202 protein-coding genes, 9 tRNA genes, 1 pseudogene and 1 riboswitch (1 of these 213 only partly in view) are annotated in these 225,012 nt (G+C 72.9%); of the genes and pseudogenes, 48 read left to right on the plus strand and 164 right to left on the minus strand.

Annotated elements, in window-relative coordinates; all coding sequences use genetic code 11:
• Together ABD361_RS07675 and ABD361_RS07680 are read right to left on the minus strand one after the other, a co-directional pair.
• Nucleotides 1–925: the 5' portion of a putative bifunctional diguanylate cyclase/phosphodiesterase gene (locus tag ABD361_RS07675; RefSeq protein WP_344434060.1), read on the minus strand. It extends 1,256 nt beyond the left edge of the window; the window shows 925 of its 2,181 coding nt (coding positions 1–925); its start codon is at nt 923–925; its stop codon lies beyond the left edge, outside the window.
• Nucleotides 926–1,543: 618 nt separating this feature from the next.
• Nucleotides 1,544–2,899 carry a C39 family peptidase gene (locus tag ABD361_RS07680; RefSeq protein WP_344434061.1) on the minus strand — a complete coding sequence of 452 codons (1,356 nt, stop codon included), beginning with the start codon at nt 2,897–2,899 and terminating at the stop codon, nt 1,544–1,546.
• Between the two features lie 164 nt (nt 2,900–3,063).
• Between ABD361_RS07680 and ABD361_RS07685 the strand changes: the two genes are divergently transcribed.
• Entirely contained in the window at nt 3,064–3,687 is a 624-nt protein-coding gene (locus ABD361_RS07685) for a uridine kinase family protein (RefSeq protein WP_344434063.1), read from the plus strand.
• A gap of 522 nt (nt 3,688–4,209) precedes the next feature.
• Entirely contained in the window at nt 4,210–6,111 is a 1,902-nt protein-coding gene (locus ABD361_RS07690; RefSeq protein WP_344434064.1) for an AAA family ATPase, read from the plus strand.
• Between the two features lie 202 nt (nt 6,112–6,313).
• On the opposite strand, the gene ABD361_RS07695 is transcribed toward ABD361_RS07690, so the two are convergent.
• From ABD361_RS07695 to ribD, 10 genes are all read right to left on the minus strand, one after another.
• Nucleotides 6,314–7,417 carry a hemolysin family protein gene (locus tag ABD361_RS07695; protein ID WP_344434065.1) on the minus strand — a complete coding sequence of 368 codons (1,104 nt, stop codon included), beginning with the start codon at nt 7,415–7,417 and terminating at the stop codon, nt 6,314–6,316.
• Nucleotides 7,414–8,751 (minus strand): hemolysin family protein, encoded by a 1,338-nt coding sequence (locus tag ABD361_RS07700; RefSeq protein WP_344434066.1) that lies wholly within the window; start codon nt 8,749–8,751, stop codon nt 7,414–7,416. The genes ABD361_RS07695 and ABD361_RS07700 overlap by 4 nt, the downstream gene beginning before the upstream one ends.
• A 159-nt stretch (nt 8,752–8,910) precedes the next feature.
• Nucleotides 8,911–9,375, minus strand: a complete 465-nt coding sequence (locus tag ABD361_RS07705) for a PH domain-containing protein (protein WP_344434067.1) — start codon at nt 9,373–9,375, stop codon at nt 8,911–8,913.
• A gap of 32 nt (nt 9,376–9,407) precedes the next feature.
• Complete coding sequence (gene hisG / locus ABD361_RS07710) at nt 9,408–10,256, minus strand: ATP phosphoribosyltransferase (protein WP_344434068.1); 849 nt, start codon at nt 10,254–10,256, stop codon at nt 9,408–9,410.
• A gap of 69 nt (nt 10,257–10,325) precedes the next feature.
• Nucleotides 10,326–10,595: a phosphoribosyl-ATP diphosphatase gene (locus ABD361_RS07715; RefSeq protein ID WP_109278790.1), complete on the minus strand. Its 270-nt coding sequence runs from the start codon at nt 10,593–10,595 to the stop codon at nt 10,326–10,328.
• A 33-nt stretch (nt 10,596–10,628) separates the two neighbouring features.
• On the minus strand, nt 10,629–11,114 hold the full coding sequence (ribH, locus tag ABD361_RS07720; protein ID WP_344434070.1) for a 6,7-dimethyl-8-ribityllumazine synthase: 486 nt from the start codon (nt 11,112–11,114) through the stop codon (nt 10,629–10,631).
• A gap of 58 nt (nt 11,115–11,172) precedes the next feature.
• Complete coding sequence (locus ABD361_RS07725; RefSeq protein WP_344434071.1) at nt 11,173–12,453, minus strand: bifunctional 3,4-dihydroxy-2-butanone-4-phosphate synthase/GTP cyclohydrolase II; 1,281 nt, start codon at nt 12,451–12,453, stop codon at nt 11,173–11,175.
• Nucleotides 12,450–13,100, minus strand: coding sequence for a nicotinamide mononucleotide transporter family protein (locus tag ABD361_RS07730; protein ID WP_344434073.1), 651 nt, complete (start codon nt 13,098–13,100; stop codon nt 12,450–12,452). The genes ABD361_RS07725 and ABD361_RS07730 overlap by 4 nt, the downstream gene beginning before the upstream one ends.
• A complete protein-coding gene (locus ABD361_RS07735; protein ID WP_344434074.1) occupies nt 13,097–13,708 on the minus strand; it encodes a riboflavin synthase in 612 nt (203 codons plus the stop codon). The genes ABD361_RS07730 and ABD361_RS07735 overlap by 4 nt, the downstream gene beginning before the upstream one ends.
• Before the next feature lies 1 nt (nt 13,709).
• On the minus strand, nt 13,710–14,870 hold the full coding sequence (gene ribD / locus ABD361_RS07740; protein WP_344434075.1) for a bifunctional diaminohydroxyphosphoribosylaminopyrimidine deaminase/5-amino-6-(5-phosphoribosylamino)uracil reductase RibD: 1,161 nt from the start codon (nt 14,868–14,870) through the stop codon (nt 13,710–13,712).
• 168 nt (nt 14,871–15,038) lie between these two features.
• A riboswitch (FMN riboswitch) is annotated at nt 15,039–15,169 on the minus strand.
• Between the two features lie 324 nt (nt 15,170–15,493).
• On the opposite strand from ribD, the gene ABD361_RS07745 reads away from it, so the two are divergent.
• Together ABD361_RS07745 and ABD361_RS07750 are read left to right on the plus strand one after the other, a co-directional pair.
• Nucleotides 15,494–17,869 (plus strand): chitinase C-terminal domain-containing protein, encoded by a 2,376-nt coding sequence (locus ABD361_RS07745; RefSeq protein ID WP_344434076.1) that lies wholly within the window; start codon nt 15,494–15,496, stop codon nt 17,867–17,869.
• A gap of 40 nt (nt 17,870–17,909) precedes the next feature.
• Complete coding sequence (locus ABD361_RS07750; protein WP_344434077.1) at nt 17,910–19,094, plus strand: MFS transporter; 1,185 nt, start codon at nt 17,910–17,912, stop codon at nt 19,092–19,094.
• 117 nt (nt 19,095–19,211) lie between these two features.
• Here the strand turns inward: ABD361_RS07750 and ABD361_RS07755 are convergent, their stop codons facing one another.
• Entirely contained in the window at nt 19,212–20,015 is an 804-nt protein-coding gene (locus ABD361_RS07755; protein WP_344434078.1) for a hypothetical protein, read from the minus strand.
• Between the two features lie 235 nt (nt 20,016–20,250).
• Here ABD361_RS07755 and ABD361_RS07760 point away from each other — a divergent pair, with 235 nt between their 5' ends.
• Nucleotides 20,251–21,657 (plus strand): uracil-xanthine permease family protein, encoded by a 1,407-nt coding sequence (locus tag ABD361_RS07760; RefSeq protein WP_344434079.1) that lies wholly within the window; start codon nt 20,251–20,253, stop codon nt 21,655–21,657.
• A gap of 50 nt (nt 21,658–21,707) precedes the next feature.
• Nucleotides 21,708–22,400, plus strand: coding sequence for a DUF5995 family protein (locus tag ABD361_RS07765; protein WP_344434080.1), 693 nt, complete (start codon nt 21,708–21,710; stop codon nt 22,398–22,400).
• A 30-nt stretch (nt 22,401–22,430) separates the two neighbouring features.
• Here the strand turns inward: ABD361_RS07765 and ABD361_RS07770 are convergent, their stop codons facing one another.
• From ABD361_RS07770 to ABD361_RS07780, 3 genes are all read right to left on the minus strand, one after another.
• Nucleotides 22,431–24,137: a flavin monoamine oxidase family protein gene (locus ABD361_RS07770; protein WP_344434081.1), complete on the minus strand. Its 1,707-nt coding sequence runs from the start codon at nt 24,135–24,137 to the stop codon at nt 22,431–22,433.
• A 94-nt stretch (nt 24,138–24,231) separates the two neighbouring features.
• Entirely contained in the window at nt 24,232–25,032 is an 801-nt protein-coding gene (locus ABD361_RS07775; RefSeq protein WP_344434082.1) for a carbon-nitrogen hydrolase family protein, read from the minus strand.
• Between the two features lie 308 nt (nt 25,033–25,340).
• Complete coding sequence (locus tag ABD361_RS07780) at nt 25,341–25,838, minus strand: MarR family winged helix-turn-helix transcriptional regulator (RefSeq protein ID WP_344434083.1); 498 nt, start codon at nt 25,836–25,838, stop codon at nt 25,341–25,343.
• A 59-nt stretch (nt 25,839–25,897) separates the two neighbouring features.
• On the opposite strand from ABD361_RS07780, the gene ABD361_RS07785 reads away from it, so the two are divergent.
• Nucleotides 25,898–27,019: a hypothetical protein gene (locus ABD361_RS07785; RefSeq protein ID WP_344434084.1), complete on the plus strand. Its 1,122-nt coding sequence runs from the start codon at nt 25,898–25,900 to the stop codon at nt 27,017–27,019.
• 341 nt (nt 27,020–27,360) lie between these two features.
• On the opposite strand, the gene ABD361_RS07790 is transcribed toward ABD361_RS07785, so the two are convergent.
• The 8 genes and pseudogenes from ABD361_RS07790 to fmt all read right to left on the minus strand — a co-directional run bounded on the left by ABD361_RS07790 (nt 27,361) and on the right by fmt (nt 37,041).
• Nucleotides 27,361–27,816 carry an Lrp/AsnC family transcriptional regulator gene (locus ABD361_RS07790; RefSeq protein ID WP_344434085.1) on the minus strand — a complete coding sequence of 152 codons (456 nt, stop codon included), beginning with the start codon at nt 27,814–27,816 and terminating at the stop codon, nt 27,361–27,363.
• 97 nt (nt 27,817–27,913) lie between these two features.
• A complete protein-coding gene (locus ABD361_RS07795) occupies nt 27,914–28,480 on the minus strand; it encodes a GNAT family N-acetyltransferase (RefSeq protein ID WP_344434086.1) in 567 nt (188 codons plus the stop codon).
• Nucleotides 28,481–28,907: 427 nt separating this feature from the next.
• Nucleotides 28,908–30,419 (minus strand): annotated as a pseudogene (locus ABD361_RS07800) (amino acid permease); the annotation flags it as partial.
• Between the two features lie 443 nt (nt 30,420–30,862).
• Entirely contained in the window at nt 30,863–32,305 is a 1,443-nt protein-coding gene (locus tag ABD361_RS07805; RefSeq protein WP_344434087.1) for a GuaB1 family IMP dehydrogenase-related protein, read from the minus strand.
• Between the two features lie 259 nt (nt 32,306–32,564).
• Complete coding sequence (locus ABD361_RS07810) at nt 32,565–33,554, minus strand: sugar-binding transcriptional regulator (RefSeq protein WP_344434282.1); 990 nt, start codon at nt 33,552–33,554, stop codon at nt 32,565–32,567.
• Between the two features lie 181 nt (nt 33,555–33,735).
• On the minus strand, nt 33,736–34,422 hold the full coding sequence (gene rpe / locus ABD361_RS07815) for a ribulose-phosphate 3-epimerase (protein ID WP_344434088.1): 687 nt from the start codon (nt 34,420–34,422) through the stop codon (nt 33,736–33,738).
• A gap of 189 nt (nt 34,423–34,611) precedes the next feature.
• Complete coding sequence (locus ABD361_RS07820; protein ID WP_344434089.1) at nt 34,612–36,057, minus strand: RsmB/NOP family class I SAM-dependent RNA methyltransferase; 1,446 nt, start codon at nt 36,055–36,057, stop codon at nt 34,612–34,614.
• Between the two features lie 39 nt (nt 36,058–36,096).
• Nucleotides 36,097–37,041, minus strand: a complete 945-nt coding sequence (gene fmt, locus ABD361_RS07825) for a methionyl-tRNA formyltransferase (RefSeq protein WP_344434090.1) — start codon at nt 37,039–37,041, stop codon at nt 36,097–36,099.
• Nucleotides 37,042–37,314: 273 nt separating this feature from the next.
• Here fmt and ABD361_RS07830 point away from each other — a divergent pair, with 273 nt between their 5' ends.
• Nucleotides 37,315–37,815 (plus strand): hypothetical protein, encoded by a 501-nt coding sequence (locus ABD361_RS07830; protein WP_344434091.1) that lies wholly within the window; start codon nt 37,315–37,317, stop codon nt 37,813–37,815.
• A 248-nt stretch (nt 37,816–38,063) separates the two neighbouring features.
• Here the strand turns inward: ABD361_RS07830 and ABD361_RS07835 are convergent, their stop codons facing one another.
• The 14 genes from ABD361_RS07835 to pyrR form a co-directional block, all read right to left on the minus strand.
• Nucleotides 38,064–40,226 carry a primosomal protein N' gene (locus ABD361_RS07835; RefSeq protein WP_344434092.1) on the minus strand — a complete coding sequence of 721 codons (2,163 nt, stop codon included), beginning with the start codon at nt 40,224–40,226 and terminating at the stop codon, nt 38,064–38,066.
• A 209-nt stretch (nt 40,227–40,435) separates the two neighbouring features.
• On the minus strand, nt 40,436–41,644 hold the full coding sequence (gene metK, locus ABD361_RS07840; RefSeq protein WP_344434093.1) for a methionine adenosyltransferase: 1,209 nt from the start codon (nt 41,642–41,644) through the stop codon (nt 40,436–40,438).
• A 174-nt stretch (nt 41,645–41,818) separates the two neighbouring features.
• Nucleotides 41,819–43,024, minus strand: coding sequence for a bifunctional phosphopantothenoylcysteine decarboxylase/phosphopantothenate--cysteine ligase CoaBC (gene coaBC / locus ABD361_RS07845; protein WP_344434094.1), 1,206 nt, complete (start codon nt 43,022–43,024; stop codon nt 41,819–41,821).
• Nucleotides 43,025–43,131: 107 nt separating this feature from the next.
• Nucleotides 43,132–43,404 (minus strand): DNA-directed RNA polymerase subunit omega, encoded by a 273-nt coding sequence (gene rpoZ, locus ABD361_RS07850; protein WP_344434095.1) that lies wholly within the window; start codon nt 43,402–43,404, stop codon nt 43,132–43,134.
• A gap of 34 nt (nt 43,405–43,438) precedes the next feature.
• Nucleotides 43,439–44,029: a guanylate kinase gene (gene gmk / locus ABD361_RS07855; protein WP_344434096.1), complete on the minus strand. Its 591-nt coding sequence runs from the start codon at nt 44,027–44,029 to the stop codon at nt 43,439–43,441.
• 64 nt (nt 44,030–44,093) lie between these two features.
• Nucleotides 44,094–44,414, minus strand: a complete 321-nt coding sequence (locus ABD361_RS07860) for an integration host factor (RefSeq protein ID WP_344434097.1) — start codon at nt 44,412–44,414, stop codon at nt 44,094–44,096.
• Between the two features lie 247 nt (nt 44,415–44,661).
• Nucleotides 44,662–45,516 carry an orotidine-5'-phosphate decarboxylase gene (gene pyrF / locus ABD361_RS07865; RefSeq protein ID WP_344434098.1) on the minus strand — a complete coding sequence of 285 codons (855 nt, stop codon included), beginning with the start codon at nt 45,514–45,516 and terminating at the stop codon, nt 44,662–44,664.
• The gene (locus tag ABD361_RS07870; RefSeq protein ID WP_344434099.1) at nt 45,513–46,628 is read right to left on the minus strand and encodes a quinone-dependent dihydroorotate dehydrogenase; all 1,116 of its coding nucleotides are present in this window, start codon (nt 46,626–46,628) and stop codon (nt 45,513–45,515) included. Before ABD361_RS07870 ends, pyrF begins: the two co-directional genes overlap by 4 nt.
• A gap of 99 nt (nt 46,629–46,727) precedes the next feature.
• Nucleotides 46,728–50,039, minus strand: a complete 3,312-nt coding sequence (gene carB / locus ABD361_RS07875; RefSeq protein ID WP_344434100.1) for a carbamoyl-phosphate synthase large subunit — start codon at nt 50,037–50,039, stop codon at nt 46,728–46,730.
• Nucleotides 50,032–51,174: a glutamine-hydrolyzing carbamoyl-phosphate synthase small subunit gene (gene carA / locus ABD361_RS07880; RefSeq protein WP_344434101.1), complete on the minus strand. Its 1,143-nt coding sequence runs from the start codon at nt 51,172–51,174 to the stop codon at nt 50,032–50,034. The genes carB and carA overlap by 8 nt, the downstream gene beginning before the upstream one ends.
• Nucleotides 51,171–51,734 (minus strand): PH-like domain-containing protein, encoded by a 564-nt coding sequence (locus ABD361_RS07885; RefSeq protein ID WP_344434102.1) that lies wholly within the window; start codon nt 51,732–51,734, stop codon nt 51,171–51,173. Before ABD361_RS07885 ends, carA begins: the two co-directional genes overlap by 4 nt.
• Entirely contained in the window at nt 51,731–53,020 is a 1,290-nt protein-coding gene (locus tag ABD361_RS07890) for a dihydroorotase (RefSeq protein WP_344434103.1), read from the minus strand. Before ABD361_RS07890 ends, ABD361_RS07885 begins: the two co-directional genes overlap by 4 nt.
• Nucleotides 53,020–54,003 (minus strand): aspartate carbamoyltransferase catalytic subunit, encoded by a 984-nt coding sequence (locus ABD361_RS07895; protein ID WP_344434104.1) that lies wholly within the window; start codon nt 54,001–54,003, stop codon nt 53,020–53,022. The genes ABD361_RS07890 and ABD361_RS07895 overlap by 1 nt, the downstream gene beginning before the upstream one ends.
• A gap of 100 nt (nt 54,004–54,103) precedes the next feature.
• Complete coding sequence (gene pyrR, locus ABD361_RS07900; protein ID WP_344434105.1) at nt 54,104–54,673, minus strand: bifunctional pyr operon transcriptional regulator/uracil phosphoribosyltransferase PyrR; 570 nt, start codon at nt 54,671–54,673, stop codon at nt 54,104–54,106.
• A 232-nt stretch (nt 54,674–54,905) separates the two neighbouring features.
• Here pyrR and bldD point away from each other — a divergent pair, with 232 nt between their 5' ends.
• Nucleotides 54,906–55,406 carry a transcriptional regulator BldD gene (gene bldD / locus ABD361_RS07905; RefSeq protein WP_004948690.1) on the plus strand — a complete coding sequence of 167 codons (501 nt, stop codon included), beginning with the start codon at nt 54,906–54,908 and terminating at the stop codon, nt 55,404–55,406.
• Nucleotides 55,407–55,514: 108 nt separating this feature from the next.
• Here bldD and nusB read toward each other — a convergent pair whose 3' ends face one another.
• The 15 genes from nusB to rpsD all read right to left on the minus strand — a co-directional run bounded on the left by nusB (nt 55,515) and on the right by rpsD (nt 69,235).
• The gene (gene nusB, locus ABD361_RS07910) at nt 55,515–55,949 is read right to left on the minus strand and encodes a transcription antitermination factor NusB (protein ID WP_344434106.1); all 435 of its coding nucleotides are present in this window, start codon (nt 55,947–55,949) and stop codon (nt 55,515–55,517) included.
• Between the two features lie 2 nt (nt 55,950–55,951).
• The gene (efp, locus tag ABD361_RS07915) at nt 55,952–56,518 is read right to left on the minus strand and encodes an elongation factor P (RefSeq protein ID WP_344434107.1); all 567 of its coding nucleotides are present in this window, start codon (nt 56,516–56,518) and stop codon (nt 55,952–55,954) included.
• Nucleotides 56,519–56,568: 50 nt separating this feature from the next.
• Nucleotides 56,569–57,678 carry a M24 family metallopeptidase gene (locus ABD361_RS07920; RefSeq protein ID WP_344434109.1) on the minus strand — a complete coding sequence of 370 codons (1,110 nt, stop codon included), beginning with the start codon at nt 57,676–57,678 and terminating at the stop codon, nt 56,569–56,571.
• A gap of 59 nt (nt 57,679–57,737) precedes the next feature.
• Nucleotides 57,738–58,361 (minus strand): AAA family ATPase, encoded by a 624-nt coding sequence (locus tag ABD361_RS07925; protein ID WP_344434110.1) that lies wholly within the window; start codon nt 58,359–58,361, stop codon nt 57,738–57,740.
• Nucleotides 58,362–58,484: 123 nt separating this feature from the next.
• The gene (aroQ, locus tag ABD361_RS07930; RefSeq protein WP_344434111.1) at nt 58,485–58,928 is read right to left on the minus strand and encodes a type II 3-dehydroquinate dehydratase; all 444 of its coding nucleotides are present in this window, start codon (nt 58,926–58,928) and stop codon (nt 58,485–58,487) included.
• On the minus strand, nt 58,925–60,016 hold the full coding sequence (aroB, locus tag ABD361_RS07935; RefSeq protein ID WP_344434112.1) for a 3-dehydroquinate synthase: 1,092 nt from the start codon (nt 60,014–60,016) through the stop codon (nt 58,925–58,927). The genes aroQ and aroB overlap by 4 nt, the downstream gene beginning before the upstream one ends.
• A 7-nt stretch (nt 60,017–60,023) precedes the next feature.
• Entirely contained in the window at nt 60,024–60,578 is a 555-nt protein-coding gene (locus ABD361_RS07940) for a shikimate kinase (RefSeq protein WP_344434113.1), read from the minus strand.
• On the minus strand, nt 60,575–61,759 hold the full coding sequence (gene aroC, locus ABD361_RS07945; RefSeq protein WP_344434115.1) for a chorismate synthase: 1,185 nt from the start codon (nt 61,757–61,759) through the stop codon (nt 60,575–60,577). The genes ABD361_RS07940 and aroC overlap by 4 nt, the downstream gene beginning before the upstream one ends.
• Nucleotides 61,760–61,889: 130 nt before the next feature.
• On the minus strand, nt 61,890–62,723 hold the full coding sequence (locus ABD361_RS07950; RefSeq protein WP_344434116.1) for a shikimate dehydrogenase: 834 nt from the start codon (nt 62,721–62,723) through the stop codon (nt 61,890–61,892).
• Nucleotides 62,720–64,393, minus strand: a complete 1,674-nt coding sequence (gene mltG / locus ABD361_RS07955) for an endolytic transglycosylase MltG (RefSeq protein ID WP_344434117.1) — start codon at nt 64,391–64,393, stop codon at nt 62,720–62,722. The genes ABD361_RS07950 and mltG overlap by 4 nt, the downstream gene beginning before the upstream one ends.
• 125 nt (nt 64,394–64,518) lie before the next feature.
• Complete coding sequence (gene ruvX, locus ABD361_RS07960; RefSeq protein WP_344434118.1) at nt 64,519–64,983, minus strand: Holliday junction resolvase RuvX; 465 nt, start codon at nt 64,981–64,983, stop codon at nt 64,519–64,521.
• 4 nt (nt 64,984–64,987) lie between these two features.
• Nucleotides 64,988–67,657, minus strand: coding sequence for an alanine--tRNA ligase (gene alaS, locus ABD361_RS07965; RefSeq protein WP_344434119.1), 2,670 nt, complete (start codon nt 67,655–67,657; stop codon nt 64,988–64,990).
• The gene (locus tag ABD361_RS07970) at nt 67,657–67,980 is read right to left on the minus strand and encodes a DUF6167 family protein (protein WP_344434120.1); all 324 of its coding nucleotides are present in this window, start codon (nt 67,978–67,980) and stop codon (nt 67,657–67,659) included. The genes alaS and ABD361_RS07970 overlap by 1 nt, the downstream gene beginning before the upstream one ends.
• A 7-nt stretch (nt 67,981–67,987) precedes the next feature.
• Entirely contained in the window at nt 67,988–68,425 is a 438-nt protein-coding gene (locus tag ABD361_RS07975) for a DUF948 domain-containing protein (RefSeq protein ID WP_344434121.1), read from the minus strand.
• Between the two features lie 195 nt (nt 68,426–68,620).
• The gene (gene rpsD / locus ABD361_RS07980) at nt 68,621–69,235 is read right to left on the minus strand and encodes a 30S ribosomal protein S4 (protein ID WP_344434122.1); all 615 of its coding nucleotides are present in this window, start codon (nt 69,233–69,235) and stop codon (nt 68,621–68,623) included.
• A gap of 201 nt (nt 69,236–69,436) precedes the next feature.
• Here rpsD and ABD361_RS07985 point away from each other — a divergent pair, with 201 nt between their 5' ends.
• Nucleotides 69,437–70,063, plus strand: a complete 627-nt coding sequence (locus ABD361_RS07985; RefSeq protein WP_344434123.1) for a DUF2470 domain-containing protein — start codon at nt 69,437–69,439, stop codon at nt 70,061–70,063.
• Between the two features lie 139 nt (nt 70,064–70,202).
• Here ABD361_RS07985 and ABD361_RS07990 read toward each other — a convergent pair whose 3' ends face one another.
• Genes ABD361_RS07990 through ABD361_RS08005 form a run of 4 tightly spaced genes read right to left on the minus strand, consistent with a single transcriptional unit; the run spans nt 70,203 to nt 74,329 of the window.
• Nucleotides 70,203–71,564, minus strand: coding sequence for a replication-associated recombination protein A (locus ABD361_RS07990; protein WP_344434124.1), 1,362 nt, complete (start codon nt 71,562–71,564; stop codon nt 70,203–70,205).
• A 59-nt stretch (nt 71,565–71,623) separates the two neighbouring features.
• A complete protein-coding gene (locus tag ABD361_RS07995) occupies nt 71,624–72,286 on the minus strand; it encodes a vitamin K epoxide reductase family protein (RefSeq protein ID WP_344434125.1) in 663 nt (220 codons plus the stop codon).
• Between the two features lie 59 nt (nt 72,287–72,345).
• Nucleotides 72,346–73,608 (minus strand): histidine--tRNA ligase, encoded by a 1,263-nt coding sequence (gene hisS / locus ABD361_RS08000; RefSeq protein WP_344434126.1) that lies wholly within the window; start codon nt 73,606–73,608, stop codon nt 72,346–72,348.
• A gap of 10 nt (nt 73,609–73,618) precedes the next feature.
• Entirely contained in the window at nt 73,619–74,329 is a 711-nt protein-coding gene (locus ABD361_RS08005) for an MBL fold metallo-hydrolase (RefSeq protein WP_344434127.1), read from the minus strand.
• A gap of 199 nt (nt 74,330–74,528) precedes the next feature.
• On the opposite strand from ABD361_RS08005, the gene ABD361_RS08010 reads away from it, so the two are divergent.
• Both ABD361_RS08010 and ABD361_RS08015 read left to right on the plus strand, forming a co-directional pair.
• Nucleotides 74,529–75,350: a peptidylprolyl isomerase gene (locus ABD361_RS08010; protein WP_344434128.1), complete on the plus strand. Its 822-nt coding sequence runs from the start codon at nt 74,529–74,531 to the stop codon at nt 75,348–75,350.
• 211 nt (nt 75,351–75,561) lie between these two features.
• On the plus strand, nt 75,562–76,791 hold the full coding sequence (locus ABD361_RS08015) for a DUF349 domain-containing protein (protein ID WP_344434129.1): 1,230 nt from the start codon (nt 75,562–75,564) through the stop codon (nt 76,789–76,791).
• 75 nt (nt 76,792–76,866) lie between these two features.
• Here the strand turns inward: ABD361_RS08015 and ABD361_RS08020 are convergent, their stop codons facing one another.
• The 12 genes from ABD361_RS08020 to ABD361_RS08075 form a co-directional block, all read right to left on the minus strand.
• Nucleotides 76,867–79,386 carry a RelA/SpoT family protein gene (locus tag ABD361_RS08020; RefSeq protein WP_344434130.1) on the minus strand — a complete coding sequence of 840 codons (2,520 nt, stop codon included), beginning with the start codon at nt 79,384–79,386 and terminating at the stop codon, nt 76,867–76,869.
• Nucleotides 79,387–79,601: 215 nt separating this feature from the next.
• Nucleotides 79,602–80,159, minus strand: coding sequence for an adenine phosphoribosyltransferase (locus ABD361_RS08025; RefSeq protein WP_344434131.1), 558 nt, complete (start codon nt 80,157–80,159; stop codon nt 79,602–79,604).
• Nucleotides 80,156–81,265 carry a protein translocase subunit SecF gene (secF, locus tag ABD361_RS08030; protein WP_344434133.1) on the minus strand — a complete coding sequence of 370 codons (1,110 nt, stop codon included), beginning with the start codon at nt 81,263–81,265 and terminating at the stop codon, nt 80,156–80,158. Before secF ends, ABD361_RS08025 begins: the two co-directional genes overlap by 4 nt.
• 1 nt (nt 81,266) lies before the next feature.
• Nucleotides 81,267–83,102 (minus strand): protein translocase subunit SecD, encoded by a 1,836-nt coding sequence (secD, locus tag ABD361_RS08035; RefSeq protein ID WP_344434134.1) that lies wholly within the window; start codon nt 83,100–83,102, stop codon nt 81,267–81,269.
• 147 nt (nt 83,103–83,249) lie between these two features.
• Nucleotides 83,250–83,732 (minus strand): preprotein translocase subunit YajC, encoded by a 483-nt coding sequence (gene yajC, locus ABD361_RS08040; protein ID WP_344434135.1) that lies wholly within the window; start codon nt 83,730–83,732, stop codon nt 83,250–83,252.
• Between the two features lie 167 nt (nt 83,733–83,899).
• Nucleotides 83,900–84,970 carry a Holliday junction branch migration DNA helicase RuvB gene (gene ruvB / locus ABD361_RS08045; protein ID WP_344434137.1) on the minus strand — a complete coding sequence of 357 codons (1,071 nt, stop codon included), beginning with the start codon at nt 84,968–84,970 and terminating at the stop codon, nt 83,900–83,902.
• Between the two features lie 72 nt (nt 84,971–85,042).
• Entirely contained in the window at nt 85,043–85,651 is a 609-nt protein-coding gene (gene ruvA / locus ABD361_RS08050; protein WP_344434138.1) for a Holliday junction branch migration protein RuvA, read from the minus strand.
• Nucleotides 85,648–86,199 (minus strand): crossover junction endodeoxyribonuclease RuvC, encoded by a 552-nt coding sequence (gene ruvC / locus ABD361_RS08055; protein ID WP_344434139.1) that lies wholly within the window; start codon nt 86,197–86,199, stop codon nt 85,648–85,650. Before ruvC ends, ruvA begins: the two co-directional genes overlap by 4 nt.
• A gap of 120 nt (nt 86,200–86,319) precedes the next feature.
• On the minus strand, nt 86,320–87,072 hold the full coding sequence (locus tag ABD361_RS08060) for a YebC/PmpR family DNA-binding transcriptional regulator (RefSeq protein WP_344434140.1): 753 nt from the start codon (nt 87,070–87,072) through the stop codon (nt 86,320–86,322).
• A 62-nt stretch (nt 87,073–87,134) separates the two neighbouring features.
• Entirely contained in the window at nt 87,135–87,728 is a 594-nt protein-coding gene (gene pdxT, locus ABD361_RS08065) for a pyridoxal 5'-phosphate synthase glutaminase subunit PdxT (RefSeq protein WP_344434141.1), read from the minus strand.
• Nucleotides 87,729–87,828: 100 nt separating this feature from the next.
• The gene (gene pdxS, locus ABD361_RS08070; protein WP_344434142.1) at nt 87,829–88,749 is read right to left on the minus strand and encodes a pyridoxal 5'-phosphate synthase lyase subunit PdxS; all 921 of its coding nucleotides are present in this window, start codon (nt 88,747–88,749) and stop codon (nt 87,829–87,831) included.
• Between the two features lie 115 nt (nt 88,750–88,864).
• A complete protein-coding gene (locus ABD361_RS08075) occupies nt 88,865–89,407 on the minus strand; it encodes a LemA family protein (RefSeq protein WP_344434143.1) in 543 nt (180 codons plus the stop codon).
• A 167-nt stretch (nt 89,408–89,574) separates the two neighbouring features.
• Between ABD361_RS08075 and ABD361_RS08080 the strand changes: the two genes are divergently transcribed.
• Nucleotides 89,575–90,309 carry a VC0807 family protein gene (locus ABD361_RS08080; protein ID WP_344434145.1) on the plus strand — a complete coding sequence of 245 codons (735 nt, stop codon included), beginning with the start codon at nt 89,575–89,577 and terminating at the stop codon, nt 90,307–90,309.
• A 132-nt stretch (nt 90,310–90,441) separates the two neighbouring features.
• Here the strand turns inward: ABD361_RS08080 and ABD361_RS08085 are convergent, their stop codons facing one another.
• The 3 genes from ABD361_RS08085 to pgsA are packed head-to-tail and all read right to left on the minus strand — an operon-like array spanning nt 90,442 to nt 93,187.
• A complete protein-coding gene (locus ABD361_RS08085; protein WP_344434146.1) occupies nt 90,442–91,602 on the minus strand; it encodes a glycosyltransferase family 4 protein in 1,161 nt (386 codons plus the stop codon).
• Nucleotides 91,599–92,525, minus strand: a complete 927-nt coding sequence (locus ABD361_RS08090; protein WP_344434147.1) for a phosphatidylinositol mannoside acyltransferase — start codon at nt 92,523–92,525, stop codon at nt 91,599–91,601. Before ABD361_RS08090 ends, ABD361_RS08085 begins: the two co-directional genes overlap by 4 nt.
• Entirely contained in the window at nt 92,522–93,187 is a 666-nt protein-coding gene (pgsA, locus tag ABD361_RS08095) for a phosphatidylinositol phosphate synthase (protein WP_344434149.1), read from the minus strand. Before pgsA ends, ABD361_RS08090 begins: the two co-directional genes overlap by 4 nt.
• A gap of 245 nt (nt 93,188–93,432) precedes the next feature.
• Between pgsA and ABD361_RS08100 the strand changes: the two genes are divergently transcribed.
• Nucleotides 93,433–95,640: an elongation factor G-like protein EF-G2 gene (locus ABD361_RS08100; RefSeq protein WP_344434150.1), complete on the plus strand. Its 2,208-nt coding sequence runs from the start codon at nt 93,433–93,435 to the stop codon at nt 95,638–95,640.
• A gap of 201 nt (nt 95,641–95,841) precedes the next feature.
• Nucleotides 95,842–97,497 carry a hypothetical protein gene (locus tag ABD361_RS08105; RefSeq protein ID WP_344434151.1) on the plus strand — a complete coding sequence of 552 codons (1,656 nt, stop codon included), beginning with the start codon at nt 95,842–95,844 and terminating at the stop codon, nt 97,495–97,497.
• A gap of 48 nt (nt 97,498–97,545) precedes the next feature.
• On the opposite strand, the gene ABD361_RS08110 is transcribed toward ABD361_RS08105, so the two are convergent.
• From ABD361_RS08110 to ABD361_RS08135, 6 genes are all read right to left on the minus strand, one after another.
• The gene (locus ABD361_RS08110; protein WP_344434152.1) at nt 97,546–98,772 is read right to left on the minus strand and encodes a YncE family protein; all 1,227 of its coding nucleotides are present in this window, start codon (nt 98,770–98,772) and stop codon (nt 97,546–97,548) included.
• A complete protein-coding gene (locus ABD361_RS08115; RefSeq protein WP_344434153.1) occupies nt 98,769–99,584 on the minus strand; it encodes a polysaccharide deacetylase family protein in 816 nt (271 codons plus the stop codon). The genes ABD361_RS08110 and ABD361_RS08115 overlap by 4 nt, the downstream gene beginning before the upstream one ends.
• A gap of 99 nt (nt 99,585–99,683) precedes the next feature.
• Nucleotides 99,684–100,244, minus strand: coding sequence for an HIT family protein (locus ABD361_RS08120; RefSeq protein ID WP_344434154.1), 561 nt, complete (start codon nt 100,242–100,244; stop codon nt 99,684–99,686).
• Between the two features lie 61 nt (nt 100,245–100,305).
• Nucleotides 100,306–102,282: a threonine--tRNA ligase gene (gene thrS / locus ABD361_RS08125; RefSeq protein WP_344434155.1), complete on the minus strand. Its 1,977-nt coding sequence runs from the start codon at nt 102,280–102,282 to the stop codon at nt 100,306–100,308.
• 113 nt (nt 102,283–102,395) lie between these two features.
• Nucleotides 102,396–103,574: a hypothetical protein gene (locus ABD361_RS08130; protein ID WP_344434156.1), complete on the minus strand. Its 1,179-nt coding sequence runs from the start codon at nt 103,572–103,574 to the stop codon at nt 102,396–102,398.
• On the minus strand, nt 103,574–104,143 hold the full coding sequence (locus ABD361_RS08135; RefSeq protein WP_344434157.1) for a DUF4365 domain-containing protein: 570 nt from the start codon (nt 104,141–104,143) through the stop codon (nt 103,574–103,576). The genes ABD361_RS08130 and ABD361_RS08135 overlap by 1 nt, the downstream gene beginning before the upstream one ends.
• A gap of 175 nt (nt 104,144–104,318) precedes the next feature.
• On the opposite strand from ABD361_RS08135, the gene ABD361_RS08140 reads away from it, so the two are divergent.
• Complete coding sequence (locus ABD361_RS08140; RefSeq protein WP_344434158.1) at nt 104,319–105,044, plus strand: 3'-5' exonuclease; 726 nt, start codon at nt 104,319–104,321, stop codon at nt 105,042–105,044.
• A 120-nt stretch (nt 105,045–105,164) separates the two neighbouring features.
• Here ABD361_RS08140 and ABD361_RS08145 read toward each other — a convergent pair.
• The 4 genes from ABD361_RS08145 to ABD361_RS08160 all read right to left on the minus strand — a co-directional run bounded on the left by ABD361_RS08145 (nt 105,165) and on the right by ABD361_RS08160 (nt 106,415).
• Nucleotides 105,165–105,236: transfer RNA gene (locus ABD361_RS08145), tRNA-Val, on the minus strand.
• A gap of 64 nt (nt 105,237–105,300) precedes the next feature.
• Nucleotides 105,301–105,783 carry an SRPBCC family protein gene (locus ABD361_RS08150; RefSeq protein WP_344434159.1) on the minus strand — a complete coding sequence of 161 codons (483 nt, stop codon included), beginning with the start codon at nt 105,781–105,783 and terminating at the stop codon, nt 105,301–105,303.
• 68 nt (nt 105,784–105,851) lie between these two features.
• Nucleotides 105,852–105,926 (minus strand) — tRNA-Val (locus tag ABD361_RS08155).
• 57 nt (nt 105,927–105,983) lie between these two features.
• The gene (locus ABD361_RS08160) at nt 105,984–106,415 is read right to left on the minus strand and encodes a TIGR02611 family protein (protein ID WP_344434160.1); all 432 of its coding nucleotides are present in this window, start codon (nt 106,413–106,415) and stop codon (nt 105,984–105,986) included.
• Between the two features lie 192 nt (nt 106,416–106,607).
• Here ABD361_RS08160 and ABD361_RS08165 point away from each other — a divergent pair, with 192 nt between their 5' ends.
• Together ABD361_RS08165 and ABD361_RS08170 are read left to right on the plus strand one after the other, a co-directional pair.
• Nucleotides 106,608–107,021: an SsgA family sporulation/cell division regulator gene (locus ABD361_RS08165; protein WP_003959770.1), complete on the plus strand. Its 414-nt coding sequence runs from the start codon at nt 106,608–106,610 to the stop codon at nt 107,019–107,021.
• Nucleotides 107,022–107,256: 235 nt separating this feature from the next.
• A complete protein-coding gene (locus tag ABD361_RS08170) occupies nt 107,257–107,817 on the plus strand; it encodes a CGNR zinc finger domain-containing protein (RefSeq protein ID WP_344434161.1) in 561 nt (186 codons plus the stop codon).
• A gap of 18 nt (nt 107,818–107,835) precedes the next feature.
• Here ABD361_RS08170 and ABD361_RS08175 read toward each other — a convergent pair whose 3' ends face one another.
• A complete protein-coding gene (locus ABD361_RS08175) occupies nt 107,836–107,997 on the minus strand; it encodes a hypothetical protein (protein WP_344434162.1) in 162 nt (53 codons plus the stop codon).
• 67 nt (nt 107,998–108,064) lie between these two features.
• Entirely contained in the window at nt 108,065–108,472 is a 408-nt protein-coding gene (locus ABD361_RS08180) for a hypothetical protein (protein ID WP_344434163.1), read from the minus strand.
• A 374-nt stretch (nt 108,473–108,846) separates the two neighbouring features.
• On the opposite strand from ABD361_RS08180, the gene ABD361_RS08185 reads away from it, so the two are divergent.
• Complete coding sequence (locus tag ABD361_RS08185; protein WP_344434164.1) at nt 108,847–109,356, plus strand: DsbA family protein; 510 nt, start codon at nt 108,847–108,849, stop codon at nt 109,354–109,356.
• A gap of 24 nt (nt 109,357–109,380) precedes the next feature.
• Here ABD361_RS08185 and ABD361_RS08190 read toward each other — a convergent pair whose 3' ends face one another.
• Genes ABD361_RS08190 through ABD361_RS08200 form a run of 3 tightly spaced genes read right to left on the minus strand, consistent with a single transcriptional unit; the run spans nt 109,381 to nt 112,099 of the window.
• Nucleotides 109,381–110,202, minus strand: a complete 822-nt coding sequence (locus ABD361_RS08190) for a GNAT family N-acetyltransferase (protein WP_344434165.1) — start codon at nt 110,200–110,202, stop codon at nt 109,381–109,383.
• A 41-nt stretch (nt 110,203–110,243) separates the two neighbouring features.
• Nucleotides 110,244–111,065, minus strand: a complete 822-nt coding sequence (locus tag ABD361_RS08195; protein ID WP_344434166.1) for an aminotransferase class IV — start codon at nt 111,063–111,065, stop codon at nt 110,244–110,246.
• Entirely contained in the window at nt 111,062–112,099 is a 1,038-nt protein-coding gene (locus tag ABD361_RS08200) for a chorismate-binding protein (RefSeq protein WP_344434283.1), read from the minus strand. The genes ABD361_RS08195 and ABD361_RS08200 overlap by 4 nt, the downstream gene beginning before the upstream one ends.
• Before the next feature lie 223 nt (nt 112,100–112,322).
• On the opposite strand from ABD361_RS08200, the gene ABD361_RS08205 reads away from it, so the two are divergent.
• The 6 genes from ABD361_RS08205 to ABD361_RS08230 all read left to right on the plus strand — a co-directional run bounded on the left by ABD361_RS08205 (nt 112,323) and on the right by ABD361_RS08230 (nt 112,851).
• Nucleotides 112,323–112,395 (plus strand) — tRNA-Gly (locus ABD361_RS08205).
• 35 nt (nt 112,396–112,430) lie between these two features.
• A tRNA-Cys gene (locus tag ABD361_RS08210) sits at nt 112,431–112,504 on the plus strand.
• Nucleotide 112,505: 1 nt separating this feature from the next.
• Nucleotides 112,506–112,580: transfer RNA gene (locus ABD361_RS08215), tRNA-Val, on the plus strand.
• Between the two features lie 20 nt (nt 112,581–112,600).
• Nucleotides 112,601–112,672: transfer RNA gene (locus ABD361_RS08220), tRNA-Val, on the plus strand.
• A gap of 12 nt (nt 112,673–112,684) precedes the next feature.
• Nucleotides 112,685–112,756, plus strand: a tRNA-Val gene (locus tag ABD361_RS08225).
• 23 nt (nt 112,757–112,779) lie between these two features.
• Nucleotides 112,780–112,851, plus strand: a tRNA-Val gene (locus ABD361_RS08230).
• A gap of 190 nt (nt 112,852–113,041) precedes the next feature.
• Here the strand turns inward: ABD361_RS08230 and ABD361_RS08235 are convergent.
• A complete protein-coding gene (locus ABD361_RS08235; RefSeq protein ID WP_344434167.1) occupies nt 113,042–113,260 on the minus strand; it encodes a hypothetical protein in 219 nt (72 codons plus the stop codon).
• A 581-nt stretch (nt 113,261–113,841) separates the two neighbouring features.
• On the opposite strand from ABD361_RS08235, the gene ABD361_RS08240 reads away from it, so the two are divergent.
• Nucleotides 113,842–115,077, plus strand: coding sequence for a serine/threonine-protein kinase (locus ABD361_RS08240; protein WP_344434168.1), 1,236 nt, complete (start codon nt 113,842–113,844; stop codon nt 115,075–115,077).
• 132 nt (nt 115,078–115,209) lie between these two features.
• On the opposite strand, the gene ABD361_RS08245 is transcribed toward ABD361_RS08240, so the two are convergent.
• The 8 genes from ABD361_RS08245 to ABD361_RS08280 all read right to left on the minus strand — a co-directional run bounded on the left by ABD361_RS08245 (nt 115,210) and on the right by ABD361_RS08280 (nt 126,599).
• Nucleotides 115,210–116,028 carry a TrmH family RNA methyltransferase gene (locus ABD361_RS08245; protein WP_344434169.1) on the minus strand — a complete coding sequence of 273 codons (819 nt, stop codon included), beginning with the start codon at nt 116,026–116,028 and terminating at the stop codon, nt 115,210–115,212.
• A 44-nt stretch (nt 116,029–116,072) separates the two neighbouring features.
• Nucleotides 116,073–117,296, minus strand: a complete 1,224-nt coding sequence (gene cobA, locus ABD361_RS08250) for a uroporphyrinogen-III C-methyltransferase (protein WP_344434170.1) — start codon at nt 117,294–117,296, stop codon at nt 116,073–116,075.
• A gap of 113 nt (nt 117,297–117,409) precedes the next feature.
• Complete coding sequence (gene cobT, locus ABD361_RS08255) at nt 117,410–121,435, minus strand: nicotinate-nucleotide--dimethylbenzimidazole phosphoribosyltransferase (RefSeq protein ID WP_344434172.1); 4,026 nt, start codon at nt 121,433–121,435, stop codon at nt 117,410–117,412.
• 220 nt (nt 121,436–121,655) lie between these two features.
• Nucleotides 121,656–122,870 (minus strand): precorrin-6y C5,15-methyltransferase (decarboxylating) subunit CbiE, encoded by a 1,215-nt coding sequence (gene cbiE, locus ABD361_RS08260; protein WP_344434173.1) that lies wholly within the window; start codon nt 122,868–122,870, stop codon nt 121,656–121,658.
• 106 nt (nt 122,871–122,976) lie between these two features.
• Nucleotides 122,977–123,639, minus strand: a complete 663-nt coding sequence (locus tag ABD361_RS08265) for a GNAT family N-acetyltransferase (protein WP_344434174.1) — start codon at nt 123,637–123,639, stop codon at nt 122,977–122,979.
• A 166-nt stretch (nt 123,640–123,805) separates the two neighbouring features.
• On the minus strand, nt 123,806–124,675 hold the full coding sequence (locus ABD361_RS08270; protein ID WP_344434175.1) for a MetQ/NlpA family ABC transporter substrate-binding protein: 870 nt from the start codon (nt 124,673–124,675) through the stop codon (nt 123,806–123,808).
• A 98-nt stretch (nt 124,676–124,773) separates the two neighbouring features.
• Nucleotides 124,774–125,553: a methionine ABC transporter permease gene (locus tag ABD361_RS08275; RefSeq protein ID WP_344434176.1), complete on the minus strand. Its 780-nt coding sequence runs from the start codon at nt 125,551–125,553 to the stop codon at nt 124,774–124,776.
• The gene (locus ABD361_RS08280; RefSeq protein ID WP_344434177.1) at nt 125,550–126,599 is read right to left on the minus strand and encodes a methionine ABC transporter ATP-binding protein; all 1,050 of its coding nucleotides are present in this window, start codon (nt 126,597–126,599) and stop codon (nt 125,550–125,552) included. Before ABD361_RS08280 ends, ABD361_RS08275 begins: the two co-directional genes overlap by 4 nt.
• Before the next feature lie 503 nt (nt 126,600–127,102).
• Here ABD361_RS08280 and ABD361_RS08285 point away from each other — a divergent pair.
• A complete protein-coding gene (locus ABD361_RS08285; RefSeq protein WP_344434178.1) occupies nt 127,103–127,462 on the plus strand; it encodes a hypothetical protein in 360 nt (119 codons plus the stop codon).
• Nucleotide 127,463: 1 nt separating this feature from the next.
• Nucleotides 127,464–127,892 (plus strand): hypothetical protein, encoded by a 429-nt coding sequence (locus ABD361_RS08290; protein WP_344434179.1) that lies wholly within the window; start codon nt 127,464–127,466, stop codon nt 127,890–127,892.
• 13 nt (nt 127,893–127,905) lie between these two features.
• Here ABD361_RS08290 and ABD361_RS08295 read toward each other — a convergent pair whose 3' ends face one another.
• The 3 genes from ABD361_RS08295 to ABD361_RS08305 all read right to left on the minus strand — a co-directional run bounded on the left by ABD361_RS08295 (nt 127,906) and on the right by ABD361_RS08305 (nt 130,496).
• Nucleotides 127,906–128,406 (minus strand): GNAT family N-acetyltransferase, encoded by a 501-nt coding sequence (locus ABD361_RS08295; protein WP_344434180.1) that lies wholly within the window; start codon nt 128,404–128,406, stop codon nt 127,906–127,908.
• Nucleotides 128,407–128,434: 28 nt separating this feature from the next.
• Nucleotides 128,435–128,935: a sigma-70 RNA polymerase sigma factor region 4 domain-containing protein gene (locus ABD361_RS08300; protein WP_344434285.1), complete on the minus strand. Its 501-nt coding sequence runs from the start codon at nt 128,933–128,935 to the stop codon at nt 128,435–128,437.
• A gap of 394 nt (nt 128,936–129,329) precedes the next feature.
• The gene (locus ABD361_RS08305; RefSeq protein WP_344434183.1) at nt 129,330–130,496 is read right to left on the minus strand and encodes a glycerophosphodiester phosphodiesterase; all 1,167 of its coding nucleotides are present in this window, start codon (nt 130,494–130,496) and stop codon (nt 129,330–129,332) included.
• A gap of 210 nt (nt 130,497–130,706) precedes the next feature.
• On the opposite strand from ABD361_RS08305, the gene ABD361_RS08310 reads away from it, so the two are divergent.
• Nucleotides 130,707–131,384, plus strand: coding sequence for a lysophospholipid acyltransferase family protein (locus ABD361_RS08310; protein WP_344434184.1), 678 nt, complete (start codon nt 130,707–130,709; stop codon nt 131,382–131,384).
• A 21-nt stretch (nt 131,385–131,405) separates the two neighbouring features.
• Here ABD361_RS08310 and ABD361_RS08315 read toward each other — a convergent pair whose 3' ends face one another.
• The 5 genes from ABD361_RS08315 to ABD361_RS08335 all read right to left on the minus strand — a co-directional run bounded on the left by ABD361_RS08315 (nt 131,406) and on the right by ABD361_RS08335 (nt 137,233).
• Nucleotides 131,406–132,233, minus strand: a complete 828-nt coding sequence (locus ABD361_RS08315; protein WP_344434186.1) for an alpha/beta fold hydrolase — start codon at nt 132,231–132,233, stop codon at nt 131,406–131,408.
• A gap of 216 nt (nt 132,234–132,449) precedes the next feature.
• The gene (locus ABD361_RS08320; protein ID WP_344434187.1) at nt 132,450–134,003 is read right to left on the minus strand and encodes an MFS transporter; all 1,554 of its coding nucleotides are present in this window, start codon (nt 134,001–134,003) and stop codon (nt 132,450–132,452) included.
• Nucleotides 134,000–134,548 (minus strand): TetR/AcrR family transcriptional regulator, encoded by a 549-nt coding sequence (locus ABD361_RS08325; protein ID WP_344434188.1) that lies wholly within the window; start codon nt 134,546–134,548, stop codon nt 134,000–134,002. The genes ABD361_RS08320 and ABD361_RS08325 overlap by 4 nt, the downstream gene beginning before the upstream one ends.
• 67 nt (nt 134,549–134,615) lie before the next feature.
• Nucleotides 134,616–136,043, minus strand: a complete 1,428-nt coding sequence (gene argH / locus ABD361_RS08330; RefSeq protein ID WP_344434189.1) for an argininosuccinate lyase — start codon at nt 136,041–136,043, stop codon at nt 134,616–134,618.
• A complete protein-coding gene (locus ABD361_RS08335) occupies nt 136,040–137,233 on the minus strand; it encodes an argininosuccinate synthase (RefSeq protein WP_344434190.1) in 1,194 nt (397 codons plus the stop codon). Before ABD361_RS08335 ends, argH begins: the two co-directional genes overlap by 4 nt.
• 152 nt (nt 137,234–137,385) lie before the next feature.
• Between ABD361_RS08335 and ABD361_RS08340 the strand changes: the two genes are divergently transcribed.
• Together ABD361_RS08340 and ABD361_RS08345 are read left to right on the plus strand one after the other, a co-directional pair.
• A complete protein-coding gene (locus tag ABD361_RS08340; RefSeq protein ID WP_344434191.1) occupies nt 137,386–137,931 on the plus strand; it encodes a Uma2 family endonuclease in 546 nt (181 codons plus the stop codon).
• A gap of 87 nt (nt 137,932–138,018) precedes the next feature.
• Nucleotides 138,019–138,092 (plus strand) — tRNA-Pro (locus tag ABD361_RS08345).
• 110 nt (nt 138,093–138,202) lie between these two features.
• Here ABD361_RS08345 and ABD361_RS08350 read toward each other — a convergent pair.
• The 7 genes from ABD361_RS08350 to ABD361_RS08380 form a co-directional block, all read right to left on the minus strand.
• Nucleotides 138,203–138,745, minus strand: a complete 543-nt coding sequence (locus ABD361_RS08350; protein ID WP_344434193.1) for an arginine repressor — start codon at nt 138,743–138,745, stop codon at nt 138,203–138,205.
• Nucleotides 138,746–138,753: 8 nt separating this feature from the next.
• Nucleotides 138,754–139,959: an acetylornithine transaminase gene (locus tag ABD361_RS08355; protein WP_344434194.1), complete on the minus strand. Its 1,206-nt coding sequence runs from the start codon at nt 139,957–139,959 to the stop codon at nt 138,754–138,756.
• Entirely contained in the window at nt 139,956–140,882 is a 927-nt protein-coding gene (gene argB / locus ABD361_RS08360) for an acetylglutamate kinase (RefSeq protein ID WP_344434196.1), read from the minus strand. The genes ABD361_RS08355 and argB overlap by 4 nt, the downstream gene beginning before the upstream one ends.
• A complete protein-coding gene (argJ, locus tag ABD361_RS08365) occupies nt 140,879–142,030 on the minus strand; it encodes a bifunctional glutamate N-acetyltransferase/amino-acid acetyltransferase ArgJ (RefSeq protein WP_344434197.1) in 1,152 nt (383 codons plus the stop codon). The genes argB and argJ overlap by 4 nt, the downstream gene beginning before the upstream one ends.
• A gap of 88 nt (nt 142,031–142,118) precedes the next feature.
• Nucleotides 142,119–143,150 carry an N-acetyl-gamma-glutamyl-phosphate reductase gene (gene argC, locus ABD361_RS08370; protein WP_344434198.1) on the minus strand — a complete coding sequence of 344 codons (1,032 nt, stop codon included), beginning with the start codon at nt 143,148–143,150 and terminating at the stop codon, nt 142,119–142,121.
• A gap of 46 nt (nt 143,151–143,196) precedes the next feature.
• Nucleotides 143,197–144,351, minus strand: a complete 1,155-nt coding sequence (locus ABD361_RS08375) for an acyltransferase family protein (RefSeq protein WP_344434199.1) — start codon at nt 144,349–144,351, stop codon at nt 143,197–143,199.
• 129 nt (nt 144,352–144,480) lie between these two features.
• Nucleotides 144,481–145,920 carry an aminotransferase-like domain-containing protein gene (locus ABD361_RS08380; protein ID WP_344434201.1) on the minus strand — a complete coding sequence of 480 codons (1,440 nt, stop codon included), beginning with the start codon at nt 145,918–145,920 and terminating at the stop codon, nt 144,481–144,483.
• On the opposite strand from ABD361_RS08380, the gene ABD361_RS08385 reads away from it, so the two are divergent.
• A complete protein-coding gene (locus ABD361_RS08385) occupies nt 145,919–146,839 on the plus strand; it encodes a DMT family transporter (protein ID WP_344434202.1) in 921 nt (306 codons plus the stop codon). The genes ABD361_RS08380 and ABD361_RS08385 overlap by 2 nt on opposite strands.
• Nucleotides 146,840–146,932: 93 nt before the next feature.
• Complete coding sequence (locus ABD361_RS08390) at nt 146,933–147,133, plus strand: DUF1918 domain-containing protein (protein ID WP_344434203.1); 201 nt, start codon at nt 146,933–146,935, stop codon at nt 147,131–147,133.
• Nucleotides 147,134–147,137: 4 nt separating this feature from the next.
• Here ABD361_RS08390 and ABD361_RS08395 read toward each other — a convergent pair whose 3' ends face one another.
• The gene (locus tag ABD361_RS08395) at nt 147,138–148,385 is read right to left on the minus strand and encodes a glycoside hydrolase family 10-like protein (RefSeq protein ID WP_344434204.1); all 1,248 of its coding nucleotides are present in this window, start codon (nt 148,383–148,385) and stop codon (nt 147,138–147,140) included.
• Between the two features lie 175 nt (nt 148,386–148,560).
• Between ABD361_RS08395 and ABD361_RS08400 the strand changes: the two genes are divergently transcribed.
• Both ABD361_RS08400 and ABD361_RS08405 read left to right on the plus strand, forming a co-directional pair.
• A complete protein-coding gene (locus ABD361_RS08400) occupies nt 148,561–149,418 on the plus strand; it encodes a 3-hydroxybutyryl-CoA dehydrogenase (protein WP_344434205.1) in 858 nt (285 codons plus the stop codon).
• A 170-nt stretch (nt 149,419–149,588) separates the two neighbouring features.
• Nucleotides 149,589–149,849 (plus strand): hypothetical protein, encoded by a 261-nt coding sequence (locus tag ABD361_RS08405; RefSeq protein ID WP_344434206.1) that lies wholly within the window; start codon nt 149,589–149,591, stop codon nt 149,847–149,849.
• 99 nt (nt 149,850–149,948) lie between these two features.
• Here the strand turns inward: ABD361_RS08405 and ABD361_RS08410 are convergent, their stop codons facing one another.
• From ABD361_RS08410 to infC, 10 genes are all read right to left on the minus strand, one after another.
• The gene (locus ABD361_RS08410) at nt 149,949–150,479 is read right to left on the minus strand and encodes an NUDIX hydrolase (protein WP_344434207.1); all 531 of its coding nucleotides are present in this window, start codon (nt 150,477–150,479) and stop codon (nt 149,949–149,951) included.
• 59 nt (nt 150,480–150,538) lie between these two features.
• Entirely contained in the window at nt 150,539–151,876 is a 1,338-nt protein-coding gene (locus ABD361_RS08415) for an NsdA family TPR-like regulatory protein (RefSeq protein ID WP_344434208.1), read from the minus strand.
• Nucleotides 151,877–151,968: 92 nt separating this feature from the next.
• Complete coding sequence (locus ABD361_RS08420) at nt 151,969–153,150, minus strand: PP2C family protein-serine/threonine phosphatase (RefSeq protein ID WP_344434209.1); 1,182 nt, start codon at nt 153,148–153,150, stop codon at nt 151,969–151,971.
• A 185-nt stretch (nt 153,151–153,335) separates the two neighbouring features.
• Nucleotides 153,336–155,846: a phenylalanine--tRNA ligase subunit beta gene (gene pheT / locus ABD361_RS08425; protein WP_344434210.1), complete on the minus strand. Its 2,511-nt coding sequence runs from the start codon at nt 155,844–155,846 to the stop codon at nt 153,336–153,338.
• Entirely contained in the window at nt 155,846–156,967 is a 1,122-nt protein-coding gene (pheS, locus tag ABD361_RS08430; protein WP_344434211.1) for a phenylalanine--tRNA ligase subunit alpha, read from the minus strand. The genes pheT and pheS overlap by 1 nt, the downstream gene beginning before the upstream one ends.
• A 171-nt stretch (nt 156,968–157,138) precedes the next feature.
• A complete protein-coding gene (locus ABD361_RS08435; RefSeq protein ID WP_344434212.1) occupies nt 157,139–158,278 on the minus strand; it encodes a sensor histidine kinase in 1,140 nt (379 codons plus the stop codon).
• A gap of 37 nt (nt 158,279–158,315) precedes the next feature.
• Nucleotides 158,316–159,170, minus strand: a complete 855-nt coding sequence (locus tag ABD361_RS08440; RefSeq protein ID WP_344434213.1) for a TrmH family RNA methyltransferase — start codon at nt 159,168–159,170, stop codon at nt 158,316–158,318.
• A 114-nt stretch (nt 159,171–159,284) separates the two neighbouring features.
• Nucleotides 159,285–159,671 (minus strand): 50S ribosomal protein L20, encoded by a 387-nt coding sequence (gene rplT / locus ABD361_RS08445; RefSeq protein WP_344434214.1) that lies wholly within the window; start codon nt 159,669–159,671, stop codon nt 159,285–159,287.
• A gap of 96 nt (nt 159,672–159,767) precedes the next feature.
• Nucleotides 159,768–159,962: a 50S ribosomal protein L35 gene (rpmI, locus tag ABD361_RS08450; RefSeq protein WP_099202169.1), complete on the minus strand. Its 195-nt coding sequence runs from the start codon at nt 159,960–159,962 to the stop codon at nt 159,768–159,770.
• 132 nt (nt 159,963–160,094) lie between these two features.
• Nucleotides 160,095–160,706, minus strand: coding sequence for a translation initiation factor IF-3 (gene infC, locus ABD361_RS08455; RefSeq protein WP_344434286.1), 612 nt, complete (start codon nt 160,704–160,706; stop codon nt 160,095–160,097).
• Nucleotides 160,707–161,078: 372 nt separating this feature from the next.
• Here infC and ABD361_RS08460 point away from each other — a divergent pair, with 372 nt between their 5' ends.
• Nucleotides 161,079–161,477: a DUF1844 domain-containing protein gene (locus ABD361_RS08460; RefSeq protein WP_344434215.1), complete on the plus strand. Its 399-nt coding sequence runs from the start codon at nt 161,079–161,081 to the stop codon at nt 161,475–161,477.
• On the opposite strand, the gene ABD361_RS08465 is transcribed toward ABD361_RS08460, so the two are convergent.
• The 4 genes from ABD361_RS08465 to ABD361_RS08480 form a co-directional block, all read right to left on the minus strand.
• Nucleotides 161,468–162,343 carry an aquaporin gene (locus ABD361_RS08465; RefSeq protein WP_344434217.1) on the minus strand — a complete coding sequence of 292 codons (876 nt, stop codon included), beginning with the start codon at nt 162,341–162,343 and terminating at the stop codon, nt 161,468–161,470. The genes ABD361_RS08460 and ABD361_RS08465 overlap by 10 nt on opposite strands.
• 83 nt (nt 162,344–162,426) lie before the next feature.
• Complete coding sequence (locus ABD361_RS08470; protein ID WP_344434218.1) at nt 162,427–163,167, minus strand: SseB family protein; 741 nt, start codon at nt 163,165–163,167, stop codon at nt 162,427–162,429.
• 123 nt (nt 163,168–163,290) lie between these two features.
• Nucleotides 163,291–164,445 carry a type VII secretion-associated serine protease mycosin gene (gene mycP, locus ABD361_RS08475; protein ID WP_344434219.1) on the minus strand — a complete coding sequence of 385 codons (1,155 nt, stop codon included), beginning with the start codon at nt 164,443–164,445 and terminating at the stop codon, nt 163,291–163,293.
• Entirely contained in the window at nt 164,442–165,473 is a 1,032-nt protein-coding gene (locus ABD361_RS08480) for a hypothetical protein (RefSeq protein ID WP_344434220.1), read from the minus strand. Before ABD361_RS08480 ends, mycP begins: the two co-directional genes overlap by 4 nt.
• Before the next feature lie 450 nt (nt 165,474–165,923).
• Between ABD361_RS08480 and ABD361_RS08485 the strand changes: the two genes are divergently transcribed.
• Nucleotides 165,924–167,111 (plus strand): alanine racemase, encoded by a 1,188-nt coding sequence (locus tag ABD361_RS08485; protein WP_344434222.1) that lies wholly within the window; start codon nt 165,924–165,926, stop codon nt 167,109–167,111.
• A 4-nt stretch (nt 167,112–167,115) separates the two neighbouring features.
• On the opposite strand, the gene ABD361_RS08490 is transcribed toward ABD361_RS08485, so the two are convergent.
• The 5 genes from ABD361_RS08490 to ABD361_RS08510 form a co-directional block, all read right to left on the minus strand.
• Nucleotides 167,116–168,165, minus strand: coding sequence for a zinc-binding dehydrogenase (locus ABD361_RS08490; RefSeq protein ID WP_344434223.1), 1,050 nt, complete (start codon nt 168,163–168,165; stop codon nt 167,116–167,118).
• 103 nt (nt 168,166–168,268) lie between these two features.
• On the minus strand, nt 168,269–169,537 hold the full coding sequence (locus tag ABD361_RS08495; protein ID WP_344434224.1) for an HAD family hydrolase: 1,269 nt from the start codon (nt 169,535–169,537) through the stop codon (nt 168,269–168,271).
• Between the two features lie 90 nt (nt 169,538–169,627).
• A complete protein-coding gene (locus ABD361_RS08500; protein WP_344434225.1) occupies nt 169,628–170,413 on the minus strand; it encodes a 3-oxoacyl-ACP reductase in 786 nt (261 codons plus the stop codon).
• Nucleotides 170,414–171,814 (minus strand): aldehyde dehydrogenase family protein, encoded by a 1,401-nt coding sequence (locus tag ABD361_RS08505; RefSeq protein WP_361748004.1) that lies wholly within the window; start codon nt 171,812–171,814, stop codon nt 170,414–170,416.
• 8 nt (nt 171,815–171,822) lie between these two features.
• Nucleotides 171,823–173,190 (minus strand): glutamine synthetase family protein, encoded by a 1,368-nt coding sequence (locus tag ABD361_RS08510; RefSeq protein WP_344434227.1) that lies wholly within the window; start codon nt 173,188–173,190, stop codon nt 171,823–171,825.
• Nucleotides 173,191–173,264: 74 nt separating this feature from the next.
• Here ABD361_RS08510 and ABD361_RS08515 point away from each other — a divergent pair, with 74 nt between their 5' ends.
• The 3 genes from ABD361_RS08515 (at nt 173,265) to ABD361_RS08525 (ending at nt 176,286) form a co-directional block, all read left to right on the plus strand.
• A complete protein-coding gene (locus ABD361_RS08515; RefSeq protein ID WP_344434228.1) occupies nt 173,265–174,005 on the plus strand; it encodes a FadR/GntR family transcriptional regulator in 741 nt (246 codons plus the stop codon).
• 110 nt (nt 174,006–174,115) lie between these two features.
• Nucleotides 174,116–175,579 carry an ethanolamine permease gene (gene eat / locus ABD361_RS08520; RefSeq protein ID WP_344434230.1) on the plus strand — a complete coding sequence of 488 codons (1,464 nt, stop codon included), beginning with the start codon at nt 174,116–174,118 and terminating at the stop codon, nt 175,577–175,579.
• Nucleotides 175,579–176,286 carry a gamma-glutamyl-gamma-aminobutyrate hydrolase family protein gene (locus ABD361_RS08525; RefSeq protein WP_344434231.1) on the plus strand — a complete coding sequence of 236 codons (708 nt, stop codon included), beginning with the start codon at nt 175,579–175,581 and terminating at the stop codon, nt 176,284–176,286. The genes eat and ABD361_RS08525 overlap by 1 nt, the downstream gene beginning before the upstream one ends.
• Here ABD361_RS08525 and ABD361_RS08530 read toward each other — a convergent pair.
• Nucleotides 176,277–177,200 (minus strand): LysR family transcriptional regulator, encoded by a 924-nt coding sequence (locus ABD361_RS08530; protein ID WP_344434232.1) that lies wholly within the window; start codon nt 177,198–177,200, stop codon nt 176,277–176,279. The two genes, ABD361_RS08525 and ABD361_RS08530, sit on opposite strands and share 10 nt — an antisense overlap.
• 70 nt (nt 177,201–177,270) lie before the next feature.
• Here ABD361_RS08530 and ABD361_RS08535 point away from each other — a divergent pair, with 70 nt between their 5' ends.
• Complete coding sequence (locus ABD361_RS08535; RefSeq protein ID WP_344434233.1) at nt 177,271–178,404, plus strand: TDT family transporter; 1,134 nt, start codon at nt 177,271–177,273, stop codon at nt 178,402–178,404.
• Here ABD361_RS08535 and ABD361_RS08540 read toward each other — a convergent pair.
• The 3 genes from ABD361_RS08540 to ABD361_RS08550 are packed head-to-tail and all read right to left on the minus strand — an operon-like array spanning nt 178,331 to nt 181,998.
• Nucleotides 178,331–179,080, minus strand: coding sequence for a helical backbone metal receptor (locus ABD361_RS08540; protein WP_344434234.1), 750 nt, complete (start codon nt 179,078–179,080; stop codon nt 178,331–178,333). The two genes, ABD361_RS08535 and ABD361_RS08540, sit on opposite strands and share 74 nt — an antisense overlap.
• 31 nt (nt 179,081–179,111) lie before the next feature.
• On the minus strand, nt 179,112–180,923 hold the full coding sequence (locus tag ABD361_RS08545) for an ABC transporter permease/substrate binding protein (protein ID WP_344434235.1): 1,812 nt from the start codon (nt 180,921–180,923) through the stop codon (nt 179,112–179,114).
• On the minus strand, nt 180,916–181,998 hold the full coding sequence (locus ABD361_RS08550) for a quaternary amine ABC transporter ATP-binding protein (RefSeq protein WP_344434236.1): 1,083 nt from the start codon (nt 181,996–181,998) through the stop codon (nt 180,916–180,918). The genes ABD361_RS08545 and ABD361_RS08550 overlap by 8 nt, the downstream gene beginning before the upstream one ends.
• A 157-nt stretch (nt 181,999–182,155) precedes the next feature.
• Between ABD361_RS08550 and ABD361_RS08555 the strand changes: the two genes are divergently transcribed.
• Both ABD361_RS08555 and ABD361_RS08560 read left to right on the plus strand, forming a co-directional pair.
• A complete protein-coding gene (locus tag ABD361_RS08555) occupies nt 182,156–183,079 on the plus strand; it encodes a 5'-3' exonuclease (protein ID WP_344434237.1) in 924 nt (307 codons plus the stop codon).
• 62 nt (nt 183,080–183,141) lie between these two features.
• Nucleotides 183,142–183,984, plus strand: a complete 843-nt coding sequence (locus tag ABD361_RS08560; RefSeq protein ID WP_344434238.1) for a siderophore-interacting protein — start codon at nt 183,142–183,144, stop codon at nt 183,982–183,984.
• A 150-nt stretch (nt 183,985–184,134) separates the two neighbouring features.
• Here the strand turns inward: ABD361_RS08560 and ABD361_RS08565 are convergent, their stop codons facing one another.
• From ABD361_RS08565 to ABD361_RS08620, 12 genes are all read right to left on the minus strand, one after another.
• Nucleotides 184,135–186,951, minus strand: coding sequence for a DEAD/DEAH box helicase (locus ABD361_RS08565; protein WP_344434239.1), 2,817 nt, complete (start codon nt 186,949–186,951; stop codon nt 184,135–184,137).
• A gap of 43 nt (nt 186,952–186,994) precedes the next feature.
• The gene (locus ABD361_RS08570) at nt 186,995–187,888 is read right to left on the minus strand and encodes a diacylglycerol kinase (RefSeq protein ID WP_344434240.1); all 894 of its coding nucleotides are present in this window, start codon (nt 187,886–187,888) and stop codon (nt 186,995–186,997) included.
• 62 nt (nt 187,889–187,950) lie between these two features.
• The gene (tatC, locus tag ABD361_RS08575) at nt 187,951–188,865 is read right to left on the minus strand and encodes a twin-arginine translocase subunit TatC (RefSeq protein ID WP_486387904.1); all 915 of its coding nucleotides are present in this window, start codon (nt 188,863–188,865) and stop codon (nt 187,951–187,953) included.
• A 62-nt stretch (nt 188,866–188,927) separates the two neighbouring features.
• Entirely contained in the window at nt 188,928–189,209 is a 282-nt protein-coding gene (gene tatA / locus ABD361_RS08580) for a Sec-independent protein translocase subunit TatA (RefSeq protein WP_344434241.1), read from the minus strand.
• Between the two features lie 216 nt (nt 189,210–189,425).
• Nucleotides 189,426–189,632 (minus strand): hypothetical protein, encoded by a 207-nt coding sequence (locus ABD361_RS08585; RefSeq protein WP_344434242.1) that lies wholly within the window; start codon nt 189,630–189,632, stop codon nt 189,426–189,428.
• A gap of 53 nt (nt 189,633–189,685) precedes the next feature.
• Entirely contained in the window at nt 189,686–189,925 is a 240-nt protein-coding gene (locus ABD361_RS08590; protein ID WP_344434243.1) for a hypothetical protein, read from the minus strand.
• A gap of 53 nt (nt 189,926–189,978) precedes the next feature.
• Nucleotides 189,979–190,941, minus strand: a complete 963-nt coding sequence (locus ABD361_RS08595; RefSeq protein WP_344434244.1) for a helix-turn-helix transcriptional regulator — start codon at nt 190,939–190,941, stop codon at nt 189,979–189,981.
• A gap of 20 nt (nt 190,942–190,961) precedes the next feature.
• The gene (locus tag ABD361_RS08600; protein ID WP_344434245.1) at nt 190,962–191,939 is read right to left on the minus strand and encodes a helix-turn-helix transcriptional regulator; all 978 of its coding nucleotides are present in this window, start codon (nt 191,937–191,939) and stop codon (nt 190,962–190,964) included.
• 117 nt (nt 191,940–192,056) lie between these two features.
• Complete coding sequence (locus ABD361_RS08605) at nt 192,057–192,431, minus strand: FKBP-type peptidyl-prolyl cis-trans isomerase (protein WP_344434246.1); 375 nt, start codon at nt 192,429–192,431, stop codon at nt 192,057–192,059.
• 97 nt (nt 192,432–192,528) lie between these two features.
• Complete coding sequence (locus ABD361_RS08610) at nt 192,529–193,527, minus strand: FKBP-type peptidyl-prolyl cis-trans isomerase (RefSeq protein WP_344434248.1); 999 nt, start codon at nt 193,525–193,527, stop codon at nt 192,529–192,531.
• Nucleotides 193,528–193,676: 149 nt separating this feature from the next.
• Nucleotides 193,677–195,038: a Pup--protein ligase gene (pafA, locus tag ABD361_RS08615; RefSeq protein WP_344434250.1), complete on the minus strand. Its 1,362-nt coding sequence runs from the start codon at nt 195,036–195,038 to the stop codon at nt 193,677–193,679.
• Nucleotides 195,039–195,047: 9 nt separating this feature from the next.
• Nucleotides 195,048–196,316, minus strand: a complete 1,269-nt coding sequence (locus ABD361_RS08620; protein WP_344434251.1) for an MFS transporter — start codon at nt 196,314–196,316, stop codon at nt 195,048–195,050.
• Nucleotides 196,317–196,440: 124 nt separating this feature from the next.
• Here ABD361_RS08620 and ABD361_RS08625 point away from each other — a divergent pair, with 124 nt between their 5' ends.
• Nucleotides 196,441–197,475: a LacI family DNA-binding transcriptional regulator gene (locus ABD361_RS08625; protein WP_344434252.1), complete on the plus strand. Its 1,035-nt coding sequence runs from the start codon at nt 196,441–196,443 to the stop codon at nt 197,473–197,475.
• Nucleotides 197,476–197,613: 138 nt separating this feature from the next.
• Here ABD361_RS08625 and prcA read toward each other — a convergent pair whose 3' ends face one another.
• The 5 genes from prcA to arc form a co-directional block, all read right to left on the minus strand.
• Nucleotides 197,614–198,348: a proteasome subunit alpha gene (prcA, locus tag ABD361_RS08630; protein ID WP_344434253.1), complete on the minus strand. Its 735-nt coding sequence runs from the start codon at nt 198,346–198,348 to the stop codon at nt 197,614–197,616.
• 55 nt (nt 198,349–198,403) lie between these two features.
• Entirely contained in the window at nt 198,404–199,246 is an 843-nt protein-coding gene (gene prcB / locus ABD361_RS08635) for a proteasome subunit beta (protein ID WP_344434254.1), read from the minus strand.
• Nucleotides 199,247–199,349: 103 nt separating this feature from the next.
• Nucleotides 199,350–199,568: a ubiquitin-like protein Pup gene (locus ABD361_RS08640; RefSeq protein ID WP_344434255.1), complete on the minus strand. Its 219-nt coding sequence runs from the start codon at nt 199,566–199,568 to the stop codon at nt 199,350–199,352.
• A gap of 143 nt (nt 199,569–199,711) precedes the next feature.
• Nucleotides 199,712–201,223 (minus strand): depupylase/deamidase Dop, encoded by a 1,512-nt coding sequence (gene dop / locus ABD361_RS08645; RefSeq protein WP_344434256.1) that lies wholly within the window; start codon nt 201,221–201,223, stop codon nt 199,712–199,714.
• A 359-nt stretch (nt 201,224–201,582) separates the two neighbouring features.
• Nucleotides 201,583–203,349 (minus strand): proteasome ATPase, encoded by a 1,767-nt coding sequence (gene arc, locus ABD361_RS08650; RefSeq protein WP_344434257.1) that lies wholly within the window; start codon nt 203,347–203,349, stop codon nt 201,583–201,585.
• Nucleotides 203,350–203,591: 242 nt separating this feature from the next.
• Between arc and ABD361_RS08655 the strand changes: the two genes are divergently transcribed.
• Nucleotides 203,592–203,888, plus strand: coding sequence for a ferredoxin (locus ABD361_RS08655; protein ID WP_344434258.1), 297 nt, complete (start codon nt 203,592–203,594; stop codon nt 203,886–203,888).
• Between the two features lie 36 nt (nt 203,889–203,924).
• Here ABD361_RS08655 and ABD361_RS08660 read toward each other — a convergent pair whose 3' ends face one another.
• The 3 genes from ABD361_RS08660 to ABD361_RS08670 form a co-directional block, all read right to left on the minus strand.
• The gene (locus ABD361_RS08660) at nt 203,925–204,500 is read right to left on the minus strand and encodes a hypothetical protein (RefSeq protein ID WP_344434259.1); all 576 of its coding nucleotides are present in this window, start codon (nt 204,498–204,500) and stop codon (nt 203,925–203,927) included.
• A gap of 186 nt (nt 204,501–204,686) precedes the next feature.
• The gene (locus tag ABD361_RS08665; RefSeq protein WP_344434260.1) at nt 204,687–205,574 is read right to left on the minus strand and encodes a tRNA (adenine-N1)-methyltransferase; all 888 of its coding nucleotides are present in this window, start codon (nt 205,572–205,574) and stop codon (nt 204,687–204,689) included.
• Nucleotides 205,575–205,802: 228 nt separating this feature from the next.
• Entirely contained in the window at nt 205,803–207,032 is a 1,230-nt protein-coding gene (locus tag ABD361_RS08670; RefSeq protein WP_344434261.1) for a site-2 protease family protein, read from the minus strand.
• Nucleotides 207,033–207,162: 130 nt separating this feature from the next.
• On the opposite strand from ABD361_RS08670, the gene ABD361_RS08675 reads away from it, so the two are divergent.
• Together ABD361_RS08675 and ABD361_RS08680 are read left to right on the plus strand one after the other, a co-directional pair.
• Nucleotides 207,163–208,101, plus strand: coding sequence for a RecB family exonuclease (locus ABD361_RS08675; RefSeq protein WP_344434262.1), 939 nt, complete (start codon nt 207,163–207,165; stop codon nt 208,099–208,101).
• A gap of 15 nt (nt 208,102–208,116) precedes the next feature.
• On the plus strand, nt 208,117–208,788 hold the full coding sequence (locus tag ABD361_RS08680) for a response regulator (protein WP_344434263.1): 672 nt from the start codon (nt 208,117–208,119) through the stop codon (nt 208,786–208,788).
• 84 nt (nt 208,789–208,872) lie between these two features.
• Here the strand turns inward: ABD361_RS08680 and ABD361_RS08685 are convergent, their stop codons facing one another.
• From ABD361_RS08685 to ABD361_RS08725, 9 genes are all read right to left on the minus strand, one after another.
• Complete coding sequence (locus ABD361_RS08685; protein ID WP_344434264.1) at nt 208,873–210,465, minus strand: ABC transporter substrate-binding protein; 1,593 nt, start codon at nt 210,463–210,465, stop codon at nt 208,873–208,875.
• Nucleotides 210,466–210,609: 144 nt separating this feature from the next.
• A complete protein-coding gene (locus ABD361_RS08690; protein WP_344434265.1) occupies nt 210,610–212,202 on the minus strand; it encodes an ABC transporter substrate-binding protein in 1,593 nt (530 codons plus the stop codon).
• 461 nt (nt 212,203–212,663) lie between these two features.
• On the minus strand, nt 212,664–213,356 hold the full coding sequence (locus ABD361_RS08695; RefSeq protein WP_344434266.1) for an HAD family hydrolase: 693 nt from the start codon (nt 213,354–213,356) through the stop codon (nt 212,664–212,666).
• 158 nt (nt 213,357–213,514) lie between these two features.
• A complete protein-coding gene (locus tag ABD361_RS08700) occupies nt 213,515–214,585 on the minus strand; it encodes a PAC2 family protein (protein WP_344434267.1) in 1,071 nt (356 codons plus the stop codon).
• A 143-nt stretch (nt 214,586–214,728) separates the two neighbouring features.
• Nucleotides 214,729–215,769, minus strand: a complete 1,041-nt coding sequence (locus ABD361_RS08705) for a glycosyl hydrolase family 18 protein (protein ID WP_344434268.1) — start codon at nt 215,767–215,769, stop codon at nt 214,729–214,731.
• A 168-nt stretch (nt 215,770–215,937) separates the two neighbouring features.
• Nucleotides 215,938–217,545 (minus strand): glycerol-3-phosphate dehydrogenase/oxidase, encoded by a 1,608-nt coding sequence (locus tag ABD361_RS08710; RefSeq protein ID WP_344434269.1) that lies wholly within the window; start codon nt 217,543–217,545, stop codon nt 215,938–215,940.
• Nucleotides 217,546–217,558: 13 nt separating this feature from the next.
• The gene (glpK, locus tag ABD361_RS08715; RefSeq protein WP_344434270.1) at nt 217,559–219,085 is read right to left on the minus strand and encodes a glycerol kinase GlpK; all 1,527 of its coding nucleotides are present in this window, start codon (nt 219,083–219,085) and stop codon (nt 217,559–217,561) included.
• A gap of 42 nt (nt 219,086–219,127) precedes the next feature.
• Nucleotides 219,128–219,910: an MIP/aquaporin family protein gene (locus tag ABD361_RS08720; protein WP_344434272.1), complete on the minus strand. Its 783-nt coding sequence runs from the start codon at nt 219,908–219,910 to the stop codon at nt 219,128–219,130.
• 370 nt (nt 219,911–220,280) lie between these two features.
• The gene (locus tag ABD361_RS08725) at nt 220,281–221,045 is read right to left on the minus strand and encodes an IclR family transcriptional regulator (protein WP_344434273.1); all 765 of its coding nucleotides are present in this window, start codon (nt 221,043–221,045) and stop codon (nt 220,281–220,283) included.
• A 335-nt stretch (nt 221,046–221,380) separates the two neighbouring features.
• Here ABD361_RS08725 and metH point away from each other — a divergent pair, with 335 nt between their 5' ends.
• Nucleotides 221,381–224,893, plus strand: a complete 3,513-nt coding sequence (gene metH / locus ABD361_RS08730; RefSeq protein WP_344434274.1) for a methionine synthase — start codon at nt 221,381–221,383, stop codon at nt 224,891–224,893.
• The last annotated feature ends 119 nt before the right edge of the window (nt 224,894–225,012 follow it).

Genomic DNA, 225,012 nt, shown 5'->3' on the forward strand with positions numbered 1-225,012 from the left:
GGGGCCGCAGGGCGCCGTCGAGGCGCTCGAAGAACAGGGTGCGGTTGGGCAGTTCGGTCAGGGGGTCGTGGGTGGCCTGGTAGCGCAGGCGCTCGTGCAGGCGGCGGCGCTCGGTGATGTCCTCCATGATGGCGAGCTGGTACTGCGGCTGACCGGCGGCGTCCCGCAGCAGGGTGACGGACATCTCGGTCCACAGGACGGTGCCGTCGCTGCGGTAGTAGGGCTTCTCGATGCGGTAGTGGTCGCGGTCGCCGCGCACGAGTTCGCGGTAGAGGGTCCAGAACTCGGGTGCGTCCTCGGGGTGGACGAACTCGCCGGCGTTGCGTCCGGTGGCGCGGGTGCCCTCGGGGCTGCCGAACATGCGCACCAGCGCCTCGTTGACGTCCAGGATGCGGCCCTCGGTGTCGGCGATGCCCACGCCGACGGGGGACTTCTCGAAGACGGCGCGGAAGCCGGTCTCGCTGGCGTGCAGGGCGCGTTCGGCCTCGGCCTGGGCGGCGCGGGCGGCGCCGGTGAGGGCCTGCTGCTCGGCACGGGTGCGCTCGCCGAGGGCGCGGGCGAAGCCGGCGGCGACGGCGTGCTGGAGGCGGGAGCAGCGGGCGCGGCTCTCCTCGGCGGGCATGGGCTGCTCGGGCGGCAGGTAGAGCACGAGGTAGGCGTCGATGACGCCGAGGATCAGGGGCAGGGCTGCGGGGTCGGTGCAGTGGGCGCCCACGAGGGCGGCGCCGACGTCGTGGGCGGGGCGGGGGTCGAAGGGGCGGGCGTGCAGGGCGTCGCGCAGGACGCCGGCCAGCGGCACGAGGGAGCGCTCGAACTCGGCGCGGGAGACGGCGGCCGTCACGGTGGGGTGGACCGCCCGGCTCCAGATCGCGGCGAACCGCTGCAGCCGGTCGTCGCGGACGGCGGCACGGGTGGTGGTTCCCATGGCCGAATCCATGGCTGCGTACGAAACCGGGGCGACGGTTTGCTTCACGGGCAGCATTCTGCCACCGAACGCTCGGGTCACGGCCGCCACCCCACCCCCGGCTCCCCCGACCGTACGGGATTTCCGTCCGGCGTGGTGGAGCGCCGGGCGGTCCGGGCGTCCTGTTGAGGGGTCGTCAGCGGCGCAGAACAAACCGCGCGGTCGAGGTCGCGCGACAGGTCGATGCCCTGAGGGGCCCGGACGGGACGCTCCATCAGACTGTGTCTCCAGCTCGGTCACGAGGGGGTTGGTGCGGATGGGAGTGCTGAGCAGAGGCTACTGATCGTTCGTTCGAAGGGAACAGCAAGCGGAAAACGCTCATCCGCATTCAGCCACCCGTCCGCGCCTCCACCTTGCCCGGTCCGACCCGTCCTGCCGATCCGAAACCATCCGATCGCGTGATGTCCGTCTCTCCCGGCGCCCCTCGCGGCCTTTCGGGGCCTCTTCGAGACGCTTCGGTGATCGAGCGGTGACCACTCCTTGATCGCACAGCAAATGATCACATGGAGGAAGTATGTACGGAACTGTGGGGGTCCCGTGGCGGGGCGGAGCGCCGGGCGCCGCCCCGCGACCGGTGTCTCAGCGCACCCCGACCGAGGCCAGCGCCCTGGTCTGACGGGCCGTGGGGCGCACGGGGAAGTAGAGGTAGCACACGCCTCCGGAGCCGCTCCTGACCTGGCCCTGTGCGTTGCGGCGCAGGGTGCGCAGCCAGATGTTCTCGAACTGCCGGCGCCGGTAGACCCGCTCGACCGCGGCGTCCGAGGGGCTGGCCGGATCGTGGGCGATCACGTCGCCGTCCTCGGTGAAGCCCGCGATGCACATCAGGTGCCCGGCCGTGCCGTACCCGGCGCCGTCGAGCTCGGAGGCGAGGAACGACTGCGAGGTGATGAGCGGGATCCCGGCCCGGATCAGCCGCTCGGCGTCGGCCAGCGAGCGCAGCCGGGTGACCACGGACTGCAGGTCGGGGTAGGTGGCGGCGTAGGCGGCGTTGAACGGCCAGTTGCCGCAGCCCCGGTACTGGTGGTCGTAGGTGTGGCGGGCGGCGTGGCAGACCTGGGGGTCGGCGTAGGAGGGGTCGACCCAGGCGAGGTCCTCGCGGGAGGGCCTGCGGCCCCAGTACTCGATGACCATCTGCGAGGAGGTCGGGCTGCACCAGGCCTCGCCCCCGTTGTCGTACTGGGGGTACTGCCCCTTGTGGATCTCCTGCGAGTAGCGCGGCAGCCGCAGCCGGTGGCCAGCGCCCTCCCCCGGCCGGGAGGCCGGCACGGTGAACCGGTCGGGGATGTCCGAGGCCATCGCCCCCAGTCGCCACACGACGGGGGTCAGCGCGGTGCCCGGGCGCCGCAGGAGGGTGAGCCGCACCTCGTACGAGACCAGGCGCACCCCGCTCGCCTTGTCGGAGACGGCCAGGGTGTCGGTGGCCACCGCGCTCCTGCCGTCGCCCTGGCCGTCGAGCGAGGTGCGCCGGATGTCGCCGGGGCCGTCGCCGGAGGTCCAGCGGCCCATGACGTACCAGGGGCTGTGCGTGCCGTCGGGGTAGGCCGCGCGCAGCTCCACCTGCAGCCAGGTGCCGGCGGGGGTACGGGCGTTCCAGGAGACGACGATCTCGGTGGCCGGCGCGGCCGGCACGTGGACCGGCGAGCTCCAGCTGGCGTACTCCCAGCGCGCCGAGGTGCCGGTGTGCGGGTCGGCGTACTCCAGGGTGCCGAGCGGCCGCTCCAGCACCAGCCCCGGGCGCTCGCCGCCCAGGACACGGGTGCCGGCGCCCTTGCCGCCGGCCCACTGCGGGAAGGTCGTCCAGGAGCGGTGGTCGACGCAGCCGGCCGGGTCGGCGGTGGCCGCGACCGCGGACGCCGCCGCGGACAGCGGCGCCGCGGCCGCGGCGACGGCGAGGGCGGCGAGCACGGTGCGGCGCGGAGTGGGTCTGCTGGACATGACGGTGCTCCCCCAGTCGACGGGTGGACGGGCGTACGGACGGGACCGGCCCGGGGCCGGGCCGGACCACTATCGCCGTTCGGGCGGCCCGGTCCACTGATTCCCGCGCGGCGCGCCCTCGAAGCCGCCCGGTCCGCCCGAAGGGCACGACCTAGGGTGGTGCGGTGAACGAACGAAACGGACGGGCCACGGACCCGGCGCGGCACCCGGCCGGCGTCGAGGACCTCGCCCGGCACCTCGCGGCGCTGCCGCCCTCCGCCGGCCCGGTGCGGCTGGTCGCCGTGGACGGGCACGCGGGCTCGGGCAAGACCACCTTCGCCGGGCGCCTGGCCAGGGCCCTGGGCGGGGCACCGGTGCTGCACCTGGACGACCTGGCCACCCACGAGGAGCTCTTCGAGTGGACCGGGCGGCTGCGCACGGGGGTGCTGGAGCCGTTCCTGCGGGGCGAGAGCGGCCGCTACCGGCCCTACGACTGGGTGGCCCGGCGCTTCGGGCCCGAGCGGGAGCTGCCGGCCGCCCCGGTGGTGCTGGTGGAGGGCGTCGGGGCGGGCCGCCGGGACGTACGCCCGTACCTGGCGTGCCTGTTGTGGATGGAGTTGCCTCATGAGGACTCCTGGGCCAGGGGTCAACTCCGCGACGGTCCGGGGCTGACCGAATTCTGGGACGGCTGGAAGCGTGCGGAGGAGGCGCATTTCCTGACCGACCCCACCCGCCCCTTTGCCGAACTCCTGGTACTGCAGCGCAAGGAGGGGTACGAGTTGCTGGAGATGCCCCGGAAAACCGACTGACGAAGGCTCCCGCTCACCCTGCGTGAGGAGCGGCCGTCGGGTCCCGGCCTGGTCCGCGAACGATCACACCGAGTGGCCCAACTGCGCTTGACCCGGGGGGCGTACAGGACTTACGTTCTCAATGTGCGGCCGCCCAAGGCCGCTTGCAGTCGCGAAGCCCCCGGTTGTTCCCCCGTGATCGGGGGCTTCGTACTGCCCCCGGGCCGGTGATTCGCCGCCTTTGTCCGCGCGCACCGCGCCCCCGCATCACCCTCAGTGATCGCTCTGCGGGTCGCTTTCCCGACCGCCCCCGGTGCACGACCACGCCGCGAACTGCGCCCCCGCACCCTTCGGCCGACCCCGAGCGCGCAGGTACGATGCGAGGCGGCGCACCCCACCGGCGGACTGCCCCCGGGCACCTCGGCGGAGGCGCCGGCACTGCTGGTCAACTCCCGTCCACAGCACAGCGGTTCGTAACAAGGCGCGCCAAGGCACTCGCCCGGCGGCACGGGACGCTACGGGGGCAGGTTTGTGGGGGACGTGATGGATCTCGGCATGCAGGGCCCGCCCGCCCCGGCCGACCTCGCCTGGCTGCGCGCCGTCGAGGCCTACACCATGGGCGCCTACACGGAGGCGGAGAAGGAGTTCCGCACCGCCGTCCGCATCGACCCGGGCATGGCCGACGCCTGGCTCGGACTGCACGCGCTGCGCGCGGAGACCACCACCGCACTGCTGCGCATGTACCGCCACCGCGACCGGTTCGGCGAGCAGCGCTCCCGGCACCGACGCCCGCTCAACTCCTGGTACTGGCTGGGCTGGTGGGTCCAGCCGGTCCTCGAAAGCCACCGGGACCTGCTGCTCGCCCACGCCTCCCACTGGCTCGACGGGCGCCACGTCCCCGAGCTCGACCGGGCCCTGGCCGGCTGCCCGCCGGCGGAGACCGACCCCCAGGTGCGCTTCCTGCACGCCTGCCGCGCCTACCTCGTCAAGGACTGGGAACAGCTCGTCCGGCACACCGACCCGCTGCTGGACGACCCGCTGCTGGGCATCGAGGCCGGCCTGTTCGGCGGCATGGCCCGGGTGCGCCTGGAGATGTACGGCCAGGCCGAACCCCTGCTGTCCGCCGCCCTCATGCGCTGCCGCAGCGAGCAGCCGCAGCGCAAGGAGCTGCGCTACTGGCTCGCCCGCGCCCACGAGGGCACCGGGCGCAGCGCCGCCGCCCTGCCGCTGTACCGGGCCGTCCACCGTGTGGACCCCTCCTTCATGGACACCTCCGCCCGGCTCACCACCATCGCCGACGGCGACACCCTCGGCGGCGAGGACCCCATCGACCTGGCCGCCGTCCCCGTCGGCGGCGGACCCGCGGACGGCCCGGAGGGCGGCGGCGAGCCGGAGATCCAGCCCGTCGACACCCTCGACCTGCTCACCGACAGCGGTCCCGAGCCCGCCGGCAGCGCGCCCGTCGAGGCCGACGGCATCCGCGAGAAGTTCCGCGTCCCCGCCCAGGCCGGCCCCCACGCGCTGCCCGGCCGCCCGGACCCGGTGCTGCTGGCCCGGGCCCTGGCCGAACTGGAGCGCATGGTCGGCCTCGAACCCGTCAAACGACAGGTGCGCGCCCTGTCCGCCCAGCTGCACATGGCCCGGCTGCGGGCCGGCCAGGGCCTGCCCGTCCAGCCCCCCAAACGCCACTTCGTCTTCTCCGGCCCCTCAGGCACCGGCAAGACCACCGTCGCCCGCATCCTGGGCCGCGTCTTCTACGCCCTCGGCCTGCTCGGCGGCGACCACCTCGTCGAGGCCCAGCGCGCCGACCTGGTCGGGGAGTTCCTCGGGCAGACCGCCGTCAAGGCCAACGACCTCATCGACTCCGCCCTCGGCGGCGTGCTCTTCGTCGACGAGGCCTACAGCCTGTCCAACTCCGGCTACAGCAAGGGCGACGCGTACGGCGACGAGGCCCTGCAGGTCCTGCTCAAACGCGCCGAGGACAACCGCGACCGCCTCGTCGTCATCCTCGCCGGCTACCCCGAGGGCATGGACCGCCTCCTGGCCGCCAACCCCGGCCTGTCCTCCCGCTTCACCACCCGCGTCGACTTCCCCAGCTACCGCCCCGCCGAACTCACCAGCATCGGCGAAGTCCTCGCCGACGAGAACGGCGACTGCTGGGACGAGGAGGCCCGCGAGGAACTGCGCAGCATCAGCGCGCACGTGGTCGAGCAGGGCTGGATCGACGAGCTCGGCAACGGACGCTTCCTGCGGACGCTGTACGAGAAGAGCTGCGCGTACCGGGACCTGCGGCTGTCCGGGTACGGGGGGACGCCGACGCGGGAGGATCTCGCGACGCTGCGGCTGGCGGATCTGATGCAGGCGTACGGCGAGGTGCTCTCGGGGCCGGGCTGGACCACGAGGCGCCGCGGCGCGGCGGACGACCCGCAGGACCCGGCGCCGTAGGCCCTGCGGGCGGCTTGTGCCCCTTCGTCACGCGGTACCACGGCGCCCCGTAGGGGCGCGGGGAACTGCGCGATCGGCCACCACGTGCCCGCAGGCGGGGTTCCGGGCTTCGCCCCCGGCGCGTCGTCTGCGGGCCGTCGGTGGCCGATCGCGCAGTTCCCCGCGCCCCTTACGGGGCGCTGCACGACCCGCCGGGCACGGCCTAGGGGGCGGCAGCCCCGCTGGGAGACGGGGAGAGGGCGGGGCTGGGGAAAGCCACCGGCTCCGCCGGGACGTCGCGGTGCGCCGGGTCGCGGACCTCGCCGACCAGCATCTCCAGGACGTCCTCCAGGGCGACGAGCCCCAGGATCCTGCCCGACGCGTCCGCGACAGCGGCCAGGTGCGCCGCCGCCCGCCGCATCACGGTCAGCGCGTCGTCGAGCGGCAGTTCGGCGCGCAGCGTCTCGACGCGCCGCCACACGTGCTGCGGCACGGCCCGTTCCCGGTCCTCCAGGTCCAGGACGTCCTTGACGTGGAGGTAGCCCATCACGGCGCCGCCGGGTGCGGCGCATATGGGGAAGCGGGAGTAGCCGGTGCGTACCGTGAGCTCCTCGACCTGCCGGGGGGTGACCGAGGGGTCGACGGTCACGAGGGAGGCAGGGTCCAGCAGGACCTCGGTGACGCGCCGGCTGCCGAGCCCGAGCGCGTCCTCCAGGCGTTCCTGCTGTTCGGGTTCGAGGAGGCCGGCCTGCAGGGAGTCCTCGACGAGCCGGTTGAGCTGCTCGCTGGTGAAGACGGCCTCGACCTCGTCCTTGGGTTCGACGCGGAAGAGGCGCAGCACCGCGTGGGCGCAGGCGCCGAGCAGGCGGGTGACGGGCCGGCACAGCCGGGCGAAGGTGACCAGTCCGGGGCCGAGCCACAGGGCGGCCCGGTCGGGGGCCGACATGGCGAGGTTCTTGGGCACCATCTCGCCGATGACCAGGTGGAGGAAGACCACGAGGGCGAGGGCGATGACGTAGCCGAGGGGATGGACGAGCCCGTCGGGCAGCCGGATCGCGTGGAAGGCGGGTTCCAGGACGCGGGCGACGGTGGGTTCGGCGACGGCGCCGAGGGTCAGCGAGCACATGGTGATGCCGAACTGGGCGGCCGCCATCATCTGCGGCAGGTTCTCCAGGCCGGTCAGGACCGTGCGGGCGCGACCGGAGCCGGCCGCGGCCCTGGGCTCGATCTGGCTGCGGCGCACGGAGACGAGGGCGAACTCGGCGCCGACGAAGAAGCCGTTGGCGAGGACCAGCAGGAGGGCGAAGAGGAGTTGCAGCAGGTTCATCGCTGCACCGCCGCCGCGGTCTCGGTGCGCACGAGCCGTACGCGTTCGGCGCGGTGGTGGCCGACGCGGCGTACGGTCAGCCGCCAGCCGGGCAGCTCCGCGCGGTCGCCGGGGACGGGGATGCGGCCGAGCAGGTCGGCGACGAGCCCGGCGACGGTCTCGTAGGGGCCGTCGGGGGCTTCGAGGCCGATGCGGCGCAGCGCATCGAGGCGGCTGCCGCCGTCGGCGTCCCAGGCCTGGCGGCCGTCCTCGCAGGGCACCGGCGTGAGGTCGGGGCGGCCGGCGTCGGCGGCGTCGTGCTCGTCGCGGACCTCGCCGACGAGTTCCTCGACGATGTCCTCGAGGGTGACGACGCCGGCCGTGCCGCCGTACTCGTCGACGACCACGGCTATGGGCTGTTCGCTGCGCAGCCGCTCCAGCAGGGGCTGCACGGGCAGGGAGCCGGGGACGAGCAGGGGGGCGACGGCGATGCGGCCGACGGTGGTGCGCAGCCGTTCGGGGCCGGGGACGGCGAGGGCGTCCTTGAGGTGGACCATGCCGACGACCTCGTCGAGGCGTTCGCGGTAGACGGGGAAGCGGGACAGGCCGGTGGCGCGGGTGAGGTTCAGGACGTCCTCGGCGGTCGCGGTGGACTGCAGGGCGCTGACCTTCACCCGTGGGGTCATCACGTGCTGGGCGGTCAGGCCGCCGAGGGAGAGGGTGCGCACGAACAGGTCGGCGGTGTCCTGCTCCAGGGCGCCGGCCCGGGCGGAGTGCCGGGCCAGGGAGACCAGTTCGCCGGGGGTGCGGGCGGAGGCCAGCTCCTCGGCGGGCTCGACGCCCAGGGCCCGTACGAGCCGGTTGGCGACCGTGTTGAGCAGGGTGATCACGGGTCGGAAGAGGTGCGAGAAGAGGGTCTGCGGGCCGGCCACGAACCGGGCGACCTGCAGGGGCCGGGAGACGGCCCAGTTCTTGGGCACGAGCTCGCCGATCACCATCTGCACGGCCGAGGCCAGCAGCATGCCGGCGACGACGGCGGTGCCGGGTGCGGCGCCGGCCGGTACGCCGAGGGCGGCCAGCGGTCCGGTGAGCAGCCGGCCGAGCGCGGGCTCGGCGAGCATGCCGACCACCAAGGAGGTGATGGTGATGCCCAGTTGGGTGCCGGAGAGCTGGAAGGACAGCTCGCGCAGGGAGGCGACGACGGTGCGGGCGCGCGCGTCGCCGTCGGCCGCGGCCCGTTCGGCCTCGGGCTTCTCGACGGTCACCAGGCCGAACTCGGCGGCGACGAAGAAGCCGTTCGCCAGGATGAGGAGCAGGGCCGCCGCGAGCAGCAGCAGGGACACGGTGATGCTCATGACGCCGCCTCGCTGTGGGGGGCGGCGCAGGTACTACAGGACGATCCGTCCATTGCCGGAGTACGTCACTCCTCGGTTCGCAGGTGCCCCGGGGTGCGGGGCGGGGCACGTGTGTGCCCGTGGCACCAGAGTAATCAAGGAACCGTGGGCGACACGGTTTCAGGTCTCGGAGCGGCCCGTGCCGTGGGCGTCGACCAGGGAGCGAAGGGCCCGGGCGTCGGCGATGGCCTGCTGCTTGGCGATGCCGGTCTGGATGCCCATGGCGGGCAGGCTGGTGCCGTCGGAGAGGTCGAGGTGGACCCAGGAGTCGCCGGAGCGCAGGTTCACGCGGACGATCTGGGCCCAGGCCAGGTGCCGGGTCGTGGTGAGGTTGGTGACGGTGACGCCGTCCTCGGTGGCCACGACCTTGGGGCGGCTGAGCAGGGCGAGGACCGCCAGCCCGAGGAGCCCGGTGCAGATGAAGGTGATGCGGTCCCCCGTGGTGAGCGTCTGCAGCATGAACGACATCACCGTGAGCACCCCGAGCAGCGCGAAGCCGGTGCCGAGCAGGACGACGCGGGTGCGGGTGGGGCGGAAGGTGACGGGCAGGGCGGGCAGGCCGGCAGCCGGTGCGGGGGTGGTCACTTCGGTGGTCTTCCTCGGGCGCGGGCGGTCCGTCAGAGGCGGCAGGCGTGGATGCCGGTGGTGAGGATGGCACGGGCGCCCAGGTCGTAGAGCTCGTCCATGATGCGCTGGGCGTCGGTGGCGGGGACCATCGAGCGGACGGCGACCCAGCCCTCGTGGTGCAGCGGGGAGACGGTGGGCGACTCCAGGCCGGGGGTGAGGGCGACGGCGCGCTCGACGTGCTCGACGCGGATGTCGTAGTCCATCATCACGTAGCGGCGGGCCACCAGGACGCCCTGCATGCGGCGCAGGAACTGCTGCACCTTGGGGTCGTCGGCGGGGGCGCCGGTGCGGCGGATGACGACGGCCTCGGAGTGCAGGATCGGCTCGCCGATGATCTCCAGGCCGGCGTTGCGCAGGGTGGTGCCGGTCTCGACGACGTCGGCGATGATCTCGGCGACGCCGAGCTGGATCGCGGTCTCGACGGCGCCGTCGAGGTGGACGACGGAGGCGTCGACGCCGTTGTCGGCCAGGTGCTTGGTGACCAGGCCGGAGAAGGACGTGGCGATCGTCATGCCGCCGAAGTCGCCGACGTCCTTGGCCGTGCCGGGCCGGGTGGCGTAGCGGAAGGTGGAGCCGGCGAAGCCGAGCTGCATGATCTCCTCGGCCCGGGAGCCGGAGTCCAGCAGCAGGTCGCGGCCGGTGATGCCGATGTCGAGCTTGCCGGAGCCGACGTAGACCGCGATGTCGCGCGGGCGCAGGAAGAAGAACTCGACGTCGTTGGCGGCGTCGACGAGGACCAGCTCCCTGCGGTCCTTGCGCTGGCGGTAGCCGGCCTCATGGAGCATCGCCGACGCAGGCTCGGAGAGAGAACCCTTGTTGGGAACGGCGATGCGCAGCATGAGGGGGTGTCCTTCGTGCGAGAAACGGAAAAGAGGGGGATTCGCTGGGGTTCGCTGTGATCCAGGGGATCAGAGATGAGCGTATACGTCGTCCAGGGAGATGCCCCGGGCCACCATCATCACCTGAAGGTGGTACAGCAGCTGGGAGATCTCCTCGGCCGTGGCCTCGGCGCCCTCGTACTCGGCGGCCATCCAGACCTCGGCGGCCTCCTCGACGACCTTCTTGCCGATGGCGTGCACGCCCTTGCCCACCAGCTCGGCGGTGCGGGAGGTGGCGGGGTCGCCGGTGGCCTTCTGCTGGAGCTCGGCGAAGAGCTCCTCGAACGTCTTCTTGGACATGGTGGTCCTACCCTACGCCGCCCCCGCCCCGCATCAGTGCCAGGGCTCGGCCACCGAGCGCAGCGTGACGGCCGTGGCGACGGCCGCGGTGACCGCCTCGTGGCCCTTGTCCTCGCTCGAGCCCTCCAGGCCCGCCCGGTCCAGGGCCTGCTCGTCGGTGTCGCAGGTGAGCACGCCGAAGCCGACGGGGACGCCGGTGTCGACGGAGACCTGCGTCAGGCCCTGGGTGACGCCCTGGCACACGTAGTCGAAGTGGGGCGTGCCGCCGCGGATGACGACGCCCAGCGCGACGACCGCGTCGTAGCCGCGGCCGGCGAGGACCTTGGCCGCGACGGGCAGCTCCCAGCTGCCGGGGACGCGCAGCAGCGTCGGCTCGTCGATGCCGAGCTCGTGCAGGGCCCGCAGGGCACCGTCGACGAGGCCGTCCATGACCTTCTCGTGCCACTGGGCCGCGACGACCGCGACGCGCAGGTCCTGGCAGTTGCGCACGCTCAGCTGGGGGGCGCCCTTACCGCTCACGTTCTTCCCTCTTTCCCTGTGGTGTCTCGTGGTGCTGGTGTCTCGTGGTGCCGATTGCTTACTGGTTGCCGCAGGCGGAGACGGGCCCGCCGTCCAGCCAGGGCAGGTCGTGGCCCATGCGGTCGCGCTTGGTGCGCAGGTAGCGCAGGTTGTGCTCGCCGGCCTGGACGGGCATGGGCTCGCGGCCGGTGACCTTCAGCCCGTGCCGGACCAGGGCCGCGGTCTTGTCGGGGTTGTTGGTCATCAGCCGCAGGGTGCGCACCCCGAGGTCGGTGAGGATGCGGGCGCCGGCGGCGTAGTCGCGGGCGTCGGCGGGCAGGCCCAGTTCGAGGTTGGCGTCGAGGGTGTCGCGGCCGTCCTCCTGGAGCTGGTAGGCGCGCAGCTTGGGCAGCAGGCCGATGCCGCGGCCCTCGTGGCCGCGCAGGTACAGCACGACGCCGCGGCCGTCGGTGGCGATCCGTTCGAGGGAGGCCTGCAGCTGGGGGCCGCAGTCGCAGCGCAGCGAGCCGAAGACGTCGCCGGTCAGGCACTCGGAGTGCACCCGCACCAGGACGTCCTCGCCGTCGCCGAGGTCGCCGGCGACCAGCGCGATGTGCTCGACGCCGTCCAGGGTGGAGCGGTAGCCGTACGCCCGGAACTCGCCGTGGGCGGTGGGCAGGGAGGTGACGGCCTCGCGCCGGACGGTGGGCTCGGCGGCGCGGCGGTGGGCGATCAGGTCCTCGATGGAGATGATCGACAGCCCGTGCTTGCGGGCGAAGGGCACCAGCTCGGGCAGGCGGAGCATGGCGCCGTCCTCGCCGGCGATCTCCACGATGGCGGCGGCCGGCCGCAGCCCGGCAAGGCGGGCGAGGTCGACGCCGGCCTCGGTGTGGCCGTTGCGGGCCAGCACGCCGCCGGGCTTGGCGCGCAGCGGGAAGACGTGGCCGGGGCGGACGAAGTCGCCGGGGATGGCGGCGGGGTCGGCCAGCAGGCGGATGGTGGTGGCGCGGTCGGCGGCGGAGATACCGGTGTCGGTGCCGTGGGCGCGGGTGGCGTCGACCGAGACGGTGAAGGCGGTGCGCATGGACTCGGTGTTGCGCTCGACCATCTGCGGCAGGTCGAGCCGGTCGACGTCCTGCTCCTCCAGGGGCACGCAGATCAGCCCGCGGCACTCGCTCATCATGAAGGCGACGATCTCGGTGGTGACCTTCTCGGCGGCCACGACGAGGTCGCCCTCGTTCTCGCGGTCGGCGTCGTCGACGACCACGACGGGCCGGCCGGCGGCGATGTCGGCGATGGCGCGCTCGACGGGGTCGAGGACGATCTCGTCGCTCGCGTACCAGCTCTGCAGGGCGGTCATGCCGCTGCTCCTTCCGTAACCGTGCCGGTGATCCGCGAGCGCAGCCACCAGTCGCGCAGGCCCCACAGGACGAGGGCGAAGTAGACGATGTAGACGAGGCCGGAGAAGGCGAGGCCGCTGTCGAAGGCGAGCGGGACGCCGACGACGTCGACGAGGAGCCAGGCGAACCAGAACTCCACGAGCCCGCGGGCCTGGGCGACCATCGCGGCGAGGGTGCCGACGAAGATGTACGCGTCCGGCCAGGGGTTCCAGGACAGCTCCGGCACGGCGGTGAACAGGGTGCCGACGGCGAGGGTACCGACGGCGGTGCCGGCGAGCAGCAGGGCGCGCTCGCGCCAGGTGGCGAAGCGCACGGCGATGCTGCCGTCCTGGGCCTGCTGCCTGCCGCGGGTCCACTGCCGCCAGCCCCACAGGGCGACGCCGATGACCAGGAGCTGCTTGCCGACGCCGCCGCTGAGGTGGGCGGAGGCGTAGGCGGCGACGAGGATGAGGCCGGAGAGGAACTGGGCGGGCCAGGTCCATATGGAGCGCCGCCAGCCGAGGGCGAGGGCGGCGAGGCCGATGGTGTTGCCGATCATGTCGGACCAGATGACGTGCTGGCCGAAGAGCGCGAAAGCTTCGCCGTTGAGCCAGTCGAGGGCGCTCATGCCGTCGCCTCCGCGGTGCCGCGGCCGCCGAGCAGCCGCTCGACGTACTTGGCGAGGACGTCGACCTCAAGGTTGACGGGGTCGCCGGGCTGCTTGATGCCGAGGGTGGTCAGCTGCAGGGTGGTGGGAATGAGGCTGACGGTGAAGTAGTCGTCACCGGCCTCGACGACGGTCAGGCTCACGCCGTCGACGGTGATGGAGCCCTTCTCCACGACGTAGCGCGCGAGGCCGGTGGGCAGGGCGATCCGCACGATCTCCCAGTGTTCGCCGGGCACGCGCCCGGTGATCGTGCCGGTGCCGTCGACGTGGCCCTGGACGAGGTGGCCGCCGAGGCGTCCGCCGAGCGCCATGGGCCGCTCCAGGTTGACGCGGGAGCCGGGGACGAGGGCGCCGAGGCTGGAGCGGGTCAGGGTCTCGGCCATGACGTCGGCGGTGAACTCGCCGTCGGCGCTCTCGACGACGGTCAGGCACACGCCGTTGACGGCGATCGAGTCGCCGTGCGCGGCGCCGTCGGTGACGAGCGGGCCGCGCAGGCGGAACCGGGAGGAGTCGCCCAGCTTCTCGACGGCGACGACCTCGCCCAGTTCCTCGACGATTCCGGTGAACACGTCAGATCTCCTCGGTGGCGGTGGCGGTGGGAGCGAATGCGGGTGCGGGTGTGGCGGTGGTGGTGCGGGGCGTGGCGGTGATGCGCAGGTCGGGGCCGAGCCGGGTGACGTCGGTGACGTCGAGCCGCAGGGTCTCGGCGACGGTGCCGATGCCGGCGTGGCCGAGGGCGGCCGGTCCGGCGCCGAGCAGGGCGGGGGCGAGGTAGCCGACGACGCGGTCGACGGCGCCGGCGGCCAGGAAGGCGCCGGCGAGCGTCGGGCCGCCCTCCAGCAGGACCGAGCACACGCCGCGGGCGTGCAGGGCGGCGAGCAGGGCGCGGACGTCCAGCCCGGTGCCGTCGGCGGCGCGCGGCAGGCGGACGGTGCCGGCCGGGGCCAGGTGCCGGGCGTCGGCGTCCTCGGCCACGGCGATGAGGGTGGGGGCGGCGTCGTCCAGCACGCGGGCGCCGGGGGCGACGGCGGCGTCGGTGGTGACGACGACCCGCAGCGGCTGGGTGACCTCGCGCTCGTCGAGGACGCCGCCGCGCACGGCCAGGTGCGGGTCGTCGGCGCGCAGCGTGCCGGAACCGACGACGACGGCGTCGGCCTCGGCGCGCAGCCGGTGCACGTCGGCGCGGGAGGCGGCCGAGGTGATCCAGCGGCTGGTGCCGTCGGCGGCGGCGCTGCGCCCGTCGAGGGTGGCGGCGTACTTCCAGGTGACGAAGGGGCGGCCGTGCAGGACGGAGGTGAGCCAGGCGGCGTTGCCGGCGGCGGCCTCGTCGGCGAGCAGCCCGCCCTCGGTGCGCACGCCGGCGGCGGCCAGGGTGGCGGCGCCGCCGGAGGCGGTGGGGTTCGGGTCGGCGACGGCGTAGACGACGCGGGCGATGCCGGCGTCGACGAGAGCCTGGGCGCAGGGGCCGGTGCGGCCGGTGTGGTTGCAGGGCTCCAGGGTGACGACGGCGGTGCCGCCGCGGACGTCGTGGCCGGCCTCGGCGGCGGCGCGCAGGGCGGCCACCTCGGCGTGCGGGCCGCCGGCCCGCCGGTGCCAGCCCTCGCCAGCCGTGCGGCCCTGGGCGTCGAGGACGACGCAGCCGACGACGGGGTTGGGGCTGGTGGAACCGAGGGCGCGGGAGGCGAGCGCGATGGCGCGCCGCATCGCCTCGGCTTCGGTAGCGGTGGCCACCGGGGTCCTCCTGCCTCGTCGGGCAACGGACTCCGGGGCTGTCGTACGGGACGACGAAGAAGCGGGTACGCGACGACGGCAGGTCGCACGCCGGGAGAGGACACACGGGGCCTCCGCAGAAGGGGGTGCCCGCGCGGTCACCGGTGGCGGTGTGCCGTCGCATGCCCGCCGCGCACTGCCTCCCATCCGGACTTTAACCGTCGGTCCAGGAATTTCACCTGGTCAACCGGCCGCTGGCTGCGGCCGGGTCGCGGACTGTAACCGCCGGTTCGGACTTTCACCGACCCCGGAGTGCGCTGCGTGTGATGGATCAATTAAGGGTACATGGCGCCTGACCTGCGACTTCCGATGCGGGTCCGGCTGCCATCGAGCGTACGCCGAGCTGCGCCGCGATGTCCATGGGGACTTGACACCGTGCGCGGACTCACACTCCGCCTCACGACCGGTCCACGGGTTGATCCGGTTTGGTCCAGACCTATTGACGCACTGGTCTAGTCCTCTTAACCTCTGCCACACCTCCGAGGAGTACGGCCCGGCGGTGCGCGCACACCACGGGCCACAGCACGTCGCAAGCCCCCCACGCACAGCTCTGGCAAGAGCCCCCCACTGGAGGAACGCTCGTGTTGTCCCGAAAGAGCACCACCGGCCTGCGGCGCAGACGCGCTGCCGCCCTCGCGTCGGCCGGCGCCGCACTCGCCGGACTGATCGTCGCCGCCCTGCCGGCGACCGCCTCGCAGGCGCAGGACCAGTCCTCCTGCCGCCCCGACGGCCTCTACAGCACCCCCGGCGTCGACGTCCCCTACTGTTCGGTCTACGACGCCGACGGCCGCGAGAAAATGGGCGCCGACCACCAGCGCCGCGTCATCGGCTACTTCACCGGGTGGCGCACCGGCAAGGACGGCACCCCCGCCTACCTCGCCCCCGACATCCCCTGGGACAAGGTCACCCACCTCAACTACGCCTTCGCGCACGTCGGCCCGGACGACCGGATATCGGTCGGCGCCGACGGGCCGGGCAATCCCGCCACCGGCATGACCTGGCCGGAGGTGCCGGGCGCCGAGATGGACCCGGCCCTGCCCTACCAGGGCCACTTCAACCTGCTCACCAAGTACAAGAAGCTCCATCCGCAGGTCAAGACGCTCATCTCCGTGGGCGGCTGGGCGGAGACCGGCGGGTACATCGACGAGAACGGCAAGCGCGTCGCCTCCGGCGGCTTCTACAAGACCGCGACGAACGCCGACGGCTCGGTCAACCAGGGCGGCATCGACACCTTCGCCGACTCCGCCGTCGCCTTCGTCCGCAGGTACGGCTTCAACGGCGTCGACATCGACTACGAGTACCCCACGTCCATGAAGGACGCCGGCCATCCGAAGGACTGGGCGCTGGCCAACGCCCGGCGCGGGGGCCTCAACCAGGGCTACACGGCCCTGCTGAAGACCCTGCGCGAGAAGCTCGACCGGGCCGGTGCCGCCGACGGCCGGCACTACCTGCTGTCGGTCGCCGCGCCGTCCTCCGGCTACCTGCTGCGCGGCATGGAGACCTACCAGGCCACGAAGTACCTGGACTACGTCAACGTCATGTCCTACGACCTGCACGGCGCCTGGAACGAGTTCGTCGGCCCCAACGCGGCACTGTACGACGACGGCAAGGACGCCGAGCTCGCCAAGTGGGGCGTCTACGGCACCGCGCAGTACGGCGGCATCGGCTACCTCAACGGCGACTGGGCCTACCACTACTTCCGCGGCGCCCTGCCGCCCGGGCGCATCAACCTCGGGCTGCCGTACTACACGCGCGGCTGGAAGAACGTCACCGGCGGCACGGACGGGCTGTGGGGCACGGCCAAGGCCGCCTCGTGCCCGGCCGGCTCGGGGCTGACGTCCTGCGGCGACGGCGCGGTGGGCGTCGACAACATCTGGAACGACAAGGACGACGACGGCAAGGAGTCGCCGGCCGGCTCCAACCCGATGTGGCACGCGAAGAACCTGGAGAAGGGCATCGCGGGCGACTACCTGACCCGCTTCGGCTTCCCCGCCGGCACCCGCCTCACCGGCAGCTACACCCGCCACTACGACGCCACCCTGACCGCCCCCTGGCTGTGGAACGCCGAGAAGAAGGTGTTCCTGTCCACCGAGGACGAGCAGTCGGTGCAGGCCAAGGCGCGCTACGTCGTCGACAAGGGCCTGGGCGGCACGATGATCTGGGAACTGGCCGGCGACTACGGCTGGAACGCGGCCAAGGGCCAGTACGAGCCCGGCTCCACGCTGACGAACGCCCTGTACGACGCCTTCAGGGCCGCGCCCGGCTACGGCGCCCGGCGGGCCACCACCGACCTGCCGGAAAAGGCGCTCGACATCGACGTGGCCCTCACCGACTTCCCGCTCGGCGACTCCAACTACCCCATCACGCCCAAGCTGCGCATCACCAACCGCACCAAGGCGACCGTCCCGGGCGGTGCGGAGTTCCGGTTCGACTACGGCACCTCGGCGCCCGGGAACGCCAAGGACCAGTCGGGCTGGGGGCTGAAGGTCATCCGCAGTGACCACACTGCTCCCAACAACATCGGCGGCCTCAAGGGCGACTACCACCGGGTGTCGGTGACCCTGCCCGCGTACCAGTCGATCGCACCGGGCGCCACCGCCGTCGTGGACCTGACGTACTACCTGCCGGCCACCACGCCCTCCAACTGGAGCGTGACCTTCGGCGGCAGCACGTACGCCCTGGCCGGCGACCTCGCCCGCGGCACCACCGTGGTCGACCCGGGCGGCCCGGCGCCGACGCCCACCACGACACCCACCTCGACCCCCACGGCGACGCCCACTGCCACGCCCACCGGTGGAAGCTGCACCGCGCCCTCCTGGGACCGGGCGAGCGCCTACAGTGGCGGTGCCACGGTCTCCTGGAAGTCCCGCACCTGGAAGGCGAAGTGGTGGACGCAGGGCGAGGAGCCCGGCACCACCGGCGAGTGGGGGGTGTGGCAGGACCTGGGAACCTGCCGATAGACAGCGCGGGGCCCGGTGCGCCGGGCCGGGGAGGAGCTGCATGGGCAGCAGCAGCGCACAGCGCGCCCGCATCGCCATGGCCGCCGTCTTCGCCGTCCACGGCGCGGTCACCGGCAGCTTCGCCACCCGCGTCCCCTGGCTGCAGGAGCACACCGGCGCCGGCGCCGGGGCCCTCGGGCTGGCGCTCGCCTTCCCCGCGATCGGAGCCTCGCTCGCGATGCCGCTCGCGGGGCGGGTCGGCCACCGCTACGGCTCGCGGACGGCGCTGCGCGCCCTGCTCTTCCTGTGGTGCGCCTCCCTCGCGCTGCCGGCCCTCTCCCCCGGCGTCCCCGCCCTGTGCGGGGCGCTGGCGGTGTACGGGGCGGCGTCCGGAATGGCGGACGTGGCGATGAACGCGCTCGGGGTGCGCACCGAGGAGCGGCTGGGCCGCTCCATCATGTCGGGCCTGCACGGCATGTGGAGCGCGGGCGCGCTGGCCGGCTCGGCCGTGGGCACCGTCGCCGCGCACGCCGGCACGGACGCCCGGGTGCATCTCGCCCTGGCGGCCGCGGTGCTGGCCGCGGCGGGCCTGGTCGCCTGCCACGGGGTGCTGGACGTGCGCGCCGCGGAACACGAGCCGGCGCCGCCCCGGTTCGCGCTGCCGCCGCGCTCGGCACTGGCCATCGGGGCGGTCGGCTTCTGCGCGGTCTTCGCCGAGGGCGCGGGCCTGGACTGGGCCGCGGTCTACCTGCGCGACGTCGTGGGCACCGACACCGGCGTCGCGGCGGGCTGCACCACCGCCTTCGCCTGCACGATGGCCGCGGCCCGGCTCGCGGGGGACGCGGCGGTGCGCCGCTTCGGGCCCGTCCGGACCGTACGGGCCGGGGGCGTGCTGGCGACGCTGGGCGGCCTGCTGGTCGTGTCGGCCGGCTCGCCCGTGCCGGCCTTCGCCGGTTTCGGCCTGATGGGCCTGGGCATCGCGGTCGTGGTGCCGCTGGCCTTCGCCGCGGCCGGTCACAGCGGGCCGGACCCCAGCCGGGCGATAGCGGGCGTGGCGACCGTCACCTACACCTCGGGCCTGGTGGCCCCGGCCGTCATCGGCCAGATCGCCGGTGCGACGTCGCTGGTGGTGTCCTTCGCCGTGGTGACGGCGTGCGGTGCGGGGCTGGTGGCGGGCGCGGGCGTCCTGCGCGCCCCCGCCCGCCGTACCACGGCGCCCCGTACCGGCCCGGCCGTCCGCCGCTGACGGCCGGGCGTCCCCCTCGGCGGTGTGCGCGCACCGCCGCGGGCCGTGAGCCGTACCCCGGAGGGTGCGGCCACGGCCCGCGGTGGAGGGGGGACTTGCAGGCGCGCCGGGGTCGCGTTACTTCACGATGCCCCAGTTGTGCCAGCTGCTGCTGCGCCAGCTGCTGCGGTTGCAGTCGCCACCGTGGCGGCGGTGGTGGCCACCCCACTTGTCGTCGTCGCAGTCGTCCTTGCGGTGGTGACGCCCGCCACCGCCCCAGCGGTCGCAGTCGTCGTCGTGGCGGTTCCAGCCGCCACCCCAGCGGTCGTTGCCGCCCCAGCCGCCCCAGCCACCGTGGCCACCGTGGCCGCCGTGGCGGTCGCAGTCGTCGTGGCCGCCCCAGCCACCCCAGCTGCCCCAGCCACCCCAGCCGCCGTGGCCGCCGTGACGGCCGCTCCAGTTGCCGCTGAAGATGCCGCCCCAGCCGCCCCAGCCCCAGCGGTCGTAGGTGCGGTGCCAGCTGCTCCAGCCACCGTGGCGGCGGCCGTGGTCGCAGTCGTCGTGGCGACGGCGGCCGTGGTCGCAGTTGTCGCGGTCCCGGTCGCGGTCGCGGCGGCCGTGGTCGCAGTTGTCCCGGTCGCGGTCACGGTCCTTGCGGCCGTGGTCGCGGTCCCGGTCGCGGCCCTTGTCGCGGTCACGGTCCTTGCGGCCGTGGTCGCAGTCGCGGTCGCGGTCGCGGCCCTTGTCCCGGCCGTGGTCGCGGTCGCGGCCCTTGTCCCGGCCGTGGTCGCGGTCCCGGTCGCCGTCGTGGTCGTCGTCCCAGGTCCAGGTCTGGTTGCCGGACGCGATCTGGGGCGCGGCCTGAGCGATACCGGCGACCGGAACAACGGTTGCGGCGGCGATGATCGCAGCGGCCGCAGTGCGGCCGACGTGCTTGCGCATGTGTGTCTCCTGAATTGCAGGAAATCGGACAATGAGACTCATACCTCCCGGAAAGTGGGAAACAGCCGCCCCTCGCGGTCATACAGCCCTACGAGGTGTTTTCTGAGCCGATCGCAGCAACACGCCTGGCGGGCCGCGGCCGGCTCCGGCAGTCGGCCCGGCCGGCCGGGCCGCGCCCCGGCCGTAGCATGATGCGGATCATCACCCCCACCACCTCGAACAATGGGAGCAAGACATGGGCCTGGGCGTGCGCTGGACCCTGCACGGCGACGGGCGCACCCCCGCCCCCGGGGCCGTCGTCCGACCTGATGAACGGCTCTCCTGGCCGCGCACGGCGGGTCTGGGCGCCCAGCACGTGGTCGCGATGTTCGGCGCGTCGTTCGTTTCGCCTGTTCTGATGGGTCTCGACCCGAATCTCGCCATCATGATGTCGGGCGTCGCCACGATCCTCTTCCTGCTGGCGACGCGCGGCCGGGTGCCCAGCTACCTGGGCTGCAGCCTGTCCTTCGTCGGCGTGGCGGCCATCATCCGGGCCCAGGGCGGCGACAGCGCGGCCGTCACCGGGGCGATCTTCGTGGTCGGCGGGGCGCTGCTGCTCAGCGGCCTGGTGGTGCACCGGTTCGGCGCGCGGATCATCCACGCGGCGATGCCGCCGGTGGTCACCGGCGCCGTGGTGATGCTGATCGGTTTCAACCTCGCCCCGGTCACGGCGCGCACGTACTGGCCGCAGGACCAGTGGACGGCGCTGGCGACCATGCTGGTCACCGGGCTGGCGGTGGTGTGCCTGCGCGGCTTCTGGTCGCGCATCGCCATCTTCCTGGGCCTGCTCTTCGGCTACGCGCTCTCCTGGGTGCTCGACCGGGTCCTCGGAAAGATCCACTCGGTCAACGGCGGCACGGAGGCCGTCGACCACTGGCGCCTGGACCTGTCGGGCGTGGGCAGGGCGGACTGGATCGGCCTGCCCTCCCTGCACGGGCCCGGCTTCGGCTGGTCGGCTGCGCTGGTGGCACTGCCGGTGGTCATCGCCCTGATCGCGGAGAACGCCGGGCACGTCAAGGCCGTCGGCGAGATGACCGGCGACCGGCTGGACGACCAGCTGGGCGTGGCGATCGCCGCGGACGGCGCCGCGACGATGCTCTCCACGGCGGTCGGCGGCCCGGCCAACACCACGTACTCGGAGAACATCGGCGTCATGGCCGCCACCCGCGTCTACTCCACCGCCGCCTACTGGGCCGCGGCCCTCTTCGCGCTGCTCTTCGGCGTCTGCCCCAAGTTCGGCGCGGTCGTCGCGGCCGTGCCGGGCGGCGTGCTCGGCGGGATCACCGTCATCCTGTACGGCATGATCGGCCTGCTGGGCGCGCAGATCTGGGTGCACAACAAGGTCGACCTGCGCAACCCGCTGAACCTGGTGCCGGTCGCGGCGGGCATCATCATCGGCATCGGCGGGGTGAGCCTGAAGTTCTCCAGCTCCTTCGAGCTGGGCGGCATCGCGCTCGGCACGGTCGTGGTGCTCTCCGGCTACCACGTGCTGCGCGCGCTGGCCCCGGCCCACATGAAGCAGCAGGAGCCACTGCTGGACGAGGGCACGAGCAGCTACGACCCGGTCGGGGAGAACAGGGGCACGGTCACCCCTTCTGATTAATTCGGGAACCCGACCGCCTACGCTCCGTGTTCAGCTGTCACTCTGTGCTTATGACGATCATGCGGGCACAGCCGGCACCGCCGACCGGCATCGACGGGGTGCTGGAGCGCATGCGCGGGCTGCGGGCCGCGCTGCCGCCGCGGGACGGCGTGGCCGTGTTCAACCGGGTGTACCTGTCGGTCACCGAGGAGATCGGCCGCCGGGCCGCGGCGGGGGAGTTCGGCGACGGGCGGGCGGCGGCCGAGCTGGACGTCCGCTTCGCCAGGCGCTACCTGTACGCCGTCGACCAGGCGTCCCTCGGCCGGCGGCAGCCCGCCTGCTGGCAGCCGCTGTTCCAGCTGCGCGGCCACCCGGCCGTGCAGCCCCTGCAGTTCGCCCTCGCGGGGATCAACGCCCACATCGGGCACGACCTGGCCCTGGCCCTGCTGGAGACCTGCCGGGTGCTGGACGCCGAGCCGCGGGCCCTGCAGCCGGACTTCCGCCGCATCGGCGCGATGCTGGTGGCGATGGAGGAGCGGATCCGCGAGGAGCTGATGCCCGGCCCCGACCTGCTGGACGTCGCCGATCCGCTCACCCACCTGGTCGGCTCCTGGACGCTGGAGGCCGCGCGCGGCGCGGCGTGGGCGTCCTTCCGCACGCTGTGGGCGGTGCGCCACCTGCCGGACGTGGTCGAGGAGTTCACCGACCGGGTGGACGCCAGCGTGGGCATGGTGGGCAGGTGCCTGCTCACCCCCCTGGGATGAGCAGGCACCTGCAGCTTCGTCGTCGCCCGGTCAGTCCTCCGGCAGCTCGACCGGGGCGATCTCGTCGTAGACGTCGCCGGGGCCGGGGTTGGACGGGTCGGTGGCGCCACCGAGCTGGTGCATCACGCCCCACACCGCGTTGAGCGCCGTCTGCACCGCGCCCTCGGCCCAGCCGGCCGTCCAGGAGATGTCGTCGCCCGCGAGGAAGATGCCCCGCTTGTCCTCCGGCAGCCGGTCCTGCATGAAGTGGGTGTACAGGCGCCGCTGGTAGCGGTAGTGGCCGGGCAGGTTGGCCTTGAACGCGCCCATGAAGTAGGGCTCGTTCTCCCAGGAGATCGTCACCGGGTTGCCGATGATGTGCTTGCGGATGTCGACCTTCGGGTATATCTCGCCGAGCGACTTGAGCATGACCTCCAGGCGCTCGTTCGCCGACAGCGGCAGCCACTTGAGGCTGTCGTCGCACCAGGTGTACGACAGGCAGATCACCGCGGGCTTGTCGGGGCCGTTGTCCAGCAGGTAGGTGCCGCGGGTCATGCGGTCGGTGAGCGTCATCGACATGACGTCCCGCCCGGTCTCCTCGTCCTTGTCCAGCCAGAACGGCCGGTCCACGGGCACGAAGAGCTTGGAGGACTCCATGTAGTGGGTGCGCTCGATCGCCGTCCAGTGGTCGATCGGGAAGAGCGAGTCGTCGCACTCGATCTTCGACAGCAGCATCCAGGACTGGGCGGTGAAGATGGCCGCCCGGTAGGTGCGGATGTCGCCGCCCGCGTCGGTGACCGTGATGCGGTTGCCGGCGGTGCGGTGCAGCCGGGTCACGGCCGGGCGCGGCGCGCCGCCGTGCAGCGAGGACAGCGAGGTGCCCTGCGCCCAGTGGACGATCTTCGCCGGCTCGCGCTCCCACAGGCGCAGCGGCAGCTGCTGGCTGCCACCGACGATGCCGCGGTGGTGGTCGTCGGCCTCGGTGTAGACGACGCGCAGGATCTCCAGGATGGAGTTGGGGAAGTCGGTGTCCCAGCCGCCGGTGCCGAAGCCGACCTGGCCGAAGATCTCGCGGTGCCGGAAGGACTTGAAGGCCTCCGACTCGCACAGGAAGCCGTAGAAGGTCTGGTTGTCGAGCTTCTCGACCAGCTTGGCCCAGATCTCGCGGATGCGCGGCACGTCGCGCTCGCGCATGGCGCGGTTCATGTCGGAGAAGTCGGCGCCCTCCTCCAGGCAGGCGTTCCACGCGGTGGCCACGTCGCGGTAGACCTGCGGCAGGTCGTCGATGGTCTCCGCGTAGTGCGACTCGCCCTTGAGGTCGACGACCGTCGAGGGGGTGTCGGGCGCGAGGGGGTTGGGGAACGGCTTGGTCTCCAGGCCCACCAGGTCGATGTAGTGCTGGAAGGCGGTGGAGGACGGCGGGAAGCGCATCGCGCCCATCTCGGCCGTCAGCTCGTCGTCGCAGCCCTCGAAACCGACGGTCCGCAGCCGCCCGCCGATCTGGTCCGCCTCGTAGACGACGGGCTTGAGGCCCATCTTCATCAGCTCGTAGGCGGCGACGATGCCGGACAGGCCACCGCCGATGACGGCGACCTCGGTGCCGTGCTCGGTGGCCGGCACCTGGCCCAGGCCCGCCGGGTGGGCGAGGAAGTCGTCGTACGCGAACGGGAAGTCCGGGCCGAACATGGTGATCGGCGGCAGGGCGGGCTGGGCCTGCTCGTGCTCGTCGTGGGCGGCGGGGGGCACCGTGGACGTCATCGGCTGGACTCTCCTACTGGCAGGGGGTGTCGAGGGGCGGCGGACAGGGGGAGGGGGACGCCGCCGGCTTCGGCTGGGGGGTTCGGGTGGGGCTTCAGGTGAGCGAGGCGTACAGGCCGGGGCGGCGGTCGCTCAGGTAGGTGTTCTCGGCGCGGGACGCCGCGAGCAGGCGCGGGTCCACCTCCGCCAGGAGCAGGTCCTCGCCGGCGCCGGCGCGGGCGCGCACGGTCCCGTCCGGGGCGGCGAGGCAGGACAGCCCGGCGAAGGCGAAGTCCCCTTCGGCACCGCAGCGGTTGACGTAGGCGATGTAGAGCTGGCTCTCCCAGGCCCGGGCCGGGACGATCGTCTGCGGGACGATCTCGTAGGGCCGCATCAGGGCGGTGGGCACGAGCAGCAGCTCGGTGCCGGCCAGCGCATGGGCCCGTACGGTCTCGGGGAACTCCACGTCGTAGCAGATCAGCAGGCCGAGGCGGACGCCGTCGAGGTCGGCCTGGACGACGAGGTCCCGGCCGGGGGTGAAGCAGGTCGTCTCGTACTCGCCGAACAGGTGCGTCTTGCGGTAGGTGGCGAGCGGGGCGCCGTCGGGGCCCACGAGGCCCAGGGTGTTGAAGACCGCCTCGCCGTCGCGCTCGGGGTAGCCGTAGCCGATGGCGATGCCGTGCTCGGCCGCGATGCGGGCCACGGCCCGGGCGGACGGCCCGTCGGCGGGCTCGGCCAGGTCGCGGACGGCGGGACCGAGGGCGTACCCGGTCAGGAACAGCTCGTTCGTCAGCAGCAGCCGGGCGCCGGCGGCAGCGGCCCGCCGGGCGGCGGCGGACAGGGCGTCGAGGCTGTCGGCAAGGGCGGAGGGAACGCCGCTGGGGCCTTGGTACAGCGCGATGCGCAGCGGCGTCATGCGTTCCTCTCCGGTGACGGACGGGCGAATTGAGAAAGACGGTACGGTCCGGTAACCGGCCGGTACAAGGCGTCGACGTTGCGCGCAGCCGCGCGATTCGTTGCGCGTTTTCCCGCGTCGGCGGCGATTCGTTGCGCGCTCTTTTCCCGCCTATGCGGCTCCGCCGCGCGGGCTGCGGGCCGTAGGTGGCCGATCGCGCAGTTCCCCGCGCCCCTTACGGGGCGCCCCGTAAGGGGCGCGGGGAACTGCGCGACAAGCCACGACGCGCCCGCAGACGAAGTGCCGGGCTTCTACGCCGCTCCGCGCCCCTACGGGGCGCTGCGTACCGCGCGCACCCATGCCTCCATTCCGGCCAGGAAGCCCGCCCGCTCCTGCGGGCCGAGCTCGTCCAGGACCCGCAGCAGCGGTTCCATGCGCCGGCCGAGGAACGTCTCGACCGCGCCGCGGTACTCCTCGGCGAGGGTGACCAGGACGCGCCGCCGGTTCGCCGGGTCCTCCGCGCGCCGCACGACGCCGGCCCGGCTCAGCGCTCCCACGAGTTCGCTCGCGGTGGGCAGCGAGACCTTCAGCCGCCCGGCGATCTCGCCGACCGTCAGCGGCACTCCGGCCAGCAGATGGGGCAGCACGGCCCCGTGCCGGGCGGTCAGGCCGCCCGACTCCATCGCCTCCAGCAGCATCGGGGGCATCTGCTCGTGCACCACGGACTTCCGGAAGAAGGGCTCCAATTGCGGTACGAGCGCGATGACTTCGAGCTCGGCGGGGCTCGGTCTCCGGGGCGCTTCCCCCGTGTCGTTGCGGTGCGGCATACTGCGAGTCTAGATGGTTCGGAAATCCAAACAGTTCGGCTCTCCGAAAGGTGCATCCCATGCCGTCGATCAGCTACACCGATGCGGTCAACGAGGCCCTGGAACGCTTGGACGATCTCGGGTACGAGCGGGGCCAGGGCACCGACCTGGCCAATCACGGCCCCATGGGTGCCGAGGCGGTCGCCGTGCTCGGCCACGGCGACGAGGTGGGCCGCTGGGTCGAGCGCTACCGCCGCGCCATGGAGCACCACGAGCCGCCCGCCGCCCGCTTCGCCCTGGACCCGGCCGACGAGGCGTCCTGGCGCCCGGCCCTGGGCGCCTTCGAGCGGGCCGGCGACTGGGAGCGCCTGTTCGCCCGCGAGCTGGCCGAGGCCCCCTGGCGCGAGGTGCTGGTGCGCTGGTGGCCGCGCCTGCTGCCGGGGCTCTTCGCCGGCCTGACCCACGGCCTGATCCGCACCGCGCACGCCGTGCGCGGCCTGTACGCGGCCGGCGAGCCCACCCGGCTGCAGCTGGACGAGCTGGCGCGGGGGCTGGCGTACTGGGCCGCGCGCTGGACCGCGCTGCCGGGCCGGCCGCGGCTGGGCGGCCCGCACGACCTGCCGTCGGCCGTCGCCGCCCTTCCCCGCACACCGGTGGACGGCACCCCGGGGCCCGACATGTTCCGGCAGCGCTTCGCCTCCCTCGGCGACCTCGACGGCTACGGCGAGGCGCTCGGCTGGCTCGCCCCGCAGCAGGCGCCGCGGCTGCTGAGCGAGATGACGGTGCAGTTCGCCGACGTCTACCTCGGGCACCCGGAGGTCTTCCCCGTACCGCTGGTCCACGGCGTCACCGCGCCCGCCGCCGCCCGCCTGGTGCTGCCGCACCTGCCGCACGAGCTGTACGAGCCCACGCTGGCCGCCCTGTGGCAGGTCCAGGTCGGCTTCCTGCTGTGCATGACGACCGACCGGCGCGGCGAGGGCACCGACGCCTGGCGCGCGGAGGCGGCGGACATGCCGCCGGTCGACGAGCTGGGCGCCCGGGCCGTGGAGCACGGCGACGAGCACGTCGTGAAGTTCACCGAGGCGTGCCTGCGGGAGTACGCGCTGCGGCCCGACCCGCGCTACCCGGCCGCCGCGTACGCCGCCCAGCAGCGCATCAAGCGGCTGGACGACGGCGGCGGCGTCTCGCGCTTCGTCCGGTGAGGACCGTGCGGGCGCGGCCACGCCGTGCCCGGCGGACGGTGCAGCGCCCCGTAAGGGCGCGGGGCAGTGCCCGATCCGCGGCTGCCGCCGCGTGGGCGCAACAAGCCACGACGCGCCCGCAGGCAGGGTGCCGTGCTCCGCCCGGGCCCCCGGGTTGCGCGTCGACTGCGGGCCGTCAGTGGCCGATCGCGCAGTTCCCCGCGCCCCTGACGGGGCACTGCACCAGCCCGCCGCGCCCCGTAGGGGCGCGGGGAACTGCGCGACAAGCCACCGCGCGCCCGCAGATCGACACCGCCCGCCCCGCGCCCCTACGGGGCACCGCACGATCCGCCGGACACGGCCTAGGACGGCGCGCCGGAGCTGAAGCGGCGCAGCAGGGGCGAGAGCACCAGCACCGACTTGGTGCGCTCCACGAACGGCTCCCCTGCGATCCGCTCCAGCACCCGCTCGAAGTGCCGCATGTCGGAGGCGAAGATCTGGACGAGGGCGTCGGCCTCACCGGTGACGGTGGAGGCAGACGCCACCTCCGGGTAGCGCGACAGGCCCCGGTGGATGGCGTCGGGCGAGGTGTTGCGGCGGCAGTACAGCTCGATGAAGCCCTCCGTCTCCCAGCCCAGGGCGGCGGGGTCGACGCGGACGGTGAAACCGGTGATCGCGCCCTCGGCGCGCAGCCTGTCCACGCGCCGCTTGACGGCGGGTGCCGACAGGCCGATCTCCGCGCCGATGTCGGCGTAGGAGCGCCTGGCGTCCTCGGCCAGGGCATGCACGATGCGTTCGTCGAGCTCGTTCAATCGCACGGCGGGTGGATCACTTTTCTCCGGGTAACCTCTGCTGCTACGAGCAGTAGATCACGTACCCGGCCGGGTGCCCGACCCGAGCGCGGCCGACCGGCCTTCAGCTGCCGAGCGCAACCACCATGGCCGAGGGCCCGGGGAACTCGTCGGGCAGGGCGTCCATCAGCACTTCGTCGACGTACTGCCCCATCCAGTGGCCCGATTTGCGGAAGCGGCCGGTCGGCCGGAATCCGGCCTTCTCGAAGGCCGTGATGGCGGCCCGGTTGGGCTCCAGCACCCGCAGCCACACCGCGCGCAGTGCGCCCAGGTGGAAGGCCCAGTCCAGGGTGAGGCGACAGGCCTCCTCGGCGAAGCGCTTGCCGCGGTAGGACGGGGCCAGCAGGATCGTGAACTCCGCCCGCTGCTCCCGGGCGTCCACCCGCAGCGCGGTCAGTCCGACCGGCTGCTTGTCCTTCAGCCGCACGACCTCGAAGCGCACGTGGTCGTGGTCGTCCAGCTCGCGGTCCCACTCCTGCGCCCGGGCCTCCCAGGTACGGGGAAAGCGGGCACCCCGGCCCAGAACGGTGCCGGGGTCGGTCTCCCATCTGTGGTACTCGGTGAGCATCTCGTCCCGGGGCATGCCCAGGGCCAGGCGGTCGCCGGTCAGCAGGAGCTGGCTGGTGCTCATCGGATCCCCTCCCGATACGCGTGCTGCCGGGCCCGTACGGCGGACCCGGCAGCTGGCGATCATAGGGGTGACCCGACGGAGATCACTTCTGCGCGTCGGCGGCTCCGGCGCCCTTTTCGGGGCGCTTTTCCGCCTTGCTCCCGGTCTTCCCGGCCGCCGGCTTCGCAGCCGTCCGCGAGGACTTCTGCGCGGTCTTCTGCGCGGTCTTCTGTGCCGTCTTCTGCGCGGTCCTGCGCGTGCCCTTGCGGGCGTTCGACCCGGTCGACCGGGCGGCCGGCTTCCGGGCGGCGGTCTTCTTGGCCGCGGGTTTCTTGGCGGCACCGGCCTTCGCCCCGGCCTTGTCGCCGGCCTTGTCGTCGGCCTTGGAGGCAGCCTTGACCTGCTCCTTCTCGCCGGCCGTCCGCTCGCCCTCGCCGTCCGCCCCGGCGGCGGCCTTGACCAGGCGGGAGTTGCGCATGCCGTAGGCGAAGTAGATGACCAGGCCGACGGCCATCCAGGCGAGGAAGACCTCCCACGTCACAATGTCCAGGCTGGTCATCATGAAGACGCACAGCCCGAAGCCGATCGCCGGGAAGACCGGCGCCAGCGGCAGCGACAGGCCGAACAGCTTCACACGCCTACCCGAAAGCGGTACCTGGAAGCTGCGCTTCATGCCGGGGCGGGTGAAGCGGAGCACGATGACGGCGATGTTGACCAGGCCGAAGGCGAAGAGCGTGCCGATGCTGGTCGCGTCCGCCAGCTGGCCGAGCGGGACCACCGCGGCGAGGATGCCGCAGAAGGCGGAGACGATCACGGTGTTCGAGACCGGCACGCCGTTGCGGCTGACCTTGGAGAACGTCCGCGGCACCAGGCCGTCGCGGGACATCGCGAACAGGATGCGGGTCTGGCCGTAGAGGACGGTCAGCACCACGCTGGCGATGGCGATGACGGCGCCGGCGGCCAGGAAGACGGCCCAGTAGCCGTGGCCGGTGACGTCCTTCATGATGCCGGCGAGCGCGGCCTCGGAGTCCTTGAACTGGTTCCACGGCATGGCGCCGACCGCGATGGCCGCCACGAGCACGTACAGCGCGGTGACGATCAGCAGCGAGAGCATGATGGCCTTGGGCAGGTCCCGCTTGGGGTCCTTGGCCTCCTCGCCCGCCGTGGAGGCGGCGTCGAAGCCGATGTAGCTGAAGAACAGCGTGGCGCCGGCGGCGCTCACACCGCCCAGGCCGAGCGGCATGAAGGGGCTGTAGTTGCCGGCCTTGATGCCGGTGAAGGCCACGGCGCAGAACAGCAGCAGGGCCGCGATCTTCACGCCGACCATGATGGTGTTGGCGCGGGCGCTCTCCTTGGCGCCGCCGAGCAGGAACGCCATGCACAGCAGCACGACGAGCAGGGCGGGCAGGTTGAAGACGCCGCCGTCGACACCGGGCGGGTTGGCCATCCACGCGGGGATGGTGACGCCGATGGTGCCTTCGAGGAGCTCGTTGAGGTACTGGCCCCAGCCGACGGCGACGGCCGCGACGGAGACGCCGTACTCGAGGATCAGGCACCAGCCGCAGACCCAGGCGATGATCTCGCCGAGGGTGGCGTAGGCGTAGGAGTACGAGGAGCCGGAGACCGGGATGGTGCCGGCGAGCTCGGCGTAGGACAGGGCCGAGAACAGCGCGGTCAGGCCCGCCAGGACGAACGAGATCACGACGGCCGGGCCGGCGTCGGGCACGGCGTTGCCGAGGACGACGAAGATGCCCGTGCCCAGCGTGGCGCCGATGCTGATCATCGTCAGCTGCCACATGCCGAGCGAGCGGCGCAGGGTGCCGCCTTCGCCCTGGCCGCCCTCGGCGACCAGGCGCTCGACGGGCTTGCGCCGCATCATGCGGGCACCGAAGCCGGCGGACGGCAGCGGGGCGCGCCGCTCGTCACCGGTGGCGGGGGGCGCTGTGCCTTGGTCCAACACTGGGGTCGCTCCGTTCAGGACTGCCGGTCGGGGGGTACCGGTCGGTCGTCGGGCGGCGGCCGCGGCGGTGACCCGCGGGCGCGCCGGCATGGCAGAGCAAACCCGTTTGCGAGGGGGTACCGCCGAGCAAGCGGTATCCGCCACTCCACGTTCTGCGCAGACCCTACGAGGTGAGGGTCCGCGCTCGTAATGCACCATTATTGCGTATGCGCGTTCGATCATTGCGTGCGCTGCCCAAGAGCGGATGATCGTTGCACGTCGGGTAATGAATCGGTACGGGGGGCGGAAAAGGGCACGTCGGCCGGGGCCCGGCCGAACGCGCCGAAGACGGCCGGAAATCGACGAACCGGCGGGCCGGGAGCGTCCGCGCGCGGGCATGCGAAAGGGGCGCGCCCCGGCGAACCGGGACGCGCCCCTCGGCGCTGGTGGCGGATTGCTCCGGATTACTGCCAGCTGGCGTGCAGCGGCTTGCCCTCGGCGTAGCCGGCGGCGCTCTGGACGCCGACGACGGCCCGCTCGGCGAACTCCTCCAGGGAGGCCGCACCGGCGTAGGTGCAGGAGGAGCGGACGCCCGCGATGATCGAGTCGATCAGGTCCTCGACGCCCGGGCGGGCCGGGTCGAGGAACATGCGGGAGGTGGAGATGCCCTCCTCGAACAGGCCCTTGCGGGCCCGGTCGTACGCGGACTCCTCGGACGTGCGGTTGCGCACGGCGCGGGCGGAGGCCATGCCGAAGCTCTCCTTGTACAGCCGGCCGTCGGCGGACTGCTGAAGGTCGCCCGGCGACTCGTAGGTGCCGGCGAACCAGGAGCCGATCATGACGTTGGAGGCGCCGGCGGCGAGCGCCATGGCGACGTCGCGGGGGTGACGGACGCCACCGTCGGCCCAGACGTGCTTGCCGTACTTCTTCGCCTCGGCGGCGCACTCGAGCACCGCGGAGAACTGCGGGCGGCCCACGCCGGTCATCATGCGGGTGGTGCACATGGCGCCCGGGCCCACACCGACCTTGATGATGTCCGCGCCGGCCTCGACGAGGTCGCGCACGCCCTCGGCGGCGACGATGTTGCCGGCGACGATCGGGACCTGCGGGTCCAGGGCCCGGACGGCCTTGATCGCCGCGATCATCGTCTCCTGGTGGCCGTGGGCGGTGTCCACGACGATGGTGTCCGCACCGGCGTCCAGCAGCGCCTTGGCCTTGCCGGCCACGTCGCCGTTGATGCCCACGGCCGCGGCGATGCGCAGCTTGCCGTCCTTGTCGGTGGCGGGGGTGTACAGCGTCGCGCGCAGGGCGCCCTTGCGGGTGAGGATGCCGGCCAGCCTGCCGTCCTTGTCGACGGCGGGCGCGAGCTTGCGGTGGGCGGCGTCCAGCTGGTTGAAGGCCTCGCGCGGGTCGATGTCGGCGTCCAGGAGCAGCAGCTCCTTGGACATGACCTCGGACAGCTGGGTGAAGCGGTCCACACCGGTCAGGTCGTGCTCGGTGACGACACCGACGGGACGGTGGTCGGCGTCGACGACCACACCGGCGCCGTGGGCGCGCTTGGGCAGCAGCGACAGCGCGTCGGCGACCGTCTGGGTGGGGGCGAGGACGATGGGGGTGTCCAGAACCAGGTGGCGGTTCTTGACCCAGGAGATGACCTCGGTGACGACCTCGATCGGAATGTCCTGCGGGATGACCACGAGGCCACCGCGGCGGGCGACGGTCTCGGCCATGCGGCGGCCGGCGATGGCGGTCATGTTGGCGACCACGAGCGGGATGGTGGTGCCCGTGCCGTCCGGGGAGGTCAGATCGACGGCCTGGCGGGAACCGACGGCGGAACGGCTCGGCACCATGAACACGTCGTCGTACGTCAGGTCGTACGCCGGCTTCTGGTCATTGAGGAATCGCATACTGGCTCTCTCACCTGCGGTTTTACGTACAGAGCGGGTGGGGAGTCAGCACCGAACCAAACCCGGATCGGGCTGAGGTTCCTGGACCCATCATCCATGATTTCGCCCGATCGTGGCGACCTGGGGTCACATTCTGTGACTTCGGCCAGCGGGTCCGGGGGGCCTTGGTAGCTTCCGCCAAACGACCGGCTCGTCCGATTGCACGGGGGTGTGCGCGAGCGCCCGCCCCGGGTGGGGGCGGGCGCGGCGGACGGGCGGATCAGCCCTGGTCGGGGTCGGCCCGGTCGAGGGCCGGGCGGGGGCCCGGGCCGGTCTCGTGCAGCAGGTAGTCGGCCGCGGCGGTGTCCGTGACCAGGCTCGTCACCAGGCCCGAGCGCAGCACGGCGCCGATCGCCGCCGCCTTGCGCTGGCCACCGGCGATCGCCACGACCTCCGGGATCCGGCGCAGCCGGTCGGCCTCGACGGTGATGCAGCGCTCGCCCAGGTCCCGGCCGATGCGCCGGCCCTCGGCGTCGAACAGGTGCGCCGACATCTCGGCGGCGGCCCCCAGCGAGGCGTAGTGGGCGCGCTCGGCGTCGGTGAGCATGTCGTAGACCGTGGAGATGCCCGGCTCCCACGAGCCGATGGACACGGCGGCGACGGTGACCTTGTCGAAGTACTCGAAGGCCCGGGCGATGCCCGTCTGGCCGCGCAGCGCGGCCGCGGTGGCCGTGTCCGGCAGCAGCATCGGCGCGTAGATCGGGTGGGCCTCGCCGCCGGAGACCTGGGCCGCCCGGCGGACGGCCTCCACCGAACCGCGCTCGGCCGTGCCCGCGTCGTACACGCCCGTGAGCTGGACGACCGTGCACGGCGGCAGCCGGTGCAGGGCGGCGGCCATGTGGATGGTGGACCGGCCCCAGGCGAGGCCGAGCACGTCGCCCTCGTGGACCAGCTCGCCGAGCAGGCCGGCTGCCACCTCGCCGAGGTTCTCGGGGTCGGGCGCGTCGTCGGCCGCGTCGGCCGGGGACTCCACGACGACCGCGTGCCGCAGCCCGTAGCGGGCGCGCAGCGCGTCGGAGCGCTCCGCGTCCAGCTCGGCCGGCACCCGGATCTCGATCCGCACGAGGTCGCGCTCCAGTGCCGTCTCCAGCACCCGCGCCACCTTGAAGCGGCTCACGCCGAACTCCTCGGCGATCTGGATCTTCGACTTGCCCTCGAGGTAGAAGCGGCGGGCCATCGCCGCCGCCTGCACCAGCTCGGCGGGCCCCATTGGCGTGGTCGAACGGCCCGTCGACACCGCGATCTCCTCACTACTGTGGTCGAGCTTGTGTACTGCTGCTGCGTGTTGCTGTGGAGCTCAAAGGACTCGGCCTCATCCTGTCAGATTCGGCGGTCCTTGATCAGACCTTGACCTTAGCCCTCAGCAATTCGGGCGAGCGGCGCGGGGCGCGTTAGTGGGCACAGGCCCAGGGCGCCCGCGCCATGGTCTCCTCCGCCTGTGCGCGCAGCGAGCGTACGGCCGCTGCCGGGTCGTCCGTACCGTAGACGGCGGAGCCGGCCACGAACACGTCCGCGCCGGCCTCGGCGCAGCGCTCGATCGTCGCGGCCGAGACGCCGCCGTCGACCTGCAGCCACAGCTGCAGGTTGTGCCGCGAGATCAGCTCCCGGGTGCGGCGGATCTTGGGCAGCATGATGTCCAGGAACGCCTGGCCGCCGAAGCCCGGCTCCACGGTCATGATCAGCAGCATGTCCAGCTCGGGGAGCAGGTCCTCGAACGGCTCGATGGGCGTGGCGGGCTTCAGCGCCATCGACGCCCGCGCCCCCTTGGCCCGGATCTCCCGCGCCAGCCGCACCGGCGCCGCGGCGGCCTCCGCGTGGAAGGTCACCGACCCGGCGCCGGCCTCCGCGTACTGCGGGGCCCAGCGGTCGGGGTCCTCGATCATCAGGTGGCAGTCCAGCGGGATGTCCGTGGCCTTCCGCAGCGACTCCACGACGGGGACGCCGAGGGTGAGGTTCGGGACGAAGTGGTTGTCCATCACGTCGACGTGGAGCCAGTCGGCGCCCTCGACGGCCCGCGCCTCCTCGGCGAGCCGGGCGAAGTCCGCGGACAGAATGCTGGGATTGATCTGCGCTGCCATGCCTTTAGCCTGCCATGCCGCGTTCTTTCCGGGGGCTTCGCCCCCGGACCCCCGAGCCGACCGGTTTGTGGGCAGGCGTTCCGCTGGGGGTCCCCCAGCGGTAGCTGGGGGAGGAACGGGTGGGCACGAACCGGCCCACCGGGCCGCAGCACCCCGCGGCAGCGCACGCACCCGCAGGGGAGGCGAACCTCAGCCCGTGCGGCGCAGCAGCGCCAGGTACATCGCGTCCGTGCCGTGCAGGTGCGGCCACAGCTGCACGTCCGGGCCCTCGCCCAGGCCGGGAACGCCCTGCATCAGGGGACGCGCGTCGATCCACTCCGCCGCCGGCGCCTCCCCGCCGCGCCCGCGCAGCACGTCGTCGACGACGGCCCGGGTCTCGGCCAGGTGCGGCGAGCACGTCGCGTACCCCACGACGCCTCCCACGCGCACGGCCCGCAGGGCCTCGCGGAGCAGGCCGCGCTGCAGGGGCGCGAAGCCGGCGAGGTCCTCGGGGCGGCGGCGCCAGCGGGCCTCGGGGCGGCGGCGCAGTGCGCCGAGGCCCGAGCAGGGCACGTCGACGAGCACGCGGTCGAAGGAGCCCTCCCGCCACGGCGGCCGCGTGCCGTCCGCGGCGATGACCTCGTACGGGCCCGGGTTGCCGGCCAGGGCGCGCGCCACCAGCCGGGCGCGGTGCGGCTGCTTCTCGGAGGCGAGCAGCGCGGCGCCGCGCTGTGCGGCCAGGGCGCCCAGCAGGGCGGCCTTGCCGCCCGGCCCGGCGCAGCCGTCGAGCCAGCGCTCGTCGGGCCCCTCCAGGGGCGCCTCGGCCAGGGCGAGGGCGACGAGCTGGCTGCCTTCGTCCTGGACGCCGGCGCGGCCCTCGCGGACCGCTTCCAGGGCTCCCGGCTCGCCGCCCTCGGCGAGCCGTACGGCGTGCGGCGACCAGCGGCCGGGCAGGGCGGAGTCGGCGCCGAGGGCGGCGAGGAGTTCGTCGGTGGTGGCCCGTCCGGGGCGGGCGACCAGGGTGACCTCGGGGCGCTCGTTGTCCGCCTCCAGGAGGTCCTCGATGCCGGCCCGGCTGCCGCCGAGGGCGTCCCACAGGGCGGAGACGACCCAGCGGGGGTGGGAGTGGACGACGGCGAGGTGCTCCTCGGGGTCGTCCTCGTACGGCGGGGCGACCCGCTCCAGCCAGCCGTCGAGGTCGTGCGCGGCGATGCGGCGCAGCACGGCGTTGACGAACTTCGCCCGGCCGTCGCCGAGGACGACCCGGGCCAGCTCGACGGTGGCGGAGACGGCCGCGTGGCTGGGGATGCGGGTGCCGAGCAGCTGGTGGGCGCCGAGGCCGAGGACGTCGAGCACCGGCGGGTCGACCTCACGCAGGGGCCGGTCGACGCAGGCGGCGATGATCGCGTCGTAGGTGCCCTGGCGGCGCAGGGTGCCGTAGACCAGCTCGGTGGCCAGGGCGGCGTCGCGGGCCTGGAAGCCGTCCTTCTCCCGGGCCTTGCGCAGCAGCGGCGGCAGCACGAGGTTGGCGTAGGCGTCCCGCTCGTCGACGGCCCGCAGCGCCTCGAAGGCGAGTATCCGGACGGGGTCCTTCTGGGGCCTGCGGTAGGGCTTGGCGGGGCGGCCGGGCTTCCGGCGGGACGCCTGATCGTTCACGAAAGGTGCTCCGGAGCTGGGGTGATGATGACGACCAGCCTACGCCGGTCCGTCCTGGCCGAGCCGTTCGCCCGCGGCGATGCGCACGCCGCGCGCCCAGTCGGCGGCCTGCATGGGCTTCTTGCCCTGCGGCTGGACCCACTGCAGTTGGACGGCGTGGGAGCCGGTGCCGACGTGGACGGAGTTCTTGGTGGTGGCGATCTCGCCGGGGGCGAGGTCGGTGCGGGCGGGGTCCGGGGTCAGGGACATGATCTTCAGGCGTTCGCCGCGGAAGGTCGTCCAGGCGCCGGGGGCGGGGGCGCAGCCGCGTACGACGCGGTCGGCGCGCAGGGCGGGGGCGGACCAGTCGATGCGGGCGTCCTCGACGGAGATCTTCGGGGCCAGGGAGACGCCCTCGGCGGGCTGGGGCACGGCCTGGAGGGTGCCGTCCTCGATGCCGTCCATGGTGGCCGCGAGCAGCCCGGCGCCGGCGAAGGCGAGGCGGGTCAGCAGGTCGCCGCTGGTGTCGGTGGGGCGGACCTTCTCGGTGAGCACGCCGTAGACGGGGCCGGAGTCCAGGCCCTCCTCGATGAGGAAGGTCGAGGCGCCGGTCATCTCGTCGCCCGCGAGGATGGAGTGCTGGACGGGGGCGGCGCCGCGCCAGGCCGGCAGCAGGGAGAAGTGCAGGTTCACCCAGCCGTGGGCGGGGATGTCGAGGGCGGCCTTGGGCAGCAGGGCGCCGTAGGCGACGACCGGGCAGCAGTCGGGCGCGATCTCGCGCAGCCGGGCGAGGAAGTCCTCGTCCCGGGGGCGGGCGGGCTTGAGCACCTCGATGCCCGCCTCCTGCGCGCGCTCGGCGACCGGGCTGGCGACGAGCCGGCGGCCGCGGCCGGCCGGCGCGTCGGGCCGGGTGACGACGGCGACGACCTCGTGCCGGTCGGAGGCGATCAGGGCGTCCAGGGCGGGGACGGCGACCTCGGGGGTCCCGGCGAAGACGAGCCTCATGGTCGGCTGACCACCTCTCTGCGTACGGGGTGAAACGGCGCCTCAGTCTAGAGGCGAGCGCGCCCCGGGGGGCGTGCGGGATGGCGCGCGCCTCATTCCAGCGGTTGCACGCCCCCATACCGTGACCCAGCGGCTGCTGGCGCGTTGGGTCAAGAGAGATTGACCGAAACGGGCCGCAACGGCGGCCCGCTTCCGTTCCGTTGCTCGTCGAGCGGCCGTCAGTCCTCACCCCGTATTGACGTCACTTCAACCGCCGGTCCGAGAGGCTTGTTCATGCCCGACCACGCAACCCACGACGCCCAGGCACGGGCCAGCCTGCATCTCCTGGTCCGGGACATCGAGAGGGTCCGCCGCCAGGTGGACGCCCTGCGCACCCTCACCGCCCAGCTGGGCAACGTCTACCGGCCGCGCCGCACCGGCCCCTCCGCGGGCTTCGTCGTCTACGGCCGCGCCCCCGCCCCCACCGTGCGCCTCGCGCAGGAACTGCGCGACAGCGTCGAGACGCTGGTCACCGCCGCGGTCGACTTCGACCGCTCACTGGGCTTCTCCTGGGACGCGGTGGGCTCCGCACTGGGCGTCACCAAGCAGGCGGTCCACCGGCGTTACGGCGCGCGCCGGGCGGGTGCGCAGGGCGCGGCCGAGGCGCCGGAGCCGGTGCGCGCCGCGGAGCCGGCCGCCGTCCCGGCCGTCCCGGCCGCCCGCACGGTGCCCGGCCAGGCCGTCCACCGCGAGGAGCAGCGCGCCTCGGCCTTCCCGGGCCCCCGCAACGGCTGACGGGCCCGGCCAGGGCCTGCGGCGGCAGCGCCGGTCCGTGGGGCGCGTCGTGGCTTGTCGCGCAGTTCCCCGCGCCCCTATGGGGCGCTGCAGTGCCGCACGACGATGATCCGCACGGCAGGTCGGCACCGGGGCGCCCCGTAGGGGCGCGGGGAACTGCGCGATCGACCACCGACGGCCCGCAGCCGAACGCGCCACGCGGCGGCACCGCAGATCGGGACGGCCCCCCGGCCCCGACGCCGCACCCGTCAGCCGATGTCCGGCGGGTCCACCCGCAACCGCACCGGCTCGCCCTCGCGCCGCGCCAAGCGCACGGCCTGCGCCGCCTTGAGCGCCGCCGCCAGCGCCGCGCCCTGCCCCGGCCGTACGCGCAGCAGCGCCCGCTCCCAGTGCTCGCCCGGCGGCGGCCCGCCCTGCCGGCGCGGCCGCCCCGGCAGGGCGGGCGGCACCGGCACCGGCCCGAGGACCTCCGTGCCCGGGGGCAGCTCGGCCATGCCGATCAGATCCGCCACGGCGTCCGGCGGGCCGGAGACGGCCGCCATCCGGGAGACCGGCGGGAAGCCCAGCTCCGCCCGGTCGGCGAGCTCGCGCACCGCGTGCCCGGCCGGATCCCACCGCACGAGCGCCTGCACCGGCCGCAGCGTCGGCTCGGCCACGACGACGACCGTGCCGCCGGCCTCGCGCCCCCGCACGAGCGCGGCGGCGTCCAGCCAGCGGCGCAGCGCCTCCTCCCCCGCGCGCAGGTCGGGGCGGCCGAGGAGGGCCCAGCCGTCGAGGAGCAGGGCCGCGGCGTAGCCGCCGTCGGCGACGGGCTCGGCTCCCGGGGTGCAGACGACGAGCGCGGGCCGGTCGGGCACGGTGTCGAGCACGTGGTCGCGCCCGGAGGTGCGCACCGGCACCGACGGGAAGGCCCGGCCCAGCTCCTCGGCCGTACGCCCGGCGCCGACGACGCTGGCGCGCAGCCGTGCGCCGCCGCACTCGGCGCAGTGCCAGTCGCGCGCCTCCTGCCCGCACCAGCCGCAGTGCAGCAGGCCGCCGTCGGCGCCGCGGGCCTCCAGCGGGCCGGCGCAGTGGGCGCAGCGGGCGGGCTCGCGGCAGCGTTCGCAGGCCAGCCGCGGCACGTACCCGCGCCGGGGCACCTGGACGAGCACCGGGCCACGGGTGAGCCCTTCGCGGGCGACCTCCCAGGCGACGGAGGGCAGGCGGGCGGTGCGGGCGGCCGCGTCCCGCGCCTCGTCGCTCTCGCCGACGGTCCGCACGCGCGGCGCCACGGCACGCACCGTCTCGCGGTCGGCGGCCAGCGGGCGGGCCCAGCCGGTGTCGACCAGCTGGGCGGCCTCGACGGTGCAGCCGAAGCCGCCGAGCAGGAAGCCGGCCTTCTCGTGGGCGGCCCGCAGCAGCAGGACCTCGCGGGCGTGCGGCTGGGGGGCGTGGGGCTCGCTGTGGCTGGAGTCGCCGTCGTCCCAGACGGCCGCGAGGCCGAGGTCGCGCACGGGTGCGAACATCGCGGCCCGGGTGCCGACCACGACCCGCACCGAACCCCGGTTGATCGCAAGCCACCGGCGGTAGCGCTCCTCCGGCCCGGTGTCGGCGGTCAGCAGCACGTGCCGGCCGGTGCCGAGCAGCTCGGTGAGCGCGGCGTCGACCCGGGCGGCGGCCCGGCCGTCCGGAACGACCAGCAGGGCGCCGCGCCCGGAGGCGAGCGTGGCGGCGGCGGCCCGTGCCAGCTCGCCGGGCCAGTGCGGCCCGGGCAGGGCCGTCCACACCGCGCGCGGGCGGTCGCCGCGGGCGAGGGCCTGCAGGAACGCCGGGCCCGTCGGGTACCGCGCCCAGCTGCCGGCGGCCGGCGCGGCGGGCGGCGCCAAGGGCGCCGGCGAGGGCTCGGCCTCGATGCGGGCGTGCCGGGGCGGCACGGCGAGCTGCAGCACGTCGGCGAGGGAGCCGGCGTACCGGTCGGCGACGGAGCGGCACAGCGCCAGCAGCGCGGGCGAGAGCACCGGCTCGGGCGAGAGCACCTGGGCGAGGGCGGCGAGCGGCCCGCTGTAGTCGGACTCGGCGACGCGCTCGACGATGAACCCGTCGAGCAGCCCGCCGCCCTCCCGCCGCCCGCCCCGCACGTTGCGCGTGCCGGCACCGAAGCGCACCCGCACCCGCACCCCGGGCCGGGCCCGGTCGTCGAGCTCGGCGGGCACGGCGTAGTCCCACAGGCGGTCGAGGTGCACGGGCCCCTTGTCGACGAGCACCCGCGCCACGGGCAGCTCCGCCGCCAGCTCGGCCCCCCGCCACGTGCGCGGCCTGGCCCGCGGCGCCTTGGCCTTGCGCACGCTCTCCCGGATGAAGGCGAGCTGCTCCGCCACGGGGGCCTCCCCGCTCTCCCCCGCGCCCTCGGGCCGCCCGTTGTTGCTGCTCACGGTTCCAGTCCTACCAGAGGGCACCGACAGCGCAGGAGCGGTGCCCGTGAGGGGCGCGGGGCCGTATCGATCTGCGGCTCCGCCGCGCGGGCGCGAGACGCCACGACGCGCCCGCAGGTGGGGTGCCGTGCTGCGCCCGGGCCCCCGGCAACGCACCGGCCCCCGGACCGCTGGTGCGGTCCGGGGGCCGGTGTGCGGACCGGGGGGCCTTACAGGCCCACGGCCTTCTTCAGGGCGTCCACGCGGTCGGTGCGCTCCCAGGTGAAGTCCGGCAGCTCACGGCCGAAGTGGCCGTAGGCGGCGGTCTGGGCGTAGATCGGGCGGAGCAGGTCGAGGTCGCGGATGATCGCGGCCGGGCGGAGGTCGAAGACCTCGGCGACGGCGTTCTCGATCTTCTCGGTGTCGACCGTGTTGGTGCCGAAGGTCTCGACGAACAGACCGACGGGCTCGGCCTTGCCGATGGCGTAGGCGACCTGGACCTCGCAGCGGGCGGCCAGGCCCGCGGCGACGACGTTCTTGGCGACCCAGCGCATGGCGTAGGCGGCCGAGCGGTCGACCTTGGACGGGTCCTTGCCGGAGAAGGCGCCGCCGCCGTGGCGGGACATGCCGCCGTAGGTGTCGATGATGATCTTGCGGCCGGTCAGGCCGGCGTCGCCCATCGGGCCGCCGATCTCGAAGCGGCCGGTGGGGTTGACCAGCAGGCGGTAGCCGTCGGTGTCCAGCTTGATGCCGTCCTCGACGAGCTCCTTGAGGACGTGCTCGACGACGTACTCGCGGATGTCGGGGGCCAGCAGCGAGTCCAGGTCGATGTCGGACGCGTGCTGGGAGGAGACGACCACGGTGTCCAGGCGGACGGCCTTGTGGCCGTCGTACTCGATGGTCACCTGGGTCTTGCCGTCGGGGCGCAGGTAGGGGATGGTCCCGTTCTTGCGGACCTCGGTCAGGCGGCGCGAGAGGCGGTGGGCCAGCTCGATGGGCAGCGGCATGAGGTTCGGCGTCTCGTCGCAGGCGAAGCCGAACATCAGGCCCTGGTCGCCCGCGCCCTGGCGGTCGAGCTCGTCCTCGTCGCCCTCGACACGGGTCTCGTACGCCGTGTCGACGCCCTGGGCGATGTCCGGCGACTGGGCGCCGATGGAGACGGAGACGCCGCAGGAAGCGCCGTCGAAGCCCTTCTTGGAGGAGTCGTAACCGATCTCGAGGATCTTGTTGCGCACGAGCGAGGCGATCGGCGCGTAGGCCTTGGTGGTCACCTCGCCGGCCACGTGCACCAGGCCGGTGGTGATCAGGGTCTCGACGGCGACACGCGAGGTCGGGTCCTCCTTGAGGAGGGCGTCGAGAATGGAATCGCTGATCTGGTCGGCGATCTTGTCGGGGTGACCCTCGGTCACGGACTCCGAGGTGAACAGGCGGCGGGACACATCGCTCCCTGGGGTTGCAGCGGCTGCTGGCTGATCATTGACGGACCCGGCCGAGAGCTGCGCTCGACTCGGATCCGGTGCCAGTTTATCCGGCGTTCTCGTCCTGCGGGCCTCCCCTGCCGCATGGTGAACGCCGCAGGCTGTGACTCCCGTCACCGAAGCGTCATACGGGAGTCAGGCGAGGCGAGGGGCGACCAGGTCCCAGACGACGTCCGCGAGGGCTTCCTTCGGGCCGTAGGGAACGGGGGTCTCCGTGCCGTCGGAGGCCAGGACGACGGCCTCGTTGGTCTCCGAGCCGAAGGTCTTGCGCTCGCCCACCTCGTTGACGACCAGCAGGTCGCAGCCCTTGCGGGCGAGCTTGGCGCGGCCGTTGGCCAGCACGTCGTCGGTCTCGGCGGCGAAGCCGACGACGACCTGGCCGGGGCGGGCCCGCTCGGCGGAGAGCTCGGCGAGGACGTCGGGGTTGCGCACCAGGGCGACGGGCTCGGGCTCCTGCCCCTCCCGCTTCTTGATCTTGCCCTCGGCGTACCGGGCCGGCCGGAAGTCGGCGACGGCGGCGGCCATGACCACGGCGTCCGCGTCGGCGGCGGCCTTCAGGACGGCCTCCCGCAGCTGGACGGCGGTGCCCACGTGCACCACGTCGGCGCCGGCGGGGTCGGGCAGCTCGCTGTTGGCGGCGACGAGGGTGACCCGGGCGCCGCGGGCCACGGCGGTGCGGGCGAGGGCGTAGCCCTGCTTGCCGGAGGAACGGTTCCCCAGGAAGCGGACGGGGTCCAGCGGCTCGCGGGTGCCGCCGGCGCTCACCACGACGTGCCGCCCCGCGAGATCGGCGGGCGTGCCGGCGCCGCGGGCCAGCACCCTGCGGCAGACCTCGAAGATCTCCTCCGGGTCGGGCAGCCGGCCCTTGCCGGTGTCGACGCCGGTCAGCCGGCCGACGGCGGGCTCGATGACGATCGCGCCGCGCCGGCGCAGGGTCGCCACGTTCTCCTGGGTGGCCGCGTTCTCCCACATCTCGGTGTGCATGGCCGGGGCGAACACGACGGGGCAGCGCGCGGTGAGCAGCGTGTTGGTCAGCAGGTCGTCGGCCAGGCCGTGGGCGGCCTTGGCGAGCATGTCGGCGGTGGCGGGCGCGACGACGACGAGGTCGGCCTGCTGCCCGATCCGCACGTGCGGCACCTCGTGGACGCTCTCCCACACGCGGGTGCCGGCCGGGTGCCCGGACAGCGCCGCCCAGGTGGCCTCGCCGACGAAGTGCAGGGCCGACTCGGTGGGCACGACACGGACGTCGTGCCCGGACTCGGTCAGCCGTCGCAGCAGCTCGCACGCCTTGTAGGCGGCGATGCCACCGCTGACCCCCAGGACGACCTTGGGCTTCTCCATCGCTCTCGCTTCTCCCCGCGCTCGCGTACGCAAACCGTGCAGACCCATGACACACCAAGGGCCCGGCAGTCGCGCTGCCGGGCCCTTGATACGGAAACTCTCGTTCCTCAGGCCGCCGGGGTGTCGACGGCCTCGGAGGTCAGCAGGCCCGCGTTGATCTCGCGGAGCGCGATGGAGAGCGGCTTCTCGTGGACGTGGGTGTCCACCAGCGGGCCGACGTACTCCAGCAGGCCCTCGCCGAGCTGCGAGTAGTACGCGTTGATCTGGCGCGCGCGCTTGGCGGCGTAGATCACGAGGCTGTACTTCGAGTCGGTCGCCTCGAGCAGCTCATCAATCGGCGGGTTGATGATGCCCTCGGGCGCGGTGATGGAAGAGGACACTCTCTGCCTTCCGAAGGGGGGTGAAGAAAGATGTTCAGCGCAGCAAGGCTAGCAGCTCGCGTGCGACATCCTCGACCGAGGTGTTGACGAGCGTGGTGTCGAACTCCGACTCCGCCGCCAGCTCGATCCGGGCCGCGGCCAGCCGGCGCTCGATCACCTCGGGCGACTCGGTGCCCCGGCCGGTGAGCCGGCGCACCAGCTCGTCCCAGCTCGGCGGCGCGAGGAAGACCAGCCGGGCCTCCGGCATGGTCTCGCGGACCTGCCGGGCGCCCTGCAGGTCGATCTCCAGCAGCACCGGCTCGCCCGCCTCCAGGCGGTCGAGCACGGCCCCCCGCGGAGTGCCGTAGCGGTTGCCCGCGAACTCGGCCCACTCCAGCAGCTCGCCATTGGCGATGAGCTTGTCGAACTGCTCGTCGTCGACGAAGAAGTACTGGACCCCGTCCTGCTCGCCGGGCCGCGGCTTGCGGGTGGTGCAGGACACCGAGAGCCAGACCTCGGGGTGGGCCTTGCGCATGTGGGCGACGACCGTGCTCTTGCCGACCCCGGAGGGGCCGGAGAGCACGGTCAGCCGCGGTCGTCTGGCCGGGGGCACCGGGGAGGACCCCCGGGAGACTGCAGTACTCATGCAGCGATTATCCCGGTTCCCGGGAGTGCCTGGGAACGCCGGGCCGCCCGGCGGCGAGTGATGATCAGGCCTTGGAGCCGAACTCCCGCTCCAGGGAGGCGATCTGGTTCGAACCGAGACCGCGCACCCGGCGGCTCTCGGAGATGCCCAGCCGCTCCATGATCTGCTTGGCCCGGACCTTGCCCACACCGGGCAGGGACTCCAGCAGGGCACTGACCTTCATCTTGCCGATGACTTCGTTCTTCTGGCCCTGCTCGATGACCTCGTGCAGCGAGGCGCCGGAGTGCTTGAGTCGATTCTTGACCTCGGCGCGCTCCCGGCGAGCCGCGGCGGCCTTTTCGAGCGCGGCTGCGCGCTGTTCAGGGGTAAGGGGCGGAAGAGCCACGCCTACGTCACCTCGGATGTCGAACTGTCGGATTACGGACCGGTGAGGAACCTAGTCGGCCCACACCTGGGGAGCAACGAGCAACGCGCTTGCACGTTCGCTCTCGTCGGAGACTAGCGGCCGTTGCCGCTCCAGTCAGCGAGAACAAGCGAAAAGTCCAGGTCAGAGTCGCTCGACCGGGACTTTTCCGGACATAATGACCGACTTTTTCCGCAGGTGGCGCCCGCGCGCTCCCCCCGCGGACGTCCTAGGAGCCCACCGCCTCGCGCACCTCGGCGGCGAACCGGGCGGCGCTCTCGCGCAGTGCCCCCACGGCCGGGCCGTGCCGCAGCACCCCCCGGCTGACGTTGGGCACGACGTCCCGCACGGCCGCCCCGAAGACCTTGGGCAGATCCGCCGCGGTGGCGCCCTGCGCACCGATGCCGGGGGCCAGGAGCGGCCCGTTGATGGCCAGATCCGCACGGGCGGCCCCGGCCGAGGAGCCCAGCGTGGCCCCCACGACGGCCCCGTACGAGCCCATGGGCGCCGCACCGGCGTTCTCGGCCCGCAGGTGGTCCAGCATCGTCGCGGCGATCGTGGTGCCGTCCTCGCGCACCGCGTGCTGCACCTCGGCGCCCTCCGGGTTGGAGGTCAGGGCGAGCACGAAGACGCCCGTGCCGCTCTCGCGCGCCAGGTCCAGCGCGGGGCGCAGCGAGCCGTAGCCGAGGTACGGGCTGACGGTGACGGCGTCGGAGAACAGCGGGGAGGCGGGGTCGAGGTAGGTGGCGGCGTAGGCGGCCATCGTGGAGCCGATGTCGCCGCGCTTGGCGTCCATCAGCACCAGGGCGCCGGCGGCCCGGGAGTCGGCCACGGCGCGCTCCAGGACGGCGATGCCGCGGGAGCCGAAGCGCTCGAAGAAGGCGGACTGCGGCTTGAGGACGGCGACGCGGTCGGCCAGGGCCTCCACCACGGTGTGCGTGAAGCGCTCCAGGCCGGCGATGTCGTCGTTCAGGCCCCAGTCGGCCAGGAGGGAGGCGTGCGGGTCGATGCCGACGCACAGCGGGCCGCGCTCGTCCATGGCGCGGCGCAGGCGGGCGCCGAAGGGTGCGGGGGTGGTCGTCATGCGGTCACCTTCTTGTGGTCGGCGCCCACGGCCTCGGCGAGGGTGGCGTAGGGGCTGGCGGCCAGGCGCTCGGCCAGGCCCTTGTGGATCCTGCGGCACCAGAAGGGGCCCTCGTAGATGAAGGCGCTGTAGCCCTGGACCAGCGTGGCGCCCGCCAGGATGCGCTCCCAGGCGTCGTCGGCGGTGGTGATGCCGCCCACGCCGACGAGGGTGATCCGGTCGCCCACACGGGCGTACAGGCGGCGCAGGACCTCCAGCGAGCGCTCCTTCAGGGGCGCACCGGACAGGCCGCCCGCGCCGATGGCCTCGACGGTGCGGGCGGGGGTGACGAGGCCCAGGCCCTCGCGGGCGATGGTGGTGTTGGTGGCGATGATGCCGTCGAGGCCGAGCTCGACGGCGAGGTCGGCGACGGCGTCGACGTCCTCGTCGGCCAGGTCGGGGGCGATCTTGACCAGGAGCGGGACGCGACGGGTGGTGACCGTGCGGTCGGCGGCCTCGCGCACGGCCGCGAGCAGCGGGCGCAGGTGGTCGACGGCCTGGAGGTTGCGCAGGCCGGGCGTGTTGGGCGAGGAGACGTTGACGACGAGGTAGTCGGCGTGGGCGGCCAGGCGCTCGGTGGAGGCGACGTAGTCGGCGACGGCCTCCGCCTCCGGCACGATCTTGGTCTTGCCGATGTTGACGCCGACGGTGGTGCGGAAGACTTCCCTGCGCCCGGCCAGGCGCTCCGCGACGGCGGCCGAGCCGTCGTTGTTGAAGCCCATGCGGTTGATCAGCGCCCGGTCGGCGACCAGCCGGAAGAGGCGCTTCTTGGGGTTGCCGGGCTGCGGCTGGGCGGTGACGGTGCCGATCTCGACGTGGTCGAAGCCGAGCATGGCCATGCCGTCGACGGCGGCGGCGTTCTTGTCGAAGCCGGCGGCCAGGCCGAAGGGGCCGTGCATGCGCAGGCCGAGGGCCTCGGTGCGCAGGCTCTTGTGGCGGGGGGCGAGGACGGCGGCGGCGAAGGTGCGCAGGACGGGGATGCGGGCCAGCGCCCGGATCCAGCCGAAGGCGAGGTGGTGGGCCCGCTCGGGGTCCATGCGCTTGAAGATCAGGTCGAAGAAGAGGCGGTACATGGCGGGCCTTCCGTGGCGCGGGGCGCTTCCTTGGCGGGGTGCGGGCGGGGCGCATGCCGAGGGGGACACCGCCTGCGGTGTCCCCCTCGGCCGGGCGGCCTACGCCTCGCGTGCGGCGGTCAGCCGCTGCGCGTGCTCCTGCAGCGAGCGGACGCCCACCTCGCCGCGGGTCAGGGCGTCGATGCCCTGGACGGCGGCCGCGGCCGCCTGGACCGTGGTCAGGCAGGGCACCGCCCGGGCGACGGCGGCGGTGCGGATCTCGTAGCCGTCGAGGCGGCCGCCGGTGCCGTAGGGCGTGTTGACGATGAGGTCGACCTCGCCGTCGTGGATGAGCTGGACGATCGTCCGCTCGCCGCCGGGGCCCTCGCCCTCGGACTGCTTGCGCACCACGGTGGCGTTGATGCCGTTGCGGCGCAGCACCTCGGCGGTGCCGGAGGTGGCGAGCAGCTCGAAGCCGTGGGCGACCAGCTCGCGGGCCGGGAAGATGATCGAGCGCTTGTCGCGGTTGGCCACCGAGACGAAGGCCCGGCCCTTGGTGGGCAGCGCGCCGTAGGCGCCGGCCTGCGACTTGGCGTAGGCGGTGCCGAAGACGTCGTCGATGCCCATGACCTCGCCGGTGGAGCGCATCTCCGGGCCGAGGACGGTGTCCACGCCGCGGCCGGCGGTGTCACGGAAGCGCGACCACGGCATCACGGCCTCCTTGACGGAGATCGGCGCGTCCAGCGGCAGGGTGCCGCCGTCGCCCTCCTTGGGCAGCATGCCCTCGGCGCGCAGCTCGGCGACGGTCGCGCCGAGCGAGATGCGGGCGGCGGCCTTGGCCAGCGGCACGGCGGTCGCCTTGGAGGTGAAGGGGACCGTGCGGGAGGCGCGCGGGTTGGCCTCCAGGACGTAGAGGATGTCCCCGGCCATGGCGAACTGGATGTTGATCAGGCCGCGCACGCCCACGCCCTTGGCGATGGCCTCGGTGGAGGCGCGCAGGCGCTTGATGTCGTAGCCGCCCAGGGTCATCGGCGGCAGGGCGCACGCGGAGTCGCCGGAGTGGATGCCGGCCTCCTCGATGTGCTCCATGACGCCGCCGAGGTAGAGCTCCTGGCCGTCGTAGAGCGCGTCGACGTCGATCTCGATGGCGTCGTCGAGGAAGCGGTCGATGAGCACCGGGTGCTCGGAGATCAGACCTGCGTGGCGCTCCAGGTAGCCGGCGAGGGAGGGCTCGTCGTAGACGATCTCCATGCCGCGGCCGCCGAGGACGTAGGAGGGGCGGACCATGACCGGGTAGCCGATCTCGGCGGCGATGGCCTTGGCCTCCTCGAAGGAGAAGGCGGTGCCGTACTTGGGCGCGGGCAGGCCGGCCTCGGTCAGCACGCGGCCGAAGGCGCCGCGCTCCTCGGCGAGGTCGATGGCCTCGGGCGAGGTGCCGACGATCGGCACGCCGTTGTCCTTCAGGGCCTGGGCCAGGCCCAGCGGGGTCTGGCCGCCGAGCTGGACGACGACACCGGCGACGGGGCCGGCCTGCATCTCGGCGTGGACGACCTCCAGGACGTCCTCCAGGGTGAGCGGCTCGAAGTAGAGCCGGTCGGAGGTGTCGTAGTCGGTGGAGACGGTCTCGGGGTTGCAGTTGACCATCACGGTCTCGTAGCCGGCGTCGCTCAGGGCGAAGGAGGCGTGGACGCAGGAGTAGTCGAACTCGATGCCCTGGCCGATGCGGTTCGGGCCGGAGCCCAGGATGATCACCGCGGGCTTCTCGCGGGGCGCGACCTCGCTCTCCTCGTCGTAGGAGGAGTAGAAGTACGGGGTCTTCGCGGCGAACTCGGCGGCGCAGGTGTCGACGGTCTTGTAGACCGGGCGGACGCCGAGGGAGCGGCGGACCTCGCGGACGACGTCCTCGCGCAGGCCGCGGATGGCCCCGATCTGGGCGTCGGAGAAGCCGTGCCGCTTGGCCTCGGCCAGCAGCTCGGGCTCCAGGCGCTCGGCGGCGGCGAGCTCGTCGGCGATCTCCTTGATCAGGAAGAGCTGGTCGACGAACCAGGGGTCGATCTTCGTCGCCTCGAAGACCTCCTCCGGCGTGGCGCCGGCGCGGATGGCGTCCATGACGGTGTTGATGCGGCCGTCGGTGGGGCGCACGGCCTTGGCCAGCAGCTCGTCCTTGTCGCCGACGGGGGTGACGAAGTCGAACTGGGAGCCCTTCTTCTCCAGCGAGCGCAGGGCCTTCTGCAGGGCCTCGGTGAAGTTGCGGCCGATGGCCATGGCCTCGCCGACGGACTTCATGGTCGTCGTGAGGGTGGCGTCGGCGGCCGGGAACTTCTCGAACGCGAAGCGGGGGGCCTTGACCACGACGTAGTCGAGCGTGGGCTCGAAGGACGCCGGGGTCTGCTCGGTGATGTCGTTGGGGATCTCGTCGAGCGTGTAGCCGACGGCCAGCCGCGCGGCGATCTTCGCGATCGGGAAGCCGGTGGCCTTGGAGGCGAGCGCGGAGGAGCGCGAGACGCGCGGGTTCATCTCGATGACGATGACCCGGCCGTCGACGGGGTTGACCGCGAACTGGATGTTGCAGCCGCCGGTGTCGACGCCCACCTCGCGGATGATCGCGATGCCGACGTCGCGCAGGATCTGGTACTCGCGGTCGGTGAGCGTCATCGCCGGGGCGACGGTGATGGAGTCACCGGTGTGCACGCCCATGGGGTCGAAGTTCTCGATGGAGCAGACGACCACGACGTTGTCGTTCTTGTCGCGCATCAGCTCCAGCTCGTACTCCTTCCAGCCGAGGATGGACTCCTCCAGGAGCACCTCGGTGGTCGGGGAGAGCGCGAGGCCCTGGCCCGCGATGCGGCGCAGCTCGTCCTCGTCGTGGGCGAAGCCGGAGCCGGCGCCGCCCATGGTGAAGGAGGGGCGGACCACGACCGGGTAGCCGCCGAGCGTCTCGACGCCCGCGAGCACCTCGTCCATGGTGTGGCAGATGACCGAGCGGGCGGACTCGCCGTGGCCGATCTTGGCGTTGACGGCCTCGACGACGCCCTTGAACAGGTCGCGGTCCTCGCCCTTGTGGATGGCCTCGACGTTGGCGCCGATCAGCTCCACGCCGTACTTCTCCAGCACGCCGTTCTCGTGCATGGAGATGGCGGTGTTCAGCGCGGTCTGGCCGCCGAGGGTGGGCAGGAGGGCGTCGGGGCGCTCCTTGGCGATGATCTTCTCGACGAACTCCGGGGTGATCGGCTCGACGTAGGTGGCGTCGGCGATCTCCGGGTCGGTCATGATCGTGGCCGGGTTGGAGTTGACGAGGATGACCCGCAGGCCCTCGGACTTCAGGACGCGGCAGGCCTGGGTGCCGGAGTAGTCGAACTCCGCGGCCTGGCCGATGACGATCGGGCCGGAGCCGATGACCAGAACGGACTGGATGTCGGTGCGCTTAGGCACGCTGGCCCTCCATCAGGGTCACGAAGCGGTCGAAGAGGTACGCGGCGTCGTGCGGGCCCGCGGCCGCCTCGGGGTGGTACTGGACGCTGAACGCCGGCTGGTCGAGGAGCTGGAGACCCTCCACCACGTTGTCGTTGAGACAGACGTGGGAGACCTCGACGCGGCCGTACGGCGTGTCGGTCGCGCCGTCGAGCGGGGCGTCGACGGCGAAGCCGTGGTTGTGGGCGGTGACCTCGACCTTGCCGGTCGTGCGGTCCTGCACGGGCTGGTTGATGCCGCGGTGGCCGTACTTCAGCTTGTAGGTGCCGAAGCCGAGCGCGCGCCCGAGGATCTGGTTGCCGAAGCAGATGCCGAACAGCGGGGTCTTCCGGGAGAGGACCTCGCGCATCACCGAGACGGGGTGGTCGGCGGTGGCGGGGTCGCCGGGGCCGTTGGAGAAGAACACGCCGTCCGGGTTCACCGCGTAGACGTCCTCGACGGTGGCGGTGGCGGGCAGGACGTGGACCTCTATGCCGCGCTCGGCCATCCGCTGCGGGGTCATGCCCTTGATGCCGAGGTCGACGGCGGCGACGGTGAAACGCTTCTCCCCGATCGCGGGGACCACGTAGGCCTCCTTGGTGGCGACCTCGGCGGACAGGTCGGCGCCCTTCATCTGCGGGGCGGCCTGCACCTGGGCGAGCATCGCGGCCTCGTCGGCGACCGCGTCACCGGAGAAGATGCCCACCCGCATCGCACCGCGCTCGCGCAGGTGGCGGGTCAGGGCGCGGGTGTCGATGCCGCTGATGCCGACGACGCCCTGGCGCTCCAGCTCCTCGTCCAGGGAGCGGCGCGAGCGCCAGTTGGACGGCAGGCGGGCGGGGTCGCGCACGACGTAGCCGGCCACCCAGATGCGGGCGGACTCCGGGTCCTCGTCGTTGACGCCGGTGTTGCCGACGTGCGGGGCCGTCATGACGACGACCTGGCGGTGGTAGGAGGGGTCGGTCAGGGTCTCCTGGTAGCCGGTCATGCCGGTGGAGAACACCGCCTCGCCGAAGGTGGCGCCGACGGCGCCGTAGGCGCGGCCGCGGAACGTACGGCCGTCCTCCAGGACGAGTACGGCGGGGATCTTGCCGGTCCCCCTGGTGGAGGTCGTCATCGTGCGCCTTCCGTAGTGCTGTTCTTGGTGCTGATCGCCTCGACCCAGGCGGCGTGCTCGGCCGCGTGGTCGGAGCGGAAGCCGGAGTCGAGGGTCGTGCCGCCGTGCTCCCAGGTGATCACCAGCAGGCCGCCCTCGGTGAGGACCTTGCCGGCGATGCCCTTGTCCAGGCGGGCGCCGCGCAGGGCGGTCGCGGGGATGAAGAAGTCCGCCGTGCCCGGCCGGACGACGCTCACGCCCTGCTCGGTGAGGGTGAGCTCGGCCCGGCTGCGGGTGCCCAGGCCGTGCGCCACGATGCGGTCGAGCCACTGGCCGGCGGTGGTGGAGCCGTGGTAGCGGCCGCTCATCCGCAGCTCGGGCTCGCCCGGGTCGGCGGGTGCGGCCGGCAGCTCGGGCAGGTCGCCCTGGAGCGTGCCGCGCCACTTCCAGCCCTCGCGCATCAGCCAGTAGACCAGCGCGATGAAGAGCAGCAGCCCGACGACCCAGCCGATGCGCGCGGCCCAGTCGGTGACGGCGGCAGACTTCTCCTCGGCCGCCAGATTGATCAGTGCAGGTGTCACGTGAGGTTCCCGTCCATGACCGTCGCCCGGCCCCGCAGGAAGGTGTGGGTGACGCGACCCGGCAGCTCGCGGCCCTCGTAGGGGGTGTTGCGGCTGCGGGAGGCGAAGCCCGCGGGGTCCACGACTCCACGGTAAGCGGAGTCGACCAGGGTGAGGTTGGCAGGCTCACCGGCGGCGATCGGCCGGCCGTGGCCGGCCAGCCGGCCGATGGCCGCGGGCTTGGCGGACATGCGCTCGGCGACGCCGGCCCAGTCCAGCAGGCCGGTGTCGACCATGGTGTGCTGCACGACCGACAGCGCGGTCTCCAGGCCCACCATGCCCATGGCGGCCGCGCCCCACTCGCAGTCCTTGTCCTCGTGCGGGTGCGGGGCGTGGTCGGTGGCGACGATGTCGATCGTCCCGTCGGCCAGCGCCTCGCGCAGGGCCAGCACGTCGCGCTCGGTGCGCAGCGGCGGGTTGACCTTGTAGACCGGGTTGTAGGAGCGCACGAGCTCGTCGGTCAGGAGCAGGTGGTGCGGGGTGACCTCGGCGGTGACGTCGATGCCGCGGGACTTGGCCCAGCGGACGATCTCCACGGAGCCGGCCGTGGACAGGTGGCAGATGTGCACCCGGGAGCCGACGTGCTCGGCGAGCAGGACGTCCCGGGCGATGATCGACTCCTCGGCGACGGCGGGCCAGCCGCCCAGGCCCAGCTCCGCGGAGACGACGCCCTCGTTCATCTGGGCGCCCTCGGTCAGGCGCGGCTCCTGGGCGTGCTGGGCGACGACGCCGCCGAAGGCCTTCACGTACTCCAGCGCCCGGCGCATGATCACGGCGTCGTCGACGCACTTGCCGTCGTCGGAGAAGACCTTCACCCCGGCGGCGGAGTCGTGCATGGCGCCGAGCTCGGCGAGCTTCTTGCCCTCCAGGCCGACGGTGACGGCGCCGATGGGCTGGACGTCGCAGTAGCCGGACTCCTTGCCCAGGCGCCAGACCTGCTCGACGACGCCGGCGGTGTCGGCGACGGGGAAGGTGTTGGCCATGGCGAAGACGGCGGTGTAGCCGCCGGACGCGGCGGCGCGGGTGCCGGTCAGGACGGTCTCGGAGTCCTCGCGGCCGGGCTCGCGCAGGTGGGTGTGCAGGTCGACCAGGCCGGGCAGCAGGATCCGGCCGCCGGCCTCGATCACCTGGGCGCCGTCGGGGGCCACGAGACCGGTGCCCACCTCGGCGATGGTCTCGCCGTCGATCAGCACGTCCTGCGGCTCACCGCCGAGGACCTTCGCACCACGGATCAGGATCTTGGTCATTACTTGTTCTCCTCGGTGCGGTGGTTCGTGGTGACGGCCGGCTCGGAGCCGCCCAGCAGCAGGTACAGGACGGCCATGCGGATGCTGACGCCGTTGGCCACCTGCTCAACAGCGGTGCAGCGCGGGGAGTCGGCGACCTCGGCGGTGATCTCCATGCCGCGGTTCATCGGGCCGGGGTGCATGACGATGGCGTCCTCGGGCATCCGCGCCATCCGGTCGCCGTCCAGCCCGTAGCGGCGGGCGTACTCGCGCTCGGTGGGGAAGAACGCGGCGTTCATGCGCTCGCGCTGGACGCGCAGCATCATCACGGCGTCCGACTTCGGCAGCACTGCGTCCAGGTCGTAGGAGACCTCGCAGGGCCAGGTCCCGACGCCGATGGGCACGAGGGTGGGCGGGGCGACCAGGGTGACCTCGGCGCCGAGGGTGTGCAGCAGGTGGACGTTGGAGCGGGCCACGCGGCTGTGCAGCACGTCGCCGACGATCGTGATCCGGCGCCCGGCCAGGTCGCGGCCCATGCCGGCGTCCGGGCCGACCAGGCGGCGGCGCATGGTGAAGGCGTCCAGCAGGGCCTGGGTGGGGTGCTCGTGGGTGCCGTCGCCGGCGTTGACGACCGAGCCGCCGATCCAGCCGGAGGTGGCCAGGCGGTGCGGGGCGCCGGAGTCGTGGTGGCGGATGACGACAGCGTCGGCACCCATGGCCTCCAGCGTCAGGGCGGTGTCCTTCAGGGACTCGCCCTTGGAGACCGAGGAGCCCTTGGCGGAGAAATTGATGACGTCGGCGGACAGCCGCTTGGCGGCCGCCTCGAACGAGATGCGGGTGCGGGTGGAGTCCTCGAAGAAGAGGTTGACGACGGTGCGGCCGCGCAGGGTCGGCAGCTTCTTGATGGGCCGGTCGGCGACCCGGGCCATCTCCTCGGCGGTGTCGAGGATCAGGACGGCGTCGTCACGGGTGAGGTCGGCGGCCGAGGTCAGATGGCGCTGCATCCGGGTGCTCCGTGGGTGGGGAGGTGTGCGGGGGTGCGGACGGGCATGCCGCGGCGACGGGCCCGGGCACAGGGGTGCACGGGTCCGCGGGGGTGTGGCGTCACTGCCCGTCGGCGGGCTGTTCCGGGCCGGCGCCGAGGAGCACGCTGTCGCGGCCGTCCTCCTCGGTGAGCTGGACCTTGACCGTCTCCCGCAGCGAGGTAGGGAGGTTCTTGCCGACGTAGTCGGCACGGATCGGCAGCTCACGGTGGCCGCGGTCGACGAGGACGGCGAGCTGGACCGCGCGGGGGCGGCCGATGTCGTTCATCGCGTCGAGGGCGGCCCGGATGGTGCGTCCGGAGAAGAGCACGTCGTCGACGAGGATCACCAGGCGGCCGTCGATGCCCTCGCCGGGGATCTCGGTGCGTGCGAGCGCACGGGCGGGGCGCAGCCGCAGGTCGTCGCGGTACATGGTGATGTCGAGGGAGCCGACCGGGATCTTGGATCCGGTGATGTCCTCGAGCTTGGCGGCCAGCCGGCGGGCGAGGGAAACGCCGCGGGTGGGAATGCCGAGGAGTACGACGTCGTCGGCGCCCTTGGCGCGTTCGACGATCTCGTGCGCGATACGGGTGAGGACCCGTGCGATGTCCGGTGCTTCCAGCACGGGACGTGCGCTGTTCATTGCGTCCATGCGAAACGGACCTCCTTCTCCGCCTCACGGGACGGACTTTAAAGGACGTCGGGTTTACGGATTCACCGTACCAGGAGTAGCGACGGGCGGCCGACCCACCCCTGACGGCCGAGGGTATGGCTCATTCGGCTTGACGAACCGAGATTACGCTGCGTAACCTCACAGTGAGTTACCAGACACGCGGCAGTCGCAGAGGATGCGCCGCTCGTCGTTACAGCGTCCGGGGAGCTTTATGTCCAGCGAATACGCCAAACAGCTCGGGGCCAAGCTCCGCGCCATCCGCACCCAGCAGGGCCTCTCCCTCCATGGCGTCGAGGAGAAGTCCCAGGGTCGCTGGAAGGCCGTGGTAGTGGGCTCGTACGAGCGCGGCGACCGTGCCGTGACCGTGCAGCGTCTTGCCGAGCTGGCCGACTTCTACGGCGTGCCCGTGCAGGAGCTGCTGCCCGGCACCACGCCCGGCGGCGCCGCCGAGCCCCCGCCGAAGCTGGTCCTGGACCTGGAGCGGCTCGCCCACGTCCCGGCCGAGAAGGCGGGCCCCCTGCAGCGTTACGCCGCCACGATCCAGAGCCAGCGCGGCGACTACAACGGCAAGGTGCTCTCGATCCGCCAGGACGACCTGCGCACCCTTGCCGTGATCTACGACCAGTCGCCCTCGGTGCTCACCGAGCAGCTGATCAGCTGGGGCGTGCTCGACGCCGATGCGCGTCGCGCCGTCCAGCACGAGGACGCCTGATCCCCAGCCCGGTCTCCGGCTTCTCATAAGACACACCAACGCCGTGGGGCGGGAAACCATCCGGTTTCCCGCCCCACGGCGTTGGTCTGTGTGCGGTGTGGGCGCCGGTCAGCTGCCCTCGCGCCGCAGGCTCGGCTTGAGCTCCTTGAAGCGGCCGAGGAGACCGTTGACGAAGGCGGGCGATTCGTCGGTCGAGAACTCCTTGGCGAGCTGCACGGCCTCGTCGATCGCCACCGCGTCCGGGGTCTCGTCCTCCCAGATCAGCTCGTACGCGCCGAGCCGCACGATGCTGCGGTCCGCGGCCGGCATCCGGTCCAGGTCCCAGTCGATCGCGTAGGTGGCGATCAGCTCGTCGATGCGGGGGGCGCGCTCGGCGTACCCCTCGACCAGCTGCATCGTGTACGGGTTGACCGGCGGCTGGCGGTCGTCGGACCGCGCGTGCCGGATCCAGTCCGCGAGGACGTCCCGCACGGCGCTGCCCCGCTGGTCGGCCTCGAAGAGGATCTGGAAGGCGCGCTTACGGGCCTTGCTACGGGCGGACACGGTTAGCTGTTCACCCGGCCGAGGTAATCACCGGTACGGGTGTCCACCTTGATCTTCTCACCCGTGGTGATGAAGAGCGGAACCTGGATCTCGTAGCCGGTCTCCAGCGTGGCGGGCTTGGAGCCACCGGTGGAGCGGTCGCCCTGGACGCCCGGCTCGGTGTGCTGGATGGTCAGCTCGACGGCGGCGGGGAGCTCGACGTAGAGCACCTGGCCCTCGTTCTGCGCGACGACGGCCTCGAAGCCCTCGATCAGGAAGTTGGCGGCGTCACCGACGGTCTTGCGGTCGATGTGCAGCTGGTCGTACGTGTCCATGTCCATGAACACGAAGTAGTCGCCGTCCATGTACGAGAACTGCATACCGCGCTTGTCGACGTTGGCCGTCTCGACCTTGACGCCGGCGTTGAAGGTCTTGTCGACGACCTTGCCGGAGAGCACGTTCTTCAGCTTCGTACGGACGAAGGCGGGGCCCTTGCCGGGCTTGACGTGCTGGAACTCGACGACGGACCAGAGCTGGCCGCCTTCGAGCTTGAGCACCATGCCGTTCTTGAGGTCGTTCGTGGATGCCACGGTTGCGGAATCTCCTGGACTGGTGGAACCAGAAAGTGCGGTGCGCCCCGCTAGAGCGCGAGCAGCTCTTTGGTCGTGATGGTGAGTAGCTCGGGTCCGCCGTCCGCCTCGGGGCGGACGACGAGCGTGTCATCGATCCGGACGCCGCCCCGCCCCGGGAGGTGGACTCCCGGATCTACGGTGACCGGCACGCAAGCGTCCAGTTTACCCATGGCCGACGGTGCCAACCGAGGGTCCTCGTCGTTTTCGAGTCCCACGCCGTGGCCGATGCGGGGCCCCACGCGCTCCCCGTGGCCCGCGGCCTCCAGCACGGTGCGCGCCGCGCGGTCCACGTCCCGGTAGGCCGCGCCCGGCACCAGGGCCTCGCGGCCCGCGCGCTGGGCGGCGAAGACCTGCTCGTACAGCTCGATCTGCCAGTCCGCCGGCGAGGCACCGATGACGAACGTACGCGCGATCTCGCTCCGGTATCCACGATAGTCCGCCCCCAGGCAGACGCTCAGGAAGTCCCCCTCCTCCACCCTGCGGTCGGTGGGCACGTGGCCGCACCGCCCGGAGTGCGGGCCGCTGCCCACCGAGGTGGCGAAGGCCGCCCCGTCCGCGCCGTGGTCGATCAGCCGGCGCTCCAGCTCCAGCGCCAGGTGCCGCTCCGTGCGGCCCACCAGGATCGATTCCAGCAGCTCGCCGAGCGCCTGGTCGGCGATCTCCGCCGCGATGCGCAGGGCGGAGATCTCCTCGTCGTCCTTGACCACCCGCTGCTGCTCCACGGCCGGGCCCAGGTCCACCAGGCGCGTGCGGGCCGCCACCGAGACCACGGCGCGGTGCCGGGAGACGGTCAGGTGGTGCTCCTCCACGGCCAGCGAGCGCACCCCGGTCTCCACCGCCCGCTCGGCGGCGGCCACCGCCGGATCGCCCTCCGGCGAGGGCAGCACCAGGACGGGCAGGTCGTCGGCGGGCCGGCCGGCACCCGTGACGTCGGCGAACGGGTCCCCCGCGCACACCAGCACGTCGTGGCCGGGAACGAGGAGCAGCGCGGCGCCGGGCGGAGCACCGCCCGTCAGATACCGGACATTGGCGCCGCCGGTGACCAGGGCGGCCTCGCTGCCGCCCGCGGCACAGCGCTCGCGCAGCCGGGCGCGCCGGGCCGCGTACACCTCGGACATGCCTCCGAGCGTACGTTCGGCGGCGGCTTCCGGCTCCCCCAGCGCCTCCGGACGAGCGGTTACCAGGTGGTCAGCGCCCGGGCCACGACCTCGTCGATCAGGCGGGCCGTGGTGGCGACGTCCTGCTGCGAATTGTCGATGATCGGCAGCCCCGAGCCGTACCAGCCGGCCATGCGGCCGTGGATCCGGGCGACCTCCTCGTCGCCGAGGCGGCGGTTGCCGCTGCGCTCGGCATTGCGCTCCAGCACGACCTCCAGGCCCGGCAGCAGCACCACCGGCAGCAGGCCCGGGCCCACGTGCCGCTTCCAGCCGCCGAGGCCGACGGCGGGCCAGTCGGGGAAGACGGCGTCGTCGATGATGCAGGAGATGCCGTTGGCGAGGAAGTTGCGGGCGGCGAAGCCGCAGGTACGGCGGGCCAGGCGGTACTGCGCCTCCGAGTGCTCGTTCCAGCCCGACTGCGGGTCGGCGAAGCCGGAGCGCACCCACTCGCGGACGTCGTCCAGGCTGATGTGGGCCGTCGGCACCCGGCGGGTGTCCGCCCAGTACCGGGCGACGGTCGTCTTGCCCGCCCCGGCGGGCCCGATGAGCAGCACCGCCACGGCGGCGGTGGTCGCGTCCGCCGGCGGCACGGCCGGCATCGGCGGATGGGCGGGGGGCAACGGCGGCCCCACGGGCTGCTGCATCTCTGTGGCACGCTCCGTTTTCGTGCGGTGGTTCGTTTCCCGGGGCTCCGCCCCGGACCCCGGTCCTCAAAACGCCGGACGCGCTGTATTCAGCCCGTCCGGCGTTCGAGAACAACGAGTGCGTCAGGCAGCGAGTTCCTCCGCCAGCGCGCGCAGCGCGAGCCGGTAGGAGCCGATCCCGAACCCGGCCACCGTACCGCTCGCCACCGCCGCGATCACCGACGTGTGACGGAACTCCTCCCGGGCGTAGGGGTTCGAGATGTGCACCTCGATCAGCGGTGCCGTCCGCTGCGCCGCGGCGTCCCGCATCGCGTACGAATAGTGCGTGAAGGCCCCGGGATTGATGACCACCGGCAGGGAGCCGTCGGCCGCCTCGTGGAGCCAGCGCACGAGTTCGCCCTCGTCGTTGGTCTCGCGCACCTCGACCTCGAAGCCGAGCTCGGCGCCGAGGCGGGTGCACTCCTCGACGAGTCCCTTGTAGGACGTCGAGCCGTAGACGTCGGGTTCGCGGGAGCCGAGGCGGCCGAGGTTGGGGCCGTTGAGGACGAGAACACGGCGCGCGCTCACGCCGCGATCTCCGCGTGTGCGGCCAGCAGCATGGCCGGGTCCGGGCCCTCCAGCACGGTGGGCTTGGCCAGGCCGTCGAGGACGATGAAGCGCAGGCGGTCGCCGCGCGACTTCTTGTCGACCTTCATGGTCTCCAGCAGCCGGGGCCACTGGTCGCCGCGGTAGGTCACCGGCAGCCCGACGGACTCCAGGACCGCACGGTGCCGGTCGGCGGTCGCGTCGTCCAGGCGCCCGGCGATGCGGCCGAGCTCGGCGGCGAAGACCATGCCGACGGCCACGGCGGCGCCGTGGCGCCAGTTGTAGCGCTCGTTCTTCTCGATGGCGTGGGCGAGGGTGTGGCCGTAGTTGAGGATCTCGCGGCGGCCGGACTCCTTGAGGTCGCCGGAGACGACCTCGGCCTTCACCCGGATCGCCCGCTCGATGAGCTCGGCGGCGTGCGGGCCGTGCGGCGTGCGGGCGGCCTGCGGGTCGGCCTCGATGAGGTCGAGGATGACCGGGTCGGCGATGAAGCCGGCCTTGATGATCTCGGCGAGGCCGCTGACGTAGTCGTTGACGGGCAGCGACTCCAGCGCGGCCAGGTCGCACAGCACGCCGGCGGGCGGGTGGAAGGCACCGACGAGGTTCTTGCCCTCGGCGGTGTTGATGCCGGTCTTGCCGCCCACGGCGGCGTCGACCATGCCCAGAACGGTCGTCGGCACCGCGATCCAGCGCACGCCCCGCAGCCAGGTGGCGGCCACGAACCCGGCGAGGTCGGTGGTGGCGCCGCCGCCCACGCCGACGATGACGTCGGTGCGGGTGAACTTGGACTGGCCCAGCGCCTTCCAGCAGTAGGCGGCGACCTCGGCGGTCTTGGCCTCCTCGGCGTTGGGCAGCTGGATCGCGATCGTCTCGAAGCCCTGCGCGGCGAGGTCCTCGCGCAGCGCCTCGCCGGTGGCGGCGAGGGCTTCGGGGTGCAGCACGGCCACGCGCTTGGCCTGCGGCCCGATCAGGCCGGGCAGTTCACCGAGCAGCTGGTGGCCGACCAGGACCTCGTACGGGTCGGTGCCCGCGCTGCCGGCGACCTGGATGCGGGTGGGGGCGTCGGTCATGCGTTCCTCACTGCGGGGAGTCAGTGGTGTCGGTGGTGGGCGTCGGCGCGGGCCGCAGCGCCAGCGCCTCGGTGACGGCGTCGGCGACCTCGTCCGGCGTGCGGCCGCCGGTGGTGACGACGGCGGCGGCCACCTCGGTGTACAGCGGCCGGCGCTGCTCCATCAGCTCGCGCCAGCGCTTGCGCGGGTTGACGGCCAGCAGCGGGCGCGGGGCGTCCAGGCCGACGCGGCGCACGGCGTCGGCCAGGTCGACGTCGAGGAAGACCACCGGCAGGCCCTTGAGCAGGGCCCGGGTGCCCTCGTCCATGACGGCGCCGCCGCCGAGGGCGAGCACGCCGGGGTGCTCGGCCACGGCGGCGCGCACGGCCTGCCGCTCCAGCGCGCGGAAGTGCGGCTCGCCCTCGTCGATGAAGATCTCCGGGATGGGCTTGCCCGCGGTGGCCTCGATGTCGGCGTCGGTGTCCCGGTAGCCGGTGCCCAGCCGCTCGGCGAGCAGGGCGCCGATGGTGGACTTGCCCGCGCCGGGCGGGCCCACCAGGACGACGAGGGGCGGCGGGGTCACTTGATGGCCAGGTTCTCGAGGTAGCCGCGGATGTTGCGGCGGGTCTCGGCGACGCTGTCGCCGCCGAACTTCTCCACCACCGCGTCGGCCAGGACGAGGGCGACCATGGCCTCGGCGACGATGCCGGCGGCCGGCACGGCGCAGACGTCGGAGCGCTGGTGGTGGGCCGCGGCCGGCTCGCCGGTGGTGACGTCCACGGTGCGCAGCGCGCGCGGGACGGTGGCGATGGGCTTCATGGCGGCACGGACGCGCAGCAGCTCGCCCGTGGTCAGACCGCCCTCGGTGCCGCCGGAGCGGCCGGAGGCGCGGCGGATGCCGTCCTCGGTGGGGACGATCTCGTCGTGCGCCTTGGACCCGGGCACGCGGGCCAGCTCGAAGCCGTCGCCGACCTCGACGCCCTTGATCGCCTGGATGCCCATCAGCGCAGCCGCGAGGCGCGCGTCCAGGCGGCGGTCCCAGTGGACGTGCGAGCCGAGGCCGACGGGGACGCCGTAGGCGAGGACCTCGACGACGCCACCGAGGGTGTCGCCGTCCTTGTGGGCCTGGTCGATCTCGGCGACCATCGCCTTGCTCGCGTCCTGGTCGAGGCAGCGCACCGGGTCGGCGTCCAGCCGCTCGACGTCGGCGGGCGTGGGGTACACGCCGTAGGGGGCCTTGGCGGAGGCGAGCTCGACGACGTGGGAGACGATCTCGATGCCGGCCGTCTCCTTCAGGAAGGAGCGGGCCACGGCGCCGAGCGCGACGCGAGCGGCGGTCTCCCGGGCGGAGGCGCGCTCCAGGACGGGGCGGGCCTCGTCGAAACCGTACTTCTGCATGCCGGCGAGGTCGGCGTGGCCGGGGCGGGGGCGCGTGAGCGGGGCGTTGCGGGCCAGCTCGGCGAGCTCGGCCGGGTCCACCGGGTCGGCGGCCATGACCTGCTCCCACTTGGGCCACTCGGTGTTGCCCACCATGACCGCGACGGGCGAGCCCATGGACAGGCCGTGCCGGACGCCGCCGAGGAAGGTGACCTCGTCGCGCTCGAACTTCATGCGAGCACCGCGCCCATAGCCGAGGCGCCGCCGCGCCAGGTGGTCCGCCACCATCTCCGTGGTGATCGGCACGCCGGCGGGCAGACCCTCCAGCGTCGCAACCAGTGCGGGGCCGTGCGACTCCCCCGCGGTCAGCCAGCGCAACCTGCTCAACGGTGCTCCTCAGTAGCCATGGCCATGCGAAATGCTCGCTCCGATCCTCCCACGAGCCGCCGGTGGTCCCGGCACAGGTCCACGGTACGGACGGATCGGTACGGAATGCGGGCGTCCGCTGCAGGATCCGTCAGGTCCCGCGGGCGGCCAGCGCCGCCTCGCCGGCGGCGCGCATGGCGGCCAGGGGGGCCGGGGCGCGGCCGGTCATGAGCTCGACCTGCAGCACGGCCTGGTGCACCAGGAGGTCCAGGCCGCCCAGGACGGCGCCGCCGCGGGCGCTCCAGGCGGCGGCCAGCGGGGTGGGCCAGGGCTCGTACAGCACGTCGAAGAGCGTCCCGGGCCGCTCGGGCACGGCCGCGGCCAGGGCGTCGGTGGCGCCGGCCGGCGTGGTGGAGACCACCAGCGGGGCGCCCAGGGCCTCGGCGGCGCGGGTCCAGTCCGCCGTGCGGACGGGCACGCCGAGCCGCTCGCCCCAGTGCCGCATCTCGGCGGCGCGCTCGGGGCTGCGGACGTACGCGGTGACCTCGCCGGTGCAGATGCGGGCGAGGGCGGCGAGCGCGGAGGAGGCGGTGGCGCCGGCGCCAAGGACGGCGGCGGACTCCACCTTCTCCACGCCCCGCTCGCGCAGGGCCGCGATCAGGCCGGGGATGTCGGTGTTCTCGCCCAGGCGCCGGCCGTCGCCGGTCAGGACGAGGGTGTTGACGGCCTCGACGGCCTCGGCGGTGGGGCTGATCTCGTCGAGCAGGGGGATGACGGCCCGCTTGAGGGGCATGGTCAGCGACAGCCCGGCCCAGGTGTCGTCGAGCGTCTCGACGAAGCAGGGCAGGGCGGCCTCGTCCACCTCGAACCGGTCGTACGTCCACTCCGCCAGGCCCAGCTCCGCGTAGGCGGCGCGGTGCAGCACGGGCGAGAGCGAGTGCGCGATGGGCGAGCCGAGGACGGCGGCCCGGCGCCGGGCAGTCATCGGGCGGCCGCCTTCTTCTGCTTGCTCTCCTGCTCGTAGCGCTGCCGGTTCTTGTTGTGCTCCTCGTTGGTCACGGCGAACAGCGTCTCGTTCTCGTTGATCGACACGAAGTAGTACCAGGGGCCGGCCGCCGGGTTGAGGGCGGACGTCAGCGCCTCCAGGCCGGGGTTGTCGATGGGGCCGGGGGGCAGGCCCTTGATCTTGTAGGTGTTGTACGGGTCGTTGAACTTCCGCAGGTCGCTGACGGCGCCGGTGTCCAGCGTGCTGGTGTTCTTGGCGTAGTTGACCGTGGAGTCGAAGTCGAGCAGGCCGTAGGTCTCCTTGTTGTCCGGCTTGAGCCGGTTGTAGATGACGCGGGAGACCTTGTCGAAGTCGTGCTTGTAGCGGCCCTCGGCCTGGACGAGGCTGGCGACGGTGACCACCTGCAGCGGCGACTTCAGGCCGAGCTGCTGGGCCTTGCCGACGACGTCCTGCTTGTCGTAGTTCTCCTTGGCCCGGGCGACCATCTGGCGCAGGACGTCCTCGGGCTTGGTGCCCTTGCCCGCGCTGTACTGCGAGGGGAAGAGGAAGCCCTCCAGGGGGTCCTTGATGCTGGACTCGCCGCCCGCCCACTCGGGCAGGCCGAGGTTCTTCGCCTGGCTGCGGGCGACGTTCTTGGTGGTGCCCGCCGGGATGCCGAGCTTCTTGTCGATCGTCGCGTAGACCTCGCCGGCGCGCAGGCCCTCGGCGATGACGAGGAAGTTGGCGGAGTTCGTCATCATCGCGACGGCCGCCTTGCCGGACATCTCCTTGTGCAGGCTGTACGTGCCCGGCTGGATGGACGCCTTGGCCGCCGCCTCGGTGAAGGCGCCGACGCTCTTGACCACGCCGGCCTTCTCCAGGACCTGGCCCATCTGGGTCAGGGAGGCGCCCTTGGGGATCTCGACCTGGACCTGGCCGCTGCCCTCGCCGTCGTAGTCGGGCGCGGCGCCGTAGTGGGTCTGCCAGTAGTCGTAGGCGAGGTAGCCGCCACCGCCCACACCACCGACGAGGACCACGGCGACCAGCAGGCAGGCGGTGCCGCTGCGGCGCTTGTTCTTCTTCTCGCGCCCCTTGTCGCGACCCTTGCCCTTGCCGCGGCGCTCGCGGCCGCGCTCCTCGGCGGCGGGTTCCGGCTCGTCGCCGGGCAGCGGCTCGTCGGCGGGGTCGTCGAAGAGGGAGATCCGCTCCTCGCCGGGCTCGGAGTGCCAGGTCTCCTGCGCGGGCGGGACCGGCGCCGGATGCGCCCCGGTGTCGTGCGGGCCGTGCCGTTCCCCGGCGTACGGCTGCTGGGGCACCTGGGCCTGCTGGGGGGCGTGCGGCTGCTGGGGGATGTGCTGCTGAGGCATGTGCTGCTGGGGGTATCCGCCGGGCTGCCCGGCCGGGTTCGCCTGGTCGTAATAGGCGCCCTGCTGGCCGCCGTACGTGGTGGTGTTGCCGCCGTGGCTCGCGTAGGGGTCGCCGTGGCCGGCGGGGTAGGGACTCCCCGCGCCCTGCGAGGAGTCCCAGCCGCCGTACTGCTGCTGCGGACCGGGGTGATGGGGCTGCGCCGGCTGCTGCCCGTACTGCTGCCCGTGGTACCCCTGGTCCCCGTACAGGGGATCCTCCGGGTGCCACGGTTGGGAGCCGGAACCCCGGCCGTACTCAGTCATCTGTCCCCTAGAGCCGCACAGCGGCAGCCGTTGAGCGCTCGGTGAGCGCGAGAGTCCGATGCCTGGTCCTGCCCGGAAGACATTCGAACAGCTGCCATGTCGCGCGGAACGTTACCGTATTGCGATCAGATGACCACTTCGACGGTCTCCCCCGGCGGACGCCCGGAGACCTTCTCGGTCTCCAGGGCGTTCTGCAGGATGACCACGGCGGCCGCCTGGTCGACGACCGAGCGCCCCTTCTTGGAGCTGACGCCCGAGGCGCGCAGCCCCTGGGTCGCGGTGACCGTCGTCATCCGCTCGTCGACCAGCCGGACGGGCACCGGCGCGATGCGCCGGGCCATCTCCTTGGCGAACGTGCGGACCTTGGCCGCGGCCGGCCCCTCTCCCCCCTTGAGGGAGCGGGGCAGACCGACGACGACCTCAAGGGGCTCGTACTCCGCGACGATCGCCACCAGCCGCTTGTGGGCCTGCGGGATGTCACGTCCCGGCACGGTCTCGACCGGAGTGGCGAGGATCCCGTCGGGGTCGCACGAGGCGACCCCGATCCGGGCGTCCCCGACGTCCACGGCGATGCGCCTGCCGCGTCGCACGGCCTCAGGCCGCTTCCGCGACGAGGCGCTCGACGGCGGCGATCGCCTCGTCGACGGCCTCGGGGTTCTGACCGCCGCCCTGGGCGACGTCCGGCTTGCCGCCGCCACCGCCGCCGAGGGTCTTGGCCGCGGTGCGGACCAGGTCGCCGGCCTTCAGGCCGCGCTCGCGAGCGACCTCGTTGGTGGCGATCACGGTCAGCGGGCGGCCGCCCGCCACGGTGAACAGGGCCACGACGGCCGGGCGGCCGCCGGTGATGCGCCCGCGCACGTCCAGCACCAGCTTGCGCAGGTCGTCGGCGCCCGTGCCGTCCGGCACCCTGCCCGCGACGAAGGCGACGCCGTGGATGTCCTTGGCGCCCTCGGCCAGACCGGCCGCGGCCTGCAGGACCTTCTCGGCGCGGAAGCGCTCGATCTCCTTCTCGGCCTCCTTGAGCTTGGCGAGCATGCCCGAGATCTTCTCCGGCAGCTCCTCCGGGCGGCCCTTGACCAGCTCGGTGAGCTGGGCGACGACCGTGTGCTCCTTGGCCAGGAAGTTGTAGGCGTCGGCACCGACGAGGGCCTCCACGCGGCGCACGCCGGAGCCGATGGAGGACTCGCCCAGCAGCTTGACCAGGCCCAGCTGGGAGGTGTTGTGCACGTGCGTGCCGCCGCACAGCTCCTTGGAGAAGTCGCCGATGGTCACCACGCGCACGCGCTCGCCGTACTTCTCGCCGAACTCGGCGATGGCGCCCTGCTTCTTGGCGTCCTCCAGGCTCATCACCTCGGCCTGGACGTCCAGCTCGCGGGAGAGGACCTCGTTGATGCGCTGCTCGACGTCGGTCAGCACGGTGCCGGGCACGGCGGTCGGCGAGCCGAAGTCGAAGCGGAAGCGGCCCGGGGAGTTCTCCGAACCGGCCTGGGCGGCCGTCGGGCCCAGCGCGTCGCGCAGCGCCTGGTGGGTGAGGTGGGTGGCGCTGTGGGCGCGGGCGATGGCGCGGCGGCGCCGGACGTCGATCGCGGCGTAGGCGGAGGCACCGACGGTGACCTCGCCGACCTGGACGACGCCCTTGTGGACGTGGACGCCCGGGACGGGCTTCTGGACGTCGCGGATCTCGATGACGGCGCCGTTGTCCAGCTTGATGCGGCCGGTGTCGGCGAGCTGGCCGCCGCCCTCGGCGTAGAAGGGGGTGCGGTCGAGGACGACCTCGACCTCGTCGCCCTCGGAGGCGGCCGGCGAGGGCAGGCCGTCGACGAGCAGGCCGACGACGGTCGACTCGCCCTCGGTGAGGGTGTAGCCGGTGAAGTCGGTGGCGCCGGCGGTGTCAGCCACCTCGCGGTAGGCGGACAGGTCGGCATGACCGGTCTTCTTGGCCTTGGCGTCGGCCTTGGCCCGCTCCCGCTGCTCCTTCATCAGGCGGCGGAAGCCGTCCTCGTCCACCTTCAGGCCCTGCTCGGCGGCCATCTCGAGGGTGAGGTCGATCGGGAAGCCCCAGGTGTCGTGGAGCAGGAACGCCTTGTCGCCGGCGAGGACCGTGCCGCCGGCGGCCTTGGTCTCGGTGACGGCGGTGTCGAGGATGTTGGTGCCGGCCTTCAGCGTCTTGAGGAAGGCGGCCTCCTCGGCGAGCGCGACGGTCTCGATGCGCGAGCGGTCGGTGATCAGCTCCGGGTACTGCTGGCCCATCGTGCGGATGACGACGTCGAGCAGCTCGGCGACGACCGGGCCGGTGGCGCCCAGCATGCGCATGTTGCGGATGGCGCGGCGCATGATGCGGCGCAGCACGTAGCCGCGGCCCTCGTTGCCGGGGGTGACGCCGTCGCCGATGAGCATCGTCGAGGTGCGCAGGTGGTCGGCGACCACGCGCAGGGAGACGTCAGTGTCCTTGCTGTGGCCGTAGCGGACGCCGGTCAGCTCGGTGGCCTTGTCGATCACGACGCGCAGGGTGTCGGTCTCGTACATGTTCTGCACGCCCTGCAGGATCATCGCCAGGCGCTCCAGACCGAGGCCGGTGTCGATGTTCTGGGCGGGCAGGTCGCCGAGGATCGGGAAGTCCTCCTTGCCCTCGCCGGCACCGCGCTCGTACTGCATGAAGACCAGGTTCCAGATCTCCACGTAGCGCTCGTCGTTGACGGCCGGGCCGCCCTCGATGCCGAACTCCGGGCCCCGGTCGTAGTTGATCTCGGAGCACGGGCCGCACGGGCCGGGCACGCCCATGGACCAGAAGTTCTCCTTCTTGCCCAGGCGCTGGATGCGCTGGGCGGGCACGCCGACGACGTCGCGCCAGATGCGCTCGGCCTCGTCGTCGTCCAGGTAGACGGTGATCCAGAGCTTCTCCGGCTCCAGGCCGTAGCCGCCCTCCGCCACGGGAGTCGTCAGCAGCTCCCAGGCGTACTTGATCGCGCCTTCCTTGAAGTAGTCGCCGAAGGAGAAGTTGCCGCACATCTGGAAGAACGTGCCGTGTCGGGTGGTCTTGCCGACCTCCTCGATGTCCGGCGTGCGCACGCACTTCTGCACGCTGGTGGCGCGGGTGAAGGAGGGCTTCACCTCGCCGAGGAAGTACGGCTTGAAGGGCACCATGCCCGCGTTGACCAGCAGCAGGGTCGGGTCGTCCGCGATGAGCGACGCCGACGGCACGACGGTGTGCCCGCGCTCCTCGAAGAAGCGCAGCCAGCGCCTGCGGATTTCAGCCGACTCCATCAGTGGTCCTCTTTCCGGGTGAGCGTGTGGTGGGGGTGGGGCGGTTCGAGCGCGACCAGGCGGCGCTGCTCGGGAAGTGCACGGGGCTCGGGGGGCGCGGCGTTCAGGCCGAGCGCCTCCTTGAGCGCCTCTTCCCGGTGTGCCATGCCGTCGCGCACGTCGAGTGCGAAGAGCTTGACCTTGCGGCCGGCGACGACCGCCCGGTCCGCCGCCTGCAGGGCCAGGCTCTCCGGAGTGAGCTTGGCCAGCTTGCGGTTGACCTTGGTGGTGGCCCACACACCGGCTGCTACACCGGTGGTGAACCAGAAGGCGCGGCGGAACATTTCTGGGTCAGCCCTTCCCACGGGTACGGCGGCCGCCGCGCCGGGCGGACGGGAGCGTCCGGCCGGCGAGAACGGTGCTCTGCTGCTGTGCCTCGGGCGCTGCCTTGCGGCCGATCGCGCGGCGCACGCCGTAGCTGAACGCGGCGACCTTGACCAGGGGCCCGCCGAAGGCGGTGGAGACGGTGGAGGACAGCGCGGAGGCGTTCGCGGTGACCTCCTGGACGTCCGCGGTGATCGAGTCGACGCGGGCGAGCTGGTGGTTCGCCGAGCGGACGGTCGCGGAGGCGTCGGCGAGCAGGGGCACGGCCTGCTCGGAGATGTCGGAGACCAGCCGGGTGGCGGCCTTCAGCGTCTGCGCGAGCCGCACCAGGGCCAGCGCGATGAACGACACCAGGATCGCCCAGAAGACGGCCACGAGGATCCCGGCCACCTCTCCACCGGACACGCTGCACCGCTCCCTAGCTGTTGCACGTCACTACTGGTCGTACCGACCTTATCGCGCCGGGCGCACCGGCCCGTACCGCATTACCGGGCCGTACGCGCGCGTCCGGCTCCGGGAACGCGCAAGCCCGCCGGCTCGCCGCCGCAGGGGCGGGCGAAGTCGGCGGGCAGGGCGAAGAAGGGAGTTGCTGCGTCCGCGTCAGCGGGCGTAGTACTCGACGACCAGCTGCTCGTCGCAGATGACCGGGATCTCCTTGCGGTTCGGCTCGCGGTCCAGGCGGAAGGCCAGCGCGGCCAGGTTGACCTGGAGGTAGCGCGGGGTCTCGCCGTCGGCGGCGAAGCCACCGGCGCGGGCCGTCTCGAAGAGGGCCTTGGAGCGGCTGCGCTCGCGGACCATCACGACGTCGTTCGGGCGGACGCGGAAGGACGGCTTGTCGACCTTCTTGCCGTTGACCTCGAGGTGGCCGTGGACGACCATCTGGCGGGCCTGGTAGATGGTGCGGGCGATGCCCGAACGCAGGACCAGGGCGTCGAGACGGCGCTCGAGCTCGACGACCAGCGCCTCGCCGGTCTTGCCCTCGGCCTTCTTGGCGCGGTCGTAGGCGCGCGCCATCTGCTTCTCGCTGATGTCGTACTGGGCGCGCAGACGCTGCTTCTCGAGCAGACGGACCTTGTAGTCCGAGTTCTGCTTGCGGCCACGGCCGTGCTCACCCGGCGGGTAGGGGCGGGCCTCGAAGTACTTGACGGCCTTCGGGGTCAGCGCAATGCCGAGCGCACGAGACTTCTTGACCTTGGGACGCGACTGGTTAGGCACGTTCTCCAGACCTCCGTTGATAAGTTAGGTTAGGCTTACCTTACTCAAGGAGATCGCATGTCTCGTCCGGGGAACACCAGTCACATCACGGACAGCACGAAAGGATCCACGAAGGGATCCGACGCTTCAGAAGGCGTCGACGTGACGGAGGTCCGATCAGATCGTGGTCAGCCGCGTCCCAGCGGACTTGAGATCGCCCGGATGCCGTCAGCAGCCGAACGCACACGAACTCTCGTACAGAGTACATGCTCCGCGGCCCTGCTGATTCCAGGGGCCCCCGCAACCGAGCCGCTGCACGTGCTGGAGCCGCGCTCCGTGGGCCGAAGCGGCGAGATCCTGCTGGGCGGCGGGCACCTCAACGGGACGACCACCGCGGTGCTCGAACTCGTCGACGTCGCCCCGGTCGCCGTGCGCGACCGCATCCGCGGCCGGGCCCGCATCACCGGCCGGCTCACCCGCGCCGACGGCGTCCTGCGGCTGGAGCCGGCCGCAGCGTACGTCGACGACCTGTGGGGCGCGCAATCCGTCACCCCCGAGGACTTCGCCCGCGCCTCCGCCGACCCGCTGGCCTCGTACGAGGCGGAACTGCTGCAGCACCTGCACGTGGGCCACGACGACCAGGTACGGGCGCTGGCGGCGCTGCTGGACATGCCGGGGTGCGCCTCGGCGGTGCCCCTGGCCCTGGACCGCTTCGGCCTGCGGGTGCGCTTCACCTTCGCGGGCGCGAGCGGCCACGTGGACGCCCGCTTCGAGTTCCCCCACCCGGTGGGCGACATCCGCGCCCTGCGCACCGAGATGCACCGCCTCTTCGCCTCCGCGGGCCTGTAGCGCCTGCGCCCCGCAAGGGGCGCGGGGAACTGCGCGATCAGCCACCGACGGCCCGCAGCCGAGGCGCCACGGCTTGTCGCGCCCGCGCGGCGGAGCCGCAGATCGACACTGCCCCGCGCCCCTTACGGGGCACCGCGGCCTACTCCCCCTGCGGCTCGCCCCGCAAGCGCGAGCGGACCCGCTCCACCACGTCCGCGTAGCGCGCCTCCGCCCCGTACCGCGTCGGCTCGTAGTACCGCTTGCCGTGCACCGCGTCCGGCGCGTACTGCTGCGCCGCGATCCCGCCCGGCACGTCGTGCGGGTAGACGTACCCCTGCCCGTGCCCCAGTTTCTGCGCGCCCTTGTAGTGGCTGTCCCGCAGGTGCGCGGGGACGGGGCCGGCCAGGCCCGCCCGTACGTCCGCCAGGGCCGCGTCGATCGCCAGGTACGCGGCGTTGGACTTCGGGGCCAGGGCCAGCGCCACCGCGACCTGGCTCAGGGTGATCCGCGCCTCGGGAAAGCCGATCATGGCCACGGCCTGGGCCCCCGCGACGGCCGTCTGCAGCGCGGTGGGGTCGGCCAGCCCGATGTCCTCGCTGGCGGAGATCATCAGCCGGCGGGCGATGAACCGCGGGTCCTCCCCCGCCTCGATCATGCGCGCCAGGTAGTGCAGCGTGGCGTCGACGTCCGAGCCGCGGATGGACTTGATCAGCGCGCTGGCCACGTCGTAGTGCTGGTCGCCGGCTCGGTCGTACTTCACGGCCGCGCGGTCGACCGCGGCCTCCAGCGTCTCCAGGGTGATCTCCGCCTCGCCCTGGGCGAGGGCCGAGCCGGCGCCCGCCTCCAGGGCGGTCAGCGCCCGGCGCGCGTCCCCGCCGGCGATGCGCAGCAGGTGGGCCTCGGTGTCCTCGGGGAGCGTGACCGCCCCGCCGAGGCCCCGCTCGTCGGTGAGGGCGCGGTGGATCAGGCCGCGCAGGTCGTCGTCGGTCAGGGCCTGCAGGGTCAGCAGCAGGGAGCGCGAGAGCAGCGGCGAGATGATCGAGAAGTAGGGGTTCTCCGTGGTGGCCGCGATGAGAGTGACCCAGCGGTTCTCCACGGCGGGCAGCAGGGAGTCCTGCTGGGCCTTGCTGAAGCGGTGGATCTCGTCGAGGAAGAGGACGGTCTCCTTGCCGTAGCCGCCCGAGGCGCGGCGGGCGCCGTCGATGACGGCCCGGACCTCCTTGACGCCCGCGGTGATCGCGGAGAGCTCCACGAAGCGCTTGTTGGTGGCCTGGCTGACGACGTAGGCCAGGGTCGTCTTGCCGGTGCCGGGCGGGCCCCAGAGGATCACCGAGGAGGGGCCGGCGGGCCCGCCGCTGCCCTCTCCCACGAGGCGGCGCAGCGGCGAGCCGGGCCGCAGGAGATGCCCCTGCCCGACGACCTCGTCGAGGTTGCGGGGACGCATGCGGACGGCCAGCGGGCTGGCCGCCGGGTCCTTCTCCTGGCGGTCCTCTGCGGCTGCGGTGAACAGGTCGGGCTCCACACCGAAACCCTAAGCCCTGCCTCTGACACCACCGCCCGATCGCGCCGGGCGCCCGCAGGTCAGGCGGTGCCGCCCGTCCAGAACCACCACCACTTGGTGAGGATCAGCATGCCGATCACGCCGATCCACAGCACCGGGACGACCCAGTGGAACTCCAGCAGGCCGCGGCGCAGGCCCTCGGGCACCCGGATGAAACGGTGCCGGATGTTCTGCAGCGTGACGTACCAGAACATGACGATGGTGGCGACCCAGGCCAGGCAGCACCACAGGCACAGCGAGCCGATGACGTACAGCGACTGGTACTGCAGCCACGTGACGAAGCCGACGCCGAAGAGGCAGCCGGCCTCCATGCCCAGCCAGTACCAGCGGCGGTAGCGGGCCCCGGCGAACAGCCCCATGCCCACCGCGATGATCACGGAGTAGGCGACCAGGCCGATCATCGGGTTCGGGAACCCGAACGCCTTGGCCTGCGCGCTCTCCATGATGTTTCCGCAGGAGACGATGGGGTTGAGGCTGCAGCCGGGGGTGAAGGTCGTGCCGGCGACCTTGGCCTCGAGGATCTTGAGCTTGTCGATCGTGATGACCCACGAGGCCAGCAGACCGGCGGCACCGGTGATCACCAGCAACCACGCGAACGCACGGCTCGCACCCACCGCCCCGGTGGCCGGAACGCCCCGCCCCGCGTCGTCGGTGTCGGAGCGGTCGAGTGCCGAAGTGGTCATAGCGCTGTCGATCCCATCAGTAGGCCGTTGCCGCCCATTCTGCACCAGCAGTCTGTGAATCAGCCTTGGGCCGAAAGGACTTCACTCACAACGGTGGCGAGGGCCACGGCCTTCTGCTCGCCGCTCTCCAGGTCCTTCAGCTGCACCACGCCCTCGGCCAGATCCCGTTCGCCGGCGACGAGCGCGAAGCGGGCGCCGGAGCGGTTGGCGGACTTCATGGCGTTCTTCAGGCCCTTGCCGCCGAAGGCGAAGTCGGTGGCGACGCCGGCCCGGCGCAGCTCGGTGACCGTGCCGAAGAGGACTCGGCGGGCCTCCTCGCCCAGCGGCACGGCGAAGACCTGGGTGGCCGCGGGCAGTTCGAGCTCGATGCCCTCGGCCTTGAGGGCCAGCACCGTGCGGTCGACGCCGAGCGCCCAGCCGACGGACGGCAGCGCGGGGCCGCCGATCATCTCGGAGAGCCCGTCGTAGCGGCCGCCGCCGCCAACCGCGGACTGCGAGCCGAGGCCGTCGTGGACGAACTCGAAGGTGGTGCGGGTGTAGTAGTCCAGGCCGCGGACCAGCTTGGGGTCGTCCTCGAAGGCGACACCGGCGGCGGTCAGCAGCTCGCGGACCTGCTCGTGGTACTCCTTGCACGCCTCGCACAGGTGGTCGCGCAGCATGGGGGCGCCGACGAGCTGCTTCTGGACGGCCTCGCGCTTGTCGTCGAGGACGCGCAGCGGGTTGATGTCGATGCGGCGGCGGGTGTCCTCGTCCAGGTCCAGGCCGCGCAGGAAGTCCTGCAGGGCGGCCCGGTAGGCGGGGCGGCACTCCTTGTCGCCGAGCGAGTTCAGCAGCAGGCGGAAGTTCTTCAGGCCGAGCGAGCGGTAGGCGTCGACGGCCAGGATGATCAGCTCGGCGTCGAGGGCCGGGTCCTCCGCGCCGATGGCCTCCGCGCCGACCTGGGAGAAGTGGCGGTAGCGGCCGGCCTGGGGGCGCTCGTAGCGGTAGTACGAGCCGGAGTACCAGAGCTTGACCGGCAGGTTGCCGGCCTTGTGCAGGTTGGCCTCCAGCGCGGCGCGCAGGACGGAGGCGGTGCCCTCGGGGCGCAGGGCGAGCTGGTCGCCGCCGCGGGTGGTGAGGGTGTACATCTCCTTGGTCACGATGTCGGTGGACTCGCCGACCCCGCGGGAGAACAGCTCGACCTGCTCGAAGCCGGGGGTCTCCACGTAGCCGTAGCCGGCCCGCTTGAGCGGCGCGGAGATCGCCTCGCGCACGGCGAGGTAGGTCGCCGAGTCGGGGGGAAGGAGGTCGTAGGTGCCCTTGGGGGCCTTGAAGGTGCTCACGGAATTCTCGTCACATTCCTCGTCGCGGAGCCGGGGATCCGGCTCCGAAGCCGGCGGCCACCTCACGCAGGTAGGGGTTGGTGGCGCGCTCACGGCCGATGGTCGTCTGGGGGCCGTGGCCGGACAGCACCACGGTCGAGTCGTCCAGGGGCAGGCACACGCGTGCCAGCGACCGGAGCATCTCGCCGTGGTCACCGCCGGGCAGGTCGGTGCGTCCGATGGAGCCGGCGAACAGCAGGTCGCCGGAGAAGAACACCGAGGGGATCTCGGAGGTCTCCGGCAGCCTGAAGGTCACCGACCCCTTGGTATGGCCGGGCGCGTGCGCGACGGTGAGCTCCATGCCGGCGAGCTGCAGCGTGCTGCCGTCGGACAGCTCCCTGAGGTCGTCCGGCTCCCCGACGGTCAGCTCGCCCATGAGCGGCTGCCCGATGGCGCGGCCCAGGGCCTTCTCCGGGTCGCTCATCATGTAGCGGTCGTCGGGGTGGATCCAGGCCGGGACGTCGTGGGCGCCGCACACCGGGACGACCGAGGCGACGTGGTCGATGTGGCCGTGGGTGAGGACGACGGCGACGGGCTTGAGCCGATGCTTCTTCAGTGCTTCCTCGACGCCGGGGGCCGCCTGGTGGCCCGGGTCGATGATCACGCACTCCTCGCCGGCGGCCGGGGCGACCAGGTAGCAGTTGGTCCCCCAGGCTCCGGCGGGGAACCCGGCAATGAGCACGTTCGTCCTTAATGATCGGCAAGTCTGACAGGCGGTTGCCCGGTCCGCGGCCCCCGTGCGCGGGGACCAGTCGGTCCGGATCGTCGTGGATGCAGCCTACCGGCGGCACTCCTGCCGCCGCGAACCCGTATACGGTACGGGCGACACTCGCGATTCGCGGCTCATGACATGCGACGAGACGGCACGAGGAGAGGACCCGGTGGTCACTAACGAGCAGCGGCGGCGCCAGCTCGCCCGGGAGAAGTTCGAGCGGCAGCAGCAGCGCCGCGAGGCGGCGCGGCGCAAGGCCCGCCTGCGGAACGCGGTGATCGCCGGCGGGCTCGCCGCGGTGCTGGCCGCGGGAGCGGGGGCGTACGCGGCCGGGGCGTTCTCCGGCGACGGCAAGAAGAACACGGCCGCCGACGCCTCCCCCGACGCCCTGCCGTCCGCGAAGAAGGGCCCGGACCCGTGCGCCAGGCCCGCGCCGGGTTCGCCGTCGGCGAAGACGTGGAAGTCGGAGCCGGAGATGACGGTCGACAAGTCCGCGTCGTACGCGATGGAGCTGAAGACGACCTGCGGCACGATCGACCTCAAGCTGGACGCGGCGAACGCCCCCCATACGGTCAACTCCTTCGACTTCCTGGCGAAGGAGGGCTTCTTCGACCACTCGAAGTGCCACCGCCTGACCACCGCCGGCATCTACGTGCTGCAGTGCGGTGACCCGAAGGGCACCGGCACGGGCGGCCCGGGCTACACGATCGAGGACGAGAACCTCAAGGACTCGAAGCTCAAGGGCAACGTCTACCCCGCGGGCACCGTCGCCATGGCGAACACGGGCCAGCCGCACACCGGCGGCAGCCAGTTCTTCCTCGTGTACCAGGACAGCCAGCTGCCGCCGCAGTACACGCCGTTCGGCACGATCGGCCCCGAGGGCATGAAGACGCTGAAGAAGATCGCCGACGCGGGTGAGAACTCGGGCGCCGGCGACGGGGCGCCGAACGCCACCGTGGTGATCGACAAGGCGACGGTGACCAGAAGCTGACGCCCGGACGGCGAAATTTCGGTCGCGCGGGATACGGACAGCCGGGCCGCCGTTCGCCTATGTTGGCGTTGTGTAGGGTGCCTGCTCCGACGGCCTTTGCGCACCCGGATGATCAAGCCGTCGGACCGGCCAGGGCGCGGCTCTGCCCGGAACAACTGTGGACGATGCGCGCGGGCCGCACACGGCCCCGGCATCATGTGGAGGAGGCGCTGTGAGCAGCGACCCGTGGGGCCGCGTCGACGAGACGGGGACCGTGTACGTGCGTACTGCCGACGGTGAGCAGGTCGTCGGCTCGTGGCAGGCGGGGTCTCCCGAGGAGGCGTTGGCCTACTTCGAGCGCAAGTACGAGGGCCTGGTCGTCGAGATCGGCCTCCTCGAGCGCCGGATCAGGACCACCGACCTGTCGGCCAAGGACGCGATGACCGCCATCGATCATCTGCGCACCCAGGTCGACGAGCACCACGCGGTGGGTGACCTCGACGCGCTGCGGGAGCGGCTGGACAAGCTGGTCGCCGCCGTCGAGTCGCGCCGCGAGGAGCGCAAGGCGGCCAAGGCCAAGGCGACCGAGGAGGCCCGTACGGCCAAGGAGGCGCTGGTCGCCGAGGCCGAGGAGCTGGCGGCGAGCGAGCAGTGGCGGTCGGCCGGCGAGCGGCTGCGCTCCCTGGTCGACACCTGGAAGGGCCTGCCGCGGCTGGACCGCAAGACCGACGACGAGCTGTGGCACCGCTTCTCGCACGCCCGCTCGGCGTTCTCCAAGCGCCGCAAGGCCCACTTCGCCTCGCTGGACGCGCAGCGCGAGGACGCCCGCAAGATCAAGGAGAAGCTGGTCGCCGAGGCCGAGGCGCTCTCGGGCTCGACGGACTGGGGTCCGACGGCCGCGCGCTACCGCGAGCTGATGGCGGACTGGAAGGCCGCCGGGCGGGCGCAGCGGGAGGCCGAGGACGAGCTGTGGGCCCGGTTCCGGGGCGCGCAGGACGTCTTCTTCCAGGCCCGCAGCAAGGTCTTCGCCGAGCGGGACGCCGAGCAGCAGGGCAACCTGACGCTGAAGGAGGAGCTGGTCGTCGAGGCCGAGAAGCTGCTCCCGGTGACGGACCTGAAGGCGGCGCGGGCGGCGTTCCGGTCGATCAACGAGCGCTGGGAGGCCATCGGCCATGTGCCGCGGGACGCCCGGCCGCGGATCGAGGGCCGGATGCACGCGGTGGAGCGCGCGATCCAGGAGGCCGAGGAGGCCGAGTGGCGGCGCACCAACCCCGAGGCGCGGGCGCGTGCGGCGGGGCTGACGGGCCAGCTGCAGGCGGCGGTCGACAAGCTGCAGGAGCAGGTCGACAAGGCGCGTGCGGCGGGCAACGAGGCCAAGGCCAACAAGCTCGCGCAGGAGCTGGAGGGCCGCAAGGCGCTGCTGGACCAGGCCCTGAAGGGCCTTGAGGAGTTCGGCGGCTGAGCAGCCACGGATGCGTGATGAGTAAGGGGCTCCGGCTAGTGCCGGAGCCCCTTACTCGTGCCCGCTGCTGCGGCGCTACGGCCTGCGCGCCGAGGTCACGCGGTAGACGTCGTAGACGCCCTCCACACCGCGCACGGCCTTGAGCACGTGCCCGAGGTGCTTGGGGTCGCCCATCTCGAAGGTGAAGCGCGAGGTGGCCACCCGGTCGCGGGAGGTCTGCACGGCCGCCGAGAGGATGTTGACGTGCTGGTCGGACAGCACCCGGGTGACGTCCGACAGCAGCCGGGAGCGGTCGAGGGCCTCGACCTGGATGGCGACCAGGAACACGGACGACTGGGTGGGCGCCCACTCCACGTCGAGGATCCGCTCCGGCTGCTGCGAGAGCGAGTCGACGTTGACGCAGTCCGCGCGGTGCACCGAGATGCCGTTGCCGCGGGTGACGAAGCCGATGATCGGGTCCCCGGGCACCGGGGTGCAGCAGCGGGCCAGCTTGACCCACACGTCGTCGACGCCCTTGACCACCACGCCCGGGTCGGCACTGGTGCGCCGCTTGGAGCGGCCGCGGATGGGGGCGGTCTCCTCGATGTCCTCGGTGGCCGCGTCCTCGCCGCCGAGCGCCTGGACGAGCTTTTGCACCACGCCCTGGGCCGCGACGTGGCCCTCGCCGATCGCGGCGTACAGGGAGGAGATGTCGGGGTAGCGCATCTCGTGCGCGAGGGTGACCAGGGAGTCGCCGGTGAGGATGCGCTGGATCGGCAGGTTCTGCTTGCGCATGGCCCGGGCGATGGCGTCCTTGCCCTGCTCGATCGCCTCGTCGCGGCGCTCCTTGGAGAACCAGGCACGGATCTTGTTGCGGGCCCGCGGGGACTTCACGAAGCCCAGCCAGTCACGGGAGGGGCCGGCACCGGGGGCCTTGGAGGTGAAGACCTCCACCAGGTCGCCGTTGTCGAGGGTCGACTCCAGCGGTACGAGGCGGCCGTTGACCCGCGCGCCTATGGTGCGGTGGCCGACCTCGGTGTGCACGGCGTAGGCGAAGTCGACGGGCGTGGCACCCGCCGGGAGCGCTATGACGTCACCCTTGGGCGTGAAGACGAAGACCTCGTTGCGCGAGAGGTCGAAGCGCAGCGACTCCAGGAACTCGCCCGGGTCCTCGGTCTCCTTCTGCCAGTCCAGCAGCTGCCGCAGCCACGCCATGTCGTTGATGGCGTCCTTGTCCTTGCCGGACGTGCGCGGCACGTCGGTACGGATCTTGGAGGCGCCGGCGACCGCCTCCTGCTTGTACTTCCAGTGCGCGGCGATGCCGTACTCGGCGCGGCGGTGCATGTCGAAGGTGCGGATCTGCAGCTCGACGGGCTTGCCCGAAGGTCCTATGACCGTCGTGTGCAACGACTGGTACATGTTGAACTTGGGCATCGCGATGTAGTCCTTGAACCGCCCGGGCACCGGGTTCCACCGGGCGTGGACGGTGCCCAGCGCCGCGTAGCAGTCGCGGACGGTGTCGACGAGGACGCGGATGCCCACCAGGTCGTAGATCTCGGCGAAGTCGCGGCCCCGCACGATCATCTTCTGGTAGACGCTGTAGTAGTGCTTCGGCCGGCCGGTGACGGTGGCCTTGATGCGGGCGGCGCGCAGATCGGCCTGGACCTCGTCGATGACGGTGGCCAGGTACTCGTCGCGCTTGGGGGCCCGCTCGGCGACCAGGCGCACGATCTCGTCGTACATCTTGGGGTAGAGGATCGCGAAGGCGAGGTCCTCCAGCTCCCACTTGATGGTGTTCATGCCCAGCCGGTGCGCCAGCGGGGCGTAGATCTCCAGCGTCTCGCGGGCCTTCTTCTCCTGCTTCTCCCGCTTGAGGTACCGCATGGTGCGCATGTTGTGCAGGCGGTCGGCGAGCTTGATGACCAGGACGCGCGGGTCCTTGGCCATGGCGACGACCATCTTGCGCACGGTCTCGGCCTGGGCGGCCTCGCCGAACTGCACCCGGTCCAGCTTGGTGACGCCGTCGACGAGCAGGGCGACCTGGTCGCCGAAGTCGCGGCGCAGGTCCTCCAGGCCGTACTCGGTGTCCTCGACGGTGTCGTGCAGCAGGCCGGCCATCAAGGTGGCCGGGTCCATGCCGAGCTCGGCGAGGATCGTGGTGACGGCCAGCGGGTGGGTGATGTACGGGTCGCCGCTCTTGCGCTTCTGGCCGCGGTGCCAGCGCTCGGCGACCTGGTAGGCACGCTCGATCTGGCGCAGGGTGCCGGCGTCCGCCTTGGGGTCGTTGCCGCGCACGATGCGCAGCAGCGGCTCCAGGACGGGATTGTACGGGCTCTGCCGCTGCACGCCCAGGCGGGCGAGGCGGGCGCGCACCCGGCTGGAGGAGCCGGTGCGGGGCGCGGGGCCGGACGTGGCCGAGGGCCGGGCCGGGGCGCCGGCGGGCGGCTGCGGCGCGGTCCGGTACTGCGGGGTGCCCGCGCTCGTGCGCTCGCCCCGGGCGGCCGTGCCGCCTCCGGCGGCGTCCGGGCGGGCCGGGGGCGTGCCGCCGGACGCCGCGGCGTCGGGGCTCGGCTTGTCCGGCTGGGCGGCGGTGAGCGGCTGGACCTCGTCTGGCAAGAGCACTCCCTCAAGCGTTCCGGCCCCCCGGTCAGGTCCGGACTGCCATGGTATCGATCCCGGCCACCCCGGCGCTCGGCGCCGGGCTGCGGCCGGACTCCCGCACGGGGTCCGCAAGGAGCCGGCAAGGGGTCTGCCCGGGAAAACACCGGGCGGGCACCGGATGTTTCCCGGTGCCCGCCTGGGGGTTTTCGTACCTGCCCGCGCGTGCGGACCTAGACCGTGATCAGCGCGTGCAGCGGGGCGCCGGCCAGGGACCGCTCCAGCCGCTGCCGGCCGGCCAGGAAGCCGAGCTCCATGAGCACGGCGACACCCGCCACCTCGGCACCGGCGCGGCGGATCAGCTCCAGCGAGGCCTCGGCGGTGCCGCCGGTGGCCAGCACGTCGTCGATGACCAGCACGCGGTCGCCGGCGGCCAAGGCATCGGCCTGTATCTCGATCTCGGCGCTGCCGTACTCCAGGTCGTAGGCCTGGGACAGCGTCTCGCCCGGCAGCTTGCCGGCCTTGCGGACGGGCACGAAGCCGCGGCCGGCACGGACGGCCACGGGGGCGCCGAGGATGAAGCCGCGGGCCTCCAGGCCCATGACCTTGTCCACCGCGTAGTGCTCGCACAGCTCCGCGAACGCGTCAGTGAGCGCGGCGAAGGCCGGGGCGTCGGCGAGCAGCGGGGCGATGTCCTTGAAGACCACGCCCGGCTTCGGGTAGTCGGGCACGTCGCGGATGTGGCCGAGCAGCAGCTCCCGCAGGCCCTGCTCGGTGCGGGCGGCGCTCATCGGCGCTTGCCCGACGGACGACCGCGGCCGCCGCGGCCCCGGCCGGCGGAATCCTGACGCTGGCCGACGAGGCCGGCGACGTCCTGCGGCTCCTCGTCGCCGCCCTCGGCGCTCCCCGTACCGGCCTCGGCCTTGGCGGCGTCGGCGGCACGGCGGGCGCGCACGCGCTTGGTGAGCGCCTTCATCTGCGGGTCGCGTTCCTTGAGGTCGGCGACCAGCGGGGTGGCGATGAAGATCGAGGAGTAGGCACCGGCCGCGAGGCCGACGAAGAGGGCGAGGGAGATGTCGTTGAGCATGCCCGCGCCGAGGAAGCCGCCGCCGATGAACAGCAGGCCGGCGACCGGCAGCAGCGCCACCACGGTGGTGTTGATGGAGCGCACCAGGGTGCCGTTGAGGCTGCGGTTGGCGATCTCGCTGTAGGTGAAGCGGGTCTGCTTGGTGATGTCCTTCGAGCTCTCCTTCAGGCCGTCGAAGACGACGACGGTGTCGTAGAGCGAGTAACCGAGGATCGTCAGCAGACCGATCACGGTGCCCGGGGTGACCTCGAAGCCGACGAGCGCGTAGATGCCGACGGTGATGGTGAGGTCGTGGATCAGGGCGACCAGGGCGGCGAGCGCCATGCGCCACTCGAAGGCGATGGCGAGGTAGACGACCACCAGGATCATGAAGATCCCCAGGCCCCACCAGGCCTTGCTGGCGATCTGCTCACCCCAGCTGGGGCCGACGATGTCGGTGTTGACCTTGTTGGTGGAGATGCCCAGCTTCTTGGCCAGGGCGTCCTGGGTCTTGCGCGACTGGTCGGTGCTGAGCTCGCTGACCTGGACGCGCAGGGTGCCGTCACCGAGCTTCTGGACCACCGCGGTGTGGCCGGAGGCCTCCTCCGCGGTGTGCCGGGCCTGGACCTCGCTGACCGAGGTCTTGGGCGTGGTGAAGACCGCGCCGCCGGAGAACTCGATGCCCATGTTCAGGCCGCGCACCGCCAGGCCGACGATGGCCGTGATGGTGATGAGGATCGAGATGCCGTACCAGATCTTCCGCTTGCCGACGAAGTCGTAGCCGACCTCGCCGCGGTACAGCCGGGCGCCGAGAGTGCCGAGTCGCGACATCTCACGCCTCCTTCGGGTCGACGGTGGCGGAGGGGCGGCGGCGGGAGGCCCGCAGCGGCGGCTTGGCGCCGAGCCGCTTGGGGTCGAGACCGGACCAGGGGTGGCCGCTGGCGAAGAACTTGCGGCGGGCGAGGAGCGTCATGAGCGGCTTGGTGAAGAGGAAGACCACGACGACGTCGAGCAGCGTGGTCAGGCCGAGGGTGAACGCGAAGCCCTGCACCTTGCCGACGGTGACGATGAAGAGCACCGCGGCGGCGAGGAAGGAGACGAAGTCGGAGACCAGGATCGTGCGGCGGGCGCGCGGCCAGCCCCGCTCCACCGCCGGGCGCAGGGTGCGGCCCTCGCGGATCTCGTCCCGGATGCGTTCGAAGTAGACGATGAAGGAGTCGGCGGTGATGCCGATGGCGACGATGGCACCGCAGACGGCCGGCAGGTTCAGCGCGAAGCCGATGGCCGAGCCCAGCAGGACCATGATCGTGTAGGTGAGCACCGCGGAGCACGCGAGGCTCGCCAGGGCCACCAGGGCCAGGCCGCGGTAGTACGCCACCAGGTAGATGATGACCAGGGCGAGGCCGATCGCACCGGCGATCAGGCCCGCGCGCAGCTGCTCGCCGCCGAGCGCCGGGGAGACCGTGGTCTCGGTGACGACGTCGAAGGACAGCGGCAGGGCACCGTAGGACAGGACGTTGGCCAGGTCCTGGGCGCTCTGCTGGGTGAAGCCGCCGGAGATCTCGGCCTGGCCGCCACCGATGGAGGTGCTGACGGACGGGTCGGAGACGACCTCGCCGTCCAGGACGATCGCGAACTGGTTCTGCGGCGCCGGCTTGGCGGCCAGCTGGCCGGTGACCTGCGCGAACTTCTTGGCGCCGGTGGAGTTGAACTTCAGCTGGACGAGCCAGCCCTTGCCGCTCTGGCTGTCGAAGACGGCGCTGGCGCTGTCGACGGTGACACCCTCCACGGCCACCGGGCCGAGGATCTCCTTGACGCTGCCGTCCTTGCGGCAGGCGACGATGGAATCGGTGGGCTTGGCACCGGAAGCGGCCTCGTTCGCCAGGGCGCGGCTCTCCTTGGTGGAGCAGTCCAGGGCGTCGAGCTTCTTCTGCAGGGTGGCCATGTCACCCGTGGCCGGGGCGGGCGTGGGCGCCGGGGTCGGCGGGGCGTCCTTCGGGGCGTCGGCCTTCTTGCCGTCGTCGGTCTTCTTGCCGTCCGTGGCGGTGGCGGTGACCTTGGGCGACGGGGTGCCGTCGGCCTTGAGGGCGTCGGTCACGGGGCGGCCCTGCGGGCTCGCCGGGGCGGAGGGCTTGCCGGACGACTTGGTCTTGTCGTCGGACGCGGCGTCGCCGCCGGCCTTCTCGGCCGCCTTGTCCTTGTCCTTGCCGTTGCCGGAGGCGCTCGGGCTGGGCGCGGGCGTGGGCGGCACCTTGATGCCGGGGGCCGTGGCCACCACGGGCCGGAAGCCGAGCTGGGCGGTGGTGCCGACCTGCTGACGGGCCTGCTTCGCGTTCGTCCCCCGCGGGATGTTCACGATGATGTGCTTGCCGCCCTGCGTCTGGACCTCGGACTCCGAGACGCCGAGACCGTTGACACGCCGCTCGATGATGCCGACGGCGGTGTTCATGTTGGTCTCGTTGATCGCGTTGGGCTTGCCCGGCTGGTTCTTGGCCTCCAGCGTGAAGCTGGTGCCACCCGCCAGGTCGATGCCCAGGCGCGGCGTGGTGTGCCCGGAGGCGAACATCCCCCCGGTGAGCGCCACCATGACGATCAGGATGAAGGCCAGGACTCTGCCCGGCCTGCCCTGGCCGCCCGGGGACCTACGGCCCTTCTTCGGTGCTGCCACCTTGTCGTTTCTCCCTGTCCAACCGTCCGGCGTCGGGTTTCGCCGGGCGGCCACGAAATGTTGTGGGGACCTGCCCCCGCCGGAGCCTAGACCGTAACGGAACCGCGGCGCACCGTCGGGGAGGTGCTCCGCGGTTCCGGAAAGGGGTTACTTGGCGTCGCCGTCGCCCTTGGTGTCCTTCTTCTCCGCCTCGCCGGCGTCGCCGGGCTTCTCGGCGGACTTGTCCTCGGCCTTCTCCTCGGCGCCCTTGTGCAGGTCGATCTTCCCCTCGACCTGGGGCTCACCGGTCTCGACGGCCTCGGTCAGCGAGGAGGCGTCGTCGGGCACGACCGGGGTGTCCTCCGGCTCCAGGCCGTGGACGATGCGGTTGTACTCGGCGTCCTCGAGGACGGCCCCGATGGCGTTCTTCGCGTAGATGGCGTGGACGCCCGGGGCGACCTCGAGGAGGACCGTGTCCTCGTGGATCTCCTTGACGGTGGCGTACATCCCGCCGATCGTCCGGACACCGGTGCCGGGCTGCATCTGGTTGCGCATCTGCTGGGCCTGGCGCTGCTTGTTCTTGGCCGACCGGGTCATCAGGAACATGGCCCCGATGAGCACGATGAACGGCAGGAGACTCACGATATTCACGGGACGGGGTTTCCTTCACACGACCGCTTTGGGGGTGCGGCCTGGTCTACGGGGGTGGTAATGCCGTTCCCATTCGGACGGCATCGGCGGAGTCTAAGCGAGTCCGCACGAATGGAACAACGCCCAGCATGGCACCCCGGTTCCTGACCGGACCAGCCCCCGCGCCGTCACTCCCCGAAGAGGCCCTGCTGCCCCGCACCGCCCCCGCCGGGGCCGGCCTGCTGCGGCGGCGTCATCCCCATGTGCTCCCAGGCCGCCGGTGTGGCGATGCGGCCACGGGGCGTACGGGCCAGCAGCCCCTCCCGCACCAGGAACGGCTCGGCGACCTCCTCCACCGTCTCCCGCTCCTCCCCCACGGCCACGGCCAGGGTGGACAGGCCCACCGGACCGCCGCCGAACAGCTTGAGCAGCGCGGTCAGCACGGCGCGGTCCAGCCGGTCCAGGCCGCGGGCGTCGACCTCGTACACCTCCAGCGCCTGGGCGGCCGTCCGCTGCGTGATCACACCGTCGCCCTTGACCTGGGCGTAGTCGCGCACCCGGCGCAGCAGCCGGTTGGCGATGCGGGGCGTGCCGCGGGAGCGGCCGGCGATCTCGGCAGCGCCCTCGCCCTCGATCTCCACGTCCAGCAGACGGGCCGAGCGGTGCACGACGCGCTCCAGCTCCGCGGGGGCGTAGAACTCCATGTGCCCGGTGAAGCCGAAACGGTCCCGCAGCGGCGGCGGCAGCAGCCCGGCCCGGGTCGTGGCACCCACCAGGGTGAAGGGCGGCAGCTCAAGAGGGATGGCCGTGGCGCCCGGGCCCTTGCCCACGATGACGTCGACGCGGAAGTCCTCCATGGCCATGTACAGCATTTCCTCGGCCGGCCGGGACATGCGGTGGATCTCGTCCAGGAAGAGCACCTCGCCCTCGGTGAGCGAGGACAGGATCGCGGCCAGGTCACCGGCGTGCTGGATGGCGGGGCCGGAGGTGATGCGGATGGGCGCGCCCATCTCGGCCGCGATGATCATGGAGAGGGTGGTCTTGCCCAGGCCCGGGGCGCCCGAGAGCAGGACGTGGTCGGCGGTGGCCCCGCGGGCGCGGGCGGCCTTGAGCACCAGGTCGAGCTGCTCGCGCACGCGCTCCTGCCCGACGAACTCCCCCAGGTCCTTCGGCCGCAGCGCGGCCTCGACGGCCCGGTCCTCCCCGTCGGCGTCGGTGCCGACGAGACGATCGTCGTCCCAGTTCACGAGGTTCCTCACGGTTGCTTGGTCATGGGTGGGGTGGGCGGGGCGCGCCTATAGCCTTTGGTGCCAGCCTTTGGTGCCGACCTGTCAGCGAGCGCGGTTCAGCGTCTGCAGGGCCGCCCGCAGGAGCTGCCCCACCTGCGGCGTACCCCCCGCCGCCTCGGCCTGCGGCGCAACCGCTTCCACCGCCTCGTCCGCCTCGCGCGCCGCATAGCCCAGGCCGACGAGCGCGGCGTGCAGCTGATCCCTCCAGCCGGCAGCGGCTGCCGGACGAGCGGTCGGCGCCGCACCCACCGGTGCCCCCAGCCGGTCCTTCAGCTCCAGGAGCAGCTTCTGCGCACCCTTCTTCCCGATGCCCGGCACGGCGGTCAGCGCCTTCTCGTCCCCGGCCGCCACGGCCCGCCGCAGTGCATCGGGGCTGTGCACGGCCAGCATGGCCTGCGCGAGCCGCGGCCCCACTCCGCTCGCGGTCTGCAGCAGCTCGAAGGTCTGGCGTTCGTCGTCGTCGGCGAAGCCGTACAGCGTCAGCGAGTCCTCGCGGACGACGAGGGACGTGGCGAGCCGGGCCGGTTCGCCGATGCGCAATTGCGCGAGCGTGCCGGGGGTGCACTGGACGGCCATGCCCACGCCACCGACCTCGACGACGGCGGTGTCGGGGGCGAGGGCCGCGACCGGCCCGGAGACGAAGGCGATCATCGGGTGCCCTTCGGGAGTCGTACGGGGGCGCCGGCGCGGCGCTGGGCGGCGGCGAGCTGCTGGAGGCGGCCGGCCGCGGGGGCCCGCCAGATGTGGCAGATGGCCAGGGCCAGGGCATCGGCGGCGTCGGCGGGTTTGGGGGGCGCGTCGAGCCGCAGCAGGCGGGTGACCATCGAGCCGACCTGGGCCTTGTCGGCCCGGCCGGAGCCGGTGACGGCGGCCTTGACCTCGCTGGGGGTGTGCAGGGCGACCGGCAGTCCGCGCCGGGCGGCGCACAGCATGGCGACCGCGCTGGCCTGGGCCGTGCCCATGACCGTACGGACGTTGTGCTGGCTGAAGACCCGCTCCACGGCGACGTATTCGGGCCGGTGGGCATCGAGCCATTCCTCGATGCCGCGCTCGATGAGGACGAGGCGCTCGGCGGTGTCCGCGTCGGCATCCGTGCGCACGACGCCGACGCCGAGCATGCGCAGCGGCCGGCCGGCCGTGCCCTCGACGACGCCGATGCCGCATCGTGTCAGGCCCGGGTCCACGCCCAGCACCCTCATCGCGCCCCTCCCTCCGGTCGGCCGTTCACCTGCGGCAGCAGGCTATCGGCCGGCACTGACAAAGCGACGGGCCGACGGGGGTGTCCCGTCGGCCCGTCGCAGCCGGCCGTGTCGGCCGGATCAGGCGTCGACCTTCGCCATGACCTCGTCGGAGACGTCGAAGTTGGCGAAGACGTTCTGGACGTCGTCGCTGTCCTCGAGCGCGTCGATCAGCTTGAAGATCTTGCGCGCGGCGTCCTCGTCGAGCTCCACCTGCATGGTGGGGACGAAGTTGGCCTCGGCGGAGTCGTAGTCGATGCCGGCCTCCTGCAGCGCGGTGCGCACCGCGACGAGGTCGGTGGCCTCGCTGAGGATCTCGAAGTTCTCGCCGAGGTCGTTGACCTCCTCGGCACCGGCGTCGAGGACCGCGCCGAGCACGTCGTCCTCGGTGAGCTCGCCCTTGGGGACGATGATGACGCCCTTGCGGTTGAACAGGTAGGAGACCGAGCCCGGGTCGGCCATGGAACCGCCGTTGCGGGTCATGGCGACGCGCACGTCGGAGGCGGCGCGGTTGCGGTTGTCGGTGAGGCACTCGATGAGCACCGCGACACCGTTGGGGCCGTAGCCCTCGTACATGATCGTCTCGTAGTCGGCGCCGCCGGCCTCGAGACCGCCACCGCGCTTGATCGCGGAGTCGATGTTCTTGTTCGGGACCGACTGCTTCTTCGCCTTCTGGACGGCGTCGTAGAGCGTCGGGTTGCCGTCGAGGTCGACGCCGCCCATGCGGGCCGCGACCTCGATGTTCTTGATCAGCTTCGCGAAGAGCTTGCCGCGCTTGGCATCGATCACGGCCTTCTTGTGCTTCGTCGTAGCCCATTTAGAGTGGCCGGACATCCGCCTGTCTCCTTCTTCGCGTAACCGATTGCGTAACGAATGACAGAGATCCTACCGGGATCTCAGGACTGGGCCGCGCGCACCATCTCCACGAAGAGCCCGTGCACCCGGTGGTCGCCGGTGAGTTCCGGGTGGAAGGAGGTGGCCAGCACGTTGGCCTGCCGGACGGCGACGGTGTGGCCGTCGTAGGTGGCGAGGACCTCGGTGCGGGCGCCGGTGGACTCGACCCAGGGGGCGCGGATGAAGACGCCCTCCACGGGGCCGCCCTCGATGCCGTCCATCTCGATGGACGCCTCGAAGGACTCGTTCTGGCGGCCGAAGGCGTTGCGGCGCACGATCATGTCGATGCCGCCGAGGGTCTCCTGGTCCTCGCGGCCGTCGAGGATCTTGTCGGCGAGCATGATCATGCCGGCGCAGGTGCCGTAGACGGGCATGCCGGCCCGCACCCGCTCGCGCAGCGGCTGGAGCATGCCGAAGGCGACGGCGAGCTTGGACATCGTGGTGGACTCGCCACCGGGGATCACCAGGCCGTCGACCTCGGCGAGTTCCTCGGGACGGCGCACCGGCCGGGCCACCGCGTCGGCGGCGGCGAGGGCGACCAGGTGCTCGCGGACGTCGCCCTGCAGGGCGAGGACACCGATGGTGGGGGTGGACACGGTGGGGCTACCTCTCACATGGGGACGGCTTCGCGCCGGTGGTACGGACCGTGGGCGGCCCGCGACGTGCCGCGGACCGCCCACCGGAGGAAGAGCTGTGTCACCAACCGCGGTTGGCGTACCGCTCGGCCTCGGGGAGGGTGTCGCAGTTGATGCCGACCATGGCCTCGCCCAGGTTGCGGGAGGCGTCCGCGATGACCTTCGGGTCGTCGTAGAAGGTGGTGGCCTTCACGATGGCGGCGGCGCGCTTGGCCGGGTCGCCGGACTTGAAGATGCCGGAGCCGACGAAGACGCCCTCGGCGCCGAGCTGGCGCATCAGCGCCGCATCCGCCGGGGTGGCCACGCCGCCCGCGGAGAACAGCACGACCGGCAGCTTGCCGAGCTCGGCGACCTCCTTGACGAGCTCGTAGGGGGCGCGCAGCTCCTTGGCGGCCGCGTACAGCTCGTGGTTGTCGAAGCCGCGCAGCTTGGCGATCTCGTTCTTGATCTGGCGCAGGTGACGAACGGCCTCGACGACGTTGCCGGTGCCGGCCTCGCCCTTGGAGCGGATCATGGCCGCGCCCTCGGCGATGCGGCGCAGGGCCTCGCCCAGGTTGGTGGCACCGCAGACGAAGGGGGTGGTGAACGCCCACTTGTCGGAGTGGTTGACCTCGTCCGCCGGGGTGAGGACCTCGGACTCGTCGATGTAGTCGACGCCGAGGGACTGCAGGACCTGGGCCTCGACGAAGTGGCCGATGCGGGACTTGGCCATGACCGGGATCGAGACGGCGTCGATGATGCCTTCGATCATGTCCGGGTCGGACATGCGGGCGACGCCGCCGTCCTTGCGGATGTCGGCGGGGACCCGCTCCAGGGCCATGACCGCGACCGCGCCGGCGTCCTCGGCGATCTTCGCCTGCTCCGGCGTGACGACGTCCATGATCACGCCGCCCTTGAGCTGCTCGGCCATGCCGCGCTTGACGCGCGCGGTGCCGGTCTCCGGGGCGCCGGGGGCAATGGACGACGTGCTGGTGGTGGACACGATGTGACCTCGCTACTCAAGGGCCGTTACTACTGCAGCCTCATGAAAGCGGCCTGCCCGACCGGGGAAAAAGAGCCAATTCGAGGCCGGTGGCTCCCGCCGTGCCCCGCCCGGCTCAGCGACCGGTCCGGTCGGTCAGGGCGAGGGGCGGCTCGTCGTCCATCTCGAAGGCCATCGGGAACGGTGCATGACCGGCCAGGCGGAACCAGCGGACCTTGCGGTGCCGGCGCAGCGCCCTGGCCGCGCGAACCGCGTCGTTGTGGAACCTGCGGGCCATGGGCACCCTGCGCACGGCCTGGGTCAGCTCCTGCAGCGACTCGTCGCCGCCGGGCGCCCGGTGCACCTCGTCGACCTGCTGGGCCTCGGCGAAGACCGCCCGCAGGGCCTGGCTGAGCTCGCTCTCGGCGACCTCGCGCTGCTCCTCCTCGGCCTGCCGGGCGGCGTGCGAGGCCTGGTAGAGCACGATGGAGGCGGCCGGATCGAGCACGCCGGCGGTGGCGAGCTCCTGGGCGACCGAGGCACGCCGCAGGAGCTGGGCGTCCAGGGCGGCCCGCGCGGCGTCGATGCGGCTGTGCAGCCGGTCGAGCCGGCCGGCGGTCCAGCTCAGGTAGACGCCGATGACGACGAGGGCCACCGCGATCCAGATCAATGTGCTCACGGCGGGTCACGTTACCCTCCGGGCGCGGTGCTCCACCCCGGGACGGAGAAGGGTGGAGAAGGACGGGGCGGCGGTCTCCACCCTGCATTCCACCCGTGCGCCGATCCGGCTCCACCCGCCCGGCACCTAGCGTCGTGGGCAGGACGCCGGACCGCCGGGAGGCACACATGTCACCGCCCACCACACCCCGCACCACACCGGACGACACCGCGCCGGACAACGCCCCGGGCACGTCGCCGGGTGCGCCACCGGCCTCCCTGACGCGCACGCTGCGTCCGCTGCTCGCCCCGCTGGCGATCAGCATCGCGCTGCCGCTCGCCCTGTACTACGCCCTGCGCGCCGGCGGCATGGCCCAGTGGCAGGCCCTGCTGCTCAGCAGCATCGTGCCGGCCGGGCACGCGGTGGCGCAGGCCGTGCGCACACGCCGCGCGGAGGTCTTCGACCTGCTGATCGTGGCCCTGCTGCTCGTCTCCGCGGGCACATCGCTGATCAGCGGCAGCCCACGGGTGCTGTTGCTGAAGGACGCCGGCCTGCCCGCCGTGCTGGGCCTGTGGATCCTGGGCACCTTGTGGGCGGCACGCCCCTTCGCCTACCGGTTCGGGGAGCGGTTGCGCGGGCCGGACGGCGCCTCCGCTGCGGAGCTGGCCTGGCAGGAGCGCCCTGAGTTCCGCTCCGCCCTGCGGCGGCTGACGCTGCTGTGGGCCGCGGGTCAGCTCCTGGACGCGGGCTTGAGCACCCTGGAGGCCCTGACCCTGCCCGTGGACGCGGTGCCGGTCATCGGCAGGTTCCAGTCGCTGACGCTGCTGGCCGTGGTCGTGGTCGTGACCGTGCGCGGCAGCCGGGCGTTCCGGGCACGGCACGGGATATCCCTGTTCGCCGCACAGCCAACCACCAGCAGCTAGGGCCCCGTAAGGGGCGCGGGGAACTGCGCGATCGGCCCGCGACGGCCCGCAGTCGACGCACCACCCTGGGATCCGGGCGAACACGGCCCCGTAAGGGGCGCGGGGCACCGTGCAAGGCGCGCCGGGCAGGCGCTAGTCGCGGGCCAGGCCGAAGCGGGACCGCAGGGTCGAGCGCTCGTCGGTGGCCACGGAGGCCGCACCGGCGGTGACCGTCTCGTAGACGGCGAGGATGTCGGCGCCCACGGTCGACCAGTCGAAGCGGCGTACGTGCCTGCTGCCCCGCTCGCTCAGCTCGGCGCGCCGGTCGGCGTCGCCCAGCAGCCGCACCGCGGCGTCGGCCAGGGCCTGGGCATCCTCGTTGGCGAACAGCTCGCCGGCCGAGCCGTGGTCGAGCACCTGGGCGAAGGCGTCCAGGTCGCTGGCGAGGACGGGCGCCCCGGCCGAGAGCGCCTCGACGAGGATGATGCCGAAGGACTCGCCGCCGGTGTTGGGCGCGACATACAGGTCGACGCTGCGCAGCAGGCGGGCCTTGTCCTCGTCGCTGACCATGCCGAGGAACTCGACGCTGTCGCGCATCCGCGGGGGCAGGGCGGCGACCGCCTCCTCCTCGTCGCCGCGGCCGGCGACCAGCAGCCGGGTGCCGGGGCGGGCGGCGAGGATCGCCGGCAGGGCCCGCATCAGGACGGGCAGGCCCTTGCGGGGCTCGTCGATGCGGCCGATGAAGCCGATCGTCCCGCCCTGCCACTCGGGGCGGGGCTCGGCCCGGGCGAAGAAGTCGACGTCGACGCCATTGGGGATGACGACGGCGTCCCCGCCCAGGTGCTCGACCAGGGTCCGGCGGGCGTACTCGCTCACCGCGATCCGGGCGCTGATCTTCTCCAGGGCGGGCTGGAGGATGGGATAGGCCGCGATCATGGCGCGCGAGCGCGGGTTGGAGGTGTGGAAGGTCGCCACGATGGGGCCCTGGGCGGCCCAGCAGGCCAGCAGTCCCAGCGAGGGGGAGGTGGGCTCGTGGATGTGGATGACGTCGAAGTTGCCCTCGTGCAGCCAGCGGCGCACCCGGGCGGCGGAGAGGAAGCCGAAGTTCAGCCGGGCCACCGAGCCGTTGTAGGGCACGGGCACGGCGCGGCCGGCGGGCACCACGAAGGGGGGCACGGGCGTGTCGTCGTCCGCGGGCGCCAGCACCGACACCTCGTGGCCGAGCCGGATCAGGTGCTCGGCCAGGTCGCGGATGTGGAACTGCACACCGCCGGGGACGTCCCAGGCGTAGGGGCAGACGATCCCGATCCTCACGGCTTCTCCGTTCCGGAGCTCTCGTCGGTGCGGGGGCGCGGGTCCAGGTCGGCGAGCCAGAGCCGCTGGAGCATGTGCCAGTCCTGCGGGTGCTCGGCGATACCGGAGGCGAAGGCGTCGGCCAGCTGCTGGGTCATCGCGGCGACCTTCTCGCCCCGGCTGCCCTGCTGCGGCACCTCGACGGCCTCGTGTATCCGGGCGCGCATCACCGGCGAGCGGTCGTACCAGAGGGTCACCGGCAGCAGGGCGGCACCGGTCTGCACGGCGAGGGCGGCGGGGCCGGCCGGCATCTTCGCCCGCTCCTTGAAGAAGTCGACCTCGATGCCGGAGGAGGACAGGTCGCGGTCGGCCACCAGGCACACCGCCCCGCCCGCCCGCAGCCGCCGGGCCAGGGTGCCGAAGGCACCGGCCCCGGCGTGCGGCAGGACCTCCATGCCCAGGCCCTCGCGGTAGGCCACGAAGCGGTCGTAGAGCTTCTCGGGCTTGAGCCGCTCGGCGACGGTGGTGAAGGGAATGCCCATGGCGGTGGTCAGCCAGGCCCCGGCGAGGTCGTAATTGCCCATGTGCGGCAGGGCCAGCACCACGCCGCGGCCGGCGGCCACGGCCTCTTCGAGCCGCTCCACGCCCTGGACGGCGATCCCGGCGCGGATGCGTTCCGGGCTCCACACCGGCAGCCGGAAGGACTCCATCCAGTACCGCATGTACGAGCGCATGCCCGCCCGGGAGAGCTCGGCGAGGCGCTCGGGCCCCGCGCCCGGGACCACCCGGGCCAGATTGGCCTCCAGGCGCAGCACGCCCCGCCCGCGGCGGCGCCACGCCGTGTCGGCGATCTGCCGGCCCAGGGCGGCGACCGCCGGCTCGGGCAGTCGTTTGACCGTCGCCCAGCCCAGCCCGTACAGCGCGTCGGTCAGCTCCTCCTTCACACGCCCTCGCCCCCGCCGGTCGTCGCCGTGACGGCGTCCGCCTCGGCGGATTCGCGACGTACGGTCACCACGCGCTGGATCAGCGTGACCAGGCTGCCGACGGCCACGATCCACAGGGCGATGGGCAGCAGCTTGTCGATGTAGGGCACGCCGAACTTGTGCAGTCCGGAGAAGCCGCAGGCCACCAGGGAGATCACCAGGCGTTCGGCCCGCTCGACCAGGCCGTTGACGTTCACCGGCAGGCCGATGCTCTCGCCGCGCGCCTTGGTGTACGACACGACCTGTCCGCTGGCCAGGCAGAAGATCGCGACCGCGCACAGCGTGAGACTGTCCCCGCGCCCGGCGTACCACAGGGCCAGGCCGCCGAAGATGGCCGAGTCGGCCACCCGGTCCAGGGTCGAGTCCAGGAAGGCGCCCCACCGGCTGGAGCGGCCGAGCTGCCGGGCCATGTTGCCGTCGACCAGGTCGGAGAAGACGAACAGCGTGATGACGACCGTGCCCCAGAAGAACTCGCCCCGGGGATAGAACGCCAGCGCGCCCGCCACCACTCCACCGGTGCCGATGAGGGTCACCGCGTCGGGGCTGACGCCGAGGCGGATGAGCAGTGCGGCGAACGGCGTGAGAACACGCGTGAAGAACGCACGCGCGTACTTGTTCAGCATGGCCTTCCCGGAGGGTCGTGTGCGGGCCAAGTGGTCTTGAGGGCCACCGGCTGGCCCATCGTAGCCAGCAGGCCGGTCCCCGCCGCGCACACGTCGCTCCCCCGCCGTTCCTCCCAGGTCACACGCGCCCCCGGGACACCGCACCCGTGCACACCCGGTTGCCGCGCCGCGTGCGACGTATGGACGCAGCGTGACCACGGTGGAAAGCTCGAAGGACCGCAGGTGTCGACCGGAAGGCGAGACACATGGGCGAGAAGACGAGTACGCATCCAGGGGCCGCCGGCAGGGCAGTGACGGCCGACCGGCCCGGCAGCATCCGCAACGTGGTGCTGGTCGGCCACAGTGGCTCCGGCAAGACCACACTGGTCGAGGCGATGGCCCTGACCACCGGCGCGGTCAACCGGGCCGGCCGGGTCGAGGAGGGCTCGGCGCTCTCCGACTACGACGAGATCGAACACCGTCAGCAGCGCTCCGTACAGCTCTCCCTGGTGCCCGTGGAGTGGGAGGGCATCAAGATCAACCTGCTGGACACGCCCGGTTACGCCGACTTCGTCGGCGAGCTGCGCGCCGGACTGCGCGCGGCGGACGCCGCCCTCTTCGTGGTCTCCGCGGCCGAGGGCACCGAGGGCATCTCCGGCCCCACCCGCATGGTGTGGGAGGAGTGCGCGGCCGTCGGCATGCCGCGCGCCATCGTGGTGACGCACCTGGAGGCGGCCCGCGCGGACTTCGAGGGAATGACGGAGGCCTGCCGCGCCGCGTTCGGCGGCGACTCCCCCGAGAGCGTGCTGCCGCTGTACCTGCCCGTGCACGGGCCCGAGGGCCCCGACGGCCACCGCCCGGTCACCGGCCTCATCGGGCTGCTCACCGGCCGCGTCTTCGACTACTCCACCGGCACCCGGACCGAGTCCGTGCCCGGCCCCGAGGAGCTGCCGCGCATCGAGGAGGCCCGCAACCGGCTCATCGAGGGCATCATCGCCGAGAGCGAGGACGAGACCCTCATGGACCGCTACCTCGGCGGCGAGGAGATCGACGTCAAGACGCTCATCGAGGACCTCGAGCGCGCGGTCGCCCGCGGCAGCTTCCACCCCGTGCTCGCCGCCGCCCCCGCCGCCGAGGGCGCCCGCCACGGCCTGGGCACCGTCGAGCTGCTGGAGCTGATCACCGGCGGCTTCCCCACGCCCCTGGAGCGCACCGCCCCCGACGTCACCACCCCCGACGGCCGGCCGCGCCCGCGGCTGAGCTGCGACCCGGCCGGCCCGCTGGCCGCCGAGGTCGTCAAGACCGCCTCCGACCCCTACGTCGGCCGCATCTCCCTCGTGCGCGTCTTCTCCGGCACCCTGCGCCCCGACGAGACCGTGCACGTCTCCGGCCACGGCCTGGAGGAGCGCGGCCACGAGGACCACGACGTCGACGAGCGGGTCGGCGCGCTGTCCTCCCCCTTCGGCAAGCAGCAGCGCCAGCTGAGCCAGGCCGTCGCCGGTGACATCGCCTGCGTCGCCAAGCTCACCCGCGCCGAGACCGGCGACACCCTCTCCGGGCGCGACGATCCGCTGCTGATGGAGCCCTGGCTGATGCCCGACCCCCTGCTGCCCGTCGCCATCCAGGCGCACAGCAAGGCGGACGAGGACAAGCTCTCCCAGGGCCTGGCCCGCCTCGCCGCCGAGGACCCCACGATGCGGCTGGAGCAGAACCCCGGCACCCACCAGGTCGTCCTGTGGTGCCTGGGCGAGGCGCACCGCGACGTCGCCCTGGAGCGGCTGCGCTCGCGCTACGGCGTCCAGGTCGACGTCGTCCCGCACAAGGTCTCGCTGCGGGAGACCTTCGCCACCAAGGCGGCCGGCCGGGGCCGGCACGTCAAGCAGTCCGGCGGCCACGGCCAGTACGCGATCTGCGAGATCGAGGTCGAGCCCCTGCCGGGCGGCTCCGGCATCGAGTTCGTCGACAAGGTCGTCGGCGGGGCCGTGCCCCGGCAGTTCATCCCCTCCGTCGAGAAGGGCGTGCGCGCCCAGGCCGCCAAGGGCGTGGCCGCCGGCTACCCCCTGGTCGACGTCCGCGTCACCCTCCTCGACGGCAAGGCGCACTCCGTGGACTCCTCCGACGCCGCGTTCCAGACCGCGGGCGCGCTCGCGCTGCGCGAGGCGGCGGCCGAGGCGCGCATCCACCTGCTGGAGCCCGTCGCCGAACTCCAGGTCCTCGTCGCGGACGAGTACGTCGGCCCGGTCATGAGCGATCTGTCGGGCCGCCGCGGCCGCGTCGTGGGCACGGAGCAGTCCGGTTCCGGCCGCACCCTGGTACGCGCCGAGGTGCCCGAGATCGAGATCGGCCGGTACGCGGTGGACCTGCGCTCGCTGTCGCACGGCACGGGCCGCTTCAGCCGCTCCTACGCCCGGCACGAGCCCATGCCCCCGCAGGTCGCCGAGCGCGTGCGCGAACAGGCCGACGAGAGCGCGTAGTTCACCGGCACCGCCGGCGGCAGACGCCGGCCGCCCGCTCCAACTCCCCTGTCGGAGCGGGCGGCTTCCGGACTGCTTCGGGATCTCCACGACACGCGGCGCCCGGCCCGGTTACGCTGAGCGTGCGGCCCATGACGCAACACCTGGGCGGCAGTCGGGAGAACACCGGCGCAACCGGAGCGCACGGTATGGGGGGCGGCAGTGGCAGCAGGGGACGCGTTCGACTTCAGCCCGGGTGCACAGGTCCCGGTGTCCGGCGGGGCCGGCCAGACCGCGGCGACCTTCGCCCTGGCCTCCGCCGCCTACCGCGACGGCCCCGTCGACGAGCTGCTGAAGGCCAACTCCGACTGGGCCTCCTCGGAAGTGAAGAAGGCCCGCATCTCCCTCTTCGAGCCCAACTTCGGCGAGGCCTTCGCGCGCGCCGTGCAGACCCGCATGCTGGGCGGCGGCCGGAAACCGCTCATCCAGTCCTTCGGACTGGAGCCGCAGGTCATCGTCGAGCACTGCCTGGCGGCCTCCCGCATCCGCAAGGAGCGCGACACCCGGCTGACGATCATCATGGTCGTCTGCGGGCTGCTGTTCCTGCCCGGCGTCCTGCTCTGGCTCGGCGCCTTCCAGCTGCGCCGCACCCTCGCCGGCGCCCAGGACAAGCGCGCCGGCGCGCTGGGCACCGCCGTGCTCACGCTGCTGGGCATCGTCGTCGCGGTCCTGCTGATCAAACTGCCCTTCGGGGGGCTGCTCAACCTCTACCTGCGCGCCATGGTGATCGTGCCCGTCATCGGCGGCTACCTGGCCAAGACGGTGTGCGAGCGCACCGCCAGGGACCTGCGAGACCGCTGGAGCGGCCTCGTCGGCGGCAGCGCCGTCCCCGCCAAGATCCCCGAGGCCGTGCCCCGCGACCCCGGCCACAGCACCGCCGAGACCCTCCGCCAGAACCTGGCCAAGCTCTCCGCCGAACAGCGCAGCAACGTCGCCTTCTACGCCGGCCCCAAGGGCATCCTCGGCATGGGCACCCGCTGGGGCAGCTGGCAGCTCGCCGAGGACCTCGTCCCCGCCACCCCCGGCAAGGACATCACCCCCTTCCGCAGCTGGGACATCGTCCGCGCCGTCCACGACGACCTCAAGCTCCTGGAGCGCACCCCCATCAACACCGGCGGCCTGACCGCCCCGCAGGTCGAGCACTGGGTCGTCGTGCCCATCGGCGAGGGCGCCGGCGCCGTCTCCCGGCCCGCCGGCACGGACGCCGCCTACCAGATACGCGGCACCCAGCTGCAGGACATCTGCGACAAGCAGCACTTCGGCAGCGGCGACCGGCACTACCTGGGCGTGCAGTTCGTCCTGTGGGACGGCCAGCTCGTCATCACCCTGCTGGTCAACGTCACCGTCCTGCACAAGACGTTGCGCATCGAGGTCACCGGCCACGCCCTCGGCCCCACCCACTCGCTCTTCAACGCCGGCCCCAAGAACCGCACCCAGACCTACCGCAAGGTGCTGAAGTTCTGGGAGAGCCGCACCCGTACGCTCCCCGTCGTCCCGCCCAAGGAGGTCGTACGGCTCGCCGCCCGCGCCCCCCTCACCTGGTACCCGCCGCTGCTGGAGTACTGGGGCGGCAAGCTGGTGCTGCCCGAGCCGTTCGGGCTGCGCCACGCCTGGGCGGACCAGCCCTGGCGCCACCGCTTCATGGCCGACGACGCCCTGCGCGCCGCCACCCCGGTCCTGCGCGTCGTGCACCAGGCGGCGCTGCGCGTCCTGGCCGACCACGGCGTGAACACCGAGCGCTTCGTCAACCGCGCCGGCACCCTCAGCGGCGCCGTCCAGGACCCGACCCCGCGCCGGGCGGACGTCTACAACGCGTAGCGCCCCTGACGGGGCGCTGCACGATCCGGGCCGCCAACGGGCGTACCGCTAGCGGAAGATGCCCGTGTGGCCGAGCGAGTAGCGGCCCGGCTGCGGATAGACGGCGAGGCCGTGCGGGCCGTCGCCCACCTTGATGCGGGCGATCTGGTGCCCGTCGGTGGTGTCGATGGCGTACACCTCGCTGTTGTAACGGCCCGACAGCCACAGCACCTTGCCGTCCGCGGAGACGCCGCCCATGTCGGGGCTGCCGCCGTCCGGCAGCTCCCACTTCTTCACCAGCTTGCGGCTGGGCAGGTCGAGCACCGAGATGGAGCCCTCGCCGCGGTTGGAGATGTACATCGACTTCGAGTCGCGGCTGACGTACAGCCCGTGCGCGCCCTTGCCGGTGGGCATCAGCCACGGCTCGGTGAACTTGTCCCCGTCCAGCACCCAGACGCCGTCGGCCATCATGTCCGCGATGTACCAGGTCTTGCCGTCGGACGAGATCTTCACGTCCTGCGGCATGGCCCCGTCGAAGGGCAGCTTCTGCTGGTCGATCACCTTCATCTTCGCCGTGTCGACCTTGAGGAGTTCACCGGAGAACTCGCAGGAGACGATGAAGTACCGCCCGTCGGGCGAGAAGTCCGCGTGGTTGACCCCGAGGCAGTTGACGTGTTCCGTCCGGACCCGCTTCATGGTGTGCGCGTCACGGAAGACCAGCTCCCGGTCCATCGACGCCATCACCACGGCGTACTTCCCGTCGGGGGTGAAGTAGAGGTTGTACGGGTCGTGCACCTCGACGGTCTTGCCCGCCTTGCCGGTGGCCGGGTCGATCGGCGTGAGCGTGTGGCCGCGGTCGTTGTTGACCCACAGCGTCTTCAGGTCCCACGAGGGCACCACGTGCTGCGGCTGGTTGCCCACCGGGATCGTCTCGATGACCTTGTACGTTTTGGGGTCGATGACGCTGACCGTGTCGGACTCGGTGTTCGGCACGTACACCCGCGACGGGAAGTCCTTCACCACGGGCGACAGCGCGTTCGGCCGGTCCGCCGCGTACAGGTCGTTGGGGTCGAGCAGCGGCGGCATGCCTGGCAGGCCCTGGGTGACGCCCCGGGCCGCGCCCTGGCCGCGCGAGCCCCGCCGCTCCCCCGCCGGCGGCCCGTCGTCCCCGCTGCCGCAGCCCGCCGCCAGGAGGGCGCACACGGTCGCGAGCAGCACGGCCCCGCGGACGCGGGCGGAGCGGGAGGAGTAGCCGGGACGGAGGCGTCCTGTGCGGTGATGCGAGAACTGGATCATCGGGTCAGCAGCTCCGTAGTCGTCACCGCACGCAGGCCGCGGCGGTGCAGGCCGTCGAGGATCGCGGGCAGTGCGGCGAGGGTGCCGGCGTGCCCGAAGTGCAGACTGACCACCGAACCCGGCCGCACCGCGTTCAACACGGTACGCCGGACCGCCTCGGCGCCCGGGTCGGTGAAGTCGAGCGAGTCCACGTCGTACGACAGGACGTGCGGATACCCGGCCCGGCGGGCCAGCCGGACCACCTGATCGGTCGCCCGCCGGGCGCGCGACGGCCGGAACCAGCGGCCGATGCCTCCCGTGAGCCTGCGCAGCCGCTCGGCACACTCGGTGATCTCGGCGTAGGCGGCCTGCTCCGGCATCGAACAGATGCTCAGGTGGCGCATGGTGTGGTTGCCCAGCTCGTGCCCGCCGTCCAGCACCCGCCGGGCCAGCTGCGGTTGGGCGTCGAGCCAGGTGCCCACGGCCAGCACGGTGATCCGCGCGCCGGCCCGTTCGACCTCCGACAGCACGGCCGTCGCCGCCTTCGCGTCGCCCGCGCCGTGGAAGGTGAGCGCCACCGCCCGCGCCCCGCGCGGGCCGTGGTCGATCTGGGCGGGCAGCCCCGGCGGCAGCCGGGGCAGCATCAGCGGCGCCCCCGGCAGCGCGGCGGCCCCCGTGCCGCCGGCCTTCGAGCCGGAGGGCGCCGGCGCGCCCGGCCGGTGGCCGGCGGCCGGACGGTCACCGCCGCATCCCGCGGCAGCGGTCCCGGCGGCCCCGGCCAGGGCACTGCCCATGGCCGCGCGCAGCACGGTGCGACGGTGGAGGAAGGTCACCGTCCCATTAGAGCTCTTTTAAAAATAATCAGTGCGATTTGCCCGTTTTTGGGTAGCGCGTGTCCTGTCCCGTCGGGGCGCTGACCGATTTCTGCCCGTCTACGCGCTCGGCCAGACGTCGGCGAGCATCTTGCGGGTGTCGGCGAGGAGCTGGGGCAGGATCTTGGTGTGGCCCACCACCGGCATGAAATTGGTGTCGCCACCCCAGCGCGGCACGATGTGCTGGTGCAGGTGCGCGGCGATGCCCGCACCCGCGACGCCGCCCTGGTTCATGCCGATGTTGAAGCCGTGGGCGCCCGACGCCTCCCGCAGGGCGCGCATCGCGCGCTTGGTGAAGTCGGCGAGCTCGGCGGTCTCGTCGTCGTCCAGCTCGGTGTAGTCGGCGACGTGACGGAACGGCACGATCATCATGTGCCCGCCGTTGTACGGGTAGAGGTTGAGTACCGCGTAGACACGCTCGCCGCGGGCGACGACGAGCCCGTCCTCGTCGCTCTTGGCCGGGATCGAGCAGAACGGGCACCCGTCCCCGGCACCGGGGCCGGTGGGCTTGTTCTCCCCCTGGATGTACGCCATCCGGTGGGGGGTCCACAGGCGCTGGAACGCATCGGGCGTCCCGACTCCGAACTGCTGCTCCGGCTCACTCGTCATGGGGTGAAGCATATGGGCCCCGCAGCGTCCACGACGCTCCGGGGCCCATCGGTTGCGATCAGTCCTGACCGGGTCAGACCTGGACGCGGTCCGCCACGGCCTTGGCGATCTCGGCGAGCGCCTCGTCGCGCGGGATGCCGTTCTTCTGCGACCCGTCGCGGTAGCGGAAGGAGACCGTGCCGGCGTTCATGTCGTCGTCGCCGACGATGATCATGAAGGGCACCTTGGACTTCTGCGCGTTGCGGATCTTCTTCTGCATGCGGTCCGAGGAGGCGTCGACCTCCACGCGCAGGCCCTGCTTCTTCGCCTCGGCGGCGAACTCCTGCAGGTACTCGACGTGGGCGTCGCCGACCGGGATGCCGAGTGCCTGGACCGGCGCCAGCCACGCCGGGAACGCACCCGCGTAGTGCTCCAGCAGCACCGCGAAGAACCGCTCGATCGAGCCGAACAGCGCGCGGTGGATCATGACCGGGCGCTGCTTGGTGCCGTCGGCCGCGGTGTACTCCAGGTCGAAACGCTCCGGCAGGTTGAAGTCCAGCTGGATGGTCGACATCTGCCAGGTGCGGCCGATGGCGTCCTTCGCCTGGACGGAGATCTTCGGGCCGTAGAAGGCCGCGCCGCCCGGGTCGGCGACGAGCTCCAGGCCCTGCTTCTCGGCCACCTTGCGCAGGGTCTCGGTGGCCTCCTCCCACGCCTCGTCCGTGCCGACGAACTTCTCCGGGTCCTTGGTGGACAGCTCCAGGTAGAAGTCGTTCAGGCCGTAGTCGCGCAGCAGGTCGAGCACGAAGGTGAGGGTGCGGTCGAGCTCCTCGCCCATCTGCTCACGGGTGCAGTAGATGTGCGCGTCGTCCTGGGTGAAGCCGCGGGCCCGGGTCAGGCCGTGCACGACGCCCGACTTCTCGTAGCGGTAGACCGTGCCGAACTCGAAGAACCGCAGCGGCAGCTCACGGTACGAACGCCCCCGCGCGTCGAAGATCAGGTTGTGCATGGGGCAGTTCATGGGCTTGAGGTAGTAGTCCACGCCCTCGTCGAGCTGCATGGGCGGGTACATGCCGTCGGCGTACCAGTCCAGGTGGCCCGAGGTCTCGAACAGCGCGCCCTTGGTCGCGTGCGGGGTGTAGACGAACTCGTAGCCCTCCTCCTCGTGCCGCTTGCGGCTGTAGTCCTCCATGACCCGGCGGATGATGCCGCCCTTGGGGTGGAAGACCGCGAGGCCCGAGCCGATCTGCTCGGGGACGGAGAAGAGGTCCAGCTCGGAGCCGAGCTTACGGTGGTCGCGCTTCTCGGCCTCGGCGAGGAACTCCAGGTACGCCTTGAGCTCGTCCTTCGACGGCCACGCAGTGCCGTAGATGCGCTGGAGCATCGGGTTCTTCTCGCTGCCGCGCCAGTACGCGGCGGCGTTCCGCATCAGCTTGAACGCCGGGATCAGGCGGGTGGTCGGCAGGTGCGGACCGCGGCAGAGGTCCTTCCAGCACAGCTCGCCGGTCTTCGGGTCCAGGTTGTCGTAGATGGTGAGCTCGCCAGCGCCCACCTCGACGTTCGCGCCCTCTTCGTGCGCGGCGGAGCCCTTGAGGCCGATCAGCTCCAGCTTGTAGGGCTCGTCGGCGAGCTCCTCGCGGGCGGCCTCGTCGGTCACGGCGCGGCGGGCGAACTTCTGGCCGCGCTTGACGATCTCCTGCATCTTCTTCTCGATGAGCTTGAGATCGTCGGGGGTGAAGGGCTTCTCGACGTCGAAGTCGTAGTAGAAGCCGTCCTTGACCGGCGGGCCGATGCCCAGCTTGGCCTCGGGGAAGAGCTCCTGCACGGCCTGGGCCATGACGTGGGCGGTGGAGTGGCGCAGGATGTTCAGGCCGTCCTCGGAGGAGACCTCGACGGGCTCGACCTCCTCGCCGTCGGCGACGACGTAGGTGAGGTCCTTCAGCTCGCCCGCGACCCGCGCGGCCACGACAGTGCGCTCGCCGGCGAAGAGGTCGGCGGCCGTAGTGCCCGTCGTCACCACGCGCTCTTCCCGCTCGGAATCGCGTTGGATGATCACACGGACGTCTGACACCGGACTCTCCTGACGTATGAGGCGCGGCAGCGGTCGCTGCGCGCCTGAATCGTACCGAGCCCGGCACCGTGGTCGCTAAACGGTTACGGGTGGCCCGGCGCGGATCCGCGGGGTCAGTCGGCGTCGAGGTTGTCGTGGAGGGAGTGCAGGGACTTCAGCAGCCGGTCCCGCTCGGCCGCGTCGACCCGGGCGGGGAGCAGGTCGTGGGCGTCGGCCAGGCGGCGGAAGCCGCCGCGGCTCTCCAGGCGGCCGCGGACGGTGACGGGGACCCCGGCGAGGTGGGCGTGGCCGGCGAGGCGGTAGTCGTCCTCGCCGAGGGTGGCCCGCACCCGGTCGACCTCGGCGCCGGCCAGGACCCGCAGCCGTACGGTGCCGGCGCCGTCCGGGCCCTCCCGGCGCAGCCTGACGACCGCGGCGGTCAGGTGCACGGGCAGCGGGGGTTCGGCGCGGACGTAGCGGGCGCCGGCCTCGCGCAGGGCGGGCAGGTCGCCGGGGGTGAACTCGACGGGTTCGGGGCGGGCGGCGAAGCCGGGGGGCGGGCCGGCGGCCGGGGCCCACTCGACGCCGATGCGCACCCCCTGGGTGCCGCTGACCAGGGTGACGAGGGCGTCGGTGAGCTCCCGGCACACGCCCGCCTCGACAGCGGCGTCGAAGGCGTCGCCGCGGCCGGTGGCGCGGCGGTAGTCGGTGGCGTCCCGGGCGGCCTGCAGGGCGCGCAGCACGGTGGTGGCCAGTGTCCGGCCGCCCTCGGGCGGGGCGTCGGCGAGGGGGACGTGGACGACGAGCTCGCGGCCGTCGTCCACGGGGCCGGTCAGCAGGCCGGCGAGGACGGTCTCGGCGCGGCGGCGGTGGCGGGCGCCGTGGAAGCCGGTGCGGGTGCCGGCGGCGCGGGCGGCGGCGGTGCGGGCCGCGGCGAGCAGCAGGGCGCGGGCGCCGGCGCGCAGCTCCTCCTGGGCGCTCCAGGCGGTGGCGGGGGCGCGGCTCTCGGGGACCTCGCGCCACCAGTGGATCTCGTCGGCGGTGCGGTGCAGGGCGGCGAGGACGGCGCGGGCGGAGGGCGCGGCGCTGTGTTCCAGGGCGGCCAGGGCCTCGGTGAGCAGGTCGGCGCTGTCGGGGTAGGCGCGGCCGTCGGGTACGAGGAGGCTGGTGCCGGCGCCGGGTCCGGCGGGCGGCGTCCAGCGGGTGTAGCGCCCGGGTTGCCCGCCGCGCCGGTGCCAGCCGTGGCGGGCGAGGAGGGCGGCGAGGACCGCGGGGTCCGGGGGGCGGGGGCGGGCGTCGTCGCTGGGGCGCATCAGGGTCTCCCTCCCGCCCCGACCCGGGTCATGATCTCGCACAGGGCGCGGTCGTCGAAGACGCGCGTGGTCGGGATCCGCACGGTGGTCCTGCGCCGGCCGGTGACGGGGTGGCCGGCGAGGTTGATCCAGTAGCAGCAGTGGCGCAGTTCGAGGCGGTCGTGGCCGGCGTGCAGCCAGTCGTGGCGGGCGCGGGGCACGATCATCACGACGAGGATCTTGTGGACGGAGACCGGGGTGCGGGCCAGCTTGGCGAGGTGGTCGTTGTCCAGGGTCAGCGGGAAGGTGCGGCCGGGCCGGGGCGGCACCTGGTAGGTGCTCTTGAGCTGCACCTTGATGGTGACCTCGTCGTCGGTGGTGTGGCCGGGGGCGCTGTGGCTGACGTGCCAGTCGATGCCGTTGTCGGGGTAGGGCTGGGCGAGCGAGCAGCCGGCGGCGGCCGCCACGGCGTGCAGGTAGCCGACCTGGAGGATCTCCATGCAGGCGGTGGTGGCGAGGCTGCCGCGGGGGACGGTGGGGTGCCCGGGGGCCGTCCGGTCGGGGGCGGGGTCGGGCTGAGCGAGCGCCATGTCCGAAAAGCCTTCCGGGCTCGCCGGTCCTTGTCTCGTGCAGGTCGTACATCTGTGTTGTCTCCAGACGAACTCCCCGGCAAACGGGGGCGGTTCGCCGGGCGTGACGGCCGGGTATCACCTGGCGGGGAGGGGGAATCACGCCATGTTCGGTACAGATGCGAGGAGTTGGGTCATGCCGTGCTGGTTCGAGGGGCCGCTCGCCGCCTTCGACACCGAGACGACCGGTGTGGACGTGGAACGGGACCGGATCGTCTCGGCGGCGTTCGTCACGCAGTCGCAGGCCGGGGCCGCTCCGGTGACCACGCGGTGGCTGGTGAACCCGGGGGTGCCGGTGCCCGAGGAGGCCACGGCGATACACGGGTTGAGCGAGGAGCACCTGCAGCACCACGGGCGCTGGCCGGCGCCGGTGATGGAGGAGGTGGCCCGGGGGCTGGCGGCGCACGCGGCCCGGGGCATACCCCTGGTGGTGATGAACGCGCCGTTCGACCTGACGCTGCTGGACCGGGAGTTGCGCCGGCACCGGGCGTCGTCGCTGGCGGGGTACCTGGGGGGTGCGCCGCTGTGCGTGCTGGACCCGTGGGTGCTGGACCGCCACCTGGACCGCTACCGCAAGGGCCGCCGCACGCTGACGGACCTGTGCGCCCATTACGGGGTGGAGCTGCACGGGGCGCACGATGCGGCGGCCGACGCGCTGGCCGCGCTGGAGGTGGTGCGGACGGTGGGGCGGCGCTTCGCCTCACGGCTGGAGCGGCTGAGCCCGGCGGAGCTGCACGCGCGGCAGGCGGTGTGGCATGCGGCGCAGGCGCGGGGGCTGCAGGCGTGGTTCGCCCGCAACGGCTCGGACGAGGAGTGCGATCCGGCGTGGCCGCTGCGTCCGCTGATGCCGGCCGCGGCCTGAGGAGGCCGCCCGGAGCAGACCCTGCGAAGCGTGACTGCGAAGTGTGACTGCGACGTACGACTACTGAGGACGACAACGCGCAAGGCCGGCCCGTCGGTTGACGGACCGGCCTTGTGGCGGTGGGCGATACTGGGATCGAACCAGTGACCTCTTCGGTGTGAACGAAGCGCTCTCCCGCTGAGCTAATCGCCCGGGATCCGCTGCCGTGGTCTCCCCCGGCAACGCAGTGAACAATACAGGGCGCGGCGGCCGGTCATCAAATCCCCCGGCCCGGGCCCGCCAGCAGGGCGCGCAGGCCGCGGTGCCCGGCGCGCATCATCCAGGCGTGGTTGGCGGTGAACAGGGGGCGGCAGGGCACGGCGAGGCGGCGCAGCAGGGGTTTGCGCACCTCGACGTCCTCCTCGAAGCGGGCGGCGCTGCCGCCGGCGCCGTGCGGCACGACGTTCCAGGCGGCCCAGCCGTCGAGGTCGCCGCACATGACGATCTCCAGGGTGCGGTCGCCCGGGTCGCGGCGGGTCTCGCGGGCGGTGACGACGAGGTCGTAGGGCAGGACCGAGCGGATGCGCAGGACGCCGGTGACGTCGTCGAGGCGGCGCACCTCGCGGACCTGGGGCCACCAGGCGGGGTAGCCGTCGGCGTCCTCCAGGGCGGCGTAGACGGCGTCGGGGGGCGCGGGCAGGATCCACCGGCCGTGGAAGCGGTAGTGGTGGGGTGAGGGCAGGCGGCGCGGGGGCGGCATGACGTCAGGGCACACCAATGGACCGAGGGTCCGCAAGGGGGTGTCTTCCCTTGCGGACCCTCGGTGTGTGGTGGGCGATACTGGGATCGAACCAGTGACCTCTTCGGTGTGAACGAAGCGCTCTCCCGCTGAGCTAATCGCCCGGGCGCACCGCAAACATTACCGCATGTCAGAGGGTGCGCAGAACCGCCCCTGCCCGGTCAGCGCACCGCGCGCCAGGGCGGCTGCAGGCCGTAGGCGGCGACGTAGAAGCCGATCAGGACGCCGACGACGATCAGGCCGCAGACGGTCAGGATGATGTTGCGGCGGCGCACCCGGGGGTCGAGGGCGCGCTGGGCCGCCTCGGTGACCTTGCGCTTGGTCCAGCGCAGCACGAGCTGGGCCCAGACGAACTCGGTCGCCCAGATGGCCATGCCGGCGAAGATCACCAGCCAGCCGGGGCCGGGCAGCGGCAGCATGATCACGCCGGCGACGACGACGGCGAGGCCGACGACGAAGACGCCGACCTGCCAGCTCAGGTGCAGGGGCCGGGACCTCCTGACGAAGTGCGGGGCACGGGAGCCGAGCCCCCGCGCGGGCTCCTCGGCGCCCTCGGGGGCGGGGGCGTGGTGCTGGTCACTCTCCGCGTTCATGGCGCCCAACGTACCCGGACGTGCCGGATCTCACCGGATCGGCGGTACCGGCGTCGCGGCGACTGGGCCGTCCGAGGTATCCGAACAGCCTCAAAACGGTCAGAGGGGTTTACAACGGCACCGTAGGTGGCATGTCGATTTCGCCGACGTGCGAATCCCCGAGCGCACACTGAGCGAAAGGCCATGGCGCTTATGAACACCACGGTCAGCTGCGAGCTGCACCTGCGCCTCGTTGTGTCGAGCGAATCGTCACTGCCTGTCCCCGCAGGCCTGCGGTACGACACGGCCGATCCGTATGCCGTGCACGCCACCTTCCACACCGGAGCCGAGGAGACCGTCGAGTGGGTCTTCGCCCGGGACCTCCTCGCGGAGGGCCTGCACCGGCCCACGGGCACCGGAGACGTCCGGGTCTGGCCGTCCCGCAGCCACGGCCAGGGCGTCGTCTGCATCGCGCTGAGCTCCCCGGAGGGCGAGGCCCTCCTGGAAGCCCCGGCGCGGGCCCTGGAGTCGTTCCTGAAGCGGACCGACGCCGCCGTCCCGCCGGGCACCGAGCACCGTCACTTCGACCTGGACACCGAGCTCTCGCACATCCTGGCCGAGAGCTGATGCCGGGCAGGAGCTGATCAAGGGCGCGCCGGCCCACTCGGGGAGGCCGCGCGCAGGACGTGAGAGGAAACCGGCGGATTCCGCCGGAGGACATCGCTTCACGGCCCGCCACGGCGCCGTCGTCACGCCACCAGCGTGAGGGCGGCGCCGTGGCGCTGTGGAGCCGCTAGAGTCTGCTCCCCGCGGTCGAACATTTGCCGCCCTACCTCGGACCGGCCAGGGGAGCGAACGATCCGTGATCGTCAACCACGACACCCGGCGCACGCTCGACTGCGTCGTCGACCTGCTCAACACCGACCTCGGCGCGGACCCCGGCCCCGGCCGGGACGGCCCGGCCGTGCTGCGGGAGTTCGTCGCCCGGCACGGGATCGTCGGCATCGACGCGTTCGGTGAGGCGGAGCTGGCGGCCGTGCGGGCCGTGCAGGAGCGCTTCGCCCGCGCGTTCGACGCACCGGACGACGCCGCGGTGGCCGAGCAGCTCAACGCCCTGGTGGCCGGGGCGGGCACCACCCCCCGGCTCACCGACCACGACGGCCACCCCTGGCACGTGCACTACTTCGCCCCCGGCGCCTCGCTCGCCGAGCACCTGGCGGCGGACGGCGGCATGGCGCTGGCGTTCCTGCTGGTGGAGGGCGAGCGGGAGCGGCTGCGGCGGTGCGTGGCCCCCGGCTGCGGGCGGGCCTTCGTGGACTTCTCGCGCAACCGCTCGCGCCGCTACTGCGACGGCCGCACCTGCGGCAACCGCCTGCACGTGGCCGCCTACCGGGCGCGCCGCCGCGAGGCCGGCCGGGACTGAGGCCCGGGCGGGCCGGCGTCACCAGCGGTAGAGGTCGTGCACGGCGGTCAGCAGGATCAGCGTCGCGACGAAGGTCAGGAAGAACATCAGCGGTGGCTGGGACAGGGCGAACAGGCAGCCGCGGGGCTCGTCGGTGAGGTGCTGTGCGGGGTCGTCGATCGGTGCGGGGTCGTCGTTCATCGCCGCCAGATCATGACGCAGCCACGTCGGGCACAGGCCCAACGTGTCACTCGTGAGGAGGAGTTCGTCAGATTCCGTGCTTCTTGAGGATCGCTTCGATGTCCGAGAAGTCCTCGGCGGGAGCGGCCCCGGACTGCCGCGTTCCGCCGGAGGCGGCGGGTGCGGAGGCGGCGGGCGCCACGGCGGGCGGTTGCGCACCGGCGGTCACCGCCCGGCGGGAGCGCCGGCGCCCGGCGGCCCGGCTGATCGCGAACAGCGCGGCCGACAGGGCGAGGATGCCGAAGCCCGCCCAGACGGTCGGCTTGAGCACCAGGTCGGTGAGCCAGTCGGTGATCCCGGTCAGCACGAGCCCGATGGGGATCAGGGCCCAGGCCGCGATGCGGGTGGCGGCGAGGAAGCGCCGGCGGTAGGCGGTCAGCAGGGCGATGCCCAGGCCGGCCGCGGAGATCGCGGCGCATACGGTCGAGGTCAGCATCGTTTCTCCTCCTGCCCGGGGCGCTGTCCTTCCATCGTGCACCTGCCGCCGTCCGGGCGGCCATGATGCGCGGGCGAGCCGGGGAAATATCCGTCGGACCCTTAGGGCCTGTCCGGCGGATCAGGCAGCGCCCCGTAGGGGCGCGGGGAACTGCGCGACCGGCCACCGACGGCCCGCAGCCGACGCACCTCCCGCGGTCCGGGCGAAGCCCGGCACTTCGTCTGCGGGCGCGTCGTGGCTTGTCGCGCAGTTCCCCGCGCCCCTACGGGGCGCCGTGGTGCCGCGTGACGAAGATCCGCCGGACAGGCCCTAGGGGTCGAACGGCCGCGGAGGCCGCGGCGGCGACGGCCGCCGGGGGCTGGAAGACTGGCCCCATGAGCGAAACCCACACCTCCCCCGTCGTCCTGGACGTCTGGTGCGAGCTGCAGTGCCCCGACTGCCACCAGGCCCTGGAGGACATCCGCGCGCTGCGCGCCCGGTACGGCGACCGGCTGGAGATCCGGCTGCGGCACTTCCCGCTGGAGAAGCACAAGCATTCCTACGCCGCCGCGCAGGCCGCGGAGGAGGCCGCCGAGCAGGGCAAGGGCTGGGGTTACGCGGAGGCGGTGCTGGCCCGCACCGCCGACCTGGCCTCGCACGGCGAGAAGGTGCTGCTGGAGGTGGCCCGGGAGCTGGGGCTGGACGCCGAGGAGATCGACACGGCGCTGATCGACGGCCGGCACACGCTGACCGTGGACGCCGACCACGCCGAGGGCAAGGCGATCGGGGTGACGGGGACGCCGACGTACGTCATCGGCGACGAGCGGCTGGACGGCGGGCAGGGCCAGGAGGGCCTGCGCGAGCGCGTCGAGGAGATCGCCGACCGGCTGCTGGCGCAGGGCTGATCGCCCGGGCGGCCCGCGGGGCCGTCAGTGCAGGATCTTGTACAGGTGGAACTCGGTCGCCCGGTAGCCGAGCGATTCGTACAGCCGCAGGGCCGGGGTGTTGCCGGCGAAGACGCTGAGCGCGATCGCACGGCCGCCCGCCGCCAGGGCCTCGCGCTCGGCGAGGTGCATCAGCGTGCGCCCGTGCCCCCGGCCGCGGTGCGCCGCCGCCACCCGGACCTCGAAGACGTACGCCTCCTCCTCCCGCAGGGCCAGCCACAGCGTGCCCACGTCGGCGCCCTCGTGGCGCAGGACGCGCAGCACGACGCCGGGCGTGCCCGCCCCGTGCGGCAGGAGCCGCGCCCGGTCGCGGTCGGCCTTGGCCGCGGCCAGCTCCGCGGGCACCCCGCGCCCGGCCCACTCCGCCACGTACTGCGCCCGGCCCGCCGCATGCCAGGCGGCGAACTCCTCCTCGGCCAGGGGCCGGGCGGTGCTGCCGGGCGGCAGGGCGGGCGGGGCGGCGAGCGGCTTGTTCAGCGAGCGGCTGCGCTCGACGTAGCCGAGGGCGCCCGCCAGGCCCAGGGCGGTGGTGGCGACGGCCGGGACGTCGACCGACACCTGGGTGCAGCCCCAGCCGCGCAGCACCTCCTCCGCGGCCAGCGCGGCGACCGTGCCGCGCCCCCGGTGCCGGTCGCGCTCGTCGACGACGAGCCCCGCTATGCGCCCGAAGCGGGGGCCGAAGCGCGGGTCGGTGGCGATGGTGAGGCTGCCGACGGGCCGGCTGTTGACGCACACCTCGTAGGGGCGGGACCTGCCGCCGTCCTCGGTGCGCAGTTCCGGTGCGGTGGGGCGCAGCGTGGTGGTCACGCTGGTGTTGTACCGGCCCGGGGGCGGCACGTCATGCGGATTTACGGATCGATGTCCGCGGCCGAGCGTTCGGCGAAGGTGCGCACGGCCTTGGCGGTCACCGGGCCGGGGACGCCGGGCAGGTGGCGGCCGTCGACGGTGTGCACGGCCTGGACGTCGCGCAGGGAGGAGGTCAGCAGGATCTCCTCGGCCCGCTGAAGGACGTCGAAGGGCAGGTCGGTCTCCTTGGCGCCGGTCCACTCCAGCAGCAGGGCGCGGGTGATGCCGGGCAGGCAGCCGGAGGACAGCGGCGGGGTGTGCAGCTCGCCGTCGAGGACGACGAAGACGTTGGAGCCGGTGCCCTCGCACAGGGCGCCGACGGTGTTGGCGAACAGCGCCTCGCTGGCGGCGTGCCGGTGGGCCTGGGCCAGGGCGACGACGTTCTCGGCGTACGAGGTGGACTTGGCCCCGGCCAGGGCGCCGCGCTCGTTGCGGGTCCAGGGGACGGTGACGACGGCGGTGCTGCCCGGCCGGGGGGTGTGCTCGGCGAGGGCGACGACGAGGGTGGGGCGCAGGGTGGCGCGGTCGGAGCCGAGCGGGGAGACGCCGCCGGTGTAGGTGATCCGCAGCCGGCCGAGCGGCATGGGGTTGGCGGCGAGGACGGCGTCGGCGGCACGGCGCACCTCGTCGCGGTCGGGCTCGGGCAGGCCCAGCAGCCGGGCCGAGGCGGCGAGCCGGTCGAGGTGGCGGGTCATCGCGAAGGCGCGGCCGTCGGTGGCCTTGAGCGTCTCGAAGACGCCGTCGCCCACCGTGAGCCCGTGGTCGAAGACCGAGATGCGGGCGCTGTCCGCGTCGCGGAGCTGGCCGTCGTACCAGATCATCACCGTGTCGTCCCTCCTGCCGGCTGGTGTCGGCCCGACGCTATCGCGAGGAGGCGGGCGGCCTTCAGCTCCGTCTCGGCCCACTCGCGCTCGGGGTCGGAGCCCCAGGTGATGCCGGCGCCGGTGCCGAAGCGCAGGACGGGGCCGCCGGGGGCGGTGCGGTCGATCCAGAAGGTGCGGATGCCGACGGCCAGCTCGCCGGTGCCCCGGTCGGCGTCGACCCAGCCGATGCCGCCGCAGTAGGGGCCGCGGGGGGCTCTCTCCAGGGCCTCGATGATGTCGAGGGCGCTGGCCTTGGGCGCGCCGGTGACGGAGCCGGGCGGGAAGGTGCCGGCCAGCAGCTCGGGCCAGCCGGCGCCGTCGGCGAGCTCGCCGCGGACGGTGGAGACCAGGTGGACCAGGCCCGGGTGCGGTTCGACCGCGCACAGCTCGGGCACGGTCACCGAGCCGGTGGCGCAGACGCGGCCGAGGTCGTTGCGGACCAGGTCCACGATCATCACGTTCTCGGCGTGGTCCTTCTCCAGCAGGTCCGCGGCGGTGCGGCCGGTGCCCTTGATGGGGCCGGACTCCACCGTGCGGCCGGTGCGGCGCAGGTACAGCTCGGGCGAGGCGGTGGCGATCTCGATGCCGTGGGCGGGCAGCCGCACGGTGCCCGCGTACGGGGCGGGGTTGCCGTGGGCCAGGAGCGCGGTCAGGGCGTCGACGTCGGCGCGGTCGGCGTCGGGCAGCGGCGCGCTCAGCACGCGGCAGAGGTTGGCCTGGTAGACCTCGCCGGCGGCTATGTGCTCGCGGATGCGGCGCACGCCCGCGACGTAGCCGTCCCGGTCCAGGGAGCTGGTCCACTCCTCGGGTGCGGGTCCGCGCCAGGCCTGCGCGTCGGGCAGGGGCGGGGCGGGGCGTACGTCGCCGAAGCGGGCGCAGCGCAGCCCGCCGTCGAAGTCGGCGACCACGGCCCACCAGCCGCTGGATTCCAGGGCCGCCGGGTCGCTGGTGACGTCGCGCAGATCGGTGGCGAGCAGGCCGCCGAAGCGGGCCATCGGGGAGGCCGTCGAGGAGAGCGCAGTAGGGAGGCTGTGCACGTCATCGAGTCTATGGGGCACTGCGCGGGCGGGTCCGGGCGGCGGACCGCGGGGGCCGTGGGGAGCGTTCCGGGAAGGATCAGCGCAGCATGCTGGGCAAACGGAATTTGAGCTGGCGCCGGAATCCGCTAAAGTTCAACACGTCGCCGGGACGCGGAAGCGCTCCGGAGATGCAAGACCTGCGGACATAGCTCAGTTGGTAGAGCACCACCTTGCCAAGGTGGATGTCGCGAGTTCGAGTCTCGTTGTCCGCTCGATGTGGGGGATCTTCCCGAACCCCCACTCCGTTGGTGGAGTGGCCGAGAGGCGAGGCAACGGCCTGCAAAGCCGTCTACACGGGTTCAAATCCCGTCTCCACCTCCAAGGACGATTAGCTCAGCGGGAGAGCGCTTCCCTGACACGGAAGAGGTCACTGGTTCAATCCCAGTATCGTCCACCAGGTCCGTAATGGATCTACCCGCGCGATTAGCTCAGCGGGAGAGCGCTTCCCTGACACGGAAGAGGTCACTGGTTCAATCCCAGTATCGCGCACGCTGCACCCCCGGACGATTAGCTCAGCGGGAGAGCGCTTCCCTGACACGGAAGAGGTCACTGGTTCAATCCCAGTATCGTCCACCGAGGCCCGCACGGGTCTCCCCGCGCGATTAGCTCAGCGGGAGAGCGCTTCCCTGACACGGAAGAGGTCACTGGTTCAATCCCAGTATCGCGCACACCGATCGGCCCGGGCCGGAGCTCCACGCTCCGGCCCGGGCCTTTTGCGCATCCGATGAGCCCATGGAAACTCGACGGCCGGGTACCTCCCCAGGTACCCGGCCCGTCGTGCCGTCCGCCGCACCCCCGTCCCCACGGGGTCCGGCCGCATCGCCCGGCCCGGGCCGCTCTTCCCGGGCCGCGGGGCGCTCAGCGCCCCAGCAATCCGGCCACGGACGACGCCTGTGCGACCACGGCGTCCCAGCCGCCGAAGACGACCGCGAGCAGTGCCGCGAGCGGCAGCACCATGGCGGCCGCGACGAGCGGGTGCCGGGTCGGAGCGGGAGGCGGGGGGAAGCCGTCGCCGGGGGCGTCCACGGCCCGGTGACCGTGCGCCCGGGCGCTCCCGCGCCCCGCCACGTCCGGCATCCTCCGCTCCTTCCGTCTCCCCTGCGTCGTGTGGGGCGACGGGCACCTGACCTCGGGGGACGAGTGTGCGTGCCCGTCGCTTGCCCCTCACCCTAGGCGCGGCCGCCCCGGCCCGGCGTCATGCCCGCGTACCCCTCGGCGTTCTCCGAGAGGATGACAGCGGCCCGGCGAGGTACTCCCAGGGGTGGAGAGGCCCCTCCCCCGGTGAATTCGATCACTTCCCGGCCGCACCGGCGGCCGCCCGTGCGGGGGTGCCGGGCCGGGCCCGTACCTCCTCGCGTCATACGTTCGACTCCCCCCGGCCGCCGCCCGGGCGGACGACCCCGCGCAGGGGCCGGAACCGGCCAAAGCCCTTGGCCCGCCGGGCGCTTGGGCGACGGTCCGCCCCGTCCCGGCCGTTCCCGGCGCGACGCCCCGCACCGGGCCGGGCACGGCCGTGGCCGCCACCGGCCGGTGACGGGCAATCCGGTCGCCGACGCATGCGCGGCCTCGCAGCACGACCGTCCGTCAATCCGTAAGCTGTGCCACGTCAGAGGCCGGGCAGCTGTGTGGGGCAGCCCCACCGGAGGTAGGGGACGAAGATGACGATGATGCGGCTCCGGCGCGAGGACCCGCGTGTCGTCGGCAATTTCCGGCTGCACCGCCGGCTCGGCGCGGGCGGCATGGGTGTGGTCTACCTGGGGTCGGACCGGCGCGGGCAGCGCGTGGCGCTGAAGGTGATCCGCCCCGACCTGGCGGAGGACCAGGAGTTCCGCTCCCGCTTCGCCCGCGAGGTCTCCGCCGCCCGGCGGATCCGCGGCGGCTGCACGGCGCGGCTGGTGGCCGCGGACCTGGAGGCCGACCGTCCGTGGTTCGCCACCCAGTACGTGCCCGGGCCCTCGCTGCACGACAAGGTCAACGAGGAAGGGCCCCTGTCGGCCGCTCAGACCGCCTCCATCGGCGCCGCGTTGGCCGAGGGACTGCTGGCCGTGCACGACGCGGGCGTCGTCCACCGCGACCTCAAGCCCTCCAACATCCTGCTGTCCCCCAAGGGTCCGCGGATCATCGACTTCGGCATCGCCTGGGCCACCGGGGCCAGCACGCTCACGCACGTGGGCACGGCGGTCGGCTCCCCCGGCTTCCTCGCACCCGAGCAGGTCCGCGGCGCCGCGGTGACCCCGGCCACCGACGTCTTCGCCCTGGGCGCCACGCTCGCCTACGCGGCGACGGCCGACTCCCCCTTCGGACAGGGCAGTTCCGAGGTCATGCTCTACCGGGTGGTCCACGAGGAACCCCAGCTCATGGCCGTCCCCGACGCGCTCGCCCCGCTCATCCACGCCTGCCTGGCCAAGGACCCGGAGGAGCGGCCCAGCACGCTGCAGCTGTCCCTGCGGCTGAAGGAGATCGCCGCCCGGGAGGCGCACGGCATCGGAGAGGGCCGGCCGCCGTCGCCGCGCCGCGAGCCCGACCGGCCCTCGGCCCGCCGGGCGGCGGAGTACGAGCGCCAGCGCACCGAGCGCCGCCCCGGCAGCTCCCCCACGCCCCGCCCCGGCCCGGCGGCGGCCGGCCCGGCGGCGCAGCCGGCCCCGGCCGGCCCCGGCCGGCCGGCGCACACCCGCCCCATGCCCGGCCGCGACGCGGCCCGCGCCGGGGCCCGCACGGCCCCCGGCGCCCGCCGGACGGGCCCGGACCGGGGCCTGCTGCGGCAGCGGCTGATCGTCTTCGTGGTGGTCACGCTGCTCGTCGCGCTCGGCATCGCAGCGGCCCAGGGCTGCCAGGGCCCCTCCCACTCCCAGGGCCACGCCCGCACGGCGCCCGCTCACCACAGCGCCCCGTAAGGGGCGCGGGGAACTGCGCGACAAGCCACGACGCGCCCGCAGGTGCGGTGTCGGCTGGGGGCCGTCGGTGGCCGATCGCGCCCACGCGGCGACAGCCGCAGATCGACACTGCCCCGCGCCCCTTACGGGGCGTCAGGCCACCGGACGGCCTGCGGTGACCGCGTAGAAGGCCACCGCCGCCGCGGCGCCCACGTTGAGGGAGTCCACGCCGTGGGCCATCGGGATGCGCACCCATTCGTCCGCCGCGCGCAGGGCGCGGGGGGTCAGGCCGTCGCCCTCGGCGCCCAGCATCAGGGCCACCCGCTCCAGCCGGTGCGGGGCGGCGTCGTCCATGGGGGTGGCCCGCTCGTCGGGGGTCAGGGCGAGGACCTTGAAGCCCGCCCCGCGCACGGTCTCCAGGTCGCGCGGCCAGTCCTCCAGCCGGGCGTAGGGGACGGAGAAGACGGCGCCCATGGAGACCTTCACCGAGCGCCGGTAGAGGGGGTCGGCGCAGTCCGGGGAGAGGAGCACGGCGTCCATGCCGAGGGCCGCGGCGCTGCGGAAGATGGCACCGATGTTGGTGTGGTCGTTGACGCGTTCCATCACCACCACGCGGCGGGCGGTGGTGAGCAGGTCGCCGGCGGCCGGCAGGGGCCTGCGCTGCATCGAGGCCAGGGCGCCGCGGTGGACGTGATAGCCCGTCACCTGCTCGGCCAGCCGGGGCGTGACGACGTAGACCGGGGCCTCGGACTCCTCGATGACGTCCCGCATCACCTCGACCCACTTGGCCGACAGCAGCATCGACCGCATGGCGTACCCCGCCTGCAGGGCGCGCCGGACGACCTTCTCGCCCTCGGCGATGAACAGGCCCTCGGCGGGCTCGCGGCGGCGGCGCAGTTCGACGTCGGTCAGGCCGGTGTAGTCGTGCAGGCGGGGGTCGTCTGGGTCGTCGATGGTGATGAGCTCGGCCATGCTGTGGTGCTTTCCCGGTCTGTCCGTGGGGTGGTGGGTGGAGGTCAGCTGTTCGGTCCGGCCGGGCCGACCGCCGTCACCTCGCCGATGACGATGACGGCGGGCGGGCGTATGCCCTCCGTCCGTACCCGCTCCCCCACCGTCGCGAGGGTGGCGTCCACGCGGCGCTGGGCGGCGGTGGTGCCTTCCTGGACGACGGCGACGGGCGTGCCGGCGGGGCGGCCGTGGCCGATGAGGGTGTCGGCGATGGCGGGGATGTTCTCGACGGACATCAGCAGCACGAGCGTGCCGGTGAGCCGGGCGAGGGCGGCCCAGTCCACGCGCGAGCGCGGGTCGTCGGGGGCCACGTGGCCGCTGACCACGGTGAACTCCTGTGCCAGGCCCCGGTGCGTGACGGAGATGCCGGCCGCGGCGGGCACGCTGATGGAGCTGGAGATGCCGGGCACCACGGTGCAGGGGATGCCGTGCTCGGCGAGCGCCTGCACCTCCTCCATGCCCCGGCCGAAGACGAACGGGTCGCCGCCCTTGAGGCGCACCACGGCCTTGCCCGCCTTGGCGTGCTCGATGAGCGCGTTGTTGATCGCTTCCTGGGCCATGAAGCGGCCGTAGGGGATCTTGGCGGCGTCGATGACCTCGACGTGCGGCGGCAGTTCGTCGAGCAGGTCGCGGGGGCCGAGCCGGTCGGCGATGACGACGTCGGCCTCCGCCAGCAGCCGGCGGCCGCGCACGGTGATCAGGTCGGGGTCGCCGGGACCGCCGCCGACCAGGGCGACGCCCTTGGCCCGGGCCCGGTGGTACGGGGCGGCGAGCGTGCCGTCGCGCAGGCCCTCGACGACGGCGTCCCGCACGGCGGCGCTGCGGCGCGGGTCCTGCCCGGTGAGGACGGCGACGGTGACCCCGGCGGCGCGCCCGGTGGCGGGCGTCCAGGCCGTGGCCGCCGCGGCGTCGTCGCTGCGCACGGCCCAGACCCGGCGGGCCTCGGCCTCGGCGGAGGCCGCCGCGTTGGCGTCGGCGTCGTCGGTGCTGATCAGCGCGTACCAGGCGCCGTCGAGGTCGCCCTCCCGGTAGCGGCGGCGCTCCCAACGCACCTCGCCCGCCGTGACCATGGCCTCGACGGAGGGGGTGACGGAGGGCGAGACGAGGAGCACGTCGGCTCCGGCGGCCACCAGGCCCGGCAACCGGCGCTGGGCGACCTGACCGCCGCCGAGCACGACGACGCGGCGACCGGCGAGACGCAGTCCGACGGGATAGGGCAAAGGCTCTGCCATGGTGCGGGCTCCTCTGACAAATGCGCTGGTGGGGACACCCTAAAGGGGCCGGCGTGCTGGTGGGCAATCGTTCCGCGGGCCGGAACGATCGCCCACCGGCCGGCGCACCGGCGTCAGCCCTTCTCGCTGACCCCGGCCTTGTCGAACGTCGCCACCTCGTGCATCGCCCGCGCAGCGCTCTGCACGACCGGCAGCGCCAGCAGCGCACCCGTTCCCTCGCCGAGGCGCAGGTCCAGGTCCACCAGCGGGCGCAGGCCCAGCTTCGTCAGCGCCGCCACGTGCCCCGGCTCCGCGCTGCGGTGGCCCGCGATGCACGCGGCCAGCGCCTCCGGCGCGACGGCCCGGGCCACGAGGGCCGCGGCACCGGCGCTGACGCCGTCGAGGATCACCGGCGTACGCAGCGACGCGCCGCCGAGGATGAGGCCGACGAGCGCCGCGTGCTCCAGGCCGCCGATGGCGGCGAGGACGCCGAGGGGGTCGCCCGGGTCGGGCTGGTGCAGCTCCAGGGCCCGGCGCACCACGTCGATCTTGCGGGCGTGCATCTCGTCGTTGATGCCGGTGCCACGCCCGGTGATCTCCGCCGGGTCGGCGCCGGTGTAGACGGAGATGAGCGCCGCGGACACCGTGGTGTTGGCGATGCCCATCTCACCGGTGAGCAGGGCCTTGTTGCCGGCCGTGACGAGGTCGCGGGCGGTCTCGATGCCCACCTCGACCGCGCGCAGCGCCTCCTCGCGGGTCATCGCGGGGCCGGTGGTGAAGTCGTTCGTACCGGCCCGGACCTTGCGCGGCAGCAGCCCCGGCGTCGTCGGCAGCTCCGAGGCGACGCCGACGTCGACCACGCACACCTCGGCCCCCACCTGGTTGGCGAAGGCGTTGCACACCGCGCCGCCGCCCAGGAAGTTGGCCACCATCTGGGAGGTGACCTCCTGGGGCCAGGCCGTGACGCCCTGGTGGTGGACGCCGTGGTCCCCGGCGAAGATCGCGACGGCCGCGGGCTCGGGGATCGGCGGCGGGCACTTGCGGGACAGGCCGCACAGCTGCGCCGAAATGATCTCCAGCATGCCGAGCGCGCCCGACGGCTTCGTCATGCGCTTCTGCCGCTCCCACGCCTCGCCGAGCGCCTTGGCGTCCAGCGGACGGATGCCGCGCAGGGTCTCCGCGAGCAGGTCGTGCGGCTCCTCACCGGGCAGGGCCCGGCGCCCGTACTCCTCCTCGTGCACGACCCACGACAGCGGACGGCGCTTCGACCAGCCGGCCTGCATCAGCTCCGGCTCGCCCGGGAACTCGTCGACGTACCCGACGCACAGGTAGGCGACGACCTCCAGGTGCTCGGGCAGACCGAGGGCGCGCACCATCTCGCGCTCGTCGAAGAAGCTGACCCAGCCCACGCCGAGGCCCTCGGCGCGGGCGGCGAGCCAGAGGTTCTCGACGGCCAGCGCGGAGGAGTACGGCGCCATCTGCGGCTGGGTGTGCCGGCCCAGGGTGTGCCGGCCGCCCCGGGTGGGGTCGGCGGTGACGACGATGTTGACGGGCGTCTCGAGGATCGCCTCGATCTTCATTTCCTTGAACTGCTTGGCCCGGCCCTTGGGCAGCGACTTGGCGTACGCCTCGCGCTGACGGGTCGCCAGCTCGTGCATCGCCCGGCGGGTCTCCGCCGAACGGATGACGACGAAGTCCCACGGCTGGGAGTGCCCGACGCTGGGCGCGGTGTGCGCGGCCTCCAGCACGCGCAGCAGCACCTCGTGCGGGATGGGGTCGGGGCGGAAGCCGTTGCGGATGTCGCGCCGTTCGCGCATCACCCGGTGCACGGCGGCACGCTCGGCGTCCCCGAACCCTTCGGCCGGGGGGCCGGCGGGCGGCGCCGCCTCCGGCTCGGGCTCGGCGACGACGGCCGCGGCGTCGGCCTCCGGCCCGGGCTGGGCGGGGGCCTCGGTGTCCGGCTCGTCGATGAGCCGTACGCGCGGGCCGTCGGCGGGCGGCTCGGCCTCGGCGACCGGGGCGGGTGCGTCTGCCGGCGCGGGGGCGGGCACAGCGCTCGTGGCAGGCGCGTCCGCCGGCGCAGGGCTGCCAGTGGCCAGGTCGGCCTCGGCGACCGGGGCCGGTGCGTCTGCCGGTGCGGGCACGGCAGCCGGTGCGGCTGCATCTGCCGACGCAGGGTCAATGGCCGGGGGCGCCTCGGCGACCGGTGGGTGTGCCTCTGCCGGTGCCGGGTCGGTGGCCGGAGCGGCATCGGCGGCCGGTGCGGACGCGTCCGCCGGTGCCGGTGCGGCCTGTGCGGGCACGGCGCCCGTGGCGGGCACATCCGCCGGTGCCGCCACGTCTGCCGAAGCAGGCTCGGCGGCCGGGGCCGGGACGGCCTCGGCGGTGGCAACCTCGGCCGGAGCGGGGGCTGCGACCTGGGACTCGGCCGGCGCGGCGGGCTCGGCGACAGCGCCCACGACCGGGGCCGCGGCCTGCGGCTCGACGGGCGCAACAGGGGCGGCTTCGGCCGGGGCGACGGCAGCAGCCTGCGGCTGCGCCGATGCGACGGCAGCAGGCTCGACCGGCTCGGCCGGTGCCGCGACGGCCGCTTGGGCCGGGGGGGCAGGCTCGGCCTGCGGCTCCTCGGGCGCGGCGGCGACAACCTCCACCGGCTCGGCCGGGACCGGGGCCGTGGCCTGCGGCTCGGCCGGGGCGGCCGCCACCGGCTCGGCCGGAGTCGGAACGTCAGCCTGGGCCTCGACCGGCGCGACAGCTTCCACGACGGCGGGCTCGGCCGGGGCCGCAGGCTGCGGCTCGGTCGGCTCGGCGGCAACCGGCTCGGCCGGAGCCGGAACTGCGGCCTGCGCCTCGGCCGGCGCGACAGCATCCACGACGGCGGGCTCGGCCGGGGCGACGGCCTGCGGCTCGGCGGCAACAGAGCCGACCGGCTCGGCCGGGGCCGGGGCTGCAGGCTGGGCCTCGGCCGGCGCGACGGCATCCATGACCGCGGACTCGGCCGGGGTCGCGACCTGCGGCTCGGCGGACACCACGGCGGTGGCGGCGACGCCCTCGGCCGGCGCGTGGTCCACTGCGTGCGGCTCCCCGGGCCCGGCCGGAACCTGGGCTGCGGCCTGAGGTTCGACGGGCTGAGCAGGCTCGACGGCGACAGCCTCGGCAGGGGCGGGCTGTGCGGAGCCGGGCTCTGCCTCGACCTGCGCCGTGACTGCGTCCTGGGGCTCGGCGGCCACGACGACGGCGGGCTCGGCCGGAGTCGGGGCGGGGGCCTCCGACTGCGGAGCCGCGGGCTCGACGGGCTCTGCCGGCGGCGGAACCGCGGCGGCCTCGGCAACGGCGGGGGTCGGCGGTTGCGCCGGCTCGACGGGGTCGTCCAGGAAGGCGCCCACGCCCATGCCCCGGGCGACGGAGGCGGTCGGCCCGGCCACCGGCTCGGGGGCCACCGGCTCGGCGGGGGGCATCGCCGGGGCGGGGGCCTCCTGCGGCGGGGCCGCGGCCGGTTCGGCGGGGACGGCGGCAGTCTGCGCCGACGGGGCGTCATCCGGCCCGGCGACGGGCGCCGCTTGGGCCACCGTGGGCAGGACGCGGTCGACGAGGGCCTGGGCGGCGCCCGGGGCGACGGTGGGCACCTCGGCGGCGCGCTGGGCGGGCACGCCCGCTCCCGCCGTGGCGTCGGCGGGGGCGTCGGCGGGCGCGTCGCCCACGGGCTGCGGCGGTACGAACGCCGGCTGCTCCGCGCCAGGCTCGGCGTACTCGACGCCGCCGACGGGCGGGGCGGGGGTGCCGACGGGCTGCTGCGGGGCGGCGGGGCCGCGGTCGGCGAGGGAGCGGACGATGCCGCTGTTGGGCTCCGGGACGGGCGGGCCCATGTGGAGGGGGCGGCGCGGCGGGGCGGCGGCCGGCGGGGTGCGGACCTCGGTGTAGTCGACGGAGCCGGTGTCGCGGCCGCCGGTCTCGTGGGTGCCGCCATGGGCGGGGGGCTGTTCGCTCCAGGCGCCCTGGGCACCGGGCATGAGCAGCAGGTCGTCCTCGTCCGCGGCGTCGTGGTCGAGGTAGGCGTAGGGGGCTGGGGCTGCGGTGTCGGCAGGGTCTGCGGCGTGCCCGGGCAGTGCGCCTGCGTTCTCCGGCTGTCCCTCGCCCGGGAACCGGCCGGTGTCGGTCATGCGTACCCCTCGCCCATCGGTAGTGCTCCTTCCAACCGCTGCCGCCCACAGACAACAACGAGCGTCCATGCCTCGCGGCACGTTGTGTGCCACCGGTGCCACCCTGCCCTGTATGCGCCAAAAGGGTGAGGCGTTCGGGGCATTGACGGGTGTGGTGTCGGACACCGCTGACCGGCGGCACAACGATCCGCCAGCCTACCCCGACCGGGCCCGGGGGCCCTCAGGGGTGGGTGCGACGGCCACTCAGGAGGAAGGCTACGGCGCGCTCGCGCTCCGTCCAGTCGCCTGTGTCCAAGTCCACTGCCTGGAGCAGTGTGCAGTGCACCGTGTAGCCGCCTTCGGCGAGGACGCGGCCGACGGCTTCGGCGTCGTCGCGGGTGGCGGCGTGGGTGACGATGCGTTCGGGGCGGCGGTCGGCGCAGGCGGCGACGACGGCGGGGCCGCCGCCGCCGACGCGGACGACGTCCGGTTCGGGGAGTTCCTCCAGGATCTGCGGGGCGGTGCCGTGGACGACCTGCAGCTGGGTGCCGTAGCGGCGGGCGAGCGAGGCGGCGCGGCGGCAGGCGTCGGGGTCGCGGTCGACGGCGATGACGGCGGCGCCGAAGCGGGCGGCCTCGACGGCGGCGGCGCCGCTGCCGGAGCCGATGTCCCAGACCAGGTCGCCCACGCGGGGGCCGAGGCGTGCGAGTTGGGCGGCGCGCAGTTCGGTGCCCTCGCCCTCGCCGAGGGTGGTGTCGTAGGCGCCGGCGGGCAGGGCCCAGCCGCGGACGGCCGGGGGCTGGCCGGGGTCGCGGCCGGCGATCCAGGTGCCGCCGCGGCCGAGGGGGGTGCCGGAGCCGCCGATGACGATGACGACGTTGGGGTCGCGCCAGGTGTGGTCGGCGGCCCGGTCGGAGGTGACGACGGTGACCTGCTCCCGCTCGGTGCCCAGTTCCTCGCAGATGACGAAGGTGCGGTGGACGTCGCCGAGCAGCAGGGCGAGTTCGGCGGGGCCGGCGCCGGGGGAGGTGAGGACGGCGACCTTGGGGTGGGCGCGGCAGACGTTGACGGCGCGGCGCAGGTCGCGGGCGTGGGCGACGACGACCTGGGCGTCGTCCCAGGGCATGCCGGCCCGGGCGAAGGCGGTGGCGACGGAGGAGACGGCGGGGACGACCTCGATCTCCAGGCCGTAGTCGGGGGCGCGCAGGGTGCGTACGACGCCGAAGAAGCCGGGGTCGCCGTCGGCGAGGACGACGGCGGAGCCGCGGTGGGCGGCGATGCGGCGGGCGGCGAGGTCGAGGCTGCCGAGGCGGATGCGTTCGGCGTCGGCGGGCACCTCGGGCAGGGCCAGGTGGTGGGGTGCGCCGGCGACGAGGGTGGCGGCTGCGAGGGCCGAGCGGGCCGCGGCCGTCAGCGGTGAGCCGTCCCAGCCGATCACCGTGACCCGGTCGGCCATCGTCGTCTGTCTCCTGGGCTTGTCGCAGGTCGGGCCCCCGTGGGGGCGGGCAGCACCGAGCGTACCCCGGCCGGTGCCGGCCGGGGCTGCGCGGCGTGGGTGCCGGTCAGCGCCAGAGCGGGAAGGCGGGTGCGGCGTGGGAGGGGTGGCCGGCGCGGTCCCAGCCGACGGGGTGGTGGTCCTCGCCGTCGTCGAGGTCCTCCGGCAGCAGGCTCCACAGGATGAGGTCGGTGCGGATCTCGGTCCAGCCGGCACCTTCGGTGCGGCTGCGGCCTATCCAGGCGTTGCGCAGGACGCCCTCGCTGACGCAGCCGGCCTTCTGGGCGACCTGCTGGGCGGCGGTGTTGTCGGCGGCGGTGCGCAGTTCCAGGCGCTGGAAGCGCTGGTCGCGGAAGAGCCATTCGGCGACGGCGAGGAGGGATTCGCAGGCGTAGCCCTCGCCGCGGGCCCAGGGGGCGGTGACGTAGGAGACCTCGGTGGTCAGGGTGCGCCAGTCGGTGTTGCGCAGGTGGAGGGTGCCCACGAGGCGGTGGGTGAGGAACTCGGTGACCGCAAAGACGATTCCGCGCCCGGTGGAGCGTTCGGCGGGGGCGCGGCGCAGGGCCCAGTCGCGGGCGTCGGCGGTGGTGTAGGGGTGGGGGGCGGCGGTCCAGGCGGTGATGAGCTCGTCGTTCATCATCTCGGCGAGCGCGGGGACGTCGCCTGCCTCGAACGGGCGCAGCACCAGCCGGTCCGTACTGATGGAGATGTCCGGAAAGGTGGATGTCATGCGCTGCTCCAACGCCGGGGGCGGGTGGGCTCGGGGTGTACGGGTGGGGCCCGGGTGCACCAGCATGCAGCATCGGCGGGCGGGTGCGCCAAGCGCAGGGCCCCGCGCACGGGGTGTTGTGTGCGCGGGGCCTTACGACCGTACGGAGGGCCGAGGTTACAAGGTGTCAGCTCTTGACGGGGCCGAAGGCGGGGATGACGGCGCCGTTGCTGAACTTCTCCTGGATGAACTTCTTCACCTCGTCGGAGTTGAGCAGCTGGGCGAGCTTGGTGATGCGGGGGTCGGCCTCGTTGCCCTTCTTCACCGCGAGGAAGTTGGCGTAGGGGTTGCCGTCGGCCTTCTCCAGGGCGATGGCGTCCTTGGCCGGGCTGAGCTTGGCGCTGATGGCGAAGTTGCCGTTGATGACGGCGGCGTCCACGTCGGCGAGGCGGGAGGGGATCTGGGCGGCTTCGAGCTCGGTGAACTCGACGCCCTTCTTGTCCTCGACGTCGGAGAGCCGGGCCGCGGCGCCGACGCCGTCCTTGAGCTTGATGACGCCGTTGTCGGCGAGGAGCTTCAGGGCGCGTCCCTCGTTGGTGGCGTCGTTGGGGACGGCGATGGTGGAGCCGGAGCCGAGGTCGGCGACCTTCTTCCCCTTCTTGGAGTACAGGCCGAGCGGCTCGATCTCGACGTTGACGACGGGCACGATGTCCGTCTTGTTCTTCTTGTTGAAGTCGTCGAGGTAGGGCTTGTGCTGGAAGAAGTTCGCGTCGACCTCGCCGTTCTGCGTGGCGGTGTTCGGCAGGACGTAGTCGTTGAACTCCTTGACCTCCAGCTTGAGGCCGGCCTTCGCGGCGAGGTGGTCGCGGACGAAGTTGAGGATGTCGCCGTGCGGGGTGGGGCTGGCGGCCACGACGAGCTTGGCCGCGGGGTCGGCGTCCTTGCCCTTCTTGGACGAGCTGCCGGAGGTGTCGGAGGGGGCGCTGCAGGCGGTGACGCCGAGGGTGAGGGCGGCGGCGGCCGCGAGGGCGGCGGTGAGCTTGGCGGTGGTACGCACGAAGAGTGCCTTCCTTGCTGGTGTTTCTGGTGTTCCGGAGGTGTGTGCGCCCGGCAAAGGGTCCGGGCTCTCGCGGGTCTGTGGGGGGGTGGGTCCGGTCAGGCCGCCTTGGTGGGGACGGCGTCGGCCTCGGGGGCGGCCGGGTCCGGGGTGGTGGGGGTGGTCGTCGTGCGCTGGGCGGGCAGCAGCCGGCGCAGGCCCACGGGGGCGGCCTGGCGGCCGCCGCGGGAGGCCAGGCGGCGTACGGCGAGGTCGCCGGCGATCTGGACGACGGTGACGATGACGATGAGCAGCACGATGGTGATGTTCATCAGGGCGTCCTCGCGGCGCTGGTAGCCGTAGGTGATGGCGAGGTTGCCCAGGCCGCCGCCGCCGACGGCGCCGGCCATGGCCGAGTAGCCGATGAGGGTGATGACGGTGGTGGTCAGGCCGGCGATCAGGGAGGGCAGCGCCTGCGGGAGCAGCACCTTGAAGATGATCGTCCAGGTGCCGCCGCCCATCGACTGGACGGCCTCGACCAGCCCGTGGTCGACCTCGCGGACCGCGGTCTCCACCAGGCGGGCGAAGAAGGGGATCGCGCCGATGGCGAGGGCGACCACGGCGGCGCTGGGGCCGATGGAGGTGCCGACGACGAGCCGGCTGAAGGGGATCAGCCAGACGATGAGGATGATGAACGGCAGCGAGCGCCCGAGGTTGAGGATCGCGCCGAGCACCTTGTTGACGGCGGCGTTCTGCAGCAGCGCGCCCCGGTCGGTCAGCACGAGCAGCAGGCCCAGGGGCAGGCCGCCGATGACGGCGTAGACGGTGGACCACCACACCATGAAGAGGGTGTCCAGACACGCGTCGCGCAGCAGGGGCTGCATCTCGGCCCAGGTCACTTGGCACCTTCCTTCAGGAGCGGGGCGGCGGGGGGCGGGCTCTGCACGTCCGCCACGTCCACCTGCAGGCCCTGCTCGCGCAGGAAGCCGATGGGGACGACGTTCTCCTCGAAGCGGCCGGGCAGCTCGATGCGCATCCGGCCGATCTGCTTGCCGGCGACGGTGTCCATCGCGGCGCCCAGGATCGAGATGTCGATGTTGTACGTGCGCGAGAGCTGGGAGATGACCGGCTGGGTGGCGGCCTCGCCGTGGAAGGTGACGTCCACGACGGTGCGGTCGGGCCCGGAGGGCTCGCCGCCGACGGGGAACAGCTCGGCGGCGAGCTCGGAGCCGGGGGTGGCGAGCAGCTCGGAGACGGTGCCCGACTCCACGACGCGGCCGGCCTTCATCAGGGCGGCGGAGTCGCAGATCGTCTTGACGACGTCCATCTCGTGGGTGATGAGCATGATCGTCAGGCCGAGCTGCTGGTTGAGGTCGCGCAGCAGTTGGAGGATGGAGCGGGTGGTCTCCGGGTCGAGCGCGGAGGTCGACTCGTCGGAGAGCAGCACCTTGGGGTCGCCGGCCAGGGCGCGGGCGATGCCGACGCGCTGCTTCTGGCCGCCGGAGAGCTGGCCGGGGTAGGCCCGGGCCTTGTCGGCGAGGCCGACGAGGTCGAGCAGCTCCACCGCCTTGCGCTCGCGCTCGCGGCGGTCGAGGCCGAGGATCTCCAGCGGCAGCTCGACGTTGGCCTGCACGGTGCGCGAGGAGAGCAGGTTGAAGTGCTGGAAGACCATGCCGATGTGGCTGCGGGCCGTGCGCAGCGCGGCGTTCGCCCGCTGGCCGCGGCCGGCGAGCGCGGTGAGGTCCTGGCCGGCGACGGTGACCGTGCCGGAGGTGGGGCGCTCCAGGAGGTTGACGCAGCGGATGAGGGTCGACTTGCCGGCGCCGCTCTGGCCGATGACGCCGTACACCTCGCCCTCGCGCACGTGGAGGTCGACGCCGTCGAGGGCGGTGACCTCGCGGCCGCGTGAGCGGTAGACCTTGCTCAGGCCTTGTGTGGTGATCACAGAAGGATTCCGTCACTGTTCGAGTGCGCGGCGACGACGGCGCCGGCACGGGCATGCATTGCGGAACGCGACATCGGGCGGTCCCTGCGGGCGCCGGGGGCGCGGGCCAGGGGGTCCGTGTGACGCGGGGCGGTGCGATCCGGATCCGGGGTGTCGCCGGGCGGTATCGACGGGGTCTCGCTTCGGGGCGCGAGGCACAGGGGCCCTCAGCAGTCACACATTCGACACATGCGACGCGCAGCGCCGGGCGTCATCTTCGCCTCGGTCGCAATCATGCGGGTGCTCGTCGCGGTCATGCGGGCAAGTAAAACAGAAGGGTGTGCGAACAGGCCACGTCTGTCCGAATACCGGACAGTACCGCTCACCTCATGGACATCAGGGGCTCGTGCCAAGGACACCGCGGGCCCGCGCGGGCCCGCGCGCGGACCGGGCGCACCGGGCCATTACAGTCGTCCCATGCCTGTCATGCCCCATTCGCACGCCCGCACCGCCGGGGGGCCGCGGTGATCGACGCGCTGACTCTCGCGGCCGGCCTGGCCGCCCTCGCACTGGCCGCCTGGTGCGGCTTCGCCTTCGCGCGCGACGAACCCACCAAGGACTGGCACTTCATCGGCATGGCCGTGGTCGCCGTGCTGGCCCTGGTGCAGCTCGTCATAGGCGTCGTCCGCCTCGCCGGCGGCGACCGGCCGGCCCAGGGCACCACGATCTTCGTGGCCTACCTGCTGGGCGCGGCCGCCGCCGTACCGGCCGCCGGCTTCATGTCGCTGGCCGAGCGCACCCGCTGGGGCTCGGCCACCGTGGCCGCGGGCGCCGTGGTCCTCGCCGTGCTCGAAGTGCGGCTCTACGACATCTGGGGAGGCTGACATGGCAGAGCCCGTACGCGCCGGCGACACCGCCGAGAGCACCGGATTCGACCTCGGGCACGGCCCGGGCCGGCTGCTGGTCTGGCTCTACGGCGTCTTCACCGTGGCGGCCGCCTCCCGCTCCGTCGTCCAGATGATCCTGGACTTCGGCCGGGCGCCGCTGGCCTACGTCCTGTCGGCGGCGGCCGCCGTCGTCTACGCCTTCATCACCTACTCGCTGGTGCGCGGCGGACGGCGGGCCCGCAGGGCGGCGCTGGTGTGCTGCGCCGCCGAGCTGGCCGGAGTGCTGATCGTGGGGACGTGGACCCTGCTCGCCCCCTCGTCCTTCCCCGACGCCACCGTCTGGTCCGACTACGGCATGGGGTACCTCTTCATCCCCGTCGTCCTGCCGGTGACCGCCATGATCTGGCTGCGCCGGGCGCCGGCTTGAGGCCGCACGCGGCTCAGGCCGTGGTCGCCAGGGCGGCCGGGGCGTCCTTCTCCAGGGTGATGCGCGTCAGCACCCTGGAGACCTGCTCGGTGCCGGTGCGCTCGTAGCCCCACTTGCGGTACAGCCGCAGGTTGCCCTCGCTGCGCTGCCCCGTGGCCAGGCGATAGCGCTTGGCGGACCACTCCCCCGCCAGCCGCTCCTCGATCGCCGCCAGCAGCCTGCCGCCCAGGCCGTGCCGCTGCATCCGGGGATGCACGATGAGACCGGTGATGTCCGCGGTGCCGTCCGCGCCCACCGAGGCGCGCACCGAACCGACGACCTCCTCGCCGAGCCGGGCCACGAGCACGCAGCCGCGGCCCAGTTCGGCGCGCAGGTCGTCGAGGGACTGAGTCAGGGGCTCGATCGAATAGTCCCCGTAGAGCTCCGCCTCGCTCTGGTAGCACAAGTACTGGAGTTTGAGGATCCGCTCGGCATCGGCCTCGGCCGCGGCCGAGATGGTCACGCTCATGCCCATGTGCGCCTGCCTCCCCTGTTTCGGTTCGTTAACGCTCCTTTCCCCAAGGGCCAGGAGCGGCAATCTCCGCGATGAGCATTCTGCGCAGGCATCCCAGGCAACGGGAACGGATGGGCCCCAAAGAGCCTTGTGAGATTCCCAACTTCCCTGCGATTTCGCGGTAGGTCGGGTCCTTGCGGGACAACATCGCAGACAGCAAACCCGCACAGCGGCCCGGCAGCCGGCGCACCGCCGCCCGCAGCTCCCGGCCGGACTCGGCGTCCAGCACCGCCTGCTCCACGCCGGGCGCGGCGGCGTCGGGGGCGGTGGCGTACGGCACCTCGCGCCGTGCCCGGCGCCGGGCACGGCGGGCGACGGCGCGGACGGCGGCCCGTAAGCCGTGCGCCGAGACCGCGGCCTTCGCGTCGAGGAGGCGCACCCAGACGTCGTGCTCCAGGTCGGCGGCGTCGATGCCGGCTGCGGGGGCTTCGGCGGCGCACTCCGCTTTGAGCAGCGGGCCGTAGCGGGTCAGAAGATCTTGGGCGTTCACGGGGGCGGTGACGTGGCCGGCCGGTGGCCGGTTTCCACCGGCCACCGGATTCACCCGTTCGGGGTGGCGCCGCCTGCGGCGGGCCGTGCCCCGGCCCCGCCGCCCCCAGCTACCGCTGGGAGGTGCCCCCACTCCCCGTCTCCTAGCGGGGCTGCCGCCCCCTAGCACCCCCGGACCGGGCTCCGCCCGGTGTCCTCAAACGCCGGACGGGCTGGATTCGGCACCCGCCGGTTTGCGGGCAATCGTGCCGCAGGGCGATGGGGGTCCCCCCATGGCCGTTCAGGCCTATGGGGGAGGGTGGGCACAAACCGGCCCACCGGGCAGCACCCCCCCCCCGGGGGTCCGGGGCGAAGCCCCGGCCGGGGCACGGGGGCGGAGCCCCCGTGACTGCGCGTCAGCGCCTGCCGTGCGCGTCGCGCGCCAGCGCCGCCGTGTCGGGGTTGTCGGAGAAGATGCCGTCGATGCCCGTCGCGAAGTACGTCTTGAACGCCCCGAACGCGTCACCGTACGCGTTGGGGTCCGTTCCGCGCTGGAAGTCCGCCGGGAGGAAGGAGTTCTCGTTGCGCATCGTGTACGGGTGCAGGATCAGGCCCGCCGAGTGGGCGTCGCGCACCAGGGTGGTGGGCTTGGTGAGCTTGCCGGCCGCGTCGCGCGGGATGATGAGGTTGAGCCAGGGGCCGATGCCCTGGGCGAAGCCGGAGACCCACTTCAGGCCGGCGGGGGTGATGAGGTCGGCCACGGTGCGCGGGTCCTTGGCCTCGACGAAGTCCCAGGGGCGGGTGGGCAGGTCGTCGAGGAGGAGGATCTTGGGGCAGTCGATGCCGAGCCGGCCCAGGCGCTGCAGGCTGCTGGGTTCGAAGGACTGCAGGAAGGTGTGGCCGCCCCGGCCGGAGCGGTTGTAGCGGCGCAGCAGCTTGGCGAGGCGTTCCTCGAGGCCGAGGCCGGCCTTGCGGAAGTAGGTGGGGTGCTTGGTCTCCACGTGCAGCCAGATGCGGCGGCCGCGCTTGCGGCCCTGTTCCTCGGCCCACTTGAGCACCTCTTCGAACGTGGGCACCTGCCAGTACCCGTCGTAGAGGGTGTTGTGCTGCCGGTTGCCGGGAATGCGCTCCTTGGCCCGGAGCGTCTTGAGCTCGGCGAGGGTGAAGTCCTCGGTGAACCAGCCGGTGTGCTTCTCGCCGTCCACGGTCTTGGTGGTCTTGCGGGAGGCGAACTCGGGGTGGGAGGCGACGTCCGTGGTGGCGGTGATGTCGTTCTCGTGGCGGCAGACGAGGTGCCCGTCCTTGGTGGGCACGACGTCCTGTTCTATGACGTCGGCCCCCATGGCGAGCGCGTACTCGTACGAGCCGAGGGTGTGCTCGGGCCGGTAGCCGCAGGCTCCGCGATGGCCGATGACGGTGGGCACGGGCAGATCCTTGTACGAACCGCCACCGCCTCTGGACGCCGGGGCCGGCGCCGCTGCCGCTGCCGGGGCCACCCCGCCGCCCAGGGTCATCGCTCCCGCGCCCAGGGCCGCCGCGGCCCCCAGCACCGTGCGCCTGCCCGGCCGCTGCTCCTGATGCATGAACTCTCCTTGTCCAGCCGTTGCCATCGCCGGCTGATCGTATGTACCTACGGCTTCTTCTCAGGGGACGAGAAACGGAACGGAGTGAAAACTCACGTCAACACTGCGTTTCAAGTCGGTCAACCAGGTGTGCGCACCGACGGTACCCGCGAGTATCGTCTTCGACCGCGCCCGTGTGCGCCCGACCGAACACCACGACCGGAGGGTCCGTTGTCCCGCATCCTGCTCAAGGCTTTCCTCGGACTGCTGATGCGCGTCCTGTACCGCCCCACGGTGGAGGGGGCCCGGCACATCCCCGGCAGCGGGCCGGTCATCCTCGCGGGCAACCACACGACGTTCATCGACTCGCTGTTCCTCTCGCTCGTCGTCGAGCGGCAGGTGTACTTCATCGGCAAGGACGAGTACGTCAAGGGCACGGGCCTCAAGGGCCGGCTGATGGCCTGGTTCTTCACCACCTCCGGCATGATCCCGGTCGACCGGGACGGCGGCAACGGCGGTGTGGCCGCGCTGATGACGGGCCGCCGGGTGCTGGAGGAGGGCAAGGTCTTCGGCATCTACCCGGAGGGCACCCGCTCCCCCGACGGCCGCCTGTACCGCGGCCGGACCGGCATCGCGCGCCTGGCGCTGATGACGGGGGCGCCCGTGGTGCCGTTCGCGATGATCGGCACCGACAAGGTACAGCCCTCGGGCAAGGGCGTGCCGCGCATCGCGCCGGTGACGGTGCGTTTCGGCGAGCCGCTGGACTTCGCCCGCTACGAGGGCATGGACCGCGACCGCTACGTCCTGCGGGCCGTCACCGACGAGGTGATGAGCGAGGTCATGCGCCTGTCGGGCCAGGAGTACGTCGACATGTACGCCACCAAGGCGCGCCAGGCCAAGGCCGCCTGACGCGCCGCGCGGCACTCCGCGTCACGCCCCGCCGAAGCACCGAGGCTGGAAGCCCGGGTCGGCGGGGCCCTTGCGTTCGAGGGCGCTGAGGACCCACTGGGCGACGACCGGGTCCTTGGTGGCCTGGTCGTGCATGAAGGGGTCGAGCGGGCAGGTGTCCTGGAGCACGACGTTGGTCAGGTGCTCGGCGGGCCCGGTCAGCAGGGCGCTGGTGTAGGGGATGACGACCTCGTCGTGGCGGGTGGTGATGACGGTGTAGTCGGGGCCGGCCGGCGTCTCGCCGCCCTCGTTGAGCCGGGCGAGCAGGTCCGAGCCCCAGCGCTGGTCGAGGCAGGCGGGGCAGAAGGCGTAGCCGGTGGGGATGGCCAGCGGGTTCTTCGTGCCGTGGTTGGAGGGCACGATGCCGATGAGGTCGTCGACCTTGTCGGCGCCGCCGAGGAACTTCACGTAGTAGCGGGGCATCATGCCGCCCTGGCTGTGGCCGACGATGTCGACCTTCGCGGCGCCGGTCGCGCCGCGCACGGCCTCGACGAAGTCGCGCAGTTCGGCGGCGGACTGCGGGACGGGGTCGGTCTCCAGGTGGCCGTAGTTGAAGGCGAAGACGCAGTAGCCCGCCTCCTTGAGCTTCGGCGAGAGCTTGGCCCAGTTCTCGGCCATGAGCTTGAAGGTGCCGTTGACCAGCACGACGGGCTGCGGGTGCGCGGAGTCGGGCTTGCAGGACCAGTCGTTGGCGCCCGACGGCGGCACGTCCAGGACGGAGGCGGAGGCGGGGGCGGCGGTGGGGCCCAGCAGGCTCAGGGCGGCGGCCGCCGCGGCGGCCAGGAGCCGGGCTGTGGTGCGCAGACGCATGGGGGGTTCCTTCGGGCGCGTGGACGGGCCACGAGTGGGACGAGTGGTCACGAACCGCGTTCGACATTGTCGACCGGTGGACGTGATGCTCTCCGGGCCGTCAGGACCGCGTCAAGAGAGTTACCGGCTGGTAAACGTCACAGGGACCGGGGGTTGCCCACCCCGGCCCCTGTGGTGTTTGCTCAGCTGAGCCGTGCGCCGCTCATCGCGGTCGGCTCAGCCGCCGTACCCTTCCTCCAGCCGCTGCCCGCGCAGCAGGAACCAGGCCGCGACGGCCGTCGCCAGCAGCACCAGCGCGCCCACGCCGGAGGCGATCCGCAGGCCCTCGACGAAGGCGTCGCGCGCCGAGCCCAGCAGCGCGTCTCCCAGGTCGGCCGGCAGGGCGCCCGCCGACTCCACGGCACCGCCGAGGGACTCACGGGCCTCGGCGGCCGAGGCCGGCGGAATGCCGGCGGGCACCGCGAAGTCCCGGTAGACGCCGGTGACGATCGAACCGAGCACCGCGATACCGAGCGCCGCACCCAGCTCGTACGCCGTCTCGGAGACCGCCGCGGCCGAACCGGCCTGCTCCTTGGGCACGCTGGAGAGGATGACGTCGGCGGTGACGGTGAACGACAGGCCCGCCCCGACGCCGACGACGAGCAGCACCGCCCCCAGCACCGGGTAGTCGGTGCCCGCACTCAGCCACATCAGCGCCGCCAGCGCCAGCCCGATCGCGCCCAGCCCGCCGGCCACCACCGAGCGCACCGACCACCGGCGGGCGGCCTGGCCCGCGAGCAGGCCGGCCGTCACCGCGCCGATGGCCGCCGGCAGCTCGGCCAGGCCGGCCTCCAGCGGACTGCGGTCCTGGACGAGCTGGAGGAACTGGGAGAGGAAGAAGACCATCCCGGACAGACCCAGCACCGTCAGCAGATCCGCCAGGACCGCGGCCGAGAAGCCCCGGTGGTGGAAGAGGCGCATGTCCAGCAGGGGCGCGTCCAGCGAGAGCTGCCGGCGGACGAAGCCGGTCAGGGCCAGCACGCCGAACGCGGCGATCCCGCCGACCTGCCACGACAGCCCGTGCGTGGCCCCTTCCTTGATGGCGTAGACCACCGCCACGATGCCGGCCATGGACAGCAGCACGCTCGGCAGGTCCCACGGCCCCGGCGCGGGGTCCTTGGACTCCGGCAGGAGCTTGATGCCGACGAGGACGAGCACGGCCATCACGGGCAGATTGATCAGGAAGACCGAGCCCCACCAGAAGTTCTCCAGCAGGAAGCCACCCACCACCGGGCCGACGGCCGCGCCCGCGGAGGCCATGGCGCCCCAGATGCCGATGGCCAGGCTGCGCTCCTGCGGGTCCTGGAAGATGTTGCGGATCAGGGCCAGCGTCGAGGGCATCAGCGTCGCGCCCGCCACGCCCAGCAGGGCCCGGGCGGCGATCATCATCTCGGGGCTGGAGGCGTAGGCGTTCAGCACGGAGACCGCGCCGAAGGCCACCGCGCCGCACAGCAGCAGCCGCTTGCGGCCGATGCGGTCGCCGAGGCTGCCCATGGAGACCAGCAGACCGGCGATGACGAAGGAGTACACGTCGCCGATCCACAGCAGCTGCGTGCCCGAGGGGCGCAGGTCCTCGCTGAGGAAGGGCGTGGCCAGGCCCAGGACGGTGGCGTCGACGGCCACCAGCAGCACGGCCAGGGCCAGGACGGCCAGGGCCAGCCAGCGCCCCGGCCGGCGGTCGCGGGCGCCGTGGAGCTCCCCGCGGGCGGCGGTGCCGGTCTCGCCGCTCATCGCTCCGCCCTCCGCCGAGCGCCGCCCAGCAGCAGCTCGCAGATCACGCGCGTGAGGTCCTTGGCGGCCACCCGCCCATCGTGCACGGCCCACGCGCCCGAGGCGATCAGCCCGTACAGCGCGTCGGTGAGCCAGGCGGGTGAGAGGTCCACCCGGAAGGCGCCCTCCTCCTGGCCCCGCAGGAACAGCGCCTGGACCCGGGCGTCCAGGCGGTTCCAGCCCTCGTTGACGTCGAGCTCGAAGAGCTGGTTCTCGGTGTAGAGGAAGGACAGCAGCCCCGCGACGGGCTCGGCGCACACCACCAGGCGGCGCAGCGCCTCGGCGGCGTCCCCCTCCTCCAGCCGCGCCCGCTCCAGGGCCGCTTCGAACTGCTCGATGCCCAGCTGCTCCAGGGCCCGTACGAGCGCGTCGCGCCCGGCGAAGTGGCGGTGGAGGGTGGCCCGGCTGATTCCGGCCGCCTTGGCGATCTCGTCCATGGAGGCGGTGCCCTTGCGGCTGAGCAGGGCGGCAGCCTCCTTCAGTACGCGTGCTCTGTCGAGGCTCATGCAACAACGATAACCCGAATGAGACACGAGTGTCTCATTCGGGTTATCGATGTCACACGGTCGGGGGTCAGCCCCGGCGGGCCTGTGCCCAGGCGCGCTGCACGGCGAGGTCCGCCTTGACCTCCTGCAGCTGCACCGCCACCGCCGAGGGCGCCGTGCCGCCGCGGCCGCTGCGGGAGGCGAGCGCGCCCGGCACGTTCAGCACCGAGCGGACCTCGGGCGTCAGGTGCGGGGAGATCGCCGCGAACTGCTCGTCGGTCAGCTCGTCCAGCTCGATGCCGCGCGCCTCGCACTCCTTGACGCAGGCGCCGGCGACCTCGTGCGCCACCCGGAAGGGCACGCCCCGGCGCACCAGCCACTCGGCGATGTCGGTGGCCAGCGAGAAACCGGCCGGGGCCAGCTCCTCCATGCGCTCGCGGTGGACGGTCAGGGTCGCCATCATCCCGGTGAAGGCCGGCAGCAGGACCTCCAGCTGGTCGCAGGAGTCGAAGACCGGCTCCTTGTCCTCCTGCAGGTCGCGGTTGTACGCCAGCGGCAGGGCCTTGAGGGTGGCCAGCAGCCCGGTGAGGTTGCCGATCAGCCGGCCCGACTTGCCGCGCGCCAGCTCGGCGATGTCGGGGTTCTTCTTCTGCGGCATGATCGACGAGCCGGTGGAGAAGGCGTCGTGCAGGGTCACGAAGGAGAACTCCTTCGTGTTCCAGATGATGACCTCCTCCGCGATCCGCGACAGGTCGACGCCGATCATCGCCGTGATGAAGGCGAACTCGGCCACGAAGTCGCGCGACGCCGTGCCGTCGATCGAATTGCCCGCACTGCCGCGCTCGAAGCCGAGGTCGGCGGCGACCGCCTCCGGGTCCAGACCGAGGCTGCTGCCCGCCAGCGCACCGGAACCGTACGGCGAGACCGCCGTGCGCTCGTCCCACTGCCGCAGCCGCTCGGCGTCCCGCGACAGCGCCTGCACGTGCGCGAGCACGTGGTGCGCGAAGAGCACCGGCTGGGCGTGCTGCAGGTGCGTGCGCCCGGGCATGGCCACGTCCGCGTGGTCCTGGGCCAGGCCCACCAGCGCCTCCTGCAGGTCGGCGATCAGACCGCCGATGATGCGGGCGTGGTCGCGCAGGTACATCCGGAAGAGCGTGGCCACCTGGTCGTTGCGCGAACGCCCCGCCCGCAGCTTGCCGCCCAGCTCGGGGCCCAGCCGCTCCAGCAGACCGCGCTCCAGGGCCGTGTGCACGTCCTCGTCGGCGACCGTGCCGGTGAAGGTGCCGGCGGCCACGTCGGCCTCCAGCAGCCCCAGCCCCTCGATCATGCGGGTGAGCTCGTCGTCCGTCAGCAGCCCGGCCTTGTGCAGCACCCGGGCGTGGGCGCGGGAGCCGGCGATGTCGTACGGGGCGAGCCGCCAGTCGAAGTGGACGGAGGCCGACAGCTTCGCCAGGGCCTCGGCCGGCCCGTCGGCGAACCGGCCGCCCCACAGGCGTACGTCCTGCTGCTCGCTCACGCCAGGTCCCGCTTGGCCGCGATCTTCGACGACAGGCCGAAGATCTCGATGAAGCCCTTGGACATGGACTGGTCGAAGGTGTCGCCCGTGTCGTAGGTGGCGAGGTTGAAGTCGTACAGCGACTGCGCCGACTTCCGGCCCGTGACGACGGCCCGGCCGCCGTGCAGGGTCATCCGGACGTCACCGCTGACGTGCTCGTTGGCCTCGGCGATGAAGCCGTCCAGGGCCCGCTTGAGCGGGGAGAACCACAGGCCGTCGTAGACCAGCTCGCTCCACCGCTGCTCGACCTGCCGCTTGAAGCGGGCGAGCTCGCGCTCGACCGTGACGCTCTCCAGCTCCTGGTGCGCGGTGATCAGCGCGATGGCGCCGGGCGCCTCGTAGATCTCCCGCGACTTGATGCCCACCAGCCGGTCCTCGACCATGTCGATCCGCCCGACGCCCTGGGCACCGGCCCGGTCGTTGAGCTGCTGGATGGCCTGCAGGACGGTGACGGCCTTGCCGTCGATCGCCACGGGGACGCCCTTGTCGAAGGTGATGACCACCTCGTCGGGGTCGCGGGGGGTGGCGGGGTTGGCGGTGTAGTCGTAGACGTCCTCGATCGGGGCGTTCCAGATGTCCTCCAGGAAGCCGGTCTCGACGGCCCGCCCGAAGACGTTCTGGTCGATGGAGTACGGCGACTTCTTGGTGGTGGCGATCGGCAGGCCCTTGGCCTCGCAGAAGGCGATCGCCTTGTCCCGGGTCATGGCGTAGTCCCGGACGGGGGCGATGCACTTCAGCTCCGGCGCCAGCGAGGAGATGCCCGCCTCGAACCGCACCTGGTCGTTGCCCTTGCCGGTGCAGCCGTGGGCCACGGTGCTCGCACCGTGCTTCTGCGCGGCGGCGACCAGGTGCTTGACGATGGTGGGCCGCGAGAGGGCGGAGACCAGCGGGTACCGGTCCATGTACAGGGCATTGGCCTTGATCGCCGGCAGGCAGTACTCCTCGGCGAACTCGTCCTTGGCGTCCGCGACCTCGGCCTCGACCGCCCCGCAGGCGAGCGCGCGCTTGCGGATGACGTCGAGGTCCTCGCCGCCCTGGCCGACATCCACGGCGACGGCGATGACCTCGGCGCCCGTCTCCTCGGCGATCCAGCCGATGGCGACGGAGGTGTCAAGGCCGCCGGAGTAGGCGAGTACGACGCGCTCGGTCACGGGGTTCTCCTCACGGTGCGGTGCGCTGCGCTGGGCTCTCATGCGCTGGTAGGTATAACTATGCGCTCTGCCGTATGTTTCGTCAATAGCGCGTGAGGGTGAATGTTGCCGAGCGGTGTCCGCGCGGGGACCGCGCACCAGAAGCTGGGTGCATGCCTTGGCCACTCGACAGCCTCGTCAAAACCTTCCACGCCATCTGCAAGCACCAGGGAGGTATCAAGATCGACGTGGTGGGTGACCGGATCGTCATTTCGATGCGGACAGGCACCCACAGCGAGACAGAACACAGCATCCAGGAGGCGGTGGTCGCAGCGGGCCTCCCGCTGGAGCGAGCACTGTGCCGCGTGCTGATCGAGTTCCCGGGACAGGCCCCCCGCGTGCCGGAAGTGTCGATCCTCCGGGGCGGCTCGCGCCACGAGCCCTATTCGTGCGAGGACCTGCTGGCCGCGACGGAGATCGTGTCCACGAGGCACGACGAGGGCGACCTCGCCCTCAAGGAGGAGCAGTACGCCCGGGCCGCCGTGCCGGCGTTCCTGATCGTCGACCCGTTCGCCGGGCAGTGCACGCTGCTGTCCGAGCCAAGAGACGGGAAGTACACACGTCGTGAAGCGTTCGCCTACGGCGAGACGGTCCCCCTCCGCCTGCCCGGCGGGCTCGTGGTCGGCATCCCCACGGACACCTTCGCTCGCAGGCGCTGACACCCCCCGATTTGGATCACAGCGCGGAACAGGATATTTTCTTCCTGCACGCCCCACCGGGAAGAAACGCCCGGAGGGACGCGGCACCGGGACGTGGCGCAGCTTGGTAGCGCACTTGACTGGGGGTCAAGGGGTCGTGGGTTCAAATCCCGCCGTCCCGACACGGTGCGAGAGAAGCCCCTGATCAGCGGGAAACCGCTGATCAGGGGCTTCTCTCGTTGGTCCGGGCCCCCTGCCGGGAGGCCGGCGCCGCCCGGCGGCGGCGCCCGCTTCAGCGTTCCTTCTGGGCCAGGCGCAGCAGGTGATCCGCCAGGGCCTGGCCGCCGGTGGGGTCGCGGCTGATGAGCAGGACGGTGTCGTCGCCGGCGATGGTGCCGATGATCTCGTGCACGCCCGCCTGGTCGATGGCCGAGGCGAAGAACTGGGCGGCGCCCGGGGGCGTGCGCAGGACCACGAGGTTGGCCGAGGCCTCCGCGGAGATGAGGAGCTCGGCGGCCAGCCGGGCCATGCGGGCCTCGGTGGCGGATTCGCCGAGGGGGGCGCGCGGGGTGCGGTCGCCGCCCTCGGAGGGGACCGCGTAGATCAGCTCGCCGCCGGTGTTGCGGATCTTGACGGCGCCCAGCTCGTCGAGGTCGCGGGAGAGGGTGGCCTGGGTGACGGACAGGCCGTCCTCGGCGAGCAGCCGGGCGAGCTGGCTCTGCGACCGGACGGCCTGCCGGCCGAGGATGTCCACGATCCGGCGGTGGCGTGCGGTGCGGGTCTGCGGCACGGCCTGTCCGCCGTGGACCGGCTCGGTCTCCTGCGCCTCGGTCATCTTTTTCGTCAGTCTCCGGATCGTCGTTCCCCGTGTGCCCCTCCCCCGGCGGCGTCCAGGACGCCCGGCAGCGCCCGGCAGAACGTCTCCGCCTCGTCCTCGGTGAGGATCAGCGGCGGGGCCAGTCGCACCACGTCGGGCGCGACCGCGTTCACCAGCAGGCCGGCTTCCTGGGCCGCCTGCTGCACCTGCGGTGCGAGGGGCTCGCCAAGGACAATACCCAGCAGCAGGCCTGTACCACGGACGTGGTCGACCAGCGGGTGGCCGAGGGCCGTGATTCCGTCACGCAGGAGTGCGCCCACGCGCTTGACGTGGTCGAGGACGCCGTCGGCGGCGAGGGTGTCGAGGACGGCGAGGGCGGCGGCGCAGGCGACGGGGTTGCCGCCGAAGGTCGACCCGTGCTGACCAGGCGTCAGCAGGTCGGCGGCGGGCCCGAAGGCGAGGGTGGCCCCGATGGGCAGGCCGCCGCCGAGGCCCTTGGCGAGGGTGACGACGTCGGGCTGCACGCCCTGGGCGAGGTGCTCGAACCAGTGTCCGGTGCGGCCCACACCTGTCTGGATCTCGTCCAGGACCAGCAGCGTTCCCGTCCGCGTGGTGATCTCGCGGGCGGCGGCCAGGTAGCCCGCCGGGGGGACGACGACGCCGTTCTCGCCCTGCACCGGTTCCAGCACGACCAGCGCGGTGTCGGGGGTGACGGCGGCGCGCAGCGCGTCGGCGTCGCCGTACGGCACGTGCGTGACGTCGCCGGGCAGCGGCAGGAAGGGTTCCTGCTTGGCGGGCTGGCCGGTCAGGGCGAGGGCGCCGAGCGTGCGGCCGTGGAAGCCGCCGCTCGCGGCCACCATGTGGGTACGGCCCGTGCGCCGGCCGATCTTGAAGGCGGCCTCGATCGCCTCGGCGCCGGAGTTGCCGAAGTAGACGCGGCCGGGGCGGCCGGCGAGTTCCAGGAGGCGTTCGGCGAGGCGGACGGTGGGTTCGGCGCAGAAGAGGTTGGAGACGTGGCCGAGGGTGGCGATCTGGTCGGAGACGGCCCGGACGATCGCGGGGTGGGCGTGGCCGAGGGCGTTGACGGCGATGCCGCCCACGAAGTCGAGGTAGCGCTTGCCGTCGGCGTCCCACACGGCGCTGCCCTCGCCGCGCACGAGCGGGATGCGGGGGGTGCCGTAGTTGTCCATGAGCGCGCCCTGCCAGCGCGCGGTCAGGTCGGCGTTGCTCACGCGTCCTCCTGCTTCGTGGGCTCGGGGTCCGGCACGACCATGGTGCCGATGCCCTCGTCGGTGAAGATCTCCAGAAGGATCGCGTGCTGGACCCGTCCGTCTATCACGCGCGCGGTGTTCACGCCGCCCCGCACGGCGTGCAGGCAGCCCTGCATCTTGGGCACCATGCCGCTGGACAGCTCCGGCAGCAGCCGCTCGAGCTCGCCGGCGGTGAGCTGGCTGATGACCTCGTCGCTGTGCGGCCAGTCGGCGTACAGGCCCTCGACGTCGGTGAGGACCATGAGGGTCTCGGCGCCGAGGGCGGCGGCGAGCGCGGCGGCGGCCGTGTCGGCGTTGACGTTGTAGACGCCGTCGGCGCCGCCCGCGATGGAGGAGATGACGGGGATGCGGCCGTCGTCGAGGAGCGCGGTGACCGCTCCGGTGTCGATGGCGCTGATCTCGCCGACCCGCCCGATGTCGACGCGCTCGCCGTCGACGTGGGCGTAAGTCTGGACGGCCGTCATCAGGTGGGCGTCCTCGCCGGTGAGGCCGACGGCGAGGGGGCCGTGCCGGTTGAGCAGTCCGACGAGTTCGCGCTGCACCTGGCCGGCGAGCACCATGCGGACGGCGTCCATCGCCTCGGGCGTGGTCACCCGCAGCCCGGCCTTGAACTCGGAGGGGATGCCCAGCCGGTCGAGGTGGGCGCTGATCTGGGGGCCGCCACCGTGCACGACGACGGGCTTGAGGCCGGCGTGCCGCAGGAAGACGACGTCCTGGGCGAAGGCGGCCTTGAGCTCCTCGTCGACCATGGCGTTGCCGCCGAACTTGATGACGACGGTCTTGCCGTGGTGCCGGGTGAGCCAGGGCAGGGCCTCGACGAGGATCTGGGCCTTGGGCAGGGCGGTGTGCTTGCGGGTCGTGCCCGTCGCGTCGGTCGTGGTCATGAGGAGTAGGCGCTGTTCTCGTGGACGTAGTCGGCGGTCAGGTCGTTGGCCCAGATGACCGCGGACTCGGTGCCCTCGGCCAGGTCGGCGGTGATGCGTACTTCCCGGTAGCGCATGTCGACCAGGTCGCGGTCCTCGCCGGCGGCGCCGTCGCGGCAGACCCAGACGCCGTTGATGGCGACGTTGAGCTTGTCGGGGTCGAAGGCGGCGGAGGTGGTGCCGATGGCGGAGAGCACCCGGCCCCAGTTGGGGTCCTCGCCGTGCAGGGCGCACTTGAGGAGGTTGTTGCGGGCGATGGACCGGCCGACCTCGACCGCGTCGTCCTCGGTGGCGGCGCCGACGACCTCGATGCGGATGTCCTTGGTGGCGCCCTCGGCGTCGCCGATCAGCTGGCGGGCCAGGTCGTCGCACACGGTCCGTACGGCCTCGGCGAAGGCGCCGGGCTCGGGGGTGGTGCCGGAGGCGCCGGAGGCCAGCAGCAGGACGGTGTCGTTGGTGGACATGCAGCCGTCGGAGTCGACGCGGTCGAAGGTGGTGCGGGTGGCGGCGCGCAGCGCGGCGTCCAGTCCGGCGGCCTCGACGTCGGCGTCGGTGGTCAGGACGACGAGCATGGTGGCGAGGCCCGGTGCGAGCATGCCGGCGCCCTTGGCCATGCCGCCGACCGTCCAGCCGTCGCCCTCGGCGACGGCGGTCTTGTGCACGGTGTCGGTGGTCTTGATGGCGATGGCGGCCTTCTCGCCGCCGTGGGGGGACAGTTCGGCGGCGGCCTTCTCGATGCCGGGCAGGAGGGCGTCCATGGGCAGCCGGACGCCGATCAGGCCGGTGGAGGCGACGGCGATCTCCGCGGCGCTGTGGCCGAGGACGGCTGCCGCCTTTTCGGCGGTGGCGTGGGTGTCCTGGAAGCCCGCGGGGCCGGTGCAGGCGTTGGCGCCGCCGGAGTTGAGGACGACGGCGGAGACCCGGCCGCCCCCCAGCACCTGCTGGGACCACAGGACGGGTGCGGCCTTGACGCGGTTGGCGGTGAAGACGCCCGCGGCGGCCAGGCGGGGGCCCTGGTTGACCACGAGGGCCAGGTCGGGGCTGCCGCTGTCCTTGATCCCGGCGGCGATGCCCGCCGCCGTGAAGCCCTTGGCTGCCGTGACGCTCACTGGTGGTGCTCCTTGTCCGTCGTCGTGTCCTGGGGGGCCGGGCACGGCGCGAGCCGTGCCAGGAGGGTGGCGAGGGCCCGGCGCACGCTCATGGCGCCACCCCGTTCGCCGGCAGCCCCAGCTCCTCGGGGAGGCCGAGGGCGATGTTCATGCTCTGCACCGCGCCGCCGGCGGTGCCCTTGGTGAGGTTGTCGATGGCGCTGACGGCGACGATGCGGCCCGCGGCCTCGTCGAGCGCCACCTGGACGAAGGCGGTGTTGGCGCCCTGGACGGCGGCGGTGGCCGGCCAGCGGCCCTCGGGCAGCAGGTGGACGAACGGCTCGTCCCCGTACGCCTTGGCGTACGCCTGCCGTACGTCGGCGGCGCTCACGCCGGGCCGGGCCTTGGCGCTGCAGGTGGCGAGGATGCCGCGGGACATGGGGGCCAGGGTGGGGGTGAAGGAGACGGTGACCTCCTCGCCGGCGGCGGCGGTGAGGTTCTGGCTCATCTCGGGGGTGTGGCGGTGGCCTCCGCCCACGCCGTAGGGGCTCATGGAGCCCATGACCTCGCTGCCGAGCAGGTGCGCCTTGGCGGCCTTGCCGGCTCCGGAGGTGCCGGACGCCGCGACGATCACGGCCTCGGGTTCGGCGAGGCCGGCGGCGTACGCCGGGAAGAGGGCGAGGGTGACGGCGGTGGGGTAGCAGCCGGGCACGGCGATGCGCCGGGCGCCGCGCAGTGCGGCGCGCGCCCCGGGCAGCTCGGGCAGTCCGTAGGGCCAGGTGCCGGCGTGCGGGGTGCCGTAGAAGCGCTCCCACTGGCCGGCGTCCTTCAGCCGGAAGTCCGCGCCGCAGTCGACGACGAGCACGTCGTCGCCGAGTTCCGCGGCGACGGCCGCGGAGTGGCCGTGCGGGAGGGCGAGGAAGACGACGTCGTGCCCGGCGAGTGCGGCGGCGTCGGTCGGCTCCAGGATCCGGTCGGCGAGCGCCGGCAGGTGGGGCTGGAGCGTGCCGAGCGCCTGGCCGGCCTGCGAGTTGCCGGTGAGCGCGCCGATGCGGACCCGGGGGTGCCCCAGCAGCAGGCGCAGCACCTCGCCGCCCGCGTATCCGCTCGCTCCGGCCACTGCCGCCCGTATCGCCGTCATCGGTGTCCTCCTCCGTGATGGCATGAATATACGTGTAGCGGCAGATCTATGCAATGAGCTTTTCGGAACCCACCCGGTGCCGCCACAAACGGAGGCTCCGAGGGGCGCCGCGGACCTCGTACGAACGGAACGCGGCCCAGCAGGCCAGCAGGGCGAGGGCGAACGCCGGCAGCCAGAGCAGGCGGGCGAGCACCCAGGCGGCGCCGTCCGGCGCGGTGTGCAGCCCGGGCAGCGGCCCGGCGGCGAGGAGACCGAGGAGGGTGACGGCCATCATGGCCGTCTGGTGCCACAGGAAGATCGTCATCGCGCGCAGGTTGGGCAGGGCCACCGCGGCCCAGACGGCGGGCCGGCGCAGGGCGCGGCGCAGCGGGCCGAGCAGCAGCAGGGCGGCCCCGCACTGGGCCGCGCCGAAGGCGACGGCCGCCAGGGTGGGCGGGTTGAGGTTGGAGACGGCCGCGCCCGGCACGCCCACCATGGAGGCCGGGTAGCCGGCCCACAGCACCAGCGCCGCGGTGGCGGCGGCGCCGCCGATCAGCAGCGTCCAGCCGGTCGCCCGCCCGGACAGCCGGCCCCGGGCGCGGGCGGCGCCCAGGCAGTACGGCACGAGCCAGCCGGCCGCCACGGTGAGCCAGCCGGGCCAGGCCGGGCCGCCGAGCCCGAACCGCACCAGGTCCACGAGCGCCACGACGAGCAGGGGCCACACCGGGTGCAGCCGGGCCACCACGGGCGTCGCCGCGGTCAGGCCCGTGAGGACCAGCAGGAACCACAGCGGCGAGAGGACCAGATTCAGCAGGGTGTGCACGGTCTGCGCGTCCACCCCGCCGGCCGTCATGGCCGCGGCGGCGACGCCCCAGACCGCCAGCAGCACGCCGACCGGCCGGGCCAGGCGGGCCGTGCGGGCCCCCAGCCACTGCCGGTACGGCACCCCGCGCTCGCGGGCGCGGGCGTGGCCGGTCGCGGCGACCTGGCCGCTGACGAGGAAGAACAGGGCGAGGGTCTGGAACATCCAGGAGAGCGGCACCAGGTGGGGCAGGTGCTGCAGGGGGCTGGCGCCGTGCAGCGTGCCGCCGTCGGCCACCAGGGCCGTGACCAGCCAGTGGCCGAGCACCACGCCGAGGATGCCCCACGCGCGCAGGGCGTCCAGGGCCCGGTCGCGGCCGGGCGGGGTGGCGGCGTCGATGCGCCGGACGAATTCGCGCACGGCGGGGGTCCTTTCCGTACCGGACGTTCGAGTGCGGTACGGAAGGTAGGAAGCCGGCCGTGCGGCCGGCGCCCCGCCAGGGAGCCATGTTGCGGGTGGCTCCCGGGTACTACGGGTACGGGCAGGGGGTCACCGGCCCGCGTGGGCCAGCGCCAGCCGGCGCACCCCCTCCACCAGTTCGCCGGCGCCCGCCGCTGCCGCGAAGCACAGGCGCAGGTGGGGGGCGGGGGATTCGGCGGCGTAGAAGGTGCGGCCCGGCGTGACGGCGACGCCGGCGCGCAGCGCGGCGGCGGCCAGGGCGACCTCGTCGGTGCCGTCGGGCAGCCGGACCCAGACGTGGAAGCCGCCGGGCGGCACGAACTCGGGCGTGACCGCGGGCAGCTGCCGGGCCAGTTCGGCGAGCAGCATCTCCCGGCGGGAGCGCAGCTCGGCGGCGAGGGCGCGCCGGTGCCGGGCCCAGGAGGGCGAGCCGACGAGTTCGAGGGCGGCCTCCTGCAGGGGGCGGGCGACGAAGAAGCTGTCGACGACCTGGATGGCCTTCAGGCGCTCCAGGACCGGCCCGCGGGCGGCGAGGGCGCCGACGCGCAGGCTGGGCGAGGTGAACTTGGTCAGCGAGCAGACGTGCACGACGACGCCCTCGGGGTCCTCGGCGGCCAGTGTCGCGGGCAGCGGCGGGGCGTCCTCGTGGGCGAGGCGGCGGGCGAAGTCGTCCTCGACGACGAAGGCGCCCGCGGCGCGGGCGATGCGCAGGACCTCGCGGCGGCGGTCGGCGGCGAGCACGGTGCCGGTGGGGTTCTGGAACAGGGGCTGGCAGACGAAGACGCGGGCGCCGGTGGCACGGAACGCCTCGGCGAGCAGGTCGGGGCGCACCCCGTGGCCGTCCGTGGGCACGGGCACCGGGCGCAGCCCGAAGGCGCGGGCGGCGGCGAGCATGCCGGGGTAGGTGGGCGACTCCACCAGGACGGGGGCGCCGGGCGGGGCGAGGGCGCGCAGGGCGACGGTCAGCGCGCTCTGGCCGCCCGCGCTGATCAGTACGTCGGAGGGGGCGAGGGTGCCGCCGGGGCCGCCGATCTCGCGGGCGAACCAGGCCCGCAGGTCGTGCAGGCCCTCCAGGGGCGGGCGGCCCCAGGCGCCGGGGCGGCGGCCGGCGCGGGCGAGGGCGGCGGCCAGCTCGCGCTCGGGCTGCAGGCAGGGGTGGAGGTAGCCGCCGCTGAGCTCGATGACGCCGGCCGGCGGTTCGGCGAGGAAGGGCAGCACCCCGGAGGGGTCCACGGACCGCGGCACGGCCTCCTCCCCCGCCTCGGCGCTGAGGGCGACGTGCTGCCACTGGGTGTCGGCGGGACGCACGGCGGCCGGGCGGGGTGCGGCGCGGAAGGCCCCGGCGCCGGGGCGGGTGACGACCAGGCCCTCGGCGGCGAGGACGGCCAGCGCCCGGGAGACGGTGACCGGGCTCGCCCGGAAGCGTTCGACGAGGGCCCGGCTGGACGGGAGCTTCTCGCCCACCGAGTAGCGGTCGAGCTCTTTTCGCAGGATGCCCGCCAGTTCCGCCACGGTGCTACTGTCTCGCATGACAGCACAAGATAGCGCTATTCACCCCGACGCGATAGCGGTGCGCAGCCCCGCCGCCCCCGGAGTGCGGGCCGGCACGCTGCTGGCCGCGCTCGGCGTGGTCGCGTTCTCCTTCACCTTCCCCTCCATCTCCTGGGCCCTGGAGGGCCTCGGCCCCTGGTCGGCGGCGGCCTGGCGCGCCGCGCTGGCCGGTGCGGCCTCGGTCGTCGTCCTGCTCGTCACGCGCGCGCCGGTGCCCAACCGCCGGCACTGGGGGCCGTTGGCCGTGGTCGCCGGCGGGGTGTTCCTCGGCTACCCCCTGCTGACCTCGCTCGCGCTGCACACCTCCTCGACCGCGCACGCGGCGGTCGTGGTGGGCCTGCTGCCGCTGACCACGGCGGCGTACGCGGCGGTGCGCTTCCGCACCCGGCACTCGCGGACGTTCTGGGCGGCGGCCCTGGCGGGTGCGGCCGTCGTGGCCGGCTTCGCCCTGCAGCAGAGCGGCGGCGCACCCACCACCGCCGACCTCTACCTCCTGCTGGCCCTGGTGGTGTGCGCGGCCGGCTACGCCGAGGGCGGGCGGCTGGCCCGGGAGATGCCGGGCTGGCAGGTGGTGAGCTGGGCGGCGGCGGCCTGCCTGCCGCTCGCCGCCGTCGGCACGGGCGCGGCGCTGTGGGCCGAGCCGGTGCACCTGACCGGGCGCAGCGTGGCCGGGCTGCTGTGGGCCGTCGGCGGCTCCACGCTGCTGGGCATGGCCGTCTGGTACCGCGGGATGGCCATGATCGGTGTGGCCCGGGCGGGGCAGCTGCAGCTGGCCCAGCCGCTGCTGACCCTGCTGTGGTCCGTCACCCTGCTGGGCGAGCACCTGACGCCGGCCGCGCCGCTGGCCGCGGTGGCGGTGCTGGTGTGCATCGTGGTCACCCAGCGCGCAGATTCCTGAAGGTCCGCGCGTCCGCGAGCGCGCTGCGCACCGCCGATCGCCCTAGGCTGGGGAGAGACCGAGAGGACGTGTCTCACGGAAGGGGCACCGCCGATGCATGCGAGCAAGGGCGACCGGTTGGTCAGGCACGGCAGGGTGGTCGGCGAGCACGACCACATCGTGGAGGTCGTCGAGGTGCTGGGCACCAACGGCAATCCGCCCTACCGGGTCCGCGCGGAGAACGGGCACGAGACGATCATGACGCCGGGGCCCGACTGCGTGGTGGACCACCGCAAGGGGTCCGGGCACAAGTAGCCGCTCAGCGCGGTGGCCGTGCGCGGTGCGGGTAGTGGTCCCGCACCACGCGCGCCATCGCGCCGATGGGGTCCGCGACCACGTTCTTGGCGGAGAAGTAGACGTTGCCGAGCACCTCGGGGTGCTTGCGGGCCAGCGTCAGGTGGCGGGAGAGCTCGGCCGCGTCCTGCCAGGGGGCCGGCTGCGCCGGGTCGCCCGCCCGGTACAGCGCCTCGCCGATGTACAGCTGCACGCCGGTGCCGCGCACGGTCTCGGCCCACCACGGCACGAGGCGGGCGTAGTCGGCGGCGGGGAAGCCGATGTGCCAGTAGCACTGCGGCACGATGTAGTCGATCCAGCCCTCGCGGACCCAGGTGCGGGTGTCCGCGTACAGGTCGTCGTAGGTCTGCACGCCCGCCCGGGTGTCCGAGCCGCGCGGGTCGGTGCTGCGGTTGCGCCAGACGGCGAAGGGGCTGACGCCGAAGCGCACGTGCCGCTTGCGCTGCTTGATGCGGCGGCCGGTCTCCCGGATCAGGCGGTCGATGTTGTCGCGGCGCCAGGCGGCCCGGTCGGGGAAACCGTGGCCGTGGCGCTGCCAGGCGGCGGTGTCGTCGAAGGTCTGCCCGGCCACGGGATAGGGGTAGAAGTAGTCGTCGAAGTGCACGCCGTCGAGGTCGTAGCGCCACACGGCGTCGAGGATCGCGTCCTGCACGAAGCGGCGCACCTCGGGCAGGCCGGGGTTGTAGTAGAGCTTGCCGCCGTAGCGCACCACCCACTCGGGGTGCACCCGGGCCGGATGGGCGGGCACCAGGCGGCCGGGGTCGGTGTGGTTGGCGATGCGGTACGGGTTGAACCAACCGTGCAGTTCCAGGCGGCGCTTGTGCGCCTCGCGCACCGCGAAGGCCAGCGGGTCCCAGCCGGGCGAGCGGCCCTGAGTGCCGGTCAGGTACTCCGACCAGGGCTCGTAGCGCGAGGGCCAGAAGGCGTCGGCCGTCGGGCGGATCTGCAGCAGGACGGCGTTCAGCCGCCGGGCCACCGCCGCATCGAACAGGGCCACCAGCTCCGCCCGTTGCCGTTCGGGCGCAAGGCCCGGCCTGGACGGCCAGTCGACGTTGACGACCGTCGCCGCCCACATCCCGCGGAACTCCCGCCGCGGCGCCGCACGTCCGCTGCCCTCCGGGGCGCCGAGCGCGGCCGCCTCACCGCTCGCCAGCATCGCCGTCATCGCGGTCGCGGCGGCCACCGTGAACCCTCTTCGGCTCATACGCCCCATATGCGGCCACGTCCTCTCCTGTGGTTGTCACGTGAGTCACAGCGGTTCGAACAGAGCATGCCCGACCCGGCACCCTGCGCACCGCGCACCGCGGAGTAACGTCTTTTCCAAAGGCGGCTGCCGGACGACCTTCGGCCACCCGCCGGTCGACAAGATCAGCGAAAGGCACGATGTGGTGACCGACATCGAACGCGTCGGAGTGGTGGGCTGCGGCCAGATGGGCGCGGGCATCGCGGAGGTGTGCGCCCGCGCCGGGCTGGAGGTCAAGGTCGCGGAGACCACCGGCGAGGCGCTGGAGCTGGGCCGGACCCGCCTGACCACCTCCCTCGCCCGGGCCGCCGAACGCGGCAAGATCACCGAGGAGGAGCGCGACGCGGCCCTGGACCGCCTGAGCTTCACCACCGACCTCGGCGAATTCGCCGACCGCGACCTCGTCATCGAGGCCGTCGTGGAGAACGAGCAGGTCAAGACGGAGATCTTCCAGGTCCTCGACCAGGTGGTCACCCGGCCCGACGCCATCCTGGCCTCGAACACCTCCTCCATCCCGCTCGTCAAGCTGGCCGTGGCCACCTCCCGCCCCGACCAGGTGCTCGGCATCCACTTCTTCAACCCCGCCCCCGTGCAGCAGCTCGTCGAGCTGATCCCCGCCCTGACCACCGGCGAGGAGACCCTGCGGCGCGCCGAGGCCCTGGTCGGCAAGGTGCTGGGCAAGCACGCCATCCGCGCCCAGGACCGCTCGGGCTTCGTCGTCAACGCCCTGCTCATCCCCTACCTGCTGTCCGCGATCCGGATGTTCGAGTCGGGCATGGCCAGCCGCGAGGACATCGACAACGGCATGGAGCTGGGCTGCGCCCACCCCATGGGCCCGCTCAAGCTGGCCGACCTCATCGGCCTCGACACGGTCGCCTCGGTGGCCGACAGCATGTACACGGAGTACAAGGAGCCGCTGTACGCCGCTCCCCCGCTGCTGCAGCGCATGGTCGACGCCGGCCGCCTCGGCCGCAAGACCGGCTCCGGCTTCTACACCTACTGAAAAAGCCGCCCGCGCCGGACACACCGGGTCACCGGCGCACCCCCGCCTTCACACGGGGTGTGCACCGGTGACCCGCACATTCCACCCGCACACGCTCCCGTTCCGTCGCTCCGCGCGGTTGACTCGCCTCATCGGCACCACGCACGGACTCTTCGGAAGGGGTACGCACCGTGACCATCGATCCCGGGCACGCCGCCAGGTCGGCAGAGCTCGCGGAGCTCCGCCGCAGCCTCGATGTCGGCGTCGTGCGCATCGACGGCCATCTGGCCCTCCTCACTCAACGCAGCGAACAGGCGGAACGTGACCTCACCGACGTGACGGAGCGCGTCCGCGCTCTGGAGCACGCCCGGTGGCCGCTGCCGTCGCTGGCGGCGCTGACCGGTACGGCCGCCCTGGCCCTGGCCGTCTGGCAGGCCGCCGCTGGACGGTGACGACGCGCGGGAGCGCCCCAAAGGGGCGCGGGGCCGTGTCGATCTGCGGCTGCCGCCGCGTGGGCGCGATCAGCCACGGACGGCCCGCAGCCGAAGGCGTCAGCCCAGCCGCATGTGGTGCAGCAACAGCAGGGCGGCAGCCATATTGGCCGCCGGTACCTCGCCGCGGGCGATGAGATCCGGCACCAGTTTCAGCGGTACCCACTCGCGCCGGTCCGACTCGAAGCCGTCCTCCGGGTCACCGATGTACTCGGCCTCGTCGGCCCAGTAGATGTGGTGCCGGGCATCGGTGAGCCCGTTCGACGGCTCCACGGACATCAGGTGCTTGAGCGGCCCCGGCCGCCAGCCGGTCTCCTCCTCCATCTCCCGGGCCGCGGCGCACGCGACGTCCTCGCCGTCCTCGACCACGCCGGCCGCGAGCTCCCAGCCCCAGTTGTCGGTGATGAACCGGTGCCGCCACAGCAGCAGGACCTCGTTGGCCGCGTTGACCACGGTGGCCACGGCGACGGGCCGCAGCCGGATGAGGAAGTGGTCGAGATGGCGGCCGTCGGGGAGCTCGACATCGGCGAGATTGACCTGGAACCAACGGTTCTCGTAGACGGTCAGCTCCTTGAGATTCTTCCAACGCACGTGTGTGCCACCTTCCGCCGAGGTGGCCACCGTCCGGGCGCTGTCTCGAACAGCACCTCTCACAACGGCACGCGCAACGCTCCGTCGATCAATTCGGCGGCCTCGGCCGTGGCAGCGCACCCGCTTTCGACCAGGTGCTCGCGCACCGCACGGAGCCGGTCCCGTAAGCGCTGCGATTCCATGCCTCTCGCCTGCTCGGTCATCTCCCGTGCGGTGGCCACCGCCTTGTCCGCGTCTCCCTGACGCAGCTCGATGTGCGTGAGCATGGCGAGCCGGTGGACACGGCCCCGGTCGTGGGCGGGGGTGTCGACGGCCCGGTCCGCGTGCTCACGGGCGGGCCCGAGGTCGCCGAGGCTCAGCAGGGCCTCGGCGACCTGTACGTTCACCAGGCCGGGCTGGACGTAGCCGGTCTCGGCGGGTTCCCGGCCGCGGTGGATGCGCTCGGCGGCCGCCTCGGCCCGCCGGATGCAGGCCAGGGCGCCGGCGCCGTCGCCGAGCCGGGCGTAGGCCTTGGCCTGCATGGCGAAGAGGTCGGCGGCCAGCGCCGGGGTCAGACAGGAGCCGGCGGCGCGCACCGCCGACTCGGCGAAGGCGACCGACTGCCGGTACTCCCCCATGAACAGCGACTGGTTGACCAGCAGCGCGATCACGTACGCCCCCAGCCCCCGGTCACCGCTGGCCTTGGCCAGCCGCAGGGCCTGGTGGAAGTAGCGCTGGGCCAGGCCGTGCGCGTCGGAGTCGTAGGCGCAGATGCCGGCGACGGCCACCAGCCCGCCGGTGGCCCGGTGCAGCTGGCGGCCCAGGGGGTCGGAGTAGCTGCCGCGCAGCAGGGGCGCCGCCTCGGCGTTGAGGAAGCCGACGACGCGCGAACGGGTCGCGACGCCACCGGCCTTGCGGTACATCTGCTCGTAGTGGGTGCGGGCCGCCCGGAGCATCTCGATGTCCTCCATGGAGACGCGGGTCGGCCCGCGGCGCGAGACGTCGGCGTCCTCGGGCGGGTTCTCCCACTCCCACACGGGGATGACGGCGGGCGTGCCCGTCACGGCCCGGGCCCTAACGACGTGTTCGCGCTGCTGCTCGTCGGAGCGCCACAGGGCGGTGGCGCGGTCGACGAAGCCGGAGAGCGGGGTGCCGGAGGGGCGCGGGGTGCCGGGGGTGCCCAGCCCTATGTCGTCGAGCGTCAGGGGGCGGTGCACCCGCTCGGCGAGCACCTCGCAGATCAGGTCGGGCACCTGGCCGCGGGGCCGCTGTCCCTTGAGCCAGCGGGCCACGGCGGTGTGTTCGTACCGCAACGCCAGCCCCCGGGCCCGGCCGGCCGCGTTGATGTGCGCGGCCAGGCCGGCGTGGGAGATTCCCGCCTCGTCGAGGACGGCGTCGAGGAGTGTGTTGGGCTCCATGCTTGCCCTCCGGTGCGCTCGATGGGATCAGCGTAGTGCTGATCGGTTCGCACGGGGTGTGAACAGGCCAGGGGCCCTTGCGCGCCCGCCGCTCAGCCGCGCAGGCAGGACCGGGCCGGCACCGGCGGTACGTGCTCGGGCACGGGCTCGCGGTCGTTGCGCAGGGCCAGCAGGGCGAAGTCGTCGGCGAGCACGCCACCGGTGTGCCGCAGCAGGGCGCCCTGGACGTGGTCGACGACCGCGGCCGGGGCGGCCGCCGTGCCGCGGGCGGCCTCGGCGAGCGCGTCGGGCAGCGGGAAGAAGCCGCCGGTGGCATCGCGGGCGTCCTCGGCGCCGTCGGTGTGCAGCACCAGCACCTCGCCCGGCAGCAACCGCTCGGCAGTGTGCACCGGCGGCTCGGCGGGCAGCGGGAACATGCCCAGCGGGGGCAGCGGGTCACCGGGGGCGAGGGCGACCGCACGGGGCGCGCCGGTGCCCGGGGCGGGGGTCAGCCGGTGGGGCCAGGGGTGGCCGCAGTTGAGCAGCACGAGCCCGCCGTCCTCGCGGACCTCCAGCAGCAGGACGGTGACGAAGTCCTCGGCCGGGTGCGCGTCGGCGCCGGCCTGCTCGGTACGGGCCCGGTCGCGCAGGTGGCGGTGCAGGGCGCGCTCCAGGCGGCGCAGCACCCCGCGCAGGGAGCTCTCGTCGTGGGCGGCCTCGCGGAAGCTGCCGAGCAGCGCGGCCACGGTGGCCAGGGCGGGCAGGCCGTGCCCGCGGACGTCGCCCATCACCACCCGCAGCCCGTGGGCGGTGGCCTGGACCTCGTACAGGTCGCCGCCCATCAGGGCGCCGCGGCTGGCGGAGAGGTGGCCGCCGGCCAGGGCGATGCCGTCGAGGCGCGGCGGCAGCGGGCGCAGCAGGGCGTGCTGGGCGGTGGCGGCGACCTCGCGGACGCGCTCCAGCTCCTGGGTCAGGCGGCGGCTGCGGCCGGTGGTGAGGTAGCTGGCGGCGACGACGGCGAGGATGGCGCAGCAGGTGCCGAGCCGGCCGCCGCCGTCGGTCCGGCCGGTGGGGCCGAGCGGCACGAGGGCGAACAGGGCGCAGCCGCCGCCGAGGACGACGCACTGCCGGCGGCCGGTGCCGGCGCAGGCGATGGCCGGGGCGGCGGCGAGGAGCTGCAGGAACCGGGCCCCGAGGGGGCTGGCGAGCTCCCAGGCGACGACGCCGAGCACCCACAGGCCGGGCAGGGCGAACACCAGGCCCCGCCAGCAGCGCTGTGCTCCCGTACGGATCATGCCGTCGGCCCCCCATAGCAGCAATGACGCGCACGATTCTTGCGGAGGGGGCGCCGGGAAGTAACGACCTGAGGGAGCGATTCCACCCCATTGAGTGACGCTCCCCGTCCGCCTCGCTGATGGGGCGTGAGACGCCGAGGGGCGCCCCGGGAATCCGGGGCGCCCCTGACGGGTGCGTGCGGTGGTTACGCTCCGCGCAGCACCGCGCCGGTGCGCTCGACCGCGGCCTGCACGGCCGCCTCACGGGCCGCGCTGGCCTCGTCGGCGGTCAGGGTGCGGTCCGCGGCGCGGAAGCGCAGCGCGTAGGCCAGCGACTTCTTGCCGGCGCCGAGCTGGGCGCCGGTGAAGACGTCGAACAGGCGCAGCGACTCCAGGAGCTCGCCGGCGCCGGCGCGCAGGGCGGCCTCGACGTCCCGGGCGGCGACGGACGCGTCGACGACGAGCGCGACGTCCTGGGTGGCGACGGGGAACGCCGACACCTTCGGCGCCTGCACCGCACCGGTGCCGGCGCGCTCCAGCACGTCCAGGTCGATCTCCATCGCGCAGGTGCGCTCCGGCAGGCCGAAGGCCTTCACGACGCGCGGGTGCAGCTCGCCGGCACCGCCGACGCGCACCTCCTCGCCGCCGGTGGCGACGAACAGCGCCGCGCAGCGGCCCGGGTGGAACGGCGCCTGCTGGTCCTGGCGGACGATCAGCTCGACACCGGCCTCGCGGGCGACGGTGCGGGCGGCCTCGATCGCCTCCGCCCAGGTGGCCGGGCGGCCCTTGCCCCACCAGCCGTCGCGCTCGGCGGCGCCGGCGAGGACGACGGCCGCGTGGCGCGGCTGCCGGGGCAGCGCGGCGTTCAGCCCCGCGACCTCCTCGTCGGTGGGCCGGCGGTCGACGGGCAGCCGGACGGGGTTGGTCTCCTCGCCGGTGGGCAGGAAGACCAGGCCGGTCTCGAAGAGCGCGAGGTCGTGCTCGCCGCGGCTGTCGTTGCGGCGCAGGGCGGCGAACAGCCCCGGCAGCAGCGTGGTGCGCAGCGCCGGCTCGGCCTCGGAGAGCGGGTTGGCCAGGCGCACGGTGGACCGGCGGGCGTCGTCGGCCTCCAGGCCCAGGTGGTCCAGGGCCCAGTCCCCGATGAAGGGGTAGTTGAGCACCTCGGTGTAGCCGGCGCCGGCCAGCGCCCGGCCGGTGCGGCGGTGCAGCCGCTGCCGGTGGGTCAGGCCGCGGCCCGCGGGGGGCTTGGGCAGGGTGGCCGGCAGGGCGGCGTAGCCCTCCAGCCGGATGACCTCCTCGGCGAGGTCGTTGGGGTCGGTGAGGTCCGGGCGCCAGCTGGGCACGGTGACGATCAGCTCGTCCTGCCCGTAGACGTCGCAGCCGACCTCCTGCAGGCGGCGCACCACGGTCTCGCGGCCGTACTCGACGCCGGCGACGCGGTCGGGGTGGTCCGCGCGCATCGGGATCGTGCGGGGGCCGCTGGGCGCGACGACCTCGGTGACGCCGGCCTCGGCGGTGCCGCCGGCGAGCAGCACCAGCAGGTCGACGGCGCGCTGGGCGGCCGCGGAGGTCGCCTGCGGGTCGACGCCGCGCTCGAAGCGGCGGGAGGCCTCGGAGGACAGCTTGTGCCGGCGGGCGGCCCGGGCGATGGCGACCGGGTCGAAGTGCGCGGCCTCGATGACGACCTCGGTGGAGCCCTGGGCCGCACCGTGGTCGGCGATCTCGGTGTCGGCGCCGCCCATGATGCCGGCGAGGCCGATGGGGCCGCGCTGGTCGGTGATGACCAGGTCCTCGGCGTCCAGCACGCGCTTGGTGCCGTCGAGGGTGGTGAGCTTCTCGCCGGGCTCGGCGCGGCGCACGCCGATCGCCCCGTCCAGGCGGGAGCGGTCGTAGGCGTGCAGGGGCTGGCCCAGTTCGAGCATCACGTAGTTGGTGATGTCGACGGTGAGGGAGACCGGGCGCATGCCGGCCTTCTGCAGGCGGCGCTGCAGCCAGATCGGGGAGCGGGCCTCGGGGTCGATGCCGGTGACCGTGCGGGCGGTGAAGCGGTCGCAGCCGGAGGGGTCGGCGACGGTGACCGGGTGGCCGTAGCTGTTGGGCGCGGGGACGTCCAGCAGGGCCGGGTCGCGCAGCGGCAGGCCGTAGGCGGTGGCGGCCTCGCGGGCGATGCCGCGCAGGGACAGGCAGTAGCCGCGGTCGGGGGTGACGGCGATGTCGAGGACCTCGTCGACGAGCTGCAGCAGCTCGATGGCGTCGGTGCCGACCTCGTGCTCCGGGGAGAGCACGATGATGCCGTGGGTGCCGTCGTCGCCCATGCCCAGCTCGTCGCCGGAGCAGATCATGCCGCGCGAGACCTTGCCGTAGGTCTTGCGCTCGGCGATGGCGAAGTCACCGGGCAGCACGGCGCCGGGCAGCGCCACGACGACCTTGTCGCCGGCGGTGAAGTTGCGGGCGCCGCAGACGATCTCCTGCGGCTCGCCGGTGCCGTTGGCCTGCCCGACGTCGACGGTGCAGAAGCGGATGGGCTTGCGGAAGCCCTCCAGCTCCTCGATGGTGGCGACCTTGCCGACGACGAGGGGGCCGGTGATGTCGGAGCCGAGCTGCTCGACGCGCTCGACCTCCAGGCCGGCGGCGATGAGCTTGGCCTGCACGTCGCGGCCGGTCTCGCCCGCCGGCAGGTCGACGTATTCCCGCAGCCAGGAAAGCGGGGCGCGCATCAGATCTCCATCCCGAACGGCCGGGTGAAGCGCACGTCACCCTCGACCATGTCTCGCATGTCCTCGACGTTGTGGCGGAACATCAGCATCCGCTCGATGCCGAACCCGAAGGCGAAGCCGCTGTACTTCTCCGGGTCGATGCCCGCGGCGATGAGCACGCGCGGGTTGACCATGCCGCAGCCGCCCAGCTCGATCCAGCCCTCGCTGGAGCAGGTGCGGCAGGGGCGCTCGGGGTTGCCCACCGACTCGCCGCGGCAGACGTAGCACTGCATGTCCAGCTCGGCCGACGGCTCGGTGAAGGGGAAGTAGTTCGGGCGCAGCCGCGTGGTCAGCCCCTCGCCGAACAGCGAGCGCACCATGTGCTCGATGGTGCCCTTGAGGTCGGCCATGGTCAGGCCCTCGTCGATGGCGAGGAGCTCGACCTGGGTGAAGACGGGGGTGTGGGTGGCGTCCAGCTCGTCGGTGCGGTAGACGCGGCCCGGGCACACCACGTAGATGGGGGGCTCGCGGTCGAGCATGGAGCGGACCTGCACCGGGGAGGTGTGGGTGCGCATGACCACGCCGGATTCCGTCTTCTTGTCGCGTCCCTGGACGAAGAAGGTGTCCTGCATGGCGCGGGCCGGGTGGTCCGGCTCGAAGTTCAGGGCGTCGAAGTTGAACCACTCCGCCTCGACCTCGGGGCCCTCGGCGACCTCGTAGCCCATGGCCACGAAGATGTCCTCGATGCGCTCGCAGAGCGTGGTGATCGGGTGGCGGGCGCCGGTGGGCACGCGGTCGTACGGCAGGGTGACGTCCACCGCCTCCTCGACCAGGACGCGCGCGTCGCGCTCCGCCTCGAGCTCCGCCTGCCGGGCGGCGAGGGCCTTGGTGACGGCACCGCGGGCCATGCCCACGCGCTTGCCGGCGTCGGCCTTGGCCTGCGGGGGCAGGGCGCCGATCTCGCGGTTGGCGAGGGCGAGCGGGGAGCGGTCGCCCATGTGGGCGGCCTTGGCCTCCTTGAGGGCTTCGAGGTCGGCGGCCGCGGCGAAGGCGGCGAGCGCCTCGTCCCGCATGCGCTCGATCTCTTCCGGTTTCAGTGCCTCGACCTCGACAGGGTCGTACGACTTATTGGGTGCCGACATCTCTTCCCGTGCTTCCGATTAGCTGGCGTGGAGCTTGGCTGCGCTGCGCGGCTCGGCCCTTCCTTGGCCAAAGGTGGTGCCAAAGGTGCCAAAGGTCGAGTCTAAGGGTCCCATGCGGTGGGGCGGGCCCGCGGGCCGTTGCTTGTGGCCCCGCCCAGCCTGCGGCCCGTTTCAGGCCTGGGTGAAGAACGCCGGGGCGGCCACGGGCAGCGTGAAGCGGAACTGCGCGCCGCCCCGGGCGGCCCGGCCCACCGTGATCGTGCCGCCGTGGGCCTCGACGATGCCCTTGACGATGTACAGCCCGAGGCCGGTGCCGCCGCGCTTGGACCCGCGCCAGAAGCGGGTGAAGACGCGGGCCATGGCTTCCTCCGGGATACCGGGGCCCTCGTCGCTCACGGTGACCGCCGTGCCTGCGGCGCGAGCCTTCAGCTGTGCTGGTGACACCTCTATGGTGACGACTCCCTCGCCGTGGCGCACGGCGTTTTCCAGGAGGTTGCCGAGGACCTGGTCGACCTTGTCGGGATCGGCCCACAGCTCGGGCAGCGGCTCGGTGACCTCGATCCGGAAGCGGTCGGGGCGCAGCCCGGCGCGGGTGTAGGCCTCGACGTGCCGGCGCACGGCGGCGGCCATGTCCACGGGCTGCCGGCGCACCTCCAGCCGCCCGGAGTCGATGCGGGAGATGTCGAGGAGCTCGGCGATGAGCCGGGTGACGCGGTCGGCGTCGGCGTCGACGGTCTGCAGCATCAGCTGCTTCTGGTCGTCGGTGAAGCGCTCCCACTTCGCCAGCAGCGTCGCGGTGAAGCCCTTGACGGAGGTCAGGGGCGAGCGCAGCTCGTGGGCGACGGTGGCGATCAGCTCGGCGTGGCTGCGCTCGGTGCGCCGGCGTGCCTCGGTGCCGCGCAGCTGGACCACGAGCCGGACGACGGGGCCGCCGGGGTGCTCGCGCACGTAGCGGGCGGAGACGAGCACCTGCCGGCCGCCGGGCAGCAGCAGGTTGCGCTCGGGCTGGCCGGTGCGGGTGGCCAGGCCCCCGTACGGGTCGGTCAGCGCCCACCAGCGGCGGCCGTCGAGGTCCTCCAGGGGCAGCACGGCCTCCAGCTGCCGGCCCACCGCGTCGGCGGCGCGCACCGCGGTGATCCGCGCGGCGGCGGCGTTGAAGCAGGTCACCCGGCCGGTGGCGTCGACGACGACCAGCCCGTCGGGCAGGTCGTCGGCGCTGACGACGGCAGGCGCGAGGGACCCGTGAGCGCCGGACGAGGCGGTCGGACAGGTGCCGACCACCGCGCTCCCGGAAGTCCTGACGTTCCTCATACCGCACCCCCTCCCGAGCCCCCGGAGCGCCACCCTACTAGCTGGAGGTCACGGAGCGGCACCCTCCGGACGCGCGCTGCGCACGGGCGGAGGCGTACAGGCACACCGCAGCGGCGGTGGCGAGGTTCAGGGACTCGGCCTTGCCGTGGATCGGCACCCGCACCACCGCGTCGGCCAGCGCCCGGGTCTCCTCGGGCAGGCCCCAGGCCTCGTTGCCGAAGATCCAGGCGGTGGCGTCGCCCATGGCGCCGCGGTCGAGCTCGGCGTCCAGGTCGCGGTCACCGGCCCCGTCGGCGGCCAGGATGCGCACGCCCGCGGCCTTCAGGCCGCGCACGGCCTGCTCGACGGGGACGCCGACGGCCACCGGCAGGTGGAACAGGGAGCCGACCGAGGCCCGTACCGACTTGGGGTTGTACAGGTCGACCGAGGCGTCGGTGAGCACGACGGCGTCGGCGCCGGCGGCGTCCGCGCAGCGCAGCACGGTGCCGGCGTTGCCGGGGTCGCGCACGTGCGCCAGGACGGCCACCAGGCGGGGGCGGGCGGCGAGGATCTCGTCGAAGGGCGAGTCCAGGAAGCGGCAGACGCCGACCAGGCCCTGGGGGGTGACGGTCTGCGACAGGTCGGCGATCACGTCGTCGCAGGCGAGGTGGAAGCGCACCCCGGCGGCGCGGGCGGCCTCGACGATCTCGGTGTGGCGCTCGGCGGCCTCGACGGTGGCGAAGAGCTCGACCAGGGTCGGCTCGCCCCCGCTGGTGTGGGCGATGGCCTCGCGCACCGCCTGCGGGCCCTCGGCGATGAACCGGCGCTCCTTGACCCGGGAACTGCGCTTGGCCAGCTTGCGCGCGGCGACGACGCGGGGGGAGCGCGGGGAGATCAGCTCGGGGGTGCCCATGGGCGGCGGCTCACTTCGGGTGGGACGAACGGGTACGGGGCAGGGGGCCGAACGCCAGCGGACCCGCAGGCCGCGGGGGCCTGCGGGTCCGCTGGACGCCTCGCGGGCGCCGGATCAGGCGGCGGCCTTCGGGGCGTTGACGTCGGCCGGCAGCGCCTTCTGGGCCACCTCGACGAGCGCGGCGAACGCGTTCATGTCGTTGACAGCGAGCTCGGCCAGCATCTTGCGGTCGATCTCGATGTTGGCGGCCTTCAGACCCTGGATGAGGCGGTTGTACGTCATGCCGTTCTGGCGGGCAGCGGCGTTGATGCGCTGGATCCACAGCTGACGGAAGTCGCCCTTGCGCTTCTTGCGGTCGTTGTAGTTGTAGACCAGCGAGTGGGTGACCTGCTCCTTGGCCTTGCGGTACAGGCGGGAGCGCTGACCGCGGTAGCCGCTGGCCTGCTCGAGGATCGCCCGGCGCTTCTTGTGCGCGTTGACTGCGCGCTTGACGCGTGCCACTTGATTAACTCCTTGTAGCGGGGCCGTGGTGCGTTCTCACACGGCCCGGAAACGATTGGGTCCCGGTGTGTCGTTCAGGCGCCGTGGCGCCGGACGTCACTTGCCGAGAAGCTTCTTGATCTTCGCGGCGTCGGCCGGGGCCATCTCGGCGTTGCCGGTGAGGCGACGCGTCAGGCGGGACGACTTGTGCTCGAGCAGGTGGCGCTTGCCAGCGCGCTCACGCAGCACCTTGCCGGAGCCGGTGACCTTGAAGCGCTTCTTGGCACCGCTGTGCGTCTTGTTCTTCGGCATAGCGCCGTTCTCTCCTCGTCGGTGGCACTCCCGGGCCCGGGTGAGGGCGCACTGGAGCGTCATCTTGTTCGGGTTGCTTCCCGGAGCGTTACCGCCCCGGGGCGATCCGGGGCCGGAAAGCCGGCCCCGGGATCACGCCTCTGCGTCTGCGGGCTCCTCGGCGGCGCTGCCGCCCTGGCGCTCCGCCTTGCGGGCGGCCTGCGCCTCGCGGGCCTCGGCCATCGCCTCGGTCTTCTTCTTGTGCGGACCGAGGACCATGATCATGTTGCGTCCGTCCTGCTTGGGGTTCGACTCGACGAAACCCAGCTCCTGGACGTCCTCCGCGAGACGCTGCAGCAGTCGGTAGCCCAGCTCGGGGCGGGACTGCTCACGGCCACGGAACATGATCGTGATCTTGACCTTGTCGCCCTGCTTGAGGAACCGGACGACGTGACCCTTCTTGGTGTCGTAGTCGTGCGGGTCGATCTTCGGCCGGAGCTTCATCTCCTTGATGACCGTGTGCGCCTGGTTCTTGCGCGCCTCACGGGCCTTCATGGCCGACTCGTACTTGAACTTCCCGTAGTCCATGAGCTTGCAGACCGGCGGGCGTGCGTTCGCCGCCACCTCGACCAGGTCGAGGTCGTACTCCTGCGCAAGCTCCAGTGCCTTGGCAAGCGGCACGATGCCGACCTGCTCACCACTGGGACCGACAAGTCGCACCTCGGGGACGCGGATCCGGTCGTTGATGCGGGGCTCGGCGCTGATGGGGCCTCCTCGGTAGCACCACGCGGCGCCCTCGCGGGAGCCACGTCACGTCTTTACGTAGACCAACCGCGTCGGCACAACAAAAATGCCCCGACGGGCACAGGCGGGGCTCCATGAAACCGGAACACCGCCACGGCATGCCGCGGGGCGCATCGGACGGCTCCATCGTCCGTACGGAACGATGGCGGCCGTCTGACCGGAAGACCTGCCGACCCGTGGCCGGCGAGGTGGGAGATCGGAGCTCCACTTGTGGGCCGGGCCCGTGTGGGTCACACACGTGTCCAGCCGGTCGTTGCACAACTCTATCAGCTGGTGAGCGGGCGTGCGAACCGGTGGCGAACCGATACGGCTACGGGACGTATCGTGTCGCCCATGAGCGACACGACGCCCACCGGCCCCACGGGCAACCACGACGAGCCCTCGGCGCAGGACACGGCCCCCGACTTCGACGCCATGACCCGCGACATCGCGGACGTGCCCGCCGTCGAGGTGATCACCACGGTCGCCGTGCACCTGATGAGCGCGGCGGCGGTCAACCTCGGACTCGCCGAGGAGGGCGAGGAGCACAAGGACCTCGACGAGGCCCGCAAGCTGATCACCGCCCTCGCCGGGCTGGTCACCGCCAGCGCCACCGAGGTCAGCAACTTCCACGCGGCCCCGCTGCGCGACGGCCTGAAGTCGCTGCAGCTGGCCTTCCGCGAGGCCTCCGTCGTCCCGGACGAGCCGGGCCAGGGCCCCGGCGAGAAGTTCACCGGCCCGGTCTACGCCTGACCGCGATTGCCCCCGGACCCGGTCGCCGGACCGGCGTCGTCATTGGCCCGCCCGCCGAAGTGCGGGCGGTCCGGCCGCCCCTCCCCCGGGCCGGCCAGCGGCTCCGGCTCGGCGACGTCGTCCGCCACGTTGGCCCGGCCGTGCGGCGGGTGCGTCACCCGGTTCGCGAACGCGGCCAGCGCGGCACCGATCAGCGGTGCGACGATGAACAGCCACAGCTGCGAGAGCGCCGCGCCGCCCGCGAAGAGCGCCGGCCCCAGGCTGCGGGCCAGGTTCACCGAGGTGCCCGTCAGCGGCACGCCCACGATGTGCACCACGCCCAGGGCCAGGCCGACGGCCAGCCCGTCGAAGCCGACCATGGCCACCCGGTGGGTCACCGACAGCCACACGAAGACGAACAGGAAGGTCATCACGACCTCCGCCAGGAACGCGCCCCCGGCACCCAGGTGCACCGCCGAGCGGTTCCCGTAGCCGTTGCTGCCGAAGGCGCCGTCCGTCTTGAGTCCCGGCACCTGCTTGGCCAGCAGGAAGAGCACCGCCGCGCCCACGATCCCGCCCACCAGCTGCGCGATCCAGTACTCGATCGCCGTGTGCAGGGAGATCCGGCGCTGCAGCAGCATCCCCAGCGTCACGGACGGGTTGAGATGACAGCCCGAGACCGGGCCGAGGGCGTACGCGAGGGCCAGAAGAGTGAAGCCGAAGGCCAGCGCGATGCCGAGCACGCCGATGTAATCGGCGGCGAGGACCACCGATCCGACGGCGAAGAAGACCAGCAGCGCCGTACCGAGGAATTCGGCGCTGATCGTGCGGGTCGTGACCGGGTCGAGGCGCTCAAAGGCCGGTTTCACGTTCTTCAGGGCGTCCATGGCGTCCTCCCGAGGATCTCGTGGACCGTCCACCTCGCATTGTCGGACGATCCCCTTCCGGGCGCCTGCCGAGCCCTCCCCGGTCAGCGGCGGTAGAACGCCTCCCCGGCCCCGCCGGCCCCCGGCGGCAGCAGCGCCAGGTCCAGGCCCCGTACGAGCCGGGCGCGCAGCACCTCGTCCGCCGCCACCCCCTCGGCGACACCCCGCAGCACCTCCGGCGCGGCGGCCTGCGGATCCGTCTCGACGGCCAGCGTGCCGTCCGCCTCCGCGGAGGCCACCAGATACGCGCGCAGCACGCCCGGGCACGCCGCCAGCACCGTGCGCAGCGCCTCGGTCACGGCCGGGTCCGCCAGCGGATCGGTGCTCTCCCGGCCCTCGGCCAGCGCCAGCAGCGCCGGGCCGGTCAGCGGGTAAGCGACGGGGCCGGCCAGGTCGAGGACGATCGTGTCCGCCTTCTCGTGCGCGGCGGCCTGCAGCGCCTGGTGCAGCGGCACCGCCACGGGCCGGGCGTCCGCGCGCCACCGCCGGAGCGTCTCCATCGAGGTGAACGCGGGCAGCGCCCGCCGGCCGTCCGGCGCCTGCAGCGTCGGCACGGCCATGTCGCTGGTCTTCTCCCGCTTCAGCCCGTCCGGGCCCTCCTCGACCTCCCCGAGCACCGCCACCACGGGCACCAGCAGCCGCGCCCCGCGCAACGCCCCCAGCACCCGCCGCTCGGCCCCCGGCTCCCGCCCGGCCCCCCAGGCGGCCAGCGCCGCGGCCAGTGCGGGATCGGCGGAGCCGTCGTCGTCGGAGAAACCGGGATCGGGAATGTTCTTGAGCGCCACGCCCCGAGGGTATCCGGTGCGGTTCGCCGTGCCGGCCGCGGATGCCGGGGCGCCCCGTAGGGGCGCGGGGAACTGCGCGACAAGCCACGACGCGCCCGCAGGCGACACTGTCCGCGCCCCGCGCTAACTGCGGCGGCGCCGCCACAGCACGCCCGCCGCGGCCAGCAGCAGCACGCCCGCCGCGCCGGCCCCGAGGGCCGGGGGCGTGAGGCGGAACGCCGAGGCCGTGGGGCGGGGGCCGTGGGGGCCGCCGGCGAAGTAGCGGGGGGCGGGCGGCGGGGGCGGGTCCGCGGGCAGGGCGCGGGCGCGCGCCAGCGCGGCGGCCGGATCGATCAGCCCCGCCCCCAGGTCGTCGCTGCGGCCTCCGTCGGGCGCGTCCTTGGCCGTCGCCGTCAGGACGCGCCGTACCTGCGCCGCCGTCAGGCCCGGGCGCGCCGCCTTGAGCAGGGCCGCCGTCCCGGAGACGAACGCGGCCGCCGCGCTCGTGCCCCAGCCCTCGTAGTAGCGGCGGTCCGGATCGGCGATCACGACATCGACGCCGGGGGCGCTGACGGTGGCGTACCAGCGGCGGGTGGAGAAGGGGGCGCGGTTGCCGTAGCGGTCGACGGCGGCCACCGCGATCACGCCGGGGTAGGCCGCCGGGTACGAGACGTGGTCGCCGTTCTCGCCGCCGTTGCCCGCCGAGGCGACGACCACGGCGCCCTTGCGCAGGGCGTACTGCACGGCGGCGTCCTCGCGCGGCTCGGGGTGGGCGGTGTCGCTGTCGTCGCCGAGGGAGAGGTTGATGACGTCGGCGCCGTGGTCGGCGGCCCAGCGGATGCCGTCGGCCAGCGCGCTGCCACGGGCGCCGCGGGCCCGCGAGCGGGCCGGGTCGCCGTCCTCCAGGATCACCCGCACCGGCAGGATGCGGGCCTGCGGCGCCACCCCGACGACGCCGTCGGCGTCGCCGTCGCCGTGCCCGCGGCCGGCGATGATGCCGGCCATGGCCGTGCCGTGCCGGGCCCAGGCCCGCTCGCCGGGCTCGGCGCCGAAGCCGACCAGGTCCTTGCCGGGCAGCACCCGGCCCCGCAGGTCGGGGTGGGTCTCGTCGACCCCGGTGTCCAGGACGGCCACGGTGATGCCGGCGCCCTTGGTGGTGCGCCACGCGTCCTGCACGCGCAGCGAGTCCAGCGCCCACTCCTGCGTGCGTATCGCGTCGGCCCGCGCGGGCGGTGCGGCCAGCACGGCCACGGCGAGCGTGCCGGCGAGGGCCGCGAGGGCGCGGCGGCGGGCGGTCACCGGCTCTCCGGTTCGCGCCCGTGGGCCGCGTCGCGGAAGGCGCGTTCGGCCGCGTCCGCCAGGGCGCGCGCGTCGTGCCCCAGGCCCGCCTGGGCCGGGACCTCGGTGGCGCCGGGTGCCACGGCCCCGGCCGCCGGCTGCGGCACCACGCCCGTGCGGGCGTCGGCGAAGCCGGAGACGGCGTAGACGACGGCCGGGACGTCCGTCAGGACGCCGATGTGCCAGCTGGCCCGCTGGCCGTCCGCGAATCCGGCGGCCGGTGTGCCGGGTACGGCGTAGGGGCGGGGCATCAGGTCCGCGCGCCGGTCCAGGTGCTCGCCGGCGAAGCGGTCGCGCAGCGCGTTCATCGCCGGCGCGTCGGCCTCGGTGACCAGCACGCCGACCGTGGTGACGGTCGACGACGTGGCGTCGGCGTAGGTCGCGCGCAGCAACCGTTTGCAGCCGACGGGCGCGAGCGCTTTGGCGAGGAGGGGATCGAAGGCCCCCGCGCAGCCGCTGTCGGGGGCGACGCCCACGCGGTTCCAGTCGCGCGGGGCCCCGCCGGGCCCGGCCGCCTCGGCGTGCACGGCGGGCGGGAAGAGCCGGTCGACGGGCACCTCACGCCAGACGGTGGCCCCCCGCGCGTACGCCTGCTCCTCGGCCGAGCCGCCCATGTCGTCGGCGGCAAGGCAACTCCCGGCGACGGCCCCGGCGATGAGGCCCAGCCCGAGCACGAGACACAGGGCGACGCCGAGAACCCCGCGCCGCCGCGCCCCTGCGGGGGGCCGGGCGGGAGCGGTGTGCGGCTGCCCGTACGCCGCGGGCGGGACGCCGGGGCGCGGCGGCACCACGGCCCTTCCGGGCAGGACCGGCCCCGCGGCCGCGCCGGCGGACGGCGCAGCCGCCGGAACCTCGTCGGCCGCGCGTGCGGACCCGAGCGGGCTCGGCCCGGCCGAGCCCGGCGCCGTGGCCACCGCCGCGGCGGCCGAACCCGCGGGTGCCGCGCGCCTCGGCGCAGCGGCGTGCGCCGCCGGCTGCTGAAGCGGCACCGCGGCATGCGGGGCCGGCTCGGGTGCGATCGTGCGCGACGAGGCCGGGGCAACCGCCTGAACGGCACCGGGCATCCGCCCCGGCGATGGCACCACCGGGGCAGCCGGGTGCGTGGCCGTCCCGGCCGGGGCCGCGGGCGCCGCACGCCCCGGCACGGCCGCCTGCGCCGCCGGCCGGGGCGGCACCGCGGGCGGGACCGGTCGTACGGGAAGCCCAGTGGCAGACGGCACGGCAGACGGCTCCGCTTCGGTGCTCACCCTGCGCTTCCCCTCGTCAGCCGGCTCGCCGCAAGCACTGAAATGAGCACCGAACCGCCCTATGCCGGACATGCGCCCCGGCCTGGCAAGGCCGTGGCGTGCGCGCCACTTTACGGTGCCCGGTGCGGCGCCTGCCATTCACCCGGGCGCCGCCTCTACCCGGGCCGGGCACGCTCTGGCAGGCTTCGCGCCATGTCGTCCGAGCGAGCACGTCTCGACAAGGCCACCGCGCATCTGGACGCTCCGCTCGCGGTGGTGGATCTGCGGGCGTTCGACGCGAATGCCGCCGATCTGGTGCGCCGGGCCGGCGGGAAGCCGGTGCGGGTGGCGAGCAAGTCGGTGCGCTGCCGGGCGTTGCTGGAGCGGGTGCTGGCGTGCGAGGGGTTCGCCGGGGTGATGGCGTACACGCTCGCGGAGGCGCTGTGGCTGGCGCGTTCGGGTGTGGAGGACGTGCTGGTGGCCTATCCGTCCGCCGATCGCGCCGGGTTCGCGGAGCTGACGGGCGATGCGAAGCTGGCGGGCGCCGTGACGGTGATGGTGGACGATCCGGCGCAGCTGACGTGGATGGAGGCGGCCCGTACGGGGGGCGAAGAGGTGCGGGTGTGCCTGGAGTTGGACACGTCGCTGCGGCTGCTGGGCGGGCGGGTGCGCGTCGGCGCGCTGCGTTCGCCGGTGGCGAGCGCGGAGCGGCTGGCGGAGCTGGCGGGGGCGGTGGCCCGCCGGCCGGGGTTCCGTCTGGTGGGACTGATGGCCTATGAGGCGCACGTGGCCGGGGTGGGGGATGCGGTGGCGGGGCATCCGCTGCGGTCGCGGGCGGTGCGGTTGATGCAGTCCGTGGCGCGTGAACGGCTGGCGTCCTTGCGGGCGCGGGCGGTGCGGGCGGTACGCGAGGTGGCGGAGCTGGAGTTCGTCAACGGTGGCGGTACGGGCAGCGTGCAGTACACGGCGGCGGAGGCCGTGGTGACGGAGGTCGCCGCGGGTTCCGGCCTGTACGTGCCGCGGCTGTTCGACGACTTCTCCTCCTTCCGCGGCCGTCCGGCCGCCCTGTTCGCCCTGCCGGTGGTGCGCCGTCCCGGGGTGGGCGTGGTGACGGTGCTGGGCGGGGGCTACCCGGCGTCGGGGGCGGCGGGCCGGGACCGGTTGCCGGTGCCGTACCTGCCCGAGGGGCTGCGGCTGGTGGCGCGGGAGGGGGCGGGCGAGGTGCAGACCCCGCTGCTGGGGACGCCCGCCGACGACCTGCTGATCGGTGACAAGGTGTGGTTCCGGCACGCGAAGGCGGGCGAGTTGTGCGAGCGCTTCGCCGCGCTGCACCTGGTGGACGGCGACCGGGTGGTGCGGACGGTACCCACCTATCGGGGCGAGGGCCACACCTTCTTGTAGGACCTCACGGCACCAGGACGATCCGCACGGGGTCGCCCGTCTTCGTCCGCAGCTGCTCCACGCCCTGCGCCGCTTCGGCGAGCGGCAGGGTGGCGGTAATGGAGTCGCGCAGGTCCAGCCGGTGCAGGCGGGCGAGGGCGACGAGTTCCTCGACGTGGGCGGGGGCGGAGCCGTAGTGGCCGAGGACGTGTTGTTCGCGGTAGCTGAAGGCGATGCTGTTGGTGACGGTCAGCGGTTCGCGGCCCAGTCCGACGAGGACGAGCCGGCCTCCGTGGCTCAGGCAGCGCACGGCCTGGTCGCGGACGGCCGCCACGCCGGCGAAGTCGAGGGCGAGGTCGAGGCCGCGGCCCGCGGTGGCCGCCAGGACGTGGTCGCGCAGGGCGGGGTCGGCGGGGTCGAGGGCGAGGTCGGCGCCGGCGGCGAGGGCACGGTCGCGGGCGGAGGCCAGCGGGTCGACGGCGACGACGGGTGCGGCGCCGGCGAGGCGCAGGAGTTGGACGGCGTGGGTGCCGAGCCCGCCGATGCCCCAGACGCCGGCCGGGCGGCCGGGGCGCACCTGTCCGGTGGTGGTGATGGCGGCCCAGGGGGTGGAGACGGCGTCGGGGATGACGGCGGCCTGGGCGAAGGGCAGGTCGTCGGGCAGGGCGACGAGGGTGTGCGCGGAGGCGAGCGCGTAGTGGGCCCAGCCGCCGTCGTAGTCGACGCCGCGGGTGCGGACGGCCGGGCAGGGCTCGAAGCGTGTGCAGGCGGCGCAGGAGCCGCAGCGTTCGCCGGCCTGCAGCAGCACGCGTTGGCCCACGGTCCAGGGGCCGGGCACGCCGGGGCCGAGGGCGTTGATGATGCCGGCGGTCTCGTGTCCGAGGGTGACCTTGTCCGCCGTGGCGTGCACCGGGGTGAGGCTGCCGTCGATGAGGTGGACGTCGGACAGGCAGATGCCGGCGGCCTTGACCTCGATCCGGACCTGGCCCGGGCCGGGCTCGGGCACGGGGACGTCCTCGACGGCGAAGGTGCCGGTCCTCAAGTCGAGTCGTGCGGCCTGCATGGTGTCGGTCATGAGCGGAGCTTCGCCGAGCCCGGCGCTGTGACGCAAGGGGGCGCGGGGGCCGGTGGTACCGATGCCCACCGGCCCCCTGACGGTACGTCATACCGACGAGGCGTCAGAAAGCCTTGTCCACCTGGTCGGGGATGACGCTGCCGTCGGCGCGCCGTACGGGCACGTGCGTGCCGTCCTCGGCCGTGGCGCCGGTCGTGGAGCAGGGGTAGCTGCCGGACTTGCGCGGCATCGGGTCGATGAACATGGGGTTGGCGACCCAGCGGCCGTCGGCGTCGTCGTACGCGCGGCACATCAGCTCGGACTTGTTGCGGTTGATGGCCACGTGGGCGCCGGTGGCGTCGTTCACGAACGTCACGTCGGTGTCGGCGTCGCCCGCGCCGAGCGCGATGCGGTGGTCGACGTCCTGCTGCTGCCAGGCGGCGGCGCCCTTGATCTTGAAGATCTCCTGGTTGATCATGCAGCGCTTGCCGTCCATGTACGGCAGGGCGTCACCGCGGCCGGTCTCGACGCCGCCGCAGCCCTTGATGCGGGCGGTGAGCTTGCCGTGCTCGGTGATGGTGCGGATGCCGATGGTGTGCTTGCGGTCCAGGCCCACGCCGCTCGACCAGGCCTCGGCGATCGGCTCGGAGGAGGCGGAGACGATGTAGACGTCGAAGCCGGCCTTCTTGAGCGTGGCGATGAGGTTCTTCTGCTGGTCGTAGTAGCGGATGTAGCCGGCGATGGTGTGGGTGCCCACCGTCTGCTTCGTCCCGATGGGGGCGGCGAGCTGCTCGGCACGCGCCTGCCGGGCGAAGGAGGTCAGGGCGGCCGGGGTGTGGCCGGCGAAGAGCTGCGGGATCCAGGCATAGGCGGGGACGGTGCGGCGGTGGTTCCAGTCGCCCGCGAAGGCCGGCTCGCCGGCCATGGTCTGCGACTTCTCGCGGATCTCGAAGATCTCGTCCGTGCAGGCGGTGTTCCTGGAGGTGGGCAGCGGCCGGCCGACGGGCACGGCGGTGCCGCAGGCCCTGGTCAGCGCCGCCTCGGCGGCGGGGGTGAGCCAGGCGCTGGTGTCGCTCCAGCGCTCGGGCCGCAGGATCTTGTCGTGCTTGAGCGCCCAGGCGAGCGTGGCGTCGGTGATGTCGTTCTTGACGACGGTGTTGTCCCAGTCGAAGGCGGCGACGGGGCGGGGGCCGCCCTTGCCGGAGCAGGTGCCGCGCTCGTCGATCATCTTCTGCAGCCTGGCGCGGTTGTCGCCGGACCAGGGGAGGTTCGCATCCAGCTGCGGGCAGGTGGCGGCGGGCGTGTGGCGGGCGGGCGCCGCGGTGGCGGGGACGGGGGCCATGAGGGCGGCGGCGACGGCGAGACCGGCGGCTATGGCGGACTTGTGGCGCATGTGCTCTCTTCGGTGCATGGACGGCGGCTGCGCGCCGGGACCGGACCGGCGACTGCGGCCCTTCCGGTCCCGGCTCTACGATCATGGACCTTACAGCGGGGTGACGTACGCCCCCGCGATGCCTCCGTCGACGAGGAACTCGGCGGCGTTGACGAAGGACGCGTCGTCGCTGGCGAGGAACGCGACCGCCGCGGCGATCTCCTCCGGCTCGGCGAACCGGCCCACCGGCACGTGCACCAGGCGGCGCGCGGCCCGCTCGGGGTCCTTGGCGAACAGCTCCTTCAGCAGCGGGGTGTTCACCGGCCCCGGGCACAGGGCGTTGACGCGGATGCCCTCGCGGGCGAACTGCACGCCCAGCTCCCGCGACATCGCGAGCACGCCGCCCTTGGAGGCGGTGTAGCTGATCTGGGAGGTGGCCGCGCCCATCACGGCGACGAAGGAGGCGGTGTTGATGATGGAGCCCCTGCCCTGGCGGCGCATGTAGGGCAGGACGGCCTTGCAGCACAGGTAGACGGAGGTGAGGTTGACCTCCTGGACGCGCTTCCACGCCTCCAGTCCGGTCTCCAGGATCGAGTCGTCGTCGGGCGGGGAGATGCCGGCGTTGTTGAAGGCGACGTCGACCGATCCGTACGTGTCGTGGGCGGCCCGGAAGAGCGCCTCCACCTGCTCGGGGTCGGTGACGTCGACCTTGACGAACAGTCCTCCGGTCTCCTGCGCGGCGGCCTTGCCGGCGCTGTCGTCGATGTCGGCGCACACGACGTGGGCGCCCTCGGAGGCGAGCCGTCGCGCCGTGGCCAGGCCGATGCCGCTGCCGGCTCCGGTGACGACGGCGGTACGGCCCACCAGGCGGCGGCACACTGCGGTCCGGTCGGTCACTCAGTCCTCCTGGGTGCTGATGAAGACGTTCTTGGTCTCGGTGAAGGCGGCCAGCGCCCCCGGGCCCAGCTCGCGGCCGAGGCCGGACTGCTTGAAGCCGCCGAAGGGGGTCCAGTAGCGGACGCTGGAGTGGGAGTTGACGGAGAGGTTGCCGGCGGCGACGGCCCGGGACATCCGCAGGGCGCGGGAGACGTCACGGGTCCACAGCGAGCCGGAGAGCCCGTAGGCGGTGTCGTTCGCCAGCCGTACGGCCTCGTCCTCGTCCTCGAAGGGGATGACGACGGCGACGGGCCCGAAGACCTCCTCGCGTGCGACGCGGTCCCCGGGGCCGGCCTCCAGCACGGTCGCGGGGTACCAGTAGCCCTTGCCGGCGGGTGCTTCGCCGCGGATGGCCGCGGGCGCGGACTCCGGGACGTAGGAGCGGACGCGCTCGCGGTGCGCGGCGGAGATCAGCGGGCCCATCTGCGTGGCCGGGTCGGCGGGGTCGCCCACGACGAAGGACTTCACGGCCGGCTCCAGCAATTGGAGGAAGCGGTCGTACACCTCGCGCTGGACGAGGATGCGGCTGCGCGCGCAGCAGTCCTGGCCCGTGTTGTCGAGGAAGGAGCCCGGTGCGGCGGCCGCGGCGCGTTCGAGGTCGGCGTCGGCGAAGACGATGTTGGGGCTCTTGCCGCCGAGTTCGAGGGTCACGCGTTTCACGTCGTCCGCGCAGGCGGCCATGATGCGCTTGCCGACGGCGGTGGAGCCGGTGAAGACGACCTTGGCCACGCCCGGGTGGCGCACCAGGGCGTCGCCCGCCACGGGCCCGGCCCCGGGCAGTACCTGGAACAGGCCGTCCGGCAGTCCGGCCGCCAGGGCCAGCTCCGCCAGGCGCAGGGCGGTCAGCGGGGTCGTCTCGGCGGGTTTGAGGACGACGGCGTTGCCGGCGGCGAGGGCGGGGGCCAGGGCCCAGGCGGCGATGGGCATCGGGAAGTTCCAGGGGGCGATGACCGCGACGACGCCGAGGGGTTCGTGGAAGGTGACGTCGAGCCCGCCGGCGACGGGGATCTGGCTGCCGGTGAGCCGCTCGATGCCGCCTGCGGCGTACTCCAGCAGGTCGCGGGCGTTGCCCGCCTCCCAGCGGGCGTTGCCGATCGGGTGGCCGGCCTCGCGCACCTCCAGGTGGGCGAGCTCCTCCAGGTGCTCGTCGACGGCGGCGGCGAAGCGGCGCAGCTGCCGGGCCCGGTCGCCGGGGGCCAGGGCCGCCCAGCGCTGCTGGGCGGTCGCGGCCCGCCGGACGGCGGCGTCGGCCTCCGGCCGCGAGGTGGCCGGCACGGTGGCGATGATCTCTTCGGTGGCGGGGTTGACGACGTCGTGCTGGTGCGGGTGGGCGTCGTCGTGCTCGTTGGCGTACGCGTGCAACTGCGGCCTCACATGCGCTCGAAGGAGCGGAAGCGCTCCCAGTCCGTGACGGCCGTGTCGTACGCCTGCTGTTCGACACGGGCCATGTTCAGGTAGTGCTCGACCACCTCGTCGCCGAAGGCGGCCCGGGCCAGGGGGCTGGCCTCCCACAGCTCGGCGGCCTCGCGCAGCGTGCCGGGCACGTGCGGGGCGTCGCCGGTGTAGGCGTTGCCGGTGCTGGGGTGGGGGAGCTCCAGCTCGTGCTCGACGCCGTACAGTCCGGCGGCGACCATGCCGGCGACGGCGAGGTAGGGGTTGACGTCGCCGCCGGGGAGCCGGTTCTCGAAGCGGTGGGAGGCGCCGTGGCCGACGACCCGCAGGGCGCAGGTGCGGTTGTCCGGGCCCCAGGCGACGGCGGTGGGGGCGAAGGAGCCGGGCCTGAAGCGCTTGTAGGAGTTGATGTTGGGGGCGTAGAGCAGGGTGAAGTCGCGCAGGGCGGCGAGCTGTCCGGCCAGGAAGTGCCGCATCAGCGGGGACATGCCGTACGGGTCGGACGCGTCGGCGAGGACGGGGCGGCCGGCCTCGTCGCGCAGCGAGAGGTGGATGTGGCAGGAGTTGCCCTCGCGCTCGTTGAACTTCGCCATGAAGGTCAGGGCCATGCCCTCCTGGGCGGCGATCTCCTTGGCGCCCGTCTTGTAGACGGCGTGCTGGTCGCAGGTGGCGAGGGCCTCGTCGTAGCGGAAGGCGATCTCGTGCTGGCCGAGGTTGCACTCGCCCTTGGCCGACTCCACCGTCATGCCGGCGGCGCCCATCTCGTTGCGGATGCGGCGCAGCAGGGGTTCGACGCGGCCGGTGCCGAGGACGGAGTAGTCGCAGTTGTACTGGTTGGCGGGGGTCAGGTCGCGGTAGCCGCGGTTCCAGGCGGCCTCGTAGGTGTCGCGGAAGACGATGAACTCCAGCTCCGTGCCCACGTACGCGCTCCAGCCGTGCTCGGCCAGCCGGTCCAGCTGGCGGCGCAGGATCTGCCGCGGGGAGGCGAGCACGGGCGAGCCGTCGTGCCAGGCGAGGTCGGCGGTCATCAGCGCGGTGCCGGGGTTCCAGGGGGTGCGGCGCAAGGTGGCCGCATCGCCGTGCAGGGCGAAGTCGCCGTAGCCGCGCTCCCAGGACGACATGGCGTAGCCGTCCACGGTGTTGAGGTCGACGTCCACGGCGAGCAGGTAGTTGCAGCCCTCGGTGCCGTGCCCGAGGACGTCGTCGAGGAAGAACCGGGCGGCGAACCGCTTGCCCTGCAGCCGCCCCTGCATGTCCGTGAAGGCGAGCACGACGGTGTCGATCTCCCCCGAGTCCACGAGCCGGCGCAGCTCGTCGACCGGGAGCGGGGGTATGCGGTCTGCCACAGCGGGGCCTCCTGTCGGGTACGACCGGAGGTCTTAAGGTAGGGCTGCAGACCATTGATTGGGAAGGGGGAGGGATGAACGGAAGCGCACCGCAGGGATCTTCGACTGCGGACCGGCTGTCGCCCGTGCTGCGCCCGGTACGGGCCGGCAACGGCTTCGAGGAGGCCCTGGAGCAGATACTCCAGGTCATGCGCCTGGGCCTGGTGGCCGAAGGCGAACGGCTGCCCGCCGAGCGCGAGTTGGCCGACCGGCTGCGCGTGAGCCGGGTGACGCTGCGCGAGGTGCTGAAGGTGCTGCAGGAGCAGGGCCTGGTGGAGAGCCGGCGCGGCCGCTACGGCGGTACGTTCGTGCTGGCCCGGCCCGGGACGGCGGGCGAGGAGGAGCTGCGGCGGCGCCTTGCGGGCATCGATCTGGAGGACACGCTGCGCTTCCGCGAGGTGCTGGAGGTGGGGGCCGCCGGGCTGTGCGCCGCGCACGGCCTGTCCGGGGAGGGTGCCGAGCGGCTGCGCGCGGCGCTCGCCGCGACGCACGACGCGCCGCTGGCGGACTACCGGCGCCGTGACACGCTGCTGCACCTGACGCTGGCCGAGCTGTCGGGCTCCCCGTCGCTGGCCGCGCAGTACGCCGCCGTCCGCGCCTCGGTCAACGACCTGCTCGACTGCATCCCGCTGCTCGTGCGCAACCTGGAGCACTCGCAGCAGCAGCACACGGCCCTGGTCGAGGCGGTACTGGACGGCGATGCGGACGGGGCGCGCGAGGTGATGCGCGAGCACTGCTGCGGAACGGCAGCCCTGTTGCGGGGGTTTCTGGCATAAGGCCCCTGCAGTTACGCGGGTTTAACGCAAGGGGGTTGCCCAACCGCCGTCGACAGGGCAAAGGTATGGCGCATTACCTTTACCCCGCCCGCGGCAGGCAGGAGCGGCCCATGCCCGAACGCACCCAGTCCCCCGGCGCACCACCGGCCCCCGCCGGCCCCGACGATTCCTACCTGGAGAAGCGCTCGCTGCGCCGGGGCAGCGCGGGCCCCCTCCTGCTGACCGGCCTGGGCGTCGCCTACGTCGTCTCCGGCGACTACTCCGGCTGGAACTTCGGCCTGGCCGAGGGCGGGTTCGGCGGGCTCGCCGCGGCCGCGGTCCTGATGGGCCTGATGTACACGTGCATGGTCTTCTCCCTCGCCGAGCTCGCCGCCGTCCTGCCCACGGCGGGCGGCGGCTACGGTTTCGCCCGGCGGGCGCTGGGCCCCTGGGGCGGCTTCCTGACGGGCACCGCGATCCTCATCGAGTACGTCCTCGCCCCCGCGGCGATCTCCCTGTTCATCGGCGACTACGTCGCGTCGCTGCACCTGTTCGGGCTCACCTCCTCCTGGCCGGTGTACCTGGCCTGCTTCGTCGTGTTCATCGGCATCCACCTGTGGGGCGTGGGCGAGGCCCTGCGCTTCAGCTTCGTGGTGACCGGGGTGGCGGTGGCGGCGCTGCTCGTCTTCGCCGTCGGCGCGTTCGCCCGCTTCGACGCGGGCCGCCTGAACGACATCCCGGCCGACCCGCACGCCTTCGCGTCCTCCTCCTGGCTGCCCTTCGGGCTGCTCGGCATCTGGGCGGCGTTCCCCTTCGGCATGTGGTTCTTCCTCGGCGTCGAGGGCGTGCCGCTGGCCGCCGAGGAGACCCGTGACCCGGCCAGGACGCTGCCGAGGGCGATGGCCACCTCGATGGGCATCCTGCTGCTCCTGGCCCTGCTCGCCTTCCTCGCCGCCACCGGCGCGGGCGGCGCCGACGCGCTCAAGGACGCCGGCAACCCCCTGGTCACCGCCGTGCAGCCGGACAGGCACGCCACCGTGCTGGGCCGGATCGTCAACTACGCGGGCCTGGCGGGCCTCGTGGCGTCCTTCTTCTCCCTCATCTACGCCGGCTCCCGCCAGCTCTTCGCCCTCTCCCGCGCTGGCTACCTGCCGCGCTTCCTGTCCCTCACCAGCCGCCGCAAGGCCCCCTGGCTCGGCCTGCTGGTGCCCGGCGCGATCGGCTTCACCCTCGCGGCGGTCACGGGCGACGGGGCGCGCATGCTCAACGTGGCCGTCTTCGGCGCCACCATCTCGTACGCGCTGATGTCGCTGTCGCACATCGTGCTGCGCCGCCGTGAACCGGGGCTCGCGCGGCCGTACCGTACCCCCGGCGGGACGCTCACCTCCTCGGTCGCGCTCGTCCTGGCGTGTGCGGCCCTGGTGGCGACGTTCCTGGTGGACGTGACGGCGGCGCTGATCGCGCTGGCCGTCTACGCGGTCGCCGCCGCGTACTTCGGCCTCTACAGCCGGCACCACCTGGTGGCGAGCGCGCCGGAGGAGGAGTTCGCCGCGCTCGCGGCGGCGGAGGCGGAACTGGAGCGAAAGGACGACTGATGCGCCGGACGCGGCCCCTGATCGGCATCACCACCTATCTCACCCGTGCCCGCTGGGGAGCCTGGGACTGCCCCGCGGCCCTGCTCCCAGCCCTGTACACCGCGCACGTCCAGCGCGCCGGCGGTGCGGTGCTCATGCTGCCGCCCGACGATCCGGCGCACGCCGCGGAGCTCCTCGGCGCGGTGGACGGCCTGGTCCTGGCGGGCGGCGACGACCTGGACCCGGCCCTGTACGACGCCGTGGCGCACCCGCGCACGGGCGCACCGGTGCCCGAGCGCGACCGCTGGGAGCTGGGCCTGCTGGAGGCGGCCTTGGAAGCCGACGTACCGGTGCTGGGCATCTGCCGCGGCATGCAGCTGATGAACGTCCAGGCGGGCGGCACCCTGTGCCAGCACCTGCCGGACGAGGTCGGCCACACCGGTCACAATCCGGCCCCCGGCGCCTTCCACGACCACGCCGTCGTCCCCGTCCCCGGCACCCTCACCGCCTCCCTGCTGCCGGCCCGCACGGACGTGGCCACGCACCACCACCAGGCGGTCGCCGACGTCGGCAAGGACCTCGCCGTCTCGGCCCACGCCGACGACGGCACCGTGGAGGCCGTCGAGTACGAAGGCCGCGCCTTCGCCCTCGGCGTCCAGTGGCACCCGGAGGCCCGCGACGACCTGCGGCTGGCGAAGGCGCTGGTCAGGGCGGCGGCTCAGTCCTGACCGGCGGTCAGCCCCAGCAGCTCCCGGGCCGGCCCGGCCGGGCGGTGGCCCGCGGGCCAGACCGCGCGCAGGGTGCGGTGCAGGCGGACGCCGGCCACCGGGACCTCGACCAGGCGGTGGGCGGCGAGCTCCTCGGTCACCGCGAGCTCGCTGAGGACGGAGGGGCCCGCGCCACTGACCACGGCGGCCTTGACAGCGGTGGTGGAGGCGAGTTCGAGCAAGGGGGCGGTGGCGCCGTCGTGGGCGGCGAGGGCCGCGTCGAGGACCTGGCGGGTGCCCGAGCCGCGCTCGCGCAGGATCAGCGGCGCCGCGGCCAGTTCGGCGGCCGGCAGGGGGGCGCGGCGGCGGGCCCAGGGGTGGCCGGGCGCGGTGACCACGACCAGCCGGTCGCGGGCCACCACCGCGCCCTCCAGGCCGGGCGGCACGTCCAGGCCCTCGACGAAGCCGAGGTCGGCCTCGCCCGCCAGCAGGCGCTCGGCCACGGCCGCCGAGTTGCCGGTGTGCAGGGAGACGGCCGTGTCCGGGCGCCGGGTGCGCAGCGCTATGAGCCAGCCGGGCAGCAGGTACTCGGCGATCGTCATGCTGGCCGCGACGCGCAGCCGGGCGTCGCGGCGCTCGCGCAGGGCGCGGGCGCCGGCGTCGAAGGCCTCGGCGGCCTCGACGATGCGCCGGGCCCAGTCGGTGACCAGGACACCGGCCTCGGTCAGGCGCGAGCCGCGCGGGGAGCGGTCGACGAGGGCGACGCCGAGGAGCCGTTCGAGGGCGCGCACCCGGCCGCTCGCCGCGGGCTGGGTGATGCCGAGCTCGCGGGCCGCCCGGCCCAGGCTGCCCAGGCGGGCGACGGCCAGCAGCAGTTCCAGGGCGGCCAGGTCGGGGACCCGGTGCGACAGCGGTGCCGGCGGGGGCGAGCTCATAAAGCCAGTTTATGAGCTCATAGCCGCGTACTCTCTACCGGCACCTTCTCGCACCGATCACCGTGGAACCATGAGCACCGAAGCCCCTGCCAGTCCGAGCAGCCCCATACGTCACCTCGGCCCCAATTGGTACGCCACCGTCATGGGCACGGCGATCGTCGCCTCGGCCGGCGCGGCCCTGCCGGTGACCGTGCCCGGCCTGCGGGGCGCGTGCGAGGCGGTGTGGGCCCTGGCCGCGCTGCTGCTGCTCGCCCTCCTCGCCGCCCGCGCCCTGCACTGGGCGCACCACCCCGACCAGGCCAGGCGGCACCTGGGCGATGCGGCCGTCGCCCCCTTCTACGGCTGCCTGGCGATGGCCCTGCTCGCGGTGGGCGGCAGCACGCTCTCGGTCGGCACGTCCGTCATCGGCGAGAGCGCGGCCGTCGCCGCCGACGCCGTGCTGTGGACGGCCGGCACCGTCGTCGGCCTGGCCGCCGCGGCCGCGATCCCGTACCTGATGGTGACCCGGCACAAGATCACCCCCGGTGACGCCTCCCCCGTGTGGCTGCTGCCGGTCGTCGCGCCCATGGTCTCCGCCGCCCTGGGTCCCGCGCTCGTGGCGCACCTGCCCGCCGGCCAGTGGCGCGAGGCGCTGCTGCTGGGCTGCTACGGGCTGTTCGGCATGAGCCTGCTGGCGACGCTGCTGATCCTGCCGCTGCTCTTCGCCCGGCTCGTCCACCACGGCCCGCTGCCGCTGGCGCTGACGCCGGCCCTGTTCCTGGTCCTGGGCCCGCTGGGGCAGTCCACGACCGCCGTGAACGCCGTCGCCGCCGCCGCGCCGGGCGTCGTCGCCGAGCCGTACGCGCAGGCCATGGCCGGCTTCGCCGTGCTCTACGGCATGCCCGTCATCGGGTTCGCCCTGCTGTGGCTCGCGCTGGCCGCCGCCATGGTCGTCCGGGCCGCCCGCCGGGGCATGGGCTTCACGATGACGTGGTGGGCCTTCACCTTCCCCGTCGGCACCTGCGTGACGGGCAGCGCCGCGCTGGCCCACCGCACCGGGCTGACCGCCCTGACCTGGCTGGCTGTGGGGCTGTACGCGCTGCTGGTGAGCGCCTGGGCGGTCGCCGGGGTCCGTACCGCGGCCGGGCTGGTCAGCGGCCGGCTGCTCGCAGCGCCGCGCCCAGCACCCGCGGCGCCGCTGCGAGAGATGGCCCGTACCACGTGAGGTGACGGCCGCTGACGAGCGCCGACGGCAGCCCGGGGAAGCACTCCGGGCCGTCGTCGGCGCCGAAGCGGTACGGCTCGTCGGGCAGGACGACGAGCCGCGCGCCGCAGGCGTTGAGTTCGTCCAGGGGCATGCGCGGGTAGCGCTCGGCGTGGCCGGCGTGGACGTTGGCGACGCCGAGGCGGGCGAGGACGTCGCCGGCGAAGGTGTCCCGGCCCAGCACCATCCACGGGCGGCGCCAGACGGGGACGACGGCCGGCACGGGCGGCCCGGCGGGCCGCAGGTCGTGCCAGGCGTCGCGGGCCTCCTCCAGCCAGGCGGGCCGAGCGAGCCCGCAGCCGCGCACCAGGACCCGCTCCAGCTCTGTGAACGCCTGCTCCAGCGTGCGGATCTCGGTGACCAGCACGTCGAGCCCGGCGGCGCGCAGCGCGCCGAGGTCGGGGGCGCGGTTCTCCTCCTCGTTGGCGAGGACGAGGTCGGGGGCGAGCGCAATGATGCGGGCGACGTCGGGGTTCTTGGTGCCGCCGACGCGCACCACGTCGAGGCCGGCGGGGTGTTCGCACCAGTCGGTGGCGCCCACGAGCAGCCCGGGGGCCGTGGTGGCCACGGCCTCGGTCAGCGAGGGCACCAGGGAGACGACGCGGCGTACGGCGGGGCGGCCGCTCGACGAGCTCACCGCCCCACCGTACGCCCGTTCGCCCGGTGCGTCAGGCGCCGGCCGGTGCCATCTTGTCCAGCAGGCCCGGGTGGGCGTCGAGCCAGCGGCCGGCGGACTGCTTCTCCTTGCCCTTGCCGCCCTTTTGGATCTCGGCCTCCAAGGAGGCGAGGTCCTTCTCGGACATCTTGAAGTCCTTCACCCACTGCGCGATGCGCGGGAAGTCCTTGGCGAAGTCCTTCTTGCCGACGGCGTGGATCTGCTCGCCCTGCCCCCAGGCGCCCTTGGGGTCCTTGAGCTTCTTCAGGTCGTAGGTGCCGTAGGCCCAGTGCGGCGACCACAGGGTGGTGACGATGGGCTCCTTCTTCTTCAGGGCCCGGTCGAGCTCGGCGAGCATCGTGGAGGTGGAGGACGAGACGACCTTGTACTCCCCCTCCAGGCCGTACTCCTTCAGCACCTTGTCGTTCAGCTTGCCCATCATGCCGGCGCTGGACTCGATGCCCACGATCTTCCCGCCGAACTCCCCGCTCCTGCCCTTCAGATCGGCCAGGGAGTTCACGTCCTTGACGTACGAGGGCACGGTCAGCTCCAGCGACGTGGGCCCGTACCAGGTGCCGAGGTCGCTGAGCCTGTCGCCGTAGCGCTCCATGTACTGCTGGTGCGTGGTGGGCAGCCAGGAGTCGAACTGCACGTCCATCTGCCCCTGCGCCAGGGCGGTGTAGAGCGGGCCCGGGTCGAGCTGCTTGACCTCGGGCTTGTAGCCGCGCGCCTCCAGGACGTTCTGCCACAGGTAGGTGGCGGCGACGGCCTCGTCCCAGGGGAAGTAGCCGAGCCGGACCTTCTGGCCCCGGCCGACGTTCGCGCCGGCGGCCACGGCCTGCTTGTCGCCGCCCTCGACGATGCGCATGCCGCCCGCGACGAGCGCGAGGACGACGACGCCGACGGCCGCGACGGCGGTGGCCGGGCGGTGGGCCAGGACGCGGGAGGCGACCGGGCCGCGCGCGGTGGCCGCGGCCTTGGCGGAGGCGCGGCGGCCCAGGCGGGAGACCCGGGTGCCCAGCGCGCCGGTCATCCGGTCCAGGTACATGGCCAGGACCACGACGGCCAGACCGGACTCGACGCCACCGCCGATGTCGACCTGGGTCACCGCCGCGTACACGGCCTCGCCCAGGCCGCCGGCGCCCGCCATGCCGGCGATGACGACCATGGACAGGGCCAGCATGATGACCTGGTTGACGCCCGCCATGATGGTGGGCACGGCCAGCGGCAGCTGGACGCGCAGAAGGGTGTGGCGCGGCGTGGTGCCGAACGCCGTGGCCGCCTCGACGAGTTCGCCGTCGACCTGGCGGATGCCCAGCTCCGTCATCCGCACGCCGGGCGGCATGGAGAAGACGATGGTGGCGATCAGGCCGGGGATCGGCCCGATGGAGAAGAACATCACGCCCGGGATCAGGTAGACGAAGGCGGGCATCGTCTGCATGACGTCCAGGACGGGCCGCAGCACCCCGCCGACCCGGCGGTCGCGGGCCGCCCAGATGCCCAGCGGCACGGCCACGGCCAGCGTGATGACGCTGGCGACGAGCACGAGCGCGAGGGTGGCGGTCGCCTCGTGCCACAGGCCGAAGGAGTCGACGAGGGCGAGTCCGGCGAAGGCGAGGACGGCGGCGAGCAGGCCGCGCAGCCACCAGGCGAGGACGGCGAGGATGCCGGCGGTCAGCAGGGGCTGGGGGGCGCCGAGGACGGCGTTGACCCCGTCGTACATGCCGGTCAGCACGGTGTTGACGGCGTCGAAGAGCCAGGAGAGGTGGTTCTGCAGCCAGCCGACGGCGCTCTCCGCCCAGCCGCCGAGATCGATCCTAGGCACCGGCCGTCACCTCCTGCTGCTCGCGGGGCGCGGCAGGCGTGGCGGCCCCCGGCTGCGGCCGCGGCTGGTCGCCGAGGGCGGCCAGCAGGCCGTCGCGGGTGACGACGCCGGCGGGCGCGCCGTCCTCGCCGGTGACGGCGACGGGCGCCTCACCGTGGGAGAGGGCGGCGAACAGCTCGGCGACGGGCGTGTCGGCGGTGACGGTGGCGGCCGCCCCGGCGGACCGGCCGGCGGCCGGCTCCATGACGGAGCCGGCGGTCAGCACGCGGGAGCGGTCGACGTCCTGGATGAAGGAGGCCACGTAGTCGTTGGCGGGCCGCACGAGGATGTCCTCGGCCGTGCCGTTCTGCACGATGCGCCCGTCGCGCATCACCGCGATGCGGTCGCCCAGGCGCATGGCCTCGTTGAGGTCGTGGGTGATGAAGACAATGGTCTTCTTCAGCCGCTTCTGCAGGTCCAGCAGCTGGTCCTGCATGTCGCGGCGGATGAGGGGGTCCAGGGCGCTGAAGGACTCGTCCATCAGCAGCAGGTCGGCGTCGGTGGCCAGCGCCCGGGCCAGGCCCACGCGCTGCTGCATGCCGCCGGACAGCTCGTCGGGCCAGGAGCTCTCCCAGCCCCCCAGGCCGGCCAGCTCCAGCGCCTCGGCGGCGCGGGCCTCGCGCTCCTCGCGGGCCACGCCGCGCACCTCCAGGCCGTAGGCGGCGTTCTCCAGCACGCTGCGGTGCGGGAAGAGGGCGAAGTGCTGGAAGACCATGCTGATGTGGCGCGAGCGCACCTCGCGCAGCTCGCGCGGGGAGAGCGAGGTCAGGTCCTGGCCGTCGTACAGGACGCTGCCGGCCGTCGGGTCGAGCAGACCGTTGAGCATGCGCAGCAGCGTGGACTTGCCGGAGCCGGAGAGCCCCATCACCACGAAGATCTGGCCGGCCTCGACCTCGAAGGACGCGTCGATGACGGCTGCGGTGGCGCCGTCGGCGCGCAGCTCGTCCCGGTCGGCGCCGCCCTCGAGTCGGCGGACGGCGGCTTCGGGTCGTCTGCCGAACACCTTGTACAGATGCTCGGCCTTCAGCCTGGACACATAAACCTCTCGGATCGAACTCAGACTCCAGCGGTCCCCCCGGTCGCACGAGCCACTCCGGCCTCGCGCCTGCCCCGGGTCATTCAGGGCAAACGGAACCGTGAGCCACTTCACATGCCGGAGCCCTGTTGTCGGTGGCGTGCGGCATCATCGATCCGTGACGCGACGCCTGATGCTCCTGGACACCGCCTCGCTGTACTTCCGCGCCTACTTCGGCGTGCCGGAGTCGGTGAAGGCCCCCGACGGCACGCCCGTGAACGCGGTGCGCGGCCTGCTCGACTTCATCGCCCGCCTGGTGGCCGACCACCGGCCCGACGACCTGGTCGCCTGCATGGACTTCGACTGGCGCCCCCAGTGGCGGGTCGAGCTGATCCCCTCCTACAAGGCGCACCGCGTGGCGGAGGAGGTCGAGGGCGGCCCGGACGAGGAGGAGACGCCCGACACGCTCTCCCCGCAGGTCCCGGTCATCGACGCCGTGCTGGACGCGATCGGCATCGCGCGCGTGGGGGCCGTGGGGTACGAGGCGGACGACGTGATCGGCACCCTCGCGGCACGGGCGGCAGGTCCGGTCGACATCGTCACCGGCGACCGCGACCTCTTCCAGCTCGTGGACGACCGGCGCGGCGTGCGGGTGCTCTACCCGGTCAAGGGCGTGGGCACCCTGCAGACGGTGGACGAGGCGCTGCTGCGCGAGAAGTACGGCGTGGACGGGCCCGGCTACGCCGACCTCGCCCTGCTGCGCGGCGACCCCAGCGACGGCCTGCCGGGCGTGCCCGGCGTCGGCGAGAAGACGGCGGCCAAGCTGCTGGCCTCCTTCGGCGACCTGGCGGGCATCCTCGCCGCGGTCGGCGACCCCGCGGCGAAGCTGACCCCGGCGCAGCGCAAGCGGCTGACGGAGGCCGCGCCGTACCTCGCGGTGGCGCCGAAGGTGGTGCGGGTGGCCTCCGACGTGCCGCTGGCGCCCTTCGACGCGGCGCTGCCGACCGCGCCGCGCGACGGGCGGGCCGTGGGCGAGCTGGCGGAGCGCTGGGGGCTGGGGGGTTCGCTGCAGCGACTGCTGACGACGCTCGAACAGTGTTAGGTTAGGTAGACCTAACTCATATCTGACGTTTCAGACGTCTCAGGGGATCAGGGGAGACAGCCGTGGCAGAGCGTCCCGCACGCAGGAAAGCACACGTCCACCGGGCCCACGTGGTGCGCACCGAGCGGCTGACGCCGCACATGGTCCGCGTCGTCCTGGGCGGCGAGGGCCTCGCCGGCTTCGGCGCCGGCGCATACACCGACCACTACGTCAAGCTGCTCTTCCCCGTCCCCGGAGTCGCCTACCCCGAGCCGCTCGACATGGAGGCCGTGCGCCGCGACTTCCCGCGCGACCAGTGGCCGCGCACCCGCACCTACACCGTGCGCTCCTTCGACCACGCGGCGCGCGAGCTGGTCATCGACTTCGTCGTCCACGGCGACGAGGGCCTGGCCGGCCCCTGGGCGCTGCGGGCACGGCCGGGCGAGGAGGTGCTGTTCCTCGGCCCCGGCGGCGCCTACGCCCCCGACCCCGCCGCGGACTGGCACCTGCTGGCCGGCGACGAGAGCGCCCTGCCGGCCATCGCCGCCACGCTGGAACGCATGCCGGCCGGGGCCCGCGTCCGGGCCCTGGTGGAGGTCGCCGACGCCACCGAGGAGCAGCCCCTCGACCTGCCCGACGGCATCGCGGTCACCTGGCTGCACCGCGACGGCGCACCGGTGGGCGAAGCCCTGGTGCGGGCGGTGCGCGCGATGGACTTCCCCGCGGGCGACGCCCACGTCTTCGTCCACGGCGAGGCCGGATTCGTCAAGGAACTGCGCCGGCACCTGCGCATGGAGCGCGGCGTGCCGCGCGAACGGCTGTCCATCTCCGGCTACTGGCGGCGCGGCCACGACGAGGACGGCTGGCAGGCCTCCAAGCGCGAATGGAACCAGCAGGTGGAGGCCGAGCAGGAAGCCGCGGCCTGACGGCGGCGGCGGACGGGCTGACTTTGTCAGCCCGTCCGGCGATTGAGGACACCGGGCGCAGCCCGGTCCGGGGGTGCTAGGGGGCGCAGCCCCGCTAGGAAACGGTGAAAGGGCGGGACCGGGGCACAGCCGCCCGCAGGGCGGGCGGCATCAGCCCACCGACGAGTACGCCACAACCCCACGCAGCAGCCCGTCCACCGCGCGCCGCGCGTTCCGCGCAACCCCGCTGCCCTCCGGCGCCGCCGCCGCGATCTGCCCGAGCACGTCGATGAGCTGCTTGGACCAGCGCACGAAGTCCCCCGCCGGCATGTCGATTTCGCGCAGGACTTCGTCGAGGCCGTGGCCGGAGGCCCACCGGTAGGCGGGCCAGGCGAAGCCGAGGTCGGGTTCGCGCTGGCCTACGCCTTCGGCCTGGTTGATGCGGTGTTGTTCTTCGAGGGCGTCGAGCCGGCCCCAGATGCGGACCATTTCGCCGAGGGCGTCCTTGGCGGGGCCGCCGGGGAGCTTGGGCGGGGCCGCGTCGTCGGCGACGCGTGCCTCGTAGACGAGGGCGGAGGCACAGGCGGCGAGTTCGGCGGGCTGCAGGCCCTCCCAGACGCCTTCGCGCAGGCATTCGGAGGCGAGCAGGTCGAGTTCGCCGTAGAGGCGGGCGAGGCGGCGGCCGTCCTGGGTGACTTCGTCGCCGCGCAGGTAGCCCAGCTCGGTCAGGAGCGCGCAGATCCGGTCGAAGGTGCGCGCGATGGTGTTGGTGCGGCCTTCGATGCGCCGCTGCAGCTGCTGGGTGTCGCGCTGCAGCCGCTGGTAGCGCTCGGCCCAGCGGGCGTGGTCCTCGCGCTCGTCGCAGCCGTGGCAGGGGTGGCGGCGGATCTCGGCGCGCAGCCGGGTGATCTCGGTGTCGTCGGCGGCCGCGGCGCGCTGCTTGCGGTGCCGGTCGGGGACGATGTGCCCGGCCTTGGTGCGCAGGGCGGAGGCGAGGTCGCGCCGCGACTGGGGGCTGCGGGCGTTGAAGGAGCGCGGGATGCGCATGCGCTCGATGGGTTCGACGGGGACGGGGAAGTCGATGGGCGCGAGCCGCTTGACCTGGCGTTCGGCGGTCAGGACGAGGGGGCGGGGCCCGTCGTAGTGGTCGAAGCCGCGCTGGCGGTCGGTGCGGCCGGGGGCGACCCCGGGGTCGAGCACGAGGGCCAGGCCCGCGTACTTGCCGGTGGGCACGTGGATGACGTCGCCGGGCTTGAGGCGCTCCAGTGCGGCGGCCGCCTGGGCGCGGCGCTGGGCGGCGCCCTGCTTGGCGAGCTCGTTCTCGCGTTCCTTGAGCTCGCGGCGCAGCCGGGCGTACTCGTGGAAGTCGCCGAGGTGGCATTCGACGGCCTCGCGGTAGCCGGCCAGGCCCTCCTCGTTGCGCTGGACCTGCCGGGAGATGCCGACGACCGACTTGTCCGCCTGGAACTGGGCGAAGGAGGTCTCCAGCAGCTCCCGGGAGCGGTGCCGGCCGTACTGGGAGACGAGGTTGACCGCCATGTTGTAGGACGGCTTGAAGCTGGAGCGCAGCGGGTAGGTGCGGGTGCCGGCGAGGCCGGCGAGGGCGGCCGGGTCCATGGCGCGCTGCCACAGGACGACGGCGTGGCCCTCGACGTCGATGCCGCGCCGCCCGGCGCGGCCGGTGAGCTGGGTGTATTCGCCGGGGGTGATGTCGGCGTGCTGCTCGCCGTTCCACTTCACGAGCTTTTCCAGCACGACCGAGCGGGCGGGCATGTTGATGCCGAGGGCGAGGGTCTCGGTGGCGAAGACGGCCTTGACGAGGCCCTTGACGAACAGCTCCTCGACGACCTCCTTGAAGGTCGGCAGCATGCCCGCGTGGTGGGCGGCGATGCCGCGCTCCAGGCCCTCCAGCCACTCGAAGTAGCCGAGGACGTGCAGGTCCTCGTCGGGGATGGCGGCGGTGCGCTCCTCGACGATGGCGCGCACCTTGGCGCGGGCCTCGGTGTCGTTCAGGCGCAGCCCGGCGTACAGGCACTGCTGGACGGCGGCCTCGCAGCCGGCGCGGCTGAAGATGAAGGTGATGGCGGGCAGCAGGCCCTCGGCGTCGAGCCGCTCGATGACCTCGACCCGGCTGGGCGTCCAGATGCGGGTGCGCTGGCGGCGCTCGCGTTCGCGGTCGGCGTCGCGCAGGGCGCGGGCGCGGCGGCCGGCGGCGAAGGGGCGGCCGTTCTCCATGCGGGCCAGGCGCACCAGGTCGGGGTTGACCTCGCGGCGGCCGCGGCCGCCGTCGGGGCCGGTCTTCTCCTGGAACAGGTCGTACATCCGGCGGCCGGCGAGGACGTGCTGCCACAGCGGCACGGGCCGGTGCTCGGAGACGATCACCTCGGTGTCGCCGCGCACGGTGTCGAGCCAGTCGCCGAACTCCTCGGCGTTGGAGACGGTGGCGGACAGGGAGACCAGGGTGACGGACTCGGGGAGGTGGATGATGACCTCCTCCCACACCGCGCCGCGGAAGCGGTCGGAGAGGTAGTGCACCTCGTCCATGACCACGTAGCCGAGGCCGACGAGGGTCTGGGATCCCGCGTAGAGCATGTTGCGCAGGACCTCGGTGGTCATCACGATCACCGGCGCGTCGGGGTTGACGCTGTTGTCACCGGTGAGCAGGCCGACCTTGGCGGGCCCGTAACGGGCCACGAGGTCGTTGTACTTCTGGTTCGACAGGGCCTTGATCGGCGTCGTGTAGAAGCACTTGCGGCCCTGCGTCAGGGCCAGGTGGACGGCGAATTCGCCGACGATGGTCTTGCCGGAGCCGGTCGGCGCGGCGACCAGCACTCCCTTGCCGGCTTCGAGGGCCTTGCAGGCCTCTATCTGGAAGGGGTCCAGCTCGAAGTCGTACATCTCGCGGAAGGGGGCGAGTGCGGTGGCCTGCTCGGCGGCGCGCTGCCGCGCAAGGGCGTAGCGCTCAGCAGGGGACATGTCCTCGGTCATCTTGATGACGAGCCTACCGGCCGCCTGTGACAGCCACCGATCTTTACCGGGCTCCCAGCAGCCGCACGGCGGCCGGGACGATCTTGGCGGTCAGTGGCAGCGGGCCGAGGGGTTCGCCGTCGGCCCAGCCGGTGATGCCCTCGGCGGTCAGGGTCACGCGCGAGGCCCGGTGGACGGTGACGCTGCGGTGGCCGAGGTGGGTGCCGCGGTAGACCTTGGGGAAGACCCGCAGCAGCGTGGAGCGGCTGCAGGGGCCGACGACGGTGACGTCGAAGAGGCCGTCGTCGATGCGGGCGCCCGCGCAGATGCGCATGCCGCCGCCGTAGGAGGCCCCGTTGCCCACGGCGACGAGGGTGGCCTCCAGCTGCTGCTCGGGGCCGTCGTCGAGGCGGATGCGGTACGGGACGGGGCGCAGCGCGGCGAGCTCGGCGAGCAGGGCGGCGTCGTAGCGCAGCCGGCCGGTGGGGAAGCGCATGCGGTTGCCGCGGTCGTTGACGCGGGAGTCGAAGCCGGAGGCGAGGACGGTGCCGAACCAGGTGGCGCCGACCCGGCCGAGGTCGACGGGGCGGCCGCCGTCGCCCTTGAGGGAGGCGGCGACGAGGCGGCCGGCGGCGGCCGGGTCGCGTACGGGCAGGCCGGCGGCGCGGGCGAAGTCGTTGCCGGTGCCGACGGCGACGACGCCGAGCGGGGTGGGGGTGCCGGCGACGGCCTGCAGGGCGAGGGAGACCATGCCGTCCCCGCCGACGGCGATCAGCGCGCCGGTGCCCCCGGCGACCGCCTCCTTGGCCCGGGTCAGGGCGTCGGGGGCGTCGTGGCCCACGACGGTGCGCACGTGGAAGCCGGCCTCGCGCAGGGCGCGGGCGGCGGGCAGGGCGGCGCGGGCGCCGCGCCCGCGGCCGGCGGTGGGGTTGACGAAGAGCGTGATGTCGCTGGTCACCCGGCGGACCCTACCGGTAGGTAGGGTCCGCCGGGTGGCCCGGAGCACATGCCGGGGGGTGCTTACGTCGCGTCGTCGTAGCCCGCGTGCTGCTTGGACTGGCCCGGCAGGCTCTCCATCGGCTCGGACTCGATGGACTGCGGGGTCAGGTCGAGCGGGGCCGCCTCGTCGTCGTCGAGCAGCCGGTCGGGGTTGCGGGCCTCGCGGCGCTTGTCGTTGAGCATGGAGAAGCCGACCGCACCGAAGTAGAGAATGATGATCGGGACGGCCAGGATGCACATCCCGAAGGGGTCGGTGCTGGGGGTGGCGACCGCGCCGAAGACGAAGACGCCCATGACGACGCCGCGCCATGCCTTGGCCATGCTCCGGCCGCTCAGTATGCCGACGAGGTTGAGCATGACCAGCAGCAGCGGCAGCTCGAAGGCCAGGCCGAAGACGAGGATCATACGGACGCTGAAGTCCAGGATGTCGTCGAGGGCGAGCGTGTTCGCGGCGGAGTCGGGTGTGACGCTCAGCAGCACCTTCATGCTGGTGGGCATGATCAGGTACGCCAGGTAGGCGCCGGCGAGGAAGAGCGGCACCGCCGTCGAGACGAAGGCGACCGTGTACTTCTTCTCGTTCTTGTGCAGGCCGGGGGCGAGGAACGCCCACAGCTGGTAGAGCCAGATGGGGGCGGAGAAGGTGACGCCCACCAGGAGGCAGACCTTCACGATGGTCGTGAAGGGCGACATCAGGTTGCCGAACAGGAGCACGGCGCAGTTGCCGCCGTGGCTCTGGGACAGATCACGGCTGGGGCACTGGGGCACGGGGCTCGCCAGGAAGTCCATGATCTGCTTGTTGTAGAACGCCGCGACGACGGCGACCACGACGATGCCCAGCACGGCCTTGGCCAGCCGGTTGCGCAGCTCGCGCAGGTGCTCCGCGAGCGGCATCCGCCCCTCGGGGTCCTTCTCCTTCTTGCGGGCAGACTTGAGCAACCCACGTCCCTATCTCGTGCGACTGACGGGCGCCCGCGGCGTCCGTCCCGGTCTGTCCTGGGTCAGCGCTGGGTCGTACGGTCGGTGGGCTCGCTCACCGGGCGGGAGGTGACGTCACCGGGGGCCGCCTTGATCGTACGGGGGGCGGACTCGCCGGCCGGCGGGTCGGCGGGGGCGGCGGCGGTGTCCGTGCTCTCCGCCTTCATCGCCTTGGCCTCGCTCTTGAGGATGCGGGCCGACTTGCCGAGCGAGCGCGCCATGTCGGGGAGCTTCTTCGCACCGAACAGCAGGACGATGACGACGAGCAGAAGGATGATCTCGGGCGCTCCGAGCCGTCCGAACATAAGCGTGTACCTTCTCACCGAAGCGGGTGTGGGTGGGGCCGGCCGACTGATCGGACATTTGTCGCTCAGTCGTACGGCAGGGATCGTAACGCGCAGGGGTAAACGCTCGGCAATCCCTGTGCATACTCCCGGTCGCGGCCCTCCGCCTCTCCACAGGGCCGGTCCGACCAGCGTACCGGCGGCCGGCCGCGGCCCGGCTCTGCGGCTGCTCACCGGCTACTCACCGGGCACGCCGCGACCGCCCTGCGCGGCCAGGGGTGCGGCCGATCGCTCCAGCTCCTCCGCGGCCCGGGTGATGTTCCGTGTGGCCTGCGCCACCTGCCGGGCGAGCCGCCGGGTCTCCACGAAGACGCGGGCGGTGAGGACCGCCAGCACGGCGAGTCCGCAGAAGCCGAGGGCGATGGCGAGCATGGGCCAGAACATGGAACGAGCCTATCGAGGGGGATCGGAAACAGACGGAAACGGCCGGAAAGCGGTCATGCCGTGACGTGCAGCCGCAGCGTCCGCACCCCGCCGCCCACGAGCAGCTCGACGATCCGCTCACCGGCGGGCTTGCGGACCGAGGAGCCGCACTCGGGGCAGGTGAAGGAGTAGAACGTGGTCCGGTCGCTGGCACCGATCGCCAGCCGCAGCGCGCCCGCACCCAGCTCGAACCGGCCCCGGCAGTCGGGGCACGCCGCCTTGAAGACCGCGGCCGGTGCCGTCGCGTCCCTCATCTGACCTGATCCTTCCCCTGGCACAGCTGTCCCCGGCACGATCCGGCTCACCGTCACTCTCCGTATGCCACCAGCGCCTCGCGGGCGGCCTCCCGGGCGCTGCCGGCCAGCGCCTCGGGCGAGACGATCCGCCCGTCCCGGCCCAGGCGCAGCGCCAGGCGCCGCAGGGAGGCCGGGTCGGGGGTGCGCAGCGTGATCCGCAGGCCGCCGTCGGGCAGCTCCTCGGCGCTGTCGTGCGGGTAGTACTCGGCGACCCAGCGGCCGCCCGGGCCGACCTCGACGACGACCTCGGGGTCCTCGGCGGCCGGCTGGACGAGCCCCTCGGACAGGTCGCGCAGCTCCACCGGCGGCGGGTCGGAGTGCTCCTCCAGCAGCCGGATCTCCGCCACCCGGTCGAGGCGGAAGGTGCGCCTGGCCTCGGACAGCCGGCACCAGGCCTCCATGTAGGTGTGACCCACGACGAACAGCCGGATCGGGTCCACCTCGCGCTCGGTCAGCTCGTCGCGCGCCGGCGAGTAGTAGCGGATCCACACCCGGCGCCGCTCGGAGATGGCCCGGTCGAGGTCGGCGAAGACGCCGCCCTCGGACTCGAAGCTCACCGACAGCCGGGAGCTGGCGCCCGCCGCCTCGCCGGCGGCGGCCTCCACCTTGGCGGTGGCCCGCAGCAGGGCCTGCCGGTCGCTCTCGCGCAGCCCCGGCAGGGTGGCCACGGCCCGGGCGGCCACCAGCAGCGCGGTGGCCTCGTCGGCGGCCAGCCGCAGCGGCTCGCCGGCGGAGGTGCCCGAGGCGTCGGGGTTGTGCCACCAGATGCGGTCGCCGTCGGTGTCGATGTCCAGCAGGTCGCCGCCGCGGAAGCTGGTGCCGCACATGGGCAGCACGTCCAGGTCGCCGATCAGCTCGTCCTCGGTGATGCCGAAGGCGCGGGCCACGTCGGCGACGCGGGCGCCGGGGCGTTCCCTCAGGTAGGTGACCAGGGACAGCATCCGGCGCGTCTGGTCAATGGCGTTTCCGGCCATCAGGGTTCGTCCCGTTCCTCTCAGCCCTTGGCGACGGCGCGCAGCCGGTCGATCACGTCCGAGCGCAGCTCGGCCGGTTCCAGCACGATCACGTCGGGCCCGAACTCCACCAGCCAGGCGTCCAGGCCGTGCCCGTAGGGGATCTCCAGCTCGTCCCAGCCGTCGCCCAGCTCGCGGGTGGCGGTGGCGCGGGCGCGCAGCGGGTAGCCGTGGCCGGCGCGCACCTTGATGCGGGCGGTGCCGGTGGCCGTCTCCCCCGCCCAGGCCTCGACGGTGCTGCGGACGGTGACGTGGTCGGGCACCGGCGCGGTGAAGGCCAGGGCGCGCGAACGCACCCGGCCGGTGATGCGGGAGAGCCGGAAGACGCGCTCGGCCCCCCGGTCGCGGTCGTAGCCGGCCAGGTACCAGTGGCCGCGCCAGCACTCCAGCGCCCACGGCTCGACCTGCCGCTGCTCGGGGCGGGCGGCGTTGGCCTTGCGGTAGTCGAAGACGACGACGCGGCGGTCCCGGGCGGCGAGCATCAGCGGCTCGAACGCGGCCTCGTGCACCGGAATGCGGGTCTCCAGCGCGCCGGCGCCCACCGGGTCCTCGGCCAGCGGCATGCCGGCCGCGCGCAGCTTCTGCAGCGCGCCGCTGGCGGCGCCGGCCAGCCGGGCCTGCTGCCACACCTTGGCGGCCAGCCCCAGGGCGGCGGCCTCCTCGACGTCGAGGGTGATGGGGGGCAGGCGGTTGCTGTCGCGGCGGGCGAGGTAGCCGATCTCACCGTCGAGGCCCTCGACGGTGTCGATGATCAGTCCCAGCTCGCGCAGGTCGTCCTTGTCCCGCTCGAACATCCGGTTGAAGGCGTCGTCGCCCGCGGCCCCGCCCCCGGCGGCCTCGCCGCCGGCGAGGATGTACGCCTCGATCGAGCCGCGCAACTCCGCCTTGGTGAGCGGGCGGCGCGCGCCCAGCAGGCACAGCGCCAGGCTCATCAACCGCTCGGCCTTGGCAATCGCCATCGACGCCCTCTCTACTTGTTCTCTCAACCGTTGACCGTACCGCTCGCGGCTCGTACGACAAAAGCCGAGGGCCCGTGCCAGGCAGGCACGGGCCCTCGGCCTTCGTCAGTGGTGTCCTCAGACGCCCATCAGGTCGCAAACGAAGATCAGCGTCTCGCCCGGGGCGATCACGCCGGCGCCGGCGCCGCGGTCGCCGTAGGCGAGGTGCGCGGGGATGACCAGCTTGCGGCGGCCACCGACCTTCATGCCCTGGATGCCCTTGTCCCAGCCCTCGATGACCTGGCCGGCGCCCAGCTTGAACTCCAGCGGACGGCCGCGGTTCCAGCTCGCGTCGAACTCCTCGCCGGTGGACCAGGCCACGCCCACGTAGTGGACCTTGACGAAGTCGCCGGCCTTGGCGACGGCACCGTCGCCCTCCCAGATCTCGGTGATCTCCAGGTCGGCCGGAACGTCGCCCTCGGGGAAGTCGATCTCGGGCTTGTCGATGTTCACGAATGTGCTCCTACGAAGGATTCTTGCTGGCAACCGCGCAATTCTGGCAGATGCCGATCGGAAGGCCGAAACCTTGCGATGGCCCGGCGGCGTGGCCTCAGACCTTGCCGACGATGTCGACCACGAAGACGAGGGTGTTCTTGTCCAGGCCGCTCTGCGGCTGGCCCTCGTAGCCGAACTTCGGCGGGATCACCAGCTCGACCCTGTCCCCCACGTGCTTGCCGACCAAGCCCTTGTCCCAGCCCTGCACCACCGAGCCGGTGCCGATCTGGAAGGCGGTGGCACCCGCGTGGTCCCAGGAGGAGTCGAACTTCTTGCCGTCCTCCCACTTCACGCCCGTGTACTGGGCGATCAGGCCGTCCCCGGCCTTGATCTCCGGGCCGGTGCCCTTGATCAGCACCTGCTCCTTGAGGTCCGTGGGCGGCTTCTCGCCCGAGGGGATGGTGATGGTCGCGGCCTTCTGCGGCTCCGCCTTGACCTCCGGCATGCCGGCCTCGGGCTTGGCCTGCTCGCCCTTGGCCTCGCTCTTGGTGTCCACCTTCTGCGCACCGACGACGTCGATGACCCACACCAGGCCGTCCTCGGGGCTGACCCCGGACTGCGGGTTGAGCTGGTCGCCGATGAGCGCCTTGGCGGTGCCCTCCACCTCGATGCGCGAGCCGGCCTTCTTGCCGACCACGGCCTCCAGCACCTTGGCGGGCATCTCCTGGCTGGGCTGGCCCAGCTGCGTCACCAGCTGGCGGCGCGGACCGGGGGCGGCACTCGCGCTCGCGCTCGCACCGGACTTCTCCTGGGTGGCCCAGGTGCCGCCGAGGGGCTTGTTGTCCTTCATCGTCTGCCCGGCGAAGTCGAGCCGGACGAAGGAGTTCTTCTCCGCCTTCGTGCCCGAGCCCTCGGTGAGGACCGTGACGACCATCTTGTCGGACGGCTTGGCGTCCTTGGGGACGGAGATCTCGGGCTTCTCCCCGAACTTCCCCTGGACCGTCACCTTGGCATTGGAGGACTTGTCCTCCGACCCGCACGCCGCGGCGGTCAGCAGCAGGACGGGGACGGCCAACGCCGCGGCGAGGCGACGCGCGTTCTTCGTGTGGTTCATGAAGTCCAACTCGGGCTGATAGGGGTCGGTCGGGCAATGTGCCGTCACTCTACGGCCTGCCCGCCGCCGATCAACCCCGTCCGACACGGATGTGCGCCGGGTCCGGTGAACCCGGCGCACACACGTGCCCTTCACGAGAGATCGGACCCTCACATTCCGGCGATGAGCTTCTCCACCCGGTCGTCGACGGAACGGAACGGGTCCTTGCACAGCACCGTGCGCTGGGCCTGGTCGTTGAGCTTCAGGTGCACCCAGTCGACCGTGAAGTCCCGGCGCTGCTCCTGGGCCCGGCGGATGAAGTCGCCGCGCAGCCGGGCCCGGGTGGTCTGCGGGGGCACCGACTTGCCCTCGAAGATGCGGACGTCGTTGCACACCCTCGCCGCCTGGCCGCGCTTCTCCAGCAGGTAGTACAGCCCCCGGCGGCGGTGGATGTCGTGGTACGCCAGGTCTATCTGGGCCACCCTCGGATGCGACATGGTGATGTTGTTCTTGGTGCGGTAGCGCTCGATGAGCTGGTACTTCATCACCCAGTCGATCTCGGTGGCGATGCGGTCGAGCTGCTCGTCGCGGATGGCCTCCAGCGAGCGCCCCCACAGCTCCAGCACCCGCTCGACGGTGCCGGTGCGGATGCCGCGGCGCTCGCAGAAGTCGACGGCCTTCTCGTAGTACTCCTGCTGGACCTCCAGCGCCGAGGCCTCCCGGCCGCTGGCCAGGCGGACCTTGCGGCGCCCGGTGATGTCGTGGCTGACCTCGCGGATGGCCCGGATCGGGTTCTCCAGCGTCAGGTCGCGCATCACGGTGCCCGCCTCGATCATGCGCAGCACCAGGTCGGTGGCGCCCACCTTGAGCAGCATGGTCGTCTCGGACATGTTGGAGTCGCCGACGATCACGTGCAGCCGGCGGTAGCGCTCGGCGTCGGCGTGCGGCTCGTCGCGCGTGTTGATGATCGGCCGTGAGCGGGTGGTGGCGGAGCTGACGCCCTCCCAGATGTGCTCGGCGCGCTGGCTGACGCAGTAGACCGCACCGCGCGGGGTCTGCAGCACCTTGCCCGCGCCGCACAGCAGCTGCCGGGTGACCAGGAACGGGATGAGGATGTCCGCAAGACGCGAGAACTCCCCGTGCCGCGCGACGAGGTAGTTCTCGTGGCAGCCGTAGGAGTTCCCGGCGGAGTCGGTGTTGTTCTTGAAGAGATAGACGTCGCCCGCGATGCCTTCCTCGTGCAGGCGGCGTTCGGCGTCGACGAGGAGACCTTCGAGGATGCGCTCGCCCGCCTTGTCGTGGGTGACCAGCTCGATCACGTTGTCGCACTCCGGAGTGGCATATTCCGGGTGCGATCCCACATCCAGGTAGAGACGGGCGCCGTTGCGCAGGAAGACATTGCTGCTGCGGCCCCAGGAAACGACACGACGGAAGAGGTACCGCGCCACTTCGTCAGGGGACAGTCGGCGCTGTCCTCTGAAGGTGCACGTGACGCCGTACTCGTTCTCCAGCCCGAAAATGCGGCGGTCCATGCCTGAACATTACGCCTGATGCCCTGCGCTGAAACCGGGTTCGACCGCACCGTTCCGATCATTTTCCGACCGCGCGACCACGGTCGAGGGCACCTCGGGAGCCCGCAGGGAGCGCCGGGCGCACAGCAGCACCACCAGGGCAGCGGCCCCGCCGCCGACGGCGACCAGGAAGCCCGAGCGGACCCCGGCGTGCTGCAGCACCGGGCCGGCGACGGCGGTGCCGATGGCCGCGCCCACGCCGAAGGAGGTGACCAGCCAGGAGAACGCCTCCGTCACGGTGCCGCGCAGCGCGTGCCGGTCGACCACCACGAAGGCGCAGGCCAGGCAGGGCGCCAGGAAGACGCCGGCGACACCGGCGAGCACGACCATCGGCCAGACACCCGGCATCAGCAGCAGCGGGACGTACCCCGCGGCGAGGCCGGTCACCAGCACCCGCAGCCGCTGCTCGGGGCTGCCGGGCCACTCCCGGGCGCCGTAGACGGTGCCGCCGATCAGGGCGCCCACGCCCAGCGCGGAGAGGATCCAGCCGGCGGCGTCGCCGTTGTGGTGGGCGTCGCCGTAGGCCACGGCGGCCACCGCGATGGAGCCGAGCGCGGAGCCGATGAAGAAGAAGGTGCCCAGCAGCACCAGCAGGCCGCGCGAGCGCAGGGCGCCCAGCCAGTGGGCGTCACGGGGCTCGCTGCGCCACTGCCGCGAGGGCGGCGAGGTGACGACGGCGAGCGCGCCCAGGGCGCCGAGCGCGTTGATCACGTACAGCGCGCCGGCCTCGGACCAGCAGGAGACCAGCCAGGTGATCAGCAGCGGCCCGACGACGTACATCACTTCCTGGGCGATGGCGTCGAGGGAGTACGCGGCGTGGATGCGGTCCTGGCTCTTGAGGACGGACGGCCACAGCGCCCGCAGGCCGCCCTCCAGGGGCGGCGTGAAGAAGCCGGCGACGATCACGGCCGCGTAGACCACCGGCAGCGGCTCCAGGCCGACGGCGGCGAAGAGCGACATGCCGAGCGCGGCCAGCAGGGCCGACGGCAGCAGGACCCGCGGCTGGCCGTGCAGGTCGACGGCCCGGCCCAGCAGGGGCTGGCCGACGGCGTTGGCCACGCCGTAGACGGCCGACAGGACGCTGGCGAGGGTGTAGCTGCCGCCCTCGGCGCGCACGAACAGCACGATCGCGAGCGCCGCGGTGGCGTTCGGGAGCCGGCCCACGAGGGTGCCGGTGAGCAGTCGCGCCGCGTGCCGCGTCTTGAGCATGTCGACGTAACCGCCGCCCGCCGCCGCCATGGTCCGCCTTTCGTCTTGATCGTTCTCGTTTTACGTATAACTAGACTAGTTATACGTACCATGACGCCAGCCCGCGGGTCCACCCGCGCGGCGGCACGGCAGCAGCGAGAGGGGCGCAGCACCGGTGACGGACGTCGACGCGGGACGGGGCCGGCAGGCGGGGGTCACCCGTACCACCAGCCGGGACGTGGCACGGGCCGCCGGGGTCTCCCAGGCCACCGTCTCGCTCGTGATGGGCGACAAGTGGCGCGGCCGGGTCTCCGAGCGCACCGCCGCCGCCGTGCGCGACGCCGCCCGCGAGCTCGGCTACCGGCCCAACCTCGCCGCCCGCAACCTGCGGCTGGGCCGCACCCGCACCGCCCTGCTGGTGGTGCCGGCCCTGACCAACGAATTCTTCGCCCGCGTCCACGCCGGGGCGGCACGGGCCGCCGCCGAACACGGCATCGGCGTGCTGCTCTACCCCTCCCCCGAGGGTACCGGCAGGGCCCGCGACCCCTTCGCCTCCGCGCGGGCCGCCCTGGACGGGGTGATCGCCTCCTCCATGGCGGCCGAGGCACTGACCGACCTGCGCGAGGGCGGACTGCCGCTGGTCATGCTCGACAGCGACCCCTCCCGGCCGGAGGCCGCCGCGACCGTCAACCCCGACATCGCCGACGGCATGCGCCAGGTGGCCGACCATCTGCTGGCCCTGGGACACCGGCGCTTCGCCCACATCGCGGCCGACGTGGACTCGTGGACCTTCCGGGTACGGGCGCGCACCCTGGCCGAGCACGTGGGCGCGGCCGGCGCGCAGGTCGTACGGACCGAGCGGGCGCCCCTGGAGGTCGACGCGGGCCGGGCGGCCGCCGAGCGCGCCCTCGCCGCGGGGCCGACGGCCCTGGTGTGCGACGGGGACGTGCTCGCGGCGGGCGCGTGCAAGGCCGCCCGGCGGCTCGGGCTGCGCGTGCCCGCCGACGTCTCGGTGACCGGCTTCGACGACCTGGCCCTGGCCCGGGCGGTCGAGCCCGAGCTGACGACCGTCCGGCTGCCCGCGGAGCGGGTGGGCGAGGCGGGCCTGCGGGCGCTGGTGGCGGTGCTGGAGGGCCGTGCGGCGGCGCCGGAAACACTGCCGGTGCGGCTGATGCCGCGCGCGTCATCGGGGGCGGCCACCGCCCCGTAGGGGCGCGGGGAACTGCGCGATCGGCCGCCGACGGCCCGCAGCCGACGCACGGCCCTCATCTGCGGGCACGTCGTGGCTTGTCGCGCAGTTCCCCGCGCCCCTACGGGGCGAAGGTGGTTGCGGCCACCGGCCGCAGAGCTACTCCTCCTCGGCCTCCGCCGCCGCGGCCGTCGTGTCGCCCTCCAGCAGGCGCGTGAGCTGGCGGCCCAGCAGGCGCTTGAACTTGCGCGTCTGGGGGCGCGTGCGGTCCAGGACCGCGACCTCCAGTTGCTCGGCGGTGAGCGTGCGCTCACTGCCGTTCGTGTCGCGCGCCAGCGACTCGACCGCCAGCTTCAGGGCCTCGGCGAGCGTCATGCCGTCGCGGTGCCGCTGGTCGAGGTAGTTGCTGATCTGGTCGGCGTTGCCGCCGACCGCGACCGAGCCGTGCTCGTCGACGATGGAGCCGTCGTGCGGCAGGCGGTAGATCTGGTCGTCCTCGGGGGCGGCCCCCACCTCGGCGACGATCAGCTCCACCTCGTACGGCTTCTCGCCGGCGCTGGAGAAGATGGTGCCCAGGGTCTGGGCGTAGACGTTGGCCAGGCCGCGGGCGGTGACGTCGCCCCGGTCGTAGGTGTAGCCGCGCAGGTCGGCGTAGCGGACGCCGCCGATGCGCAGGTTCTCGAACTCGTTGTACTTGCCGACCGCCGCGAAGGCGATGCGGTCGTAGATCTCGCTGACCTTGTGCAGGGCCCGGGACGGGTTCTCGGCGACGAAGAGGACACCGTCGGTGTACTGGAGGACCACGACGCTGCGGCCGCGCGCGATGCCCTTGCGGGCGTACTCGGCGCGGTCGGCCATGGCCTGCTGGGGTGAGACATAGAACGGCGTCGACACCGTTATCCGTCCCTTTCTGTCAGTGGAGGAGCGATCACGAAAGGTACCGCGGCGGCTAGAGCAGGGCGGCGCGCGGGCCGTCCGGTTCCTCGAGCCGCCGCTCGTGGACGGCACGGACGATGTCGGCGCTCTGGGGCTCGGTGAGCCTGCGGAAGCCCTCGTCGGTGATCACGGTGACGATCGGGTAGATGCGGCGGGCGAGGTCCGGCCCGCCGGTGGCGGAGTCGTCGTCGGCGGCGTCGTAGAGCGCCTGGACGACGAGCGTGGTGGCCTGCTGCTCGGTGAGGTCGTCCCGGTAGAGCTTCTTGAGCGCGCCGCGGGCGAACAGCGAGCCGGAGCCCGTGGCGGCGTAGCCGTGCTCCTCGGAACGGCCGCCGGTGACGTCGTAGGAGAAGATGCGGCCCTTCTCCCGGTCCACGTCCCAGCCGGCGAACAGCGGCACCACGGCCAGGCCCTGCATGGCCATGCCGAGGTTGCTGCGGATCATGGTCGACAGGCGGTTGGCCTTGCCCTCCAGCGAGAGCTGGACGCCTTCGACCTTCTCGAAGTGCTCCAGTTCCAGCTGGAAGAGCTTGACCATCTCCACGGCCAGGCCGGCGGTGCCGGCGATGCCCACCGCCGAGTACTCGTCGGCGGGGAAGACCTTCTCGATGTCGCGCTGCGCGATCACGTTGCCCATGGTGGCCCGCCGGTCACCGGCGAGGACGACCCCGCCGGGGAAGGACGCGGCGACGATGGTCGTGCCGTGCGGGGCCTCGATCACCCCCTGGGCGGGCAGCTGGCGGTTGCGGGGCAGCAGCTCCGGCTGGTGCTGGGCGAGGAAGTCCATGAAGGACGAGGAGCCCGGCGTCAGGAAGGCGGCCGGCAGGCGCCCGGTACTGGAGAAATTGGCTTCCACACGAATCCTTCGAAGAGATCTTGAAATTCTGCAGGGACCCTATCGCCGGGTCGCAAGGCGGCCGTCCCGTGCCCCGTGGGGGGCACGGGACGGCAGGCCCGCTCTACTGTCCGCCCTTTTGCACAAAGGATCGAACGAAGTCCTCGGCGTTCTCTTCGAGCACATCATCGATTTCGTCCAGCACGGAGTCCACGTCGTCCGACAGCTTCTCCTGGCGCTCCTTGAGGTCCTCCGAGACCTGCGCGTCCTGCGCCTGCTCCTCGGCCTCCTCCGTCGCACGCGTGGCCTTCTGCTGTCCGCCGCCGGTGTCCTTGGTCGCCATACCCCTCACCCCGCTCGGTCGATACGTGCACGAGACGTTCAAGATCAGACCCTACAAGCAGGGCCCGGGATCGGCCCTGCACTTCCTACAACGTCCCGGAGCCACCGGGATGATTCCCGTTTCCCCCGGTCCTCAGACCCCGCTCAGCCGCCGGAGAGCACCCGGACCAGGTCCTCGGCGGTGCGGCAGCGGTCCAGCAGCTCCTTGACGTGGTTGCGGGTGCCCCGCAGCGGCTCCAGGGTGGGGACCCGCTGGAGGGAGTCCCGGCCCGGGAGGTCGAAGATCACCGAGTCCCAGGAGGCCGCGGCCACGTCGTCGGCGTACTGCTCCAGGCAGCGGCCGCGGAAGTAGGCGCGGGTGTCCTCCGGCGGGGCCGTACGGGCCCGGGCCACCTCGGCCTCGTCCACCAGGCGCCGCACCTTGCCCCGGGCCGCCAGGCGGTTGTACAGACCCTTGTCGGCGCGCACGTCTGCGTACTGCAGGTCCACCAGGTGCAGCCGGGCCGCGTCCCAGTCCAGGCCGTCGCGCCGGCGGTAGCCCTCCAGCAGCTCCAGCTTGGCCACCCAGTCCAGCTCGCCGGCCAGGCTCATGGGGTCGCGCTCCAGGCGGCCGAGGACGTCCTCCCAGCGGCCGAGCACGTCCTTGGTCTGCTCGTCCGCGTCCGCGCCGAAGCGGTCCTGGACGTACTTGCGGGCCAGCTCGTAGTACTCCATCTGCAGTTGTACGGCCGTGAGCGTCCGGCCGCTGCGGAGCGTGACCAGGCGGCGCAGCGAGGGGTCGTGGCTGATCCGGTGGAGGGTGCGCACGGGCTGCTCGACGGCGAGGTCGGTGGTGATGAAGCCGTCCTCGATCATGGAGAGCACCAGGGCGGTGGTGCCGAGCTTGAGGTAGGTGGAGATCTCGGAGAGGTTGGCGTCCCCGATGATCACGTGCAGCCGGCGGTACTTCTCGGCGTCGGCGTGCGGCTCGTCGCGGGTGTTGATGATGGGCCGCTTGAGGGTGGTCTCCAGGCCCACCTCGACCTCGAAGTAGTCGGCGCGCTGGCTGATCTGGAAGCCGTGCTCGTGGCCGTCCTGGCCGATGCCGACCCGGCCCGCGCCGGCCACGACCTGGCGGGAGACGAAGAAGGGGGTCAGGTGGCGCACGATGTCCGAGAACGGGGTCTCCCGCTTCATCAGATAGTTCTCGTGCGTGCCGTAGGAGGCGCCCTTGTTGTCGGTGTTGTTCTTGTAGAGGTGGATGGGCTGGGCGCCGGGCAGCTGGGCGGCCCGCTCGGCGGCCTCGGCCATGATCCGCTCGCCGGCCTTGTCCCACAGGACGGCGTCGCGGGGATTGGTGACCTCGGGCGAGCTGTATTCGGGGTGGGCGTGGTCCACGTAGAGCCGGGCGCCATTGGTCAGGATGACATTGGCCAGGCCGATGTCCTCGTCGGTGAGCTGGCTGGCGTCCGCGGCCTCGCGGGCGAGGTCGAAGCCGCGGGCGTCCCGCAGCGGGTTCTCCTCCTCGAAGTCCCAGCGGGCACGGCGTGCCCGGTGCATCGCGGCCGCGTAGGCGTTGACGATCTGGGACGAGGTGAGCATGGCATTGGCGTTCGGGTGACCGGGGACGGAGATCCCGTACTCCGTCTCGATGCCCATTACTCGCCGTACGGTCATGCGGCCCTCCTTGCCCGGCGGCGCCCCCCGGTGGGGTCGGCGCTCAAGTACCGCTGCGCTTCCGGTCCGTATACGGTCCCCGATCCCCCCACGGCGCTTCTGCGGCGGTACCGAAGAGCCTAGAACGGGTTTGCGGCGCTGGGGAGATCATTACAGTCATTGCTGCGGTTCGCGCGGCGCGCGGGCGGCGGTGCCGTGCGCGTCCCACAGGTGGTGCAGGAGCGTGCGGGAGGATCCCCGGGAAGGTGCCGGTGGGGATCCGTGTGCAAAACACGTCCGGCTGCGGACGCCCTGGCCCTTCCCCCACCGGGGGCGGGGGAAGGAGGAACAACAGGGACATCCGCAGCCGGACGGCGGTGTTACAGGTACTGGCCGGTACTGGCCACGGTGTCGATGGAGCGGCCGGTGTCCGCGCCCTGCTTGCCGGTGACCAGGGTGCGGATGAAGACGATCCGCTCGCCCTTCTTTCCGGAGATGCGGGCCCAGTCGTCCGGGTTGGTGGTGTTCGGCAGGTCCTCGTTCTCCTTGAACTCGTCCACGCAGGCGGCGAGCAGGTGGGAGACGCGCAGACCCTTCTGGTTGTGGTCCAGGAACGCCTTGATCGCCATCTTCTTGGCCCGGTCGACGATGTTCTGGATCATCGCGCCGGAGTTGAAGTCCTTGAAGTAGAGGACTTCCTTGTCACCGTTGGCGTAGGTGACCTCCAGGAAGCGGTTCTCCTCGGACTCGGCGTACATCTGCTCGACGACCGACTGGATCATGCCCTCGATGGTGGCCCTGGCGTCCCCGCCGTGCTCGGCGAGGTCGTCGGCGTGCAGGGGCAGGGTCTCGGTCAGGTACTTCGAGAAGATGTCCTTGGCGGCCTCGGCGTCCGGGCGCTCGATCTTGATCTTCACGTCGAGCCGGCCGGGGCGCAGGATGGCCGGATCGATCATGTCCTCCCGGTTGGAGGCGCCGATCACGATCACGTTCTCCAGGCCCTCCACGCCGTCGATCTCGGAGAGCAGCTGGGGGACGATGGTGTTCTCCACGTCCGAGCTGACCCCGGAGCCACGGGTGCGGAAGAGGGAGTCCATCTCGTCGAAGAAGACGATCACGGGCGTGCCCTCGCTGGCCTTCTCCCGGGCGCGCTGGAAGATCAGCCGGATGTGCCGCTCGGTCTCGCCGACGTACTTGTTGAGCAGCTCGGGGCCCTTGATGTTCAGGAAGAAGCTCTTCCCCGCGGGCTTGCCGGTGACCTCCGCGACCTTCTTGGCAAGGGAGTTGGCCACGGCCTTGGCGATGAGCGTCTTGCCGCAGCCGGGCGGCCCGTACAGCAGCACGCCCTTGGGCGGCCGCAGTTCGTGCTCCTTGAACAGGTCCGGGTAGAGGTACGGCAGCTCGACCGCGTCGCGGATCAGCTCGATCTGGTTGCCCAGACCGCCGATCTTGCTGTAGTCGATGTCCGGGACCTCTTCGAGGACGAGTTCCTCGACCTCGCTCTTGGGGATGACCTCGTAGACGTAGCCGGAACGGGGCTCCAGCAGCAGGGCGTCGCCGGGGCGGATGGTGGTGTCCAGCAGCGGCTCGGCGAGCCGCACCACCCGCTCCTCGTCGGTGTGCCCTATCACCAGGGCGCGTTCGCCGTCCTCGAGGACCTCCTTGAGGGTGACGATGTCGCCGTGCCGCTCGAACGCCATGGCCTCGACCACGTTGAGCGCCTCGTTGAGCATGACCTCCTGGCCGGGGCGCAGGTCCTCCGCCTCGACGCTGGGACTGACGTTCACCCGGAGCTTGCGGCCCCCGGTGAAGACGTCGGCGGTGCCGTCCTCGTTGGCCGTCAGGAAGACGCCGAAGCCGGCCGGCGGCTGGGCGAGCCGGTCGACCTCCTCCTTGAGGGCCACGATCTGGTCGCGGGCCTCACGGAGCGTGTTCGCGAGCCGTTCGTTCTGAGCGGAGACGCCGGCCAGGTTGGTCTGGAGCTCGACGATCCGCTCCTCGAGAATCCTCGTGTGACGCGGAGAGTCGGCGAGCTTGCGTCGCAGGACGGCGATCTCCTGCTCGAGATAGGCAACCTGGCCCGCGGGGTCGTCGGACCCCCGCCCCGGCCGGATGCCGCGGTTGATGTCGTCGTCGTGGGCTGCCACGGTCCTCACCTCCTCCAAGGGGAGCTGGACGCTTCCTGACCCTACCTGGGCCGGTGCAGGTTGAAACCCCTAGATCACAAACCCGGTCGGAGTGTGTCCGATCTTCACCCTTGCGCACGTCCTCACGTGAGGGGAATACCCACCCATCAACATCGGAAAGCGGGCGGTTGTATCGTCGACTCGGTCAACACCCGTCAGGGCTGGCTCCAATTGGTTCACGAATGCAGGAAACGGCAGGCGAGATGACTGTGCGGGACGACGGACTCGACGAGCTCGAGGTCTGGATCGACCAGGACCTGTGCACCGGCGACGGCATCTGCGCGCAGTACGCCCCCGAGATCTTCGAGCTCGACATCGACGGGCTGGCCTACGTGAAGAGCCCCGACGACGAGCTGCTCCAGGACAAGGGTGCCACCACGCCCGTCCCGCTGCCGCTGCTGAACGACGTGCGCGACTCGGCGAAGGAGTGCCCCGGCGACTGCATCCACGTCCGCCGCGTCGCCGACAAGGTCGAGGTGTACGGGCCCGACGCTCCGTAGCCGGGGCACCGGTCGCGCGTGACGGTCGGTGACCGGTCAGGCCGCCTCGGACACCGGCAGGGCGCCCAGGACGAACTTCCCGCCGCGCCAGTGCCACTTGACCGCCCGGCGCAGATCCGGGCAGCAGCGCGGCACCCCGGCCGAGGAGTAGCCGAGCAGGGTGGCCGAAACCGTCCCCGCGGCCGCCTGCAGGCCCGTCACGCTCATCCGCTGCCGGGGGTCCACCAAGGTGGCCAGCACCCGGGGCGAGCCGCCGGGCGCCTGCGGTGCCCCCAGGACGTACACGCCGCTGGGCGGGGTGCCCGCCCCCGAGTGGCAGCGCACCGCCACGGCCGTCTCCGGCCGCCCGTCCCGGTCGAGGTCGGCCGCGGCCGTGCCGGTCACCTCCACGCCCGCCGGCCCGCACTCCAGCGGGTAGCGGGCGGCCGCCGGATCGGGCGCCGGCAGCGGCGCCGGCGCGGCGGGCGCCTTTGCGGTCGCGACGGGCTCGGCGTGGTCCTCGGCGGGTCCGGCCAGCGCGGCGCCGAGGACCGTGCCGGCCACCGCGGCCGCGGTGACCACCCAGTGCACGGGCCGGGAGCGGGTGTGCGGGAGGGACGCCGACGGCTGCACGCGCGCTGACTCCTGACGAGGTGGGGGCTGCAAGGACGGAAATCTTCCGCATCGTGCCACACGGGCCCGCGCCGCGGAAGCGCGGGCCCGGGCCCGCGCACCGCCCAACGTACGCGCGCCGCCGCCGAGTTCCGCGGTGCGCGGTACTCGGCGGCGGCGCGTGTTCGTTGCGTGCCGTGGTGGGCGTCAGCCCTTGTTCGGGCCCTCGTAGTCCTCGCCGTAGGCGCCCTTGGCGGGCCGGCGGCGGCGCATCGGGGGCTCCACGCCGTCGGCCAGGCGACGGGCGGTGACCAGGAAGCCGGTGTGGCCGATCATGCGGTGGTCGGGGCGCACGGCCAGACCCTCGACGTGCCAGTTGCGGATCATGGATTCCCAGGGCTGCGGCTCGGCGAAGCAGCCGATCTCCCGGATGGACTCCACCGTCCGCGCCAGCTGCGTGGTCGTGGCCACGTAGCAGCACAGGATGCCGCCGGGGACCAGCGCCTTGGAGACGGCCTCCAGGCACTCCCAGGGGGCGAGCATGTCGAGGATCACGCGGTCGACGTCGGTGTCCGACAGGTTGTCCTGCAGATCGCCGACGGTCAGCTGCCAGGCGGGGTGCGGACCGCCGAAGTAGCGCTCCACGTTCGCCTGGGCGATCTCGGCGAAGTCGGCGCGGCGCTCGTAGGAGTGCAGCATGCCCTGGTCGCCGATGGCGCGCAGCAGGAAGCTCGACAGCGAGCCGGAGCCCACTCCGGCCTCGACGACGCGCGCGCCGGGGAAGATGTCGGCGAAGGCCAGGATCTGCCCCGCGTCCTTCGGGTAGACCACGGCGGCACCGCGGGGCATGGACAGGACGTAGTCGGGGAGCAGGGGACGCAGCGCGAGGTACGCGACGTTCCCCGTGGTGCGGACAACACTGCCCTCGGGCGCGCCGATCAGCTCGTCGTGGGGGAAGGAACCCTTGTGGGTGTGGAAATTCTTCCCGGCCTCGAGAGTGAACGTGTAGTGGCGCCCCTTGGGGTCGGTGAGCTGGACCTGGTCCCCGACCTGGAAGGGCCCGCGACGGCGGGCGGCACCGGTCGGTTCGGACATGTGACCAGCCTACCGGGTGGCCTGCGGCCCGCTGACCACACGTGGTCCCTGTGGGCCCGGCGCCTGCGCTCCGGGGGCTGCGCCCCGTAGGGGCGCGGGGAACTGCGCGATCGGCCACCGGCGGCCCGCGGTCGACGATCTGCAGGCGCGTCGTGGCTTGTCGCGCAGTTCCCCGCGCCCCTGCGGGGCGCCGTGGTGGCCCGTGGCGAAAATCCGCCGGGCCGTCCGCTAGGACGAGGGGCGGGCCATTGCGGCCACGAAGGCTCGTTCGACGTCCGTCGTGGACAGGACGCCGTACACCTCGCCGCTCTCCTCCACCACCAGGTACTCCGTCGCCGGAACCGTCCGCAGCGCGTCGAGCAGGTCCTCGCCCGCCAGGGCGGCCGGCAGGCGCATCCCGTCGGTGATCTCCTGGGCGAGCGTGCCGGACTGCACCCACGGGCGCCGGTGCTCGGGGACGCCGCCGATGGCGGCCTCGCGGACGATGGCGGTGGGGGTGCCCTGCCCGTCGACGACGACCAGCGCGCGGGCCCCCGCCTCGTGGGCCCGGCGCAGGGCCTCCGACAGCGGCGTGGCGGCGGTGACGGGCACGGCGCGCCGGGTCAGGGTGCGGGCGCGCAGTCCGGGCAGGTGCTCGCGCAGGCGGGCCATGCGCAGGCTGTTGCCGGCGCCGGTCCAGATGATCGCGGCGAGGATGGCGGCGAGCATGGCGTCGGTGAGCACGTCGACGCCGCGGAGGTTCTCGGTGTCGCCGCCGCGGGTGAGCAGGGGCAGCCCTATGAGGACGGCGACGGCGAGCGCGCGGCCGACCCAGGCGGCGGCGACGGTGCCGGTCATGGGGCGTCCGCTGATCTTCCAGACGACGGCGCGCAGCATGCGGCCGCCGTCGAGCGGCAGGCCGGGCAGCAGGTTGAAGGCGGCGACGAGGAGGTTGGAGATCATCAGGCCGCCGAGCAGGACGCCGGGGACGGTGCCGGCCTCGACGCCGCGCATGCCGAGGTAGAAGACGCCGGCGAGGGCGAGGGAGAGCAGGGGGCCGACGAAGGCGAGGACGAATTCGCGGCCGGGGCTCTCGCTCTCCTTCTCGATCTCGGAGACGCCGCCGAAGAACTGCAGCTTGATGCGGCGCACCGGCAGCTTGAAGCAGAGGGCGGCGACGGTGTGGGCGAGCTCGTGGACGAGGACGGAGCCGTAGAAGGCGACGGCGAAGAAGAGGGCGACCAGGTAGCGGATCGCGCCGAGGTCGGGCAGCACGCGTTCGAGCTGGCCGCCGAAGACCCAGGTGATCAGGGCGGCGACCAGGAACCAGCTGGGGGCGACGTAGACGGGCACGCCGAAGGGCCGGCCCATGAGGATGCCGCCGCCGCTCTCGCGGGGGCGAGGCGGCTTGGGGTCCTCGGGCCCGGCCGGTCGGCCGGCTTCTTCGCCGCCGCTGCGCCCCTGCCCGCTGTTGTCCACGGTGTCCCCTCGTTCCGTCCGGCTCCCGCCGCCCGTCCCGGGCGCTTTCAAGATCATCATGCAGTCTTCGGACGCCTACGGTCGATGGTATGCGGACTGCAGCTGCCGGTGGGCCGTAGGGTTCTCTGTCATGGAGAGCGCCCCCGACCCTTCCGCCGCCCCCGCCCGCACCGGGCGCACGGCCGCGCTGTCGCCGTCGCGCGCGGCCGATTTCATGCGGTGCCCACTGCTGTACCGCTTCCGGGTGATCGACCGGCTGCCGGAGAAGCCGAGCGCCGCGGCCACGCGGGGCACGGTGGTGCACGCGGTGCTCGAGCGGCTGTTCGACGCCCCGGCCGCGGAGCGGACGCCGGCGCGGGCGCAGGGCCTGCTGCCGGGCGAGTGGGAGAAGCTGCTGGCGGCCCGGCCGGAGCTGGCCGAGCTCTTCCTCGGCGAGGACGGCGCCCACGACCCCGAGCGGCTGGCCGGGTGGCTGGCGGAGGCCGGCCGCCTGGTCGAGCGCTGGTTCACCCTGGAGGACCCGACCCGGCTGGAGCCCGCCGAGCGGGAGCTGTACGTGGAGACGGTGCTGCCGGACGTCGGGGAGGCGGGGCTGACGCTGCGCGGCATCGTCGACCGGGTGGACGTGGCGCCGAGCGGCGACGTGCGGATCGTCGACTACAAGACGGGCAAGGCGCCCGGGCCGCAGTACCGGGCCGAGCCGCTGTTCCAGATGAAGTTCTACGCGCTGGTGATGTGGCGCACCGGCGGCCGGGTGCCGCGCCGGCTGCAGCTGGTCTACCTGGGCAGCGGGGACGTGCTGACGTACGACCCGGTCGAGGCGGAGCTGCTGGCGGTGGAGCGCAAGCTGCGCGCCCTGTGGGAGGCCATCTCGCTGGCGACCGAGACGGGCGACTGGCGGCCGCGGCCGACGAAGCTGTGCGGCTGGTGCGACCACCGGGCCCGTTGCCCGGAGTTCGGCGGCACTCCCCCGCCGTACCCGCTGCCGCTGCCGGCGCAGCGCCCGGCGGGCGAGGACGGACCGGCTGCCCCGGCCGAGGACGGTCAGGGCAGAATGGACACGGTCTAGCGAAGGAGTGTTCCTGTGGCGATCCGGGTCCTATTGGTCGACGACCAGCCGCTGCTGCGCACCGGCTTCCGCATGATCCTGGAGGCCGAGCAGGATCTGGTCGTGGTCGGCGAGGCCGGCGACGGCCTGCAGGCGCTGGACCAGGTCCGCGCGCTGCAGCCGGACGTGGTGCTGATGGACATCCGGATGCCCCGCATGGACGGCGTGGAGGCCACCCGCCAGATCACCGGGCCGGACCGCAAGGGCCCGGCGAAGGTGCTGGTGCTGACCACGTTCGATCTGGACGAGTACGTGGTGGAGGCACTGCGCGCGGGTGCGAGCGGCTTCCTGCTCAAGGACGCCCCCGCCCATGAGCTGGTGCAGGCGATCCGGGTGGTGGCGGGCGGCGAGGCGATGCTGGCGCCGAGCATCACGCGGCGGCTGCTGGACAAGTACGCCGGTCATCTGCCGTCGGGCGAGGAGCCGCTGCCGGACAACCTGGGCACGCTCACCGAGCGCGAGGTCGAGGTGCTCAAGCTGGTGGCCCGCGGCCTGTCGAACGCGGAGATCGCCGCCGACCTGTTCGTGAGCGAGACCACGGTCAAGACGCACGTGGGGCACGTGCTGACGAAGCTGGGGCTGCGCGACCGGGTGCAGGCGGCGGTGTACGCCTACGAGAGCGGTCTGGTGCGCCCCGGCGCGCAGTGAGCGAAGCGGCGAACGCGTAAAGGGCGGGCCCCCGGCAGGGGGCCCGCCCTCTTGCTGTGCCGGCGTGGTGCGTGCCGGCCCGGCTCAGTCCTTCTTGGTCTTGCTGATCTCCCAGAACCGGAAGACGGTCGAGGCGTCGAGGGTCCACTGCAGGCCGGAGATGTTCTCGTTGGCCACCGCGTACTGCTTGCCCTGCCACAGCGGGAGGATGGGCAGGTCCTGGGCGACGGTGGTCTGCAGCTTGGCGAAGTCGCCGACGGTGGCGGCGCGGCTGCCCTGGGCGGCGGTGGCCGGCAGGATCGCCGCGATGTCCTTCGACTGGTAGTTGTTGGCGAGGACGTTGTCGTCGCCGAAGAACGGCGCGGTGAAGTTGTCGGGGTCCGGGAAGTCGGGCACCCAGCCCTTGACGTAGACGGCGTACTTGCCGGCCGCGATGTCCTTCTCGTACTGGTCGATGGGGGCGGTCTGGACGTCCGCCTCGAACAGGCCGCTCGCGTTGAGCTGCTTGGCTATCTCCTGGAACTCCGCGACGGTGGCCGGGCCGTAACGGACCGGGGTGGCCCACAGGGTGAGCTTGACCTTGCCGCTGATGCCCGCCGAGTGCAGGGCGTCGGCGGCCTTCGCGGGCTGCGGCCGGTCGCCGTAGATGTCGAAGAACGGCGTCTTGTGGCCGGTGATGCCACTGGGGACCACCGAGTACAGCGGCTCGGCGGTGCGCTTGTAGACGTCGCGCACCAGGGCGCTGCGGTCGATGAGGTAGGCGATGGCCTTGCGCACGCCGGCCTTGCCGACGACCGGGTCCTTGAGGTTGAAGACCAGGTGCTGGACCTCGGCGCTGTTGCCCTCGACGACCGTCAGGGCGCCCTTGGCGCCGGAGGTGGTCTCCAGGTCGGCGAGGTCCTTCATGGCGAGGCCTCGGTAGGCGAGGTCGACGTCGCCCTTCTGCACGGCGGACTTCAAGGAGCCCTGGTCGCCGTGGAAGAACTTCAGGGTCATGCCCTTGTTCTGCACGGTGGCCGGGCCCTTGTAGGAGCCGTTGACCTTGAAGACGGCCTTCGTCTTGTCGAAGGAGTCCAGCGTGTAGACCCCGGAGCCGACGGCCTTGCCGTCGGTGCGCAGCTTGTCGGCCGGGTACTCGGTGTGGTCGACGATCGAGCCGGCACCGGAGGCGATCTTCTGGGGGAAGGTGGCGTCCGAGCGCTTGAGCTTGAAGACGACGGTCGACTTGTCCGGCGTCTGGATGTCCCCGATGGAGGAGAGCATCGGACCCGCCGGACCGTCCTTGTCGTTGATCTTCAGCGTGCGGCGGAAGGAGAAGGCGACGTCCTCGGAGGTGAGGGGGTGGCCGTTGCTGAACTTCAGCCCGTCCTGGAGGGTGCACTGGTAGACGGTGCTGCCCTCGTCCTTGAACTTGCACTGCTTGGCGGCGTCCGGCTGGGGCGTGGTGCTGCCCTTGGGGAAGCTCATCAGCGACTGGAAGACGTTGTTGAACAGCAGCCAGGATCCCGGGTCGTAACCGGAGGCCGGGTCGGTGGCGAGCACCTCGTCCGACATCCCCATGACCACCGACTCCCCGGTGCCGGCCGCCTTGCCGTCCTCCGATCCGCACCCGCTGAGCAGGGCGGCGGCGAGCCCCGCGGTGAGCGGGGCGGCGAGCCACTGGTCACGTTTCCTCACGTGCACGTTCCTCACAGTTCTTTGTTCGCTGAAGAGACGGTCTTGAACGGTGTTGAGCTGTAAAGCGTGTGGAGCTGGTGGTGCGGTGGTGCTGGTGTTGCGGTGGTGCGGGTGCGTGTCGGGTGATACGCGGGGGTTACGGGGTCAGGAACCGCTGCCGAGCTCCCACGGCTGCAGTTCGGAGGCGGCGTTGAGCGCCCACTCCGCCCCGGTGACCTTCTCGCGCACGGCCACGTACTGCTTGCCCTGCCACAGGGGCAGCACCGGGACGTCGTCGGCGACGATGTCCTGCACCTGCTGGAAGATGCGGGCGGCGGCGTCGCGCTGCGAGGACAGCCGCGACTGGGGGATCAGGTCGTTGATGATCTTCGGGTTCTTGTAGCTGGACCCGAGGAAGTTGTTCTTGCCGACGAAGGGGTCGACGTAGTTGTCGGGGTCCGGGAAGTCGGGGAACCAGCCCATGCCGTAGACGGCGTACTTGCCCTTGGCGGACTCCGGCCGGAAGTCGGCCCACTTCACGCCCTGCAGCTTGGCGTCGAACAGGCCGCTGCCGTTCAGCTGCTTCTGCAGCGTCTTGAACGACTTCTCCGTCGTCTCGCCGTAGTGGTCGGTGGTGTAGGTGAGCGTCAGCGGCACCGGCGTGGTGATGTTCGCGTCCCGCAGGATGGCGCGCGCCTTGGCGGCGCTGGGCTCGCCGTACTTGTTGGAGAAGGAGTTCTGGTGGCCCGTGAGGCCCACGGGCACCACCGAGTACAGCGGCTCGCTGGTGCGCTGGTAGTCGTCGCGGGTGAGCGCCTGGCGGTCGACCAGCTGGGCGACGGCCTGCCGCACGGCCTTGTTCTTGACCGAGGAGTCGTCGGTGTTGAACGCCAGGTAGCTGATCTCCTGGCCGGGCGACTCCAGCAGGCGGATGCTCTTGTCGTTGCCGGCGCGCAGGCGGCCGATCTGCTCGGGCAGCAGGGCCCGGTTCATCATGTCGATGTCACCGGACTTCAGCGCCTTCTCCATGGCCTTGGAGTCGTCGTAGAAGCGCAGCTCGACCTTGTCGTTCTGCAGCTTCAGCGGGCCCTTGTAGTCCGGGTTCTTCGTCAGGGTGGCCTTGACGACGCGGTCGTCCTTGACCTCGGTCTTCAGGCTGTACGGGCCGGAACCGACGGTCTTGAAGCCGTTGCCGAGCTTGTCCTTCGCGTAGGACTCGCTGTCGACGATGGCGGCGGCCGGGGTGGCTATCTTCTGCGGGAAGGTGGCGTCCGGCGACTTGAGGTGGAAGACGACCTCGCGCTCGCTGGGGGTCTCCACCTTGTCGATGTTGCTCAGCAGGGAGACGGGGCCGTTCTCGAAGTTGATGGCCCGGGCACGGTCGATGGAGAACTTGACGTCCTCGGCGGTGAGCGCGTGGCCGTTGGTGAACTTCAGGCCCTCGCGCAGGGTGCAGCGGAACTGCTCGCTGTTGCGGTCGCCGAAGGCGCACTTCTCGGCGGCGTCGGCGATGGGCGCGGTGCCCGAGCGCGGCAGCCGCAGCAGCGTCTGGAAGGTGCTGTGGAGCACGTTCCAGGCGCCGATGTCGTACGCGGCGGCCGGGTCGAAGGGCGCCGGCGCGTCCGTGGTCTCCTCGAACCGGTCGGTCGTTCCGATGACGATGGCGTTGTCCTTGCCGGATCCCGTCCCGCCACAGGCGACGAGTACGGGCGCCAGCAGGCCTGCCACGGTCGGCAGGACCAGCGTCTTGCGGTTCATTGTCGGGGTTCTCCCTGTGGTGCGTTCGGTGCCCGGACCCTACCGATTGCGGAGTGCCGGTCAAACGGGCAGCCGTGAAGTTCTCGCGAAGAGATTAGTGCGCATGGCCACTGCATCCGGAACACGGTGAAGTTGATGCAATATCACGCACTGATAACACCCCGGGGATGTCCGATATCCGGACGGTGGAACGATTCCGGCACTGGATGATCAAATGGGACAGAAGGGCCCGCCGAAAGCCCCGTGACACCCCGTCCGGACCCGCGCAAGCCGCCGCGCCGCCCCCGCGGGCGGTGACGAACGTCACGCCGCGGGGCCCTTCACCGGCCGCGGGAATTCAGCCAGCACATTCGTCACGGAAAACACTCGTTCAAACGCCCAGAGTTTCTCCGCAGCGCTCGATGATCAAGCCGGCGAGTGATCAAGGCGCGGGCGATCAACCGGCGATCAACCGGCGGTGATCAAGCCGTGATCAGACCGCGGAGAAAAGAGAGATCCACTTCCTCGAGCGAACCCACGACGGTGCGCCCGACCGCCGGCGGGATCGGCGCCACCGAGGGCACCGCCACCACCCGGCAGCCCGCCGCCTCCGCCGCGGTGACACCGGTCATCGTGTCCTCGATGACCGCGCACCGGGCCGGGTCCGCGCCGAGCCGGGCGGCGGCCAGAAGGTAGGGGTCGGGGTGCGGCTTGGTGCGGCTCATCTCGTCGCCCGCCACCGTCAGCGTGAAGTGCTCCGGGCCCAGGGTCGCCAGCACGCGGTCGATGATCTGCCGGTGGGAGGCCGAGACCAGGGCCGTGGGCACCTCGTGGGCGGCCAGCTCGGCCAGCAGCCGGCGGGCGCCCGGCATCATCGGCACGCCCCGCCCGATCATCTGGGAGAAACGGGTGTTCAGCAGCGCGCTGAGCTCGGCCACGGCGATCCGGGCCCCCGTCGCCTTGATCAGGAAGGCGGCGCTGCGGGCCATCGGCCCGCCGACGACCACTTCCCGCCACTCCTCCAGCAGCTGGTGCCCCAGCTCCTCGAAGACGGCGACCTCCACCTCCCACCAGAAGCCCTCGGTGTCGACCAGGGTGCCGTCCATGTCGAGCAGGACGGCCTGCAGGGCGGGCGTCGTCGAACGAGTGTCCACTGCGGGAATGCTGCTGGTCATCCGCACACCTCCTGAGGGGCCAGAAGGCCGGCCCCCCACCCGCATCGGGTGACGAACCGGCCTTCACCGGGCAGACAAGTGTACGGCGGACCCCCTGGGCGCGTCCCGTCGATATTTGCACGACCGGGACGCCGTACGACGGTCGGTCCTCGCCGCGGTCAGTCCTCGCCGCGGCCCTCGCCCCGGCCCTTGCCCCGCCCCTCCGGGTCCTCCTCGGGCCCCGCGGACTCCCCCTCGTCGTCCTTGGCCGGCGGCCGCGAGGGCCGCGTGCGGCCGCTGGCGGTGTCCCGCAGGTACGAGGAGTCCTTGCCGCCCTCGGTCAGCCCCGGCTCGGCGGCCAGCCCGCCCGGCGTCCCGGGCTGGCCCGGCTGCCCCGGCTGGCCGTCCCGGCGGCGCAGGTACCGCTCGAACTCGCGGGCGATGGCCTCGCCGGACGCCTCGGGCAGGTCCGCGGTGTCACGGGCCTCCTCCAGCGACTGGACGTACTCGGCGACCTCGCTGTCCTCCGCCGCCAGCTGGTCCACGCCGCGCTGCCAGGCGCGCGCGTCCTCGGGCAGCTCGCCCTGCGGGATGCGCAGGTCGATCAGGTCCTCCAGGCGGTTGAGCAGGGCCAGGGTCGCCTTCGGGTTCGGCGGCTGGGAGACGTAGTGCGGCACCGCGGCCCACAGGCTCACCGCCGGGACCCCGGCGTGCGTGCACGCCTCCTGGAGAATGCCGACGATGCCGGTCGGGCCCTCGTAGCGGGACTCCTCCAGATCCATGGTGCGGGCCAGGTCCGGGTCGGAGGTCACACCGCTGACCGGCACCGGCCGGGTGTGCGGGGTGTCCCCGAGCAGCGAACCGAGGATCACCACCATCTCCACGCCCAGCTCGTGGGCGAAGCCCAGGATCTCGTTGCAGAACGACCGCCAGCGCATGCTGGGTTCGATGCCGCGCACCAGGACGAGGTCGCGCGGGCTGCCGCCGCCGGCGTCCTGGGCGCGCACCACGGACAGCCGGGTGGTCGGCCAGGTGATCCTGCGGACTCCGCCGTCCAGCCAGACGGTCGGCCGGTTGACCTGGAAGTCGTAGTAGTCCTCCGCGTCGAGCGCGGCGAAGACCTCGCCCTTCCACTCCCGGTCGAGGTGTGCCACCGCGCCGGAGGCGGCGTCACCGGCGTCGTTCCAGCCCTCGAAGGCACAGATCATGACCGGGTCGATCAGCTCGGGAACCCCCTCAAGCTCGATCACCCAGCGCCTCCTTCCGACCGGGGCGCGCGGCCCGTTGCCGCGCCACCGCCGGTTGCCGTTCGTGCCATTGCCGTCGTCTTGCGTGTGCCCCAAGCCTACGACTTCGGCGACCCCCCTTCGCAGCCCCCAAGGGGGAGGCACTTTCAGCCACGCATGCCCCATCCGGCCCGGTAGGCGCGCCAGTCCGCCTCGGTGGCCGCGAAGTCCACGTACAGCGCGAGGCCGAAGGTGCGGCGCCGGCGATCCTCGCGGCTCAGGCCCAGCCGGGCGCCGCGCACGGCGGCCGCCGCGGTCTCCGCGCGGCTCTGATGGCCCCAGTTGTCGGTGTGGTAGAAGGGCACGCCCATCAGCAGGTCGGTGCCGGCGGGCGTGACCTGCAGGGCGAGCCGGGTCTGCTGGGCCACGTAGCCGCCGTAGAGGTTCTCCCACGGCAGCGCCGTGTCGTACGACATGACGGCGATCTGGTCCACGCGCCGGGCCACCCGGCCGAAGTAGGACTGCGTCCACCACTTGGGGCTGCCCAGCGCCCCGGCGGCCGTGTGCATCGAGGGCAGCGGGTCGATCTGCTGGGCGGCCACCGACAGCGGCCCGCCCTCGGCCCGTACGGCCGGGCGCAGGGCGTCCAGCAGGGCCAGGTAGTCGCGGTCCCCGGTGCGCACCGGTTCGACGTCCAGGTGCACGCCCTCGAAGCCGGCGCGCATCACCTGCCGGGCGCTGGCGACGACCTTCTCGCGGGCAGTGGGCGAGCCCAGCCACAGGCCGCCGCCCTGGCCGCGGCCGGTCAGCTTGTCGCCCAGCCAGGCCTGCACCCGCACCCCGGGCAGCTCGCGGTGCACGGCCTCCAGCAGCCGGCCGGCGCCCCGGTACGCGGAGGCCGGCAGGCTGCCGTCGTGCTCCAGGGGGCCTGCGTGCACGTACAGGTCGCGGATGCCGGTGCCGGCGATCCTCTTCTTGAGCGCGGCGAGGTCCGCGTCGCGCTTGCGGCCGTCCACCCAGGCGTGGCCGAGCCAGAGGGCGTCCCTGCCCCGGGTGACGGCGTCCTGCGCGGGCGAGCCGGCATACGAGGCACGCAGCGCGCTGCCTGCGGTGACGACCGGCACCAGCACCAGCAGCGCCACGGCGACCGCCAGGCGCAGCGCGATCCGTTTGAGCAGTGCCCTGCGGCCGGTGTTCGACCGTTTCATCGCGCCCCCCCTCTTCTTTTCGAGGGACGTGTTCGAGTGCGGGACGGTTGCGTGGTGCGGGCATGCGGAAGGGGAGGGACGCTCGGGGTGTCCCTCCCCTTCACTGCACCTGTCTTCAGTGCACCGGCTTTCCGTGCACCGGCTTTCGGTCCACCGGCCGCCGGGGCGTCAGTGCTTGTCGCCGAGGATGTCCTTGACGCGGGTGCGCACGTCCTCCGTGTCCAGGCCGCGGATCGTCAGGGTGGTGCGGCGGCGCAGCACGTCGTCGACCGTCTCGGCCCACTCGTGGTCGCGGGCGTAGACGACCTGGGCCCAGATCTCCGGGCCGTCGGGGTGGATCCGCTCGCCGAGCTCGGGGTTCTCGTTGACCATGCGGGCGATGTCGAAGGACAGCGAGCCGTAGTGGGTGGCGAGGTGACGGGCCGTCAGCGGGTCCATGCGGCTGCCCGGCTCGCGGTCCACGAGCAGGCGGTGGGCGACCGCGTTGGGGTTGGCCACGCCCGGCAGCGGGGTGCGGCGCACCAGGCTGGAGACGGGCTCCATGTCCTCGGTGAGCGGGCTGCCCGGCACCTGGGCGAGCTTCTTCATCACGGTGCGGCCGATGTGGCGGTAGGTGGTCCACTTGCCGCCGGCGACCGACAGCATGCCGCCCTTGCCCTCGCTGACGACCGTCTCGCGCTTGGCCTGGGCGACGTCGCCGGGGCCACCGGGCAGCACGCGCAGGCCGGCGAAGGCGTACGTCATCAGGTCGCGGTCGAGGTCGGCGTCCTGGATGGAGAACGCGGCCTCGTCGAGGATCTGCTGGATGTCCTCCTCGGTGGCGCGCACGTCCGCCGGGTCGCCCTCGTACTGGGTGTCGGTGGTGCCCAGCAGGAGCTGGTCCTCCCACGGAAGGGCGAAGGTGATGCGGTACTTGTCGATCGGGGTGGCCATGGCGGCCTTCCACGGCGACTTGCGCTTCATCACGATGTGCGCGCCCTTGGACAGGCGGATCGACGGCGCGGCGCCCTTGTCCTCCAGCTTGCGCAGGTGGTCCACCCACGGGCCGGTGGCGTTGAGGACGACGCGCGCGTCGATGCCGAACTCGGTGCCGTCGATACGGTCCTTGACCTCGGCGCCGGTGACCTTGCCGTGGGTGAAGCGCAGGCCGGACACCTCGGCGTGGTTGAGGACGACCGCGCCGGACTCGACGGCCGCGCGCACGGTCATGACGGCCACGCGCGAGTCGTTCATCTGGTGGTCGTAGTAGACCGCCACGGCCTTGAGGTTGTCCGTGCGCAGACCGGGGTTGTCGGCCTTGGCGCGGGCCGGGGAGATGACCTTGCCGACGCCGTCGCCGAAGGCGGACAGCGCCGAGTAGGCGAACACGCCGGCGCCGAGCTTGGCCGCGCCCACCGGGCCGCCCTTGTAGACGGGCAGGTAGAAGGTGAGCGGGTTGACCAGGTGCGGGGCCACGTCCTTGGCCAGCACCCGGCGCTCGTGGTGGTTCTCCGCGACCAGCTTGACCGCACCGGTCTGCAGGTAGCGCAGACCGCCGTGGACGAGCTTGGAGGACGCGGAGGAGGTGGCGCCGGCGAAGTCGCCGGCGTCCACCATGGCGACCCGCAGCCCGGACTGCGCGGCGTGCCAGGCGACCGAGGTGCCCAGGATGCCGCCGCCGATGACCAGGAGGTCGTACGTGGCGTTGGACAGTCTCTCCCGGGTCTCGGCTCGACCCGGGTTGACGCCGGCGGCCGGGTGCGTACCCAGGGTGGGGACGCTCTGCGGGGTAGTCATGAGTTGCTCCTCGTCAGCTCTCGTCGTCGATCCAGCCCATGGTCCGCTCGACGGCCTTGAGCCAGTTCTTGTACTCGCGGTCACGCGTGTCCGCGTCCATGCGGGGGGTCCACTCGGCGGCCCGGCGCCAGTTGGCGCGCAGGGCGTCGGTGTCCGGCCAGAAGCCGACGGCCAGGCCGGCGGCGTAGGCGGCGCCGAGGCAGGTCGTCTCGGCGACCATGGGGCGCACCACGGGGGCGTCCAGGAAGTCCGAGAGGGTCTGCATCAGCAAGTTGTTGGAGGTCATGCCGCCGTCGACCTTCAGGGCGGTCAGCTCGACGCCGGAGTCCTTGGTCATGGCGTCGGTGATCTCGCGGGTCTGCCAGGCGGTGGCCTCGAGCACGGCGCGGGCGATGTGCGCCTTGGTGACGTAGCGGGTCAGGCCCGCGATGACACCGCGCGCGTCGGAGCGCCAGTAGGGGGCGAACAGGCCGGAGAAGGCCGGCACGAAGTAGGCGCCGCCGTTGTCCTCGACGGAGCTGGCGAGCGTCTCGATCTCGGCCGCGCTCTTGATCAGGCCCATCTGGTCGCGCATCCACTGCACCAGCGAGCCGGTGACGGCGATGGAGCCCTCGAGGGCGTAGACGGGCTTCTGGTCGCCGATGCGGTAGCCGACGGTGGTCAGCAGGCCGTTGTAGGACTGGACGGGCTCGTCGCCGGTGTTCATGAGCATGAACGTGCCGGTGCCGTAGGTGGACTTGGCCTCGCCCTTGTCGTAGCAGGTCTGGCCGAAGAGGGCCGCCTGCTGGTCGCCGAGCGCGGAGGCGACGGGCACGCCGGCCAGGGCGCCGCCCTTGGCGGTGCCGTAGACCTCGGCGGAGGAGCGGATCTCCGGCAGCACGGCGGCCGGGATCTCCATGGAGGACAGGATGCGCTCGTCCCAGGCCAGGGTGCGCAGGTTCATCAGCATGGTGCGCGAGGCGTTGGTGACGTCGGTGACGTGGACGCCGCCGTCGACGCCGCCGGTCAGGTTCCAGATGACCCAGGAGTCCATGGTGCCGAAGAGGATGTCGCCGGCCTCGGCCTTCTCGCGCAGGCCCTCGACGTTGTCCAGCAGCCAGCGGACCTTGGGGCCGGAGAAGTAGGAGGCCAGCGGCAGGCCCGTCTCGCGGCGGAAGCGGTCCTGGCCGACGTTGCGGCCGAGCTCCTTGCACAGGGCGTCGGTGCGGGTGTCCTGCCAGACGATGGCGTTGTACACCGGCCGGCCGGTGTTCTTGTCCCACAGCAGCGTGGTCTCGCGCTGGTTGGTGATGCCGATGGCCTTGACGTCGGCGGCGGTGATGCCCGCCTTCTCGACGGCACCGGCGACGACCTCCTGGACGTTGGTCCAGATCTCCATCGCGTCGTGCTCGACCCAGCCCGGCTTGGGGAAGATCTGCTCGTGCTCCTTCTGGTCGACGGAGACGATGCGCCCGTCGCGGTCGAAGACGATGCAGCGCGAGGAGGTGGTGCCCTGGTCGATGGCCGCGATGAACGGGCCCTGGCCGTGGGTGTCGGTCATGGGTGGCTCTCCTGAAGTCGTGGTGGTCTCGGCGGGCGGGGGTCAGAACGCGATCTTGTGGATGCCTGCGGCGAGGGCGGCGCCGATGATCGGGCCGACCACCGGGACCCACGCGTAGCCCCAGTCCGAGCCGCCCTTGTTGGGCAGCGGGAGCAGTGCGTGCACGATGCGGGGGCCGAGGTCGCGGGCGGGGTTGATGGCGTATCCGGTGGGGCCGCCGAGGGAGAGGCCGATGCCGACGACGACGAAGGCGACCATGAGGGTGCCCGTGCCGCTGGTGGCGAGGCCCTTCGTCAGGCCCATGGTGAGGATGAAGAGCACCAGCGCCGCGGTGGCGATGATCTCGGTGACCAGGTTCTGGACCGCGTTGCGGACCTCCGGACCGGTGGAGAAGATGCCCAGCACCGGGCCGGCCTGCGGCTCGGCCGTCTGGTCGACCATGCCCTCGTGCGGGTTGAGGCTCGCGACGATCTCCGGGTCGGTCAGGTGGGCCCTGAACTGGCCGTAGTAGGCGAGCCACACCAGCGTCGCGCCGATCATCGCGCCCAGCAGCTGGGAGCCGATGTAGAGCGGTACGTCGCCCCAGTCGACCGCGCCGTCGAGGGCGAGGCCGATGGTGACGGCCGGGTTCAGGTGCGCGCCGGACTTGGTGCCGATGTAGGCACCGGCCAGTACGGCGAAGCCCCAGCCGAACGTGATGGCCAGCCAGCCCGCGTTCTGCGCCTTCGAGCGCTTCAGGGTGACGGCGGCGCACACGCCGCCGCCGAGCAGGATCAGTACGGCGGTACCGATGGTCTCGCCGGTGAAGATGTCGGAGCTGGACACCCGCGACTCCTTTGTCCTTCGTCCAGGGGGAAGGCGAACCCCGGGTCCCTCCGGTGGTCCGCGCCCTCCGAGAGGGCGGTGATCGGTCCCGCGGCACTGCACACCATAGCGAATATTGTCGGTAGGTGTTCGACAATGCCGACCGATGCACGGCAGTTTTCTGGACGGTTAAGGGCACGTCAAGGCTTGTGTGACCGGAAACTCTCGGCCAACTGGCCGGAAATCTACGTTCGGATACCGACGGGTAACGAGCTGGTCTCGGCGCCCGCCGGTACCCCTTCCCCGAAGCACGCCCGCTCTACCGCTCGCGGCCCCGGAAGTACTCCCGCAAGCACTCCAGGAAGGCGCCCGGAAGGCGCCCGCGACAGCGCTAGAAGCGTCCGGCGCCCAGGTCGCGGGAGACCGCGCGGGCACAGTCGCGCACGGCGGCCACCAGGCGCGCCCGCAGCTCGCCGTCCTCGCACACCCGCTCGACGGCCCCCGTGATGCCGACCGCGCCGACCGGCATCCGCCGCCGGTCGTGGATGGGGGCGGCGATGGAGGCCAGCCCCGCCCAGGTCTCCTCGACGTCCGCCGCCCAGCCGCGGGCGCGCGTGAGGTCCAGTACGGATTCCAGCTCGGGCAGCGCCGTGACCGTCCGCGGGGTGAACGCCTCGCGCTCGGCGTCGGCCACCTCGGCGTGGGCCACGGGGTCGTAGGCGCACAGCACCTTGCCCAGGGCCGTGCTGTGCAGCGGCTGCATCGCGCCGACCTCCAGCACCTGGCGGCTGTCGTCGGGCCGGAAGACGTGGTGGACGATCAGGACGCCCTGCTGGTGCAGCACGCCCAGGTACACGCTCTCGCCGCTGGAGCGGGCCAGGTCGTCCGCCCAGACCAGGGCGCGGGCGCGCAGCTCGTGGACGTCCAGGTAGCTGTTGCCCAGGCGCAGCAGCTCGGCGCCCAGCTGGTAGCGGCCGGAGGCCGGGTCCTGCTCGACGAAGCCCTCCTGCTGCAGTGTGCGCAGGATGCCGTGCGCGGTACCCTTCGCCAGGCCCAGGGCCGAGGCGACGTCGGACAGTCCGAGCCGCCGCTCACCGCCGGCGAGCAGCCGCAGCATCGCCGCCGCCCGCTCCAGCGACTGGATGGTCCGTGCCATCGAGCAACCTCCCTCACCTGCCGCCCGGCACTTTCCCCGTTCGGCATTGCTGAACACTATCGGCCGTTGCCGACCAGGGGATACCCGACAGCAGGGCTTCACCATGATCACCGAGGTGGGGCGCCCGTCCGAAACCGGCCACCCGCCCGCTCCCCGCCCCCGGGGGCATCCGTCCCGAATGGCGGCGATACGCCCCGCCGGCGGGTCGCCCGGGACGCCCGTCCGAACCGTGGGACGCCCCTGTCCCCGGGCCGCCCTGCGGATACGCTTGCGGCGTGCGCCCCCCGCAGGGAGGGCGCAAAGCCGACAGCCGTCGCACACCCGGGAGCACACCCATGGCCTCGTACACGCCATCGCCCGCCCGCCCAGACCGAGTCGCGCAGCTGCGCGAGGCGCTCGCCACCCGCGTGGTGGTGGCCGACGGGGCGATGGGGACGATGCTCCAGGCGCAGGAGCCCACCCTGGAGGACTTCCAGCAGCTCGAAGGCTGCAACGAGGTCCTCAACGTCACCCGGCCGGACATCGTGCGCTCCGTGCACGAGGCGTACTTCGACGCGGGCGTGGACTGCGTCGAGACCAACACCTTCGGCGCCAACCACTCGGCCATGGCCGAGTACGAGATCGCCCACCGGGTGTACGAGCTGTCCGAGGCGGGCGCCCGGATCGCCCGCGAGGTCGCGGACGCCCGCACCGCCCGGGACGGCCGTACCCGCTGGGTGCTGGGCTCGATCGGCCCGGGCACCAAGCTGCCGACGCTGGGCCACGTCCCCTTCACCACGATCCGCGACGGCTTCCAGCAGAACGCCGAGGGCCTGCTCGCGGGTGGCGCCGACGCGCTGATCGTGGAGACCACCCAGGACCTGCTGCAGTCGAAGGCCTCCATCGTGGGCGCCCGGCGCGCCATGGAGGCGACCGGCATCGAGGTGCCCCTGCTGTGCTCGATGGCCTTCGAGACCACCGGCACCATGCTGCTCGGCTCCGAGATCGGCGCCGCGCTGACCGCGCTGGAGCCGCTCGGCATCGACATGATCGGGCTGAACTGCTCCACCGGCCCCGCCGAGATGAGCGAGCACCTGCGCTACCTGACGCGCCACTCGCGCATCCCGCTGCTGTGCATGCCGAACGCCGGTCTGCCCATCCTCACCAAGGACGGCGCCCACTTCCCGCTCGGCCCCGAGGGCCTGGCCGACGCCCAGGAGAACTTCGTCCGGGACTACGGCCTGTCCCTGGTCGGCGGCTGCTGCGGTACGACGCCGGAGCACCTGCGGCAGGTCGTCGAGCGGGTCCGCGCGCTTGCGCCCGCCGAGCGCCGGCCGCAGCCCGAGCCGGGCGCGGCGTCGCTGTACCAGACCGTCCCCTTCCGCCAGGACACCTCCTACCTGGCCATCGGCGAGCGCACGAACGCCAACGGGTCGAAGAAGTTCCGCGAGGCCATGCTCCAGGCCCGCTGGGACGACTGCGTGGAGATGGCCCGCGAGCAGATCCGCGAGGGCGCGCACATGCTCGACCTGTGCGTGGACTACGTCGGCCGGGACGGCGTGGCCGACATGGAGGAGCTGGCCGGCCGCTTCGCCACCGCCTCCACGCTGCCGATCGTGCTGGACTCCACCGAGGTCGAGGTCATCCGCGCCGGGCTGGAGAAGCTCGGCGGCCGCGCGGTGATCAACTCCGTCAACTACGAGGACGGCGACGGCCCCGACTCGCGCTTCGCCAAGGTCACCGCCCTCGCCCGGGAGCACGGGGCCGCCCTCATCGCGCTCACCATCGACGAGGAGGGCCAGGCCCGCACCGCGGAGAAGAAGGTCGCCATCGCCGAACGGCTGATCGCCGACCTCACCGGCAACTGGGGCATCCATGAGTGCGACATCCTCATCGACACCCTCACCTTCACCATCTGCACCGGCCAGGAGGAGTCCCGGCGCGACGGCATCGCCACCATCGACGCCATCCGCGAGCTCAAGCGCCGCCACCCGCAGGTGCAGACGACACTCGGCCTGTCGAACATCTCCTTCGGCCTGAACCCGGCCGCCCGCATCCTGCTCAACTCCGTCTTCCTCGACGAATGCGTCAAGGCCGGCCTGGACTCGGCCATCGTGCACGCCGCCAAGATCCTGCCGATCGCCCGCTTCAACGAGGAACAGGTCACCACCGCGCTCGACCTCATCTACGACCGCCGCAGCGAGGGCTACGACCCGCTGCAGAAGCTCATGGCCCTCTTCGAGGGCGCCACCACCACCTCGCTCAAGGCCTCCAAGGCCGAGGAACTGGCCGCCCTGCCGCTGGACGAGCGCCTCAAGCGGCGCATCATCGACGGCGAGCGCAACGGTCTGGAGGCCGACCTCGACGAGGCCCTGCGCACCCGCAAGGCCCTCGACATCGTCAACGACACCCTCCTGGACGGGATGAAGGTCGTCGGCGAGCTCTTCGGCTCCGGACAGATGCAGCTGCCGTTCGTGCTGCAGTCCGCCGAGGTGATGAAGAGCGCGGTCGCCCACCTCGAACCGCACATGGAGAAGTCCGACGCCGAGGGCAAGGGCACCATCGTGCTGGCCACCGTGCGCGGCGACGTCCACGACATCGGCAAGAACCTCGTCGACATCATCCTGTCCAACAACGGCTACAACGTCGTCAACCTCGGCATCAAGCAGCCGGTCTCCGCGATCGTCGAGGCCGCGGAGGAACACCGGGCCGACGTCATCGGCATGTCCGGCCTCCTGGTGAAATCCACCGTGATCATGAAGGAGAACCTGGAGGAGCTCAACCAGCGCAAGCTGGCCGCCACCTACCCGGTCATCCTCGGCGGCGCCGCCCTGACCCGCGCCTACGTCGAACAGGACCTGCACGAGATCTACGAGGGCGAAGTGCGCTACGCCCGCGACGCCTTCGAGGGCCTGCGGCTGATGGACGCCCTCATCGCCGTCAAGCGCGGCGTGCCGGGCGCAGCGCTGCCGGAACTCAAGCAGCGCCGCGTCCCCAGGCGCGAGACGGCCGTCGTGGCCGAGGCCGACGAGCAGCCCGACGGCGCCGTCCGCTCCGACGTCGCCGTCGACAACCCCGTCCCGACGCCGCCCTTCTGGGGCACGCGCGTCATCAAGGGCATTCCCCTCAAGGACTACGCGTCCTGGCTCGACGAGGGCGCCCTCTTCAAGGGCCAGTGGGGCCTGAAGCAGGCCCGCAGCGGCGGCCCCACCTACGAGGAGCTCGTCGAGACCGAGGGCCGCCCGCGGCTGCGCGGCTGGCTCGACAAGCTCCACACGGAGAACCTCCTCGAAGCCGCCGTCGTCCACGGCTACTTCCCCTGCGTCAGCAAGGGCGACGACCTCATCATCCTGGGCGAGGACGGCACCGAACGCACCCGCTTCACCTTCCCCCGCCAGCGGCGCGGACGCCGGCTGTGCCTGGCGGACTTCTTCCGCCCCGAGGACTCCGGCGAGACCGACGTCGTCGGCCTGCAGGTCGTCACCGTCGGCTCCCGCATCGGCGAGGCCACGGCCGAACTCTTCGCCGGCAACGCCTACCGCGACTACCTGGAACTGCACGGCCTGTCCGTCCAACTGGCCGAGGCCCTCGCCGAGTACTGGCACGCCCGCGTCCGTGCCGAACTCGGCTTCGCGGGCGAGGACCCCTCGGACGTGGAGGACATGTTCGCCCTCAAGTACCGCGGCGCCCGCTTCTCCCTCGGCTACGGCGCCTGCCCCGACCTGGAGGACCGCGCGAAGATCGCGGACCTGCTGCAGCCGGAGCGCATCGGCGTCCACCTGTCGGAGGAGTTCCAGCTGCACCCGGAACAGTCGACTGACGCGATCGTGATCCACCACCCGGAGGCGAAGTACTTCAACGCGAGGTGAGGTCGGGGGCGGGGCCCTGCGGGCGGCTGAGCCCCGGTCCCGCCCTTTCGCCGTTTCCCGGGGCTCCGCCCCGGACCCCGGTCCTCAAACGCCGGACGGGCTGACAAGTCAGCCCGTCC

Origin of the sequence: Streptomyces luteosporeus (assembly GCF_039532865.1) — a bacterium.
GTDB classification, from domain to species: domain Bacteria; phylum Actinomycetota; class Actinomycetes; order Streptomycetales; family Streptomycetaceae; genus Streptomyces; species Streptomyces luteosporeus.

Bases quoted from the DNA above. Each gene is read 5' to 3' on its own strand.
- ABD361_RS07680 (WP_344434061.1), bottom strand. From the start codon at position 2,899: ATGTCCAGCAGACCCACTCCGCGCCGCACCGTGCTCGCCGCCCTCGCC.
- ABD361_RS07690 (WP_344434064.1), top strand. From the start codon at position 4,210: ATGGATCTCGGCATGCAGGGCCCGCCCGCCCCGGCCGACCTCGCCTGG.
- ABD361_RS07695 (WP_344434065.1), bottom strand. From the start codon at position 7,417: ATGAACCTGCTGCAACTCCTCTTCGCCCTCCTGCTGGTCCTCGCCAAC.
- ABD361_RS07700 (WP_344434066.1), bottom strand. From the start codon at position 8,751: ATGAGCATCACCGTGTCCCTGCTGCTGCTCGCGGCGGCCCTGCTCCTC.
- hisG (WP_344434068.1), bottom strand. From the start codon at position 10,256: ATGCTGCGCATCGCCGTTCCCAACAAGGGTTCTCTCTCCGAGCCTGCG.
- ABD361_RS07715 (WP_109278790.1), bottom strand. From the start codon at position 10,595: ATGTCCAAGAAGACGTTCGAGGAGCTCTTCGCCGAGCTCCAGCAGAAG.
- ABD361_RS07725 (WP_344434071.1), bottom strand. From the start codon at position 12,453: ATGACCGCCCTGCAGAGCTGGTACGCGAGCGACGAGATCGTCCTCGAC.
- ABD361_RS07730 (WP_344434073.1), bottom strand. From the start codon at position 13,100: ATGAGCGCCCTCGACTGGCTCAACGGCGAAGCTTTCGCGCTCTTCGGC.
- ABD361_RS07750 (WP_344434077.1), top strand. From the start codon at position 17,910: ATGGGCAGCAGCAGCGCACAGCGCGCCCGCATCGCCATGGCCGCCGTC.
- ABD361_RS07755 (WP_344434078.1), bottom strand. From the start codon at position 20,015: ATGCGCAAGCACGTCGGCCGCACTGCGGCCGCTGCGATCATCGCCGCC.
- ABD361_RS07760 (WP_344434079.1), top strand. From the start codon at position 20,251: ATGGGCCTGGGCGTGCGCTGGACCCTGCACGGCGACGGGCGCACCCCC.
- ABD361_RS07765 (WP_344434080.1), top strand. From the start codon at position 21,708: ATGACGATCATGCGGGCACAGCCGGCACCGCCGACCGGCATCGACGGG.
- ABD361_RS07770 (WP_344434081.1), bottom strand. From the start codon at position 24,137: ATGACGTCCACGGTGCCCCCCGCCGCCCACGACGAGCACGAGCAGGCC.
- ABD361_RS07775 (WP_344434082.1), bottom strand. From the start codon at position 25,032: ATGACGCCGCTGCGCATCGCGCTGTACCAAGGCCCCAGCGGCGTTCCC.
- ABD361_RS07780 (WP_344434083.1), bottom strand. From the start codon at position 25,838: ATGCCGCACCGCAACGACACGGGGGAAGCGCCCCGGAGACCGAGCCCC.
- ABD361_RS07785 (WP_344434084.1), top strand. From the start codon at position 25,898: ATGCCGTCGATCAGCTACACCGATGCGGTCAACGAGGCCCTGGAACGC.
- ABD361_RS07795 (WP_344434086.1), bottom strand. From the start codon at position 28,480: ATGAGCACCAGCCAGCTCCTGCTGACCGGCGACCGCCTGGCCCTGGGC.
- ABD361_RS07805 (WP_344434087.1), bottom strand. From the start codon at position 32,305: ATGCGATTCCTCAATGACCAGAAGCCGGCGTACGACCTGACGTACGAC.
- ABD361_RS07810 (WP_344434282.1), bottom strand. From the start codon at position 33,554: ATGGGGCCCGCCGAGCTGGTGCAGGCGGCGGCGATGGCCCGCCGCTTC.
- rpe (WP_344434088.1), bottom strand. From the start codon at position 34,422: ATGGCAGCGCAGATCAATCCCAGCATTCTGTCCGCGGACTTCGCCCGG.
- fmt (WP_344434090.1), bottom strand. From the start codon at position 37,041: ATGAGGCTCGTCTTCGCCGGGACCCCCGAGGTCGCCGTCCCCGCCCTG.
- ABD361_RS07830 (WP_344434091.1), top strand. From the start codon at position 37,315: ATGCCCGACCACGCAACCCACGACGCCCAGGCACGGGCCAGCCTGCAT.
- coaBC (WP_344434094.1), bottom strand. From the start codon at position 43,024: ATGGAGAAGCCCAAGGTCGTCCTGGGGGTCAGCGGTGGCATCGCCGCC.
- gmk (WP_344434096.1), bottom strand. From the start codon at position 44,029: ATGAGTACTGCAGTCTCCCGGGGGTCCTCCCCGGTGCCCCCGGCCAGA.
- pyrF (WP_344434098.1), bottom strand. From the start codon at position 45,516: ATGACGACCACCCCCGCACCCTTCGGCGCCCGCCTGCGCCGCGCCATG.
- ABD361_RS07870 (WP_344434099.1), bottom strand. From the start codon at position 46,628: ATGTACCGCCTCTTCTTCGACCTGATCTTCAAGCGCATGGACCCCGAG.
- carA (WP_344434101.1), bottom strand. From the start codon at position 51,174: ATGACGACCTCCACCAGGGGGACCGGCAAGATCCCCGCCGTACTCGTC.
- ABD361_RS07890 (WP_344434103.1), bottom strand. From the start codon at position 53,020: ATGACCAAGATCCTGATCCGTGGTGCGAAGGTCCTCGGCGGTGAGCCG.
- ABD361_RS07895 (WP_344434104.1), bottom strand. From the start codon at position 54,003: ATGCAGCGCCATCTGACCTCGGCCGCCGACCTCACCCGTGACGACGCC.
- pyrR (WP_344434105.1), bottom strand. From the start codon at position 54,673: ATGGACGCAATGAACAGCGCACGTCCCGTGCTGGAAGCACCGGACATC.
- bldD (WP_004948690.1), top strand. From the start codon at position 54,906: ATGTCCAGCGAATACGCCAAACAGCTCGGGGCCAAGCTCCGCGCCATC.
- ABD361_RS07920 (WP_344434109.1), bottom strand. From the start codon at position 57,678: ATGTCCGAGGTGTACGCGGCCCGGCGCGCCCGGCTGCGCGAGCGCTGT.
- ABD361_RS07925 (WP_344434110.1), bottom strand. From the start codon at position 58,361: ATGCAGCAGCCCGTGGGGCCGCCGTTGCCCCCCGCCCATCCGCCGATG.
- aroB (WP_344434112.1), bottom strand. From the start codon at position 60,016: ATGACCGACGCCCCCACCCGCATCCAGGTCGCCGGCAGCGCGGGCACC.
- ABD361_RS07950 (WP_344434116.1), bottom strand. From the start codon at position 62,723: ATGACTGCCCGGCGCCGGGCCGCCGTCCTCGGCTCGCCCATCGCGCAC.
- mltG (WP_344434117.1), bottom strand. From the start codon at position 64,393: ATGACTGAGTACGGCCGGGGTTCCGGCTCCCAACCGTGGCACCCGGAG.
- alaS (WP_344434119.1), bottom strand. From the start codon at position 67,657: ATGGAGTCGGCTGAAATCCGCAGGCGCTGGCTGCGCTTCTTCGAGGAG.
- ABD361_RS07970 (WP_344434120.1), bottom strand. From the start codon at position 67,980: ATGTTCCGCCGCGCCTTCTGGTTCACCACCGGTGTAGCAGCCGGTGTG.
- ABD361_RS07985 (WP_344434123.1), top strand. From the start codon at position 69,437: ATGCCGTCAGCAGCCGAACGCACACGAACTCTCGTACAGAGTACATGC.
- ABD361_RS07995 (WP_344434125.1), bottom strand. From the start codon at position 72,286: ATGACCACTTCGGCACTCGACCGCTCCGACACCGACGACGCGGGGCGG.
- ABD361_RS08025 (WP_344434131.1), bottom strand. From the start codon at position 80,159: ATGAGCGCCGCCCGCACCGAGCAGGGCCTGCGGGAGCTGCTGCTCGGC.
- secF (WP_344434133.1), bottom strand. From the start codon at position 81,265: ATGTCGCGACTCGGCACTCTCGGCGCCCGGCTGTACCGCGGCGAGGTC.
- ruvA (WP_344434138.1), bottom strand. From the start codon at position 85,651: ATGATCGCCTTCGTCTCCGGGCCGGTCGCGGCCCTCGCCCCCGACACC.
- ruvC (WP_344434139.1), bottom strand. From the start codon at position 86,199: ATGAGGGTGCTGGGCGTGGACCCGGGCCTGACACGATGCGGCATCGGC.
- ABD361_RS08060 (WP_344434140.1), bottom strand. From the start codon at position 87,072: ATGTCCGGCCACTCTAAATGGGCTACGACGAAGCACAAGAAGGCCGTG.
- ABD361_RS08080 (WP_344434145.1), top strand. From the start codon at position 89,575: ATGTCACCGCCCACCACACCCCGCACCACACCGGACGACACCGCGCCG.
- pgsA (WP_344434149.1), bottom strand. From the start codon at position 93,187: ATGCTGAACAAGTACGCGCGTGCGTTCTTCACGCGTGTTCTCACGCCG.
- ABD361_RS08100 (WP_344434150.1), top strand. From the start codon at position 93,433: ATGGGCGAGAAGACGAGTACGCATCCAGGGGCCGCCGGCAGGGCAGTG.
- ABD361_RS08110 (WP_344434152.1), bottom strand. From the start codon at position 98,772: ATGATCCAGTTCTCGCATCACCGCACAGGACGCCTCCGTCCCGGCTAC.
- ABD361_RS08120 (WP_344434154.1), bottom strand. From the start codon at position 100,244: ATGCTTCACCCCATGACGAGTGAGCCGGAGCAGCAGTTCGGAGTCGGG.
- ABD361_RS08130 (WP_344434156.1), bottom strand. From the start codon at position 103,574: ATGCGCCCCAGCGACGACGCCCGCCCCCGCCCCCCGGACCCCGCGGTC.
- ABD361_RS08135 (WP_344434157.1), bottom strand. From the start codon at position 104,143: ATGGCGCTCGCTCAGCCCGACCCCGCCCCCGACCGGACGGCCCCCGGG.
- ABD361_RS08140 (WP_344434158.1), top strand. From the start codon at position 104,319: ATGCCGTGCTGGTTCGAGGGGCCGCTCGCCGCCTTCGACACCGAGACG.
- ABD361_RS08150 (WP_344434159.1), bottom strand. From the start codon at position 105,783: ATGCCGCCCCCGCGCCGCCTGCCCTCACCCCACCACTACCGCTTCCAC.
- ABD361_RS08160 (WP_344434160.1), bottom strand. From the start codon at position 106,415: ATGAACGCGGAGAGTGACCAGCACCACGCCCCCGCCCCCGAGGGCGCC.
- ABD361_RS08165 (WP_003959770.1), top strand. From the start codon at position 106,608: ATGAACACCACGGTCAGCTGCGAGCTGCACCTGCGCCTCGTTGTGTCG.
- ABD361_RS08175 (WP_344434162.1), bottom strand. From the start codon at position 107,997: ATGAACGACGACCCCGCACCGATCGACGACCCCGCACAGCACCTCACC.
- ABD361_RS08180 (WP_344434163.1), bottom strand. From the start codon at position 108,472: ATGCTGACCTCGACCGTATGCGCCGCGATCTCCGCGGCCGGCCTGGGC.
- ABD361_RS08185 (WP_344434164.1), top strand. From the start codon at position 108,847: ATGAGCGAAACCCACACCTCCCCCGTCGTCCTGGACGTCTGGTGCGAG.
- ABD361_RS08200 (WP_344434283.1), bottom strand. From the start codon at position 112,099: ATGGCCCGCTTCGGCGGCCTGCTCGCCACCGATCTGCGCGACGTCACC.
- ABD361_RS08235 (WP_344434167.1), bottom strand. From the start codon at position 113,260: ATGCCGGACGTGGCGGGGCGCGGGAGCGCCCGGGCGCACGGTCACCGG.
- ABD361_RS08240 (WP_344434168.1), top strand. From the start codon at position 113,842: ATGACGATGATGCGGCTCCGGCGCGAGGACCCGCGTGTCGTCGGCAAT.
- ABD361_RS08245 (WP_344434169.1), bottom strand. From the start codon at position 116,028: ATGGCCGAGCTCATCACCATCGACGACCCAGACGACCCCCGCCTGCAC.
- cobA (WP_344434170.1), bottom strand. From the start codon at position 117,296: ATGGCAGAGCCTTTGCCCTATCCCGTCGGACTGCGTCTCGCCGGTCGC.
- cobT (WP_344434172.1), bottom strand. From the start codon at position 121,435: ATGACCGACACCGGCCGGTTCCCGGGCGAGGGACAGCCGGAGAACGCA.
- cbiE (WP_344434173.1), bottom strand. From the start codon at position 122,870: ATGGCCGACCGGGTCACGGTGATCGGCTGGGACGGCTCACCGCTGACG.
- ABD361_RS08265 (WP_344434174.1), bottom strand. From the start codon at position 123,639: ATGACATCCACCTTTCCGGACATCTCCATCAGTACGGACCGGCTGGTG.
- ABD361_RS08290 (WP_344434179.1), top strand. From the start codon at position 127,464: ATGGCAGAGCCCGTACGCGCCGGCGACACCGCCGAGAGCACCGGATTC.
- ABD361_RS08295 (WP_344434180.1), bottom strand. From the start codon at position 128,406: ATGGGCATGAGCGTGACCATCTCGGCCGCGGCCGAGGCCGATGCCGAG.
- ABD361_RS08305 (WP_344434183.1), bottom strand. From the start codon at position 130,496: ATGCATCAGGAGCAGCGGCCGGGCAGGCGCACGGTGCTGGGGGCCGCG.
- ABD361_RS08315 (WP_344434186.1), bottom strand. From the start codon at position 132,233: ATGCGTCTGCGCACCACAGCCCGGCTCCTGGCCGCCGCGGCGGCCGCC.
- ABD361_RS08320 (WP_344434187.1), bottom strand. From the start codon at position 134,003: ATGAGCGGCGAGACCGGCACCGCCGCCCGCGGGGAGCTCCACGGCGCC.
- ABD361_RS08325 (WP_344434188.1), bottom strand. From the start codon at position 134,548: ATGAGCCTCGACAGAGCACGCGTACTGAAGGAGGCTGCCGCCCTGCTC.
- ABD361_RS08340 (WP_344434191.1), top strand. From the start codon at position 137,386: ATGCCTTGGCCACTCGACAGCCTCGTCAAAACCTTCCACGCCATCTGC.
- ABD361_RS08350 (WP_344434193.1), bottom strand. From the start codon at position 138,745: ATGACCGAGGCGCAGGAGACCGAGCCGGTCCACGGCGGACAGGCCGTG.
- argB (WP_344434196.1), bottom strand. From the start codon at position 140,882: ATGACCACGACCGACGCGACGGGCACGACCCGCAAGCACACCGCCCTG.
- argC (WP_344434198.1), bottom strand. From the start codon at position 143,150: ATGACGGCGATACGGGCGGCAGTGGCCGGAGCGAGCGGATACGCGGGC.
- ABD361_RS08385 (WP_344434202.1), top strand. From the start codon at position 145,919: ATGACAGCACAAGATAGCGCTATTCACCCCGACGCGATAGCGGTGCGC.
- ABD361_RS08380 (WP_344434201.1), bottom strand. From the start codon at position 145,920: ATGCGAGACAGTAGCACCGTGGCGGAACTGGCGGGCATCCTGCGAAAA.
- ABD361_RS08390 (WP_344434203.1), top strand. From the start codon at position 146,933: ATGCATGCGAGCAAGGGCGACCGGTTGGTCAGGCACGGCAGGGTGGTC.
- ABD361_RS08395 (WP_344434204.1), bottom strand. From the start codon at position 148,385: ATGGGGCGTATGAGCCGAAGAGGGTTCACGGTGGCCGCCGCGACCGCG.
- ABD361_RS08415 (WP_344434208.1), bottom strand. From the start codon at position 151,876: ATGGAGCCCAACACACTCCTCGACGCCGTCCTCGACGAGGCGGGAATC.
- ABD361_RS08420 (WP_344434209.1), bottom strand. From the start codon at position 153,150: ATGATCCGTACGGGAGCACAGCGCTGCTGGCGGGGCCTGGTGTTCGCC.
- pheT (WP_344434210.1), bottom strand. From the start codon at position 155,846: ATGCGCGCCCCGCTTTCCTGGCTGCGGGAATACGTCGACCTGCCGGCG.
- pheS (WP_344434211.1), bottom strand. From the start codon at position 156,967: ATGTCGGCACCCAATAAGTCGTACGACCCTGTCGAGGTCGAGGCACTG.
- ABD361_RS08435 (WP_344434212.1), bottom strand. From the start codon at position 158,278: ATGAGGAACGTCAGGACTTCCGGGAGCGCGGTGGTCGGCACCTGTCCG.
- ABD361_RS08440 (WP_344434213.1), bottom strand. From the start codon at position 159,170: ATGGGCACCCCCGAGCTGATCTCCCCGCGCTCCCCCCGCGTCGTCGCC.
- rpmI (WP_099202169.1), bottom strand. From the start codon at position 159,962: ATGCCGAAGAACAAGACGCACAGCGGTGCCAAGAAGCGCTTCAAGGTC.
- ABD361_RS08460 (WP_344434215.1), top strand. From the start codon at position 161,079: ATGAGCGACACGACGCCCACCGGCCCCACGGGCAACCACGACGAGCCC.
- ABD361_RS08465 (WP_344434217.1), bottom strand. From the start codon at position 162,343: ATGGACGCCCTGAAGAACGTGAAACCGGCCTTTGAGCGCCTCGACCCG.
- ABD361_RS08485 (WP_344434222.1), top strand. From the start codon at position 165,924: ATGTCGTCCGAGCGAGCACGTCTCGACAAGGCCACCGCGCATCTGGAC.
- ABD361_RS08490 (WP_344434223.1), bottom strand. From the start codon at position 168,165: ATGACCGACACCATGCAGGCCGCACGACTCGACTTGAGGACCGGCACC.
- ABD361_RS08495 (WP_344434224.1), bottom strand. From the start codon at position 169,537: ATGCGCCACAAGTCCGCCATAGCCGCCGGTCTCGCCGTCGCCGCCGCC.
- ABD361_RS08515 (WP_344434228.1), top strand. From the start codon at position 173,265: ATGAACGGAAGCGCACCGCAGGGATCTTCGACTGCGGACCGGCTGTCG.
- eat (WP_344434230.1), top strand. From the start codon at position 174,116: ATGCCCGAACGCACCCAGTCCCCCGGCGCACCACCGGCCCCCGCCGGC.
- ABD361_RS08525 (WP_344434231.1), top strand. From the start codon at position 175,579: ATGCGCCGGACGCGGCCCCTGATCGGCATCACCACCTATCTCACCCGT.
- ABD361_RS08530 (WP_344434232.1), bottom strand. From the start codon at position 177,200: ATGAGCTCGCCCCCGCCGGCACCGCTGTCGCACCGGGTCCCCGACCTG.
- ABD361_RS08535 (WP_344434233.1), top strand. From the start codon at position 177,271: ATGAGCACCGAAGCCCCTGCCAGTCCGAGCAGCCCCATACGTCACCTC.
- ABD361_RS08565 (WP_344434239.1), bottom strand. From the start codon at position 186,951: ATGACCGAGGACATGTCCCCTGCTGAGCGCTACGCCCTTGCGCGGCAG.
- tatA (WP_344434241.1), bottom strand. From the start codon at position 189,209: ATGTTCGGACGGCTCGGAGCGCCCGAGATCATCCTTCTGCTCGTCGTC.
- ABD361_RS08585 (WP_344434242.1), bottom strand. From the start codon at position 189,632: ATGTTCTGGCCCATGCTCGCCATCGCCCTCGGCTTCTGCGGACTCGCC.
- ABD361_RS08590 (WP_344434243.1), bottom strand. From the start codon at position 189,925: ATGAGGGACGCGACGGCACCGGCCGCGGTCTTCAAGGCGGCGTGCCCC.
- ABD361_RS08595 (WP_344434244.1), bottom strand. From the start codon at position 190,941: ATGGCCGGAAACGCCATTGACCAGACGCGCCGGATGCTGTCCCTGGTC.
- ABD361_RS08600 (WP_344434245.1), bottom strand. From the start codon at position 191,939: ATGGCGATTGCCAAGGCCGAGCGGTTGATGAGCCTGGCGCTGTGCCTG.
- ABD361_RS08610 (WP_344434248.1), bottom strand. From the start codon at position 193,527: ATGAACCACACGAAGAACGCGCGTCGCCTCGCCGCGGCGTTGGCCGTC.
- pafA (WP_344434250.1), bottom strand. From the start codon at position 195,038: ATGGACCGCCGCATTTTCGGGCTGGAGAACGAGTACGGCGTCACGTGC.
- ABD361_RS08620 (WP_344434251.1), bottom strand. From the start codon at position 196,316: ATGGCGGCGGCGGGCGGCGGTTACGTCGACATGCTCAAGACGCGGCAC.
- ABD361_RS08640 (WP_344434255.1), bottom strand. From the start codon at position 199,568: ATGGCGACCAAGGACACCGGCGGCGGACAGCAGAAGGCCACGCGTGCG.
- dop (WP_344434256.1), bottom strand. From the start codon at position 201,223: ATGACCGTACGGCGAGTAATGGGCATCGAGACGGAGTACGGGATCTCC.
- ABD361_RS08655 (WP_344434258.1), top strand. From the start codon at position 203,592: ATGACTGTGCGGGACGACGGACTCGACGAGCTCGAGGTCTGGATCGAC.
- ABD361_RS08665 (WP_344434260.1), bottom strand. From the start codon at position 205,574: ATGTCCGAACCGACCGGTGCCGCCCGCCGTCGCGGGCCCTTCCAGGTC.
- ABD361_RS08675 (WP_344434262.1), top strand. From the start codon at position 207,163: ATGGAGAGCGCCCCCGACCCTTCCGCCGCCCCCGCCCGCACCGGGCGC.
- ABD361_RS08690 (WP_344434265.1), bottom strand. From the start codon at position 212,202: ATGAACCGCAAGACGCTGGTCCTGCCGACCGTGGCAGGCCTGCTGGCG.
- ABD361_RS08695 (WP_344434266.1), bottom strand. From the start codon at position 213,356: ATGACCAGCAGCATTCCCGCAGTGGACACTCGTTCGACGACGCCCGCC.
- ABD361_RS08705 (WP_344434268.1), bottom strand. From the start codon at position 215,769: ATGAAACGGTCGAACACCGGCCGCAGGGCACTGCTCAAACGGATCGCG.
- ABD361_RS08710 (WP_344434269.1), bottom strand. From the start codon at position 217,545: ATGACTACCCCGCAGAGCGTCCCCACCCTGGGTACGCACCCGGCCGCC.
- glpK (WP_344434270.1), bottom strand. From the start codon at position 219,085: ATGACCGACACCCACGGCCAGGGCCCGTTCATCGCGGCCATCGACCAG.
- ABD361_RS08725 (WP_344434273.1), bottom strand. From the start codon at position 221,045: ATGGCACGGACCATCCAGTCGCTGGAGCGGGCGGCGGCGATGCTGCGG.
- metH (WP_344434274.1), top strand. From the start codon at position 221,381: ATGGCCTCGTACACGCCATCGCCCGCCCGCCCAGACCGAGTCGCGCAG.